Origin of the sequence: Mesobacillus zeae (assembly GCF_003570705.1) — a bacterium.
In the GTDB taxonomy this organism is placed as follows: Bacteria; Bacillota; Bacilli; order Bacillales; family Cytobacillaceae; genus Mesobacillus_C; species Mesobacillus_C zeae.
On sequence record NZ_QWVT01000019.1, the window covers coordinates 1 to 182,388 of the forward strand.

A 182,388-nucleotide genomic window follows, 5' to 3' on the forward strand; every position below is an offset into this window, starting at 1 on the left:
CTCGTACATCCTGTGCTTCGTCGTAGAGAGGTGGGCGAAGTCCACTAGGCGCTGGGCGCTGTAGCTGGACAATGAAAAGCGACCAGTTTTCGAAGGATAAATGCTTTCTTTATCCCTTCAAGCAAAAAAGTCATCCCCGTTTTGGGATGACTTTTTTGCTTTTACATAATATTTATTGTAAGCTTGCTGTCCTCCATTACAATCTTTACTGTGTTTCCGGTGCGGACACGTCCTGCAATAATTTCTTTTGCAATCATTGTTTCAATATTTCTCTGTATATACCGCTTTAGCGGTCTTGCCCCAAAAACAGGGTCAAAGCCATTTTCAGCAATGTATTCTTTCGCTTCGTCGCTTGCCTGAATGATAATCTGCTGATCCATAAGCCTGTCTTGCAATTTTCCCATCAGCTTCGAAACAATCTTCTTGATTTCTGATAACCCCAACGGCTTGAATAGAATCATCTCATCTACCCTATTTAAAAACTCCGGACGAAAATGCTGCCGAAGCTGTCCCATGACGAGGTCCCTTGTCCCAGGGTCAATTTCCGTACCTTTGTTTTCCAAGAGGAAGTTCGAACCTATGTTGGATGTCATAATAATGACCGTATTTTTACAATCGACCGTCCTGCCCTTGGAATCGGTAATTCTGCCATCATCAAGCATTTGCAGAAGGATGTTGAATACTTCCGGATGGGCCTTTTCAATTTCATCCAGCAGGATAACTGAATATGGCTTTCTGCGCACTGCTTCTGTCAGTTGACCGCCTTCTTCATAACCTACATATCCTGGAGGCGCTCCGATCAGCCTTGAAACAGCATGCTTCTCCATATATTCGGACATATCAATCCTTATGATATGCTCTTCACTGTCAAAGAGAGATTGAGCCAGTGTTTTTGCCAACTCAGTTTTACCGACCCCAGTTGGTCCAAGGAACAAAAATGAACCGATCGGCTTGTCTGGATCCTTGATGCCGGCCCGCGCTCTTAATACTGCATCAGAGACGAGAGTCACAGCTTCTTCCTGGCCAACAACCCTTTCGTGCAAAATGGATTCTAGCCGCAGGAGTTTTTCCCGCTCGCCTTCAACAAGCTTTGTAACCGGAATGCCAGTCCAGCGGGCAACAATCGAAGCAATTTCCTCTTCGGTAACTTCCTCTCGAAGTAATTTTTCTCCTCCATGGGCTCCTGTTTCCTGTTCCAGGGCACGGATTTCTTTTTCAAGCGCGGGGATCCTACCATGGCGCAGTTCTGCCGCTTTGTTCAAATCATACTCATTTTCTGCTTTTTCAAGTTCCCTCCGTAGCTTTTCAAGCATTTCTCTTTTCTGCTGTACAACCTGAATGCTATTCTTCTCTTCTTCCCATTTTCCTTTCATTACCGAAGCAGAATTCTTGAGGTTGGCCAATTCCTTAACAAGATTCTCAAGCCTTGCCTTGCTTGCTTCATCTTTCTCTTTCCTTAGTGCTGCTTCCTCGATTTCAAGCTGCATCACTCTTCTCGTCACTTCATCAAGCTCCGAAGGCATCGAATCGATTTCCGTCCGGATCATCGCACATGCTTCATCAACAAGGTCAATCGCCTTGTCCGGCAGAAAACGGTCTGTGATGTAGCGATCGGACAGGACAGCTGCCGCAACAATTGCCCTGTCATGAATATTGACTCCATGGTGGACCTCAAATCTTTCTTTGAGCCCCCTCAGAATGGAAATAGTATCATCCACATCTGGCTCTTCCACGAGAACTTGCTGAAATCTCCGTTCTAACGCCGGATCTTTTTCAATATATTTTCTATGCTCATCAAGTGTTGTAGCACCGATGCAGTGCAGCTCCCCGCGGGCCAGCATCGGTTTTAGCATATTACCAGCATCCATGGCTCCTTCTGTCTTGCCAGCACCGACAATAGTGTGTATTTCATCAATAAATAGCAGGATTTTCCCTTCGCTTTTTTTTACTTCATTCAGGACCGCCTTTAGCCGCTCCTCGAATTCTCCTCGGAATTTTGCCCCCGCAATAAGAGAACTCATATCCAGTGAAAAAATTGTTTTATCCTTTAGACCCTCGGGAACATCACGACGGACGATTCTTTGAGCAAGCCCTTCAACTATAGCTGTTTTACCTACTCCAGGCTCCCCAATGAGGACAGGATTGTTTTTGGTTTTTCGTGACAAAATTCGAATTACGTTCCGAATTTCTCCGTCTCGGCCAATGACCGGATCCATTTTTCCTGCCTTCGCCTCCTGGACAAGATCTCGACCGTATTTATTCAAAGCGTCATAAACCGCCTCAGGGTTTTGTGAGGTCACGCGCTGATTCCCCCTTATTTCTTTTATTGCTGACAGTATGTTTTCCCGATTAAGTTGATTTTCCTTCAATATCCTTCTGACAATCGAACCCTCCGCAGCTGCCATGGCTAAGATAATGTGTTCAGCTGAAAGGTATTCATCATCTAACTGTTTCATTTCACTCTCGGCAGCAGCCAGTTCCTTTTGCAATAATGATGTGATGTAAAGCTTCCCTTGCTCCGTTCCGCTTCCGGAAACCTGAGGCTTTTTCTTCAAACTTTCCTCAAGAGCAGACTCTAAAACCGTTGTACTGGCACCGGCACGGCTGAGAATCAGCCCAGCCAAACTCTCATCCTGCCTGAGCATGGCCAGCAGAAGATGAATTTCATCAACTTCCTGATGGCTGTTTTCCAATGCAGCAGATTGGGCTGCCATGAATCCTTGCTGCAGCCTTTCAGTCATTCTGTTAAAATCCATGCTGCAGACCTCCTTTGACTATTATTGACCTTTGTCCTTATTATAAATCTTTTTATGAACAAGTAAAAGCCATCCGCATATGGATGGCTTTTACACATATAGCTCTCCCTGAAACCTAAATTCTCAAGGTTTACGCTTATATGTCCAGATTCGGTTATGGTTGGACGCTTCAGGAAAAGTATCTCCCGCTTTCAATTTCACTTGCTTTGGATTTGTAACAGTGCTTCCGGTCTCGCCTATTTCAACATAAATTCCGTTGTTGGGCGCTTTCTGCCCAGAACGGAACTGGTGGTTTTGACCCATACTGATGCCTCCCTTGCTGGTATGTGCATCTATATTTTGGCCCTCTGCCCCCGTGATTATATAGGGAAACTATTGGTTTATTTACTTAATATCCTAACAGTTGCGAAAACCCTTAGCAGGCCCTTTGGGCATGTTCAATTTACAATTACCCCCTTATTTTTTTGTTCCAGCCATTTTCCCATAGGCCGTACATTCCAATCTTCAATGGTATTGGCTTTTAGATAAGCGATAAAGGTTTCCTTTCGGGAAAAAATGAGCTTCCTGTTCTTTATTGCCCACTCCCGAAGGATTAAATCCTCACGCGTCTGTCCAGTGCATAACACGCCTGCAACTTCCTCTTGATCCAGAAATTCCCTGCTAAAGGAAACAAGCCTGACTCCCGTATCCGAGGATTGCTGTACCAGACTGCTAACATTTTCATTTTGAGGATAAAGGATGGATCCAGCGATTTTCTTTCCTGTTTGAGCAAGAAAGCTTTTTTTTAATGCTTCCTGCAAAGTACCCGCAATACTGATTGCCTCACCCGTCGACATCATTTCAGGCCCCGTTTTCATATCAAGCCCTGGTAGAGTAAAATTAGAAAACACCGGGTGCTTGATGCATACATAGTCCTGGTTTTCTGTGAATTTAATACTCGGAGATATGTCTTTCGACAATTTATATTTCCCGAGCAATATTTTTGTCGCTATATTGACAAGCGGTATTCCTGTAACTTTGCTGACAATTGGCATTGTCCTGCTGGACCTTGGATTAACCTCAAGAATGAGAAGGGTATTTCCATTCACAATATACTGGATGTTCATTAACCCCTTGTATTGTGTTGCCTTAACAATTCTCGACGCGTATTCGAACATTTTTTGTTGTATATTTCCCGAAAGCGACTGTGCCGGAATGACAGAGAAGCTGTCACCTGAATGGACTCCAGTTGTCTCGATATGCTCTACAAATGCAGGCACAAGGATGTGCTCCCCGTCTGCAGCCAGGTCAATTTCCGCCTCTTTCGCCTGTAAAAACTGGTCTACAAGGAGCGGGTATCCAGACTTAGAATCAGCAATATAGCATTGAAGATCCTCATCGGAAAGGATGACTTTCATATCCTGTCCGCCGATTACATACGAGGGCCTCACTAGGAGCGGGTATCCTATACGGCAAGCCGATTCAATCAATCCTGCTTCATTCCATGCATACTCTCCTTTCACCCTCGGTATTTCAAGTCTGTCAAGAAGGCTGTAAAACTCTTCCCGGTCTTCAAAAACGTTAATTGTAGCTGAATTCACTCCGAGAATCGTTATTCCCTGCTTCTCTAATTCATTGGATAGATCTAGGGCTGTTTGTCCACCTAGCTGGACAATTACTTCTTGAATTCCTTCGTTTTCAATCACAGCCAAAATATCCTCAAGGACAATCGGCTCAAAATACAGCCTGTCTGAAATGGCGAAGTCTGTACTCACTGTTTCCGGATTGTTATTAATCATCACCGTTTCGATTCCTTCTTCTTTTAACGCGAGCACTCCATGGACCGAGCAGTAGTCGAATTCAATGCCTTGGCCAATCCGGATTGGACCGCTTCCTATTATCAATATTTTCCGTTTGCCGGATTTTATCGCTTCGTTCACTCCATGGTAGGAAGAATAAAAATAGTTGGAGCCTGATGCAAATTCTGCAGCGCATGTATCGACCATTTTAAATACTGGTTGCAGACCAAACTCATCTCTTTTCTTCCTCACCTCTTCCTCCGGAACTTTCCACGCGGAAGCAAGAAAACGGTCGCTGAATCCTTTTTCCTTGTAGTGGAGCAATAAGTTTTTTGTAATGGAAGCAAAGCTGCCCGAAACAATTTCTTTCTCCAAAAGTGCCATTCTTTTCAGCCTTGTTAAAAAGAAGAGGTCGATGTGTGTAAGTTCATGGATCAAACTGACGTCTTCTCCTCTGCGAAGCAGCTCCATGATCACAAACAAACGTTCATCTGTTTGGCTGAGAAGAAGGCTTTTTAGTGCATCTGCCCCTAAAGAACCAAGATGGGGCAGGGAAAGATCATTGACTTTCAGCTCCAAAGATCTGACAGCCTTTAGCAGGGCACGCTCAAAGCTTCTATCGATTCCCATTGCTTCACCGGTAGCTTTCATCTGGGTCCCGAGCGTTCGCTGGATTGCAGGGAATTTGTCAAATGGCCACTTCGGGATTTTCACAACCACATAATCAAGGGCAGGCTCATAGCTTGCAAATGTATTTCCAGTAACAGGGTTTTTTAACTCAGAAAGCATATATCCAACTGCAAGCTTCGCTGCCATTCGTGCAATCGGATAGCCGGTCGCCTTCGAAGCCAAGGCTGAGGAACGGCTGACACGGGGATTAACCTCGATAAGAAAATAATTCTTGCTTTTCGGATCAAGCGCAAACTGTATATTGCACCCTCCAACGATTCCCAGGGCGGAAATGATCCGAACTGAGGCAGACCTTAGCATATGATATTCCTTGTCAGTCAATGTCTGGGATGGTGCAACAACAATCGAATCTCCAGTGTGGATACCAACCGGATCAAAGTTCTCCATATTACAAACCGCAATACAAGTGCCGCTTTCATCCCTCATCATTTCATATTCAATTTCTTTGTACCCTGCTATGCTTTTTTCAATAAGGCATTGACCGATCGGACTCGCATTAAGGCCTCCACCGACAAGGGTTGCTAACTCTTCCTGCGTTGCCGCAATTCCGCCGCCGCTTCCGCCAAGTGTATAAGCCGGCCTAACAATAACGGGGAACCCGGTCTGATGGGCAAAGTCCAATGCTTCTTTAATACTGTGTACTATAGTGCTATCAGGAACAGGCTCCCCCAGTTTGTGCATCAAACTTCTGAACAAATCACGGTCTTCACCATTTTTTATTGATGAAATCGATGTACCAAGAACTTTTATTCCAAATTTTTCAAGAATACCACTTTCGCTTAGCTGAAAAGCAAGGTTCAAACCAGCCTGACCTCCAAATGTGGCAAGCAATCCGTCTGGCTTTTCCTGCATGATTATTTTTTCGGCACTTTCAACAGTCATTGGCTCAAAATAGACGGCATCTGCAAATGACTGGTCCGTCATAACGGTTGCCGGATTATTGTTCAAGAGAACGATTCTGTATCCTTCTTCCTTCAAGGCAATACACGCTTGTGTGCCCGCATAATCAAATTCTGCCGCCTGGCCGATAATAATCGGTCCCGAGCCAATCACCAATATGGATTGTATACTTGTGTCTTTAGGCATAATGCACCGCTTTTCGCTCCGTGGATTTGATTATGTCGATAAATTCATCAAAAATATAGTTGCTGTCGGTCGGTCCAGGGTGTGCCTCTGGGTGGAACTGGACAGTTACGAGTGGCAATGCGTGATGCTGAAGGCCCTCCACTGTACCATCATTGCTGTTGACAAAACGAGGTGAAAGCCCCGTCCCTCCAAGGCTGCATCCATCGACAACATAGCTATGGTTTTGTGAAGACATAAACACCTTTCCTGATTCCCTATCGAGAACAGGATGGTTCGCACCTCTGTGTCCAAATAGCATTTTTTTCGTATCTGCGCCAAGTGCCAGTGCAGCAATTTGGTGTCCTAGACAGATGCCGAGAGCTGGGTAATATTCGATAACTTTTTTGATTTCTGGCAGTATACCTGTCATTTCCTTTGGATCCCCTGGGCCATTTGATAAAAGAATGCCATCAGGGTCTAGCTTTTTTACTGTCTCGAAGTCTGTTTGATAGGGCACGACTGTCACTCTGCAGCCTTCTTTTCGCAGCAGGTTCAGAATGGATTTTTTATATCCAAAGTCATACAGTACAATATGATGACTTCCCTTTCCATATTTCTGTATCACAGTAGTGGATACCTTGCCTGCTTTGCATTCAGGCACGAGTGTAATTCCTTCTTCACGGACCGGAGACGAATCCATCACGGCTGGCATGGAGCCATGCTCTCTTATTTGCTGTACTAGATCTCTTGTATCGACACTGCTTAAAAGAGGAATGCCCCACAGATTCAAATACTCGGGAAGCGGCATTTCTGACTCATAATGAAAGCACTCTGCCTCCACTTCATAAACAATTACGCCCGATACTTGGGGACGCTTGCTTTCCGCATCATTTTTATTCACCCCGTAGTTCCCAATCAATGGGTAAGTGAATACAATAATCTGCCCTTTATAAGATGGGTCAGTCAATACTTCCTGATAACCAGTCATTCCGGTAAAAAATACAATTTCGCCTTTTATTTCGGCAGCCGGTACTTTCCCAGCCCATTTACCTTCAAATGTTTTCCCGGCTGCCAGATGCAAATATCCGTCCATCATACACCTCACTGTTTTGTATATTTATTTACGATTATTTATATTTATGCAATATTGGCCGCAAATGTCCGTCTATATTACAGTCACGCCCTTTTTTTCAGCGTCATCTCAAGAAGAGATACCGCCTCATCAATCTCCATTTTGTTTACATTCAGCGGAGGAAGAAGCCTGATAACATTTTCGCCAGCAGGCAGGGCCAACAGTCCATTTTCCCGCAGTTCCTGCAGCGTTCCCGAAAGCTCTTCCGTTATTTCGATACCCACCATTAGGCCAATCCCCCTAATGTCCCTGACATTTTCTAGAATTCCCAGTGATTGCTTTAGCAGTTGAGCTAGATATACACCGAGTTCCCTCGTTTCCCGTAAAAAATTTTCATTGAAAATAATTTCCATAGTTGCCTTCGCTGCTGTTGTCGCTATTGCGTTGCCGCCGAATGTAGAGCCATGGCTGCCAGGGCCAAACGCTTCTCCCAGCCAGCCTTTGCCAGCCATCGCCCCGATTGGAAAACCGCTTCCGAGACCCTTTGCGGCCGTAATGATATCAGGCTGAACGCCATAGTGCTGAAAAGCAAAAGCTTTACCTGTCCGCCCGATTCCTGTCTGTATTTCATCCACCATAAACAGTGCGTCATTCTTCCGGCAAAATGCCTCTGTTTCCTTTAAAAACTTTTCACTTGCCGGGTGGATGCCCCCCTCGCCCTGAATAACCTCCAGCATGACAGCAGCCGTGTCAGTTCCATCCTCTTCCCACAGTCTTTCGCAGTCATTGAATGGAAGATGGACAAAGTTCTCTGGCATGGAACCGAAACCTTGCCAGACTTTTTCCTGCCCTGTTGCTGCCATTGCTCCAAGTGTCCTGCCGTGAAACGAACTTTTAAAGGAAATAATTTTACTTCTTCCAGTTGCTTTCCGGGCAAGTTTAATGGCTGCTTCATTCGCTTCTGCCCCGCTATTGGCAAAGAAAACATAGTCCATTCCTGATGCTTCGGCCAATAGCTTTCCCGCCTGTTCCTGGATGTTTTGGGGAAAAAAATTGGAAACATGCCAAAACTTATCGAGCTGGGCTTCAACCTGCTCCTTAACTGCTTCATGGCAATGGCCCAGATTGCATACCCCTATGCCTGAAGTAAAGTCAAGGTACTCCTTCCCGTTTTCTCCAGTCATCCTGGCACCTTTTGCATAAGCTGGCTCAAGCTCCCATCGCTTGTATGTCGGAAACAAAACACTCATTTTTTTATTCCTTCCTTTGCCGCTATTATGGTTCCATTCCATTTACCCTTGCTGTAGAATGCTTTTTTCCCTGAAACAATCATGACTTTTCCTATTCCTTCTGACAGTAAATCCATTGCTGATTGAACCTTAGGAATCATCCCTCCATAGATGTTACCACTTGAAATGTGTGTTTCAATTTCCCCTGGGGTTGTTTCTTGTACAACGCTTCCTTCAATGATGATTCCTTCTACATCGGTTACGAAGACGCAGCGGTCTGCTCCTAGTTCCCTTGCAATGGCAGCTGCAGCATAATCTGCATTGACATTCAGTCTGGCACCATCCGCCCCTGAAGCAACAGGTGTGATAACCGGAATAAACCCTTCCTTCAGCCAGACCAGAATAGTTTCCTTCCTGACAGAAGTTACCTTACCGACATACCCTAGCTCCTGCCGGTTGATGTACTCTGCCTGAAGGCACTTTCCATCACTTCCATTTAACCCAATTGCCTTAAGTCCCGTTTTATCAAGCATTCCGACCAGCTTTCTGTTTGTTTGTCCGGAGAGTACTGTTTCGACAATTTGCATCGTCCGTTCACAAGTGACTCGGAGTCCATCCTTAAATTTCGGTGGCATATTATAAAGTGCAAGCATAGAGTTGATTGCAGGGCCTCCGCCATGGACGATAACCGGTTGAATTCCGTTGCGGATCAGCTCCTTAAGGCTCTGGAAAAAGTCTCCGGACAGCCGATCCATAATACTGCCGCCGCATTTCAGAACTAAAATGTCCATCTAATGCACCTCAAGTCCTGTAGCTTGCGTTAATTTTCACATAATCATAGGACAAGTCACAGCCCCATGCTGTTCCTTTACCAGTACCAACATTTAAATGAACGTCAATGCAAATCACTTCTTTTTCAAGGTAAGACCTTGCCTTTTCCTCGCAAAATTCCACTGGATTGCTTTTCTCCAGTATGGCGATAGTTCCAAGCTTGATATCAACCGTTTCAGGATTAATGAACGCCTTTGCTTTGCCTGCAGCTCCTACAATTCTTCCCCAGTTTGCGTCGGTTCCATAAACTGCTGTTTTGACAAGGCTTGATCCCACAATCTGCTTGGCGACAACTCTGGCTTCCTCATCATTCAGCGCACCGGAAACCGTGACTTCGATTAGCTTTGTCGCGCCTTCACCATCTCTTGCAATTTGCTTTGCGAGGCTTATACAGTTTTCTTTCAAGAGAGCGATAAAAAGGGGCCATTCCGGGTCGGACGGCGTCAAAGGCTCATTTCCCGCAAATCCATTGGCCATGACTGCAACCATATCATTTGTTGATGTGTCACCGTCTACTGTAATCTGGTTGAATGTCACATCCGTTACTTCTTTTAAAGCCTGGTTTAAATAAAACGAAGAAATCGCTGCATCTGTTGTCACAAAGGCAAGCATTGTCGCCATATTGGGATGAATCATTCCAGAGCCTTTTGCTGCCCCGCCCATCGATATCTGCTTTCCGCCTATCTCTGCCTGGAAACAGCTGCTTTTCATATTAGTATCAGTAGTAAGTATCGCTGTCTGGAACGATTCAGCATCACTTTTGGATTTTCCTGGCTGAAGTAATTGAATTCCGGAATCTATCTTTTCCATATCAAGATACTCTCCAATCACTCCTGTGGATGCAACGACAACATGCTGATGTAAAAGTCCGAACTTCTCGGCTGCCAGCTCCCTTGTTTTGTAGGCATCTTTCAGACCTTTCTCGCCTGTGCAGGCATTTGCGCAGGCACTGTTGACGACGATGGCCTGAACCATTCCTTCTTTTTCGATACTGTCCTGCGATACCCTGATAGGAGCCGCCTGGAAATGGCTTGTTGTATAAACAGCTGCGCAGCTTGCGGGCGCTTCACTCATTATCATTCCGATATCGAGTTTCTTATGGCGAAGGCCGGCATAGGCTCCTGCTGCCATAAATCCTTTTGGCGTCAGTATACCGCCGTCCTTTAATTCTTTGACTATGCTTTTTTCTGTTAACGCTTGTTTCATTTCAAGCCTCCTTATGGATATACCGGAACATAGTTCAATCCCGCATTTTCTTCCAGCCCGAACATCAGGTTGGCATTCTGTACAGCTTGGCCTGCTGCACCTTTCATCAAATTATCAATAACTGAGACAATCGTTAACCTGCCAGTCCTGCGGTCCGCATGCATTCCAATGTCGCAAAAATTGCTTCCGCAAACTTCCTTGATGGCGGGATATTTCCCCGCGGGACGAATCCTGACAAAGTGGTGACCTGCATATGTTTCTTTGTATAAGTCAACAAGACTTTCAGTATCCATCTCTTCCTTCAGCTGCACATAGATCGTTGCCATAATCCCCCTAGAAACGGGGATAAGGTGGGTGCTGAAGGTGATGGGGCGAATATGTTTATCCCACCTCGCCAGCTGCTGCTGTATTTCGGGGATATGCTGATGTTCATTGACCTTATAAATTTTCAGGTTTTCGTTCATCTCTGTAAACGAAGTAGCTTTCGACAATGATTTCCCTGCTCCGGATAGCCCCGATTTAGCATCAACAATGATTCCCGCCGGCTCCAGGAGTCCATTATCCGCCAGCGGACCAAGGCCCAAAAGTGTTGCCGTCGGATAGCAGCCCGGATTGGAAAGAATCTCAGCCTTCCTGATATTCTCCCTGTTCCACTCGCTTAGCCCGTATACGGCCTTCTCAAGGACATTGCTTCCTGCCGCTTTATGTCCGTACCAGGATTCGTACTCTCCAGGATCGTTAAGGCGAAGGTCTCCCGAAAGGTCGATGACTTTTATCGGTTTTCCGGAGAAAGCCTCAGCCAATCGACCTGAAACCCCAGAAGGTGTCGCTAGAAAAACAATGTCAGCTTCAGCAGCAATTTTATCGCTGTCGATTTTCTCCAATGAATCTTCAAATATAGTATAAAGATGGGGATACTCCTCTGTGACCGGCATCCCCTCCCTTGAAGAGTGAACAGAATGTATACGAAATACAGGATGGTCCGTCAGTATCCTGATCAACTCTCCTCCCCCATATCCAGTTACACCAATGATTGCTGCTTTCATTAGGCACCTCCCTTATTCAATAATGAATAAATACTCATTTTTCTTAATATTTATTAAATTTACTTCTTATCATTATAAGAACTCGTTTACAGAAACGCAACTGATTTTTTCCAATTTTTTATATATTTTTTTTGTAAGCCTTGTCATTACTTGTTTATCAGTATTCTTTTTTGTGGAATAAAAAAAGCAGACGTATACCCACGTCTGCTTTTCACTATATATTCTATTTTATACAATGAATAAAAATTACATAATTCTAATGAATATCATAATAAAGAATAAGACTGCGTTTATAATTTCATATACTCCAACCTTCATGACGGAGAGAGACCTGCCATAAAAAAGGATTGCCCGAAACAAGCTTGGCAGGAATGCAAGCATGATAATCGGTTCTCCTACGATCAGCCAAGTAAGCGGCACAATTACATGATACGCCCACGAAATATATTTGAATCTTACATTCTTTTTTTCCCGCACCATCGTTTTTACATATAGCGTACTCCCGCCGAAAAAAAGGATCATTCCCGCAAAAACGAGAAGCGCTTCACCTGAAAGCGAAGCAGAAGAGAGATAACTGCTCGCCAGCCCTGCAGTCGAAAAGGCAAAAATGGCACTCAAATCATTAAGAAGTGCCCTGTCTCTGTTTTTTGAGGAATAGTAAGCATTGATGCAAAAGAATGGAATCATGGCAATGCCAAAATATAGAATGCGAGGCTCCGTAAAAAGTGGAACCATGAGGAAAATTAATGCCGGAAGCAAGTAAGCCAGGGTCCACCTTCGATAGAAGCCTACTTTCTTCCCTTTAAAAATCAGGAGCATTGGATATACAGCCAAATATAATAACAGCCAGCCAAGGAAAAACGGTATATGCTGCCAGACAATGCCTCCCTCGGCTGCTCCAAGCCAGAATGGAATGATCAGCATCGCCCATGCACCATGCTGTTTAGGCAAAAACAACTTCATCTTTATTCACTCCTTTTTTCACTATATCTACTATAGTCGAGTAAGTTTTCCGAATAAGTGAATAGAATCACATATTGTTCATTAAAAGGACGATTGGACACCAAAATGTCAAAAAATAAAAAGGCACCCTTAAGGATGCCTTTTATCAAGCTTCATGCACAATCTTTTTACATAAAGGTGCGGCTTGAATAGATACGATATTTTATTGGTAAAGGCAAGCAAAAGCAAGAATAGGAATGCTGTGATCAAGTGTGCACGCGAGAGAAGGGAAATGTTCTTGACTAAATCTATGTCCGGCTGAAACTGAAGCATGCTCAAAAGCCAGCGTAACAGTTGTACTGGTTCATCTGTCAGCCCAAAGATAAAAATGATAGCCAGACCGCTGATGCTGCTCAGCAGAAGAAGGAGTTTAACAGAAAAAACTAAGACTTTTCCCTGTATCGTATAGCCAACTGCCTCTTCCGCATCCTTTGGGATATCCTGCTGCCAGATCATCCCCATGGCTACAATCGCTCCAACCGAATATGGGAACACAATCCACAATAATACTTGACCGATATCCATTCGACTTTCACCCCTGCCTTAATGTTCGAAACACCAACACATACTAAACATTTTAGCCGGAGATATAACCTTTCACAGTGACATAAGTCGCTAATATGTCAAATTTGCGAACCTTTTTCTTGTTTTTTTGAATATACCTGAATATTTAGACCTAATTTAAATAATTTTCAATATAACTCAGCACCCAGCCATATCCTTCTTCCGACCCTGTTTTAAAAATTGGGACGTCGACCATGCCCCTTACCCTTACTTCAAGTCCGCCATCCATAACAAAAACTGCAACGATGTCTAAAAGCTCTTCAAGAAGGTGAAAATCCTCCCTGCCCCTCAGCAGTACGATTTTGGGAAAGCCGGCATGCTTATGGCCTTCAACCAAAACCACTTCGGGCATGAAATATTCCGCCAGTCTAACCTGCTCCTCAAGGGACCATCCAGCTTTATCTGCGTGCATGACAAGCCTTCCTCCCCCTTCCACAATCGAAGCAACAGCCCCTGCTGCGACGTGTCGGCCTGAATCCTTGCCTTCATATACTGCCGGCTTTCCCCCATGTCCATGATGCTTAATAGCTACAGCTTTCCATCCGCATGAAGAAATCCTCTCTATCAAGCCAGCCGCAACCGTGGTCTTCCCACTGTCCTGGTAGCCGGCAATTTGAAGGAGAACTGGTTTTACCAAGGCCACAAACTTCCTTCCTGGTCTTCAAGCAGAAGGACGTCGACTTCCATGCCGCGTTCAAAACCGCGCGATCCTCCCGGCAATACCATCAGGGAATTGGCGCCGGCGAGACTCATGATGATATTGGATTTATCAAGCCCGCTAGGCACAACCACAAGTCTTCCTGCTTCCGCGCTCAGGGAACTTCTGACAAAACGGGTAAACGGATTGGCCTTTGGAAAGTCAGCGTCAAGCCTTGCCTGCTCCTTGCGCAGATGCGGTCTTTCGCTGAAAAGCATCGTCCTTATCACAGGCCTTGCAAACAACTCAAAGCCAACGTAGCAAGCGGAAGGATTTCCTGACAGCCCAAACATAAGCTTTCCATCTAGCTGCGCTACTGTCGTGACACTGCCAGGCCTCATGGCAACCTTGTTAAACAAAACCTCCGCTCCCAGTTTTTCATAAATCTGCGGGAGGTAATCAAAGTCGCCCACTGACACACCGCCTGTTGTAATAAACAGATCAACATCCTTTACCGCTTCACGGACAGCCTCAAAGCATGTATCAAAGTCGTCCTGAAGCTGGCCAAAATAGCGGACTTCTGCTCCGGCCCTTTGAATTTGGGCGGAAATCATATAGGAATTGCTATTGCGGATTTTTCCAGGCTGGAGTGGTTCGCCGACATCAAGCAGCTCGGTCCCTGTGGCGTAAAGACCTACTACCGGCTTTCTGGCTACCGGAACTTCAGCATAGCCGAATGTAGCAAGCATTGCCTGTACGCCTGGGTTAATAAGTGTTCCTTTCCTTACAAGAACTTGCCCCTCTTTTGCATCTTCTCCCTTGTAAGAAACATTCTCTCCTTTTTTATGTACCTTCTTGACTGTCATTGTCTTTTTGCTTCCTTGTTCTTGAGCTCCTGCCAGTTCTAGCATGACGACAGAATCAGCTCCTTTTGGCATTTGTGCTCCAGTCATAATCCTGACAGCCTGGAAGGGTCCAAGTGTTTTATCTGAAAGCATACCCGCTCCAATATGGTCAACCACCTCAAACTCGACAGGCGTCGACTGCGATGCAGCACTTGTGTCCTGTGAACGAATGGCATAGCCGTCATATGGAGCCCTGTCAAAGTGCGGCACATCGCTTGTCGCTCTCAGGTCTTCCGAAAGATATCTTCCTCCACTTTCAAGAATAGATACATACTCGCTCTTGCCTTCCTGTCTGTATTCCATAACTTTTCTGACTGCTTCTCCGATTTTTATAGGGTTCCTTCTTTCAAGCATCTGATCAGCTCCTATTGGCAGGTTTAATCACGTCATTATTACATTCCATTATAAGATTAAAGGAAACAATATAACATGACAAACCTCACAAAGTGTTTTCGAGAGTATTTTTATGATAGAATCGTGAATTTTTTACAAAGTGTGATACATATCACCAAGCGAAAACATCATTTCCTTTATCATTAAATTGTAAACAAAAGCATCGAACAAAGGAGGAAACATCAATGCAACTGCCTTTCAATGAAGATACATTAGTCAAAGACATCGTCAACCTTTTCCCGAATTCCAGCGATATATTCAAGAAAAACCGGATTGACTTTTGCTGCGGTGGTAATGTCAAGCTGTCTGAAGCAACAGCAGAGCGCCAACTAAACATAAAGATCATCATGGATGAACTAGCCAGTCTTTATGAAAAAAACACCAGGACCGCAGAAGATATGGAGGTTTGGACACAGACAGACTCACCGGCATTAATACAGCATATAATCGAAAATTATCACCGTCCGCTCGAAGAAGAACTCTCGCTATTAAGCCCTTATGTGACAAAGGTTGCCCGAGTGCATGGAACCCGACACCCTGAATTAATTACGATGCATGATTTGTTTTATGAACTGAAGAAAGAGCTGCTGGAGCATACCGCAAAAGAAGAGGCTGATGTTTTCCCGGTACTCCTTGCTTTAGAAAAACATGAGGCCGGACAGCCAAAAACATTGCCGAATTATATTAAAGAACTGGAAAGTGAACATGACCATGCCGGTTCAATCCTGAAAAAGCTTAGGGACATCACAGCAGATTTCACCCCTCCTGCCGATGCATGCGGTACTTTCAGGCTGGTATATAAGCGTCTGGAAATCCTTGAAGATCAGACATTTATGCATGTTCATTTGGAAAACAATATCCTCTTCCCCCGATTTATGGACAGCCCTGTTATCCTGTAAAAGGAAAAGCCTCGATTTCGGGGCTTCTTTTTATCCATTTTAAAGCACGCCCGAAAAAAGCCGGGCTGCGGATTCTTTTGTTTTTTGAATCATGCTCCGTTTATAATGATCAACTGCCCCAATCCGTTCACTTTCCGTAATGTCTTCTTCATAATGTGCTACCAGGTCCCTGATGGAACTGCTGCCATAAAGAAAAACGTTCACTTCAAAGTTAAGGTGAAAACTTCGCATATCCATGTTGGCAGTCCCGATTGAAGCAAGATTACCGTCAATTATGACCACTTTCTGATGAAGGAATCCCTTTTTATACAAATAAATTTCCACCCCATACCTAAGAAATTCCGAAAAGTAGGACTGGCTTGCATACTGAGTAAGAAAGCTGTCGTTTTTATGAGGTAAAAGGACACGCACTTGAATTCCTTTGGCAGCAGCTGTTCTCAGTGCTGTCCTGATTGCTTCATCAGGAATGAAGTAGGGGGTCGCAATCCATATTGAACGTTTGGCGCAAGACATCATGGCAAAATAAAAATCGCTCATGATTCCCTGCTGTGTATCGGGACCGCTCGCTACAACCTGGACGGCTCCATTGATCACATCCTCGTTAACGATTGATTTTGTTTTTTTGGCACACTGGTCCTCAATTACCTTTTCTCCGCTGACATACTCCCAATCAAGAAGGAATACATTATGAAGCGAATAGACAGCCTCCCCTTTTAGCATCAGATGGGTATCACGCCAATAGCCGATATTTTCGTCTTCCCCCAAATATTCAACGCCGATATTCAGTCCGCCGACAAACCCTGTTTCCCCGTCAATGATGATAATTTTCCTGTGATTCCGGAAGTTGAACTTCTGGTTAAAGAACCCGTATTTCAATGGAGAAAAAGGATAGACTTTAATACCTGCCTCCTCCATTGCCATTGTATATTTTACTTCGAGCCTCATGCTTCCAGCAGCATCGAAAATAAATAGGACTTCGACGCCTTCCCTTGCTTTTTCAATCAGGATATCGATAATTTCCTTGCCAAGCCTGTCGGACCGGAAAATATAGTATTCAATATGGATAAAACTCTTTGCCTGCTTAAGCCTTTTCTTTATCTCCGAAAAGGTTTCTTCCCCATTTTTCAATACGGATGAATGCGACCCTGTACTGATTGAGGTCTTCGAAACATTCCCTGCAAATTTGGCAAAACACTGCTGATTGTCCTGAAGGAAAGAAAGATCTGGCTTGGTTTCTTTCCTCATCATCCTCTCCCATTCCTGTCTGGCTGTCATGCGCTTATTCTTGAACAGATATCCTTTCAGGTATAGCTGACCAGAGTATAAATAAAATCCGTAGCCAAGGACGGGGAAAAACAGCAAGACATACACCCATACGAGCGTTTCATTGGGAGCCCTGTTTTCTAGGAGCAATGAAAACATGCTTAATAAAATGATTCCTCCATAGAGGCAGAAAAAAAACAGCTTCCATGCGAAGTTGAAATGCGAAAAAAAGACAACATAAATACAAAGCATCAAAATAGGGGAAAAAATAAATTCAATTCTTCGTTTCAACATGGCTAATCTCCAAATTCAAAAGGATGTGAAAAAATCATTTCCCTTCTCCTCTACCCCTTTTTCTTCCTATCAAAAACATTCTTATTAGGTAAAAAAATATGTAAAAGCTGTTTCAGCAAAGAAAAAAACCCTTTACGGGTTTTTTTACGGAGCTGGTCTCAGCCACCAATATAGGACATTTCGATTTTCTTTCGGTTTGCCATTGTCTCAGCAGTTCTTTCATCGGAATAACGGTCTATCCGATGGTTCCAAATATCCATGATCCGCTTGCTGAGTTCCCCATCGCCTGCACCATCGCGCATAAAATCACGGATATCTGAACCATTGCCATTGAACAAGCAGGTGAAAATCTGGCCGTTGGCAGACAGCCTGGCACGTGTACAGCTTGAACAAAACGATTCAGAAACAGAGGAAATGAATCCGACATGGACATCTGTCCCTTTATACCGATAGCGTCTTGCTACCTCGCCAAAATAGGCCGGTTCTGTTTCCTCCAGAGTATAGTTTTCCCGAATGACATCGTAAATCTGTTTCTTTGTAATAACATCATCCATTTTCCATCCGTTCGTACTGCCGACATCCATGAATTCAATGAACCTCAGCTCAAGATTCTCCTTCTTGCAGAACTCTGCCATTGGGACGATTTCGGTATCGTTCAATCCTTTTTTTACAACCATATTAATCTTTACCCCAAGCCCCGCATGCTTTGCTGCATTGATTCCGTCAATGACCGGGGTTACACCTACTTTCCGCCCGTTTATCTGCCCAAACAGTTCATCATTAAGGCTATCAAGGCTTATATTTACACGTTTGAGCCCTGCATCCGCAAGCTGTTCAGCAAACCTTGGAAGAAGTACACCATTTGTGGTCAATGCGATATCAGCGAGTCCTGGAATAGAAGAAAGCTTTTTGACGAGTACCGGCATATCTTTTCTAAGCAAAGGTTCCCCGCCTGTTAGCCTGATTTTTTCCACGCCTAACCCGACAAATATACGGGCAATGCGTTCTATCTCTTCATAGCTTAACAACTCACTTTTAGGCAAAAAAGCAAAGTCTGGACCAAATATTTCAGCAGGCATACAGTAACTGCAGCGGAAATTGCAGCGGTCGATGACAGAAATGCGCAAATCCCTAAGCGGCCTGTCCAGCTTATCTTTAACAAATTGTTTATTCATTCACTTCAACTCCATATATAGAAGTCCTGTTATCTGACATTGTAACAGTAGAAATACAGCCTTACTGTTAATATTCTCACAGCAGTTTTTAAAATAACTTGTTGTTTTTGTTTATCATACTATACATCTTACGGTAAAAACTACGTACATGATGTATATACCCTAAATTTCATAAACTTGTCATATAAAATAGGATTATTTTCTTCTATTCATATAATACCGATACGACAAGAACAATCCGTTGCTGGTGAATGTTGTTTTTTACAAAATTGTGAACACGAATCAACAGAGACGTGACAACTTTTCAACAAGTGTGATTGGCATCCGATTTAACACTATAGAGGTGTTAATATTAGCGTCAAAGGATACTATTTCGATTAAAGGATGATGACCATGCCTTATAAAAATAAAGTGACCCATTCGATTGAAATCAAAGAACTATTGCATTTCGCCGACAGGACCATCACTGCGAAAAAAGGGACATACCTGTTCCAGGAAGGCATGGATGCAGAGGAATTATATCTCATTATTTCCGGAAAGGTTCAAATCAGCAAAGTCACCAAGGATGGGCGTGAACTCGCCCTCAGGATTTGCGGCGAAAACGATATATGCGGCGAACTTACTTTGTTTACTGAAGCACCGAAATATTTACTCAGCGCGCTTGTATTAGACGAAGGGGAAATCGTCGCCATTAAAAAAGATGTCATTGAACGGGAAATTTTTCAAAACCCTTCTCTTGCCTTTGAATTCATGAAATGGATGAGCGACCACTTTCGAAAGACACAGACCAAATTCCGCGACCTGGTTTTGAACGGAAAAAAAGGGGCGCTTTTCTCGACATTAATCCGGATGACCAACTCTTACGGTGTAAAGAAAACGGATGGTATTTTAATTGACCTTCCCCTGACAAACCAGGAACTTGCCAACTTTTGCGGAACTTCTCGCGAGAGTACCAACAGGATCTTAAATGATTTAAAACGAGGAGGAATTATCTCCATTAAAAAAGGAAAAATTATCATCCATGATCTCGATTACCTAAAAGCAGAAATCGGATGCGAGAACTGCCCTGCGGTTTTTTGCAACATAGAATAAGCTTTCCATACTCTCTTTCACTAAAAGGAGGAACACAATTTCCGTGTTCCTCCTTCTTATTTACATTTGCTGTTTTTGCTTTCTCAATTTTTTTGGGATATAGACACAAAACGGTTCACTCTCAAGATAGTCCCCCGTCATTGCATAGGCCCTCGAACGCGACCCACCGCAAACATGGCGGAATTCGCACTGACCGCATTTCCCCTTAAAATTGTCGGGATCCCTGAGCGATTTGAATATCGGTGAATCCCGATAAATTTCTGCCAGCGGCTCTTCCCGGACATTCCCGGCCTTAACAGGCAGAAGTCCACTCGGATATACATCGCCAATATGCGAGATGAATACGAAGCCATTGCCATCATTCACTCCCTTTGGAGCCCGGCCGAGTCCGTCGATTGAGCCGGTAAGTCCTTGTTCGGTGAGTGCATCAAGATATTCAATTTCCTCTGTCTGTCCCTTAGCCTCACGCATCTTCTGTTGAATGACAACGCGCCGATAATGCTGGGCAGCTGTCGTTTTAATATCAAACTTGACTTTTTTGCTCAGGTTATACAGCCAGGTGAACACTTTTTCATGTTCAGCGGGGCTGACCATATCCTTTTCCTGTCCTCTTCCTGTCGGAACTAGGAAGAATACACTCCAAAGCACACAATCAAGCTTTTCCACGAGCGCAGCCATCTCTTCAAGATGTCCTGCATTGTACCTGGAAATCACTGTGTTAATTTGAATGGGTATTTTAAGTTCATGTAAATATTGAATTCTTTCCATTGTGAGGTCGAAGGAGCCTACTGTACCGCGAAAGTGGTCGTGAATCTCGGCAGTTGGCCCGTCCAAGCTAAAAGCCCAGCGGGACAAGCCCACTTCTTTCGCTTTCTTGATCGCTTCCTTCGTGACATTGGGCGTAGCGCTGGGAGTCATTGATACTCGGACACCTTTTTGTACAGCGTACTCGGCAATCTCAAAGACATCTTCCCTCATCAACGGGTCGCCGCCTGTAAATACAAGCAAAGGGGTTTTCATTTCATAAATTTGATCAATCAGCGCTTTCCCCTCTTCAAAGCTCAGTTCACGCGGGTCGCGCCGATATTGAGCTTCCGCCCTGCAGTGCAGGCACTTAAGCTGGCATGCTCTTGTCAATTCCCAGATTACTATGAAAGGGTCTTCGTTAAAATCCCTTGAATACATTCTGTTTACGCCTCCTGTTCCATCACCTATATCAACAGTATAAGAAACTGATGAAGTTTTCATAGTGAATTCCATCACTCCAAAAGATTTGCACTATGGCTATTTAATGAACAATTTTCACAGGTGAAAAATGCCCTGAACCTTAATAGTCCCGGGCATTTCTATTTCTTTTATAATTTTACTTCGGCATTTTTCCTCTGGTAGTAAAACCAATTCAGCAGGAATGAAACGATATATACGGCAATGAAGAAGTACAGGGCATTGATTGGCGTTCCCGTACTGGCTGTACTCCAGCCAAACAGTTTTGGGATGAAGAAAGAGCCATATGCAGCAAATGCCGCCGAGAAGCCAAGAACAGGTGCCGCTTCTTTTGCAGAGAAAATATTAGGAATCATCTGGAATGTTGAACCTGATCCGATTCCCGCAGCTATAAACAAGACGAGGAAAGAGGCTAGGAATCCTGCAAAATTCACTTGTTTTGTGAAATAGACAACTGCCATCGCTCCGATTGTCATGACAATCAACGTAATAGAAGTAATGAGTGTACCTCCAAGCTTGTCGGAAATCCAGCCGCCAACCGGCCGTGAAGCTGCAGCCAGAAAGGCTCCGAGGAAGGCAAGGCCGATATGCTCCGGAAACAAAGATTTCAGCAAAAGCGGAAATGCTGCAGCATAGCCTATAAAGGATCCAAAGGTTGCAATATACAGCACTGTCATGATCCATGTATGCTTCTTTTTAACAATGACAAATTGTTCAGCGACCGATTGTTTTGCTCCTGGAAGGTTATCCATACCGAAATATGCGAGAACAGTCAGGATGATAATGGGGATTACCCAGACAAAAGCAGCGTTTTGCAGCCATATTTGTGTTCCGTCTGACAGAATCTGGCCCTTCGTATTTCCGCCTATGAAAGCAAAAGTGCTTGAGGCAATGGCAAGCGGTGTGATGAACTGAACGACGGATACCCCCATATTTCCTAAACCGCCATTAATTCCAAGAGCCGTACCCTTCTCCTTTTTTGGGTAAAACATGCTGATATTTGCTGTTGAAGAGGAGAAGTTCCCCCCGCCTAGCCCGCAGAGAGCTGCGAGAAGAGCCATTATCCAGTATGGAGTATCTGGATTTTGGACTGCAAAGCCAATTCCAAGTGCCGGAATAAGCAGGACTCCTGTGGAGAACACTGTCCAGTTCCGGCCACCAAACGCACCGGCTCCGAAAGTATATATGAAACGAAGTGTGGCACCAACAAGCCCCGGAAGCGCCGCCAGCGTAAAAAGCTGCTGCTGCGAAAAAGAAAATCCGATGTCATTGAGTCTGATAGCTACAACCGACCATATTTGCCAAATGATAAAAGCGATCATCAATGAAGGTACCGAAATCCAGAGATTCCTCTGGGCATGCTTCTTGCCTTCAGCTTCCCAAAAAGCCGGATTTTCCGGATTCCAACTCGTGATTCTAGGCATATCATTTCCCCCTGTATTGTTTTCAAAATTTTGGTGATTTACTATTGAGGTTATGGTAACACACACGATTTTTAAGAGGTGTGACAGACTTCACAGTACACATTTCCGTAACAATCACAGTCACTTTTTAGTCACATTTTAAAATCCAAACATTATTTCACAATAAAAAAACCGCTAGGATTCAAGATCCCGACGGTTTTTAACGTTAACCTTATTCATTTTTCATAAGGGATTTCCCTTAATTAAGATAATATTAGCCCCTAATATTATTCACATTAGAGTCTACTACCTAATCCCTGACACCAAGCGCAATTTTTGCATAGCGTGACATCATGTCTTTTGACCATGGAGGATTGAAGACAATGTTAACATCCACATTTTTCACTTCAGGAAGGTCCGTAAGCGAGTGTTTAACCTGCTCAACAATCGTTCCGGCAAGCGGGCAACCCATCGATGTAAGAGTCATTGTAATCGTCGTATTCCCTTCCTCGTCCATTTCTGCATCGTACACTAGCCCAAGATTCACAATATCAACACCGAGTTCAGGGTCAACCACCATTTCAAGTGCTCCCATGATGCTGTCTTTCATTTCTTGATCCAAAGCTGTCCGCTCCTTTCATTTGTCCATCGTATCTTTCATCTTACAGCATTAAACGTGCCTTTTACAGCTATTACCTCTCCAAATGACAGGAAAACCACTCTGCAGTCTTTCTGACACCCGTTTTTGATACCTTGTGCCCCGCATGACTGTCAGCAATAAAATCCAGCTTCTCCGGAAAATCTTTGTAGCTTTCCCGGATTTCTTCGTAAAAGTGGCGTGCACCTTCATATGGGACAATAGGGTCAAGCTTTCCATGCCAGAACAACAGCGGCCTGCCTGCAAGCTTTTCAGCCTGCAAACCTAAGTCGTAGATGGCAATCTTACCTAGCAGTGTATCCATCTGTTCTTCGGTGAAAGGAAGGCTCACACCATGCTTCTCCATTTCGGCTATCTGCCAGCGGGCAAGCTGGCTATAAGCCGGGTAGCCCATCAGGCTCGCTGCAGCTGAAATCCACCTATACTGGCTTATAGCCCCCAGCGTGGTGATAGCCCCCATGGAGGTGCCGGCCACACCAATTTTATGCTGATCGGCTAGGCCTTTGCCGACAAAATAAGCTTGAAGCTTATCTATTTCCTTTATGGAATTAATCACAATTTCCCAAAAAGAAAAACCTAGTTCCCTTTCTGTTTTCCCGCAGCTTCTTTCCCCGTGATAGAGCGCTTCCGGCAGGGCCACCCTCAGGCCCTTTTCAGCCATTAAGTAGGCATAGTTCAAATTGGTCTCCTTTGTACTCGTAAAACCGTGCAGAAAGAACACGAGTGGAAGAGCGTCGGAGAAATTCTCCTGCTTTGCAATATGAAGGACGGGAATATTGTCTATGGACAATTTTTCAATCGTAATCATCTGGAATCCTCCTTTCTGGCAGTACTGAAGGGTCATTAAATGATTTTCTTACAAGAAATATGTAAAATATAAATCATAGCTCTTAGACGGATTGCTATACTTGCCTAATAACGATTGTAGTACTTTTCGTTTTGCTGCGTCCAACATTTAGACATACATTTGTCACTGTGTATTGTATTTTTATTAAAAACGAGAAAAGAAGGAGCTTTTATGACAGATAAACACTTAATTGCACTGGACCTTGACGGTACATTGCTCAAGGACAACAAAACCATTTCCGAAACAAACAAACGTGTCATCAAAAAAGCCAGGGAAGACGGCCATGTTGTGATGATTGCGACAGGTCGGCCATTCCGATCAAGTGAAATGTATTATCATGAACTGGAGCTTGATACCCCTATCGTCAATTTCAATGGTGCCTATGTGCACCACCCGCTTGACCAAAAATGGGGCGTGCATCATTCTCCTTTATCTGTCGATGTCGCCAAGGACATTGTCGAAGCACTCGATACATTCGAATACTACAATATTATCGCAGAAGTGATTGATGATGTATATTTCCATTATCATGATGAAAAACTCCTTGATATTTTCAGTCTTGGTGACCCTCATGTAACAACAGGAGACCTGCGGAGATTTTTGAAAAAGTCACCGACAAGCATGCTGATCCATACAAACGAAGAGCAAGTGAAAAAAATCCGCAGCCATCTATCCGATGTCCACGCAGAAGTGATTGACCACCGAAGCTGGGCAGCACCATGGCATGTCATTGAAATCGTTAAGTATGGACTAAACAAAGCGGTAGGTCTGAAAAGGGCTTCAGACTATTTCGATATTCCGTCCGACCGGATCATTGCCTTCGGAGATGAAGACAATGACTTAGACATGCTGGAATATGCCGGCCGCGGGGTGGCAATGGGCAACGGAATTGACGCAGTTAAAACAATCGCAAATGAAACAACCTTGTCCAACGAAGAAGACGGTGTGGGTATCTACCTTAACGACCTGCTGAATCTGAAAGCTTTATAAGCGCTTAAGAGCAGGATGGCTGAAACGCCCTCCTGTTTTTTCATGTTTTTGAACAGACAAGAGCATACTAACAAACGAGGCAGAGCTGCTGCTTCAAACCATACTCGGACGATTCTTGAGGAGGGGTTACGATGGGAAAACGGAATAAATCGAAACGCTTTGTGAAACAAGGTGTTGACAGTGTTTCAAGACATGCTGATCGAATCCCGTACCACACCACTTACGCAGAAGCCGAAGCAAGGAAAATGGCAGATGTAAAAGAATCCTCACTGGGAGGAATTTAACATGGGCAACAAGCTTTTTCAGGAAGCGAGAAAAGCTGTATCAATAGCTGCAGATACAAATCAGGCGGAGAAAGAAACAGCCATTCGCCATGCTGAAAACAGCCTGTCTTCCGCCTATGCCAATTCAACAATTGCCGAGAAGGAGCAGCTCAGGCGCTTGCAGGGCGAGCTAGATTCCATTAAGAGCTGACAATAGCCAATTTCGTCTAAGGCCATGGCCTCAAAACAGCAAAAAGCTGGCACGGGAAAAACCGTGACAGCTTTTTGCTGTTAATTGAAGTCCTGCAGGGTGACGGGCCATATTTGCTTCATGACCCTTCCTTCACCTTTCCGTTCGTATAGGTTGAGAATCAGCACTCCGTTTCCCGGAAGTTTCTCCTCAGGAATGTTTACCCTTATAGAAAATGGTTCCCAGTGACGGTTGCTCTTCCCGGCTGCAATCTTTGTCTCTGGTAAATATTCTTTATGTCCATCTTCCACAGAATAAAAGAACTCACCCCCGTTACGGATTAATCCTGTTACCTTATAGCTTCCGCCAGACCCGCTTGTAAGGATTTTCTTGAACACATGGTTTTCCGGAGGGATATAAAGGCTTTTGCTGTCTTCAAGCTTTTGCTGTGACTGGCCGCCTACGACTCTAGCCTTCAATGTGGCCTTCACAGTCCAGTCTCCCGCTTTTACCCGTTTGCCTTTATAGCGGTAATCCCAGCTTTCCTTCCATGTCACCTTTTGCCCTGGCTGAAGCATTAAATTTTTGATTACCTGGGCGAAAGCTTTTCCCTCCGAATACCGGTATACAACGTTTCCTTCCGGGTCGCTAACCGTAATTTCGTAATGCTGTGAAGTCGGAAATTCAAAGACCAAAGCTTCATTTGAATCATTCTTTAATATTAGGTCGAAAGTTGCCCTGCCTGGCCCTGCTGTTGGCTCGACAGAAAAATGTGCATCCCCAGCCAGTTCTCTTCCCCTTTCTGCTCCATTGACCAGCAGCGGTGCCCCAACTGCCAGAAGCAAGCATAATATTGGGTAAATAATCCGCATCCCGCACCTCCTTTTAGTCTCTTCTGAAAAAGCCTAAAATGCCCGATGTTTCGACAAGATTGGTAAACGCGGTTGGGTCCACCTCTTTTATGATTCTCTCAAGGTCATATAGTTCATACCTCGTAATAACAATTATCATCATGTCCCTTGTTTCATTCGTAAACGCGCCTTTTGCGGGAACAGTAGTGATGCCTCGTTCCAAGCCTGCGTAAATCGCTTTTTTTAATTCCTCCGATTTCTTGGTAACAATCATCGCGGTCAGCTTTTCATGTCGCGTATGGATGGCATCAATCACCCTTGTTGATGCATACAGAGTGACAAGCGTATAAAGGGCTTTTTCCCATCCGTACAAAAAGCCCGCAGTAATGATAATTATGCTGTTCAAGGTGAAAAAATAAGTGCCGACTGGCCGGTCTTTTAATCTGGACAGGAGCATTGCCACTATATCCATTCCCCCTGTGGAGGCCCCCCATTTCAGCGTCATACCAACACCTACGGCTGCGATAACACCGCCGAAGACGGCATTGAGCAGAATATCGCCCGAAACATGCTTAATCGGTATTATTTCCATGAAAAAAGACATTGCTGCAACTGATAAAAAGCTGTAAAAAGTGAACTCTTTCCCAACCTTTTTCCAGGCAATAATGGTAACCGGTATATTTAATAGGAATAAAAGGATACCGGTTGAAAGCTTGAATAGTGTAAATTCTGCAAGAATGCTTGAAATGAGCTGTGCCGCTCCAGCAAACCCGCTTGCGTAAATATTAGCCGGTATTAAAAACAAGTTCATTGCCAGCGCATTTAACAATGCGCCTGCCATTACGACAACGAACTTTCTCGTTTGTAACCAAATCATTGTAAACCCCTCCTAAACTGATATATATCACATATTTTTCCAATATGCAGTACTTCTCATTGTGTTTTTATCTTTAAACGGCTAAACTAAGAGCATAATAGGTTGAAAGTAGGTGACAATTTTATGCATGTACAAATACTGGCTGACAGCGCATGCGACTTGCCGCTCCAGTTTTATGCCGAGAAGAATGTAACGCTTTTCCCCTTAAAAGTTCATCTTGACGGCAAAGAATATGATGACCTGAAGACAATTGATCCTTCCGAAGTGTATAGGAACATCCGCAGCGGAAATTATCCAAAAACGTCACAGGCTTCTCCAGCCGGTTTCAAAGACCTCTTTACAGAGATGGCTAAAAACGGCCAGGATGGAATATACATAGCTTTTTCTTCAGAACTGTCAGGTACTTACCAAACAGCTGTTATGATTTCTAATCAAGTGAAGGAAGAATATCCCGACTTTAATCTAACAGTTGTCGATTCAAAATGCGCTTCTCTCGGATACGGCCTGGTAGTAATGGAAGCCGCCCGGCTCGCCAGCTGTCATGCATCAAAAGAAGAAATTATTGCGGACATCAAATTCAGAAGCAGCCACATGGAACATCTCTTCACAGTGGATGACCTCGATTATCTTGCAAAGGGAGGAAGAGTATCCAAAGCTTCAGCCTTCCTCGGAGGCCTTTTAAATATCAAGCCGATTCTCAATGTCGAAGAGGGAAAACTTATTCCCATTGAAAAAATCAGGGGCAGGAAAAAACTCCTCAGACGTATAATCGAAATCATGAAAGAACGCGGCGACACTCTTGGGTCCCAGACAATTGGCATTAGCCATGCTGATGATGAAGAAACTGCCCATGAAATGAAAGAGATGATCCAGCAGGAATTCCAGCCAGCCAATATTGAAATCACGTCAATTGGCGCAGCGATTGGTTCCCATACAGGAGCCGGAACGATTGCCATTTTCTTCTTAAATAAACTGCCATCATAATCTTATTCCAGAAGGCCCCGTCACATTTTGGCGGGCCTTTTATTTTTGCCGGCATATTACATTTTGAAAATGGCATGCTATATAGGAATACGATTCTGAAAGGAGATTTCTTATGCCGCACACTTCTGATAATGATAAGAAAGCACAGGATAACAATGCCCTCCGGCATGAAAAGAACATGCTGCGCGAGAAAAACCGTAAAGCGGGAAAAGATTCCTATTCAAAAAAAACAGACCATAAATAATCTTATTGCAAAGGCAAAAAGCGGCGGGATGCCGCTTTTTTTATTTTCAGGCTATTCCTCCGAGCTTTCCTGCTCCTTTTTGTATGTCCAGCCTTGTTCCTGATAAATTTTCCCTTCCTTCAGAAGCCGGCCGAGTGCACGCTTAAATGAACCCTTGCTCATGCCAAAACGTTCCAAAATGTCCTCTGCCATGCTTTTGTCGCTGAATGGCATGGCACCGTTCCGGGAGTCTAGATATTCCATGATTATGTCGGCATCCTCCCCGAGGGCCTCCTGCTTACGCGGCAAAAGCGAGAGATTAACAGTTCCATCCGGCTTCACATCAATAATTCTGCCCTCGACTTTTTCGCCAATCCTTGGTTCCCTTTTCCGCTGGGACTCATGGATGAAGCCTTTAAATCCTTCTGCTGTGTAGATCCAGCTCCCCACACGGGCTGTGCGGTAAATATAGCCATGAACATTGCGGTTGAAATCTTCCCTGTCAGCAGGCACCATAATCGACTCAATTACTGGATCTGTTGCCATCCGTGCGTAGATTCTGTTATTCTTATTCACCCTCAAGGTAATATATATCTGATCTCCTTGTTCAGGCCATACTGATTCAACCACCGGCAGGTCTTCTTCACCCAGCAATATATCTTTTCTCAGCCCAATATCAAGGAAGACGCCTATTCCTGGTTTTCTGTCTACCACTGTTGCCCAGCCATATTCATCAACACTTACAGTTGGTATGGTTGTTGTCGCGGTAAGTCTTCCCATGGAATCCACATACAGGAAGACAGGAACAGTGCTGCCCTCTACTAGTTCAAGTTCCCTGTTCATATCATTTTTATGAAGCAGGACATCCTGCTCCCCATCCGTCAAAAAATATCCATATTCGGTTTTTCTGGACACCTCAAGCTCAATTGTGCGCCCTGTATATTCATTTAGAGACATTTTTGTCCTCCTGGTCTTTTTAATTGCTGTTATTTTGTACTCCGAAGTTGTTTGAACTGCTATATTTTACTATAATGTAGGCAGAATGAAAAACGTTTTTCGGAGGTTAGTATGTCTAAAGAGAGCTCATTTGATATTGTTTCCAAAGTAGATTTTTCAGAAGTCACCAATGCCATTAGTATTGCCATGAAAGAAATCCAGACACGCTATGATTTTAAAGGAAGCAAAAGTGACATTAAACTGGACAAAGAAGAACTAGTCCTTGTTTCAGATGATGAGTATAAGCTTGATCAGGTGAAAGATGTTCTTCTCAGCAAATTAATCAAGCGCGGAGTCCCAATCAGAAACCTTGATTACGGAAAGATTGAAGGGGCTTCAGGCGGAACAGTCCGCCAGCGAGCGAAGCTTATCCAGGGTATCGACAAGGACAATGCAAAAAAAATCAACACGCTCATTAAAAACAGTGGACTTAAAGTGAAGAGCCAAATCCAGGAAGATCAAATCCGCGTTACCGGTAAAAACAGGGATGACCTTCAGCAAATTATCACCCTGATCAAGTCTGCGGACCTTACAGTGGAAGTGCAGTTCGTAAATTATCGTTAAACATCCATACAAAAACCAGCTGCAGAAAACGGACAGATTAATTATATTTTTGTCCGTTTTCTTTATTTTTGACACAGAATGGTCATAATGTAAAGCTGGATTTTAATGGTTTATCGATTAGAATACCCTTGTAGGTATAAAACCAACAATTGGAGGGCTGTTGTTATGAGCAAAAAAATCGTGATTGTCGGCGGTGTCGCAGGCGGAGCCACAACTGCAACCAAGCTGCGGAGACTGGACGAGCAGGCAGAAATTATCATGTACGAAAGAGGAGAATTCATTTCGTTTGCGAATTGCGGTCTCCCCTATCATATCAGCGGTGTCATTGAAGAACGATCCAAATTATTGGTCCAGACTGTAAAAGGAATGGAAACACGTTATAACATCAAGATCAGAAACTATACCGAAGTGAAAAGCATTCATCCAGAAAACAAAAAAATCACTGCGCAAAATCTTAAGACAGGGGAAACCTTTGAGGATTCCTATGATGTTCTGATCTTGTCACCTGGGGCAAAGCCAATAGTACCGCCAATAGAAGGTTTGAGAAGCAGGAACGTGTTCAAACTGAGAAATATTCCCGATATGGATAAAATCAAATCTTATCTCGACGAAAAGAAACCTGGCAATGCTGTTGTGATCGGCGGTGGTTTTATCGGCCTCGAAATGGCGGAAAACCTGGCCGAAGCAGGACTTTCAGTTACGATTGTCGAGAAGTCCACTCAAGTGATGGGCCCTGTTGATCTTGAGATGGCTGCTATTGTGGAAGATCACCTCAGGGCAAACGGAGTAGAACTTATCCTTGGTGACGGAATACAGGATGTCTTGGATAACGGCTCCGAGGTGCTGCTCGAAAGCGGGAAATCATTGAAGTCAGACATTATTATCCTGGCCATCGGCGTCATGCCTGAAAATGGGCTTGCAAAAGACGCAGGTCTTGAGCTTGGCGAACGCGGAGGCATTAAAGTGAACGGGCACCTGCAAACGTCCGACGAATCTATATACGCGCTCGGCGATGCCATTGAGGTCACAGATTTTGTGAACGGTAAACCAACAATGATTCCGCTCGCATGGCCGGCAAACCGCCAAGCCCATATTGTCGCCCACCACATAAACGGAAAGGACATTACCTATCCAGGGACTATGGGCACATCCATCGTCAAAGTTTTCGATTTAACCGCTGCGGTGACTGGCAACAACGAGAAAACTTTAAAGCGGTTAGGCATCCCGTATGAAGCTGTCCATATCCATCCGCTTTCCCATGCAGGCTACTATCCCGGTGCCGAGGCAATATCGCTGAAGCTGATTTTCGATAAAAAAACAGGAAAAATCTTCGGTGCCCAGGCTGTTGGAAAAGACGGTGTTGACAAAAGGATAGACGTAATCTCTACAGCAATCAAAGGCGGTCTTACCGTCCATGAACTCCAGGAGCTCGAACTAGCGTATGCACCGCCCTTCTCATCAGCTAAAGACCCAGTCAACATGGCAGGCTATGTGGCTGCAAATATTATGGACGGAATGTTTGAAACCATCCATTGGCATGAAGTAGATGAATTGATCGCAAACGGCGGATACCTCGTTGATGTCCGCACAGACAAAGAATGTGCCAACGGATGTATTGCCGGCTCTGTGAATATACCGCTAGACGAGCTGCGCGATCGACTCGATGAGCTGCCGAAGGACAAGACCATTCTGATTACCTGCCAGGTTGGATTGCGTGGTTATCTTGCATCACGGATATTATCGCAAAACGGATTTAGAGTTAAGAATCTGACAGGCGGGTTTAAAACATATTCCATGTATAAAAAATACCACCAATAATGGTGAAACCGGTCCTCTCTCTCCGGAGTGGGCCGGTTTTTTCGTTAGTGAGCAAATTTCATAGCTGCTTTCTCTTTTAAGAATTCTAAATACAGCTTCTTGGAATAAATGCTTGCTGATCGATATCCGCCAAAACCACTCCCCTCCGCTTCTGAACCCTGATTTTTCAACTCTAGCAGGAATTTCCACGTTTTTTTCACCAGATTAGAAGGAATGTAAAACGTATACAGAGATTTCGAAAGGAGTGAGGCAAATGACAGGTGAAAATAAACAAGGGTTTCCTCCACAGCATCAAAATCACCAGCCGGGAACTGAAACAGAAATGCAGCCTGAGCCAAAAAACGTAGCCGATTATTATAAGGGTGCGGGAAAACTTGATGGAAAAGTTGCCCTCATCACAGGCGGCGACAGCGGGATCGGGAAATCGGTTGCCATTTATTTTGCAAAAGAAGGAGCAGATGTGGCCATCGTGTATTTAGACGAAAGCAGCGATGCCAAGGAAACAATGCTGCTTGTAGAAGCCGAAGGGAGATCCTGTCTCCTGATGTCAGGCGATCTTGGTAATGAGCAGTTTTGCAAAGACGTAACCGAAAAAACATTGGAGCACTTCGGAAAAATAGATATTCTTGTCAATAACGCAGCAGAGCAGCATCCTCAGGAAAGCATTCTTGATATATCCGCGGAGCAGCTCGAAAAAACGTTCCGCACCAATATTTTTTCAATGTTCCATTTAACGAAGGCAGTACTGCCGCATCTTGAAAAAGGCAGCACCATTATCAATACTTCCTCTATTACAGCATATAAAGGCAACCCTAAACTGATAGACTATTCTGCGACAAAAGGTGCCATCGTTACGTTTACGAGATCGCTGGCGATGTCGCTCGCAAGCAAAGGCATCAGGGTGAACAGCGTAGCCCCGGGGCCGATTTGGACTCCACTGATCCCATCTACTTTTGACTCTGAAGAAGTATCCAAATTCGGAACAGACACGCCGTTTGGCAGGGCTGGCCAGCCGTTTGAGCTCGCACCCGCCTATGTATACCTGGCGAGTGATGATTCTACCTACGTCAGCGGACAGACGATCCACGTCAATGGCGGCACAGTCGTCAATGGTTAAAAATTCTGTATCAAGAAAGAACTGCCCCGGGTTTTCCGGAGCAGTTCTTCTTTTTAAAAGCCGCAACGTTTAATTATTTTGCTTTTTCTTTCTAGCCCTTTTTAGCAGAATGAAAATAAACACAAAGAATGCAGCATAGACTGCAGCCATGCTCAGCAAATACGGAATGTTCAGCCCTGATTTAGGCGCCAGCACAAAGATTTGCGCTTCTTCGCGGTCAAGGACGATTTTGTAGGACCCATCCTTGCTCTTGACCATGTCATCGGACAGCAAACCGCGGAGTTCCTTGTCTTTTTCAAGATCCTTCGATGTCAGGGTGACATCCTGGGATTTTGCTGTATTATTGATCGCTATAACTGTTGTCTCATTATCGTACGTCCGTTTATAAACAGCCATGCCATCTTTCGCATAAAGCACATCCATCGAACCACGTGTCAGGGAAGGCAGCTGATTCCGCAGTTCCCCGATTTTGGTCATGTAATCGACCAGGTCCTTGTCAGTCTTGAAATTCATAAGCTTACTGTTTTCCGGGGGCTTTTCCCCGTTCAAAGCAATTTCGCTTCCATAGTAAACAACCGGGACACCGGGAACAGTATACAAGTAGGAAAGGGCAAGCTTCCAGCGCGTTCCCGGATGCTGATTCTGATCGACAGCATCCTTCGTAAAGCGTACGCTATCCTGGTTGTCCAGTATTCTCGCAGCGTTAAAAGCCTTTTCTTTACTAAAGTCTTCACCAGTAACAACTGCTTTCAGATTTCCGTCAGGTTTTGCGAAAGCTTGTCTCATCGGGTCCATTAGCTTGTAATCAATAGAAGCATCAATGCCGGCTTTTTGTTTCGTATCCGCCCCCCCAGTATCCTCAACTAAGTAAATATTGCTCTTTGTTTTTTTCATTTCCTTTGAAAAATCAGTCCAAAAATCAGCAGGGACATTCTGTGCTGAATCTAGAAAGTATCCATCGATATCACTTTCTTCAATCCACCACTTTCCTGCATCAACCAAATAATTCCTGACTTCCGGATTGCTTTGATCAAGGTCTGGCAGGCCATCCGTCCAGGCCCTCTGCCCCTTGCCGTTCTCCGGATTGAACCAGCCCTTTTTTTCAGTGTCATTTAGCCATGCATGCTCTGTGGATACATTGTTGGCTACAAAATCAACCATCACCTTCATATCACGCTTATGGGCTTCTTTCACCAGTTTCTTAAATGTTTTCATGCTTCCAAAATGCTCATCCGGCTTATAGAAGTCCTTCACCCAGTAACCATGATAGCCGTTTTCGGCATTATCAAAAATCGGCGTCAGCCTGATGGATGTAAAACCCATGTCCTTAATATAGTCCAGTTTGTCAATGATTCCTTTGAAATCACCGCCCTGGTAAGCCTCCATATTTGTTGTGTCCACCTCGTAATCATTGTCGGTGTCACCATTGTTAAATCTGTCGACCATCAAATAATAAACAGTTTCATCCTGCCATTTGCGTCCTTCTTTTTCCGCAGCCTCTGTCGGGTATGCGTAAAAAAGCAGAACCGGAATTAAGATGAAAGTCATTAAGGCTTTCTTCATCCCCCGCTCCTCCTTCATTGCTTAAGGCAAAAGAAATGTCACGCTTCTGCCATATTATTCTCCTACTATAGATTATCCCTTGTCCCATGGGACGTCAAACTCGAAGCAAACCTTCCCTGGATTATTAACAAGCCGCCCCAGAGAAGGGCGGCTGTTTTGTTTCACTCCACGATATTTACATTATATTCCTTGAACCAAATATGGATTTGGGCTATATGGGCAAGGAGCTGCGGCCCTGTCATGAGCTGACCAAACCACGGTGTTCCAAATGAGGCCCCCCCAGTTTCAATCAGCTTTTCCAAAAGGCTCCGGTCAAAGAACTCATGGAGCGCGCTAGCCTTATCCTCCAGGCACTCTGCCAGCAAGGACTGCACACCTCTTGTATAGGCAGGATGATGCGTTTTCGGGTAAGGACTTTTTTTGCGGTAAAGCACCTCGTCCGGGAGAACGCCTTCAAGCGCTTTTCTCAATATCCCCTTCTCCCTGTTTCCGTGCATCTTCATTTCCCACGGGATATTCCATGCATATTCAACAAGTCTGTGATCCGCAAAAGGAACCCGCACTTCAAGGCTCGCACCCATGCTCATCCTGTCCTTCCGTTCAAGCAGTGTGGTCATGAACCAAACCATGTTCAAATAAAATAATTCTCTTCTTCTCGCCTCTTCCCCGGCTTCCCCCTCCAACGAGGGTACTTCAAGCAGTGTCTCTTTGTATCGGTCCATCACATACCCGCCAAGATTGAGTTTCTTCTGCCAGTCTTCCCGCATCATACCCTGGCGATCTGATGTCGACCGCATCCATGGAAAACCGTCTCTCGCCAGATCGTCACTCCGCCGGAACCACGGATAGCCGCCAAAAATCTCATCGGCACATTCTCCCGACAGGCTAACAGTGAACTTCTTTTTAACTTCCTCGCAAAACCACAGCAGGGATGAATCAATATCGGCCATTCCCGGCACGTCACGAAACCGGACTGCTTCACCCAGACGTTCAGCCAGGAGCTGCTGCGAAATTGTACAGTTTTGATGGACGGTGCCATAGGACTCTGACATCATCTGTATCCAGGCACCGTCTGAATTGGGCTGGAATTCATTTTCCCTGAAATAATCGCCATTTTCTTCATAATCAATGGAATACGTGTGAAGCGGGCCTTTCCCTTCCTGCGCATATGCTTCGGCAGCAACAGCCGTGATGGCACTGGAGTCCAAGCCCCCGGACAGAAAAGTACAGAGCGGCACGTCTGACACAAGCTGCCTCTTAACCGCATCTGTAAAAAGAAAGCCGACCTTTTCGGCCGTTTCTTCCAGGCTGTCATTGTGAGTCGCGCTCTTTACGTTCCAATATCGCCAAACCTTTAGCCCTGATTTTGAAAAAGTAAGGGCATGGGCTGGCCGAAGCTCATCAATTCCTCTAAAGATCCCCGCGCCTGGCGAGCGGGATGGGCCGAGGCCAAACAGTTCCGACAGTCCTTCACGATTCACTTCAGGCTTCATGCCGGAATGTGCAAGAATTGCTTTCTGTTCGGAACCAAAAAGGAAGCCGCCTTTTGCCTCTGAATAGAACAGCGGCTTTACGCCAAGCCTGTCACGTCCAATAAACAGTTTTTCCTCTCTATCGTCCCAAACGGCAAAGGCAAAAATGCCATTTAAATACTCGAGGCACCCTTCTTTCCACTCAATGTAAGCTGTGAGCAAAACTTCTGTGTCAGAATGGCCGTTAAAAGAATATCCTTTTAGTACCAGTGTTTTTCTGAGTTCTTCCGTATTATACAATTCCCCGTTATAACAAATGGTATAAGTGCTGCCGCCTTTGCTTATTGACATCGGCTGCCTGCCGCCTTCCGGATCCACCACTGTCAGCCTTCTGTGGCCGAAAGCAGCATGCGTACCTAGCCAGACGTTCGCTTCATCAGGTCCCCTGTTTGCCATGGTCTTAGCCATTCCTGAAAGTGTCTGCCCTGCATTCCTTAAATCCTGCCTAAAATTGATCCAGCCAGTGATTCCACACATTTCAACCACCCTTTCCAACGGAAAGATAAGATTAGCCGCCTATCCCCTATCTTCTATCCTCCATGTTATGCATCGATGATAAATGGGTTAATTGTCCCCAAATAATTAAACCCCTTGAAGCAAGCAGTACATACACATCCTTGTTATAAAACATTGTAGTTATGGCTAAACAGAAAGTGAGCATTAATTACGGAGGAAAGTGATGAAAAGACAGCAGAGACAAAAGCTTATCGAGGCGCAAGCCCGGGCCTTTCACACCGGGACCGTCGAGTACATGAACAAACAGTGGGTATTCTTTGACGAGGAAACCGATGAAGCGTCGCTCTTGGATGAATATGTGCACCAGGAAGCAGAAGTCCTTCGGAATACCTTTTGGATAAAAGGATATTTACTTGAGGATGGCGGTTTCCGTGAAGGCGCGAGCATTTCTCAGCTTGAAAACGGTGAAACAGTGAGGATTAGGAAGCAGCTTATCTATTCGCTTGAAAAACTGGTTGAAGGTCTTGAAGATGAGGCGCTGCTTTATTTTCTAAATACGCTAAACTCGCTTCATTTCTCGATTCATGACAGCATCTATTGCTACAATCACCTGACATTCCTCAATCCTGAAAAAGAAGCATCTGGAGTGAACTTTTTAATCTTCGACAACGAGACGCAAATTTGCAGTGTACAGCATCATTTTGATTATGGGAAAAAGCGGGTGGATCGTTTTGAATTTACCTTAAGTGATGGAAAAAGGACAGTCATTGAAAAGATGCTGTCATAACAAAAAGCCTTCCCGATATGCGGGGAGGCTTTTCCTTTGGAATTACTTATGGCTGTCGTCGGGCAAGTAGGCTGCTTCGAAGTCAGCTGCCTCCAATGGTCTTCGAATGTAAAATCCCTGGGCAAAACGACACTCCAAACCGCGCAGCAGTTCTGCCTGTCCTTTCGTTTCCACACCTTCTGCCACTACATCCACACTAAGCCCCTGGCCCATCGTAATAATGGCTTTGACGATAGCAAGATCAGAGCTACCTGATTCGATATTATGGATAAAGGATTTGTCTATCTTTAAGTAATCGATTGGCAGGTTGCGCAAATAGCTTTAGGAAGAATAGCCTGTACCAAAGTCATCAATGGACACCTTTACACCGAGTTCCCTTAGTTCCTGCATGATCCCAATGCTGTACTCCAAGTTTTGGAGCATTGTACTCTCTGTGAGTTCAAGCGTCAAGAATCCTGGATCAAGCCCGGAAGCATCAAGTGCTGTCCTTACTTTGTCTGCAAATGAGGGCAGCTGGAACTGCCGTGCCGAAACATTGACTGAAACGCCAAGACATTCCATTCCGCATTGCTGCCACCTCTTTGTCTGCCGGCACGCAGTATTGAGCACCCATTCACCCATCTCAAGGATGAGTCCGGTTTCCTCTGCCAACGGGATGAATTTCGCTGGCTGGACTGTGCCCAAATAGGGATGGCCCCAGCGAATCAGGGCCTCAGTTCCGGTCACTTTGCTAGTATCGAGGTCAATCAGCGGCTGATAGCAGAGATAAAATTCTTTTTTCTGAAGAGCCTTTCGTAGGTAGCTTTCAAGTTCAAGGCGTTCTGCTGCCTCAGCGTTCATTTTGGCAGAATAAAATGTAACCCGGTTTCCTCCACGGTTTTTGGATCGGTTCACGGCCATATCGGCATTTTTCAAAAGCAACTGCTCTTCCCCCCCATCCATCGGATATACGCTAGCCCCAATGCTTGCGGTGAGAAAGAGTTCCTGTCCGTGATAATGGACAGGCTGGGAAATCGCTTCAAGTATCTTTTCGCAAACTTTCAAGGTTTTTTCATGCGTGACGGAGTTTGTCAGCAGCAATGTGAATTTATCACCACCAAACCTCCCGAGAAATGCGTCCTGCGGAATTGCCTCCACTATTCTGCGAGAGAGGTTTTTCAGGATTTCATCACCTGAAAAATGGCCAAGGCTGTCATTCACCATTTTAAAACGGTCCAAATCAATGATAATGACCGACATCATTTGATTCATTCTTCGGGCTAGGCCCAACATATCTTCAAGCATTTCCGTGAACTTCATTCTGTTTGGCAAACCTGTTTCACCGTCATAATAGGCAAGCTGAAAAATTCTTTTTTCAAAGGTTTTGATCAGTTCCGTCTGCTTTCCGGATATTTTTTCATGAAAAGTTGTGAACGACAGCATAATCCTGCTCCTTGATCCGGAGATTTCCAGAAACTCCCCTGCAGGGACAATTTCCGGCAGCATGGATTCAGGGAAACTCTGTTTAAGCAAGTCACTGACTTCCATGGCCTCTTCATCGAATCCAGTTCCGCTGTAAATTTGAATGAGCTTGACGGATTGCGAATTAAAACGGTGTTTTTCGATAAAAAGATTTAATTGTGTTGGATTCTCATACATACAGCAATAGGTTTTGGCCATGGCATTCTCCATCTTGATTAAAATTTTCCAATACCCCCGCCTTAAAAGTAACATACCTGGAGAAAGAAATTTATGACAAAAAAAGAAAAGCTGCCGACGTGGACAGCTTTTCTTAACGTTTTTAGAACCAATCAAATCCAAGCGGAAGTTTGAATCCAAGGAACAGCACTAGAATTAAAGCGATGGCTAATTGGATCCACAAAACAGAGGATTTCACATTGCCAGCCTTTCTGTTCAGGATCAACTCAATAAGTGTAATGATCCATAGTCCAACAGCTGCTTTCAAGATATACAACATGCTGATGCTTGAAAGACTAAACAACATTCCGATTCCTGTTCCCAGGATCAATAGATAAATCACTCGGACTATCATTTTAACAATCTTGAAACCTTTTTCATTCCCCTTGTTATAGAGCGAAATCGCAACAAATAATAATATCAAAGCAAGAATCCATGAAGTTAAATGGGCGTGTGTCATAAATTTGCCTCCTATAATCTCTATTCGACAATATCATACCATACCCACCAACAAAATCCTAAAAATACGGTGCGCGTAGTGTTAATGAAATGTGCTCATCAGGATTTCCAGGAATCATCATGCCGATTTTGCTAATATCAGAGATTTGGACAGGATTTCAATACTCCACTTTTCAATATAAGCACCCTTAAAATTTTAACTGATTATATGTTAAATTAATGCCTTTTCCATAATCCATAGTGGTTTTTCATGAAAGGTGATTTCTTTAACTTTGCGGAACCCCTGTTTCCCCCAAAAGTTCATTCCAGTTATGTTTGCAGTGAAACACCCCAGACGAACCTCATTAATATTTCTGCTTTTCATTATTTCTTCATATTTTGCTAAAGCCTTTGCTGCATAAGATTTTTTAGTCCAATTGTTATGAATGATCAGCAAACCAAGCCATGGTTTACGGTCTGTTGGATTATCCATAATAAATTCAATTATACCAACATAGTGATTATCGGATCTAAGCAAATACCGTTCTTTTTTCAGTTCGGGTTTTTCCTCGTGCTCCTTAAGCAAATCTTCTTCATCTAAGACTTTTTTTCCATCAGCTAGCACATTGTATTCAGGATGTGAATTCATAATCTCCATCTCTTGTTCTATCATATCTATACTACTTAAGATAAATTCCACATTACATCACTCCTCGTTTTAGCGTCTTTTTAATTAGATAATAATCTAATTAGGTGATTTTGTGAACAGGATAATATCGATAAATTTTATATTCCCTAAGCTTTACAAATTCGAGTAATTAAAGAGAGGAAGAAAATTAGTGCTTTTTTACTATTTTCCAAATCTCAAAGGCGACCGCTGCCTTGTTTGTATACAATAGTTAGATTTTTATATACAATAATTGGATACAAAGGTTAATTTTACTGATCAGTGTTACATAGAAACCATCAAGCATCCATCGAGGAGGACCTTATGTTTAAACATAAAAAACGTTTGTTAATCACCAGCATTGGAACTGCATTATTATTAGGAGGCTGTTTAAACATGGATACATCAAATGAAAAACAGAATGGAAATACACCAAAAGCCACAAGCGGAACTCAAACTGATGAAAGATATGTAAGCGTCCAGGATTATACCGGCGAAGGGTACCGTATGGACAATGGCGAAGAAGAGCAAAAAATAGCAGATAAAAACAAAGAAAAAATTGAAAAAGCAGTTGAGAAGTTCTTCCTTGATAAGTATAAAACGGAAGTTGTAGTGAGGAATATGATCGGTGCGGATGGTGCAGCTACTGTGTTCGTAGAATCAAAGGGTCTCCTCGATTTTTATACATACGCCATCGTGCCGATTGATGATTCAGAGAACAAGGTACTTTATGATGAGGTTTGGACAGAACAAGAAGAAGCTGAAACAGCCATTCAACTTGCTATGTATAAAATTGCTAATGACGATAAATTCAACTATTTAAACGATTATCTGGCGAGTTTCTCCAAAGAAAATGATGTTATCGGAGAAAACCCAGAGTTTAAAAAGAAATTTGCTAGCACTGGATATGTTACACCTTTTTATTATATGGAATCTTTCAGTGATTCCCTTTTACCTCTATTAGATACTTATTTAAAACAACCAGGATTAACAAAAGAAGATATACAAAAGGTATATAACTCCCTGGAAATTAAACCTGATGAAATAATTTTTCTATCCACCTGTATATGAAAGAAAAAGATATGAATCCAAATAAAAAGGTTTTTGATAAACTTTCCGAAGAATTAAAAAGTATAAAAAATATACCACCTGGTGCCTATAGAATACATTTGCATGATAATCTCATTAATAGAAAGACCGGTATTGGATCTAAGGACAATTCAATTGATACACACTTTGAACATCTAATCATTAAAGAATAGGAGTATATTCCCCCCCCCTAATCCAACGTGATTCTCCCCATTAGACAATTTTTGTTAAAATTTACCTAACCAATCTTCCACAACTCTAAATAAAAAGAAGATCAGCCCAAGCCGACCTTCTCTTTTCTCCCTTATTCTCCTACGCTATTTGACAATGTGCCGATCTTCTCGACTGTAATTTCGATTTTATCACCAGGCTGCAGAAACTTTGGAGGTTTAAAGCCTTTTCCCACACCCGCCGGCGTACCTGTTGCGATAATGTCACCCGGCTCGAGGGTCATTCCTTTAGACAAAACCGAAATAATTTCTTCCACCGGGAAGATGAACTGCTCTGTGTTCGAATCCTGCCTGACTTCCCCGTTTACCTTTGTATGTATGTTCAGGTTGTTTGGATTGTCAATCGCGGATGTATGTAATATCCACGGGCCCATTGGGCATGTGCCGTCAAGACTTTTGCCGATAAAGAACTGCTTGTGACGCCGCTGCAGATCACGTGCGGTCACGTCATTAATAATCGTATATCCGAAAACATAATCCAGTGCGTCTTCCCGGCGGATTTCTTTCCCTTTCCGGCCGATGACAACCGCAAGCTCCCCTTCATAATCAAGCTCATCCGCTACCCCTTTGTGACTCGGAATCGTTTCACCCGATCCGATCACCGCAGTAGGAGACTTCGTAAACATCATAATATGTTCGGGAATATCGTCCTTACTCCCCATTTCGATCGCATGCTCGGCATAATTTTTCCCCACGCACATCACATTTTTTGTCGGCCTCGGAATCGGCGCTTCAAGTCTCACAGCAGCGAGTGGACTGAAGCATTGGCTTCCTTCACTTTCAGCCCATTCTAGAGTCTCCCGCGCCCCTTCAGCCCACTCTGCCCCAAGCGCAATACACTGTAGCAGTGAAACTGGACTCGTTGCTTTCCCCAATCTTCTTTCTTCCGCCATAGCGATGTCCAGTACCCTCTCACCCATGCTGTCGATCATGCCGACAAACTGGCGTCCTTGGTATGTTGCGGTTACAAACTTCATTTCTCCCACCTCTTTATGTATTGTTTCATTCTCCAGACCGCTCTTTTCTCCATTTGGGAGCTGCCCAGTAGCTGCCCGCTCTCAAGAGCCATTCAACCGGTCCATAGTAAAATCTCTTTGTCCACCTGACACTGAAAGCCAGCTGTATGCCAAACAGAATAATTGCCAGCATCGTGCCTTTAAACAATGAAATGCTGCCATAAAGTCCTAAGCCATATCCATAAAAAATAAACGAACCAATGACACTCTGACATAAATAATTTGTCAGCGAAATTTTTCCCGCGGCAGTAAGCGGACGTAAAAAGCCCATATTCCCCGCCAAGGCTATGAAACCCGCATAGGAAAACGCCTGTAGAGGCCCACCGAAAAGGTCCTGGATGTACACTGTCAGCAAATTATTTCCTGCTGTAAATGGAAGTAGCTTAAATGCCAGGCCGGCCAAAAACATAATCCCGGCCGCTGCAGCCATTTTCCTCCTGTAGTTCTCAACATTTTCAAACAACTTAAGCTTGGCCGCTCCCGCTCCAATCATAAACAGCGGAAGAATAGTGATGAAATACATGAAAAACGCACCTGGATTGTTTGTATAAAACCAGTCCTTGACACGAAAAGCAGAAATCTCCGCAAAGCTTCCATTACTGTATGTTTCAACCGACAACTTCACTGCTTCCTTATCTACAGGCAGTACCATTTCGGCGGGACTAATCAGTAAGACTGCAACAAATAGCAGACATAAAAGGAGATTCGGAACCAGATAAATCAAAACCCCTGACCACACCAGCTTCTTCGCGGACAGCCGGATAAACGCCAGCAATAAAAAACCACATACAGCATATGTAAACAGGATATCGCCATGCCAAACGAGAACAACGTGCAGCGCTCCCAGCATCAGCATGACCGAAAACCTTCTGAGCGCCACCGGGTAAAATGCCATTCCCTTCGCTCCTGATCTCTCCATCATAATAGTCAGACTGTATCCAAACACAAAAGCAAACAGAGGATAAAAGCTCCCCTGCACGAATACATCAATAAAAAAGTATACTGCCTTGTCCAGTCCGCTTTCCCACCACTTTTGCCCGTCAATATACAGTATCGGCGTATGGAAAGACATCATGTTTACAAGGAGGATTCCCAATAGGGAAAACCCCCTCATCATATCAATTGAAACAACCCGTCCCCCGTCTATTTTCATTCTTTCGCCTCTTTTCCTTGTATGTTATCTATCTATTATACACACAAGCCAGGAAACTGGAAAATGAAGGGTGACAAGCCACCATCAGTAAAAAATTAATTGACGAATCGCCCTGTTTTGCCCGTAGCTTCCCAGTAATCATTCCGTAAATGGACCTTTTGAATTTTCCCGGACGCCGTCTTCGGCAGCTCATCGACAAAAGTGACGCCTGTAATCGCTTTGAAATGGGCCAGCTTTTCTCTTGAAAAAGCAATCATGTCTTTCTCACTCACTTTGGCATTTTCATGAAGAACAACAAAAGCATGAGGAGTCTCTCCCCACTTTTCATGCGGTACGGCAATAACTGCCGCCTCGAGTACGGCCGGATGCTCGTACAGAACACCTTCTACCTCGATTGAGGATATGTTTTCTCCGCCGGAGATGATGACATCTTTCTTGCGGTCAACAATATCAATATTTCCGTACTCATCGACCGTTGCCATATCGCCAGTATGGAGCCAGCCTCCCCTGATTGCTTCCATCGTCGCCTCCTCATTCTTCCAATACCCTTTCATGACACCGTTGCTTCTTGTGACAACTTCACCGATTTGTCGGCCATTATGCCCCACTTCTTCTCCCATGTCATTCACCACTTTGACTTCACAGCCAATCATGGGAACCCCCGCTTTTGCCTTCATCTTGTACTGTTCCTTCATCGGCAATTTTTTTAGGTGGGACCGTACGGATGAAACTGTACTAAGCGGAGATGACTCTGTCATGCCATACACCTGGAGGAACTCCCAGCCCAGCTCCTTCTCCACCCTTGTAACGAACGCGGGTGGCGGTGCAGAACCGGCGATGACGACCCGAACCTTCTGTTCAATGGACGGAATATTTTGCTCATAATATTGCAATAGCGCATTGAGGACAGTCGGGGCCATATGCATCACTGTAACCCCGTGATTTTCCAGCGCATGGAAAATGGTTTCCGGAGTTGTTTTCCTCAGGCAGACCTGCGTCGCTCCATTTGCCGTATAGTAAAAAGGAGACCCCCAGCCATTTACATGGAACATCGGGAGGACATGAAGCAATGTATCCTCGTCACTCACCCTCAAGTGATGCATCGTGCTCAGCGCATGTATATAGTTATTCCGGTGCGTCAGCATCACTCCTTTTGGATTCCCTGTCGTTCCGCTCGTATAGAGAAGGCTGCAAACATCATGCTCATCAAGTTCTTCCCGGTCAAAGGGTTCTGCCGAATGTTCCTCAAGCCAATTATCATAGCCGGTTTCCGCGGTATCATTTTCCTTATAATGGACAATGATTTTCTCGACGGTCTCAAGTTTATCTTTGACAGGAAGAATAAGATGATATAATTCCTGGTCCACAAACAGGATTTTAGATTCACTGTGGTTAAGGATAAAACAATAATCATCCGGCTTCAGCCTGATATTTAGCGGCACCATAATCGCACCAACCTGAAAGACGCCGTAGAAGCCCTCCAGCATCTCCATTGAATTTGGCGCCAGATAGGCAACCCTGTCCCCTTTTTGCACTCCCAGATCACGAAGACCCCTTGAAATTCGATTGACCCTCTCATTCAATTGGCTGTACGTAAATTTACGGCTGTCTGTGATAATAGCCTCCTTGTCTCCATACAACGCAACGGCTCGATCCAAAAACTGCGTCAACACCAATGGCACATTCATTGCCCAATCCCCCTATTGTTTTTTAAAAATTCTAATAATATTGTAACATAGCACTTTGCCTGTATGTGTTGTTTTTTGTCTAATAAAGGATTTTTACTTTCATAAACGTTGGCTGTTTATTCACATTCCAGCCCAGTGGGCATAGGATATAAAAAAATTGCGTAAGGGTGTTGCGGCATGCCGGCAATCGTTGGGGCAGTCCAAGTCATATCAATTAGCAGCAGCGGAGTCTTTAACATTGGAGACGTCTATAAAATCATGCCAAGAACAAATGCAAAAACCTTCGCAGGAGCAGGGTCCTTTAACACAGGTGATGGAATGGTCATCTATAACAATAAAAACACAACCAATGCGTTTGACCAGGATGGCGTCGACCAGGGCAACTACTTTAATGCTTGATGGCAGGTGATATCATGAATTTTTACATTCAACAGTCAATCCAGATCAACCAGATTAAAATAAGTTCGGTCACCAACTCCTCTGTTCTTCAGATTGGAAGCGCTGGTATTATTAAACCTAATTCCTATCTTTACAATACTGGTGGATTTACAGGCCCTGCCCCGCAGGCTCAGCAGCCCGGAAGCACTGTTATCCAGGCTCCTTCCGTCCCGCTATAGGGGAAATAAAGAATCAGCCTGACTCCGTTCAAGCAGAATCTGAGGTGAATTTCAATGAGTCCGGAATTTTATCAGTATCTTAAACAGCTTCATAGCTTTGTGGAATACCAGGAAAAAAAATTAAAGATCCTGGAAAAGACAGTCGCGGGTCTCCAAAAGGAACTCAAACGAATGAAGAAGCGTCCCCCTGTTCAGGTAGGGAATATTGAATACAAATTTGACCAGCTGAAAGTCGAGAAGCTTGAAGGAACATTGAGCATTGGTTTAAATCCGGCGGAACTTCAGGGAATTGAAGATTTTGTGGTGGACAATAAAAATATTCAGGCACCTGGCTCTCCAAAGGATATGTTCATGCGTTCAATTGACATTGAGAAAACTTTAAATGAGTTCCTGGAAACAGAACTTTCCGGAATTTTCCAGTCTGCGTGTGAAAAGCTGCACATTCAAGCTGATGATTCATATCAGGAGTTTATCAAGGACGATATAAAAAAACAGCTGCCCAATCGAATCGCTGCGCACACTTCCGAAATGTTGTCGCAGCGGAATCAAGGGGAAAGTGAGCAAGAGTTTTCAAGCAGGGTTGCAGAGACAATCAAAGAGGAAATCAAAAGCAGTATCGTGCAGTTTTTACAACAGCTTCCTAAGGGGTGATAAGTTGAATTTCACTGTATATAATCGTGATCTTAACATAGGCACGATTAGAGTAATCGGTATTTCCAGTTCATCGATATTAATGGTAGGCGATACGGAGACGATCCAGCTCGCTGCGACATATGATACTCCTGCAGAATCTCTTATTATCGGGCCTTTTATTCCGCTTAGCCCCGAAAGAGATTAGAAACATGCGGACATCTGCAGTAGAAAATATCAGGGTTAGCAGCTTAATTTTTTCCTCAGTTTTAGAGATTGGGGATACAACCTTAATCGAAGGCTGCTCTAGGGTGCTTGCAGTTCAGAGGGAAGGCGAAACTTTCTTCGGCAACGAAGGGGACTTTTTATCCTTCAAGGTCTTCACCGAGCCGATTCCCCTAGCAGCCTTAACGGAAAAAGCTGCATTCTCTAAAAATGACCTCTGCTCTTTTATCCATGTTGGCGCCATTAATGTGATAGGAATTTCAACCTCATCAGTTATGCAAATCGGAAATGCCGGCAGTATTCAAATGGAGGCAAGAGTGAAGCACATCAGGCAGCTGCTGCCAAGGTAAGGGACACTCCCGGTTCATGTTCCGGGAAAGCAAAGCTAACAGAAAAGGATGTTTTTCATGCCAGCTTTAATAGGACCGGTTCAAATCATCAATGTCGGTGGAGGAGTCGTCCAGTTTGGCGACACTGTTTACATCGCCCCGAAGAACAATACGAAAACAAATTCAGGTCAAGGCACGCTTAATACCGGTGGTTTTATCATTACCAACAACGGATTGAATTCCAGCAATGTCGTTGATACAAACTTGATTGACCAACCTACAATCGGAAATAATTAAATGCCTGCGGGACGCTGAATCCCTTTTGGTAAGTCTCTTTACACAAAAACTGCTGCCTTGAATGCCGGCAGCAGTTTTTGCGTAAATGTTACTATTCTTCCCCGAGCTTTAACAAGTACCCTCCGTCAAAGAAATACAAATACTTTTCCTCGACTTTTCGCCTGGTGATTTGTTCGATTGCCCTCGCATAAAGAGCAATCTGGATGCGGTATCGTTCTTGCAAGACAGGCCTGGCCTGTTCGAAGCCGCCCTTGAACCTGTCATGGATGCCATCCGTCTTGAAATCAAGGAGCACTGTTCCCTGTTCATCTTCAAAAACACAGTCAATGACACCCTGTACGAAAACCGCTTCTTCACTTCCCATCCAGCCGGGATATACTTCCGATGAGGGCAGGGATAAATAGAATGGAACTTCCCTCTTGACTTTCTCTGCACCGAGCAGCCGTTTTCCAATGGCAGTGTTAAAGAAATGGACGATCCATTCAGTTTCGATTGCATCTCTTTGCTCCGGCAGAAGAATTTCCTTTCCCACCATTGCTTCCATCTGCTCATGGAGGGACACCGCTGTAACGGGACGCGATAAGTCCACATGCTGCATCACCATATGCATGGCTGTCCCTTTTTCTGCTGGGGTAAGCTTTTTTTCCTGCATGAACCTTGGCCTGTTCAGGACAGGTTTGGCAAATTTTCGCAAAATTTCCGTGCCGCTTTCAGCATCACGAGTTTCTTGGTTTCTTTTCAACTCGGATACGGATTGTTTCGACCGGTGGCCTGCCGCATCCTTGTGTCCGTAGCTCCAGCCTAGCTGCTCTGCCACTTTTTCGGCAAGATGCGAGTGCACATTCACTTTTTCACCCGCCGCAACACGCTCCAGCTCCGTATCAATAACATTCTGGGCTTCTTCAGTAAACTGGGCAATTTCCTCTTTCGCATAACACGCAATTTTCCAGCGTGACGGATGGCCCGCAACCTCACCATCCATCCTCGCCCCTTCGGCAAATCCATTGGCATCCCGGTGGCGCACGATGGCGGGCCCAATCCAATCGAGATAGCTTCCAGCTGACGCTCTCATATATTCATCAAGGAGCCAGTCGGATGTACCTGTCGAGTCAGCCCATTTAGCAGCCGCTTTTTCTGCATCCTTCACTGAAGCCAGTAAATACAGCTTCTCTTTTGCGCGGGTAAGGGCGACGTACAGAACCCTCATTTCCTCTGCCAGCATCTCGAGTTTCTTTTTCCTTTTAAAAGCGATTTGCGGAAGGGAAGGATAGGAAATTCGTTTATCCGGGTTCACATACTTTGAAGCAAACCCAAATTCCTTGTCGAGCATATAAAATTTCTTTAAATCCATTGTGTTAAAGTTCCTGGCCAGTCCCGCAACGAACACAACCGGGAATTCCAATCCCTTGCTGCTGTGGATGGTCATGATCCTGACTACATCCTCCTGCTCTCCGATTGCTCCGGCAGTCCCGAGGTCATCCCCACGTTCCCGCATGCGCTCAATAAATCTAAGGAACCTGAACAACCCTCTGAATGTGGTGGACTCATACTGCCTCGCCCTGTCATACAGGGCGCGAAGATTGGCCTGGCGCTGTTTGCCCCCAGGAAGCCCCCCCGAAAAATCATAAAACCCTGTTTCCCTGAGAAGCTGCCATATTAAATCAGAAACTGCTCCCTGCCTGGCTTTTGTGCGCCATTGTTTCAAGCGCTCCAAGAAGCGGTTGGTTCTTTCGTGTAGCTCTTCTTCTCCCTGTGCAGGCATTTTTAAGCAGAAGGCTTCGAGTGCTTCATAATAAGCACCTTTTCTCTCTGCGAGCCTAATGAGGGCGAGATCCTCTTCATCCAGTCCAACAATTGGGGAGCGCAGAACTGATGCAAGCGGAATATCCTGAAGCGGGTTGTCAATCACTTTTAATAGTGCGAGCATGACCGAGATCTCGGTTGCTTCGAAATACCCTGTTGAAAGGTTAGCATATATCGGTATTCCTTGCTGCTTGAACTCCTCCATAATTTGCGGTGCCCATGTCATAGAGCGAAGCAGGATAACAATATCACGATAGTTTACCGGCCGGCTCGTTCCTATTTTGCTGTTAAATACACCACGGCGTTCCTCAACCATTGCTTTTATTTCTTTTGCCATCAGCCTTGCTTCCAGCTGTGACTGCTCAAGGTCGGCACTGTCGAAAACATCGCTACCTGTTTCCGTCTCCTCCCGATCTTCCGGTTGTCCGCCTGTTTCCGAGTCAATCAATAATAATTCAACCGGGTATGGATCGTCTTCAGGATATGGAGCCCCTTTTTTCAGTTCAGCCTGATCATCATAATGGATTTCGCCAACATTAACGCCCATGATTTGCTTGAACAGATAGTTCGTCCCCTCCAGCACTTCGTTGCGGCTGCGGAAGTTTTTCGCCAAGTCAATTTTCAGCCCGGTTAATTCTCCGTCATCGGTGAACCTGTTGTATTTTCCGAGAAACAGGTTCGGCTCTGCTAGTCGAAAACGGTAGATGGATTGCTTTACATCCCCTACCATGAACAGATTACCCGTGTTTTCCCCATCAGCAGTAACAAGCTGGAGAAGTGCTTCCTGAACCATATTGGTATCCTGATATTCATCGACAAGCACTTCCCTGAACTGGCTTCGATAGTGCCTAGCAGCCTCTGACGGAAATAGCTTCCCTTCCTCGTCCCTTCCAACCGCAAGAATATCGAGGGTATAGTGCTCCAGATCGGAAAAGTCGACAAGCCCTTTCTCCTGTTTCATGGAATTGAATCTTTGCCCAAACACCTTCACAAGGCTGATGAGGGTTTCTATCACTGGCTTCATGTCTTCCATATCTTTCAGGAAGCTTTCTGGCCTTCGGGAAAATAGCTCTGCCTTTGTATCAAGCACAATTTTCTTTGCCCTGTCGCGCAGCTTCTGTGCCTTATCAATCAAGGCCTTGTCATATGTTTTCGGGCTGGCTGGTTTTACCCTTTGAAAATCAGCAACCTGCATGGCCTCATACAAATCGGACCATGAATGGTTTAAAGCATTTAAAAGGGTTTCCACAACATGAATGTCCTGGGTAAAGTTTTCCGCCCGAGGTGCAGGGCCTGCCGGAAGCCTCGTAATCTCGAGCCCCTGTTCGAGCAAATTCTTCGCACCCTCAAGCTGAAGCCTGAGATCGAACAATAGTGCTTTTACAAACGGAAATTCTCCCACAGCCGTATCCTTCCGGACGTCATACATGGAAACAATGGAATCCAGATAGGTGTCCGGCAAAGGATTCGATCTTGCAAAGTCATATAAATCGAGGATAATATCCTTCAATGCTTCATCGCTGCGGTCATTGGTAAAGGTATCGACTAGCCTGAAGAAAGGCTGATTTTCTGGTCGGCCGTACTCTTCTTCAAAAAGTTCGTCAATGACTTCATCGCGAAGAAGCTGGCCTTCGGTTTGGTCTGCAATTCTAAAGCCAGGGTCCACGTCGATTAAATAATAGTATTTCCTGATGACTTCAAGACAAAAAGAGTGAAGGGTAGAAATGGATGCCCTGTTCAGCAGGCTTAGCTGCTTCCTTAAATGGGCGGATGACGGATCAGCATTGATTGACTTTTCCAGCGCTTCTCCGATCCTATGCCTCATTTCCGCAGCAGTTGCATTGGTAAAAGTAACGACCAGCAATTCATCAACGTTCAGCGGTTCGCTTCCTTCGGTAATTTTTCTGATAATCCGTTCAACAAGCACAGCAGTCTTTCCGGAACCAGCCGCTGCAGCAACAAGGATATCCTGGCCTTTTGCCATGATTGCCTTCCACTGATCCGGTGTCCATGTCAGCCCGTCCGGCATTTGCGGTATATTCATTTTAGCCAAGGTCCACTCCCTCCTTCCTGATCGCTGCCAGGATATCTTCTTTATTCTTAGAATCAAGCTTTCGATGATCATTTGTCTCGATGGATTTGTCAAACTGGCAGACCGATTTGAAGGAACAGAAGGTGCATGGCATTTTATCCTTCAGTCGAAACGGGGAAATATCCACGTTTCCGCCGACAATTTCATTTCCCGTCTCAACATACTTATTCCGGACAAACTGCCTGAGGTAATCAAAATCCTCCCTTGTCGCCACTTTGGACGCTTTTGTCAGCGTACCGTCCTTTTTTAAGCCAGCTGAAATAATTTGCGAATTCCCTGAATCAAGGCTTCTGTCCATCAGCTTGATGACATGCTCATCAGCGAGCAGCAAACCATTCATTTTGAATTGCTTCAATATCTCCTCTTCAATTTCATCAAGCGACAGCATCTTTTGGGCATTGATGATCGGGTTATGAACATGGAAATAAACCACCCCGGCAGGGTCAGCTGCTTTTCCGACAAGCCCTGGTGAATGGGTAATAATGATGTCAAGGTACGTCAGCATCTGAAGTGCAAGACCATAATACACCTCAGTGAGATTAAGTTCTTTATCGCTCGATTTATAATCAAGCACCCTTAGGTACATTCCCGTTTCATCCTCTGCCTTGTCCACTCTGTCAATCCTGCCGATCAGCTGCATCTTCGTCCCGTTCTTCAGGGAAAACCCAAGCGGCGGCAGTTCTCCATTGCGCCCGAACCCAAGTTCAAGCCCTATTGGCGAAAATCCGCTTGACCTTGCGTGTTCGCCAAGTACAAGCGATGCCCGGGTTATAATACTTTGCAGTTTCTGCCTGATATAATGATGGCGGTTCGAACTCAGCAGGATTTCATTCTGCAGCCTGGGTGCAAGTTTTGCGACGGCCTCTTTGGCAAGCTCCTCTGATTGGGCCTGCGTAAGCCCTGCCCAGCTCAGATTCCTGTCCATGACTGTTTCAGCAATATATTTTAACGCGGCGTGGAAAAGTTCCCCGATATCCGGAGCCTCCAGCCTGAATATCCTGCGGTCTCTCAGCTTAAGTCCATGCTGGACATAATGGGAGAAAGGACAGCTGTTGAACAGCTCCATCCTTGACACACTTGCTTCAATTTCATCTCCGTACAGTTCCTTGGTTACCTGTCCGGAAAGCGGCTTTGTCCTGTTTTCATAGAACAAGCTTGAAAGTACCTTCCTGGCTGTGTCTTTCCAGCGGTAGCTACCAATATAGTAATCGTAAACATCCCACCAAAAATCAAATACAGGATAATTCCTTTTCTTAAGCTGCAGCTGCGAAGTCAAGTAGGACAACACTGCTGTTTCACTTGAAACATATTCGAACTGCTCCCGTTCGCCAAGCTCTGATGGATCTGCAGCAAACACGCCGAGCTGCAAATCAGGAAACAACTCTTCAAGTCTTTTAATATAGGTGGATGGCATGAGCGCCTTTCCTTCTTCATTCGCAATTGGATAACTCACATAGAGAATGTCCGAAGGGGTTGTGAAAGCTTTATAGGCGAGAAAGTTCTCGTCCAGGAGCTTTGTCCTGCTTCCAGGCCCGATATAGAGCCCCCTCGTTTTGAGAGATTCCCGGTCATCATCTCCAAGGATACCGTCCTCGGTCAGTTTTGCCGGCAGGACTCCTTCGTTCACTCCAATGACAAAAGCAGCCTTGATCTCGGCAAGCCTTGATTTTTCAAGGTCAGCAACCAGAGCCTGGTCAATGGCGGGAGGAATAAGGGAAAACTCAAGCGACTCGAAGCCTGCATCAAGGATGTTTGCAAACTTTCGCGGATCTACCTTTTCATCGCCAAGCATTTCGACAAACTCGTCCAGCAAATCCATGATTCCATTCCACGCCTGGTCATGTTCCCTCGCCTCGACTAGGTGACCCTGCTCCTCGGCTGCAATTCGCCATTGCTCGAGTTTTGCCGGAACATCGAGTTCCTCGATAAACAAATAAACTGCCTCGCAAAGCTTCCGCCCGCTGTCCGCACGTTTGATCCGCCTTGCCATCCTAAGAAGCGGCGCGGTGACTATCAGCCTCATCTCATTCAGCTGCAGTTCCATTTCTTTTTCCGCATCAGTCTGGACAGAATCGACAAGTTCAAGACCGCGAAACCGCCTGTAAATCCAGCGTTCCTTTTTGGTCCATTTGTCCCCCTGTATGCCGTAAGCGAGCACATAATTCTCCAGCCTGTCCATTTTTTCCCGATACTGATGGACATCTGCAGCAAGCGGAAACAGTAAATCCGTCTTAATTGCGCGAAAAATAGGTTCATAGCGCCAATTTCCAAGCACAGTTTCCAGGCTTGAGCGAATCAGTTCAATGAGCGGGTGGTTCAGCATTGTCCCTTTTTGGTCAATGAAATAGGGTATGTTATAGTCTCTGAACACAGTCTCCAGAATATCCCGATAGTCGCTGCCATTCCTCATCATGACCGCTATATCCTTATATCTGAATCCGTTATCACGAACTAGGCCAATCATCTTGCGCGCAATTCCTTCAACCTCTGCCCTGCGGTTGGCGGCCTGGAATAGCCTTACTTCGTTTTCCCCTATAAAAGGCTTCGCCGGCCTTGTATCAAATTCAGCTTCAAGATGCCTGAGAGATTCATTGTCCCAGCGCTTCTGCCCCGTCAGAATGACCTCATCTTCCAGATCGAATCCCCTGCTGCTAATGAGTTCGTGGAGCATTCTGCATGTTTCTCCCGTCAGCCTGAATAAATGCAGTTCGTCAGGACCAATCCCTTTGAAGGAACGGTCAAGAGGCAATGCAATCGTAACCCGCCTGCATGTTCTTATCAGCTGTTCAATAACCATTAGCTCAAGCGGTGTAAAAGTATAAAAACCATCTATATAAATCTCCGCATCTTCCAAATAACTAGATTCGGGAATTTTTTCGGCCAGCAGACGAAAATAATCCTCCGAATCAATATACTTTCCAAACAGCTCTTCCTCGAACCGGCGGTAGACCATTTCGATATCATGGAGCTTCTCTTGCAAGACTTTCTGCCCTTTTTCATTTTCTGTTTCCTTCAAGAGTTCCTGGGGGCTGATTGCATATCGTTTAAATTCTGTCAGCATCTGCTCCATTTGCTGGATAAACCCGGACTTGTCGGCAGCACGATGAAAAATTTTCAAATCATCTTTTTTATCCTCTATGATTTTTCTGATCATCATACTTATACCAACACTTGTCAAATGATGCCGGGCTGAACCGCCTGTATCCTGGAGAATCCGCCATGCCAGCCGCGGAAAGCTGTAAACCTGTGCTCTGACCATTCCGCCGAGCCCTGGTGTCGTAGCCAATCTGTATTCGGATAAAAAGGACATCTGCTCAGGAACAAGGTACACGATCGGGTTCCCTTCAGGACTGGATTCAAGCTTTCCGCGGATTTCTCTTAAGCATAGTTCCGTCTTGCCGCTGCCTGAGCGGCCGAGCACTAAACGAATGGACATCTGCGCTCCCCTTTCTTTCTTAAAAAACAAAGAATTTTTTTCGTTATATATCAATCATTATTATGATTAGGCAAACACATGTTCACTTTTCCATTATACCTGTTTTTAATCTCCATTCCAATTAGGGCATGCTGGAAAAAAGTCAAGCTGATTCTTGATTGTTACATTTTAAGAAAGCACAAAGGACAGCCCCTCATTGAGGCTGTCCTTCAGTATTCCCTCTGCTATCTCCTATCGAGGCGGCTTTCATCAAGTATGCCCATTCCGGCGATATGCTGCCGGGCTTCTTCATCGCCGAGTTCATAAATCAGAGCATACACTTCATTGATTGTATTGTCATAGTCCGCATCTGCCTTATCGTCGTGGTACTCTTTGAACGGTACATGGGCTCGCCCGAATGTCTCAAGGTCGGCTTTATAATTTTCATTTAAGAATTCGCGGTGATGCTTGACTTCCTCTCCGGTGGCGTAGATTTGGAAATAACCATTTAGTTCAGCCGGCCCCTCAAGCACTTCGCCGTTTTCAATGTTTACATAATATTTCCGCTTTTGCTCTTCCATTATGACAGCTCCTCTACTTTTTATTATGCTTTACCACCAGAGGGCACACTTTAATCAATTAGAAGTGGGTTTGCCTTTTAAGTCTCGGGAAAAATGCAGCAAAAAAGGACCCTTCTTTCCGGGTCCCAGTAACCTATTCATCAAAGGAAACAACCATTTCATCCAAAGGCCAGTAGCGCAGATTGACCTTTCCGACTACCTGATCATTTGAAATAAACCCAAAATATCTGCTGTCCCAGCTTCCGAGGCGATTATCACCGAGAACAAAAAGCTTGCCGTCCGGAACCTTCTCAGCTCCGGCAACTTCCTTTAAAGTAAAATCCCCGGTAATATAATGTCCCTCCGCTTTTTTTCGATATTCTTTTAAATAAGGTTCTTCCACTTCATTCCCATTGATGAACAGCCGATCCTCGCGGTATTCAATTTTATCTCCCGGCAGGCCAATCACTCGTTTGACAAAATCCTCTTTCTTATTTGCATGAAAAACAATCACATCAAATCTTTGGAGGTCACCTGCATCATAGCCAATTTTATTGACAACAAGCTTGTTCCCTTCCTCCAAGGTCGGGAGCATTGATTCACCTTCCACTACATAATTGGAAAAGAAAAAAGTACGAATAAAAGCGAAAATGATCACTCCAATTGCAAAAGCTTTCAGCCACTCAGTTCCTTCTCTTTTTAGTCCTTCTTTCACATTTCCCCGCCTCCTGTACCAGGCCTTTTTCACCCATTATGTTCTTTTTCAATGCTGCTATTCATTTTTACTTCAATTCTTTTTCCAACATACCACAAAACAAAAATAAGAAGGCCGACAAGGGCAGTACGGGCAGGTTTGGTGATCAGTGACTGAATGTCATAACCCACAAAGCTGATGGTGAAAATCATCACCATTTTTCCTGCAAACACCGCCAGCATATACTGCGCCGTGCTGATTTTGGACATCCCTGCGACAATATTGACAAGTGCCGAAGGGGTGAACGGAAAACAAAGGAGGACAAACAGCGGACCGAACCCATGGCGTTCTACCCAGTTCATGCCTCTCTGCACCTTTGGATGCCTTTGTAAAAAACGAAGCAGGCGGCGCTGCCCGTATTTACGGACTAGCAAAAATACAATTAAAGCTCCTGTGCAAGCACCAATCCATGAAAAAAGGAACCCAAACCACAAGCCAAAGGCGCTTGCGTTAGCCATTACAAATATAAATAACGGGAGAAAAGGCAGGAACGCCTCCAGCATAGGAAGCAAAACTCCAGGAACAGGCCCCAGCGCCCGGTATTCTTTTATCAAATCCATAATTTTTTCAAGAGTGAACCAATCCTGAAGGAATCCTAAATCCATCGCAGTCTCCTTTTTCCATGCCTCCTTTTTTCCTTACAGCATGGAAAAGCTTTTTGCTAATATTGTACACCTGTTTAAAAATAAATGGAAAGATTAGAATAAACGTCCTGCACATTTCTATTTTGCCAGGAAACCCTGCAGTTCCGCTTTATTTACCTCCTGGTCAATATCAAGGACAAGCCCTGACCCACTTACCCGCTTGTCCTCAAAGGAACCATTAACCGGGATACGCATGGTTTCAATATTCCTGTTATCTTTGGAAACGAATCCTTTAGCAATATATAGCATGTCTCCTGTACCCATATTCGTGTTGACATATGGCATGACAACGCCAACCAGCTTTGGAAGCTTAGGTACTGTACTGATGCTCACTAACTGGTTGCCGACATCCTTGATGACCTTCTGCTGTCTCTCTACTCTTCCGAAATCCCCGACGGCATCCTGGCGGAAGCGTACGTAGCCGAGCAAATGCTCTCCATCAAGCTGCTGGACTCCCGGTTCGATCGTAACATCTATATTTTCTTCCATCCGCTTTTCCACATCGACCTTAACCCCATTTGGGAAAGCCTCATCCATCAGCTTGACAAACCCTTCAAAATCCACCACAGCATAGTACTGCAGGTCGACATCAAAATTATTCTTGATCGTCTTCCGCAGCAATTCAGGTCCTCCGTAAGCGAAGGCTGCATTGATTTTATTCTTCCCATGCCCGGGAATGTCTACATAGGAATCCCTCATAACGGAAACCAATTTATAGGTCCCTTTACTTTTATTATAGCTGCCGATCATGATTGTATCGGCTCGTGGCTTATCCCTGCCGGTCGCATCACTCCCAAGGATAAGGATGTTGGTGGATCCGTTTGCGTCCTGTTTCCCTTTAAATTCATACACATCCTGCTTATCGCCTACGCTTTTCCGTGATTGTTCCACACCTGATTTGTATTGTGAATATAAATAAATCCCGAGTATACCACCAATCAGAATGAATAGAAGGAGAAAAACCCTGCCCCAGCGGACTTTTTTTCTTTTTCTTTTGATTACCCGTCTTTCATTTCTCATTTGAGAGTTTTCCACCTTTTTTGTTTTATAGCTTAATTTTCTAAATAAAAGTCTCATTCGCCAGACTTGTTTTATTTTCCTTCTTTTCACCACTTGTTAAACTTCTACCGGAAAATTTTTTTCAATTATATCAGCCGAACAAATTGGTATCTATAAAGATTACGTTTAAATCAGCTTGAAAATGGCCGTCGTCCGAATGATTTGAATGTCTGTGGAGAAAATAATATGAAGTGGATACTTGAAAAAGAAGCTTGTTATGGAGTATGATGGAACAGAACATATGTTCCATTTTTGAAGAGGGGCATTTAAACATGACAAGAATACCTGAATACGACCGTGACATGATAGAGCAGGCTATTTACCTGCCCATGGTCTTGACTGTCCTCAACAGAGACCGCACTGTTATTGAGTCAAGTCCATTCAAACTGAAGAAACCCTATCTTGTGTTAATCGAAGAAACGATGCTGGCCATTCAAAAAGATCTCGCCGGGGTTAAACGCTACATGAAACAAAACAGCCTTAAGGTACAGCAGCTAAAGCGCGATGAAGCCTTCACCATGTATCTCTTTCTTTACCGTGGCTATGAGGAGCAGCACAATTACTTCAATCCCCGCCTCCGCAACAGGACAGAAGAACTTATGGAATATTACCTTTTCCGGAGATACTCCCTCCATGCAGAGAAACTTCCAGAGAAATACATCAACAAAAAACAGCATAAATAATTATGCTGCAGTAGAGTGAACTCCGGACTAGTCTTTATAAATCTCACTGACCATGCCGGCCGAACTGTTCTGGGAATACTTCGGCCCCTGGAATAAGTACACAGCCCGGCGTTCAGTCTCCTTCATTCTCTCCATCATCCTGGTTTTCAGCAGAGCCGTTCTCAGCAGCTGGTTTTCAAAAGATCGAAAGGAAACTGGAAGTGTGATGGACTGCTTATTTCGGAAGGTTACATAGGTGTGGCGGGAATCAATTTTTTTGTGGTTTAGAACATGTTCATGAGAGACCCAAATACAGTTTGGATTGGACGGTGACGTTGTCGGTAGGAAATAAATAGAGTTGTGGGGATCAATGATGATTGGTACCTTGTGTGTAATCCCGGTCAAATCACGGGCGCCATCCTTTCTTCCTTCATAGCTCGATCCAAAATACTGACAGCTTTTTTTGATGATATCAATCGGCTTAAGCGGGGAAATATAATCATCCTCAAACTCATAAATTCTAGAAAATGTCTTACTGCCATACTGGTAAGGAAGGATTATCATAGTAAAAGGATTGACTTCATATTCATCCAAGGATTCTTTCTGTCCGCTTTTCATTCCATCATCTCCCTAAAGAGGATTTTATTTCATCATACCACCGTCAGCCTTATTATTAGTAAAAATTAACAAATGTTCGTAATTTATTCACAAAAAATTGGGTGCAAAAACTTTCTTAAAATTAAGATAATTTTGTTGATTATCCTTTTCAAACTCCATATAATATAAAAAAGGTCGAAGAGGTGAGGTCAGTGAAAGAGAAGTCCTATTCTGAAATCATGAAGGCCAGCGTGATGAACCGCATTAAAGCAAAAGAAACCTTTGTTTTGGACCTGTATGTGGATATGCTGATTTCGGAAATCCAGCTGAAAACAAAAAAGGAAAAGTTGCTTTCAAAAATTGATGATGCCATTGACCAACGGGACCAAACGCTCTTCTTTTCCCTTACGAAGGAACTGAAAGATCTGAACAGACTTTTCGGGACATAGATGAAAAATAATTCCCCTGCAGCTTGCAGGGGATCATTTTTTATATTCTGACATAGTAATGCTCCGGGTTTAAAAGGGTTTATATCCGAAACGAAAAAAAGCCCTTGTTACGGGCTTTTTAATCCGTATTTTTATTTCTTTGTTCAACCTCATAATCTTCCAGCCTCGATATCCGCTCAAGCATCGTAGGGTGACCGTAACGAAAAATCTTCACAAGGAGCGGAGGATTTACTTGGCTCAAGCCCGCTTTCGTGAGGGTTTGAAAAGAACCGATGGCGTCATCTGTATTCCCCGTCATTTCTATGGCATAGCGGTCTGCCCTGGTTTCCTGGTACCGTGATACAAAATTGCTCGCAGGACTTGAAATAAACATAAGCATTGAAAGAATCATCAGCAGAAGCGGTACAGAACGAATGTCGCCAACATCGTCCACTTTCAGCTCTTTTCCCCAACGCCTGATTGCCCAGGCCATCATTCTTGATGTCAGCCACAATCCGAACAATGACAATATCAGATAACCGGCAATTCCGATATAAATATGCTTTTCAACATAATGGGCCATTTCATGGGCCATTATGAAAAGGATTTCACCGTCACTCAGCCTGTTTAAGGTCGTATCCCAAAGAACGATGCGCGAGTTTCCGCCAATCCCTGTCACATAAGCGTTTAAGGCATTCGTTTTTTCAGCCATGTTCACTTCAAAAACATGATTAGCCGGGATGTCTGCCTTTCCGGCAAGATCAAGGATCTTTGCTTCAAGCTCTTTGTTCTTCAATGGAGAAAAGTCATTATAGAGCGGGTCGATTACAACAGGCTGGACGAACATGATAAACAGCGTGAATGGTATGGACAAAAGCCATGCCAAAAGCCACCAATATTTGCGGCTCCGCTGAATCAGCCAGTACAGGACGGAAATCGTGATCAGCAGTGTCACAAAGTTCACCCAGAAACCAATCAGTTCATCCTTCATCCAGGAAGGAAAGGATTGGGTCGATATGTTGTATGTCTTGGAGAAATTGTAGCTGATATAGCTAAGCGGAAAAGTCGCTGCATAGGAAAATAGGGACAGCCAGAAGATATAGACCCCATTTTGCAGGAGCTTATGTTGAAACGTATCTTTCCCCCATTTTTTAAACGCACCTGACAGCCCGACAAGCAAGACTAAAAAATAGAACAGCCATTCATACGGGGTGGAAAGGAAAAACAGCAGATTCCTTATTTTCGAGTATTCTTCACTAAGCATATATTCCCGGGGATTCAAAAACGTTGCAGGATCAGCCCTTGAACCCTGGAACTCAAACGGCAGGCTTGTATCAGCTAAATAAAAAAGATACCAATAAGCCAAAAAACCGAAAACGATATAAGCAAGAATTCCATAGAAGCCCATTTTCCGCGCCAAAAGCCATCACCCTTTCGTACAACCTCTACAAGTAGTGTAGTCGGTCTCCCTTCAAATTAGAACAAGTTATTGCCCCTCTCATGAAGGACAGCCAAGGCGCACTAGAAAAAATATGAGTATGCACTAAGGACAGTGATTGCCCCGATCACGACAAGAATGACATTAGCACCCAGGAATGCACAGCCAAAAGCAGCAGCCGCACCGACAGCACCGTATATCATATCCTCCTGGATAAAAAATACTGCTGGAAAAATGAGGGCGCCCAGGGTGGCATAAGGAACATTTTTTAGTACCCCTTGGACAAATGGAGGCAGCTCCTTTCCCCTGAACATGACAAACGGGAGCATACGCGGAATATAGGTCACAACAGCCATCGCAGCAATCAAAACGACCATCTCAGTTTTCAGCCTGATTCACCTTCCTTTTTCTCCCCATTATCTCTATCCATTCAACAAGGACTGCCGACAAAAGAGTGGCTGCAACAATTGCCCAGCCTGTCGGCATAAGTTTCCCAAGCATAAAGGTAGAATTAAAGCATGCCGCAAGCACCGCGAGGAACACGACCTTCCTGCTTTTTTTCATGGAGGGAACGAGGAGCCCTGCAAACATGGCATAAAGTGCTATCGACATGCTGTCCTGCAAAACCTGCGGCAATCCTGCCCCCATAAGGAAGCCTATTCCGGAGTTGATCACCCAGCTCGCATAAGAAATAAAAACGAGTCCTAGCATGTACCAAACCGTTACGGGTTCTTCCCGGGTTGCTGCCACCGAAAAGGTTTCATCGGTGATTCCAAAAGCATAGAACATTTTTCCAAAGACGCTGTCCCCGGATGCTTTTTCATTGAGTGAAGCCGACATTAGAAAATGGCGGATGTTTACAATGAATGTAGTCAGGACAATCTCAAACGTACCAGTTCCAGCTGCCAGAAGGCTAAGGGATATGTATTGCGCCGCTCCTGCGAAAACAAGCAGGCTCATTAACACCGTTTCGCTAAGAGTCAGTCCCGTCGTCTTGGCAATCAATCCGAATGTCAGGGCAACAGGCAAATAGCCAATGCATATGCTCATGCCTGATTGAAGGCCTTTTTTGAATTCCACTGCTTTCCTGGCTGTAATATTGCTCTCCATCGCCCTCCCCCTTTTACCAAAAATAGGAATTATCTAAAATACAAAAATAAAAGAATAAGAAAAAAGTGCATGAAAAATATCATGTACTTTTTTCTATTATCAGAGTGATTATGTATCTCTTATTTCCCTTTAAAGTGAGGCTTTCGTTTTTCGCTGAAGGCAGCTAGAGCCTCCAGCCTGTCTTCGGTTGGAATAGTTACCTCGTAGGCTTTTCGTTCGAGCTGCAAACCTGTCTGCAAATCCACATTCATTCCCTGCTTCACTGCAAATTTCGCCTGAATGAGAGCTACAGGCCCATTGGCTAGCATACTGCCGGCAAGTTCTTCACAGGCTGGCAGGAGTCCTTCTGCTTCCGTTACTGAATTGACCAGATGAAGATCATAAGCCTCCTGCGCGGTCAGTTTCCTTGCTGTCAAAATCAGTTCAAGTGCTTTTGCTTGGCCAATCAGCCTCGGCAGCCGCTGTGTCCCTCCAGCACCCGGTATGATTGCAAGCCCGGTTTCTGTCAACCCCATCAAGGCATTCCTGGATGCCAACCTGAAGTCACACGCAAGGGCAAGCTCCATTCCCCCTCCAAAAGCAAACCCGTTAATGGCTGCTATAGTAGGCTGCGGGAGCTGGTCAATGCTCGTGAATACATCCCCTATTTTGTAGAGGTTCCGCTTTACTTCTTCATCCGACAGTGTCTTTCTTTCCTTAAGATCCGCTCCGACGCTGAACGCCTTTTCTCCCATTCCTGTAAAAATGACAGCCCGGACTTCCCGGTCCGTGCGAATTTTCTCCACTGCCTGCTGCAGTTCGGACAATGTCTCATAATTAAAAGCATTCAGGCTGTCTGGCCTGTTAAGGGTTACCACACCGATATGTCCCCTTTGTTCATAAACAATATTGTTCACTTTGCCATCCTCCCCCTGTTGGTGTTACCTTTTCTCCATGAGAAAGAAAAAATCCTTCTCATGAAAGATGGTTACATGAAAAAAGGCAGGCCATTTCAGCCTGCCTCTTTAAGCTTCAGCTTTGCTGAAGTACTTGTTTCCTTAAAGCCCGACGCAAAATCTTGCCAGTTGTGTTTTTCGGAAGTTCCGCTAAAAACTCAATAGAATTCGGGACTTTATATTTTGCCAGATGCTCCCGGCAGTAGGAAATGAGGTCTTCCTCTGTCAAAGCAGGGTTTTTGCTGACAACAAAGCTTCTCACGGCTTCGCCAAAGTTCGGGTCGGGAACACCAAGCACTGCCACCTCCACGACATCGGGATGACTGTACAGCACTTCCTCCACTTCGCGGGGATATACATTGTATCCGCCGACAAGAATCAATTCCTTTTTGCGATCAACGATATAGAAATAGCCTTCCTCATCCATTCGGGCGAGGTCTCCTGTATACAGCCAGCCTTCCCTGATGGCCGCCGCCGTCTCTTCAGGCATTTTATAATAGCCTTTCATCACGTTCGGGCCGCGAACAATCAATTCGCCAACTTCACCTGGGGTCACCTCTTCCCCAAGCTCGCTGACAACCTTATTCTCAACATTGACGATTGACCTTCCGATCGAACCTGCTTTCCGCGGACGGTCCAGCGGGTTAAAGCATGTTACCGGAGAAGCTTCGGATAAACCGTAGCCTTCAGAGACGGCTACATTGAACTTCTTCTCAAAATTTTCGAGAAGGGCCACAGGAAGCGATGCTCCTCCTGAAATACAGAGCCTCAAAGATTTCATATCTTCCGCGTCTCCTTCAGGGTACTGATAAAGGAAGTTATACATCGTTGGGACTCCAGCAAATACTGTCGGCTCGTACTTTTTTGCAAGGCGAAAAATTTCCTTTGGGCTAAATCTCGGCACGATGAGCAATGTTCCGCCGTTCATTAACGGCGCATTCAGAACAACCGTTAGGCAAAAGACATGGAACATTGGAAGCGCAGTGACCACCCTGTCATCCTCATTGATTTTTAAATAGTCCGCCACATCCTGCGCGTTACTGAACAGATTGCGGTGTGTAAGCATAGCCCCTTTTGGTTTCCCGGTTGTCCCTGATGTATAAAGGATGATAGCCGTATCATCCTCCCCTAGATCAGGGCCTTCATAGTTGGGGCTTCCGATTGAAACGACATCAGCAAACGCTTTCATTTTATCTGTCATTCCGCCGGCATTGCTTCCGCCGCCTTGGCCGGATTCACAGATGATAAATTGCTGTACTTCCGGCAAGTGTTTCTGCATCTTTTCTGCAAGAGGCATCATCAAGTCCAGACAGACGACCGCTTTTACATCTCCATTTAGGAGGATAAAGCTGATTTCATCTTCTGTATAAACCGGATTGATTGGTATGACTGTAGCTCCGAGGCGCAATGCCCCATACAAGCTGATGATAAAGTGCGGCGAATTCCCCAGCAGTACTGCAATGTGATCGCCTTTTTTTATACCTAACTGCTCCAGACCCGATGCAAAGCGTGTAACGGCTGCATCCAATTCAGCATATGTACTCGCCTGATCCATGAAATAGTAGGCAGGCTTTCCCCCAAGCCTTCCCGCAATATTATGAAGCTGTACTGATATATTCATTTCCCCATCTCCCGCTTAGTGAAATTGCTCACCAAATTGTAAATAATTTTCTAAATATAATTATATTGAAAGAAAATTACGGATTCAAGGGAAATGTCTTTCTTTTCTTAAAAGTCAATCAATTTATTTATTCTCCTGCAATAACTGTACCTGTTTTTCCGGCGATGGCATCGTATGCATGTTCAAGCGAAGTGATATACGATTTTCGTCCGGTTCCGGATTCAGCGAACTGAATAGCAGCCTGTACTTTTGGAAGCATGCTTCCAGGGGCGAACTGGCCTTCTTCAATGTATTGGTTGGCTTCTGCCAAAGACAGGTTTTCAAGGTTCTTTTGTTCGGGCTTGCCAAAGTTTATGGCAACATTTTCAACGGCTGTCAGAACAAGAAATGCGTCGGCATCAACCAATTCAGCAAGCTTTTCAGAAGCGAAATCTTTATCAATTACCGCTTCAATGCCAATCAGTCTGGAGTTATCCTTTGATACAGGAATCCCTCCTCCGCCGCTTGCAATGACGATGTTTCCGCTTTGAATCAAGTCAACGATGGCCTTTTTTTCAATGATGTCCAACGGTTTTGGCGATGGGACAACCCGGCGATAACCCCGGCCTGCATCCTCTTTCATCTTATAACCTTTCGTCTTCGCGAGCTGGTCTGCCTCTTCTTGGGTATAAAAAGAGCCGATTGGTTTTGTCGGATTTTCAAAAGCAGGATCATTTTCATCAACCAATACCTGTGTGACCAACGTTACGGCATTCTTATCTATACCTTCATCATGAAAAACTTCGTATAGGGCGTTTTGCAGCCAATAGCCAATCATTCCCTGGCTCATGGCTCCGCAGGTATCAAGCGGCATGGCCGGCAGTTTATCGCTTTGGTTCATCTGCTGCTGCAGGACAATGTTCCCAACCTGCGGACCATTCCCGTGGGCAATGACTAATTTATGCCCTTCCTTAATTAGTTTTACCAGCTGTTTAGCTGTATTGTAGCATGCCAATTTCTGCTCCTCGGCTGTAGCACCGTTCCCTGTCTGGATGGCGTTTCCGCCGAGAGCCACAACAATCGTTTTTGCCATAATTACTCCTCCTGATGTCTAAATGCTGATTTTTCCTGTTGCTAACATGAAGATGGCGATGACACCAAAGACCACGAACAGCCCCGCCCAGACAAGTTCGAATGGTTTAAACGCTTTTTTTCCATTTTCCTTTTGCGCATATCGGTAGACAAAAATCCCCAGCGCATACAGTACAGCCGTCAATACAAGGTAGTCGATGCCTGCTGCATACAGAAGCCATGCACCATATACACTTGCTACTATGCCGATGCCCATCTGCTTTGTCTCTTTTTTCTCCATACTGTATTTCACTTGATACAATGCTGAGAAAAGATATGGAACGAGAATCGCTGAGCTTGCGAGCGAAAAAGCAAAATTATACGGTTTATCGGAAAACAGGAACGTGAGCAGGAAAATCTGGATCAGCACATTTGTGACAATCAAGGAATTAACAGGTGCCTTGTTCTTGTTTTCTTTAGCAAAATACTTTGGAAGAACGCCATCCAATGCCGCCAAATACGGAAGTTCGGAAGCAAGCAGCGTCCAGCCGAGCCATGCTCCAAGGACCGAAATGATAAGGCCGAGGTTTACAAAAGTGGCGCCCCATGGACCGACAACGCTTTCAAGTACATAAGCCATGGAAGGGCTCTTTAAATCAGCCAGTTCCGACCTTGACATGATTCCCGTGGATAAAAGGGAAATCATGATATAGATTAGCAATGTTGAGACAAGGCCAATAATGGTGGCTTTTCCTACATCTTTTTTGTGTTCAGCACGGCTTGAAAGGACAACCGCACCTTCAATACCAATGAAAACCCACAGTGTAACAAGCATTGTGCTTTTCGTCTGACCCATTACATCTGCCAGGTTAAAGTCCCCGCCCCAAAAGTCCATATTAAATTGGTCAATGTTAAAAGCGAAGATTCCAATGATAATGAAGAGAAAAATCGGGACGAGTTTCGCAATCGTAACGACAGTATTGACCAATGCCGCAGACTGGACCCCTCCGAGTATCAGGAATACAACGGCCCAAAGAAGTAAAGAAGACCCAATGATAGAGGCTAGGTTTTGGCCGTCGAACACAGGCAGGAAATAGCCAATTGAACTAAAAAGAAGGGTTGCGTAGGCAACATTGCCCAGCCATGCAGAGAGCCAGTACCCCCACGCGGAGTTAAATCCCCAGTAATCGCCGAAACCTGCTTTTGCATAACTGAACACTCCGCCTTCCAAATCCGGCCGTTTGTTCGTCAGGTTCTGGAAGCAAAATCCAAGGCAAATCATTCCGATTCCTGTAATTAGCCAGCCGATGATAATCGCCCCTGTACTCGCACCAGTTGCCATATCTGTAGCGATGTTAAAAGCTCCGCCGCCGATCATTGATCCTACAACAAGGGCAATAAGGGCAAAAAGCCCAAGCTTTTTCTCATTTTCAGCCATTTAATAAACACCCACTTTCAATAAAAAATGAATTTTATGCCGCGGCCCGCATTCGGCCTGGATACCCTTAAACGGGTATCCTACCGGTTCTGCGGTTGTTCTTCTGTGATTAGGAGAGAGTTGCTGCCATAACTGCTTTGATGGTATGCATGCGGTTCTCTGCCTCATCGAAAACGACACTGTTTTTCGATTGGAACACTTCATCAGTGACTTCCATCGCCTCAAGCCCGAACTTTTGTTTGATTTCCCTTCCAACCTCTGTATCCTGGTCATGGAAAGCAGGAAGGCAATGCATGAAGAGCGTATGGTCTTTACCTGTCATATTCATCATTTGCTGGTTAACCTGATATTTCTCCAGTAAATCGATGCGCTCCTTGTACTGGTCCTCTTCACCCATGGATACCCAGACATCTGTATAAATCACGTCAACATCCTTAACGCCTTCCTCGATGCTGTCAGTGATGGTAATCTTGGCACCAGTCTCTTTTGCCACACCTTGTGCGTAGGCAACGAGTTCTTCGTTCGGGAAAAGCTCCTTTGGTGCAATGGCACGGAAGTCAAGACCCATTTTGGCTGAGCCAATCAAGAGTGAGTTCCCCATATTGTTCCTTGCATCGCCAACATAAGCGAACTTAACACCTTTAAGGTATCCCAATTTTTCTTTGATTGTCATAAAGTCAGCAAGGATTTGCGTTGGGTGGAACATGTCCGTCAACCCGTTCCATACCGGGACACCTGAATACTTGGCCAATTCTTCCACTGTCTCATGCTTGAATCCGCGGAACTCAATACCATCAAACATACGGCCAAGGACAATCGCCGTATCCCTGTTTGACTCTTTCTTTCCAAACTGGATGTCTCCCCTTCCCAGGTACTCAGGGTGAGCGCCGAGATCGATACATGCTACTGTGAATGCACAGCGCGTACGAGTGGATGGCTTTTCAAACAACAGTGCAATGTTTTTGCCTTCAAGCATCTTATGAGGAACACCCGCATATTTCAGCCGTTTAAATTCAATTGACTGGTTGATTAAAAAATCTATTTCCTGCGGCGTAAAATCTTTCAATGTCAAAAAGTGTCTGCCTTTTAAGTTAAATCCCATTGTAAGCCCTCCTAAATTAGGTTAGTCCAGATGCAGGTATTAAAGATCCTCGCGGTAAAGCGGCATGCTCATACAGCGCGGGCCACCACGGCCGCGAGCCAATTCACTGCTTAGTACTTCAATAACTTCCACACCATGCGAACGCAATAATTCATTCGAAACATAATTTCGGTCATAAGTGATGACAACACCTGGAGAAACAGCCAGGGTGTTGCTGCCATCATTCCACTGCTCACGGGCAGCTGCGATATCGTCTCCGCCACCGCATGGAATCAGCGTTACTTCATTCAAATTAAGGACTTCTTTCAACGTATCAACAATATTGGCACGGCGGGAGATTTTAAGGTCTTCATCTTCCCCTCTTTCAAGGATGAAAATGTTCATTTCCCCTCCTGGTCCAAGAATTGCCGGGTGGACAGTGAATTTATCACGGTCAACCATTGTAAATACAGTATCAAGATGCATGAATGCCCTTGTTTTAGGTATTTCAACAGCCATGACTTTTTGGTAATTCTCATTTTTTGCAAACAGCTTCTGGGCCAGATTTTCGATTGCCTGGGCTGTTGACCTGGCGCTGATTCCGATCGCAACAACTTCGCTGCTTAATACGAGCTCATCCCCGCCCTCGATTGAATAGGCACCTCCGCGGTCAAACCACAGCGGAATATCATGTGGAGAGAAGCGTGGATGGTACTGCATGATGTATTTCATGAACAAAGATTCCCTTCCCCTTGCCGTCCTGTTCATACGGTTCAGTGAAACGCCGTTGCCGATGACCGCAGCCGGGTCTCTTGTGAAGTATAAATTTGGCATTGGGAACAAGTAAAAAGGATCCTGGTTTTCGATAAATTCATGCAAATGCCTTTTTGATTTATGCGGAAGCTCGTTTTTCTGCATCCCTTCCATCATTTTGTTGACAAGCTGATCTTTTGGAAGGCTCGTCAAAAACTCCCTGATTACCTCAAGAGAAGAACTTTCGCCAACCTTGCTTTCACTTAGAAATTCATCAATCAGGCTTAAACGAATCTCGTCGTTTAAAATTGACTCTGCTAAAAGGGTATCTAGATAAACAACTTCAACTCCCTGGTTGCGGAGAGATGTAGCAAAGTAATCATGTTCTTTTTGAATCGCAGGCAAGAAAGGAATGTCGTCAAACAAGAGCGTTTCCAAATAGTCCGGTGTCAGGTTTTCCAATTCTCTTCCTGGACGCTTCAGAAGGACAGTTTTCAGCTCCCCGATTTCCGATGTCACATTTAACGGGTATCTCACACGGTTCACTCCTTTGGATGATAAGTACAGTGATCTTTAATCAGTTCAAGCCAACCATGATGATCATGGTCAACCGATTTTCCTGACTGAAAGACCTGTTCGTTATTTTTTAACACTTTCAGTTTTTTATTCCCTAATTTGGACAAGGTAAAATCAGAGTGGGAATTTCCAAAAAAAAAAAGCCGATCTCATAAGAGACCCGCTTGAAATTGCAGTTTCTTGGCTTTCTTTCGTTCAATAAAGTAAACGGATGAAATCCTCATTGGAAATGCTGCCGAAATAATGTTGGACATTCATCCCTTCCAAGGCAGTCTCCAATGTTGACTTTTCGTATTTCCTGCCTGTCAGGCGTTCTTCTATTTCGCTCACGTCCCCGACACCGAAAAAGTCTCCGTAAATTTTGCAGTTTTCGATGATCCCTTTACTTACTTCAAGCCGCACATCAATCCCTCCGACAGGAAAGCGGTGAGAATGCTGGATATTGAATTTTGGTGATTTGCCATAATTCCAATCCCAATTCTGATAACGCTGTTTTGAGAGTTCCATTATCTTTTTCCAGTCATCCTCTGACAAAATATATTGCGGAATTTCGTCCAAACCTGCAAAAATATTCTTTAGCAAAAGCAATCTGAAATCTTCTATCGATATTTTATCAGTCATAAACTCAGAAATATTAGCCACACGGCTTCTGATTGATTTAATGCCTTTTGACTCGATTTTATCCTTTTTCACCTTAAGAGCAGACACAACATTTTCCATTTCGGAATCAAATAGCAGGGTCCCATGACTGAACATTCTTCCTCTAGTAGAGAACTGGGCATTTCCAGATATCTTTTTTCCTCCTGCAAGTATGTCATTCCGTCCGCTTAGCTCTGCTTCTACCCCGATTTTTTTCAGTGCTGTGATGACAGGCTCGGTGAACTTTTTAAAATTGTGGAAGCTCTCGCCATCGTCCTTTGTAATGAAGCTGAAATTAAGATTCCCAAGGTCATGGTAGACGGCTCCACCGCCTGAAAGCCTTCTGACCACATGAATCCCGTTTTTCTCCACATAATCCGTATTGATTTCTTCAATCGTATTTTGGTTCTTCCCAATAATAATGGATGGTTCATTGATATAGAACAGCAGGTATGTTTCGTTCACATCAAGGTTTTTAAGTGCATATTCCTCGATGGCAAGGTTGATGTGCGGATCCGTAATTCCTTTATTATCGATAAACAGCATGGTCCTTATTCTCCTTTTAAATCGTAATCGTCAAACCCTCTTCTGCGAGCCTGATGGGGCCTGTGTATCTTTCTGAAGCTTCTTTCACAAGTTGTCCGAGTTCCCCGTAGTGCGGTAAATGTGTCAAGACTAGGCCCGATACATTTGCTGCTGTTGCGAGGGTTCCTCCATCAAAGCTGTTCATATGACCCGCTCCCTTTCCGTCACGATCGCCGTAAAAATTGCATTCGCAAAGCAATAAATCTGCATTTTTGGAAAAAGGGATGAACTCGTCCTTGAATGACGTATCCCCGGTAAAAACAAGGACTTTATCTCCTGCTTCAATTCTCATAGCAAAGCATGGGACTGGATGGGCAGTACGGAGGAAACGGATCGTAAAAGGGCCGATTTCAAGTGTCCCATCGGGATCATAGGCAATTCCTTTTGTAACCTTTTTATATGTAAGCTTGGAAAATTCCCGGTCATTCAATGAATGACCGTATATTGGCAATGTTGGAAGGTTTGTTCCTAAGAAGCCCTGAATCAGCCTGGCATGCTGAAGAACACCGATATCGGCAATATGGTCCGGATGATAATGAGACAGGATGACTGCATCCAAATCTTCCGGAGCAATAAAATTCTGCAGCTTTGACAGGACGGAGCTTCCGCAGTCAATCAGCAGACGAAAACCGTCATGCTCAAGGAGATAACCTGTGCTCGCTTCGTTCTTTTTTGGGTATCCTCCCCAGCATCCAACAATAGTTAGCTTCAAATTGCTCCCCTCTTTCATTGATTATGTTTTCACTATACTCCATTTTGCCCATTTTTTCACTTTCACACTTTTTTGTCTTGTAACACCATTGACAAGACAAACTCTGTTATAATACAATTCAAATAACGGATGGCCTGTATCACCACAACTTAAGCATAGGAGGTTGAAAACATGCTACAAAACGTCCTTGAATTTTTCCGTAACCTGCCTGCGAAAAGCTGTAAAGAATGCGGGGAGCCAATCAGTGAGCAGCATGAATGCTACGGCAATACGTGTGACAGCTGCCTTGATCCCCGTTAAAAGTAATCATTCATGAGTGTCAATGAGTCATGTATTCGGCTAAGCCGATTTTCATGTAAATCCCTTCCCTGCAGTTATGCATTGACTGCAATTAGAAAAGCCAGCCGATACCGGCTGGCTTCTTTTTTACTTATCGTTTACTGCTTTATAGTACGTACGCTTGTGCATGACCTTGAAATACAGGAGTGTACCAGCAGAGAGTGCTGCAATATAGCCTAGTAAAGTCCATGCATTCTGCCACATGAATCCAATATCACCGCTCGAAACAATTGCTTTAAATCCTGAAACAGAGTATGTCATCGGAAGCAATGGATTGAATACCTGCAGCCAACCTGGGATTAATTCCAGCGGGAATGTTCCTGCACTGGTTGTCAGCTGGAAAATCAAGATCAAGATGGCGATGAAACGCCCAGGATCTCCAAGCAAAGTGACCAGGAATTGAATCAATGCCAAAAATGTAAAGCTTGTTATAATTGTGAAAAGGATAAACAATGGAACATTATCAACTTCAAGTCCAAGCCCCAACAGGAGGATGGCATCTGCAAGAAGGGATTGAAGAATCCCTACCCCTGCTAGGACTGCAGTCTTACCAGTATACCAGCGGAAACCGCTGCCCGGAATGCCTGCAGGCTCTTTGAACGGGAATACAATTGAGATTAGCAGTGCGCCTACAAACAACCCAAGCGACAGGAAGTATGGGGCAAAACCCGTTCCGTAGTTCGGTACTTCGTTGATCTTTTCATTGTCTACTTTTACAGGATTAGCCATCATGTTGAAATTGTCTTTTCCTGCTTTTATGTCCGCTTTATCAGCACCTTCTTTCAGCTTGTCGGCCAGCTCGGCAGAACCGTCAGCCAGTTTGCCGTTACCGTCAGCTACTTTTCCGGCACCTTCTGAAAGTTTCCCAGCACCTGATTGCATCGCTTCTGACCCAGCTGCCAGCTGTCCTAAACCACCGACAAGTGTATTGGATCCACTTGCTAGCTGATCAGCACCAGATTTTGCTGTGCCAAACATCTCGCCGAAGGTGGACATCCCTGAATGGAACTGATTCTGTCCAGCAACAAGTTTACCCGAACCTTCTTGAAGCATAACACTTCCTTCAGCCAGCTGCCCGATTCCACCTTGCAGCTGCTTCTGGCCGTCATTAACAGTAGCAAGTCCGCCCGAAAGCTGTTCGGCTCCAGTTGCCAGCTTGTCTACACCGCCAGAAAGCTTGCCTGCTCCTTCGGAAAGCTCTCCTGCTCCAGCATAAAGTTTGTCTGCTCCTTTGGAAAGCCCTGCTGCTCCAACATAAAGCTTACCTGCTCCCTCGGATAGTCCCGAAGTGCCAACCTTTAATCCGTTGCTTCCAATGACCAATTCTCCCAATGCAGCTTTAAGAGCTTGTTTCTGCTCTGCAGGAATGGCTGGACTGTTAAGAAGCGGGGTCAACTGTTCATTCAATTGATTGATACCTGCATCAAGTTTCGCTGCTCCATCCCTAACAGGAATAGATTTGCTCTGCCATTCATTTAAGCCGCCTGCAAGAGTTGAAGCACCAGTGCTGAGTTGGGCGGTCCCACCCTGCAACTGGTCAGCTCCAGCCTTCAGCGTGTCTGCACCGGTTTTCAGTTCGCCTGCTCCACCCTGCAACTGGTCAGCCCCATCTTTCAGCTTTCCAGTACCGTTGACGAGTTCCGGCATTTTTCCGTTAACCTGTTGGAGGCCGTCTTTTGTTTTGCTGATTCCCTCATTCAGTCCTTGCTGTCCTGCCTGAAGGTCTCCTGATGCTGTTTGGAGCTTCTGCTCTCCTTCCTGCAGTTGGCCAAGTCCTCCAGCCAGCTTGGAGGCACCATTATTCAGTTCTTTCGTTCCCTGATAGGCTTTGTTCATGCCATCACTGAACTCGATGGACTTTCCGGCAAGCATCTCCAGATTATCATACAGCGCCTTTGAACCTTTTTTCAGCTCTCCGGCGCCGCCGTTAAGCTTGTCGGCTCCTTCATTGGCTTTACCAAGTCCGTCTGCCATCTCACCAACTTTGTCAAACATGGTTTCCGCATACGTCTCGGACACTTTCTCGGATAGAGATGCCTTAATTTTTTCGACTGCTGTACCCCCTATTTGTGAAGACAGGAAGTTGTAGCTTTCATTCGGCATATAAACGAGTTCCAATTTCTCTGGTTTTTCATCCAGAAGAGTTGTAGCGTTTTGTGAGAAGTCTTCTGGAATTTTAATTGTCATGTAATACTTTTGATTCTCCAGGCCGCGATCGCCTTCTTTTTCATCTACAAAGATAAAATTAAATTCTTTTCCTTCATCGAGTTTGTCAACAAGCTCGTTCCCAAGATCGATATCTTCGCCTTCCATTGAGGCCCCTTTATCCATATTTACTACCGCAACAGGCAGTTCATCGAGCCGGGCGTATGGATCCCAGAAAGCCCCGAGGAACATTCCAGTGTACAATACCGGAATGAACAGGACGGCAATAATAGGGATCAGAAGCTTCTTGTTCCGTAAAATTGACAAAGCCTCCTGTTTAAATAAACTACTTTTCATTGATGATAATCCCTCCAATAATAGTTGACCATTTTGATCATTTGGTCATTCTACTCTAAAAAAATGGGGCTATCTATACAGACAATCCCTTGAAAATATAAAGCTCAAAAAGCTTTAATATTTGTTCTTTATCGAGCGGCTTACGCTTTTTTTCCCAGTCAAAGATCAGGGAAATGTAAAGTTTCAGCATAATAAACGCTGTAAGTTCAGGATCGCACTCTTTAATTTCGCCTTTTCCGATAGCAGTCTTGACCTGTTCGGCAATATAATTCAAGATTGCATGCTCAAGCTTTTCCATTACATCAATGACTGCCAAGGTACCAATATCCTTTTCTTCCTGAAACAGCTTGATTGTCAGCTGATGCTCTTTTCGGAAGCGAAGAATGCTGTATAGCGTCCGATGAACATTTTCATAAAACGAAAGGGCAGGATCAATTGAAGCGTCTGCTGTCTCTTTCATTTCTTTGATGAGGCGGTGAATGATCTCATCGAACAATTCTTCCTTATTCTTAAAAAAAGTGTAAATTGTTCCTTTTCCTACGTTTGCCAGTTTCGCTACCTGGTCAATAGTCGTTGCTTTATAGCCAAACAGGGAAAATGACTTTGTTGCTGCATCAATAATCAGTTTCTTCCTGTCAACTACCAACGTCATCACCTCTTTTTCGATCATTTATGACCATATGAACAAAACGGTCATTTCGAACAATATTTACTTTACCACTTTAAACTTAGGTAATCAAGCATAAAAGCACAAAGTTTTTGTAAATAAATGGCGCAACCGCTTACATGGTAATAAACAGATTTTTTATCTCAAAATTGATAAAAAACCTGCCAGGGACATTTTCCCAGGCAGGCCATTTGTAAACTTATTGGAAATTGAGATAAGAAAGAATCTTTTTAACGGCAGTTTCCCCTTGATCGATACAATCAGGGATACCCAACCCCTCAAAAGAACTTCCAGCCATGTAAACTCCCGGAAGCTCTGCCTGAAGTCCGTCTTTTAACGCTTCGACACGCTGTTTATGTCCCACTGTATACTGTGGCATTGATTCCTTCCAGCGGGTAATGACGGTAAACTCCGGTTCGGCGGCAATATTCATTGTTTTTCTCAAATCTTCCAACACGACTTTCACAATTTCAGCATCAGGCTGATCCACAATTGCTTCATCACCCGCCCGGCCTACATAGCAGCGGAGCAAAGCTTTCCCTTTCGGAGTGGAATGCGCCCATTTTTTATGTGTCCATGTACAGGCCGTAATCACATAGTCGCTGTTCCTTGAGACGACAAATCCTGTCCCGTCAATATCTTCCTTGATCGCACTTTCCGGGAAAGCCATTGAAACTGTCGCCACTGATGTAGACGGCATGTTTTTGAAGCCTTCGAAAAGGTGCTCATGTTCCGGGAACATATGGAGCGCCGCTTCGTGCGGAGCAGTCATAACAATGCTGTCAGCCTCTAGCGTATCACCAGTGCTCAGCTTGAGTGCATAGCCGTTTTCGCTTTTCACTACTTTGTCAACACGGGTACTTTTCATGACAGAGCCATCCTCAAGTTTCGCTTCAATGGCTTCTGCCATTGACTGAAGGCCTGTTGAAATTCCTATGAAAATCCCTTTTTTCTTTGGAGCTCCAGCTCCAGGAGCTTTACGCGGAGGCGTCGTTTTCTTCATGCCTCGCACAAGGCTTCCATATTTCTGCTCCAAATGGTAAAACTGCGGGAATGTAGCCATTAAGCTAAGACGATCAATATCTCCTGCATATATTCCCGACAGCAATGGCTCAATCAAGTTTTCCACAACCTCATCACCAAGCCTGCGCCGGAAGAAGGTTCCCAAAGTCTGGTCCTCCTTCTTTTCAGAAGGAGGAAGGATAAAATCTCCCGCTGCGCGGAATTTACCCGGCCATGAAAATAATTTCGTTGTGATGAACGGGCCGATTTCCGTCGGAATACCCATGATAGATCCGCCTGGCATTGGATGAAGCCTGTCACGTACAAGGACATATGATTTACCCGAAGAATTATTGACAATCTTGTCGCCAAGGCCCACTTCCCTTGCAAGCCTTCCTGCGCTTTCTTTACGTTCAAGAAATGAATCGGGGCCACGTTCTATTACAAATCCATCTTTAACAACAGTTTGCATTTTACCGCCAATGCGGCGCGATGCTTCAACCAATTTGACCTCTAGGGGCAGTTTATGATCGCGAGCATGTTTCTGAAGGTAGTATGCTGCTGTCAGCCCGGTGATTCCGCCACCAATGATGACAACCTTTTTCTTAGTGTCCGCCACTTTCATCGCCTACTTTTCTTTGTGATTAACCTTTAAGCGACAGCTTTTTCAAGATAACTTCAGCCATCGCATCAATAAATTCTGGCTGTGCGTTCGGCATTTCAGGGCGGTAGTAGGAAGCCCCCACTTTGTCAGTAACGGTTTTGCATTCATAATCATTATCATAGAGGACCTCGAGATGGTCTGAGACAAAACCGGCCGGCACATAAACAAATGCTTTGCAGCCATGAGTTTCAAACAATTGTTGTGTTAAGTCCTGAACATCAGGGCCAAGCCACGGGTCAGGAGTGTTCCCTGCACTTTGCCACCCAACTTCATACTGATCAACCCCGGCTGCCTCAGCAATTAGTCGGGCTGTTTCCTTCAATTGCTGCGGATAAGGATCACCCATTTGAAGAATCTTTTCCGGAAGGCTGTGCGCCGAGACAATCAGCATGGCTTCTTGCCTTTCAGCTTCAGGCATGTGATTACAGGTTTCCCTCACCCTGTCTCCCCAGTACTTGATGAACTTCGGCTCATCGTACCAGCTTTCAACCGATATAATGTTAGGGCCGCCAAGCTTACCGGCTTCTTCCTTTGCCCTTCCGTTATATGATTTAACGCTGAATGTCGAGAAATGCGGAGCGAGCACAATACTTATGGCATCTTCAATTCCATCTTCATGCATCGCTTTTACAGCGTCTTCTACAAAAGGCTCGATGTGCTTGAGTCCAAGATACATTTTAAACTCGTACTCATCCTGGATGCTATTTAGATGGGCTTCGAGCTTTTCAGCCTGCTCAATTGTAATCCTGGCAAGCGGTGAAATACCTCCGATTGCTTCGTATCTTTGTGTCAAGTCTTCAAGCATTTCGGGAGAAGGTTTTCTTCCGCGCCTGATATGGGTATAGTATCTTTCAATATCTTCTTCTTTATATGGAGTACCATAGGCCATAACGAGCAGGCCTCTCTTTTTCTTTGCCATGATTGCACCTCTTTATACCATCGTTTTGCACTGGATTTGCTTTCTATATTCTCGCAAAAAACAGGACAATATGCCAATTTGAATATTCGTTTCTATATTTACCGACCAAGCCTGGAAGCGGAATATTCATGGATAAAGGAAGCAAGTCTTTTCAGTGTATCAGGGTTGACGGACGGAAATACGCCGTGCCCAAGATTGAAAATGTGGCCAGGCTGTTCGATCCCCTGATCGATGATAGCTCTCGCTCTCTCTTCAATCACTTCCCAAGGAGCAAGGAGGATTGCTGGATCGAGGTTTCCCTGGACCGTTTTATGAATACCCATTTGTCTCGCTTCGCTGATTTCTAAACGCCAGTCAAGGCCGACCACATCAAGCGGGAGATCGTTCCACTCGCGGGCAAGGTGGCTCGCTCCAACACCAAACATGATGAGCGGAACATTCTCTTCCTTAAGTTCCGTGAAAATCCTGTTCATTATAGGCTTGATGTAATGCCTGTAATCGTTGACGTTTAGTGCACCGACCCATGAGTCAAAGATTTGGATGGCTTTCGCACCCGCTTTAATCTGTGATTTCACGTATGTAATAATCATGTCTCCAAGCTTGTCCATCAGAGCAAACCATGCTTTAGGCTCTGCATACATAAAGGCTTTTGTTTTATTGTAGTTCTTTGAAGGGCCTCCCTCGATCATGTAGCTTGCAAGTGTAAATGGAGCGCCGGAAAATCCAATCAAAGGAACCGACAGCTGCTCCTCTGTTAAAAGCTTGATCGTATCAAGGACATACGGGATATCATTTTCAGGATGAATTTCTCCAAGCTTTTCCACGTCGGCTAGAGAACGGACAGGATTGGAGATAACCGGGCCAATTCCTGATTTGATTTCGACATCAACACCAAGCGCAGGAAGCGGGGTCATTATATCTTTATAAAGGATAGCCGCATCGACATTGTATTGTTCGACCGGAAGCCTTGTTACATAGGCGCAAAGCTCCGGCTGATGGGTAATTTCAAAAAGGGAGTATTTCTCCTTGATTTTACGGTACTCCGGCTGGGAGCGGCCTGCCTGGCGCATATACCATACCGGTGTATGCCCTGTCTTTTCTCCCCTTGCTGCTTTCAAAAATGTATCATTTATCACTTTCGACATTGATAAAGCTCCACCTTTCGTTCGTGTCTGCCTTCTATTGTAATATAAATAATATCCCATTAAAAATACCTAGTCTCGGCTATATACACTATAGCCTTTTTAACTTCAAGTTTCATAGCAGACCGCTCAAATGTCACAAAAATGACGTTTTTTATTTAACCGTCCATTTTACTGTATTTATTTGTCAGAGACATCTTGAAATGTTCCAACAACGGAGGTTAAGGGTATAATGGAGGAACCAAAAAGATGAGGTGATTCTTTTGAATATGTTCATTACTGCAGGCACTTTTGATTTCCTGCAAAAAATGAAGGACAGATATCCTTCGGAAAAGATGCTTCTCCTGTCGAGCGGCGAAGGAGCTTCTATTCTCCATGAAACAGAAGGAAAGACAGTGTTCAACGAACCAAGAAAATATGAGGTAATTGATACCGCAGGAACATTTGATGGAGCCGGATTTGCTGTCTTAAACAATATTCCTGTCAACGATGAAGGCAGGCCGTTGTTCGAATATCGCTTCCTCAACCGTCCAAGGATGATCGAGAAAGAGCCTGGTTTCGTCGCCATCCGGGTCTTGCGCCCATTATCCTCTAATACTTACGTCATCCTGACACTATGGGACAGTGAGCCCTCTTTTGAAAAATGGCAAGACTCCCAGGCGTACAAACACGGCCATAAAAAAAGCGGAACGGAAGAAGGAATTGACGCCAAGCCATCCATCTTTTCCGGACCCTCATATGTCTCTAAACACCACACCGTTCAGGGTGATCAGGATTAATGATTCAAAAAGCAGGCTGCCGAATTGAACTGCACCCCAATTGTTAGACACACATCTAACAATTGGAGGTGCAGTTTTTTTGCTTCAGTCATCTCGATGTCTCCTATTAAACATTTGGTTCATCCATGCCAAAGATTATGAAGTCTATCAACACCCTGTTTTCTTAATTCAATACAAAATGGTTAATCATATGTATCAGCTATGAGCGGGCCGCCTGTCCTTTATTTTTTCATATAGATAGATCCAGAGAATTGACCAAATGAAACCTGCGGCATATCCACCGGCTACATTGGATGGAAAGTGAACATTCAATGCAATGCGGCTTATCCCGAGCAGCAGGATAAGAACAGCAGTAGCCAATATCCCTGCCCGTTTGGAAAATGTGGCTTCCATCGGCCTTTTAATAAAATAGAAGGCCATCATAAACATAATGAGTCCTGCCATTGCATGGTCGCTTGGATAGCTCGACGTCTTTACTTCTACCAAATACTCGAACTCAGGTCTCGGCCTGCCATGCCATAATTTCATCCAAAGCAATCCTGTCGAAGGCAACCCCCTTGAGATAGCGTATGAAAAATAAAGATAAACAGCCAGCGCGATGATTGTCCAGCCTACGCGATTTTTATAAATTCTCATAATTAACTGCCCTCCCCTCTTTCTTTATCATTCCCCGCCAGTTTATAAACATTATCATATTAAAATTCGCGATCAAAACAGAAGAGTAATGTTATAATTGCTAAAAACATTCTAAATTTTCAGAAAGAGGTGGTTTTAATTGAAAGAATTCCTCTTTAATCGCCTGGATACTTACTTTAATGAGATGGTGGAAATCAGGCGATTTCTCCATCAGCATCCTGAGCTGTCTTTCAAGGAGACAAATACTGCCCGCTTCATTAAAGACTATTATGAAAAGCTTGGCTTAAAAGTGCAAAGCGATGTTGGCGGGAATGGCGTTATCGCCAGGATAATCGGCGGAAAGCCCGGCAGGACGGTTGCGCTAAGAGCTGACTTTGACGCGCTCCCCATCCAGGATGAAAAGGATGTGCCCTATCGCTCCCGGATTCCCGGAGTTATGCATGCGTGCGGGCATGACGGACATACAGCTCTGCTCCTTGTCCTTGCAAAAGCCCTCTACGGGATGAAAGAAAACCTTCACGGCACATATATCATGATTCACCAGCATGCCGAGGAATACGCTCCCGGTGGTGCTATTTCCATGATAGAAGCTGGCTGTCTTGAAGGAGTGGATGCCATTTTTGGTACACATCTATGGGCTACCGAACCGACTGGCACTATTCAATACAGAATCGGCCCGATCATGGCCGCTGCGGACCGCTTTGAAGTAACGATTCAAGGTAAAGGCGGTCACGGCGCACAGCCCCATAGGACGAAGGACGCCATCGTGGCAGCTTCACAGCTTGTCATGAACCTGCAGCAAATTGTCAGCCGAAGGGTCAATCCGGTAGAGCCTGCTGTTGTGACTGTTGGATCGTTTGTCGCAGACAATGCATTCAATGTGATAGCCGACAAGGCCAAACTCATCGGGACAGTAAGGACGTTCGGTGATGGCACCCGCCAATTGATAGCAGACGAAATTGAAAAGATAATCCAGGGCTCTTGCCTCACATCTGGCTGTACATATGAATACAGCTTTATTAAAGGCTATCCAGCGGTAGTCAACCATCCTGAAGAAACAACATTCCTGATTGAGTGCGCTTCGCAAGTGCCAGAGGTTAAGAAAGTGGAAGAATCAGAACTGCAAATGGGCGGAGAAGATTTTGCCCATTATCTGAAGCATGTGAAAGGAACATTTTTCTTTACCGGCGCCAAGACACCGGGAACTGCCGAGGTATATCCACACCATCACCCTAAATTCGATTTTGACGAAAACGCAATGCTGATTGCAGCAAAGACGCTTGGGACAGCAGCGTTGAATTTCCATTCACCGAAAACAGAAGAGCCAGCGGTACGCAACACACTGGCATAATAACAAACACCTCCGGAAACCCGGAGGTGTTTATTATATATTCCTTCTCTTTTTGCTGTAGATACGGACGAAATAAAGAGAAAACAGCAGCCCCGCTAAGGCTGTAAGAAGTGCGCTGTTATATTGCTGTTTGAGTATGAGCACAGCTGCAAAGACTGCAGTCTGAAGGAATAGTACCCCGGTAAAAAACGCGCTGAACGATTGTTCCCTTTGTCTATGGTCAACAGGATAAAGCTGCATCCAAAGCTTGTTTTCGTGGTGGCTCCATAACGGCTGGAGCTGAAAACCAGTCAAATATAAAAACAGCAAAGCGAGAATCATCTGTCCTGGCCCATATGTTAAATAATAAAGGGCAACCGCACCGATCAATGTCAGTCTTGTAAAAAGGCCAAAATAATCGCCAGACCGGAAAAACGTTTTCCCATAAATATGTGTATAGACTTTGTCCTGCCTGTATGGCAGACCTGAAAGAACCCAATCAAGCCACTTTCTTCGCTTCACTTTGTTTTTCAGCTGCGGTACGTCTGTAAATAAATTGGCCAGACGGTAAAATGCGGACATCCGCTTTTCTTCATGCTCAATCAAGAATTCCCATTTCAGGCCTTTATCCTTCGACTGCGAGCTGTAATACATATAAAGAAGGATCAGAATAACCGCGGGTAACACGACAATCACGGCGCTCGCACCGGAAAACAGCAAAAACATGAACACGAGATTGACAAAATACCTGACGAAGGAATCCCCTTTGTGGATGCCTGGCTCAATAAAATATTGCACTCTCCAACGGACCATCAGATTTATCGCTTTCAGGACAGCAAGTGCAATCAGGAAGATAAAATAGGAACGAAAACTGCCTTTTTCAGTCTGGACATACATTGGCATTGCGACCGCCAGCAGAACGACGAGCAGGTAAATCTGAAGAAAAAAGCTAAAGATGCCGGACTTTTTAAAATACGTTCCAAGCTTTGTTTCAAGCGGAAGCAAAAAGATTTTATCCGCTTCAGTCAAAAAAGTATGGATGGGACTATACGTAATGACAACGGAAAGGACGACGGCCATAATCAAAGCACCAGGGAACCCTTGCTCAAGCGTTTTGACCCATTCCTGGTAATAGAAACCGGCCGTACCAATCAGGAACAGGAACACAATGACCAGATGACCATTAAATATGTAGCGGAGATAGCGCCCCGTTTCCTTGATGAATTGTCCAAATCTTTCCTTCCATAATGCATCGGCATTAAACATGGTCTTCTTCCTTTGTCAGCTGGATATAAAGGTCGTCTAGTGTGGCGCCAGGCATGGAAAATTGCTCTCTTAGCTCTTCAAGTGTACCTTTTGCCCGCACCTTTCCTTCATGGAGAATGACAAAACGGTCGCAGTAGCGCTCAGCGGTCGCAAGTATATGCGTGGACATTAAAATACCTGCTCCACTTTCCTTCATCTTATCCATAAGGTCAAGCAGCGACTGGATGCCAAGCGGGTCAAGACCTACAAAAGGCTCATCGACAATATAAAGCGAAGGCTGGACAAGAAAAGCACACATGATCATAACCTTTTGCTTCATCCCTTTTGAAAAATGCGCTGGAAACCATTTCAGCCTTTTCTTCATCCTGAATTCTTCAAGCAGCTTTTCCACTCTTTCCTTGTAAACCGACTCTTCAAGGCCATAAGCCATTGCTGTGATTCTCAAATGCTCTTCCAAAGTCAGCTCTTCATAAAGGATAGGAGTTTCAGGAACAAATGTGAACTGTTTTCGATACTTCTCCCGATCCCCGCTGAAGGTCTGCCCGCCAATCATGATTTCTCCCTTGTGTGGTTCCATCAGGCCAATGACATGCTTGATGGTTGTACTTTTGCCAGCACCATTCAGACCAATTAAACCGACCATTTCATTTTCATTCACATCAAATGAGACATCCTTTAGGACAGGGTTCCTTGTGTAGCCGCCAGTGATATTTTTTATTTCCAATAAAGCCATGGGCAACGTCCTTCCAAGCTGATTTATGCTTTTATTTTAGCAAAACGAACCCAATATTGACAGGAGTACCCACTGAATTGGTGATGAAAGAAAACTTAAAAAGAAGTAATAAAAAATTTGAGGCTGGGCAATCTAATCTTTGAAGGGGAAACAGCTTACCAATCGGAATGAGGTGTCTGTTAAAGACAATTAATTCGATTTGCCCAGAAGCTTCAAACGCTCCTACAGGTGGTTTGATGCGCTGTATACTGTTATAGTGCATCGAGCCGTTCAGAACAGCACTCCACCAATCGAAATGAGGTGCTTGTCCAAGACTATCATCCGCTTTATAAGTTGTGAAACATATAAAGATGAATAGGAGATGGTCCGATTGAATAATTGTCCTTTTGAAAAATCATCCATTTTGTAGAAAATGAGGTGTTTATCAAAGGCATACCTGCTGTGAACGCATAAGAGCAAAAGCAAAGTTCCCCTTCAGGGACAGGACTCTACGATCCTGTCCCTTTCCGTTATGCGGAATTTCATAAGAATCCAGGATAATAAATCAAGGAAAAAAGAAAACAGCTATTTGCAAAAATAAAAAGGGATAAATCGATAATAAATTTTTTTAAATCACGCAGGGCTATTAGGATATATTGATTGACTCCTTCCCTCCCTTTTAATCCTTCCTGTTTTTGTGATAAAATACCAGAAACGGATTTGCCGAAAGGATGGTAATAATGGGAGACTGCATTTTCTGCAAGATTATCAATGGCGAGATTCCAGCGGCTAAAGTATACGAAGATGAACATGTCATTGCGTTCCTAGACATCAGCCAGGTGACAAAGGGCCACACGCTCGTCATCCCGAAAGTACATAAAGAAAATTTATATGAACTTGACGACGAAATTTCCCAGAACCTGTTCAAGCGGGTTCCGAAGATCGCCAACGCAATCAAGACCGCCTATGAACCGGCCGGGCTCAACCTCCTGAACAACAACGGAGAGCTTGCAGGCCAATCTGTGTTCCATTTCCATATGCACCTGATCCCGCGCTATGGCAAGGGTGATGGCTTTGGGGCTGTTTGGAAAGCGGACAACCATTCCTACACCGGGGAAGATTTAAAGAAAATCGCATCAGATATTGCTGAAAATCTCTGACTTCTGCATTTAGCGGAAGTTTTTTTACGATTATTTTTCAGAATAAATAGAAATCCGGTTAATAATCTGATAGCATGATATTAATATTTTATCCAATTACTGCATTACAGCGATATGGGGAACCAGGGGGATTGAAGAATGAAACGAGCATTGAATTTTAACGCGGGGCCTGCTGCCCTGCCTGAGGCTGTCTTGAAAAGAGCTGAAAAAGAATGGCTGGAATACGGTGATACCGGAATGGCCGTCATGGAAATGAGCCACCGCAGCAAAGAATACGAATATATCAATAATACGGCACAACAGATGTTCAGGAAATTACTGAGCATTCCCGAGGATTATGAAGTACTGTTCCTTCAAGGAGGGGCGAGCCTCCAATTCACAATGGTCCCGATGAACCTGATGGAAGAAGGAAAGACCGCATATTATGTCCTGACAGGTTCCTGGTCGGAGAAGGCCCTTAAGGAAGCCAAAAAGCTTGGCAAAGCTGAAATTGCAGCTTCCGGAAAAGAAAACCAATACAAAACGATTCCCAGCTTGTCCAACATCAAGCCGCTTACAGAAGGTTCATATCTGCACATCACCACCAACAACACCATTTATGGAACGCAGTGGCATGATATTCCTGCCGGATTGGATTTGCCGCTTGTCGCCGATATGTCGAGTGATATCATGAGCAGGCCGCTTGAAATAAGCAATTACGGCCTTATTTATGCAGGTGCCCAAAAAAATCTGGGTCCATCCGGGGTTACTGTCGTCGTCATCAAGAAAGATTTGCTTGCACGGTCGAAAGATTCACTTCCGACCATGCTTGACTACCGGACACAAGCAGGCAGTGCATCGCTTTACAATACCCCGCCAACACTTGCGGTTTACTTATTGAAACTCGTTCTCGAATGGGCAGAGTCACTGGGCGGAGTCAAATCGTTGGAAAAAATAAATCAAGAAAAAGCAGGCATTCTATATAGCGCCATCGATGAGAGCGACGGCTTTTACCACGGTCACGCAGATCATGGCAGCAGATCCATGATGAATGTCACCTTTACACTTGATACAGAGGAAACAACCAAGGTATTCCTCGAAGAAGCGAAAGCCCGGGGATTCACCGGACTTGCCGGCCACCGCTCGGTCGGAGGCTGCCGCGCCTCGATTTATAACGCCGTGCCGCTTGAGCATGTGGAACAGCTGGCACAGTTCATGAAAGAATTCAGCAAGCGATAATCAACAGAAAAATAACAATTCACCACTTTTGATAATATGCTATACTGATAGCAAGCTTTTCGCTGCAGGCACAGAAGCACTGCAGGAGAAGTGAAAGAGCGAGATGAGATGAGATGAGACGAGGAGAGATGAGAATTGAATACGAAAAATTTAGTTGTGCTGTCGCTGCTTATTGGGATGGGTGCTGTACTGCACACCATTGTCCCCGGATTGATCCTGGGAATGAAGCCGGACATGATGCTGACCATGATGTTCCTGGGAATTGTTATTTTCCCCGAAAAGAAGAGTGTATTTCTGGCTGCTGCAGTAACTGGTGTACTATCAGGGCTGACATCTACTTTTCCAGGCGGGCTGTTACCAAACATCATTGATAAACTAGTGACTGCATATGTTTTTTACAGTCTGATGCTCATCTTTAAAAAGCACCGTGGTTCCGCCGCATATACTGCTGCATTGACTGCAGTTGGAACAATCGTGTCGGGAACCGTATTTTTAGCAGCCGCTTACTATATCGTTGGGCTTCCGGGCGCATTTGCCGGCCTCTTTGCCGGAGCGGTCCTGCCTGCCGCCTTGTTCAATACCATTTTCATGATCTTTCTTTTCCCTATTGCTTCGGGTGTTTTAAAAAAGACGAAGCTGGTGGAACTCAAATAAACAAACATATACAAATAACCCGCAGACAATGCGGGTTATTTTTTTTCGCTCCCATTCTTTTTAATTCAGCAAGGACAGTAATGCGCCTAGGAACAAAAAAATGGCGCCTCCCATCCCAAGGGAACCGGCCCTCTTCTTAAGGAGCCGTTTTGGCGGGTAAATACCCGGCTTTCCTGCAGCAAGCACTTGGTGAAGCATACCTGCAAAGCAACCGATGCTGATTAAAAAAATGAAGGCTGTAAAATTCCCCATCCCTGCCCCCCTTCTCTCCTGGCCACAGCAGGAAGACAATAGTTACCGGAGCTTTTCACAGGCTAATCTTACTCATCCGGTTTATTTCATGTATATTAGGAAAATAAATAAGGTATACGAACAATAGGCTTTTCGGGAGTAGAAAAAAAAAGGTTTTATTCACATTATGGAGAAAATAATGATAAAAGGATTTAGAGGTGATAATAATGAAGGCAAAATCCCTTGTACTAGGCATAATTGCAGGCGGGACCGCAGCCGCAGTTGCTACGCTGCTTACGGCACCAGCATCAGGCAAAGAAACCCGCCAAAAACTAAGTGCAAATAAAGATGAAGTAATGAAGCAGCTTTCCGATGTAAAGGACAGCCTGCTGGAAATGAAACAAAGCATTTCAACCCTTTCAAAAGAGGGCAAAACCAGTCTGGAGACATTCCTGCATGATGTCAAGCTTTCCGTCTATGAATGGAAATTGAATACTGATAGCAATAAGGCCGAGCTGCAAAAAGACATCAAAGAAATTGAGCAAACCATTCAAGACCTCGAATCTGAACTCGCTCCTCCGGCAAAACAGTAACGAAGGATTCTCCTCCTTTATTCCGGGTGCCGGCAGAAAGGAGGAGTTTTCTATTCTATGGCGAACAAATATTATTGAAAGGATTGTAGACAAAACAACATATAAAATTTGCCTCCCGGACCACCATATTAAAAATAAATAAGTTGATTTCTAAAAATTTTGTAAATTTAGCTTTATTATTTTTTGTTTTATTGGCATAATGTTAATAGAAACAATAAAGTAGGTGACAATGGGGATGACAAACAAAAACTATTCAATGAAAGAAGCAATGCTTTTCAGCCAAAGAATCGCGCAGCTAAGCAAAGCACTTTGGAAGTCGATTGAAAAGGATTGGCAGCAATGGATAAAGCCGTTTGATCTTAATATCAATGAGCACCACATTCTTTGGATTGCCTATCACCTTAACGGGGCCTCGATTTCTGATGTTGCCAAATTCGGTGTTATGCATGTTTCAACTGCATTTAATTTTTCGAAAAAGCTTGAAGAGCGAGGATATTTGAAGTTCTCCAAGAAAGAAAGCGACAAACGGAATACGTACGTGCAACTGACACCTCAGGGAGAAAAAATACTCCTCGGGCTGATGGAAAGCTACGAACCGGATAAAAACGCTGTGTTTTCCGGTGCCCTGCCGCTTAAGGATCTTTATGGGAAATTCCCGGATATCATTGAAATGATGGCGATCGTCCGGAATATTTACGGTGATGATTTCATGGAAATCTTTGAAAAATCGTTCAGCAATATAGATAGTAAATTTACCGAAGAGGAAGGAAAGCTGCGTAAAAAAGCAGAAGTAGAATCTGAAGTCGTGTGACTTTACAGCAAATTTTCTTAATTTAGCCATCAGCGGTACATAAAGCCCCTGCCTGCTGAGTGCCCCAATCACTTCCCTGGCATCTTAGTCCCGGCATAAAGGCCAAATAGAATTCCTCATAAAGCGGATGAAAATTTTTAAAACCCTCCGCTTTCTGTTTTTGCACCTTCTTGCTCAAAAACTCACAAACTTCCAATATTATGGATACCTCAGCCTGTGAATATTTATCCACAAGCATTTTGTATAACCGATGGCTTGTCCCTGAAATCATAGAAACAGCAGTTTGTGATGAACTCCAGCATTCTGATGCTTTCAGCAGGATAAACCTATATTGATAATCCACTTTCGGATACTTTTCAATCCGTTAGTCTTTTTTAAGTTCACTCCCTCTATTTAAAAAGGTGCAATGAACCTTCGCAGGAATAAAAAACTATCTTTTTGGAAATTTTTTTGATAATCTAGTAAACATAAAATGTTGGAATAGGGAGGGATTCCTGGATGATCTCCATTTTTGGCGTGTTCATTATTTTTGCTGTATTCATCCTATATAACATCAACAGGCTGACAGATTCCCTCTGTGTGCAAAAAGAAATACCAGAAGAACGACAGTCCAAGGTGTTTAGGACAATCAATATCCTTGTCACGATTTTACTGGTATCTTCCTATATGGAGGTCCTGTTTGCATAGCTGCAAAACGCAAGCGGTGAGATAGCCTCACCGCTTTTTGCTTCCCTTAAGGCGGGGTTCCTAACACCAAGATGTTCCAATGATAATAAGCAAAATGAAGAGGACAACGAGTAACGCAAACCCTCCTCCGAAATGACCAATTCCAGACATAAAAACCCTCCTTTCTATTTAAAAGCGTCTGTTTAACCTACAGGCACGCTGCACCTACAATTACCAACAAAATGAACAATACGACGATCAGAGCAAAGGCTGCAGCAAAACCTGCTCCCATGCTGATACCTCCTTCCCAGGTTGATAACATATCCTATTCAACTACGCTTCACCGAGCATAGGCTATTCACCTAAAAAAGCTTTTTTTCCTGCCCATCCTATACGATTGGACATTTGCACGGTCCTTCACAGGAAAGAAATGAACGAAAATTTTTTGTACTCCCCCGTTTTTGTGTTATAGTAAAAAATGTGGAATTGGAATAATCACTAGAAATTTCTGTTAGGAGTTGTTCAGCATGAAGAAATGGATACTTCCCCTGGGAATTGCAGCCGGGGTTTTGACTTTGAGTGCATGTAATGGCGGACAATCTTCAGATGTGGTCGTTAAATCCGATGCCGGAGACATCACAAAGGATGAATTGTACGAGTCAATGAAGGACAAGTATGGCGAGCAGGCTCTGCAAGAGCTTGTATATCAAAAGGTCCTTTCAAAGAAATACAAGGTTACTGACAAAGAACTCGATAAAAAAGTTGAAGAGCTGAAAGCAGAACTTGGCTCAAACTATGAGCTCGTCCTCCAGCAAAACCAAATCAAAAATGACAAAGAGCTGAAAAAAGTCCTGAAAGACCAAGTCTTGATGGAAAAAGCCGCATTGAAGGATGTAAAAGTATCCGAAGCGGAAGTAAAGAAAAGCTATGATGAATATAAGCCTGAAATCAAGGCAAGCCACATACTTGTAGAAGATGAAAAGACAGCGAAAGACATGAAAGCGAAGCTTGACTCTGGTTCCAAGTTCGAAGACCTTGCCAAGGAAAACTCCAAGGATCCTGGCTCCGCACAAAATGGCGGCGACCTCGGATACTTCGGCAGCGGCAAAATGGTGCCTGAATTCGAAAAAGCTGCCTATGGCCTTAAAGTTGGCGAAATCAGCAAACCTGTGAAAACCGAAATGGGCTGGCATATCATTAAAGTGACGGATAAGAAAGAGAAGAAACCGTACAATGAAATGAAAGACGATCTTGAGTACAAACTCAAAATGTCCAAAGTAGACCCAGCAAAAATGCAAAAGACACTCCAGGATGAAATCAAGGCTGCAGATGTGAAAATTAAGGACAAGGATCTCAAAGATGCCCTTAACCCGAAGAGCACAGCTCCTGCAGGACAATAATACACGCTGAATCTGGAATTATCGAAGTATAAAATCATATACTTCCTTAATCCAATATAAAAAAGGGTTCCCTGCTGGGAACCCTTTTTATGCTTCTATTGAGTGGTGATCCTTCCTCGACTTTTCATCCTCAAGGCGCTTCATGTAAACTTCCCCTTCACGTTCAATGCACTCTGTTTCAAGCATCCTTTCCTCTCTTCCCGTCTTCACGGCCATAAAAGCGCTGATCACCACGCCGGCAGCAACTGCCAACACCCAAATTGGAACTGTCATCCTCTTCCTCCTGACCTAATGGTTGTCCATTTTTTATAAACATATGCCGATTTCCAATATCTATGCCATTATTTATAATGTAGTGTTGTTCTAGAAGGACATTGCTTTCCATAATCAGGATAACATTGAGGTGACTAAATGAGTAAGAAACAAGTGGAATTTGCCATACGGCTTATTTTTTGCTGCTTCCGCTGTTAGTCATAATGCTCTTTCTCAGCCTGAAACATAAAAAAATTCCTAGCTGTATTTATTTCAGTTCTCTTATTAATTTCCGTATTGAACCTTCCACTTTAAAAAGAAAAAGAGAAAGCCGAAAAAACGGCCTTCTCTCTTTTTCTTTTAAGCTATTTATTTATGGAAGACAGGCTTGTAGAATGAACGATTGTCGAGGGCAAATACCCTTTCGGAGAATTCGCCAGGCTTTACTCTTGCAAGCGCACGGTCAAGCATGTTCATTTTTGCATCGAGGTTGTCGATATAATGAAGAATTTCTGCTTCCTTAATCATTGGCGGCTTAGGGCTTCCCCATTCAGCCTTTCCATGGTGCGAAAGAACAAGGTGCTGGAGGATGACAACCTCCTCACCTGAAATGTCCAATTCCTCTGCGGCCTTCCCAATCTCAGTGACCATAATTGTAATGTGGCCAAGCAGATTGCCTTCAACCGTGTAGGACGCAGCCACAGGGCCGGACAGTTCGATTACTTTTCCAAGGTCATGTAGAATGACTCCAGCATACAATAAGTCAGTATCAAGGCTCGGATACAGCCCTGAGATGGCTTTCGCCAAGTCGAGCATTGAAACGACATGATAAGCCAGTCCAGACACAAACTCATGATGGTTCTTTGTAGCTGCCGGAAACTCCAGGAATGCCTGATGGTGCTTTTTTAATAAGTGCCTCGTAAGTCTCTGGATATTCGGGTTTTTCATATCGAATATATACTGGGTAATCTTTGAAGACATTTCATCCTGCCCAATAGGGGCAGTTTCCAGGAAATCGGACAGTTGCACACCGTCGCTTGTGGAAGACGGCCTGATCTGCCTGATTTTCAGCTGTGTCCTTCCCCTGTAATTCTGGATATCCCCAAGCACTTTTACGATATTCTCGGCGCCATAGGTTATTTCGTCCCCTTCCGAAACGTCCCAAAGCTTAGCCTCAATATCCCCGCTTTGATCTTGCAGAATCAGTGTAAGAAATGGCTTCCCATTACTTGCAATCCCCTTTGACGAACTTTTTATCAATAAAAATACTTCAACCTGATCGCCTATCTCATAGTCTAAAATTCCTTTTGCCATATTGTTTAGCTCCGCTCCTTCCTATCAAGAAGTATATCATATTCCGGTAACGCCGACCCTTCCCCTTATACGCTCGCCTGACTGATCGTGCTTCCGCCCTCCAAGCCTGATTATCTCGCTGTCTTCAAACTCTTCGAGCAAGTGGCTGTGGCAAGTGAAGAACAATACCTGATTCTCGGGAAGCGTCTTGATAAGCTGAATCATCCTTTTCGCTCTAGTCCTGTCAAAATTGACGAAGCTGTCATCGATGATAATCGGGAATGGGTATCGCCCGTAAAGTGTGGAAGCCAACGCAAGCCTGAGTGACACATAAACCTGTTCCGCTGTTGCCTGGCTCAGTTCGTTTGCTTCAAACCTGGTATGTTCCTTGTTTTCAATCCAAAAGCCGCTCCCTAAGGCATTCGGTGTAATCCTCATATACTCCCCGCCAGTGAGGAAACGGAGATACTCTTCGGCATTTTCCAACATTCTAGGCATCCTTGATGATTTGTACCTTTCAACAGTTTTCAGAAGCAAATCCTTTGCAATGGAAAATTTAGACCATTCCTTTGCTTTTTCCTGGAATTCTGATTTCAGCTGGCGGTATTGGTGCAAAAGCTCGCTGTATAGTCCCCCTGCTTCAAGCATGCCGATTTTATGGCGGACCTCCGCCAGCCGGTCATGAAGCTTCTGATGCTCTGCCTTTAAGCAATTCGCAAGGCTTTCAACGTCCGCGATGGCCTCATCGGGATTAAGACCAGTGAGCACCTGGTCTTTTTCCTGTTCTGAGATGCCTGCAACCTCCAGCTGAAAAGTGATCTCCTGCAAGCGGCTGCTTTGTTCTGCCTGCAGTCCTGCCATTTTCCCGGCAAGCCTGAAGGATTCCTCTTCCTCAGTTCCCGCCTGCTGTAAAAGCTGGGCCTTTTCCTCTGATAGCATATCATGTTCTTTTTTTAGGCGTTCGTCTTCTTCCCGAAGCTCGGAAAGTTTCGTCATAGCTTCCTTGTATCCAGCCGCCCGCTCAATTTCACTTCGCAGCTTTTTCTTCAGCATGGAAGCTGTATCGTAGAGAGTGACCCCTTCACCTTTTAGGAAGGAGGATGACAGTTCCTTAAATGCATTCTCCAGCTCCTCCTGTGATGCACGGACAGCCTTCCATCTTTCCTTAAGCCTTTTATATTCCCTGAAAAGTTGTTTTTGCCGCTCAACAAGCAGGAAAGTATCATAAATCCGCCCGTTTTCCGGATATGTCTCCAATTGCAATTCCCTGGCGAGCCCATCCTGCAGCTTGTTGAGCTCCCGAATTTCACTTTCCCATTTTTCGAAGGCTTGGATGACCCGGTCAAAACGGTGATTTTGCTGATCTAGCCTTGCTTTCAAATCCTGAAGGCGGCTCCGCAGCTTTTCATCCTCCGCCACCTTTTCCCTTAACAGCAGAGAATCTTGTCTGGATGCTTCGTTTAAGAGTTTTTTCAGTTCCCTTTCCCGCTCATTTAGTTCCAGCTCTTTCCCTGTCTCACCCGCATCAAATACTGAGGCTGGCCTAAATAACATAAACAATACAAGCAAAAGGCCTCCCAGTCCTCCTACTGCGAGCAGCCATTGGCTGCTCACGGCTCCGGCAGCAAGCATGCAAAGGAAGAGAAAGCCGAGAACCAGGCTTTGAACACTCTCCCGTTTTCTCCCTTGCGCTGCTCTCTTCTTGTTCATCGCTTTTCTTGATCTGTCGCTGTCCGCCATCAAGGTGATTTGCCTTAGCTCTTCTTCCAGCCTATCCCTGCTTTCCAGCGCTTTCAGCTGTTTATAAAGCTCTTCCCTTTCTTCTTTCCCAAGCACTTCTTGCTCCAGTGAAGCCACTTCCGCTTCAAGTCCTTGGACAGCAACACTTTCTTCCTGAAAGCTCTCATCAAGAGTTACTTTTCTCTGGAGCAGATTTGCCCGGGAAAGCTGGATTTCTTCCGCTCTCTCTTTGACGAATAGGCTGGTATTTGCAAAACTGATTGTTTCCTCTGTAAAATTTTTATTAAAGTGATCGTTTGCCTGGTCGATTTCTGCGGCTATTTCTTCAAGCCTTGAATCGATTTCTCTTTGTTTAACCTTCTCTTGTTCGTATACCGTGAATGTTTCCAGCCTTGCCGTTATTTCGGCCTCCCGCTCAAGCATGCTCATGTCCGGCTTCGATGCTTCAGCCTCTGCCTCCAGCTTTTTCACCTTTTCAGCAAGCCACTCCCGCCTCGTGGCAAGGGGTCTTTCCAAATCCAGTATTCTCTCAAGCCTGTTTATGCCATTCTCGGGAAAAGTAATATTCCCTTCATCCATTAGGTTCCGGCGAATTCGGTCGCCTTCCAGTATGACAGCCTGCAGGCGTTTCATTTCATTTAGCCTCGCCAGTTTACTGCATGCTGCTTCTTGTTTTTCATGGATATCGGTAAGTCTTTTTTCCAGGCTGGACCTTTCCTCTGTAAGAAGGATGTATTCCTTACTCTCATTCTCTGCCTTTTTTAGGGATTCATGGAGCGTCTTCAGCTCTTTTAGCATTTCATTCAGCACAGGTTTTTTTCCTCCTGGCTTAAACCGTTGTTCCATTTCCTTTAAAAGATGATTTTCTACCTGCATCAGCTTGTCTGTCCCAAGCGCTCCTGCCGAAAACAGATAGCGGCCAAGATCTTCTCCCTTGATACTGTTCACGTTTTGCAATCCCTGGAACCCAAATGAAAAAATAGACTGATAGGTGCTTTTATCCATTCCTTCGAGCAGCTGTGACAGTAGCTCCTCTCCGCCTGCTGTTCCGTCTTCAAGTGTAACGGTGACATCGCCTGTCGCTTTCCCCTTCACCCTTTCAATCACAGCGAGGCGTTTACCGGGGAATTCAGCTTTCAGCATGCCGCCATACTTTGAATGCTTTTTCGGCTCGTATCGAAGATCGTTCTGCTGCTTTGTCGGGAAGCCAAACAGAATGCTGTGGATAAAGGACATAATCGTTGATTTCCCAGCTTCATTTTCCCCATAGAACACCTGGATGCCCTGCAGTCCTAAAAGCTTGATATTTTCCAGCTTTCCGTATCCGTATATATGTATCTCAATCAGCTTCAAATCTGTCCCTCGCTTTCTTAATCGCTTTCAAACAGCTCCACAAGCATTCTCTCTGCTTCTTCCAAAACCTCCCTGCGGGTTTCCTCCGACTGCTCTTCCGTATGCCTCCGGGCAATAGAATGGCTATATAAAGGAGCCAGTGAATCCTCATGACGGTCGTATTGATCAATCACCGAAAAAAGTTCACCGTAAAACTCACTGTGGGCTTTTAGCGCTTCCCTGTCGTAGCGGAAATCACGGCTGAAGGTAAGGCCGGCTATCCATACGAAAGACTCTTCTTCACTTTCGTCTTCTTGGAGGATCTCAAGCATTTCACCGCTATCGATAGCTTCAGTCAATTCTTTAACAGTGGGATCAACATGATCGATACGGAGCAAAAGGAGGGTGCCTTTTCCAGATTCGCGGACTTGCTCGATTTCAGATCTACACAGGCGGTAAAGGGTTCCAGCACTGTCAAGGGCCGAGCCGTCTACATGGCGTTCCTGCCACACAATGTCATTCGTTTCAATGAACCTGCACTCTGTTCCGCCCTCATACATTTTGACAAGATAACAGCCTTTTGGGCCGCTCTCTTTCCGGTTCCGCCCCTGTGGGTTGCCGGGATAAATAACCGGCGGATCCTCTGAAAGGACTCTTCTCTTATGAATATGGCCTAGTGCCCAGTAGTCGAATCTTTTTGAAACGAGCTCCGGCAATGTGAAAGGCGCATATCTTCCATGTTCCGTATCGCCTTCGGAGTGTCCGTGCAATATCCCAATGTGAAAATCTGCTCCGTCTTCTTTTTCGTACTGATTGATCCATCTTTCCTGGACATGCCTTTCAGGATAGCTGAAACCATAAAGATTTACAGAAGTTCCATCTTTCTTTGAAAAGTGTTCCACGCCAAGCTTGTCCGAAAAAATATGAACATTCGAAGGAAGTTCAATCCTTGGCCAATTTCCTCCTAAGTGGTCGTGATTGCCATGGATCACATATGCCGGGATTCCTTCTTCGCCAAGTCTCTCCATTTCTTTGCGGAATCCTGATTGCGCTTTTAAGCTGCGATCTTCGCCATCAAATATATCACCCGCCAGGATAACAAAGTCCACTTGGTGTTCAATCGCTTTGTCGACAATATTGGCGAGTGCCTTAAACGTGCTCTGCCGCAGCCTTTTAAAAATCGTTTCGGGCAGCGCCTTCAATCCCGTCATCGGGCTGTCGAGATGCAAATCCGCGCTATGTATAAAGCTGATTTCTTTCATGTTCCCTACCCTTTCGCGAGCTTTTTATCTATTGTACCATCCAGAAAATACGAATGCACGTTCTATATATTTTCGAGGAAGATAAGCGGGGTATGTGACGGTATAGGGATTTTTTTCGGAGATATTAGCAAAGGTGTTGGATCATCTTCTGTAATCATTTTGCTATACGAAACCTGAGACGATGCTGCAAATTTTGCGACCAGATCAGTACAAATGCTGTAATATCATCATTTCATGAGACTTGCTGCCGCGAAAATTATGATGATCTCAAGATATCGTTCAACTTACCGAAGATATCAACTACGCTCCCACACTTATCGACCAACCACGGCCAAGTATCGACCAGCGCAAACTAAATATCGCCCAAAGGCCATTTTAATAAAATTTCACAGAATCACTGATATCTCCAAAGCCGAAAAAAAATCGCCCCTCTCCCAGCTACAAAGCCGGAGATAGGCGATCTCTTTCAAAATTAAAATTTACGTGCAAGTTCCATAGCGCGTTTGATTCCGTCTTCCTTGATTTCGGCAGCTTTTTCAGGAAGTGCAGCATGACCTTCGATAAAGAGTCCTTCGAATGAAGGTACGCCGAAGAAATTCATCAAGACATCAAGGTAACGATGCCCCAATTCCATTCCTGCAGCCGGTCCTTCGGAATAGAAGCCTCCACGAGCCTGGATGTGCAGTGCTTTCTTGTCTGTCAGCAGTCCTACTGGGCCCTGTTCTGTATATTTGAAGCTCTTTCCGGCAACAGCGACAGAATCCAAGTATGCTTTCATTACTGGCGGGAACGAAAAGTTCCACATTGGTGTGACAAACACATATTTGTCTGCTTCAACAAACTGGTCACTCAACGCCCCAAGACGCGCCACTTTTTCCTGTTCAGCACCTGTCAGTTCCCCAAAGCTTGTTCCTGAAGCCAATTGGCCCCAGCCCCCTAACACGTCTCCATCGATGGCCGGAATGTTTTCCTTGAACAAATCGATCGTGATAATTTCATCCCCTGGGTTAAGCTCCTTGTAAGTCTTAATGAATGCATTTCCTGCAGCCATGCCGAAGGATTGCTCCTCCCCCATTGGATTTGCTGTGATATAAAGAACTTTTGTCATTTTTCTCAACCTTTCCCTCTTCTGTGTTGTTGGTAAAATATATTTTGAATTGAAATATATTTAATTCGAGATAATTTTATGATGTTTTAGTAAGGATGTCAATCTTTTCGTTTCGTAAAATCATTTATTAGTTAAAATTTATTGTAAAACAGTATCAAAAATATTCTGATCTTTTGATACAATTGGTAATGATTAGAAATGCCGTGAATCGATATATCCCAGGTTAGGAGGAAATGCTATGGATTTTATTTTAGAACATAAATGGATTTTTTTGATTGTCGCCGAGGCGGTCTTCTGGATTTCCGTTCTTACTTTTTTAACCTTGCGCTATTGGTTTCGTCTAAAAAAACTCAGTCTGGTGTTTTTTCTGCTTTTTATCGTCAATGACATGTGGATTGCGGCGATGGGATTTATGGATTATTTGAACACGGGTGAATTCACGAGATATCAAGTGATTATCTTAATTTTTCTTGTCTATGCCCTGACCTATGGAAAAACGGACTTTAAACGGCTGGATGTGTTTATTCAGAGGAAAGTTGCTAAGTGGAAAGGAGAACCCGTCCCTGAATTAACTGGGCCTGCTACTCTCTACGGCAAGGCGCATGCCCGAAGAGAAAGAAAAAGTTTTTCCATTCACTTTTTAATTTTCATCCTCGTTCATATCATTCTCTTTCTTTTAATTGGACCTTCGGATTTCGCCAGTCAAATTGAGAGTTCAGAACAATTATTAAATGCATGGTTTTCTGAAAAAGAAGCTGTGTTCCCCTTTGAACATTCCGATGCAAATAACTTTAGCCGGATATGGACCATCATACTCGTGATCGATGCAGTGGTGTCTCTGTCTTATACCTTCTTCCCTAAAAGTGAAAAGAAATCTGCTTCAACTGATTCCTGATTTTTGTAAAAATACTATTCATCTCGTTAAGTTAAAACAGCAGCCCAAAAGTTCCCGGGCTGCTGTTTTCTTTTGCCTTTATTGTTTGGTCATCTGCAGGGCCTTTTTAATATCCTTGTAGGAATTGGATTTTCCATACATCAGGACTCCTCCGCGATAGACGCGTGCCCCAAAAATGGCAAGTGCAATAATCGTGGCCAGCATGATTCCGATCGACAGCGCCGCCTCCCAAAGGGGAAGATTGAGCATGCCCACCCTGAGGAACATCAGCATTGGTGCGAAAAATGGAATAAAGGAAGTCACTTTGATAAACGTTGATTCAGGCTGGCCAAGCCCAAACATCGCCATCATGAACCCTGCCACAATCAGGAGTGTCATCGGCGTAATCATCTGCTGGACATCTTCAATCCTGCTTACAAGTGATCCAAGGAATGCAGCAAGCGTTGCGTAAAGGAAATAGCCTAGGATAAAGAAAATGACCGCATAGACAATGGTACCGACTGGTATGTTTCCAAATCCGAAAGACTCGAAAAATCCGCCTTCCATTGTTTTAAGATTCTGTTTAATGGAGAAATAACCTGCCAGCAAAATGACCGCCAGCTGGGTAAGCGACAGAAGCCCGATTCCAAGAATTTTTGCAAACATCTGCTTGATTGGCGAGACGCTCGAAATCAGGATTTCCATCACTCTTGATGACTTCTCGGTTGCTACTTCCATTGCAATCATATTGGCATACATGATGACCGCAAAATAAATGACAAACAGGAGCACATACACAAGACCCCTGGCCTGGTTTAACTCTTCCTCTGTTTTTGCATCCTTTTCCAGCGCTTTCTTATCAAGCTTGACAGGCTCATACAATTTGCCAAGCTGCTCCTGCGTAAGCTTCAGCTGCTGCGATGCCATCATGGTCTTCATCTGCTGGAGGCTTGCTTCGATGTCGCCAGGGACGCTTGTATTGGCAATGCTCATTGCCCTGTAAGAGGCCGCTGGAAGGTTTTCGCTGGTAAGATTGAGTTCTAGTACACCATCAAATTTACCGTCCTTCACTTTTTTATCTGCCTCTTCATTGTTGCCTGTATAGCGGACAACCTTCACATCTGTATTGACTGTTGCGATTTGCTTTTTAAACGGCTCAAAGAGCTGCCCCGTTTCATCGATCACTGCAATTCTTTCCGTATTATCCTTGTCAAAGCTCTCTATCAGCTTCGGAAGATACGCAAGTCCAACCATCAGTGCAGCCGTGATGATTGTCGTAATGATGAACTGTTTTGTCTTAAGTTTGCTCAGGTACGTGTGGAAGAGTATGATAAAAAAGTTATTCATAGGAAGCACCTGCCTTTTCTATAAAAATATCATTTAAAGAAGGCTCCTCCAGATCAAACTTGCGGATAAACCCTTTTCCGAAAATCTCTTTCAGCACTTCCTCGGCAACACTTTCTCCGGTAATCTGTAGCTGGATTCCTTCCGGTGTCTTCTTCGCACTCGTCACTCCGTTAAGCTCTTTCAGCCAAGAGAGATCGAAGTCTGCATGAATGACGAGATTTTTTTTCCCGAAAGACCTTTTGATATCCTTCAGAGATCCGTGGACGATTGGGCTGCCTTTTTGCATAATGCATAGATGCTCGCACATTTCCTCAACATGCTCCATCCTGTGGCTTGAAAAGACAATCGTATTTCCAGCTTCCTTCAGTTCAAGAACTGCTTCCTTCAGCTGTTCGACATTGACGGGGTCGAGGCCGCTGAATGGCTCATCAAGAATGATCAGTTTTGGTTTATGTATGACTGCAGCGACAAACTGAATTTTTTGCTGATTCCCTTTCGACAGTTCCTCTACTTTCTTATCCGCATATTCAGGAACTTTGAACCGTTCTAGCCAATACTCCAATTCTTTTAGCACTGCCTTCTTTTGCATTCCGCGGAGCCGTGCAAGATAGACGATTTGGTCACGGACCTTTAGCTTTGGATATAGCCCTCTTTCTTCAGGTAAATAACCAATCAGCGGGCTCGTAGAATAATTGATTGGCTTCCCGTTCCAAGTGATATTTCCTGCGGTTGGATCCATCAAGCCAAGGATCATCCGGAATGTTGTTGTTTTTCCAGCGCCGTTTGCCCCAAGAAAGCCAAACATTTCTTTTTCGGGAATTTCCAGAGACAAGTTGTCGACTGCGGCGAAATCACCGAATTTCTTTGTGACATGCTCAAGCTTTAACACCATAACCGTTCCTCCTCCCTTTCACTTATCTTTAATACGATTATCTCCTTTACAGGTTTCTTTTTCCAGCAGTTTTTTTCTTTTGCACTCTTCCGACAATTATGCAAGAATAATAGTAAATCGTAAGAATATTATTACAAAGGGGAATATCTTATGGAAACTTATAAGCTGACTGCATTCAAGCAGGATGGGGAAAAGATTGCTGATGAATCTTTCCAGGCAGGAAATGATGAAGAAGCGAAAGAAATCGGCAAAAGGCTGGTGGAAGAAAAAAATCTCGCTGATAAGACGCATCGCTGTACATCACCAAGGGGTAAACTGATTCTGTTTCGCCCTTAGTACTTCCTGCTAAGATAGAAATAATAAAAAGCAAAGAGACCGGGATCTCTTTGCTTTTTGTTTACTTCCCTGTGAAAACAGGTTTTCTTTTTTCGATAAAAGCCTTGATGCCTTCCTGATGGTCAGCAGTCTGTCTCATTTTATACTGCCCGAACTTTTCAAGTTCAAGAATTTTCAACAAACATGGGCGGTTTTTATCCGCGAGAATTTTCTTTGTCTTGATCATTGCCTGAAGCGGCTTGTTTAGCCACTCTTCCACTCTTCTTCCTACAGCTTCATTGAAGTCTCCATCGACAATTTCGTCCACAAGTCCGCGTTCCTGCGCTTCACTTGCCGACATCGTCCTGCCTTCCCATATCAAATGCTTTGCTTTCGTTTCTCCGAGACGCGATTCCAGGAAGAAATGCGCTCCGCCATCCGGAATCAGGCCAATTCCAATGAAATTCATGGCTAGCTTGCTGTCAGGAGCGGCAATAATATAATCCATAGCAAGCGCCAGACTTAAACCAAGCCCCGCCGCCGCGCCAGTCACTGCACTGATTGTAATTTTGGGCATGCTGTAGAGTGTGACGACCAGCTCACTGATGCAATCCATAACGGAAAAGAAGTCGGCCTCCTCCAATCCTGACAGCATAGTTTTGATGTCCCCGCCAGAAGAAAATGCCCTTCCAGCACCTTTAAGCACAACAATGTCAACATCATCATTGCTGCACAGCTCCTTCAGGTTCCATGAAAGCCCCCTGATCATCTCAAGATCAAGAGAGTTCAGCGATTCCGGCCTGTTCAATACAACTGTCGCGGTCCTTCCATCTATACCTACCTTTACCGTCTCCGTCTGAAAGTCAATCGTCAATCCTATCCCCTCCTAAATAAGTGTTCCTATTTCCATTATAAAGGGACTAAAGCGCTTACGTCATCTTTTTTCAGACTTTTTTAAAAAATAGAATATCTTAAGAAAATCCCCCTCAAAAGGCACCAGGAACGCAGCAATGAAAAAAAGACTGCCCTTTACCAAGCTGTACAAGCTTAGCAGTGGTAATCTTTAATTTATTGGGTAAAAGCTCACATCACATCCCTACAGTTGGGAGCTCTCTTTGTTGAATAGTTCTTTCAGAATATCGATTTTTCTCCTCGTATACTCCTCGTAGCTATCATTGTAAGACTTAGGATCTTTCGGATTGGCGAAATGCGTAATATGTCCTGAATCCGGGTGGATAAATTTACTAGATGCCCCGCAGCCGAGTCCGATGATCGTCTGCTGCTCCTCCATGATCAGGATATTATAAAGACTTTCCTGGCCTGGAATTGCATAGCCAACATTCTCCAGGTTTCCAAGGATATTTTTCTGTCTGTACAAGTAATACGGAACATAACTGTGCTGTTTCGTCCACTTTTCGGCGAGATCCATCATTTCCTCAATTTCTTCCCGGCCTGCCACCTTGTATTTATCCTTGTTCTTCGTCATTTCAGAAGCCCGCTTGAATGAAAGCGTGTGAACAGTCAGAGACTCTGGCATAAGCTTTTCCGTCTCCGCAAGCGTATGGGAAAATTCTTGCTTTCCTTCCCCTGGAAGGCCGATGATCAAGTCCATATTGATATTGTTCATTCCTGCTTCCCGGGAAAGATGGAACTTATCAATCGTTTCTTGTACGGTATGGTGCCGGCCGATTGCTTTCAGCGTTTCCTGGATATACGACTGCGGATTGATAGAGATGCGGTCAATATTCCATTTATTAAGGACATCCAGCTTATCAGGTGTAATTGTATCTGGCCGCCCTGCTTCTACAGTGATTTCCCTGATGTTCTTTACATCGGGGAAGGAGCTGTACATTTCCTCATACAGCATGTCCATTTCCTCCGCAGTAATGGAAGTTGGCGTCCCGCCACCATAATAAACAGTGGTAATATTAACCCCATTCTCTTTTAGCCATCCGCCAATTTCCTTCAGCTCATAGTGCAGCCCTCCAAGGAAACTATTGACGGAGCCCTGACGGCCGTTGATCGCATAAGCAGGAAACGTACAATAGGCACACTTTGTTGGGCAAAAAGGAATCCCTATATAGATGCTGACCTCGTTTCGCAAGTCGTACAGGTCCGGCATGGCAAGCAGCTGGCGGTCGACAATTTCCTGCATGAGTTTGATCTTTTCAGGAGTAATTAAGTATTCCTCAGCAAGCTTTCTATGGGCGGCTTCCTTTGAAGCCCCTTCACGCAGGCTTTTATGAAGCAGTTTTGTCGGGCGGACGCCAGTGAGTATTCCCCACTTCTGGACAATGTCGGTCCACTCCTGCATCACCGTCAAATATGCGTGCGACACTGCATTCTTGACCTCTCTGAAGTTTTCTTTTGCGTTCAGACCTTGTGTAATGTCTTTTTGGCAGGAGGATTCTAATGTTTTTCCATCCGCTTCCAAAACCGCATTTACCAAAACATGTTCGGCTGCCTCCACTTTTATCCGGACTGCAGCATCTGGAATTCCGTTCTTATTTCCGAAAGAAACGGTCGGCTCCTCGAAAAACAAATTTGAAATCAGCTGGAGCGGACGTTCAAACCTTTCATCATCTAAACCTTCTATATAAATATACAATCGTATCACCTTTTCATTTCATACTGCCTTTTAGTTTACAGAATGTCATTTCCAAGGTCAACATTATGGAAACGTTTGTGAGCCGGGATGACAGCAGCAAAAACCCCCTGCCAAAAAACGAATAGGCGGGGGGCAATTTTTATTTTTTTATAATGTTCATTTTTTGCAGAAAAGAGATAGGATGCTGCTTGCGGAAATGCTCTTTTATCATATAAGCCACACCGTGCTGGTTATTGGATCTTGTTACCCAATCGGCTGCTTTTTTCACTTCAGCGGGTGCGTTCCCCATTGCAACGCCCAGCCCGCATGCCTTGATCATTTCGATATCATCCATGGCGTCTCCGATTGACACCATTTCCTTGAGCGGAACATCCAGATGCTCACCAAGCGTAATCAGGCCATCAAGCTTTGATACGCCTTCCGGCAAGATATCAAGCCTCAGCTCATTCAGTTTCGGCAGCGATATTTCCGAAAACATTGATCCGAGCGCCTGCGTTGCATCCTCAAGATCGTCTTCATATTCAAAGTAGACCTCAATCTTTGGGGCAGCAACCGGATCGTTGGCAATGGTTTCACTGACGGAATCGACAAACTGCTGTGAGTAAAACAACGGATCCCCTGTCGTAAATACAGTCCGTGCGAGCAAATTGTGGTTCAGTTTATATTTATTCGCAAGCGAAAACTGATCGTGGACAATCCTTATTTGGCAAGGAAAACCCTCGAGAAACCTAACAACCTCGTATGTGATATCTTCAGTCATTCTTTTTGCGGTAAGCGGTTTGCTGGAATGTTCCCCGCAAATCGTTGCACCCTGGTGAGTAACAAGCAGCGAATCTATTTTAAGCGCCCTCGCAACTTTTTTTGCTGAAGGAAAGCTTCGTGCTGTTACAAGGGTTACATAAATGCCTTTTTGCTGGACGTATGCAATCGCCTCGCGTGTGGATCTATGGAGCCTTCCATTCGGCTGGAGAACGGTTCCGTCCACATTTAAGGCAAGAAGACGATAAATCATGATACAGCCCCCTTTTCTTTGGTGTTTCTTCCCTATATAACTTGTATGACCGTTCGATAAAGATTAGAACCAGGCCTACTGCAGCCTTAGGGGGTGAAAAAGGGACATTTTGATTTTTCACTGCCGGGCACTGCTTCCGTTTCCTCGCTAAAAAATGATCGGTAGTGGTACGGTGTCCGTGAAGTTTTTCCTTTCCATAGAAAAACTCCCGGAGAAATATCCGGGAGCCAGCTCTTTTATTTTTGTTGGTCGGGATTTCCGTAAAGCTCTTCAAGCGGTTTCATGATGATCTGATTAAGTTCAGCGATTACTTTGCTTAAATGCTGTTCAGCCTGCATCAGTTTGGAAATTTTCGGATGCTGCTGAACAAGCGCGACCATTTGCTGTGCCTGCCCTACTTCCTGTTCGGATATTTCCTGGCCCATCATTTGTTTTTGCTGAAGCTGCATTTGCAGGTTTCGGAAGTTTTCAAATGTCTCACGTGCAGTAGGATCATTGTTTACTTCATCAAAAAGCCGTTTTAAACCGGTAAATTCACCGCTTTCACGGATTGCTTTTCCCATTTCATTTGCAGAATCATAAAGATTGACTGGCATTTTCACCGCTCCTTTTCCATTTCGGAATTCCACTAAACTATATCAGACTATGCCCAGAAATGCGAGAAGATGAATATCCTGCCCAAATTGCACCCTGAATCCGTCCAAAACATAGGATACGGTATCAGCCTATCTGGCTTAAATTAATTCTATAAAAATGAGGAATGAACATGGTTCCTGAATCCCTCGGCAGCAGCCAGGATGCTGCCCCTATCATTGCTGTCCTTGTCCATGCAAAGGAATGCAATGATTCCGGACCGGACTTTGGTAGCATTCATACCTTTTGCAGAGAAATGTTCATTCATGCACGGCAATCCGGTCTTTTACTCTATATCTTTACGTTAAAAGGGATAACCGACCAAGGGGTCCATGGATATTTCCTAGAGGAAGACATGTGGGTAAAAAAATTCTTTCCGTTTCCACACGTTGTCTATAACCGGCTCCATTCCCGCCGTGCAGAAACAGGGAAAAGATTCTCCGAATTTATGAAGCTTGCTGAAAAAGCAAATATCCAGGTTTTCAACAACCGTTTTTTAAACAAATGGGAAGTCCACCAATTCCTGAGCTCAGAGCAAAAGCTTTCTACACATCTCCCTGAAACCTGTCTTTTCAGCCGGACGAATCTTGAAAAAATGCTGCCCTGCAAAAATTCAGTCTTTATAAAACCCATTCATGGAAGCCAGGGAAGAAAGATTATTAAGTTAGTATACGAAGATGGCATTTACAGAGCAGATTTCTCTGCTTTTCCCGGAGAAAGCAAGATGGTATTCACCAGTTTGGAGGAAGTCTTTGAGAGAATTTCCCTATGCCTGGGGAAACAGCATTATATCATCCAGCAAGGCATTCCGCTGCTGACGCTGAATGGGAGGACCACTGATTTCCGTGTACTCTGCCATCGCGGAAAGAATCTTTCCTGGGGTGTTACTTCGACTGTCGCAAGGCTGTCGGAAAAAGGCCATTTTGTAGCCAACCTTGCTCGCGGCGGAGAATCAATCCGTCCCATGAAAGCACTCTTCCCTTTATTCGGCATAGAAAAAGCAAAAGAAATCGCAGCGCATCTGAACGCCCTCGCCACACATGCAGCAGAATGTGTTTCAGCCAAGGCTCCCGGTCTCACTGGAGAACTCGGTGTCGATATCGGGGCAGATATTGCGGGAGATTTATGGATTATAGAAGTCAATAGTAAACCGTCAAAGGATTTTGAAGTACATGCAACGAAAGTCAGGCCTTCGGCAAAAGCCATTATTGAATGCAGCCAGGGCTTATTTCATAACCAACCGAGGTGATAAACATGAATGCTTTTGGTATCCTTTCCCTTAACCCGGGCAGTGAAATGCATTATTTTACGGAAATTGCAGTACGTGCAGCAAAGTACGGAATGGAATGTTTCAGGTTTATCCCCTCTGGCATTGACCCTGTCACCCACCAGGTAACAGGGGAAAAATACGAACACCACCAACAGCGTTGGACACAGGCACAGTTTCCCCTTCCAAACATCCTGTATGACCGCTGCCTTTATGGGGATGACAATCATTCAAGGCGATGTATGTCAATCATGAAGTGGCTGAAAAGCAGGGAAGATCTCCTTTTCCTTGGCCATGGACTGCCTGGGAAATGGGTGCTTTATAAAGTCCTGGCAGCTTCAGCCCTGGCGCCATACGTACCTGAAACAAAACAGGCGCATACTGTTTATTCCGTTCTGTCCTTTTTATCCTCAAAAAAGAAAATTATCCTTAAGCCCGTCTTCGGCCATGCTGGCTCTGGCATCGTCTGCCTGGAGGAGGAAGGTGAAACGATCACCGTTTGCGCAGAAACAAGGGAGAGACTTCTGAAATCCATATTTCCTGACCGGAACACTGCAGAAAATTGGATAGAAAAGCACATTATTTCCAGGCCCTATCTCATGCAGGAATTCCTTGTGCTGACTGACAGACAAAACCGCCCAATGGACATCAGGATTTTTCTTCAGAAAGATGAAAATGGATCTTGGAAGGAACGCGGGCGTGGTATCAGGGCGGGGCAGGCAAACAGGATTCTCTCTAATTTGGCAGCGGGAGGAAGCATTGAAGAATACAGTTCCTGGGAAGCGGGATTGCCGCCTGTTTCCAGAGAGTTTATATCGGCTGAATTGGAAGGATTAACGTCAGCCCTTCCCACCATCCTTGAATCACACTTTCTTCCTTTATTCGAGATTGGAATCGATATCGGGATCGCAGCAGATTCGGCGCTTTGGATCCTCGATGTGAATTCAAAGCCAGGCAGAAAAGTGCTTGAAGAAACCAGTCCTGAGATCAAAGACCTTCTTTACTCGGCTCCGCTTGCCTACGGCATACTTCTGGCCGAACAGAGCCAGGGAAAGGAGAACTATAATGAAAAAACGCTATCAAATCGAGGTTAATATAAACGCCAAGCTGAAAGTTTTTTGTCCGAGAATTCTGCTGCGTGAAAAACAGGTGACCCGGATAGCCTTCGGTAACAAAATGGCTGATGTGGACATCCAGGCCTATGATGGCAATCGGATCATGATTCCTGCCTGTATTTGCGACATGCTTCATTTTCCGGATAACGCTTCAAATCTTTACGCCCTCATTGACGACCATACTTTGTTTATTGGACCTTTGATTGGAATACTTACATCGGGGTTTACCCCTTTTGCGACTCGCCCGGTCGGTGAGAGATCGTCATTTTTTTACAGGCTTCTCTCTTCAAGCAAAGAAGCCGGAGCCTTTACTTATGTTTTCGGTAAGGAGCATATTGATTGGGACAAAGGGATAATCAGAGGCTATACAGTAATAGATTCGGAGTGGATCAAAATGGAAGTTCCTTTTCCGAATGTTATCTATGACCGGCTCCCCAACCGAAGAGCGGAGCTTGATCACGCCAACCGAGAGGTAAAGCAGCGCTTTGAGTCGGATTACCTTGTCCCTTTTTATAATCCTGGTTTTTTCAGCAAGCTAGATGTATTCGAAAGACTTCAGCAGGATGAGAGTGTATCTTCCCACCTGCCAGAAACCCATCCATTCTCATCTTTTTCTGTTATCGAGAGGATGCTTGCTGTCTATGGGCATGTGTATGTCAAGCCGATTAATGGGAGCCTTGGTAACGGCGTACACCAAATCATCTATAGCAAGCGGGAGGGCTTTTACTTTTGCCGGTATCGCGACCGAGAAGGTCATAACAAGCTATTAAAGTTTGACAGCCTTGAAGGTCTGATGGAAAAAATATTTGAAAAACGGAATCTTTCAAGCATGATTGTCCAGCAGGGAATAAGGATGCTCCGGCTTGACTCCCGGCTCGTCGATTTCCGGGTTCATACGAACAAAGATGGTGATGGTCGTTGGCAGATCGCTGCCATTGCAGCAAAGATCGGGGGCACTGGCAGTGCGACTACACATGTCAATAACGGCGGCGAAGTAAAGACCTTGACGGAACTGTTCGAAGCTCCGGAAGACCGGTTGAGGTATGAACAGCTGCTTTCGGCTGCTGCACTCAACTTAAGCAATTCGCTTGAAGAACAGATGACAGGCTTTATCGGGGAAATTGGATTTGACTTTGGAATCGACAGGGAGGATAAAGTCTGGCTGTTTGAAGCAAATTCGAAACCGGGCAGATCTATATTCAAGCATCCCGAATTGAAGGAATTCGATATCCTCACAAGAAAGCTGTCTCTCGCCTATGGTGTATACCTTGCTGAAAAAGCGATTTTACATCCAGAGGAATTATTTACATGAAGATATATTATGATCCCTGGCAGGAGCGCTGGTTCCATCAGAACAATGAGCATGGAGCTCTTTCATTTGGAGCTGCTTCTTCCAGGCTTCCGTGCGTGAGGCCCTTAAATGAAAGTCGGCTGATCTCATACGAAGTGCTCCTCAACGAAAAAAGCAGGAATGCAGGCCCTATTATTGGTATCATGACAGCTCAAAAAGGTGAAAAAGGCGTTGCCGGGAACTCCTCCCTGTTCATCTCCCTCCAGAAGGAAGCAATCAAAAAAAGTGGACTCTGTGTAGTCTTTTGTCCTGAATCGGTGGAATCCCACCAAATTTCTGGTTATATCTTCCTCCCTGATCCCGAAAAATGGGCCAAGGTAACCACTCCGCTCCCACACGTTGTCTATAACCGCGTCCCTTTCCGTAAAACAGAAGAGACATCTTCGTTTTTAAAAGCTGCAGCGGTCTTCAAAGAGTGGAAAATTCCCTTTTTCAACCCTTCCTTCCTTCATAAGCATGAGCTTTACCAGCTTTTTAAGAAAGATTCCTTTCTTGCCCCGCTGATGCCTGAGACAATCAAGATTGAAAGCATGGAACAGCTTCACGATTTTCTTACTAGTCAGAAGTCGGTTTACTTAAAACCATGCTTGTCCTCACAAGGTAAAGGACTCTACGCTGTCCGGATTGATGGCGGCTTGCTGGAATGGAGCGGTCACCAATCCCGGAAGGAATACCGATCTTTTGAAGAACTATGGGATAATAACAGCAGTCTCCTCCTTGAAAAGGATTATATTGCCCAATCTGAAATTTCGCCTGATCTCCTTGATGGCAAACGCTATGATTTCAGGGTTCATGCACTTGATGGTCCTGAAGGCTACACGGTGACAGGTGTCGGTATCAGACTTTCGCAAACGCAAAACCTGACTACCCATATTCCAAACGGAGGGATTCTTATCCCGTATGAACCGCTTCGAACCAGGCAGCATGACCGCTTTTTCGAAAAAGCAGTCATGGCAGCAGGTGCTTTGATCTCCAAAAATCTAGGTTACTTCGGAGAGTTTTCAATCGATGCCGGATTAACCTCCAGCGGGAACTATGTCATCTATGAAATTAATTCAAAACCGATGTCCTTCGATGAAGAGCATATTGAACAAAAAAGGGTTTCGCTCCTAACAAATTTACTTTTTAGAAAGGCAGGTTTTTGAAGCTTATATTCGCGAGTCACCCCACTGCCCCTGTACAATGGAATCAGGAGGGGATGGCGCATGCTGACACATTTTCAATACAAACCGTTGTTTGAAAACAAGGAGTTACCTGGCTGGAGATTTTCATTTTACTTTAGGAAGGAAAGGTATGCAGGAGTCTATCATCCGGATGGAAAAATAGAATGGGTCACTGCAGCTCCGCCTGAAAAAGCGGAAGATCAGGTAACAGGACAGATCCATGAACTGATGCTGTTCCATGTATATGATAAGTAAGACAGCAAAAAAAAGACGCCCTGTTGTATAGGGCGTCCTATCTGCTTTTAACAATCATATTTACTGCTTCCTGGATGGCATCCTCTGCATTCCTACCTTCTTCAGTCGCTTCTCTTATACATGTTTCCAAATTTTTTGCCACGATATATCCCATCGCCCTGTCAACAGCCGAGCGTACCGCAGACAGCTGTGTAACAACATCCTTACAATGATTTTCTTCTTCCATCATGCGAATAACGCCTCTAACCTGTCCTTCCAGCCGTTTCAAACGGTTCTTCATTTCCGGTGTGTAATCCACTCTGAAAACACCTCTTTCTGTCAGATAAATCAATAATGTATATCATATACTGTAATCGCATTCCGATACCCGCCGAAAGATAAACCAGCTCGGGTCGTATCCTGACAATCTTTACTGATATAATAATAAAAGAAATCGGACTACATATCAAATTATAAAAGAGGGTACGACCATGCTGAAGCAACTCCAAAACTACTTTCAAAATACATTGATCTCAAACGATCTGCCCTATCCTCGTCCAACAGACTTCTTCTGGTTCAGGGAACATGGAAAAATCGAATGGATTGGAATTCCAAAAAGGGAACTGCAGCAAGGACAGCTTGACCTTTTAAAAGGCTTGTTCGAAATGGCCGAGCCTGAAAATATGTCTATCCTTTCCGGCAAAGCCAAAGAATGGCGTGACTATCTCTTACTGGACGGACCCCTGCCTGTCGAGCCAGCAGAAAGCGTACGTTTCATCCAGTTCCAAACAAGCGGGGCCATTACCGGCAGCGGGGAGTTCAGTGAAGCCTTGCAAGAGTTTTTTCTTGGCTCAACAATCATCTGGATTGACCCCCGAAATGGCATCATTGCCGAAACTGGCAAGGCCCCATTATATGACGAGGATGAAATATTCTCGATTGCCCGCACTCTTGAAAGCGATTTTTATATAAAAACCTTCTTTTATATAGGAAAGACCCGCCATGCTTATCTTCCCTTAAAAGAATTATTCATGCAGGAAAGGGAGATGTTTGCGGAGTCACTCACCTTAATTCCTGGCGAGCGAGTCTTTATGCTGGAGAAAATCATCCCGTCTTCTATTGCCGCGCATTTGCCCCAGAATCTGAATAGCCTGATCAAGGCAGATATTGCGCCTGTTTTAGAAGAAGACCCTGAACTGTTGGATACACTGCTCGTGTTCCTTAAGTGCGGATCAAATGTCTCTCTTGCCGCGAAACAGCTATACATCCACAGGAACACCCTCCAGTATCGCCTTGAAAAATTCTCTGAGCGGACAGGGATCAATCTCAAGGACTTCCACAGCAGCATCACTGTCTACCTTGCATGCCTTCATGGTTTCAGGTCAAATTGACAGCAAAGTGCATGAAAACAGGCTGGAATCTTTGTGCACTTTGCCGGTGTGATTTTAAGGCTGCTTCTGTAAACTAAGGATTGTAAACGAATCCACTAAGGAGAGATGAACGTGGCTGAATTAAAACTTGAGCAGATTTATAAAATTTATGATAATAACGTAACAGCTGTCAGTGATTTTAACCTTCACATCGAAGATAAAGAATTCATCGTATTCGTCGGACCTTCGGGCTGCGGAAAATCCACTACCCTTCGAATGATTGCTGGTCTTGAAGAAATATCCAAAGGTGATTTTTATATTGATGGAAAACGCGTCAACGATGTTCCTCCAAAAGATCGGGATATCGCCATGGTTTTCCAAAACTACGCCCTTTACCCACATATGTCTGTCTATGACAATATGGCATTCGGCCTAAAGCTTCGGAAGTTTCCGAAGGATGAAATCGACCGCCGAGTGAAGGAAGCGGCCAAAATTCTTGGCTTGGAAGCCTACCTTGACCGGAAACCAAAAGCATTGTCCGGAGGTCAGCGGCAGCGTGTCGCGCTCGGCCGTGCCATCGTCCGCGATGCAAAGGTCTTCCTGATGGACGAGCCGTTATCAAACCTTGATGCTAAGCTCCGTGTCCAGATGCGGGCAGAAATCGCCAAGCTTCACCGCCGCCTGAACACTACAACTATATATGTAACGCATGACCAGACTGAAGCGATGACAATGGCGACCCGCCTTGTTGTCATGAAGGATGGTATAATTCAACAGGTTGGCGCGCCAAAAGATGTATATGAAAATCCTGAGAATGTATTTGTCGGCGGCTTCATCGGCTCTCCGTCCATGAACTTCCTAAGCGGTAAGCTGGTTGACGGCCAATTCGTCACAGGAGAAACTTCCATTGCGGTGCCCGAAGGAAAAATGAAGGTTCTTCGCAGCCAAGGCTATATCGGTAAAAACATCACCCTCGGTATCAGGCCAGAGGATCTGCACGACGAGCCGCTTTTCATCGAAGCTTCCAAAGGAACTTCCGTTAAGATGCATGTCGATGTGGCAGAACTGCTCGGCGCTGAAACAATGGTATACTCCTCCATTGAAGGGCAGGATATTGTGGCACGCATCGATTCACGCACAGACATCCAGCCTGGCGAAGACATTGAGCTTGCTTTCGATATGAACAAAGCTCATTTCTTCGATGCCGAAACAGAATTAAGAATCCGTCAATAATAAAACTCACGAATCCAGCCGCACTCTTAAGAGTGCGGCTGGATTTTTTCCTTAGCCTATGCCATCTGCCCTTTCGCAAAAACGTCATTCTTTTATAAGCATAATCCTGCCTGCCCTGCACTCAGAGCAAACAAATAAATGCGGGCATTCTCCATCCTGCATGTCCTTCGGATAGCCATCCTCCAGCTTCATCATATCAATTGGCATATAAGGACTGTAATCATCATAATACTCTGCTTCGCGTCCATTATCCTCCATTCCCGAACCGCAATCAGGACAGTTAGGGTGTACCTCTCTAAAACCGTTGCAAAGCGGACACATTCCCATTTAATCCACCCTTTCTTTGCTGCATAACCCTATTGTTTGTCAAGATCATGAGGTTATGTAGCTGATCTGTTGCATAGGTATTAATTCCCTGATTCTACGGCAGTATAAACAGTGAAAAAACAACCATAATACTTAGTACAGCAGCAATCCCTTGCTAAAGCTGAATCCCCCCTAAGGACCTGAACTTTACGATTCGGGCCAGGCAGGCTGCTATTGTCATTGCCAGATTGGTTCAATTCCAAGCTGGCCCTAAACCACAACAAGTTAAACACAAAGGAGGAAAAACTAATGGCTAGAAGCAACAACTCTAATCAATTATTGGTTCCTGGTGTTGAAGCAGCTCTTGATCAAATGAAATATGAAATTGCTCAGGAATTCGGAGTTAACCTTGGAGCAGAAACTACTTCCCGCGCAAACGGATCTGTTGGGGGAGAAATCACAAAGCGTCTTGTAAGCATGGCTCAACAGCAGCTTGGCGGCGGATTTCAGCGCTAATTAACTAAATGAGAAATGGCAAAGCCCCCTTTTATCAAGGGGGCTTTTTATTAAATCATTTTTTCTGGTTTTACCCATTGTTCATACTGTTCTCCACTTAAATGTCCTGACCTTACAGCCGCTTCTTTCAATGTCAGGCTCTCCCGAAAAGCATGCTTTGCAATTTCCGCGGCCTTTTCATACCCAATATGCGGATTCAAGGCAGTTACAAGCATCAATGATGTTTCAAGATTCTTATCGATGACTACCCTGTTTGCTTTTATCCCAACCGCACAATTATTATTAAAAGATTCCATGCCATCTGCAAGCAGATTGACACTTTGAAGAAAATTATAGATGATGACAGGTTTAAACACATTGAGTTCAAAGTTCCCCTGGCTTGCTGCAAAGCCGATCGTTGCATCATTGCCAAACACCTGGCAGCTTATCATGGTAAGCGCCTCGCTTTGTGTCGGGTTTACTTTTCCTGGCATGATGGAACTTCCAGGCTCATTTTCTGGGATGGTTATTTCTCCGATTCCACTTCTTGGCCCACTCGCAAGCCAACGGACGTCATTTGCAATTTTCATCAGGTCAGCCGCTAGTGCCTTCAAAGCGCCATGGACATGCACAAGCTCATCGTGAGAAGTCAGGGCGTGGAATTTATTAGCAGAACTATAAAACTCCATTTGAGTAAGAGTGGAAAGTTCCTCGGCCATAAGCACTCCAAATTCCTTGCCGGCGTTGATACCAGTGCCAACCGCGGTACCGCCGATAGCTAGGTCACTGAGATGCGCTGCCGCTTCGGTAATCATGCTTTTATCTTTTTCGAGCATTGCCTTCCAGCCGCTCACTTCCTGGCCGAGAGTCAGCGGAGTGGCATCCTGAAGATGAGTTCTTCCGATTTTTATAACATCATGGTACTCTCGTTCTTTTTCTGTAAGCGTTGTCTTTAAATTGTTAAGTGATGGCAGAAGTTTGCTGTTCAGTACTTTTGCAGCAGCAAGATGCATGGCGGTTGGAAATGTATCATTCGAACTTTGCGACATATTGACGTCATCATTAGGGTGAACAGTTTCCGTTCCCCCTGCAGCTTTCAAAATTTCATTGGCCCTTCGAGCAACAACTTCGTTGACGTTCATGTTCGACTGTGTACCGCTCCCTGTCTGCCAGACTACCAGCGGAAAATGGTCGTCGAACCGGCCTGCAATTAATTCGTCGCATGCCTGGCATATTGCATCTTTTTTCGTTTCCGGCAATTTGCCAAGCCTAGAATTCACTGATGCTGCAGCCTTTTTAATCTGTGCGAAAGCCAGAATCACTTCCACCGGCATTTTTTCACCGCCGATTTTAAAATTGTCCTTGCTCCTTTGTGTCTGTGCTCCCCAGTATTTATCAGAAGGTACCCTGACCTCCCCCAGCGTATCTCTTTCCAACCGGTACTCTGCCATGACATTTCCTCCTGTATGGTACTTCCTGATTATTCATTCTCTTCTAGCATAATATTTTTCTTCAGAAAATCACAGTAAGAAGATTTAATATAATACAAAAAGCCGGCGCTTTACTTGATGCGCTGGCTTTTATGCTGGTTTACCAGACACCCGGAACCTGCCGGCTATCTGATTGCCAAGTCCCCTGATGTAGTTTTAACTTTTAAGGCATTGGCACCATTTCCGATGATGCCTTTAGCAAAATTCTTTCCTTTGTCCTTATACATCACATCCTGCAATTCTATAGACGGTTTACCGGAGTCTCCCTGAAAATCTATTTTTAATGATTCCGGATTCTTTTCGAAGGCCATCTCGACATCCCCGCTTGTCGTACCAATATCGAGCTCCTTAAATTCAGAACTTTGTTTCATTTTTACTGTCCCGGAAGTGATGTGTATCTTACCGTTCTCGCAATTCAGTGCTTCAGTTTCAACATTCCCGCTAGTCGAATCGATTGAGAAAAACTTTACTGAATTGCGGGTCAATTTAACATCTCCACTAGTAGTATGAATCGACAAAGCATCTTCTGTTTCTATTTCTCTGATATTCTGCTCACCAGAAGTTGTCTTGGATTTAAAATTGTGGGCAGAAATGTTTTCGACCTCAATATTTCCCGAAGTTGTTGACACCGCTAACTCACGATAGACCTTTTTAGGTACAGTAACGTGAATATTTATATCCTTTTCACTCCCAAATTTAATCCCAACAGTATTTTCATTTGTTAAATACTTGATATTTAATACGCTGCCATTTTCTTTCGTTTTCAAACGGTATTTACCTTTTAGTTTTTTGTCGATCATCCCAGTCGCTCTCACAGTAATTGTGTCAGCCGTATCCGGCACGATTTTCACATTGGCTGATGAGGTTTGGACGCTCAATGCATCAATATTCGCTGCCTCAGACACGACTTCTTCATTTACCTCGGCCTTTGCAAATTCTGTATGATAATATGGTTTGCCCAGGACATACACAGCAGTTATTATAAGGACCAAACTCGCTGCAAAAATCATTTTCTTCACCTATTTTCCCCCTTGCCGAAATTTTGTAGATAATATGAGTTGAATTGCTGAACTTTACTTTTTTCGTGTGGTTTCTAGCTTGAGGAAAAAGGAGATGGACATTAGTCAAATTTACAGAGATGGTTTACTTTATCAGAAAGCTCTGTCAAGCAATCAGAGAGAATAACACCGATGAAAAATAGAAAAAAGCCAGCCTTCAATTGGATAAGCCGGCCTTTTTCTGTATTTTAGTTCAAACTTATTTAGCAATTGCATACCCAATGAAATAACCAAGGACCATTATGCTTGCTATTGCAAGCGTTACTGAGAACTGCTCCATTGTCCAGCCCTCCTTAATGTTAAGGTTGTTTATCATAAAATTAACATATTAAAGAGCGGCTTCTCTGATGGAATTCTTACTTTTTTGTGACGAAAATATGAATAATAGTGATAATCCTCATACTAGTTAAATTTAACACGAAGCTATTGTCCTTCAAACGTACCTTTCACAACCGCTTTTCCTGCTTCGACCATAACCCGGCCCTTTGCCAGTACGGTTTCGATTTCAAGCTTGTTTTTATCTAGAAGGACGATGTCCGCATCCTTTCCCGCTTTGATTGCTCCTTTTTCAGAGAGCTTAAGGATATGGGCAGGGTTTTCCGTAATCACCTTTAAGGCTATTTCGAGCGGAATATTTTCAAGTATGACAGAATCCCTTACCTCTTTGTATAGAGAGGACACCTTTCCGATTTTCACCCCTCTTAGCTCCCCGGAGGCATCAAAATCCGGGAGGCTTCCCTGGGCATCCGAGGAAAAAGTGATCATTGAAATGTCCACCCCAGCCTCGAGCATAAGGCGGAGTGCGATGCTGCACTTAACCTCGCCTTCTTCGAGGAATCTCGGAATTGTGCTTGTCGTAAAATCAACAAAACCGCCTTTTTTTGCATAGGCAATCCCTTGCTGGAATAAGTGGGAGTTTCTGTTGATATGCGTAGGATAAAACTGCCTGATTGGTAAATCCGTATTTTCAAGAACTTCCTCAAGCACTTTCAAGCCAGCTTTGCTGTCGCCCACATGGATATTCACAATACCAGCTTTTCCTGACAGAAGTCCGCCTAGTCTTGCTGCAGCGGAAATCTTTGCAATATCAAGATATTCAGGCTGTGAAGAACGATGGTCTGCTATCGCAATTTCCCCGGCGCCGATAATTTTATCTATCAAGATAATGTCGTCTTCGATTCTTCCTGTCAGCGTCCTCAAATTAACTTGATACGAACCTGTGTGGACGAAACAAGTAATTCCCTCCTCTTCAAGCGCCCTAGCCTTGGCAACGAGTGCGCTCATTGTTCTGGAGGTTCCATCTGTGCCAATGACTCCGACAAGCGTTGTAACACCTGCAAGCGTTGCCTCCGTCAGCATAAGTTCAGGGGTTCTTGTTTTGAAGTTGCCTTCCCCTCCCCCTCCGATAATATGGACATGCGCATCAATAAAACCCGGTACCACAAACTTTCCAGTCGCATCAATGACATTGATTTCAACAAACTCTTCTGGGATTCTGATAACGTCTTCTATAAAGGCAATCTTTCCGGCTGCAACCAGGATATCTTTCTTCCCAAGATATTCAGGAGAATACACTTCTCCATTTTTGATTACTGTCAGCATGTCCATTCCTCCATATCATTCGGCTATTCATCCACTATATAGAATGGAAAGGCACATCGGCAAATACCACCTAAAAATTGGGCGCTCCGTTTAGAGAAAATTTTGTTTCGAGATCATTTTTCGGGGTGAATAATAACTAAAACACTAAAGACAAACAAAAAGGAGTCTTAAAAATGAAAGAGATTATGTCATCCAACGTAATCGTCCAAAAGAAATTTTCAATGAAAAAAATGCTTGAAATCCATCAAGTCGCTAAAAAAATCAATGGCACTACTTACCTATACAGCAAGCAAAAAACAGTGGATGCGACCGTACTTCCAAAGCTGGTTTCCTTCCTGCTTACATTCGAACCTCAATCCACGCTTAAAATTATTGTTGAGGGAACAGAGGCTGAGACAAATCTTGAAAAACTGACAACCATGCTGACAAACGACGCTTCTGTCGTCCAGATTGGCAACAAACGCATGCTTCAATCTCCCGGATCTTTTCAGCTTTAACTTTCTTCTAAAAGAGACCTGCCTTCCTGGCAGGTCTCTTTTACCTTCTTTGGTTTTTGCAGACAATTTTCAGGCCGCATCAATAGGATGCGGCCTGATTTATTTTTCTGGAAACCCTTTAGAGACGAAACCTCTCTAATCTTAACCCCCAACTCAATCCATAGGCAGTTCATTTGTTTGCACTTAATCCCCCAAGAAACCATTCCCAAAGTAAATCCGGTTAACATACATTTGAAGAATTTCATCTTTTGAATATTGTTTTTCAATTTTCCTGGCCAGGAAAAATTCGTTTAATTTTCTCTTGTACGTTTTTTCAGCAGTCAATAGTGAATTTTTGGTCAGCTGCTGTGTAATGGTACTGCCGCCTTCCACAATCGATCCGGCTTTCATATTTTTCACAAAAGCTCTGGAAATGCCAAGATAGTCAACCCTCCATGCTGATAAAAGCGATGATCTTCAATCGCAATGACAGCATTCTTGACCTGATCAGGAATTTCATTGATTCCGAGCCCTTCATTCTTATTCGCTGAAATTTTGCTCACCACTTTTTTCTCATGATCATAGATGACTGTCGGCTTGGCCAAATCGTCCTTCAGTTCACTGATATCTGTTCCCTTTTCATAAATATGGAAAAAACTTAAAAAAGCGAGCAAAACTGTTAATACAGACAAAATATGTACCTTGTTCATATGCCCACGATTCCATTTCTCCAAAAGATTTATACTGGTTGAATTTTTGTCCACTGAACACCCCAACCTTTTATGTAATATGTCTGCTATAAGACACTTGCTTTTACCAAAAATTGCGGAAGAATAACATAACCTGAAATTGCTTTTTAAAAATAAGTTTCATTAATTGTACCTGTACGTGATTTTGGCTTGAGACAAATGGGTATGTAACTAAAAAAGGAATGGGAAAGGATGATAGATATGTCTGTCGCCTTCAATAAAGTGATTGTCGCATTTGATAATTCTGATGAGAGCAGGCAAGCATTGAGGCTAGCGAAAGAAATGAAAGTGGCACAGCCTGAAACCCAATTGATTATGGCTCATGTTTCCGAGGAAAAAATAGTTGAAACAGTCACTGAACCTAACGAGGCTGCCATTACCCCTCCCAGCTTTGGGGCATACACCGTGGATGGCCTGCAAGTTCCTCCTATTTCACTGGATAATTCAGTATCGGAAAAATCCACACACGCAAAGGTGGAGAAGAGCACGGATCAGGCCTTTTATAACGCAAGAAAGGAAATGGATACGATGGGAATGAATGTGGATTATCGGCTGCTTGATGGTGTTCCTCCCGCCAGCCTGTGCAAGCTTGCGAGTGAGGAGCAGGCCGACTTGATCATAATTGGACAATCCAGCAAAACAGGAATCAAAAAGCTCTTTACCGGAAGCACCGTCCAAAAGATGGTCGAAAATGCCCCATGCCACGTACTAATAGCAAAACTGTAACAAGAAAAGCGGAAGCGGCCGTTTAGCGACGTATGGACTGGAGTCACCCGATTAAGATATAGGAAACACGAAGAGCGTAGCGATTCGATGTTGACTTATCGTAGAGAGGTGGGCGAAGTCCACTAGACGCTGGGCGCTGGAGCTGGACAATGAAAAGCGGAAGCGGCCGGTTAGCGACGTATGGACTGGAGCACACCGGCACGAGATAAAGGAAAATGAAAAGCGGAAGCGCCTTGCTTAGGGGCGACAAGCATAAGACGAGCCGGCGAGAAGGTCGTTCTTTGACCTTCTTGATGGATTGGCTTATGACTCGAGCCCCTAGGCGCTGCAGCTGGACAACACGAAGAGCGTAGCGATTCGATGTTGACTTATAACGCTACGGGCGCGAATTTTAATCTGGCGAGACCACTCTCCCTATTTTCAAGCCAATATCGGCCTGGATTTCTCTCACAGCGAGTTTTTTTACAAAACCTGCTGCTCAGAGCTTTTTTTCGGCTTTTTTAGGTATTAATCCCCTCCTCAGGGAGGTTATTTTTTGTATATCAACCAATTTTTTAGACATATCAACCATCCACGGCGGGATATCTAGCAACTCCAGAGGGATATCAACCATCTAGCGCAATATATCGACCACACCGCCTGATCTGGTACGATTTCATCGAGTAGCGGGCTAATAAAAAGGAGGGTAGACGCTTGTCCACCCTCCTTTTCATAGATTTGTAAGTTCTTCAAATCGATCCTTGCTTTCTTTAAGATCGAAACTGCTAAAAATGCGGTAGCCTTCTTGGTCAAGTATCCTATAGTGCTGGCTGAGCATATTCTGCTGGAGAAAAAAACCATCCCGCCGCTTGATTTCCCGCCACCATACCTTTCCCCCGAGCGTCTTTTCCTTCCGATAATCAGTCCCATCATGGGCAATCGTCTCAAGCACTTCAAGCGGCTCATCACCAAAGATATGTTGGATCGTTTCCGTTTCCCTGAAAAGAGCACATATAGTGACAACAGCCGGCCAACTGGCAAAATTCCGGCCCTTTTCAATCTGAACTAGTGTTTTCTTGGAAATACCGATCATGTCTGCCATTTTATCCTGCGTGTAACCCATTTCTGCCCGTACCATTCTTACCTTTTCCGAAACCAACGCAACGACTTCATCTCTAGTCATCGTTTACTACTCCTTTTTTTCCTTTTATTGTAACTCTACACGAATATGCTGCGATTTTCAAAGTTTAAAGGAATTGAATCAATTTTTCATCGGAAACTGAGTCAGTATGCAATTTTTATTTTCCAAAAGTGCCCATCCATTTTCCTGATTTCGTATTTTATTTTCCTTTTCTTGAGAGCAACGGCAACATCTTTATTTCCCCATGCAAAAAGGCAGCAAAACACTGCTGCCTTTCTATAAAAAAGCTATTTTCTTTTTTCAGGCCCGCACGCGTTGCTGCTGCAAGAACCCTTTATCGAGCATGCCGCACATTTCCCCTGCTTCGACTTTTTAATGAATTTATAAAAGGCCCAGCCGGCATATCCAAAAATAGCACTGCCGATTATGATATTCGCAATCATTTCTGACACCATTCCTTTCGCATTTGCTTTTTTAAGCCCATCCAGCAAGCTTTCCTCCCTGGTAGACAATGAATGAAAGCAGATAAGCGATCAATAAGGCATAGCCAATAGAAAATGCCGTCCAGCGCCTTGATCCAGTTTCTTTATATATTGTTGCAGCCGTTGCCAGGCACGGAACATACAGCAGGATAAAAACCATAAAGCTGTAAGCAGCAAGCGGTGTGAAATGCTGGGAAAGCAATCCCTGCAGTGTGGCTTCATCCGGAACAAAGTAGATGATGTTCATCGTTGAAATAATTGATTCCTTCGCCAGGAACCCTGTCAACAGGGAGGCGCCTGCCTGCCATGTCCCAAATCCAATCGGGGCAAAAATCGGGGCGAAAATTCCTCCGATCATCGCCAGATAGCTATCGTCCATCGGCACTTTCAGTCCCCCGGGCCCTGCATATGACAGCAGCCAAATCAGAACCGATCCGGCAAAGATGAAAGTTCCGGCCTTTTTGACAAAACCTTTACCCTTTTCCCATGTACTTCTCCACAGAGCCTGAATTTGTGGAACCCTGTATGGAGGAAGCTCGATGACAAACAGTGATGTTTCACCCTTAAGGACTGTAATTGAGAATATTTTTGCAAGTATAAGTGCTACAACTATCCCTAAAACATAAAGGCTTAAGACAATGAGCGCTTTATCTCCTGCAAAGAATGCTCCTGCGAACAAGGCATATACAGGTAGCCGCGCCGAACATGACATCAGCGGCGTCAAAAGAATTGTCAGCAGCCTTTCCTTCGGTGTCTCAATTGTCCTTGCCGCCATAATCCCGGGAACATTGCACCCGAAACCAATCATCATAGGGATGAATGCCTTGCCATTCAGCCCTGCTGCTTCCATCACCCGGTCCATAACCAACGCCACTCGTGCCATATACCCTGAGTCCTCCAGCAAGGAAATGAAAAAGAACAGGATGAATATTTGCGGGACAAATACAAGTACACCGCCCACACCTGCAACAATGCCGTCGAGAATCAATGCATTTATAAACTCTGAGGCGCCCACTGCGGCAAGCCCGGCGGAAATCCAGTCTGTAACAGGCCCGGTAATCACCGCATCAAGCGCGTCTGACAGTGGAAAGCCTAGCCAGTCAAATGTTAGCATAAACATGAGATACATCAATAAAAGGAATAGCGGAATCCCCAGGATTTTATTTGTAGCAATCCTGTCTATCTTTTCAGAGAGCGGCGTCCCGGCCCCCTCTGTCCTTACCATTGAGCGTGCGACAACTGTTTCGATCGCTTCGCTCCGCTTCCGGTACATATATTGTTCCAGTGTTTCTTTTACTCCATCAGTTTTTAATTGCGTCTCTACAAATTCAAGCAGTTCATTAAGTTCTGAACCGCCGATAAAATTCAGTAAAAATTCCCTGACATACTGGTTTCCTTCGAGGAATTGAATGGCGAGCCAGCGGGCAGGAATCTTCGTGCGTCCTGCAAGCTTTTCTTTAAGCGCCGCAGTTGCCTTTTCCACAGCAGGGCCATAATCCACCTCAAAGGCTATATCAGGCTGGCCAGCTTCGGCAGAAATCATTTCAGCCAAAGAGTCACAGCCTTTCCCCGTCCTCGCAACCACCGGCACAACAGGAACACCAAGACAAGCTGAAAGATTACGGCTGTCTATTTTAATTCCCCGGTTGCCGGCAACGTCGACCATGTTCAAACCTATGACAATCGGAGCACCGAATTCCAGCAGCTGGATTGTCAAATGAAGATTTCTTCTAAGCTGGGAAGCATCAAGAATATTCAGCAGCATATCAAACGGTTCGTTTAGGAAAAAAATCGTGACAACTCCTTCATCTTTTGAAAGAGGGTTCAGCGTGTAGACACCTGGAAGGTCAATCAGCTGGTCTCGCTGATTTTTCAGGATTCCCACTTTTTTCTCGACAGTGACTCCGCTCCAGTTGCCCACATATTCATACGATCCAGTTAAATTATTAAATAGCGAGGTTTTCCCTGTATTAGGGTTCCCGATTAATGCAATATCCATCTATACCCTCTCCACTTCAATACGGAAGGCTTCCCTGCGGCGGATACCAACGCATTGACCGCATGATTCGAGCATAACCGGACCGCCAAATGGAAGCACACATTTAATGCATACCTCCGCCCCCTCGGCAATACCAAGATCGAGAAGCCGCCTTCTGACGAACCGGTCTGCTCCTGAAATACTTTTTATCAGCGCTTTTTCACCTTTTTTCATTTCACCAAGCATCGCCATCACCTTTTCTATTGTCATCACAGGCATCAAACCTGGATTCATCCAATTGAGAATGATTATCTTTATTTAATCAAAAATCAGGAATTATTCAAGTGATTTTTATCACATTTCAAGAATTAGTAACAATCTTGCCGGTGAAAATCCATATTCTTGACAAAAAGTGTACACTGGTGATGGAAAATTTACACAAAAAAGAAGGGCGTGTTAACACCCTTCTAAAGCATCCTTTTCGGTATCGCCGACAGGATAAGAATAATTAAAATGATGCATAGGATCATGCTGGGAATCATGTATGAGCCGTTATAAGTCAAGGAGAACCAAGAGGCTGGGATGTTTTTGGGCGCATAAGACCCAAAAAAGATCCATCCGGTGAAGAAGTGGGCGACATATCGCAGCCCTCCTCCGATAAGAACAGCCCAGACAATGAGCTTTTTCAGCCTTTTTCCATCCCCATCCCTAAAAGCAATTTTTATCTGTCCGCTCAATAGCCCGGCAAAGCCGACAACCGTAAACGCAACCAAATAATCGACGATTCCCTGAACCGGATGGTAAATCTTTGGCATCCCGATGGCGAACTGGAGCAGGCCGAACAAAAAGCCTGTGAGCAGACCGCCCTTCAAGCCCCAGCGGATGGCCATCAAGAATACCGGAACCATCGCGATCGATACAGAACCCCCTTGCGGCCAAATCCTTGAAAAAATAAAATTTGATACAAGGTCAAGCAAATACGCGAGTGCCGCGAAGACTGCCATTTCAATTAAAAATAAAGTGCGTTTTCTATCCAATATAATTCCTCCTTCTTGTCAAGAATGAGGATAAGCCTGTCCCCTTTGCAGATGCAAAAAAAAACAATCCGAATAAGGATACGGATTGCTTTCTTATCGTATCCACATTCCTGCGCTAGCATTAACTAACAGGTTCAAAGGGTCTGAACTAAAATCGCTCACTCTCAGCTGCTTCAGGCAGCTCCCCCTGTGGTTTATGAAAGTTTTATCCTACTGAATATACTACTATTATTCAGGGGTGGCAAGGAAAATAATCCGCTGCTGGTGAATGGGAAAACAAAACCAATTGAACGATTAAAACATTTTTGGCCGGGCCCAAAACTCCTTCCCGGGACATACAATTTTGCTGTAGACCCACTAAAGCTCCATTTGGTAGAGTTAAGTTGGCAATGAACAATGGAGGAAAAGTCTATGGATAGAAGTGAACAAATTAAAGCTGGTGAAGTAGGAGCATGGGTAAGCATCTTCGCGTATATCATCCTTGCAGCAGTGAAACTGGCTGTCGGCAAAATCAGCCACTCTGAGGGTCTGTGGGCGGATGGCTTAAATAACTCCACCGATATTATTGCATCCATTGCAGTTCTGATTGGTTTGAAAATATCTCGTAAACCAGCAGACCAAGACCACTTATACGGACACTACAGGGCCGAAGCAGTCGCTTCACTAGTGGCCGCCTTTATTATGGTAACAGTCGGCATTCAGGTTATCATTGGCGGAATTCAGTCCGCTGTAAATCCAAGCCCTGAAACACCACAATGGATCTCAGCATGGGTAGCGTTGGCATGCGCAGCTGCCATGTACGGAGTTTACCGCTACAACTTGGCACTAGGAAATAAAATACAGAGTTCAAGCATTAAAGCAGTCGCTTATGACAACCGTTCTGACGCTTTAGTCAGTATCGGGGCATTTGCCGGAATCGTCGGAACCAAGTCGGGTATCGAATTTCTTGACACATTGGCGGCCATCTTAGTCGGGCTCGTAATCTGCAGGACAGCATGGTCGATTTTCTATGATGCTTCCCACACGCTCACAGATGGTTTTGATACCGATTCAATGAAGAAAATAAAAGAGAAGGTCAGAGACACTGCAGGCGTCCAGGAAGTGACTGATATTAAAGCGAGGATGCATGGCAATCTAGTGCTTGTCGAAGCCACCATTCGTGTTAATCCAAGCCTTAATGTGATCGAAAGCCATGAAATTACCGAGCTGATCGAACAAAAGTTAAAAACAGAATGCAATGTTAGCAGTGCCACTATACATATCGAGCCTTTTCAAACTCTTTCGGAGAATTGACGAGCACGCCGTACGTTAATAAGAATAAAATTTCGTAAGGAAGAACTCTCCTTTTTTGATTCTGATTCTCATTTTTGTATCCTTCTACCTAGTTATTCGACAAAGGATTTTTTTCTTTTTTACAGAATAAGTAACATACAAGGTGAAGTGGGGGAAACAAAAATGGAAGCAGTTGCAAAAAGAAGATTAGTGGAGTTTCTAGAAAGTGAAAAAGATCATTTTTTAGCTGAATGGCATCTTAATATTATTATTGAAGCGGAAGATCCTTTCAAATCGAAGTTCATTGATAATGCAGAAGAAATGTTCCGCATGATTTTAGAGCTTTTCTCTAAGCCCGACAGTGAATTGGAAAAATATATTCAAAAACTCGCTTTTGAGGTAGGAGAAGAACGTGTTCAGGCAAACATCAATATTGGTGATTTTGTTTACAACGTCAACCTTGGCCGTTCAATTATTTATCGAAACTTAAATAAACTCGGAGTCGCATGGGAAGAACTCCAGGATTCAATTGACAGGATCAACTACTGCTTTGACCATTTTCTTTACTATGCCGTCTCTTACTATAATGAGCAAAAGAACAAAATCATCGAGGAGAAAAACCAGTTTATCGACTCGACGCATAAAGATCGGCTTACCCTGCTGGGGCAGATGACCTCCAGCTTCATTCATGAATTCCGAAATCCTTTGACTTCCATACAGGGATTCATCCAGCTTTTGAAATCAGACTATCCCGAAATGAAGTACCTTGAAATCATTTCAAATGAAATTGAGCAGCTGAATTTTCGGATTTCACAATTTCTTCTTCTTTCGAAAAAAGAACTGATTGGCAAGGAAAAAACTTACTTTTCGCTTAACCGGATGATTGATGAGGTTCTCGTCTTCCTATATCCCAGCATCCTTGACACAAAAGTTAAGGTCATCAAGGAAACGCCAAAAGAAATGCAGCTTTTCGGCTACGCCGATGAAATCAGGCAAGTTCTTATCAATATCGTATTCAATGCCATAGATGTGCTGAGCCAGTATCGCGATGATCCTCGAATTGAAATCAAGGGGAAAATGGTGAACGAGACACATATCAAAGTTGAAATTTCAAACAATGGGCCAGCCATTCCTGAAAACTTGCTTAAATCCATCTTCGAGCCATTTGTAACTACAAAGAAGCTCGGCACCGGACTTGGATTGTTTGTTTGCCGGGAAATCATTGAAAAGCATAAGGGGATTTTGGCCTGTACATCCGAGCCGGATAAAACAGAGTTTATCATCCTCCTTCCTGCTGCCAATGATGAGCCGGAAGAAAAACTCCCTCAGCTGTAATACAGCGCGGGAGTTTTTTTATTATACAGCTTACACTGGCGTGAGCAATTTTTACGCTGCCCGTTCCAGCCGCCTATTCTCTGATTCAGCCACAATGACTGCACATGCTGCATCTCCGGTGATGTTTACAGCAGTCCTGGCCATATCAAGGAGACGGTCGATACCGAGGATTAAGCCAATTCCTTCAACTGGAAGGTTAACAGAGTTCAATACCATCGCAAGCATAATGAGTCCTACTCCTGGTACACCAGCCGTTCCAATGCTCGCAAGGACGGCTGTCAAAACGACTGTTGCAAGTTCCATTAATGTCAGGTCAACTCCGTATACCTGGGCTATGAAGATTGTCGCTACCCCCTGCATGATCGCAGTGCCATCCATATTAATTGTGGCACCAAGAGGCTGGACAAAGCTTGATATAGGTTCCGGTACCCCCAGGTTTTTTTGAGCCGTTTCCATTGATATCGGAAGTGTTGCATTGCTGCTTGAAGTACTGAATGCCACCCCCATAGCCGGTGAAAACTGTTTAAAAAACCAGACTGGATTCTTTCCTCCGAGAAAAAATACCGTTGAGCCATACGTAAGGACTGCATGCAGGATCAATGCTCCAATCACTACAATCATATATACGCCCATTGCTTTAATCGCATCGAATCCCTGGCTTCCAATTGCTGTGGCGATTAGGCCAAACGTCCCGTACGGGGCAAACCTCATAATTAGCTCCACAAGATACATCATCAGGTCATTGCCTTGTTCAACGAGACGGTAAATACCTTTTGTCCTGTCTCCAAGAGCCGTCAGGGCCACTCCGATAAAGAGGGCAAACACAATGACTTGAAGCATGTTTCCAGTTGTCAGCGCCTCAAATGGGTTTGATGGAATCAGATTCAGGAACGTATCACTAACAGGCGGCGCCTCCTTTGCTTTGAATTCTGCACCGCTCGTATCGAAGTCTCCCATAAGCCCTGGCTTGATCACACTGGCCAGTGACAGTCCAATAATGATTGCGATTGCGGTTGTCCCTAGGAAAAAACTGATGGTTTTAAGACCAATCCTTCCAAGTTTTTTTGGATCTCCGAGCCCTGCCGTACCAAGAATAATTGAAAAGAGCACAATCGGTACAACCAGCATGCTGATCAAATTGATAAATACTTTCCCAAGGGGTGTAAATAAAAATTTATCAAGAATAGAAAATGTTTCCGGCGAGAATACATTAAGAATCAGCCCTGTCAATGCGCCAAGGCCGAGGCCTAACAGGATTTTTGTTGTCAGCTTCATCTCCCTACCCCCAAACAGTTTTTTTATTTGACTAACCATACCCCATGAGCGCCTTCTTTAAACCTCTGAATCAAGATAGATCGCTCCCTGCCAAACTCTTTATTCTCCCTGTCTTTCCATTCTCCTCCTTCATACAAACAAAGGCTTACACATATACATATACTGTCACCATGCAGATTTATACTAACCGGAACGTGTAACTGTATGGTATAATTAATGTTAATTTATAAAATGCTGAGGTGATATGATGGGTTTTTCTATCGTATCGATGTAAAAACACCGGTTTGACTGCCAAGAAGGCGCTTTTTTGCAGAGATGCGGACATTGGCGGAATACATTAAGATTTTTTGAATTCCATCCTTTTGGGAGAAAATAAAATTTGAGAAACACAAAATTAGAACTTGTAAGGAAATGGGTTTTAATTTTAAGTTTATCGGGAGGTGACACCTTACCTGCAGGTTTTTGCAGGATAAGGGAACTTATTTGGACATATTGAACTTGGTTTGGATAGCCATTTTGATTGCTTTAACGGCATTTTTTGTCGTCTCGGAATTTGCGATTGTTAAAGTGAGAAGTTCAAGAATCGACCAGTTAATTGAAGAAGGCAACCGCAGTGCAATCGCTGCGAAGAAAGTGATTACAAACCTCGATGAGTACCTGTCTGCCTGCCAGCTTGGGATTACAGTTACAGCACTTGGAATTGGGTGGCTTGGAGAACCGGCCATTGCACAAATACTTAAGCCTGTTTTTAAAGGCTTGAACGTGCCTGAGTCTCTATCGCATCCCCTTTCAGTGGGGGTAGCCTTTGCCGTCATTACTTTTCTGCACGTTGTAGTTGGCGAACTGGCCCCCAAAACGCTGGCGATCCAGAAAGCCGAATCCGTGTCGCTGTACACTGCCCGGCCGCTGATCCTGTTTTACAAGATCATGTACCCATTTATCTGGGCCCTGAATGGATCTGCACGGATCATGACAAGCCTTGTCGGTTTAAAACCTGCTTCTGAACATGAACTGGCCCACTCTGAGGAAGAACTTCGAATCATCCTTTCCGAGAGCCTGAAAAGTGGTGAAATAAACCAGTCAGAGTTTAAGTATGTAAACAAAATCTTTGAATTTGACAATAGGATAGCCAAAGAGATCATGGTGCCTAGAACCGAGATTGTTTCGCTTTCTCAGGACGATACCCTGGAAACTTTCCTTCAGACAGTCCAGGATGAAAAGTTTACACGATATCCAATCATTGATGGCGACAAAGACCATATCATTGGCCTTGTTAACATTAAGGAAGTCATGACAGACTTGGTCCAGAAAAAAGATATTGCAAACAAATCGCTTTCTGGCTATTGCCGTCCGATCATCCGGGTTATTGATACCATTCCGATACACGAACTGCTTGTAAAGATGCAGAAAGACCGGATCCATATGGCCATATTGATGGATGAATACGGCGGAACTTCAGGGCTTGTAACAGTTGAGGACATCCTTGAAGAAATTGTTGGTGAAATTAGGGATGAGTTTGATATGGATGAAGTCCCTGAAATCAGAAAATTGAAGGATGACCATTATATTATCGAATCTAAAGTCTTGATTGGAGAAGTCAATGACCTTCTCGGAATCGAGATTGATGATGAGGATATAGATACGATCGGCGGATGGATGCTGACAGAAAATTATGATGTCAAGCAAGGCGACACCATCGTTTTCAGCCATTACCATTTTAAAGTACTCGAAATGGAAGAACATCACATCAAGTACATCGAGGTAATAAAAAATCAGGAAATTGAAGAGCCTGAAGAAAGCTATAATATCAGCCAGACACAAGTGCTCTCCTAATATTGCACAATGAGAAAAGCTCCAGGCCATGGCCTGGAGCTTTTCTATTCAAGCCGCCTATAATGGCGGTCCTTTTATGTTCTGCTGGTCTTTGACAAGTTGGCCAACCACTCTGTAGAGGCATTGTACTTCGCTTTCAGGCTGACTGCTTTATCTTTCACCAACAGTTCAAGGCCAATGGCGGTTAATGAGAAGATATCCGCAAAATTCTTTTGTACTTCCCACTTCAGCTCGTGGCTGCCGCAAATGCTGTAATTATTGACTTCTTCCATTTCCCGGCTGAGAATTTCCAGTTCTTTCTCTTTTTCAAGTTTAGGCATTGCCATGATTTTATCGATTCTGTCAATATAAACCAGTGACTTTTCAATCTTGTCGTTGACATCCTTGAATGTCTTGTTGTCGATTAATTTGTATTTTAATTTGAAGCTGTTTAATTTTACAGCCGATTCGTATGTGGAACGAACAATCTCATCCCTCGTCATATAATCGGTTTCGAAGCTCAGCATATACTTCCATGATGGTTGGGTAATAGCCTCGCGGTGTTCTTCAAGCGTATTGCAGAATTTTTTATAGCCAAATTTCTCTGGATTCTCAAACGCAGGACTAGCTGGGTCAAGAAAAGGTGCAAGCGGTGCAACAAAGTAGGATAGTCTTCGATCTTCGCCGCAGGCAAGATGGATCTGTTCACAGAAATCCACATTTTTCAATGCACTTTGATAGTCCTGATGCGGAATCCCGACCATGAAGAAGATATCAATCTTCGAGCATTTATGCTTTAATGCAAACTGCAGCGTATTGATAACCTTCTCGTTCGTACAGTTGAACTTTCCGTTAAAGCGCCTGATTTTCTCATCATGCGTTTCAAGTGTGAGTTCTATGCTGTATTTCGGCACAGCTTTTTCAATTTTTTCGAAGTACTCTTCATTGGCATATTGGAACAATTCGAAGACCAGTTCGTTTTTCAGATTGATTTTGCTCAGCCTGTCGAAAAATTCATCAACATATGCTTTTCCAGCCTGGCGGATATCATGGAGAATGAAGATAGGCGCACGGCTGAATCTCTGGATAAACTGAATATCCTCGACCAGCTTCTTTGGAGACCTTGTTGCAAGTTTCTTGCGGTTGCAGTTTTCCTCGTACGACTTCCTGGAACCCCCGCAAATCAGACACCCTTGAGTGCAGCCTTTCGCAGTCAGGATTGCCGTGTTGGGATATTGTAGCCAACCATTGTAAGGCAGCGGATCAAGAAAGTTTTTGTACTTAAAAACAGACTTAATGGTATACCTGTAGCCGGGAATATCAAACTCATCAAGGCTGTCCGGCACATGCGTCAGCGGGTTATAATTTGGCTTCCCGTTCTCATCTTTCCATGTAAGGTTTGGAATACCTGATGGGTGATGCATACCGGATTTAATATTATTCATAAGAAGCAGCATCAGCTTTTCTGTTGTATCTCCCCTCAGAACATAATCTATGAAAGGATATTCAATCAGTTCCTTATGATAATAGGTTGCGGACAGACCGCCAAACACCATTGGCGTATCCGGATGAAGCTTCTTGACGATTTTGGCAAGTTCAATGCTGCCATGAGCATGAGGAAGCCAATGCAAATCGATGCCGAAAGCCTTGGTCTTAATTTTTTTCAGCTTCTTTTCTACGTCAAAATTTTCATCCATCAGCATCCTGTTTGCAATATTGATGATTTTAACCCGCAGCCCGCTTCTTTCAAGATACTCGGCAATGCTTGTGAGGCCGATTGGGTACATTTCAAATACTGGAGAAGAAGGAACAACGTCACTTATAGGACCTGCAAGCAGGGCATTTTTCCGGAAATCATACACACTTGGTGCATGCAGAAAAACCAAATCGTATTTCAAAGGAATCACCTCGGGCATATTTTCTGTTAATCTAGGAGTATAGTATTATCTTAACTCCTCTTTTCACTGTCTAATACTTATAAAGGGAAATTTTTTGTGAACAAAATCACTAATCTTAAACAAAAGTGGTTGCAGTGCATATGCATTGCGGGTTACACCAATTATGAACAATTTGTAACAAGCTCAACGGAAAAATAAAAATGAAAAAAGCTGCCAATAAAGCAGCTTTTTCAATCAGGTTTATCTTCTTTTATTATGAGCATATCCTCTTCCATTCTCCCGAGCTTTAACAAATGGGAATCGAGACGCTGATGAATGGTCCGAAGCTTAGCAATATTTTTCTTTTCAAAACTGTCCACAATTTCTTTCAAAACCTTTTCAATCCTTGTACTTTGCAGCTCTTCAAGTCGTTCCAATGTCTCTTTTATATCAGAAATGTCTATCTGGTTCGACGTTACCCTGTGCTCGATACTGTCAACCTTTTCAAGACGGTCAAGCCTAGATTGAATGCCTTCAACCTTATCACTCAAAAGTTCTATACCTTTAATGGCTTCTTCCAGCATTGAAATGACCTGCTCATTGTTATTATCCATTGTTTGGCTCCCCGCTTGTTGGTTTCCACTCATTTTAACATCATTTTTCTTATTGTGATGTTACAAATAAAGCAACAATGTTTTTGACTATATATACCAAAGCAGGCCCGCCTGCTAGTTTTACTGTGTTCCCGAAGTCGCCTTTAGTCCGATTATGCCAACGAGGATTAATCCTACGAACGCCAGGCGGAGCATTGATTTAGGCTCACCGAACAGAATAATGCCAAGGATGACGGCACCTGCTGCGCCAATCCCAGTCCATACTGCATAGGCAGTGCCAATCGGGAGTGTTTTGACTGCAGCCGAGAGAAAGTAGAAACTTATGATCATCCCGACAACCGTAATGACAGATGGCCACAGCTTCGTAAATCCTTCTGTATACTTTAACCCTATTGACCATACTACTTCAAAAAGCCCTGCTATGAAAAGTAAAACCCATGCCATATTCTTTCCTCCCTCAATATAATTAAAACGCCGATAACAAAAAAACCTGGGGATATCAAACAAACTGATATCTCCCGGGCTTTTATCCCTCCGTGTACGCAGCGCCTGCCGCGCGCCCCCTCTCGGACCAGCCGGAATTACCGCGGAACCCTAGGGGACTTTACATCAAGCATCTTAGCATACGAATTTTTCACAGTCAATGCAAACGGATTATGCGAAAACTGCCTCCTCATTCTCAAGGATTTTCTCGAATTCTTTTGCAGGAATCGGAGGCGAATAGTAGTAGCCCTGCATTTCATTGCATCCAAAGGCTTTTAGCAATTCTATCTGCCCCTCTGTTTCAACTCCCTCGGCAATAACCTTAAGCTTTAAGTTATTTGCCATAGATATGATGGTCGAGATAATCTCGCTGTTTTCATGCGATTTTTCAATGAAGGATCGGTCTATCTTCAGCCGGTCAACCGACATTTTGCTTAAATAGCTGAGTGAGCTGTAGCCAGTCCCAAAATCGTCGATGCTCACTTCAACGCCGATCTTCCGTAAAGCCTGCAGTTGTTCATTGATGAGCCGCTCATTTTTAATCATGATGCTTTCAGTTACTTCAATCTCAATAAACTCACCTTTCAGGCTATGCCTTTTTAAGCTGTCTTTCATATATTTAAAAAAGTCATCCTGATAAAAATGAATAGTCGATATATTAATGGACGTCCTCATCGTCTCAAGGCCTCTTCTTTTCCAGGCTGCAATGTCCCCGAATACTTTTTCGATAATGACCCTCTCAAGTGGAACAATCAAGTTGGCTTCTTCTGCAACCGGGATAAAGACATCAGGAGGGACTGCCCCCTGCCCTTTACGATTCCAGCGTGCCAGGGCTTCGGCGCCGATGATCCGACGCTTTTCTACATCATATTTAGGCTGATAATATACCATTAGACCACCATTTTGGACGGAGTTGCGCAAATCGTTTTCCAGTTCAAACTTATACAGTGACTGGTCCGCAAGCCCTCGGTCAAAAAAACAATAGGTATTACTCCCATTTTGTTTTGCCTTGTACATGGCAAGATCGGCAAATTTCAGCACCTCATCAGGATTGCTACTGTCACCGGGAAAATGTGCGATTCCCATGCTTGCTGTAATGAGGAGCTCTATTCCTTGGATAGTGATGGGTTTTTGGAAAGCTGAAAGAATATTCTCCGCCAGCTGTTCAATATTCTGCTGGTTAGGTACAATGAGAGCAAACTCATCCCCTCCAAGCCTCGCAAGAAGAGTTTCTGCCGGAATGAATCCTGCTAACTTTCGGCTGATACTGGCAAGTATTTCATCGCCAAATGAGTGCCCAAAGGTATCATTGATCCTTTTAAACCGGTCAAAGTCAAGATACAGTATGGAAAACGGCTTCTGTTCTGTATGGTAACGCCCCATGACATTTTCCATTTGCCGGCGGTTAGCAAGGTTTGTCAGTTCATCATGATAGGCAAAATACTCTATCGTACTTGCGGCTTGTTTCTGTTCAGTAATATCCCGTATGATTCCAAATACACCCGCAGTATCTCCATTTACGATAATTCTGGCAGCTGTAATTCTGACTTCAATTTCTTTTCCATCAGGTCTACTTAGCTTTGTTTCAATATTTTTGGCTACTCCGCTGACAACTCCTCGAAAGAAGCTCTTCAATTTCCCTTCTTCTTCTTCGTGAATTAACTGGTGAAAATGAAGTCCGACCAGCTCGTCATTCGAATAGCCTGTCAGAAAAACCGCCTCTTTGTTAGCATTCAGTATCTCCCCTTTTAAATTCAGACGAAAGATGGAGTCAGGATTATGATTAAAAAGGGACAGATGGGATTGCACCTGCTTCATAAGCAGTTTATCGCCAAAAAGGTCTGGTACAAGCATAAACAATAGGTTGAATAGAGCAGTGAAAATAAACGGGGTAACAAGACCGTCACCATCATATCCTGCGGGCGGCTCTATTACTGAAGCCAAAAGGATGTATGGGATGCCGGCAAGGGAGAACCCTCCTAGAAGGCAACCAACATATTTCCACCTTTTCACAAATTCATAAAGATCCTCGTTGGTAATCTGTATAAGGAACCTGAGCCAGGAAAATGCTGCCCACAGCACCAGCAGGCCGGACAATAAAAACAGACCGGGCCTTAAACTGGCGGACTCTTTAAAAATCATTGAAAAACCTACATAAACCGCGATAACCGTACTCGTTCCGATCAAAAGGCTTATCAGGATAAATCCTCCTGTACCAGCAGAGTTTTTCTGTGCAAGGAACAGGACAATAAAAGATCCTCCGGTACAAAAAATAAAGAATAGAAAAAAATACAAATAATAATTAATATCAGCAAAAGGGATTCCTGCTGAGACAACCATAAACAAATGCGTAAGTGAAAACGATAATCCAAGGAAAATGGAAAATAAGAACAGGGAAGATTTTTGCCTGCCCTCTTGTTTTTTTTCAAGCCTGCTGAACTCAATCGCCATGGTGCTGCTGATTATGGAAAAAATGATCGTTAGGAGCACACTGTTGCTGTCGAAAATATAAAACCGGGGAAACACCATATTACCCCTCGCTTCTAAAATTAAAGTGTAGTGATTGGTCAAAATATATCTCAAAAATAATCAGCCTGGCATAACGAATCAGATATCTACTGAATTTTTAGTTTTTTCAGGCATATATATGCCTTTTTATGCCAAGCTTTAGTATAATAAAAGTAGGAAGTCATTCCCCAACTCCCCAACAATATCCCACACATTACTGCCTGCACTTATTTTATCGACAAAGAGCTGTATAGTTTAAACAGTGTTTCTCAAATTCTTTCCGGCCATCAAGGTTCTTTTCGCCTGCTATTAAACGGGTAATAAGGAGGTGGCACCATGAAAAGAACATATTTTAAAGGCTATATGGGTATGGCAGAAACACTGGAAAGCTGTGCCCTCATCCTTCGTTTTTTCCGGGAGCCTGCCAGCAAGACTAAAGATAAGAAGCGCACCACGGAACAGGCTGTTTCCTGGCCTGTGATTGAAGCAACAGTTGATGATGTAAGACGGGCGGTCCGCAAATTCTCTGACAGCCTGCCAAAAGGTGTGTACAGGACCATCCTTGTCAAGGAGGACAACAGCCTTGACTTTGAACAGCTAGCCCCTTATCTGAAAGGTATTCCTGACCGTCCCTACTATATGTCTAGGGAGACCTATGATATTTTCGAGGAAAAAGATAAGGCCATTCCTCCTGTAATCGACAAAGTCCAAAGAGCTGTAGACCTTTATGTAAAAGAAAACAAACAATACCCTATGCTTCCTTTCGATCCCCTTCACAGGGTAAATTATTATCAGCTTTTGCATGGTCATTATCTTGACGAGATCCCTGGAATCGAACTTTATATTACAAACTATGATGGCTTGATTACCCATATAAGACCAAGAAAAAGGGCATAGGATAGTAAAAAACACCACAGATCATGAGATCTGTGGTGTTTTTTCTGTTTGACAATCAGTTGCAGGTTCCATGATGGCTTGGGCAGCCGCTCTCTTCCCTCTCCACCTGTATTGTACAGTGGTCCAGGCCAAACCTGTCATGCAGCAATGTTTGTGCATCATAAAGTACTTCGTCATGATCTCCGTATACTGCAATGCACAGATGGCAGCTTAGCATCGGCACTCCTGAAGTGATGGACCATATATGCAAATCGTGGACGTCTTTCACATGAGGCAGTTCCAATAAAGCGGGCTTAATTTCGTCAGGGTGCAATTGTTCAGGAACACCCTCCATCAGGATATGAAACGAGTCCTTCGTCACCCTCCATCCGCTGATAAGAACCAGCACTGCTACAATGACACTCGCAGCAGGATCGGCGATGCCCCAGTCAAAGAAATATATCAGAAGCGCTGCCGTAATAGCGCCGACAGATCCCAGCATATCGCCAAGCACGTGCAGGAATGCACTTCGGACATTTAAGTTATCATCCTTGTCGCCACGCATCAGAATCCACGCTGCTGCAATATTGACCAGCAGGCCCGTTATCGATATTGCCAGCATTCCGAGACTTTGGACCTCTGGCGGTTCAAGGAAACGGCGATAAGCCTCAAAGAAAATATATAATGAAATTAAAATCAGGGTAAGCCCGTTTAACGCAGCAGCTATTATTTCAAACCGCTTGTAGCCATAAGTTTTGGAACTGGTTGCTTTCCTCTCACCGAGCTTGATTGCGAACAAGCTTAAGCCTAGCGCCGCTGCATCACTCAGCATATGGCCCGCATCCGAGAGAAGTGCAAGGCTGTTTGTCATCAAGCCCCCAGCCACTTCAACAACCATGAACGCAGCAATCAGGATGAATGCAAGAAATAGTGCTTTTTTATTATTGGTATGATGGTGATCATGGCCGTGGCCATGCGAGTGTCCATGTCCCATGCGGATCCCTCCCTGTATTCTTATAATTAATTATGATGAATACAGGGAAAAGGTTCAACTTAAAAGTAAAGCGCTAATTGAAAAAATAAAAATCAGCCAGAACTCTACAAGTATTTCCGGTGGATTCCCTTCCCGTCATAGGAAAAAAGCATTGGGCGCCCCTCAACCATTGTCTCAAGATGCGTCTTCCTCCCCCAAAGCTGATTGATATATGGGAGTACTTTCTCAAGGTATTTAATATCAAGCTCAATATCCTCAAAGCCATGCCTGATATAAAGCTCCCCATTTTTCTGATAATCTCCGTCAACCACAGTGAGGTAGGGAAACCCCCCATTAACCCGCATTCCAACTAGCTGGTCACGAATATTTTCCCATTCCTTGTCGACAACTTTATATTCTTTCCCTTGTTTTTGAAAAAGGTACAAATCTTCACGCATGACCAAGTCTTTCGTCAAGTAATTGCGAAGGAAGGAAATATCCGATTCAATTTCGCGCACTTCAAACATTTTTTCCCGTCCGCTGCCTGGCTGTACGCCACGCCTTTTCATTTCTTCATCCGGATTGTCGAACCTTTCTTCAATATCTTCAAAAATTTTCAATCCAAGGTAATAAGGATTTATTCCTGTTTTGGACGGCTGGACAACGCCTGCGTTCAATTTCGCAAATTCGATTGCCTCCCCTGAAGTCAAGTCCATTTCCCTAAGAATCCGCTGATGCCAGTAAGAAGCCCAGCCCTCATTCATAATTTTCGTCTCCAGCTGCGGCCAAAAATAAAGCATTTCTTCTCTCATCATTGTAAGAATGTCACGCTGCCAGTCCGAAAGTTCCCTGCTATAGCTCTCAATGAAAAGAAGCAGGTCCTTTTCAGGGCGCGGAGGAAACTTCTTCTTTTTCTTCACTTCTTTTTTTTCTTTTGTCTCTCCAATGTTCCATAAGTCATCATATTCGCTTGCCTTCCTGCCTTCTTCTTCATAATCTTCTTCATCCATACTCCATGGAAGCTTTGGGCGCATCATTGATGGATCGATATGTTCCTCAATCGCAAGCACTGCATCCAGGAAAGTTTCCACTTCCTGCTTGCCATGTTCAACCTCATATTTTCTGATTCGTTCTGCTGTTGCCGCCATGCTTTCGACCATATCTCTTTTTGTGTTTTGAAAGCGCACATTATTCTTGAAGAAGTCGCAATGTGCCAGCACATGGGCAACAATCAGTTTGTTCTGGATCAGCGAATTGGAATCAAGCAGAAAGGCGTAACAAGGATTTGAATTGATGACAAGCTCATAAATTTTTGACAAACCAACATCATAATGAAGCTTCATTTTATAAAATTGTTTCCCAAAACTCCAATGTGAAAAACGGGTCGGCATTCCATATGCTCCAAATGTATAGATAATATCGGCAGGGCAAACTTCATAGCGCATCGGATAAAAATCCAGCCCAAAACCTTTTGCTATCTCGTTTATCTCTGCAATGGCCCTTTCGAGCGACTGATTATTCATGGGCACCCGGCTCCCCCTTCCTCTTCTTACCTCAATGTATGAAGTAAATTACGGAAAGATGAGTCAGCACGTATCCGCCTTGGGCGATTTATACGGGTAAATATTTCATTGCCCTTAAAACAGGGGAGACCAACATTTACTGCGGGAATTCCAGTTCCAGCTCCATATAATAGAGCTAACTCCTTTAAGGAGGTTGGCCAATGAACAAAGATGAATATGACCGTGCTCTTTACTATACCCACCGGTCTCAATGGGATAATTTGCTAATCCTAATGGTCAGGACAGACGATCATTTCTTGGCAAAGAAGATACAGCTTTTTCTGCACGCTTACCATTTTGAAACAGACTATACTATCATTGAAAAGCATCTGTATGGTTTGCTCCGTTATATCGACCATGCCAACAGTGCTTCAGGCTACGACTTGGAAACAGCCCTGACAGGAATATGATGGCCTAAATTGGCGTAAAAAAATCCGAAGGCGGTAGCCTTCGGATTTTTGCTGTCATTATTCATTCCCTGATTCCATCTTTACTTTGACGATATCCATAAATCGGCGTTCCAATTCCTGCAGCTTTTCCCGGCTTTCTGCAAGACTTCCGGCATTCACACCAAAATAAAATTTGATCTTTGGTTCTGTACCGGAAGGTCGAAGGCACATCCATGAACCATCCTCAAGAAAATACTTCAATACATTGGATTTTGGAAGACCGATTTGCTGTTCACTTCCATCAGCGTTCCTGCGGATACCTGTCAAATAATCCTCTACTGCTGCTACTTTTACATCACCCACGATAAGCAGCGGCTCAGAACGGAAGGCACCAAGGGTTTTAGCAATTTGTTCTGCTCCCTCTTTCCCTTTTAAGGTCAATGAACGAAGCCCTTCCTGAAAATAGCCGTACTGCTCAAAGATGCTAAGTAGCGCTTCATACAGCGACATTCCTTTTTTCTTATAGTAGGCGCATACTTCCACCGCTAACAGGGCCGCCTGGACAGCATCCTTGTCACGGGAAAAATCTCCGATCAGGTAGCCGTAGCTCTCTTCATATCCAAATAGGAACTTGTAGCTTCCATCCTGTTCATACTCCTTGATTTTCTCGGAGATGAACTTGAAGCCTGTCAGTACGTCTTCGGTTTTAACTTCATGCGCCTCGCCAATCTTTCTTCCAAGCTCCGAGGTCACAATGGTTTTTAATACAATTGGATTCGCCGGAAGGGTCCCCTTCGCTTTTTTCTCAGTCAGAATATAATGGAGCAGGAGAGCGCCTGTCTGGTTTCCGGTTAGAAGGATATACTCCCCTTTTTCGTTTCTAACAGCAATGCCAAGGCGGTCGGCATCCGGGTCTGTTGCAATCAGGAGGTCGGCTTCGATTTCCTTGCCATCCCTGATTGCCAGTTCGAATGCAGCCGGTTCTTCAGGGTTGGGACTCTTTACTGTTGAGAATTCAGCGTCAGGCAATTCCTGTTCCTTGACCACACTGACATGCTGGTATCCCATTGAAGACAGGCCGTTGCGGACAGGGATATTCGCTGTGCCATGCAATGGTGTAAACACCACTTTCACATCTGTTTCCCCTGCTAGCCATGGATTTTCCGATATTGTCATCAGTTTCTCGAGGTAGGCTCTGTCCACTTCCTGGCCGATCATGACGATTAATCCTTTTTCCTTTAGCTCCTGCTCTTCAAGAACATCAATCGCAAGCTCATTTTCAATTTGATTTACTTTTTTAATCACTGTGTCAGCACTTTCCGGGGGAAGCTGCCCTCCGTCCTGCCCATATACCTTATATCCATTGTACTCCGGCGGATTATGGCTCGCTGTGATGACAATCCCGGAGAAAGCGTGAAGATGCCGGACAGCAAAGGATAGTACAGGAGTTGGCCGAAGCCCTTCAAAGACATATGTTCTTATTCCTCGGGAAGCAAGCGTCTTTGCTGCTTCCATTGCAAACTCGGGCGACTTATGGCGGGAATCATAGGCAATGGCCACTCCCCGCTGTTTCGCTTCGAGCCCGTTTTCTTCTATGTAGGCAGCCAGTCCTGCAGATGCTTTCCTGACAGTATATATATTCATCCTGTTTGTTCCTGCCCCGATTTCTCCACGCATTCCGCCTGTACCGAACTCAAGGTCTTTATAAAATGCTTCTTCCAGCTGATTTTCATTAATAGATTTTTTATTAAGCTCGGCCTTCAGCTCTTCATCGATTCCTTGAAATTTAAGCCAGCGTTCCGCTTTTACCTTCCAATCCATTGAATGACCTCCCAATAAAATGATGTTTTGTCCCTCCATTATAATACAATAAGTGAATGAAAGAAGATGTTTATTCTATTTTGCTGCTAGACATGCCTATTCATGTCATTAATATTAAACAAGCTTGCTCTAAAAAATTCATCGATACAAAAAGGCCATCATGACCTAGCTTAGATAAACTAAGTAATGACAACCTTTTTCCAATATGTTATCTAAGGAATGCTCTATACACCTTATTTTTTCCTGTATTCTATTTTAAACAGGTCATGGCGCCTGTCCTGTAAATGGCGGACCGTTCCTTCCTGTCGCTGCCTTCTAAGGACTTCAAGGTCGACGTCGCCTATCAGGACCATCTCTATATTCGGATTGGTTTCACCGACAATGCCGTCACGCGCGAATTCAAAATCAGAAGGTGCGAATATTCCTGACTGTGCATATTGAATATCCATGTTTTCCGTTTGCGGAAGGTTTCCAACCGTGCCCGAAATAACGGTATATACCTGGTTTTCGACTGCCCTTGCCTGGGCACAGTACCGCACTCTCAAATATCCCTGCCTGTCTTCGGTACAGAAAGGCGTAAAAATGATCCTCGCGCCCATGTCTGTCGCAATCCTTGCCAGCTCCGGAAACTCGATATCATAACAGATTTGGATGGCGATTTTGCCGCAGTCCGTATCAAAAACGCGGATATCGTTTCCCTGGCTGATCCCCCACCACCGGCGCTCGTTTGGTGTAATATGCAGCTTATATTGCTTTTCAATTGTCCCATCCCGCCTGAACAGGTAGGCAATATTATAGATTTCCTCATTTTCCTCTTCCACAAAGTGGGAGCCTCCGATAATATTGACATTATATCGAACTGCGAGATCTGTGAACAATTCAATATACTGTTCGGTGAACTCTGTCAGCTTTCTGATTGCAAGAGAAGGGGAACGTTCATCGAGAAAGGACATGAGCTGGGTTGTGAAAATTTCCGGAAATACAGCGAAATCAGAGCCCGCATCAGATGCCACATCGGTAAAGTACTCAACCTGCGCTGCAAAATCTTCGAAAGATCGGATTGCCCTCATCATATACTGAACAACACAAATTCTTACAGGATAGCTCGTTTTGTAAAACCGTTTCGATTTCGGTCTGTAATCTGCATTGTTCCATTCCATGAGGGTTGCATACTTGTTCGATTGCTTGTCATCAGGCAAATAGTTCGGATTGATTCGCATCAGTATAAAATCATTATCTAACTGGAAGGACAGGACTGGGTCGTACAGCTTATGGCTGGTTACCTGCCTGACATACTCTCTCGGGGACAGTTCATCCGAGTGAAGGTGATAATTGGGGATTCGCCCGCCAATGATGATGCTTTTTAAGTTAAGCTGGCGTGCCAGCTCCTTTCTCACCTCATACAGCCGCTGCCCAATCTTCATCCGTCTGAATGAAGGGTGAACCATCACTTCTATACCGTACAAATTATAGCCATCAGGATCATGGTTGGTAATGTAGCCGTTATTTGTCACATCATCCCAAGTATGGCGATCATCATATTCAGCGAAATTGATAACCAGGCTTGAACAGGAACCAATGATTTCGCCATCATATTCTGCAACAAATTGTCCTTCAGGAAAAATATTAATGTGGCTTTCCAACTGTGATTTTTTCCATGGCTCCATTCCCTTAAAGCAAACTTCCTGAAGCCTGATAATGCTGTCGATATCTTCTTCTTTCATATTACGGATAATCATTTTCTTTTCGAATTTTTTTAAATCCAGCTTTGTCATTTTTAGTGCCGCTCCTTTTCTTACAACAGGGGATTTTATCTATAAATGAAGCGAATCCTCTTACGTTATACCCAAAAATGTAACGCTTTATGGCCGGGAGTGCAGTTTTATTTTGTTATGACAGGCAGTTGTTTAAAATTGAATAATCCTCTATTCTCTCTTAAGATGTATACAGGCAGACTATGTCTCAATCCTTGTCTGCTCCCGCTTTAATGATTGTTAGATTGTTTGAAGGAGAGGTTTATATGCAAGAAAAGAAAGACAAACAAGAAACTTTCTTGTTTGCAGCCTGGGCTGTTTCCGTCATCGCAATGTTTGGAAGCCTGTATTTCTCGGAGATCCGCCAATATGAACCGTGTGAGCTTTGCTGGTATCAGCGGATACTGATGTACCCGTTCACCGTTATTCTTGGCATAGCCATTGTTAAGAAAGATGTTCGAATTTCGTTCTACACAATGATTCTGTCAGCAATCGGGTCCATGATCTCACTATATCACTATTCAATCCAAAAGTTGCCCTTTATGGCCGATAACGCCGTAAGCTGCGGCAGAATACCATGCACTGGCCAGTATATTAACTGGTTTGGTTTTGTAACGATCCCGTTTTTAGCGCTTACAGCATTTATTATTATTTTTTCATTGAGCTTTATGCTTTGGAAACAATCAAAGGAGGCGAATTAGATGAAAAAAATGATTATTTTTCTCGTGATTGTCGTTGGAGTACTCGCAGCACTTTTCTTTTTAACTAAAATGCAAAATGAAGAGAAATCCAAAGACAACCCTTATCAAAAAACTTCCCTTCGCCAAGAGACTGTGGATCAGCTTGATGATCCAAACTACCAGAACATCATTGTGCCGGGTAAGCTGGATAAAAAAATTGAAAAGGGCGAAGACGTTACGGTATACTTCTACAGCCCGACATGCTCTCATTGCCAGGAAACAACACCTGTTGTCGCTCCATTGGCAAAAGAAATGAAAGTCGATCTTCTCCAGTTTAACCTGCTTGAATTTGAGGATGGCTGGAATAAATACGGCATACAGGAAACACCAACCATCGTTCAATATAAAGATGGAAAAGAAACAAACCGCCTGATCGGCTACCAGGCAAAGGCCACATTCCGTGAGTGGTTTAATGAAAACAGCAAATAATGAAAAATAACGCCTGCACTGCAGGCGTTATTTTGTAATGAGCATATTGCAGCCAATCTCCTAAATAAGGATGCTGTTGCCCGCTTTTGAATAAATGCTGATATAATCTTGCTGAATAGGCTCAACGTCAAAAAATTGGTTATACTCAAAAGGGAAGTAAAGTCCAAAATCAGATAGTATCTTTACGTTTTTCCAGTAAATATTGCAGTAACGATCCGAAAAGCTTCCTTCTTCTAAAATTGAAATCAATGTCTGCAGGCTGGTGATCACACGAAACGCGTCACGGAGAGTGCTGAAATTTTCAAAATGCTCCCTGTTCGTATGTAGCACTTGATGCTTTTCGAATTCAGTTATGTCTTCATCAGTGAAATACATTGGAAGCACTTCTGAGTAAAAATACCGGATGAGTTCACAAATTCTCTTTTCCTGTCCCGGTGTCGAAGCAAAAACGATTTTCAATGAAGTCCCACCTTTTAAACCCAAAATTCATTCTGTCTTTTTATTACCATTAGAATAACATACAGACAAAGGTTGGAGCCGTGGTAATTATGCCCATGATTCCGGTAAAAATTAACACTTTCCCCCTTCTTTCAGCAGTCCTTACACAGCAAGAGATAAGACATTATTTAGTTCACTCAGGAAAGGTGAGAATATTATGATACACACACGCAAAACAGGTAACTGGTTTGAACTTACTGCCCCGGCGGAATGGAGTTCAGTCTCTGTAGATGATTTATTAAGGCAGATGTGGAAAGTGCCGAAAAAACTGCTCCATGAACTCAGAATGGACCAGGGAATTAAAGTCAACGGGCAGCCGCCCATTTGGAACGAGCCATTGAAGCAAGGTGACCGGCTTCAATTGGAAATATTCAAACCTGTAGACAGCAGTGTCATTCCTGCATACCTGCCAGTCGAAATTTTATATGAGGATGACCATTTGCTTGTAATGAACAAGCCAGCGGGAATGGACACACACCCAAATGAGGCACAGCAGCAAAACACGCTGGCGAATGCTGCCGCTTTCCACCTTCAATCCGAAGGCCATAATTTGAATGTACGCCATATTCACAGGCTGGACAGAGACACAACAGGCGCAGTACTTTTTGCAAAACATGCCCTGGCAGGGGCCATGCTTGATCGCATGCTTGAAGAAAGAAAAATAAAAAGGACCTATATTGCAAAGATAGATGGCATTCTGAGGCAAAAAAAAGGAGTCATTGACAAGCCAATCGGCAGGGACAGACACCATCCAACCAGAAGGCGTGTATCACCGACAGGGCAAAATGCCCTTACAAGGTATGAAGTGCTTCAGAAATTACATCATGATGATATGACCCTTGTCAAATGCACATTGGATACTGGACGGACCCACCAAATTCGCGTCCATTTCAGTGAAATTGGCTATCCGCTTGCAGGTGACGTTCTTTACGACGGTTCGCCTGCTTATTCCCGTCAGGCTCTCCATGCAGTCAAAATGGAGCTGGTGCACCCTTTCACAGAAGCAGAAATCGTCATCCATGCACCATTCATGGATGAAAGTCCAATTTTCACAAATGTGGATCCTTATTCTGTATAGCGAAAAAAACTGCGTGTATACACACAAGAAGAGCCCCGCTAAGGAGCTTTCGCAGTTATCGATGTATTAAAATTACATGCTTTCTTACAACAAAAAAAACCTTCCAAAAGGAAGGATTTTTTTGTTGTTAATCAGTTGATTTTCTCATACTGCGCATAACGAGGCTTACAATGAATACGAGCGCAATCGCACCAATCAGCGCTGGAAGGATAGCGAAGTCCGCAACGATTGGACCCCAATCTCCAAGAATCGCCTGTCCGATCCATGCACCGATGAAACCTGCGATAATATTACCAATAATTCCTCCAGGAAGATCTCTTCCCACAATGATACCTGCAAGCCAGCCGATAATTCCGCCGATAATTAATGACCAAAGAAAACTCATCATAGTTTTTTCCTCCTTATTGTACTGTTTCTTAAGTTTTAAAATAGTTTTAGAAAAGTATTCCTGTTGCTGCAGTTTTCACTGCGGCAGAGCCACTCTGAATTGTGCTGCTTCCCGGGAGCTTTCAGTTGGTGTCTTTACTAGAGATACCCTTTCTGCAGATAGGTAAACCTTGTGGGTCAAGCGGGGAAATCTTTCGTAGCTGCTGTCTAAGCTGTTTTGCTGCCCCGCTTGTACATTTAATTTACCACCATTTTAAAAGCTTAAACCTGCCTGTAAGACAAGTATGTGATGAAGACACATAAATTAGTCATAATGGAAGGATGGTGTTTTTATCCAAAAAAAACAGGCTGCCATCATGCAGCCTGTCCTTAATGCAGCCTGTCCTTACAATTGCCTTTTTTAAAAATCGAAATGATCGGGGTCTGCCCCAAACCTTTCATTCCTGTTTAAAGAGTTCATAGCATCCATTTCCGCCTTACTCAATTCGAAATCAAAAATATCGGCATTTTCCTTCAACCTCGCAGGGTTTACTGATTTCGGGATGGCAATCACCCCATTTTGGAAATGCCAGCGCAGAATAATCTGAGCTGGGGACTTCCCTTTACTCTCTGCAAGCTCATTTAAAATTGGTTCATCCACGAGTCTGCCACGCGCAATTGGCGACCATGCCTCCACTTTAATATCATGCCCGCTGCAAAATTCCCGCAGCTCTTCCTGAGAAAGAGCAGGATGCAATTCAATCTGATTGACTACAGGCTTTTCTTTGAACTGATCTAAAATATCCTGAAGATGGTGAACCTGAAAATTACTTACGCCTATTGCTTTGACTCTTCCGTCCCTGTAAATTTCTTCAAGTGCTCTCCATGTCTCAAGATACTTCCCTTTTACCGGCCAGTGGATAAGATAGAGGTCAATATAGTCAAGCCCAAGCTTTTCAAGGCTTTTATTGAAGGCATCATGGGTGGCCTTGTAGCCCTGATCGCTATTCCACACCTTTGTCGTCACGAAAATCTCTTCACGGGGAACGTCGCTGTTCCTGATGGCATGGCCGACTCCTTCTTCATTATCATAAAAAGCAGCCGTATCAATCAGCCTGTATCCTAGCTTCAGGGCCTTAACAACAGTTTCTTCAACTTCTTTTCCGTCTTCCACTTTGTAAACACCCAATCCAAAAGAAGGCATTTCAACACCGTTATGCAGGGTGACTTTATTAAAAATGCTTGCTGTCAACTTGCTCACTCCTATTCAAAATTCTTTGATTCATTGTATCACCACCGTTTGGCTGAATGCCATTGGAATGGTTTTTTGGAAAGAAGCCATAATAAAAGCGACGCGCCAGGAGCCACCACATCTATTTAAACGGCTTTCGCCAGCAGTTATTTATTTGGAGGTTTCCCGCAGGAAATTTGTCCTAAACCACCACTGAATATGTTTTCAACTGGATTCGCAAAAAAAAAGGGGCGGTTTATTAAACCGGTCAGAGGATAAATGTAGAACAGAACCAATAGAACAAATCATCTGAATAATAACAATCGTTCTATGTTAAGATTTTGTAAATTTTTTAACCTTAACCTTCATATTTCGACAAAAATTCGTTAAAATTAATCTCGCTCGGTCATTTGTAACTTGGATAGAAATGGGGTAAAGAAATGGTTTTCAAAAAGAAGGATAAATTCGCAGTATTGTTATCCGACATTGCCAGTAACTTAAAGGAAAGTGCTGACTTTTTTGCGGATTACAAATTGAACAATGTGAGTGACCTTAAAGTCTTCACAGAGAAAATGAAGGATTATGAAACAAAAGGTGACAACTATATCCATGAAGTAATCATGGAGTTAAACAATGCTTTCATCACTCCAATCGAGCGTGAAGATATCCTCGCCCTGTCAATGAGCATGGATGATGTTCTTGACGGTATGGATCATTGTTCAAACCTGTTCGAAGTATATTCCATTACCCAGGCAGATGACTACATGCGCCAGTTTGTCGAAGCGCTCAAATCCTCATCTGTCGAAATAGAACAGGCTGTACAGCTTCTCACAACAAAGAAGCTTCCTTTAATCAGGGACCATGCTATTAAGATCAAGGATTACGAATCAAAATGCGACGGCATCCTTCGCCAGTCCATTAAGCATTTATTCTCAGTAGAAAAAGATCCAATCCGCATCATCCAGTTTAAAGAGATCTATGAAGGTCTAGAAGAAATCGCTGATAGCTGCCAAGACGTGGCAAACACGCTTGAGAGCATTGTCATGAAAAACGCATAAGGAGCCTGAATATGGATACGGTTTTTTTCGTCACAGTATTAATAGTCATCGCAGCTCTGGCGTTTGATTTTATCAACGGGTTCCATGATACGGCCAACGCGATTGCAACTTCCGTTTCAACAAAAGCCCTTAAACCTCGGCATGCGATCATCCTGGCGGCAACAATGAACTTCGTCGGCGCATTGACCTTTACAGGGGTAGCCAAAACAATTTCCAAAGATATCGTTGACCCTTTCACGCTTCATAATGGTCAAATTGTTATTCTTGCAGCCCTTATTGCGGCTATATTCTGGAATCTTCTTACTTGGTATTATGGAATCCCGAGTAGTTCGTCACATGCCATTATTGGGGCAATTGCAGGGGCAGCGATCGCTGCAGCTGGGTTCGAGTCTTTAAATTATTCCGGCTTTCTTAAAATCCTGGAGGCGTTAATTCTTTCTCCAATAATCGCCTTTGTTGCCGGTTATATTATATACAGTATTTTCAAGGTTGTTTTTAAGAATAATAACCTTGCGAAAACAAACAGGAACTTCCGTTTCTTTCAGGTGGGTACTGCAGCACTTCAGGCATTTACACATGGTACAAACGATGCCCAAAAAGCGATGGGTATTATCACAATGGCAATGATTGCGAACGGCTACCAAACATCGCCGGATATTCAGCACTGGGTACAGTTATCGTGTGCGCTTGCAATGGGTCTCGGAACATCTATCGGTGGTTGGAAGATCATTAAAACCGTCGGAGGTAAAATCATGAAGATCCGCCCGGTTAATGGTGTGGCTGCTGATTTGACTGGTGCCATGGTTATCTTTGGCGCAACCTTCATCCATTTGCCTGTCAGTACGACGCATGTTATTTCCTCCTCTATCCTTGGTGTGGGAGCATCACACCGGGTGAAAGGCGTGAAATGGGGAACTGCCCAGCGAATGCTTATTACTTGGGTCATTACTCTTCCAATTTCAGCATTAGTCGCAGCGCTTTGTTACTATATACTCAATATTTTCCTATAAATAAAATGACCGGCCTGATTGGCCGGTTTTTATTTTCCCTATTCAATCTTCCCGCAATTCGTGTATCTCCACTACTGTCCGTTCTTCCATCGGTCCTCTGAGATGTACTGTGGCAGTCCTTCCGTCTTCATTCAGCTGGTCAATCCAGACTGCAGCCCCATTATATGTCACATCAATTTCAGCCGGGGAGGAAATGATTTGTTTTACTCTTTTTGCATCCAATTCTATTCTCTCCTTTACAATCATGTATTGTTATTCTCCCTACATGACTTTATTCTTATGCATGAAAAGCCGGGCCAGTCCACTCGGTTTTTCATACTGTTCATTCAGCTGGGGAATCATACCTGGAAGCGGAACTGCTCCGGATACAGGAGGAAATGCCGAGTCTGAAGAGCATTATGTTTCATTTTTTAATTACATGCCGGAATCTGTGACGAAGCTGTAACGATGAAAAAATCGCTGCCCTTCACCGTGATACTTAAATTCACAAAATAGGCACAGATAAAAGACGAAACTTCCTCTTGAAAAATTCTCTATAAACGAATAATATTATACTTGCGTCAAAAAATCGTTCGTATTTACGGAGGTCTTCTATGTTTAAACTTAAGGAAAACCATACTAATGTTAAAACTGAACTTATCGCTGGTATTACTACTTTTTTCACAATGGTTTATATCGTTGTAGTAAACCCGGTTATCCTGGCTGATGCTGGAGTACCTTTTGACCAGGTATTCACTGCGACAATCATTGCAGCTGCGGTCGGGACGCTGTGGATGGCTTTATTTGCAAACTACCCCATTGCAATCGCTCCTGGGATGGGACTGAATGCATATTTTGCCTACTCAGTCGTTGGCAGCCATCACAATATAAATTACGAAACAGCTTTTGCTGCAGTGTTTGTAGCGGGAATTATTTTTGTCATTCTTTCCCTGACTCCTTTCCGTGAAAAATTGATCGAGGCCATTCCACCAAACCTTAAGCATGGTATCACGGCAGGAATTGGACTTTTTATTGCTTTCATCGGTCTCAGGCTGACAAACATCATCACTGACCACCCGACAAATCTTGTTGGCCTTGGAGATTTGCACTCCTCCTCAGTGGTCCTTGCCTTGATCGGTCTTGCCGTTACGCTTGTCATGATGGTACTCCGCGTAAATGGAGCATTGTTTTTCGGAATGGTCATCACTGGTGTCATCGCTTTCTTCACAGGTAATCTTTCGTTTGACAAAGGATTTATGTCATTTCCGTCGCTTCCTGACGGCCTCATTGTTGCAAACCCTATTACCGCTTTTGGTGATGTGATTGGTCACAGCCTTTATGCTGTTGTATTTTCTTTTATTCTTGTCACGATTTTTGATACAACCGGAACGATGATCGGTGTAGCCAATCAGGCTGGGCTGATGAAGGGAAACAAAATGCCACGCGCAAGAGAAGCCCTTCTTTCTGATTCAATCGGTACTGCTGTCGGTGCCATGTTCGGAACAAGCCCTACAACAGCCTATATTGAATCAACATCAGGTGTCGCTGCTGGCGGGCGGACAGGGCTGACTGCTCTGACTGTTGCTATCCTGTTTATCCTGTCTGCTTTCTTTGGCCCTCTTGTCAGTGCCGTATCAGGGCTTTCCGCCATAACCGCTCCGGCTCTGATCATTGTTGGCAGCTTGATGATGGGAAGCATTTCGCAAATTCAGTGGGATGAGCTTGATGAAGCATTCCCCGCATTTTTGATTATTCTGAGCATGCCGCTGACATCGAGTATCTCAACAGGTATTGCGTTAGGATTTATATCCTACCCGCTTCTTAAAGTGGTCAAGGGAAGCTGGCGCGAAGTACATCCGCTTCTATACATCTTTGCCGTTTTGTTCTTTTACCAGCTCGCCTTCCTGCCGCACTAAGCAATGTGAGTGAGTTTCTCAGCATTTAAAAACCCCCTCATGCTGTGTAGCCATGAGGGGGTTTTTCCTGTTATGCTCTAATCCATTTAGTAGATAACCGCTTAAGAAATGGGCGCCTCCACAAGGAGAACGACCCATTTCTTAAGCTTCAACTTCAATCTTTAAATCTGCGTCATTGTATGCAGATGAATCAATATCTTTGGTTATCCTGCTTGTCAGGATGCCGGCAGTCATGGAGCCGCTGACATTGACTGCTGTCCGCCCCATATCGATAAGCGGTTCAACCGAAATCAGGAGTCCCGCAAGGCCCACCGGAAGGTTCAAGGCGGACAGTACGAGGAGGGCTGCAAACGTCGCCCCTCCTCCGACACCGGCAACACCGAAGGAACTGATTGCCACGATGCCAATCACACTGAATATAAAAGATGGACTGAGGGGATCAATTCCCACAGACGGTGCAATCATCACCGCAAGCATGGCCGGATAAATTCCCGCACATCCATTCTGTCCGATTGAAAGCCCGAAAGAACCCGCAAAGTTGGCGATTCCTTCCGAAACTCCAAGGGACCTTTGTGTTTTTATATTAAGCGGAAGAGCGCCGGCACTTGTGCGCGAGGTAAACGCAAAGGTAAGGACTGGAAATGCCTTTTTCACATATACGATTGGATTCAAGCCAGCTGCTGCCAAAAGCAAAAGATGGATGATAAACATGACAGCTAGAGCCGCATACGAAGCGAGTACGAACTTTCCAAGCTTCAAGATGGCGTCAACATTGCTCATCGCCACCGTATTTGTCATAATCGCCAGCACACCATATGGAGTCAGACGAAGGATCAAGGTTACAATTCTCATGATGATGGCATAAAAAGCATCCACGATTTTCGAGAAAAGTTCAGCCTGTTCCGGTGCTTTTCGGCGTACTCCAAGATAGGCAATGCCGATAAAAGCTGCGAAGATTACTACCGAAATGGTTGAGGTTGGACGGGCACCGGTCAAGTCAAGAAACGGATTAGCTGGAAGAAATTCAAGTATTTGCTGTGGTAGCGTACGCCCTTCAAGCATTTCTCCATATTTTTGTTCAAGTTCTCCCGCTCTTGCAGTTTCTGCATCACCCTGATGTACCTGTACTGCTTCAAGATCAAAGCCTATTGCCGTAGCAATACCGATACTGGCTGCAACTGCTGTCGTTGCAATAAGGATGCCGAGGATCAATGTGCTGATTTTTCCAATATTGCTTGTTAATTTTAGCTTAGTGAAAGCCGTTAAAATAGAAATGAAAACAAGCGGCATAACGATCATTTGCAGGAATTTAACGTATCCTGTTCCAACAAGGCTGAACCAGTCAGCTGACTTGGCCGTCACGCTGGAGGACGGCCCGTAAATGTACTGCAGGGCAAATCCAAAAATAATCCCTATTCCGAGCGCCAAAAACACCCGCTTTGAAAATGACACATGTTTTTTTTGCATCGTATATAAACCAATAATAATTAAAAGCATGATGGCAATGTTCACAATTACTAAACCAGTTGTCAATGTTACCCCCCCTTTTTATTTAAAAATAACTATATTACATGTATTCCTATCAGTCAAGTTGGAATTTGATTTTTTACACGAGAACACAAATCTTTACTCTTGTTCCTTTGTTTTTACTGTATTATATTTCATTCAGCCCTTTTTCATGTTTGCCTCATAAAGTAAAATAGGGCGGACATCTTTTGTCCGCCCCTGCTGTTTATTTATCGCGTATAAGGATTTGCCCCTGCTTGCCGATTTTCAGCAAGGTTTGCAAAATGGCTTTGGATAATTCACTCGCCTGATAAGGCTTAATTAAATAATCGTTGGCTCCAAGCGAAAAGCCTCTTTCTTTTTCATCAAGGGCTGTCGAGATGACGATAGGTAAATGTTTCGTTCCCTCTTGGCTTTTCAAAACCTTTAAAAGCTCCCAGCCATCGCTTTCCCCATCTTCAAGCACGATATCAAGAACAATGGCGTCAGGGGCATCATTCCCAATTGCCACCATCGCTTCGGAGCCAGTCCTGTACCAGGAAACACGGAATCCGCTGTCTTTCAATTCGTCAACCATCAATTCCGCCAGACTCTGATCATCCTCCACGACTAGTATCCTGTGTCCCTGTCCAGTCCCTTCTTCCCTCACTGTTTCATGTCCAGGTACAGAAGGGAGACTTACCGTAAATGTGCTGCCTTTCCGATATTGCGACTCTACCGTAACTTCCCCGTAATGCGCCTTAACGATTTCCTGGACAATCGAAAGGCCGAGCCCGGTCCCGCCTATTTTTCTTCTATCTGAGTTATCCACACGGTAAAATTTATTGAACAGTCTGTCGATAGACTCTTCCGGTATACCAAGCCCTTCGTCTTTGATGGAAACTACAAGCTTGTCTCCATCCCTTTTTGCGTTTAGATCAATTTGCCCGCCTCCGGGAGAATATTTAATCGCATTGCTGATGATATTGCTAAATGCCTGTTCCAGTTTCCGCTTGTCCCCATAAATGATTCCTTCTCCGTCCTGTGATTCAAGGGCGATTCGATGGCTTGGCGCGTTCACTCTCTGCAGGCTGATAATTTTTTCAATCAAAGGCAGGACATCAAAATACCGTTTCTCATAATTTTGTTTCCCCGATTCCATTTTCTGCACATCAAGAAAGTCATTGATCAGCGAAGTAAGCCTCTGGGTTTCCTTGTATATGGTTTTCACATACTTTTTCTGCCTTTCTGGTTTCAGGTCCCTATGGAGCAAAAGTTCTGTGAACCCAAATATGCTCGCTAACGGCGTCCTCAGTTCATGGCTGACAGTGCTGACAAACTCGGATTTCATTTGGTTGACTTCATATTCCCGCGTGATGTTTCGGTGTACCAGGATGATTCCGTACTTTTCTTTTCCCCGGTATAATTCCTCACTGTAAACTTTATAAATCTGCCTGCTGTCGAGCATTCTGTATATAAAACTTTGTTCACTAGAGCCGCCGTTCAGTACTTTTTCAAGGTACTCAATGAAGGAGTCCCCATCTTCTATTCTTTTCCTTATATAACTGGTCCATTGCCCCCAAGAACAGCCAGGAATCTGTGGCAATTTATCTTCACAGGAAAAAGCTTCGCAAAGCGCCCTGTTGATCTGAAGCATTCTTCCTGTTGTGCTGATCAGCTGTAAACCTTCCTGGACGGAATTAATAATTTCCTGGTTAAGTTGTCTCTCTTCCTCTGTTTTCTGATAAAGACTGACTTTATCGAGGCTATTGCCAATATTTTTCGCAAGCGCTGCATACTCTTCCAGCTGCCTCTCTTCAAAGGAACCGCTGAAGCGGCTGAACACCATGACAGCATAAAGACCTCCGCCTGTTAAATAGATTGGAATATACACGTCATGGACAAGGTGGACGCCATTCTCCTTTGCTCCAGCTTCCCGTTTGACCAAAAAAGGGCGCTGTTCTGTCTCAAGCCTGGCCATAAAACCTCTCTGGCGAAAGTTTTCCTGAAACTGTTCTATTCCTTCTTTCGAAAGACTATAGGCAGCATAAGAACCTTCTCCAACCAGACTGATGATCCCACTGTCTGCCTGGATGACCTGAGCCATATGAATCACTGCACTCTGAAGCACTTTTTGTTTGTCAAACGTGTTAGAAATATGATGGATCAGCTGGTTCCTGCCTTTTAAAGCAAGCTGGCTTTCCTTCAATGTTCTCAAAGTCTCTTCGAGTTCTGCCTGTTGTGCTTGAAGCTCTTCCTGCTGGGCAAAAAGTTCTTCATTATGCGCAACCAAGTCATTTTCTTTCTCTTGGATACTGGCCAGCATACGGTGAAAGGAAGTCGACAGGATGCCAATTTCATCTTCCCTGCCGTTTGTGGCCTGAATAGCCGCTTCACGGCCCATCGCTGTCTCATTTGCTGCTGCAGCCAATTCGGCTAGCGGCTGGCCAACCTGGCTCAGCATAATGCGAATCACGCGCTGAAGGACAAGCAAAGATACCAGCAGGAAGATGACAAATCCAACTTGTATAAACGTTTCCATTTTTGTAAGGCTATTAAAACTCTGGCTAAGCTCTTCGTCGTTGCTGGCTAGATAGCGGTCAAGCGTTTTTTGAAAACCTGAAAGCCTTTCTGTTGCTTCATTGTTTGCTTTATCTACGACAGCTGTCATATTTTTGTTTTCATAGTTTTCGATGACACCCGGCAATGTATGGATGAAATAATAATCAATGAATTCTTCCGTTTCATCTGCAAAGCCCTTATCCTCTTTCTCTGTCGCAATTACTTTAAACTGGCGGATTTGCTCACGGATTTCTGGTTCCAGGGCTAATGCTTCACTTTTTAACTCTGGATTGCCAAAAGCAATATAGCCCCTTATGTTCAAAAAAACCTGGCTGAAGTTTTTATCAATGCCTGCTGCAAGAGTTTCCTTTTGCTCCAGTACATGGTTGCGCTCTATATATGATTCATTTAACTGATCCAGCGTTGCGAGAAGGATACCGGCAAGGCAAAGAAAAACAAACATAAAACAGCCCATCAGGAAAAGAAACTGTCTCGCAAGACTCTTCTTTATAAATTTCCTAATCATTGCCTAGTATCTCTCTGACTTTCTTAAGCAGTTCAACAGGGCTGAATGGTTTTTCCATAAAATAATCTACCCCGGACTTGAGAGCGCCTTCCTTTTCCGATTGCTGGCTTTTGGCAGAGAGCATCAGGATGGCAGCATCCTTGTTTTGTCCGTCTTTTTTTATAGCCTCCGCCACCTCTGCCCCTGTATAGCAGGGCATCATATAATCCAATATGATTAAATCATACTTATTGCTCTCTGAGAGGTGGAGCGCTTCTTGCCCATCTTCCGCCTCATCGATAACATAATCTTCGTCTTCGAAAATATCCGTAATCAGCATCCTTAATATTTCTTCATCCTCGGCCAATAAAATGTTATTCACTTTTCCCCTCCTGGACGAAAGGCTCTCCGTATGCTTTTTTCATATAAACATACGACTTTTTAAGTCTCTCATGGGTTGTCGGCTGCTCCCATTCATCCCATGTATAATATAAGGGCCCACCCTTCTCGGTTTTCATTTCATTCTCCACCGGGATGGTTTCTGAAAGTTTCCCATCCCGTACAGCTGCAATTTCCATGTTGATTCCCTCTGTTTTTTCGCTCCCCTGCAGCCCTTTCTTCCAAAGATCCCCCATGATTTCCTTTGTGCTGGGATCCTTGACATTCAGGAGCTGCCACGGAATACGGCCTTCTATCAAACGCTTGTCTTTGCTAAGGCATATATCCGCAAGGGAATCGAATTGGGGGCTTGATGGATTGGCATTTCCAAACCTCATCCTGCCAGTTTCATAAGACTGAAATGGCAAAGTCTCTTTGTTCTTTGGCAAATATACTGCTTTATTCAGCGCGAGCTTGATAGGATGGAATATCCCATTGCCTTTTTTTCGCGCATACTCCTTTTCTGGAATCATTTTCAGTATATTTCCATATTGGAAATAAAAAGGATCATAATAGCTGTCCACCATTAATCTCGATGTTTGATTCCCTGTGAGTTCAAGCTTGAAGTCTATTCCCAAATCGGTAGAGGCTTGCACTCCTTTTTCCAGTTCAAAGTGATGCTGCCCCTGCTCATCGGCTATATCCATCAGGAGATAAAGATGGTCTGTATCCCAGTCTGCCGGTTCATTCAATTCGAGCATATAATACAGATAGCCTTCATCAGAAGTAAAGTAGACGTCTTTAACAAAGCCCTTTTTTGATTTAAAGGCTGGCTTTGCCTTCTTTTTATCCCAATCTTCACGGTTGCCATCAACCCGCAGTTCCGAGCCCCTCCTGCCAGGTTCGAAGCTTAAGAGCCCAAAGTTCTGCTCGTTTGTCTGCACATTTGGCCAATATGGCCTCCGGTCTGGATTATCATAATCCATTGTATTCCAGGTCCTTTTAAACCACTCATCCTGCCATGTAAACACCATTCCTCCGGCACCGCCTTCGGACAGGATTGACTTGAATAGCTTCACATTAATCCTTCCCTGCTCATCCTCCGACAAGTTTCCCTGGTTCATGCCTGAATGATTTTCGTGTGTCATCCCCCTTGAGGCAGGGACGCCAAACTCAGCTACCACGAGCGGCATGCGGTGCGCAGAGATTAAGTCGTGCAAATAACCGGCATAATGATTCTTTTTCCCTTCTTTATCCATATAATCAGTATACTTCTTCTCATAATGAAGTGAATCAGGGTAATAAGGGTACACATGGTATGATGCAAACAGCCCTGCACCAAATTGACTGGTATTTTTAATGTGATTAGGATTTACTGTGGCTAAATCTTCTTTTTCAAGTGGTTCATTTGGGTGCTCCAGCAAGTCCGTTGTCACCCAATTGGTAAAACTCATTGTGTGCTGCCAATTGTATTGTTTGGTCTCGTAGGCGGCTGTGTAATCCATCATTTCCGTGATCCAGCTCTCAAAGGGGGATGCCTGCTCTGTGGCCATAAAATATTCTCCTTTATATGGCCTCATTCCCTTATGAAGCATATCAGTGTTGCTTACTACTTCGGGATCCCATTCAATCCCGATAATAAATCCAAGGACGTACTGTGAAATGTCATGAGCATACTTCCCCGACGCATGCCCGCGAACTGGGGCAATTTCAGCATTGCCATGGATAATATCGATCATTTGCCGAATTTCCCTCTTGAAGTCAGCCTGAGTTCCCTCTGAATAGGCATCCTCGGCTTCCACCAGCATTTCTTCATTTACCCAGGCGCCATGGAATAAATAGAGGGGGTGTTCGGCCGTCTGATTATACTCGTAAAAAGCCTCATAAAATTCTGGCGGATGCAATGTATAGATTCTGAGGGAGTTTGCATTCATTGCTCCGATTGCCTTCAGCCAGCGTAAATACTCATCTTTCGTGATGGCAGTTTCACCGGGGAAGTACCCTGGCTTCCCTATCCCCATATTGACACCCTTGATTGTGATATCCTGCCATTTTCCATCTTTCAAAACCTGTATCTTGTTTTTATCCGTCCTGCCATTATAGGAAATACCATTTCGATTCGACACTTCGGCAGAACTGCTCTTAACCTTTCCATGCATGCCTTTATTAAGAATTTCTTTCATCATCGGGACATATGTGTTCCAATAAAAAGAATTTTTAGCTGAAAAATTCCTTTTCCAGTCCGTGAGGCCCTTCGTTTGGTAGAGGCCGGGAACCTCTGCTTCATCCGCATAATCTCCTGCAAAATAATAGGCAGAGTAACGCGCATTATGGTGGCGGATGACTGCAGGGAAGCTCTCCGGAATTCCATACCCCGCCAGTTTCTCCTTTCCCTTCTGATTGAGAGGAAGGCGATATGTAGCAAGCACTTCTTCTTCGTTCCGTGCAGAAACAATATCAAACCAGTATTGGTACTGTGACAAGTAGCTTTCGCGAAAAAATTTATCTCCGGGTTTCGTCAGACTGAAGCTTGCACCATCTTTATCGGAAAGCTCCTGATCCGAAACAACGGCAATATAATCATCCTGGTTGACAAAAATAAAGCCGGCTCCTGTAAAGTTCCACTTTCCGCTTTCCTTCGTATATTGGTCTTTGATCCACAAGGGCACTTCCCTGCTGCCTAAATCCTGGAAAAATCGGCCGTTCCAACCGCTCCAGTCAATATTATGAATGTTGGAAATCCCATTCCGGACAGTCTCTGCTGTGGGACTTCCAAATGTATTGAATTCGGAGATAATTGTTTTTCCTCCTTTGTTAAGGGCAGCTTGGACCTTTTCCACATCTTTTTGCTTAAGCCCGCCGTATAGTAATTCAGACCTTTCTCCTTTTGGGTTCTGTCCCTCATACTCTTCCTTGTATACACCATACTGGTCGGCAAAATAAAACAGGTCATATTCCGCCAGGCTGCCAGTCAGTTCGTCTACCCTGTAGCCGCTATTCTTTTCTGGCTTAAATCCGATATAGTCGTTAGCGGCAGAATAAGACGAACCATCCGTCTTTACATATTTTTCATTGTTCAGTATCCATGTCAGTCCCTTATGTTCTCGATATGAGCGATCCGGGACGGTTTTATCAAAAATCAATACATCGAGCTTGCTGGAAGCCTTCAGTTGCCATAGCCAAAAAGGGCTCGTGATGGCGATCAGGAACAAAAGGACAAACGCCCAGACAATCCACTTGGGCCTGTCATACAAATTTTTCATTGAGACACACCTTTTCTTTTCATTTCGCCCCAGCTTCTATCTCTTCTAACCATCTGCCATATTCCCTGGCAGCGCCAAAAAACGGTCATCGGCCTATACCAGATGGTTTCTGTGAGGGAGTAGAGGAACAGCTTTGCTAAATCCTTAATTGTCGGATACTTCCTTAAGCTCCATTCCTCAAGCAGAATGGCCAGGGCAGAGAAAAGGGAACCATATAAGCATGACAGCAAAAAAATCAAGATAGCAAACTCAAGATAAATGCCGCCAAGGAAGATTGATACCAGGACATACAAGTATCCAAGGAGTTCAACAATCGGCCCAAAAAACTCTACAATCCAAAAGTATGGAAAAGAAATAAGCCCAATCGAGCCATACTTATAGTTAAAAGTCAGCCTTCGATGAGCCCATAGGCTCTCGAATAAGCCTCTGTGCCATCTTCGTCTCTGCCTTCCGAGGAATTTAATGCTATCCGGAACCTCTGTCCAACAGACAGGATCCGGAACGTAAACGATACTTTTTTTGACTCCCCTATCCCTGATAAGCCTGTGGATACGGACAACAAGCTCCATATCCTCCCCGACTGTATCTGTTTTATATCCGCCCGCTTCAATCACCCAGTACTTTGAAAAAACGCCAAATGCACCTGAAATAATTAAAAGCAGGTTATGCCTGCTTAGTCCGATTCTTCCCATGAGGAAAGCCCGCAAATACTCAATGACCTGCATAATTACCAGCGGGTTGTCTGAAAGGCCGATAGAAATGATATTTCCGTCCTTAATTTTACATCCGTTCGCTATCCTGATGCTCCCCCCGGATGCAATGACTTCCTCATTCGAATCAATGATTGGTTTCATCACTTTTACAAAAGCGTCACGTTCAAGTACTGAGTCACCATCAAGCGAGCAGACATAAGGGTAGTTGGAAAAGTTCAACCCAGCATTAAGAGCATCAGCCTTCCCGCCATTTTCTTTGTCTATCAGAAACAGGTGAGGAAGCCTGGCAGATTGATATACCTTTTTGACAGGCTTTGAATCTACCTGCTTCCGGATGACCTTCTGTATTTCCCGCATTTCATATTGATCTACCATTTTTTCAAGAGTACTGTCGGTCGATCCGTCATTTACCACCACAATCTCAAAGGTTGAATAATTGATGCTAAGCAGGGAACGGACGCTCTGGATAATCCCCGCTTCTTCGTTAAAGGCTGGTACAATGATCGATACAGGCTTTGTATAAATATCCTCCAAATAATCCTCATAAGTCCTTTTTCTGTCTAGTTTATATTCCCTTCTGAGCTGAATGACTGAAAACAGCATGACAATGGAGTAAAAGATAATGACAACAGCCATATAAACAACAATAAACCAGGAAAAATAACGTCCTGCCTGTAACATAAACTCACCCATAATTGAACAGCCTCCGATTCAGGCACTCCCATGCCATATCCCGTGCAAACGCATCATCTGTTTCTTCCATGACTCTTGATAAAACAGACGCTCCTTCGCGGAACATCATGATTGACTGGCCAGCCTGGGAACGGACCCACCAGACCCGGTCATGAAGAAGGTCAGTCAGCTGATTGAGGCCCTTCTGTTCCTGCAGGATGCCAATCAGCCTTGCAGCGAGCATCCTTTCCTGCCAGTCAGCCGATTGCAGCAAGGGCAGATAGTTTTCTGAAGAACTGACATAGCCAATGGAAGCAACTGCTTTCAAGGCTCTCAGCCTGGCCTCTCCCCTCGAGGCTTCAAATATATTTTCACAAAAACCAAGATAGCTTATTTCTTTCCTGAAGCTTATAATATCAAGAATTGCTAGCTGCACTTCATTCGGAAAAACTAAGAAATTCTCCACGAATTTTGCGAATAGGCTTTGATCAAGCCTTGAAAACATGTTCCTGTATTCCAGGCACGAAAAATTGCTGTAATGTGTCATCAGCAATTCAGATAAATCAGCGTATTGAAGGGACGCGAGTATATTCAAGCATTGAACCTGTTCATCCCTTGTCAATTTCCTCCTGCGCAAATATTCCAAAATGTCATCTTCCAATCCAGAAAGATGAAAATCTTCTATATGGTAAAGGGCATTCAGCCGCTGAGACCATTTCCGATCCCTTAACTTTTCCCGGTAGTGAGAAGCAAGATAGAGTTCGGCAAAGCTACTGATATTTGCTTTCTCTTCCTCCCCCTCCAAAATTCCCGAGTAATGGACAAGCAGTTCCTCGCTTGCCGCCCTTCCATCATTTGTTTTCAAATCCAGGCCGTTCGGGAGATTGCCATCCATTACATACTGGAATAAAATAGGCTCGATGCTTCCTTTATATTTTTCAATCCTGGCCCTCCTCCGGTTTTCAACCGCCTTTCTCACAACCAGATACAAGAGGAGCAGCAATAAAACAGACAGCAAAAAAGCGGCAAGCCCGCCCAAAAAGACAATCTCATTTCCTACCATGTTAAAACATCCTTTTAATCAGCCTTTGTATCCGTGCCTCAAGTTCTTTTATGCTGAACGGTTTTGTAACGTAATCATCTGCGCCCAACTGCAGTGCCCGCGAGATATCACTCTCGCTTTTTCTCCCAGTCAGCATCAGGACATGTACATGTTTTGAAACTTCCATCCTTTTCACTTTTTGGAGAACTTCAATGCCATCCATGACAGGCATAATTCCATCAAGAATTAAAAAATGTTTTCCGGCTTCCTGCAGTTTCCCGGAGTTAAGGAATGCCTGGCCATCCTCAAACGAATCCACATTCAGTTCAAGCTCGGAAAACTCCATATTTTCAAGTATTTTTGTCAGGATGGCCCTGATGATGGCGTCGTCATCAATTACTGACACATACAGCTTTTTCTTTTGCTCAGGATGAACAACGTGGACACACTCCACCCTTGCCCGTCCGTTCTTCTTGGCTGTATATAATGCCTGATCGGCAGAATTCAAAATTCCCTGGCTGTCATCTGAAACGCCGTCTGCCATATAGACGCCCGCCGAAAAAGTAATCTTAAAGGTTTCCCCATTTTCCTGAAACTGTTTCGATGAATACTCCTCCAAAAGCCGCGTGAGGATTGAAGCTGCGACAGATCCTGATGTCCTTGGAAACAGGATCGCAAATTCCTCCCCTCCGTATCTAAAAACCATATCCGTGCTTCTTACACTTTTTTTCAGGAAACCTGAAAACTCCGCCAATACACGGTCGCCGGCTGCATGGCCATAGGTATCGTTCACGTGTTTGAAGTGGTCGATATCAAGCATTGCTAGTGCGAAAGGGTTTCCTGTACGTTTGCGTTCCTTAATTTGCCGCTCAAGCGTTTCATCAAAGAATCTTCTATTATACACCTTTGTCAGTTCATCCTTGAGCACTGACTGGTCAAAAAGTTTTTTTCGCTGAAGCTGGCGTTCTACCCTTATAAAAAACTCCTCAAAATCGAATGGTTTTTCGATGAAGTCATCCGCCCCCAGCGTGTATGCCTTCTTTCGAAGCTCAGAACAATTTTCGGAACTAATCATGATTGTTGGGATAAAACGTTTGTTGGAATTCAGCTGAAACTCTTCAAGCAGTTGAAACCCTTGTTTAACAGGCAGATGGATATCCGCTATTAAACAATCCGGCAAATGGTCATAATAGCTCTCAACGGCTTTTTCCAGTTTGGTACTCGCGATAACCATCCACCCTTTTTCTTCCATTTCTTCTTTTAGGAGGACAAGCATGGAAACATCCTTGTCAATGATTTGGATAAGGGGTGCATTTTCTCCCGGGCCGTACCTCTCTTTACCAGGTACTTCCTCTTGAAAATGTTCAAATTGATACGTCAGGCTCACCATATCATATAGAAAATCTTTTAGTTCCTGGCGGTCCCAGTACAGATTCGCACGTTCTTCGCTCATTTTAAGCAATAGTGATGATACATGGAGCAATCCTCCAAGACCAATTGTACCTGCTGTTCCTTTTACTGAATGTAGGAAAGCGTGTACTTCTTCATTCGGAATCCTATCCCGCGAATCTTCAAACCATTGCGTCATCTTCTCTTTAATTTTGTAGAACAACATCCTCTTATATTTTTCCATTGCCAAATATCCACTCCGTCCAGATTCCTGCTCTGATGAAGAATCAGAGCAAACGCTCCTGAAATCTCAATCACTTTCCATCATCTAAATTTTGATGGCCGATTTTCCCTTGCAAAATACTTTCTTTATTAATAATAAGTTTAATCTGAAGACAAGTGATTAACAATAGAATATAGTGGTAACTAGTACATTTGGTATAGGGTACTGGGTAATTTTTTAATAATTGTGCGTTATTTGTCAGAATTAGTCGAATATTTTCTTGTGGCATAACATTGAACAGAGAATTTTGTCCGTTATACAATAGGAGTACCACAAAAGAGAGAATGAGGAAAATAATGGGCCTATTTAAGGATTTGCTGTTCAACCTGCTGTTTATCTTATTTTCTGCCCTTGCCTGCCAGCTTTTTGTAATTGACCGGTTGAGCCATATCCTTATGCGCCATTACAAAATCCTGATCATCGGCATATCAGGGCTCCAGGTTATATTCTGTATCACCTTTTCGTACAGGGAAACGAATCAATTCATCTTCGACTTAAGGCTGATCCCTGTTGTCCTCGGAGGATTGTATGGTGGACCGGCTGCAAGCTACTGTTTGTTTATCATTGTCCTTCTTGCCCGGCTTCCATATGGAGGGCATGGTTTTTGGGTAACCTTCGTCTGTATGTTCGGCATTACTCTTCTCGTTTCCCTGCTCTCAAATACATACCGCTCACAAAACCTGCGGCGAAAGCTTGCCTTGGCCGCAGGTCTGGCTGTACTTTATTCTTTTTCAGTTTTCTTCTTGAAGAACTGGCTGGCAGACCAGCCTTCTAATTGGAATTTTGTAGGGATATATATAGTCACTCTGCTTGCTGGCATTATGATTATCATTTATTTAATCGAGCTGGTACGCCAGAACGAACTTCTTCGCTCCGCTGTTCTCAAGTCCGAGAAATCCGAGATGGTCTCGCAGCTTGCAGCAAGCCTAAGCCATGAGGTACGCAACCCACTAACGGTAACAAGGGGGTTCCTGCAAATGTTAAAGGAACCTTCCCTTGATGGCAGAAAAAAAGAATTCTACCTCGATACCGCGATTGATGAGCTTGACCGGGCAGAAAGTATCATTAAAGAGTACCTGATGTTTTCCAAGCCAAAGACAGACAGCCTTTCGGCAATATCGATAAAATCGGAAATAGTTAAGCTGCTTGATTTACTGGAGCCATACGCTAACAATTTTTCAGTAAAAATTCAGACCTTGCTTGAAGACGATCTCTTCGTCAGCGGAGAGGCGACCAAATTTCAGCAGTGCCTGCTGAATATCCTTAAAAACTGCATTGAGGCGATGCCCAATGGAGGTAACCTATCGATAGAATCATTCAAGTCAGGATCATATGCTTCGGTTCACATTAAGGATACCGGGATTGGGATGACGCCAAGCCAGGTTGCAAGATTGGGAGAGCCCTATTTCTCTACCAAACATGATAAAGGGACTGGCCTTGGCATGGTGGTTGTTTTTAAAATCATCCAGGAAATGGGCGGGACAATGGAAACACATAGTAACATTCATAAAGGTACCGAATTTATCCTTAAGCTTCCGCGGGAAAAGTTTAAGTCTATATAAGTATTTACACCTCATAGTAAAAAAGTTGTTTCCCGCGACTTAAAAAGCCGCACTCACAAGAGTGCGGCTTTTGATTAAACTGGAATTCTTTACCACTTTGGACTATCTCCTTGAGGAAAATTGCAGCCTCAAATTTTAAATTTCATTGTGATAATATTTGCCTTCCTTAGCGTGTCATAAACAATGACAATGGTCGGGCCAATCAGCACCCCTGCAATTCCAAGTAGCTTAAATCCAATATACATGCTGATCAATGAAGCGAGCGGCGAAATACCGAGATTCGTGGAGTAGATCTTAGGCTCGATTACCCTTCTGACAACCGTGATGACAATGAAAAGAATAATCAGGCCAATCCCGAGAAAATGATTATCCTGCAGTATGGCGACAACCGCCCACGGGACAAGAACTGAACCTGTTCCAAGAATCGGCAGGATGTCCACAATCACAATCAAAACGGAAAGCAGTCCTGCATAAGGGGCATTCAATATCGATAGGCCTGCAAATGCCATGATATAAGTAATCAGGCTCAGGATGACCTGTGCTTTAATGAATCCCATCCCCGCCTTACTGAGCTGCCTGGTAACAAGGTATACTTTCTGCCTTGTCTGCTCCTTCAAATGCTGCTCAAGCTTCATTTTAAGCCGTGGCCACTCCAGGCTGATCAGAAACAGGGCAATCAAATAAATAAGCATTTCAATCAGAAAGACTGGAATTGAAGTCAGAAGGTTCAATAACTCTTCCAATGCCCTCTGAAGAAAGGCATCAAGTGCGTTAACATTCTTTTCCAGAGTGCCTTCGATGGACAATATCACGTCCTTGGGAAGCTTTTGGGAATAGAACTCCCATTTTCCGATCAAGGGGAGTATGACTGATTTATAAAAGTCCTTAACAAAGGTGGGGGTTCTTTGAGAAAGGGAAACAGCCTGCTGTGCCGTTATGGATATTAAATTATAGCCGATAACACCGATTAACAGAACATATCCCACAAAAACAGACAGCACGGCTTGCAGTCTGTTGAAACGTACTTTATCAATAAGACCCTGTACCATCCCTTCAAGCAGCGCCGCAGTTAAAAACGCGAAAATTAGCGGCAGGCTGTAAGGGATGAGGAAGATGACGAGGACAGCCACAATAGCAGTCCAGATCCACTTTTTCCACATCTATGGACAACTCTCCTTAACTAGACATAAATTCCGGTTTCATTATACCATTTATTAACGGTGATTGACTGTTCTTCCTGCATTATAACAAATATATCTTTGCCTAAATGGGTATACAATAACAAAAAGACATGAGGAGAAGCAATGAAAGAGGAAACCATCTTCAATGCAAAGCCCCTTCCCCAAATTTTTTTCGAACAGCCTACCCTCGAACTGGCGAAAACACTGCTGGGAAAATTGATAGTCAAAGAAACGGATGACGGGATTACGGCAGGATACATTGTGGAGACTGAAGCCTATATTGGCCCTATGGACAAAGCGGCGCATAGCTATAACAACCGCAGGACACCGAGAACAGAGGTGATGTTCAAAGAGTCAGGCATGGCCTACACCTACTTAATGCATACCCATTGCCTCGTAAATGTTGTCAGTGGCGGGCAAGGAAATCCGGAAGCCGTCCTCATTCGGGCACTTGAGCCTGTTGCAGGGGTTGAGTTTATGTTTCAAAGGCGCAAAGCCGACTCCCCGATCCAGTTGACGAACGGACCGGGAAAACTGACGAAAGCGATGGGAATCACTATGAAAGATTACGGACATCCGCTCACGGAACCTTCCCTATTCATAGCGGAGGGCTGCCAGCCAAAAAGGATATCATCGGGCAAGCGCATTGGCATAGACAGCTCCGGTGAAGCAAAGGATTACCCTTGGCGGTTTTGGATTACAGGAAACCAATTTGTTTCAAGACATCAAAAAGCACTGAAGATTTTCGAGCTGCCGGAGTGACGGTAAAAAAGGAGTGGAGCAGGAAATGAAAAAGGCAGTATTTTTGGACAGGGATGGCGTACTGAATGAAGTACTCACGGAACGAGTGAAATTTGTAAACCGGCCTGATGACCTTTACCTTCTTGAAGGGGCTGCAGAAGCGGTAGCCGAGTTGACCAAAGCTGGGTTTGATGTTTTTATTGTCACCAACCAAGGCGGAGTGGGGCTTGGGTTTATGAAGGAAAGAGACTTGAAAAAAATTCATGGCAGACTCGAGGAACTCATTCTTGAAAAAGGAGGGGCAATCCGTGAAGCTGCCTACTGTCCCCACAAGCCGAAAGCTGGGTGCGAGTGCCGCAAACCTAATCCCGGCATGCTTTTGGATCTCGCCCGGCGCCATGATATCGATTTATCCGCAAGCGTTATGGCAGGAGACCATGAGCGCGATATTGAAGCTGGAAAGAAAGCAGGATGCAAAACCGTCTTCATTGGGGAGGGAGAAACTTCAGCGGACGCAAAAGCCCCTTCTCTCCAAGCAGCAGTCAAGGATATTCTGCAGCTGCTTGCTGATTAGGGGCAGGACTACCGACAGCCACTGGGCGTTGGCGCCAGTCAGCTGCTTTTCTTCTCATACTTGACAAAACCGCCCGCATTTAACTGCGGGCGGTTTCACTTGATATCAGATGTGATTTTCCAAGCTTCAATGCTTCCTCATTCAGCTTCAGCAAATGCTGTTTACCCGGAGAAAGCACTTTTTCCAGAGATTGAATGATGGCTTCCTCAGACACAATCGGCAAATATGCAAGCAATGCTCCGAGAAGCACCATATTTGCCGATTTAGGGCTGCCGAGGCGGCCTGCCATGTCGGTTGCCTTAATATAAATCGTATGAATATCTGTCCGCATTGATTTTCTGTCAGCCATTGATGTATTGACAATCAATAGTCCGCCGGGTTTAACCTTTGGCTCAAATTTATCAAATGATGGAGCATTCATCACGATGGCTGTTGCAGGGTTTGAAACAAGCGGAGAACCGATAGGCTCCTTACTGAGCACAACTGTGCAATTTGCTGTTCCTCCCCTCTGCTCCGGTCCATACGACGGCAGCCAGGAAACGAACTTGCCTTCTGCCATACCGGCATATGCAAGCAGCTGGCCCATAGACATGACTCCCTGGCCGCCAAATCCGGCAATGATGATTTCTTCCATCATGCTTTCCCCCCAACGGAAGAATTTTTATATACTCCAAGCGGAAATATTGGCAGCATATTCTCCTTGATCCATTCCAGAGATTCTGTAGGACTAAGCCCCCAGTTTGTCGGGCACGAGGAAAGAACCTCTATGAGTGAAAAGCCCAATCCTGCTTTTTGTGTCTCAAAAGCCTTTCGAATCGCCTTTTTTGCTTTTATGATATTCGGAACATCATGCGCGGAAACACGCTCAATATGGGCCGCACCATCAAGGGTCGCCATCAGTTCAGCCACTTTGATGGGCATTCCTTGCAAAGCTGCATTTCTCCCGTCCGGGCTTGTTGCCGTCTTTTGACCGATCAGAGTTGTAGGTGCCATTTGTCCACCCGTCATTCCGTAGATGGCATTATTCACAAAGATAATGGTTATATTTTCTCCCCTTGCCGCTGCATGAATTGCTTCCCCGATCCCTATTGAAGCGAGATCACCGTCTCCTTGATACGTAAAAACAAATCGGTCCGGAAGCACACGTTTAATGCCGGTAGCGACAGCTGGCGCGCGCCCATGCGCAGCCTGAGTCATATCGCAATTGAAATAATCATAAGAGAGAACTGAGCAGCCCACCGAAGCCACACCTACCGTGTCCTCAAGAATATCCATTTCTTCCAGAACCTCTGCAACCAGCCTGTGGATAATACCATGTGTACACCCTGGGCAATAGTGGGTTGGTGTATCCTTGAGCCCCGACGTCTTTTCAAATACCGTTTTCATTGACATCCCCTCCTCCCGCAGTGATGATGAGCTGTTCGTAAATTTCCTCCTGTGTAGGAACTACTCCTCCTGTTCGGCCGAAGAATGACACGGCAGCCCTGCCGTTTACACTAAGCCGCACGTCATCAACCATTTGCCCAGCGCTCATTTCTACTGCAAGATAACCTTTCGCCCTATCTCTCGTGTCAATGAAAGGCTGTAATGGAAAAGGCCATAACGTAATCGGCCTGATCAATCCTGCCTTTACCCCATCTTTCCTGGCTTTTTTTACCGCGTTCACAGCAATCCTTGCAACAGTGCCGTAGGCAACAACGAAATAGTCAGCATCCTCACAATACAGCGTTTCAAAACGCGCTTCATTCTGCCTGATGCTTGCAAACTTTCTCTGTAAATGTTCGTTCCGCTGTTCAAGTGATTCAGCATTTAAATCGAGGGAAGTGATGACCCTTGGTGCTCCGTCTCCCCTTGTGCCAGTTGTTGTCCATTCTTTATGAGTTTCCTTAACAGCAGGCTTTTCCGGAAACTCGACAGCTTCCATCATCTGGCCAAGCATTCCGTCCCCGAGCAATATGACCGGTGTCCGGTAACGGTCAGCAATTTCAAACGCCTCTCTGATTAGGTCAATGATTTCCTGAAGTGTGGCTGGCGCAAGTACAGGGATATTGTAGTCCCCATGGCCCCCGCCCTTTGTAACCTGAAAGTAATCTGACTGGGCAGGCTGAATATTTCCAAGACCTGGGCCTCCTCTAGCGATGTTGACAATCAGCGCTGGAAGCTCCGCGCCGGCAAGATAGGAAATTCCTTCCTGCTTCAGGCTGAATCCCGGGCTTGAGGATGAGGTCATGACCCGGACCCCGGTCCCTGCTGCACCATATACCATATTGATGGCAGCAATTTCGCTTTCAGCCTGAAGGAACAAACCACCAGCCTCAGGGAGCCGGCGGGCCATATAGGCGACAAGCTCGCTCTGTGGAGTAATCGGATAGCCGAAAAAATATTTGCAGCCTGCATGAACAGCTGCTTCTGCTATAACCTCGTTGCCTTTCATCAATAATTTCCCCACGATTCCATCTCCTCTGCGTATGTAATGTGCATAGGTAAAAGCTATACAGAATGCTTGATTTTTTCGGACCTGTAGACACTGATGGCAGAATCGGGGCAAATTCGCGCGCATTTCCCGCAGCTGATACAGCTTTCCTGATTCTTGGCACTTGCAGGCCTGTATCCTTTTTCATTGAGATAATCTGAGAGAAAAATAACATTAGCAGGGCAGACACTGACACATAGTCCACATGACTTGCAAAGACTTTCTGTGAAGAGAACTCTTTGTTCCAATATTTTCTCCTCCTCTATTCCCATGGGAGCTTCAAATATCTGTCCATGGTCATCATTTTATTGGACATCATTTCCAAGTTGGATCCTTCGATTCGGAGACTCGATTCCAGAAAAGTGTACTTGACCGGTTTTCCGAGTTTGTGAGACAACATTATGCTAAGATCCTGGCCTTTTTGAATATCTTTTATGGTGGTAGAAGCACCGAGATTCGTGTTATTGATAATGCCAGTAACTGTAAGCCTTGACGCCTTTTCGATCTGCCTGACTGTGTATAGTGCCCCGTCAAGCGTACTCACATATGGCCGGCTAGCATTTAACACGAACAGGACCTCCAGGCTGCCATCCTTCCATTCATGGAAGAATTGGCCGAGCACAGCTGCCCCTTCCTTGTCTCCCCCTGCGTCAATGATGACCCGGCTTTCCTCATCCTTGACTACCGCGAGTATTTCAGCTGGAATGATGGGGAGATCTGCTGTTGCCAGCCTTTCAGGAGGGGCAACAAGTTTAATGGAGTGCTCCCGGAACAATGCCGAAGCATCCCGGCTCCTGAAATAGGGATTCACAATATCAAGATCGCAAACCGCAACCTTTTCACCGTTCTTTCTCGCATTTATAGCCAGATTGATTGCAAGTTCGGTTTTACCGCTGCCATAATGCCCGGTCAGTATAGTGATTCTCGCAGATGTTCCCAATGGCTGCCTCCCTCCTATGTAAGCGTTTACAAATCAACAGTTTCATTATAAATTAGAAATCAACTTCTTCGCCCCGAGAAAAATCACGGTTTTATGAAAGTTTCACCGGATTCTGCCAAAAAAAAGAAGCCCGTGAATGAGCTTCTTAAAGAGTGAAAGATAGAACAACTTTTTGCGGCATATCTTCCTCTGTATATTCAGGTTTTTTTAGTTTTTCACAAGAAGGCATTTCAAACGAAAAGTCCTGTACTTCAGCCGGGATGAGTCCCTTTTGCTTCAGGCTTTCAAAAACCGTCTGCATGGCTTTCTCTGTATCAAGGCAGTCTCCCGATCCTTCATACTTGAAGCATTCCACACATGTCTCCACAATGTGACTGTCAATCTGTTCTTGGGAAAACACGAGCTTCGCTCCTGTGATTTGTTCTACTTCCTGATTTTCAAGCTCAATAATTGTTGTGATATTCATTTGTGCACCTCCGTTTGTATTCACTATCATTATAGTGAATTATCCTCTCGCAAGTGGTCAATTTCCAGTTTGTTCACCTTTTATTCATATATTGCAGACATCAATTTGTCAAAACATACTGGCAGCGGTCCTTATTCCCTAAGCCTTTTAGTGCAAAACCGGAGTAAAAATCAGAAAAAAACGAATTAAACAACATTACCCGAGGCAATTGACCTAGCCTTGTTTTCTTGTTACCATCTCTATTAATATTCCAAACGAATACAGCATTCCTTGTATAGGTTCAAGAATATGGCTTGAACGTTTCTACCATGCTTCCGTAAAATGCATGTCTACAAGGGACAGAATTTTTTGTCAATCTCTTTGACGCTTTTTTGTCCTTTGTAGCTCCGGCAGCATGTTCAGCCGGAGTTTTTTTCGTTCTAACAGAGGCATTCTAACCAACAGCGTCAAGAGGAGGAACACCATGAGGAACTTTTTTCAATTCGCAGAACGCAATACAGATTACCGCACAGAAACAATGGCCGGTATCACGACATTTCTGTCGATGGCCTATATCCTTGTCGTTAACCCGATGATCCTGAGCCAGTCTGGGATGGATAAGGGAGCAGTCTTTACCGCAACAGCATTATCAGCAATCATTGGTTCTTTATTGATCGGCTTGCTGGCCAATTTCCCAGTCGGCATCGCACCAAGTATGGGCCTGAATTCATTTTTTACTTTTACTGTATGTATCGGCATGGGCGTCGATTGGGAAATCGCTTTAACCGGAGTGTTTGTTGCTGGCGTCCTTTTCGTTCTCCTCAGCCTCTTTAAAATACGGGAGAAAATCATCAATGTCATTCCGCAGGACCTGAAGCATGCCATCGCTGCCGGAATTGGTTTTTTCGTAGCATTAATCGGCTTGAAAAATGCTGGCATTATTGTCCAGAGCGAGGGTACATTTATCGGGATGGGCGATTTGACTGCACCAGCAACTGTCCTGGCCATTTTTGGTTTTGCCGTGAGTATTATTTTCATGGCGCGCGGTATATCCGGCGGGATATTTTACAGCATGATTATTTCAACTGTGGTGGGAATTTTCACTGGGCTGATCGATAAGCCTGATCATATTCTTGGTAAGGTCCCTGATCTTTCTCCGACCTTTGGCGTGGTATTCACCCATATTGGGGACATTTTTTCACCTGAAGTACTTGCAGTGGTATTCACGTTTCTCTTCGTTGCCTTCTTTGATACAGCTGGCGCACTTATTGCAGTGGCAAGCCAGGCTGGATTACTGAAGAACAATGAAATCCCGAATGCTGGCCGTGCACTTCTGGCCGATGCTGTTTCTGGCGTAGCCGGTGCTGTGCTCGGCACATCCACCACAGCATCTTTCGTTGAATCCTCCGCAGGAATAGCTGTTGGAGGCCGGACAGGCTTCACTTCGGTCATCATCTCAGCCTGCTTTGCGGTGTCACTTCTTTTCTCGCCGCTGCTCGGAATCGTTACACCGGAAGTAACAGCCCCTGCCCTGATCCTTGTTGGGGCCCTCATGGCAACTGAAATCAGCAAAATCAATTGGTCGAACATCACATCCGTTATCCCGGCATTCATTACGATCATCATGATGCCGCTGTCATTCAGCGTTGCCACAGGGATTGCCCTTGGCTTTATCCTTTACCCGCTTGGCATGGCTGCATCGGGCAAAGCGAAGGAAGTGCACCCAATCATGTATGTCCTTGCCACCTGCTTCATTGCCTATTTCATTTACGTATAACGATCAATAAAGTTGCACGCCGCTGCCCGTCACATTCAACTGGGTGGCGGCTTTTTTTGTTTCGGCTGGATCAATGTACGCATCGGGTATATATACGCAAGCTGCGGGGGTGCTGTCAATTATCTATCGGGAAACCGCCCGTTAACAAAATGAGGCCGCACTTCTTTGAAGAGTGCGGCCTCATTTCTCTATAGACGGATCTTCTATTCACTAACCCAAGCGAGTCCAATGGTGCCCTGACCTGTATGGACACCTGGAACTGGGCTGAAAATGGTTGTTTTCACTGATATATGCGGAAACCTATCCTGTAAATCTCTGCACCATTCCTCGGCTGTTTCTTTCACGTTACCATGGATTACGCTGACTTCCTTTATGCAGTGTGATGCTTCCGAAAAAATTTCAAACAGCCTTTCCTTCACCTTGCGCTCTGTCCTGACTTTGTCGAACAGTACAACCTTTCCATCATCAAACTGAACAATCAGCTTCAATTTAATCAAGCTTCCAAGAATGACTTGCGTTGTTGAGAGGCGGCCGCCCTTATGAAGCTGCTCAAGACTGCCAGGAGCCATAATCAGCCTTGCTTTCGCAGGCAATGCCCTTAAATGGGCAACGATTTCGTAATAGGTTTTTCCCTGCTTAAACATTTCCACACCTATTTCGATCATTTTCCCGAGAGGATATGAACCGATTTTGCTGTCGATGACTTCGACATTGTATCCGACCATGCCTGAAGAAGTAACGGAAGACTGGTATGTCCCCGTAAGCGCGCTGGAAGCATGGATTGCAATGGCATGTTTATATTTTTTCTTTAATTTTTTATAAAGTTCGATAAATTCCCCAATCGCTGGCTGGGACGTCTTCGGAAGCACTTTCGATGCAGCAAGCTTTGGATAAAAATTCTCTTCCGTAATATCAATGCCTTCAAGGTAGGATTCTTCCCCGAAAACAATGCTTAGAGGCACAACATATACATGGTGCTCCTTTACGAAGTCCTCAGGAAGGCTGGCGGTACTATCAGTTATCCAGGCAATTTCAAATTCATTTGTCATGGCTTCTCCTGTTCTTCCAATTAGTTATCAGAATATACTATAAACATTATCTGAATCTTACTTTTTTCTGACGTAGTCATGTTTACTACTTACAATATACCACCATCTTAGAGGTTACAGTCACATAAAATCCACGAGTTTTTGTACATTGTCTAAAAAAACACAAAAAGTTGATTTCTAATCCCAATAGTTCCCTTTCTATCCTGATAATGAGGAGGGCAGAAAAAACACAAGGGGAAATATGGAGTATATACATCCCTTGATTCTTGTTATTTTCTCCTGCAGCCGGGTAAGATAATAAAAAATCTGGAGGTTTTGAAAATGAGAGATGATCAAAAATACAACAAAGAGGAACAGGAAACAGAGAATATGATCGATTTGGTACGCATCATTAATTCCAATGGCAATAACAGTAAAATTTCCGATATCATTAAAAGAAATAAATCAGTTAATAAAAAAAAATAAAGAAAAAAGGAAAGGGATATTATTACGAACCCTTACCTTTTTTCTTGTCCTCATATTATTTGATGTCCAAGCTGTTTCCTTTCACTTTTTGCAGCCTGTACAGCCTGTAGACATGGCTTGTGACTACTTTCAGCACAGCATATGTTGGCACTGCGAGAATCATGCCAAACAGTCCTGCAAGGCTTCCCGCGACCAACAAGAGCAGGATAATCGTTAAAGGATGAATATCAAGCTTCCTGCCCATGATGTAAGGAGATGACAAATTCCCGTCAATCTGCTGAACAACAACCGCCACAGCGGCCACTTTAAGCGCCATTAACGGAGACATTAAAAATCCAATGATAACAGCAGGGATAACCCCAATAAATGGCCCAATAAACGGGATAACGTTCGTCAGCATCGTTACAAAGGCCAGGACAAGCGAATAATCCAAACCGATAATTGTATAACCGATATACATCATGACCCCGACAAGGAAGGAAACAAGGGCCTGCCCTTTTATATAAGAGCTTAGTGCTTCATCCATATCCTTAAGGACTTTCCTTACTTCTTCCGCCTGGAAGTATGGGAGATACTTCAGCACATGCCGTGACGCGCCTTCTCCGTCTTTCAGCATATAAAAAACAATAAACGGCACTGTCACGATCACCGTAACAATACTTGTAATCACACCGATTACACCCGTTACTTGGCTGAAAATGTCCGATACATTGGAACGGATAAATGTGCTGATCTTTTCACTGAATTCATCAAGAGTCATGTACTCATTTTCCTGGAAACGAGAAAACCAGCCGCTGTCTCGAAGCGCCAAAATTTCTTTTTGGAGGCTTTCCATAATGTCCGGAAAATTTTCAACAAGGCTTCTAAACTGCCGCTGCAGCTCTGGCCCTACAAGGAGAATCACCAATGTGGCAAGCCCGATAAACACAAGGTAAATGAAAATGATGGAGAGGGCTTTCGGGACTTTCTTGCTATTAAGGAAATTCACAATTGGCCTTAACAAGTAGTAAAAGACACCAGATATTAAAAACGGGAGAAAAAGTGTCTGGAAGAAAATCCCGAGCGGTTTGAAAATAAAATTGACCTTTGAAGCAAGCAGGATAACGACCAGAAAAACAATAATCCCATAACCAATCCGGAAATATTTCGAATTTGGCAAGCATGAACACCTCTTCTGCATAATTCTATGAACGATGGATCTTTAAATTCATAACATTGAATCTTCTGTTCAGTCTATCCATCAAACTCACTGTCTATATCCTAGCATAATCTCGCCCTAGCTTCCTGCGCCAATTGCATTCATTTGAAAAAAATTTTATGAAATGTAAATGGGGCACCCGCTTCTGCCGGTGCCCCATTAAAATAATGTTTATAAAAAAAGAATGTGCAAAACCAATCTTTCATCATGCATATATTTTGCTTTCCTCTTGCTTAAAGAAGCTCTTCATGGCATGGAAGACATCGGCTTTTTGTTCGAGGATAAAATAGTGGAATTTATCGTCTTTGACATTTTTATAAGCGGACATAAGAGTTGAGTGGCGGTTATACTGGTTTACTTAGCAATGCTGTACACACTTTTCCATCATATTCTTCTTATAACAAAGAAAAATAAATGGCTTACTAACTGGTTAATCGTGCAGGAAGATAAAAATTATACTGTTAGAGAAATAATAACTTTATTAATAATGGTTCTTGATTTTGATGAATTTTCAGCAATAAAATTTGTTCACTTTTTTCTTACAATAGTATTCTAAAACTTCAATTAAATACTTGCCTGCATTACTAATCCATCAAAAAATTGCTTCAAAGATACACTGCCACCAGTTGATGACTTTCCTTGTAGATAGAGAATTTCTTTGTGGATGTTTTTATAACCATAAAGTGCGTTTGTATACTCGATCGTTAATTCATTTTCAAAATCGTCTTCGCATAAATTAGCGATGTTTACCATGCCCTTTTTTATAGCTCGTCTGACACGCTGGAAAATAATTTTCTTCCCATGAGAATCTACTGCAAATTGTTCATTAAAGTTGATAGAATTAAAGGATATATTTTGCTCAATCATTATAGTACAAATATTTAATATATCTGTATGGCCTGCTTCAGAAGTTATACCTAAAAACCCTAAAATAGAACGTACCTTTTTTTTCATTTCATCAAAATGATCCGAGTTTAAACTTGAGTTGCTATCTGAAGGATTCCCTAATAAACTTTGAATGTTTTTCAGTTTTTGTTCCATCAAAATGCTTTGCTTTACCCGATTAACGATTGTTCGAACTTCAAAAATATTGATTGGTTTATCGATAAAAAATTCGATTCCAGCTTTATAAGCATCTTCTCTCAATTCGCTATCCCGCACTTGTGAAATCATAATAAATTTCAACTCCGGTTTAACCTTACAAAGTGCTTCAACTAACGTAATACCATTTAGTTCAGGCATTAACAAATCTACTAATACAATATCAACATTCAATAACATGAGTTCATTTAAGGCCTTTTTAGGCGATACCGATGTTCCAACTACCTGACTGTTCATGTCTTCTTCCACGATTCTTTGCAAGATCATAATGATGGAAAGATCATCATCCACAATATAAAAATTCATCACTGTTCCCCCGTAGTTAGTTTTTCCTTGTTGAACGTTAAAAAGAAGATCGTTCCTTTTCCTTCTTCAGAAACAACTTTTATATTGCCTCCGAATTGTTCTTCCATAATAATTTTAACGTGCGACAAGCCAATCCCTCGATAAATATCTCCAGTATTTTGATTAAATTTAGTAGAAAAACCCGGTTGAAAGATCATTTCTTTGATCTCTGAAGCAATACCAGGACCGTTGTCAGAAAAACTTATTAGCAACTGCTTTCCCTGATCCTCGACAATTACTGTTATAGAACCTCCATGTTGTTTTCCTATTGCATCAATGCTATTTGAAATAATATTTGACAAGATTGAAACTAAGTAATAGTGATTATTTATTTGCAGGTCAATTTGGTTTTTGACCGTTATCAAAATATCCAATTCTCTTTCCCTTATAAAACTACGTGAATTCATCAAGACGATTTTTAATATTTCACTTAAACGCATAAATGAGGAATTCTCTACTTCGAAATAACTCCCCAGTCCTTTGATCACATTTTGATAATCTTTCTTTACTTCATGTACGTCTCTGGCAATATCTAACGCAATATTTCCATTTTCGCTGGAAGGGTTTTCAGTAGAAAGCTCTTTGTTGAGCAAATAAGCGTTTTTCATGATTCTTTCGATTTCGTTAATGTTTTTATTCATAAAGTACACTTCACTTTTCACTGCTGAAACTGACCACAAAAAGTGATAATACCGCTGCTCATGCCCTTTTTTTCTAATCATGAGTGTAAAGTAATGATACATAAACGCAATAAAGCAGCTAATAAGCGTACGCACCAACGCTACTAAAAACAATATTTTAAATAAACTTAAACTATAATTTGAAAAATTCAATAGCAGACTAACTTCTAAAATATTTGAGATATAGTCGCATAGCAAAATAGTAAAAAAGAATGAACTATCATTGCGATATGCGCGATGCCAGTATAAAAAATAGTACAAACATCCGTAACAAAGATAAAAAGCTATATCAGTAAATATATACTGAGCAATTGTTCCGATAGCATAATTATTGGTTATAAAAAGCAGAAGGCCACGAAAAAAAGGGGAAGCAATTGCAATTCCGATTGTTAGCGTTAGCGGATTGAGATCATCATTAAAATACAAAAAAACGGGTAATAAGATGACTGACAGGGTCAAAATGAAGCCATCTACAAAAATCGGCATATTTATTTGTGCCGCCAATGCGATACAAGTTGCAGCAACGCTTATTCTCTTGATTTTATCTTGGTTAATGTTGTGAGAAAAAAACGCCATAAAATATCCTCCAATAACTTTCCGAAGCTTTTTGAAGCTTTCTGAAGCTTCGAAATACACTTTGATTATAGTCTTTAATAGACTTCAAAGGAGGAACAAATAATGAAAAATTTACGAAACCGAAGCTTTTTGACACTACTGGATTTTTCACCAAAAGAAATGGAATTTTTGTTGAACCTGTCTGAAGATCTAAAGAGAGCTAAATACGCAGGTACAGAACAAAAGAAATTAACAGGTAAAAATATCGCGCTGATTTTTGAAAAGGATTCCACACGGACTCGTTGTGCTTTTGAAGTAGCAGCCTACGATCAAGGTGCACATGTTACCTATTTAGGCCCTTCAGGAAGCCAAATGGGGAAAAAGGAAAGTGCAAAAGATACTGCACGAGTGCTTGGCGGAATGTATGATGGTATCGAATATCGCGGATTCTCGCAAAGAACTGTAGAAACTTTAGCTAAATACTCTGGCGTTCCTGTATGGAATGGCTTAACGGATGAAGATCACCCTACACAAGTATTGGCAGACTTCTTAACTGCTAAAGAATGCTTGAAGAAGCCTTATAATCAAATTCACTTTACATATGTAGGTGACGGACGCAACAACGTAGCAAATGCATTGATGATTGGTGCTTCCATTATGGGTATGACCTTCCATTTGGTTTGTCCTAGTGAATTAAATCCAACTCCTGAATTATTAGCCAAATGTCAGGAAATAGCATCTACGACTGGAGCCTCCATTTTAGTCACAGATGACATTGATGAAGGTGTACTGCATTCTGATGTAATCTATACAGATGTTTGGGTATCCATGGGGGAACCAGACGAGGTGTGGCAAGAACGAATCAAATTATTAGAACCTTATCGTGTTACTAAAGAAATGATGGATAAAACGCAAAACCCTAATGTGATTTTTGAGCATTGCTTACCATCCTTCCACGATCTAGAAACCAAAGTCGGGAAAGAAATTTTTGAAAAATATGGATTGAAAGAAATGGAAGTCAGTGACGAAGTATTTGAAAGCGCTGCCTCAGTTGTTTTCCAAGAAGCAGAAAATCGGATGCATACTATTAAAGCTGTAATGGTTGCAACATTAGGTGACTGAGGAGGAAACTAAAATGTCTAAGATCGTAGTTGCTTTAGGTGGAAATGCACTAGGAAATTCCCCTGAAGAACAATTAAAGCTGGTTCAACAAACAGCAGCTTCTCTTGTAGGATTGATTTCTAAAGGCCACCAAGTGGTCATCAGTCACGGTAATGGCCCTCAAGTAGGTACCATCAATCTAGCAATGAACTATGCGGCTGAACACGGTCAATCTCCAGCTTTTCCATTTCCAGAATGCGGAGCGATGAGTCAAAGTTACATTGGCTATCATTTGCAGCAAAGTTTACAAAACGAATTGAGCAAAAATAATTTGACAAAAGAAGTTGTGACCTTGGTTACTCAAGTCGAGGTCGATCCGAACGATCCAGCTTTTTCTAATCCTACTAAGCCAATCGGATCATTTTACGACAAGACAACTGCAGAAAAAATCGCGAAAGAAAAAGGCTACGTTTTTGTTGAAGATGCTGGTCGTGGTTACAGGAGAGTTGTTGCTTCGCCATTACCAAAAGAAATCGTAGAGTTTAAAAGTATTAACCATTTAATTGAAGCTAATACTTTAGTAATTGCAGGCGGCGGTGGCGGTGTGCCTGTTGTGAAAGAGCATGGCAACTATAAAGGAGTTCCAGCAGTTATTGACAAAGATAAATCAAGTGCACTATTGGCTGGAAAGATTGCTGCAGATCAATTGATCATTCTCACCGCTGTTGACTATGTCTATGTGAACTATGGAAAAGAAAATCAATTAGCATTAACTGAAACCAACAGTCAGCAATTAAAAGAATATATCAAGGAAAATCAATTTTCCAAAGGAAGTATGCTGCCTAAAGTTGAGGCTTGCTTAAACTTTTTGGATGAAAATCCAAGTGGGATTGCGCTGATTACTTCACTAGAAAATCTGGATGAAGCCTTAGCTGGAAAAATTGGTACTCGTATCAATAAATAAACTTATGACAGTTCGTTAAGAGTCAATAGAGAAAATCAAATCACAACTGTTTTTTGATAAGTGGAACTTCACAAGTAGGTGGAGTTCCACTTATCAAAAGTTACTATTTCATTCCTCATTGATGTTTACACTTCTATTACGTTAAAAAAATATGAATCACTAACTTTAAAGAACGTCGGATAAAACTTTTCTCTTCAACTTTTTCGCTGTTACTCGAAATAATAATCAAAAACTAAAAGCTCACTTTTAAACCTTTGAAAATACAACCTTTTTACGATTATATTTTTACAGAGGAGATGACCTTATGAACAAGGCAAGTGAAGCAAACAGCACAGAAAAGGGTCCTAAAAAGAAATTTAAATTAAGAATGCCCGGAGCATTTGTCATCTTATTTGTCTTAACAATTGTTGCTGTGATAGCGACATGGTCTATTCCAGCAGGGTCTTATTCAAAATTATTTTATGATCAGTCTAGCTCTAAATTAACCATTACGGATCCTTATGGAAAAGTTAAAAGTGTTCCAAGCACGCAAGAAGAGCTTGATAAGCTCCATGTTAAGATTGACATCAAACAGTTTACTTCAGGCGGAATAACGAAACCAATCTCCATCCCAGACACATATCAAAGATTGGAACAACGGCCTGCAGGACCCGAAGACATAACAAGCAGTATGGTTCGCGGGACAATTGAAGTTGTTGATATTATGGTATTTATTTTTGTGTTAGGCGGCTTGATTGGTGTTGTCAAGGCAAGTGGTGCGTTTGAATCTGGTCTTATCTCTTTGACGAAAAAAACTAAGGGTCATGAGTTTATGCTAATATTCATCGTCGCTATTTTAATGATTATTGGTGGAACTTTATGCGGTATCGAGGAAGAAGCCGTAGCATTTTACCCAATTTTAGTTCCGGTGTTTTTAGCGATGGGGTATGATTCTATCGTTTGTGTAGGTGCGATATTCTTAGCCAGTTCTGTTGGTACCTGTTTCTCTACCATTAACCCTTTTTCTGTGGTCATTGCCTCTAATGCTGCAGGTATAAATTTCACTGAAGGGCTTTCTTGGCGGCTTGGCGGGTTAGTTGTTGCAACTATTTTTGTAGTCATTTATTTACGTTGGTATTCTCAAAAAGTGAAAGAAGATCCTACGTTCTCTTATTCTTATGAGGATCGTGATGAATTCAATAAAATGTGGTCAGTAGTATCTGCTGACGGCAGCGAACATTCTAAGTTTACAGTGCGAAAAAAATTGATTTTGACATTGTTTGTCGTAGGATTCCCGCTTATGGTATTGGGCGTAATGGAGTTGGGCTGGTGGTTTCCTACCATGGCTTCTTCCTTCTTAACATTCGCTATTATCATTATGTTCTTAACTGCTACAGGCAAAAACGGTATTGGCGAGAATGGCGTTGTCGATGCGTTTGTAAATGGTGCATCGAGTTTAGTAGGTGTTTCCTTGATTATCGGTCTTGCTCGGGGTATTAATCTCGTGATGAATGAAGGTTTGATTTCTGATACGATACTGAATTATTCATCCTCTCTTGTTGCGAATGTAAGTGGGCCAATGTTTATTCTGGCTATGTTATTGATCTTTTTTGTTCTAGGATTTATTGTTCCGTCGTCTTCTGGATTAGCTGTTCTTTCTATGCCTATCCTTGCACCTTTAGCTGACACAGTGGATATCCCACGTTTTGTAATTGTTACTGCTTATCAATTTGGACAGTATGCAATGCTCTTCTTGGCACCGACTGGATTAGTAATGGCAACTTTACAAATGTTGAATATGAGGTATTCTCATTGGTTTAAATTTGTTTGGCCAGTTGTACTTTTTGTTCTAGTTTTTGGCGGGGGAATACTGGTTTTACAAGTGCTGATCTATTAGAGGTGAAGAAAACTTTCGATTTCTAAACATCAGGTAAAATATGAGTATGACTTGTAAAAAATACCTGCTCTATACTTCTGTTAAAAAATAGTAGCACAGGCCATTGCCGTGGCCTGTGCTACTATTTTTAGTATGTTTATTTAATCGTATAGGATAAAAAACCCCTTCACTTAGGGGTTCAAGCCATCTTCTCCTTCGATTCTTCACGGAAGAAGCTCTTCATGGCATGGAAGACATCGGCTTTTTGTTTGAGGATAAAATAGTGGAATTTATCGTCTTTGACATTTTTATAAGCGGACATAAGAGTCGAGTGGCGGTTATACTGGTACACCTATAAACCATATACACGCTATA

At 43.9% G+C, this 182,388-nt stretch carries 170 protein-coding genes, 5 pseudogenes and 3 riboswitches; of the genes and pseudogenes, 61 read left to right on the top strand and 114 right to left on the bottom strand.

The annotated features are described in order from the left end of the window. Positions 1-161: 161 nt before the first annotated feature. The 12 genes from clpB to D1970_RS11725 all read right to left on the bottom strand — a co-directional run bounded on the left by clpB (position 162) and on the right by D1970_RS11725 (position 15,135). Positions 162-2,756 carry an ATP-dependent chaperone ClpB gene (gene clpB, locus D1970_RS11670; protein ID WP_119113049.1) on the bottom strand — a complete coding sequence of 865 codons (2,595 nt, stop codon included), beginning with the start codon at positions 2,754-2,756 and terminating at the stop codon, positions 162-164. Positions 2,757-2,879: 123 nt separating this feature from the next. Continuing rightward, positions 2,880-3,059: a YjzC family protein gene (locus D1970_RS11675; RefSeq protein ID WP_119113050.1), complete on the bottom strand. Its 180-nt coding sequence runs from the start codon at positions 3,057-3,059 to the stop codon at positions 2,880-2,882. Between the two features lie 134 nt (positions 3,060-3,193). Beyond that, entirely contained in the window at positions 3,194-6,310 is a 3,117-nt protein-coding gene (gene carB, locus D1970_RS11680) for a carbamoyl-phosphate synthase (glutamine-hydrolyzing) large subunit (RefSeq protein ID WP_119113051.1), read from the bottom strand. Beyond that, positions 6,303-7,382: a carbamoyl phosphate synthase small subunit gene (locus D1970_RS11685; RefSeq protein WP_119113052.1), complete on the bottom strand. Its 1,080-nt coding sequence runs from the start codon at positions 7,380-7,382 to the stop codon at positions 6,303-6,305. The genes carB and D1970_RS11685 overlap by 8 nt, the downstream gene beginning before the upstream one ends. Before the next feature lie 83 nt (positions 7,383-7,465). After that, a complete protein-coding gene (gene argD / locus D1970_RS11690; RefSeq protein WP_119113053.1) occupies positions 7,466-8,611 on the bottom strand; it encodes an acetylornithine transaminase in 1,146 nt (381 codons plus the stop codon). Then, entirely contained in the window at positions 8,608-9,381 is a 774-nt protein-coding gene (gene argB / locus D1970_RS11695) for an acetylglutamate kinase (protein WP_119113054.1), read from the bottom strand. The genes argD and argB overlap by 4 nt, the downstream gene beginning before the upstream one ends. Before the next feature lie 10 nt (positions 9,382-9,391). After that, the gene (gene argJ / locus D1970_RS11700; RefSeq protein ID WP_119113055.1) at positions 9,392-10,627 is read right to left on the bottom strand and encodes a bifunctional ornithine acetyltransferase/N-acetylglutamate synthase; all 1,236 of its coding nucleotides are present in this window, start codon (positions 10,625-10,627) and stop codon (positions 9,392-9,394) included. 11 nt (positions 10,628-10,638) lie between these two features. Further along, positions 10,639-11,673 (bottom strand): N-acetyl-gamma-glutamyl-phosphate reductase, encoded by a 1,035-nt coding sequence (gene argC / locus D1970_RS11705; RefSeq protein WP_119113056.1) that lies wholly within the window; start codon positions 11,671-11,673, stop codon positions 10,639-10,641. A 246-nt stretch (positions 11,674-11,919) separates the two neighbouring features. Further along, positions 11,920-12,636, bottom strand: coding sequence for a YwiC-like family protein (locus D1970_RS11710; protein ID WP_119113057.1), 717 nt, complete (start codon positions 12,634-12,636; stop codon positions 11,920-11,922). 129 nt (positions 12,637-12,765) lie between these two features. Continuing rightward, positions 12,766-13,200 carry a respiratory nitrate reductase subunit gamma gene (locus tag D1970_RS11715; RefSeq protein WP_119113058.1) on the bottom strand — a complete coding sequence of 145 codons (435 nt, stop codon included), beginning with the start codon at positions 13,198-13,200 and terminating at the stop codon, positions 12,766-12,768. 151 nt (positions 13,201-13,351) lie between these two features. Further along, positions 13,352-13,882 (bottom strand): molybdopterin-guanine dinucleotide biosynthesis protein B, encoded by a 531-nt coding sequence (gene mobB / locus D1970_RS11720; protein WP_119113059.1) that lies wholly within the window; start codon positions 13,880-13,882, stop codon positions 13,352-13,354. Continuing rightward, entirely contained in the window at positions 13,870-15,135 is a 1,266-nt protein-coding gene (locus D1970_RS11725) for a molybdopterin molybdotransferase MoeA (RefSeq protein ID WP_119113060.1), read from the bottom strand. The genes mobB and D1970_RS11725 overlap by 13 nt, the downstream gene beginning before the upstream one ends. Before the next feature lie 224 nt (positions 15,136-15,359). Here D1970_RS11725 and ric point away from each other — a divergent pair, with 224 nt between their 5' ends. Beyond that, positions 15,360-16,073, top strand: a complete 714-nt coding sequence (gene ric, locus D1970_RS11730; RefSeq protein WP_119113061.1) for an iron-sulfur cluster repair di-iron protein — start codon at positions 15,360-15,362, stop codon at positions 16,071-16,073. 39 nt (positions 16,074-16,112) lie between these two features. On the opposite strand, the gene cls is transcribed toward ric, so the two are convergent. Next, positions 16,113-17,630: a cardiolipin synthase gene (cls, locus tag D1970_RS11735; RefSeq protein ID WP_119113062.1), complete on the bottom strand. Its 1,518-nt coding sequence runs from the start codon at positions 17,628-17,630 to the stop codon at positions 16,113-16,115. Positions 17,631-17,788: 158 nt separating this feature from the next. After that, positions 17,789-18,805 (bottom strand): GTP 3',8-cyclase MoaA, encoded by a 1,017-nt coding sequence (gene moaA, locus D1970_RS11740; protein ID WP_119113063.1) that lies wholly within the window; start codon positions 18,803-18,805, stop codon positions 17,789-17,791. A gap of 393 nt (positions 18,806-19,198) precedes the next feature. Here moaA and D1970_RS11745 point away from each other — a divergent pair, with 393 nt between their 5' ends. Further along, positions 19,199-19,897, top strand: a complete 699-nt coding sequence (locus tag D1970_RS11745) for a Crp/Fnr family transcriptional regulator (protein ID WP_119113064.1) — start codon at positions 19,199-19,201, stop codon at positions 19,895-19,897. A gap of 60 nt (positions 19,898-19,957) precedes the next feature. Here the strand turns inward: D1970_RS11745 and D1970_RS11750 are convergent, their stop codons facing one another. The 4 genes from D1970_RS11750 to D1970_RS11765 form a co-directional block, all read right to left on the bottom strand. Continuing rightward, entirely contained in the window at positions 19,958-21,082 is a 1,125-nt protein-coding gene (locus D1970_RS11750) for a TIGR04053 family radical SAM/SPASM domain-containing protein (RefSeq protein WP_119113065.1), read from the bottom strand. A gap of 170 nt (positions 21,083-21,252) precedes the next feature. Next, a complete protein-coding gene (locus D1970_RS11755) occupies positions 21,253-22,545 on the bottom strand; it encodes an MFS transporter (protein WP_119113066.1) in 1,293 nt (430 codons plus the stop codon). Between the two features lie 289 nt (positions 22,546-22,834). Then, entirely contained in the window at positions 22,835-23,146 is a 312-nt protein-coding gene (locus D1970_RS11760; protein ID WP_119113067.1) for a metal-sulfur cluster assembly factor, read from the bottom strand. A 70-nt stretch (positions 23,147-23,216) separates the two neighbouring features. Next, positions 23,217-23,990 carry a prolyl oligopeptidase family serine peptidase gene (locus D1970_RS11765; protein WP_119113068.1) on the bottom strand — a complete coding sequence of 258 codons (774 nt, stop codon included), beginning with the start codon at positions 23,988-23,990 and terminating at the stop codon, positions 23,217-23,219. Between the two features lie 210 nt (positions 23,991-24,200). Here D1970_RS11765 and D1970_RS11770 point away from each other — a divergent pair, with 210 nt between their 5' ends. The 3 genes from D1970_RS11770 (at position 24,201) to D1970_RS11775 (ending at position 25,493) form a co-directional block, all read left to right on the top strand. Next, complete coding sequence (locus D1970_RS11770) at positions 24,201-25,019, top strand: Cof-type HAD-IIB family hydrolase (RefSeq protein WP_119113069.1); 819 nt, start codon at positions 24,201-24,203, stop codon at positions 25,017-25,019. Positions 25,020-25,150: 131 nt separating this feature from the next. Next, entirely contained in the window at positions 25,151-25,303 is a 153-nt protein-coding gene (locus D1970_RS22410; RefSeq protein ID WP_181213295.1) for a hypothetical protein, read from the top strand. A gap of 1 nt (position 25,304) precedes the next feature. Further along, positions 25,305-25,493, top strand: a complete 189-nt coding sequence (locus D1970_RS11775) for a DUF3813 domain-containing protein (RefSeq protein WP_119113070.1) — start codon at positions 25,305-25,307, stop codon at positions 25,491-25,493. Positions 25,494-25,573: 80 nt separating this feature from the next. Here D1970_RS11775 and D1970_RS11780 read toward each other — a convergent pair whose 3' ends face one another. After that, a complete protein-coding gene (locus D1970_RS11780) occupies positions 25,574-26,344 on the bottom strand; it encodes a BsuPI-related putative proteinase inhibitor (RefSeq protein WP_119113071.1) in 771 nt (256 codons plus the stop codon). Between the two features lie 13 nt (positions 26,345-26,357). Beyond that, positions 26,358-27,200, bottom strand: a complete 843-nt coding sequence (locus tag D1970_RS11785) for a YitT family protein (protein ID WP_119113072.1) — start codon at positions 27,198-27,200, stop codon at positions 26,358-26,360. Positions 27,201-27,323: 123 nt separating this feature from the next. Between D1970_RS11785 and fakB (D1970_RS11790) the strand changes: the two genes are divergently transcribed. Further along, on the top strand, positions 27,324-28,184 hold the full coding sequence (gene fakB, locus D1970_RS11790; RefSeq protein ID WP_119113073.1) for a fatty acid kinase binding subunit FakB: 861 nt from the start codon (positions 27,324-27,326) through the stop codon (positions 28,182-28,184). Between the two features lie 112 nt (positions 28,185-28,296). Next, the gene (locus tag D1970_RS11795) at positions 28,297-28,428 is read left to right on the top strand and encodes a DUF3941 domain-containing protein (protein WP_119113074.1); all 132 of its coding nucleotides are present in this window, start codon (positions 28,297-28,299) and stop codon (positions 28,426-28,428) included. Positions 28,429-28,479: 51 nt separating this feature from the next. Here D1970_RS11795 and D1970_RS11800 read toward each other — a convergent pair whose 3' ends face one another. After that, complete coding sequence (locus D1970_RS11800) at positions 28,480-29,364, bottom strand: CvfB family protein (RefSeq protein ID WP_119113075.1); 885 nt, start codon at positions 29,362-29,364, stop codon at positions 28,480-28,482. Positions 29,365-29,475: 111 nt separating this feature from the next. Here D1970_RS11800 and D1970_RS11805 point away from each other — a divergent pair, with 111 nt between their 5' ends. From D1970_RS11805 to D1970_RS11820, 3 genes are all read left to right on the top strand, one after another. Further along, positions 29,476-29,967 (top strand): YajQ family cyclic di-GMP-binding protein, encoded by a 492-nt coding sequence (locus D1970_RS11805; RefSeq protein ID WP_119113076.1) that lies wholly within the window; start codon positions 29,476-29,478, stop codon positions 29,965-29,967. 165 nt (positions 29,968-30,132) lie between these two features. Then, positions 30,133-31,785, top strand: a complete 1,653-nt coding sequence (locus D1970_RS11810) for a CoA-disulfide reductase (RefSeq protein WP_119113077.1) — start codon at positions 30,133-30,135, stop codon at positions 31,783-31,785. 253 nt (positions 31,786-32,038) lie between these two features. Continuing rightward, positions 32,039-32,902, top strand: a complete 864-nt coding sequence (locus D1970_RS11820; RefSeq protein ID WP_119113079.1) for an SDR family oxidoreductase — start codon at positions 32,039-32,041, stop codon at positions 32,900-32,902. Between the two features lie 69 nt (positions 32,903-32,971). Here D1970_RS11820 and D1970_RS11825 read toward each other — a convergent pair whose 3' ends face one another. After that, a complete protein-coding gene (locus tag D1970_RS11825; protein WP_119113080.1) occupies positions 32,972-34,465 on the bottom strand; it encodes an alpha-amylase family glycosyl hydrolase in 1,494 nt (497 codons plus the stop codon). Between the two features lie 161 nt (positions 34,466-34,626). Continuing rightward, positions 34,627-36,474, bottom strand: a complete 1,848-nt coding sequence (gene asnB, locus D1970_RS11830) for an asparagine synthase (glutamine-hydrolyzing) (RefSeq protein WP_119113081.1) — start codon at positions 36,472-36,474, stop codon at positions 34,627-34,629. A 202-nt stretch (positions 36,475-36,676) separates the two neighbouring features. Between asnB and D1970_RS11835 the strand changes: the two genes are divergently transcribed. Beyond that, positions 36,677-37,240 (top strand): DUF2777 domain-containing protein, encoded by a 564-nt coding sequence (locus tag D1970_RS11835; RefSeq protein WP_119113082.1) that lies wholly within the window; start codon positions 36,677-36,679, stop codon positions 37,238-37,240. 42 nt (positions 37,241-37,282) lie between these two features. Here the strand turns inward: D1970_RS11835 and D1970_RS11840 are convergent. The 3 genes and pseudogenes from D1970_RS11840 to D1970_RS11850 form a co-directional block, all read right to left on the bottom strand. After that, positions 37,283-38,953, bottom strand: a pseudogene (locus tag D1970_RS11840) (putative bifunctional diguanylate cyclase/phosphodiesterase). Positions 38,954-39,020: 67 nt separating this feature from the next. Next, positions 39,021-39,377 (bottom strand): YisL family protein, encoded by a 357-nt coding sequence (locus D1970_RS11845; protein WP_119113083.1) that lies wholly within the window; start codon positions 39,375-39,377, stop codon positions 39,021-39,023. Between the two features lie 210 nt (positions 39,378-39,587). After that, positions 39,588-40,055: a GNAT family N-acetyltransferase gene (locus tag D1970_RS11850; protein ID WP_119113084.1), complete on the bottom strand. Its 468-nt coding sequence runs from the start codon at positions 40,053-40,055 to the stop codon at positions 39,588-39,590. A gap of 474 nt (positions 40,056-40,529) precedes the next feature. Between D1970_RS11850 and D1970_RS11855 the strand changes: the two are divergent. After that, positions 40,530-41,284, top strand: a pseudogene (locus D1970_RS11855) (DUF1672 family protein). Positions 41,285-41,415: 131 nt separating this feature from the next. On the opposite strand, the gene D1970_RS11865 reads toward D1970_RS11855, so the two are convergent. From D1970_RS11865 to D1970_RS11875, 3 genes are all read right to left on the bottom strand, one after another. Continuing rightward, positions 41,416-42,318, bottom strand: a complete 903-nt coding sequence (locus tag D1970_RS11865) for a fumarylacetoacetate hydrolase family protein (RefSeq protein WP_119113087.1) — start codon at positions 42,316-42,318, stop codon at positions 41,416-41,418. Positions 42,319-42,343: 25 nt separating this feature from the next. After that, positions 42,344-43,510, bottom strand: a complete 1,167-nt coding sequence (locus D1970_RS11870; RefSeq protein ID WP_119113088.1) for a DUF418 domain-containing protein — start codon at positions 43,508-43,510, stop codon at positions 42,344-42,346. A 95-nt stretch (positions 43,511-43,605) separates the two neighbouring features. Then, a complete protein-coding gene (locus tag D1970_RS11875; RefSeq protein ID WP_119113089.1) occupies positions 43,606-45,198 on the bottom strand; it encodes a long-chain-fatty-acid--CoA ligase in 1,593 nt (530 codons plus the stop codon). Between the two features lie 177 nt (positions 45,199-45,375). Here D1970_RS11875 and D1970_RS11880 point away from each other — a divergent pair, with 177 nt between their 5' ends. Genes D1970_RS11880 through D1970_RS11905 form a run of 6 tightly spaced genes read left to right on the top strand, consistent with a single transcriptional unit; the run spans position 45,376 to position 47,296 of the window. Further along, positions 45,376-45,597, top strand: coding sequence for a spore germination protein (locus D1970_RS11880; protein WP_119113090.1), 222 nt, complete (start codon positions 45,376-45,378; stop codon positions 45,595-45,597). Between the two features lie 14 nt (positions 45,598-45,611). Continuing rightward, a complete protein-coding gene (locus D1970_RS11885; protein WP_119113209.1) occupies positions 45,612-45,815 on the top strand; it encodes a spore germination protein GerPB in 204 nt (67 codons plus the stop codon). A gap of 54 nt (positions 45,816-45,869) precedes the next feature. After that, the gene (gene gerPC, locus D1970_RS11890) at positions 45,870-46,466 is read left to right on the top strand and encodes a spore germination protein GerPC (protein ID WP_119113091.1); all 597 of its coding nucleotides are present in this window, start codon (positions 45,870-45,872) and stop codon (positions 46,464-46,466) included. Between the two features lie 4 nt (positions 46,467-46,470). Continuing rightward, entirely contained in the window at positions 46,471-46,653 is a 183-nt protein-coding gene (locus tag D1970_RS11895; RefSeq protein ID WP_119113092.1) for a spore germination protein GerPD, read from the top strand. A 4-nt stretch (positions 46,654-46,657) separates the two neighbouring features. Beyond that, a complete protein-coding gene (locus D1970_RS11900; protein WP_119113093.1) occupies positions 46,658-47,020 on the top strand; it encodes a spore germination protein GerPE in 363 nt (120 codons plus the stop codon). Between the two features lie 57 nt (positions 47,021-47,077). Next, positions 47,078-47,296 (top strand): spore germination protein, encoded by a 219-nt coding sequence (locus D1970_RS11905; protein ID WP_119113094.1) that lies wholly within the window; start codon positions 47,078-47,080, stop codon positions 47,294-47,296. A gap of 91 nt (positions 47,297-47,387) precedes the next feature. On the opposite strand, the gene addA is transcribed toward D1970_RS11905, so the two are convergent. The 6 genes from addA to D1970_RS11935 form a co-directional block, all read right to left on the bottom strand. Then, positions 47,388-51,143 carry a helicase-exonuclease AddAB subunit AddA gene (addA, locus tag D1970_RS11910; RefSeq protein ID WP_119113210.1) on the bottom strand — a complete coding sequence of 1,252 codons (3,756 nt, stop codon included), beginning with the start codon at positions 51,141-51,143 and terminating at the stop codon, positions 47,388-47,390. A 1-nt stretch (position 51,144) separates the two neighbouring features. After that, positions 51,145-54,627 carry a helicase-exonuclease AddAB subunit AddB gene (addB, locus tag D1970_RS11915; RefSeq protein WP_119113095.1) on the bottom strand — a complete coding sequence of 1,161 codons (3,483 nt, stop codon included), beginning with the start codon at positions 54,625-54,627 and terminating at the stop codon, positions 51,145-51,147. Positions 54,628-54,851: 224 nt separating this feature from the next. Next, complete coding sequence (locus D1970_RS11920; protein WP_119113096.1) at positions 54,852-55,187, bottom strand: hydrolase; 336 nt, start codon at positions 55,185-55,187, stop codon at positions 54,852-54,854. A gap of 133 nt (positions 55,188-55,320) precedes the next feature. After that, entirely contained in the window at positions 55,321-55,881 is a 561-nt protein-coding gene (lepB, locus tag D1970_RS11925; RefSeq protein ID WP_119113097.1) for a signal peptidase I, read from the bottom strand. Between the two features lie 29 nt (positions 55,882-55,910). Beyond that, positions 55,911-56,525 carry a TVP38/TMEM64 family protein gene (locus D1970_RS11930; RefSeq protein WP_119113098.1) on the bottom strand — a complete coding sequence of 205 codons (615 nt, stop codon included), beginning with the start codon at positions 56,523-56,525 and terminating at the stop codon, positions 55,911-55,913. A gap of 117 nt (positions 56,526-56,642) precedes the next feature. Next, positions 56,643-57,641, bottom strand: coding sequence for an LCP family protein (locus D1970_RS11935; protein ID WP_119113211.1), 999 nt, complete (start codon positions 57,639-57,641; stop codon positions 56,643-56,645). 254 nt (positions 57,642-57,895) lie between these two features. Here D1970_RS11935 and D1970_RS11940 point away from each other — a divergent pair, with 254 nt between their 5' ends. Further along, the gene (locus tag D1970_RS11940; RefSeq protein ID WP_119113099.1) at positions 57,896-58,306 is read left to right on the top strand and encodes a YhjD family protein; all 411 of its coding nucleotides are present in this window, start codon (positions 57,896-57,898) and stop codon (positions 58,304-58,306) included. A gap of 27 nt (positions 58,307-58,333) precedes the next feature. On the opposite strand, the gene D1970_RS11945 is transcribed toward D1970_RS11940, so the two are convergent. After that, positions 58,334-58,903: a competence protein ComK gene (locus D1970_RS11945; RefSeq protein ID WP_119113100.1), complete on the bottom strand. Its 570-nt coding sequence runs from the start codon at positions 58,901-58,903 to the stop codon at positions 58,334-58,336. Positions 58,904-59,094: 191 nt separating this feature from the next. On the opposite strand from D1970_RS11945, the gene D1970_RS11950 reads away from it, so the two are divergent. Beyond that, positions 59,095-59,331, top strand: coding sequence for an IDEAL domain-containing protein (locus D1970_RS11950; RefSeq protein ID WP_119113101.1), 237 nt, complete (start codon positions 59,095-59,097; stop codon positions 59,329-59,331). Between the two features lie 118 nt (positions 59,332-59,449). On the opposite strand, the gene D1970_RS11955 is transcribed toward D1970_RS11950, so the two are convergent. From D1970_RS11955 to D1970_RS12005, 11 genes are all read right to left on the bottom strand, one after another. Beyond that, a complete protein-coding gene (locus D1970_RS11955; RefSeq protein WP_119113102.1) occupies positions 59,450-60,730 on the bottom strand; it encodes a M48 family metallopeptidase in 1,281 nt (426 codons plus the stop codon). Between the two features lie 101 nt (positions 60,731-60,831). Next, entirely contained in the window at positions 60,832-61,125 is a 294-nt protein-coding gene (locus tag D1970_RS11960) for a branched-chain amino acid transport AzlD family protein (protein WP_374978553.1), read from the bottom strand. A gap of 1 nt (position 61,126) precedes the next feature. Beyond that, a complete protein-coding gene (locus D1970_RS11965; RefSeq protein ID WP_119113104.1) occupies positions 61,127-61,858 on the bottom strand; it encodes an AzlC family ABC transporter permease in 732 nt (243 codons plus the stop codon). Positions 61,859-61,977: 119 nt separating this feature from the next. Further along, a complete protein-coding gene (locus D1970_RS11970; RefSeq protein WP_119113105.1) occupies positions 61,978-62,754 on the bottom strand; it encodes an enoyl-CoA hydratase-related protein in 777 nt (258 codons plus the stop codon). Between the two features lie 115 nt (positions 62,755-62,869). Further along, complete coding sequence (locus D1970_RS11975) at positions 62,870-64,414, bottom strand: fatty acid--CoA ligase family protein (RefSeq protein WP_119113106.1); 1,545 nt, start codon at positions 64,412-64,414, stop codon at positions 62,870-62,872. A gap of 127 nt (positions 64,415-64,541) precedes the next feature. Next, positions 64,542-65,489, bottom strand: a complete 948-nt coding sequence (gene arcC, locus D1970_RS11980) for a carbamate kinase (protein ID WP_119113107.1) — start codon at positions 65,487-65,489, stop codon at positions 64,542-64,544. A 15-nt stretch (positions 65,490-65,504) separates the two neighbouring features. Further along, complete coding sequence (gene arcD, locus D1970_RS11985) at positions 65,505-66,902, bottom strand: arginine-ornithine antiporter (RefSeq protein WP_119113108.1); 1,398 nt, start codon at positions 66,900-66,902, stop codon at positions 65,505-65,507. Positions 66,903-67,011: 109 nt separating this feature from the next. Next, entirely contained in the window at positions 67,012-68,004 is a 993-nt protein-coding gene (gene argF / locus D1970_RS11990; protein WP_119113109.1) for an ornithine carbamoyltransferase, read from the bottom strand. Positions 68,005-68,043: 39 nt separating this feature from the next. Beyond that, positions 68,044-69,273 (bottom strand): arginine deiminase, encoded by a 1,230-nt coding sequence (gene arcA / locus D1970_RS11995; protein WP_119113110.1) that lies wholly within the window; start codon positions 69,271-69,273, stop codon positions 68,044-68,046. A 234-nt stretch (positions 69,274-69,507) separates the two neighbouring features. Then, complete coding sequence (gene lplA / locus D1970_RS12000; RefSeq protein WP_119113111.1) at positions 69,508-70,497, bottom strand: lipoate--protein ligase; 990 nt, start codon at positions 70,495-70,497, stop codon at positions 69,508-69,510. A 16-nt stretch (positions 70,498-70,513) separates the two neighbouring features. Further along, positions 70,514-71,248, bottom strand: a complete 735-nt coding sequence (locus tag D1970_RS12005; RefSeq protein WP_119113112.1) for an MBL fold metallo-hydrolase — start codon at positions 71,246-71,248, stop codon at positions 70,514-70,516. 171 nt (positions 71,249-71,419) lie between these two features. On the opposite strand from D1970_RS12005, the gene yhfH reads away from it, so the two are divergent. Beyond that, positions 71,420-71,548: a protein YhfH gene (yhfH, locus tag D1970_RS12010; RefSeq protein WP_119113113.1), complete on the top strand. Its 129-nt coding sequence runs from the start codon at positions 71,420-71,422 to the stop codon at positions 71,546-71,548. 126 nt (positions 71,549-71,674) lie between these two features. Here the strand turns inward: yhfH and D1970_RS12015 are convergent, their stop codons facing one another. The 5 genes from D1970_RS12015 to hemE form a co-directional block, all read right to left on the bottom strand. Next, complete coding sequence (locus D1970_RS12015) at positions 71,675-74,089, bottom strand: YhgE/Pip domain-containing protein (RefSeq protein WP_119113114.1); 2,415 nt, start codon at positions 74,087-74,089, stop codon at positions 71,675-71,677. Between the two features lie 73 nt (positions 74,090-74,162). Beyond that, positions 74,163-74,735: a TetR/AcrR family transcriptional regulator gene (locus D1970_RS12020; RefSeq protein WP_181213318.1), complete on the bottom strand. Its 573-nt coding sequence runs from the start codon at positions 74,733-74,735 to the stop codon at positions 74,163-74,165. Between the two features lie 220 nt (positions 74,736-74,955). Next, on the bottom strand, positions 74,956-76,377 hold the full coding sequence (gene hemY / locus D1970_RS12025; RefSeq protein ID WP_119113212.1) for a protoporphyrinogen oxidase: 1,422 nt from the start codon (positions 76,375-76,377) through the stop codon (positions 74,956-74,958). 25 nt (positions 76,378-76,402) lie between these two features. Next, on the bottom strand, positions 76,403-77,341 hold the full coding sequence (gene hemH, locus D1970_RS12030) for a ferrochelatase (protein WP_119113116.1): 939 nt from the start codon (positions 77,339-77,341) through the stop codon (positions 76,403-76,405). Positions 77,342-77,439: 98 nt separating this feature from the next. Continuing rightward, positions 77,440-78,486 (bottom strand): uroporphyrinogen decarboxylase, encoded by a 1,047-nt coding sequence (gene hemE / locus D1970_RS12035; RefSeq protein WP_119113117.1) that lies wholly within the window; start codon positions 78,484-78,486, stop codon positions 77,440-77,442. 260 nt (positions 78,487-78,746) lie between these two features. Here hemE and D1970_RS12040 point away from each other — a divergent pair, with 260 nt between their 5' ends. Further along, the gene (locus D1970_RS12040; protein ID WP_119113213.1) at positions 78,747-79,262 is read left to right on the top strand and encodes an antibiotic biosynthesis monooxygenase family protein; all 516 of its coding nucleotides are present in this window, start codon (positions 78,747-78,749) and stop codon (positions 79,260-79,262) included. A 195-nt stretch (positions 79,263-79,457) separates the two neighbouring features. On the opposite strand, the gene D1970_RS12045 is transcribed toward D1970_RS12040, so the two are convergent. Continuing rightward, positions 79,458-79,898: a phosphatase PAP2 family protein gene (locus D1970_RS12045; protein ID WP_119113118.1), complete on the bottom strand. Its 441-nt coding sequence runs from the start codon at positions 79,896-79,898 to the stop codon at positions 79,458-79,460. A 139-nt stretch (positions 79,899-80,037) separates the two neighbouring features. On the opposite strand from D1970_RS12045, the gene D1970_RS12050 reads away from it, so the two are divergent. Further along, positions 80,038-81,249, top strand: coding sequence for an amidohydrolase (locus D1970_RS12050; RefSeq protein WP_119113119.1), 1,212 nt, complete (start codon positions 80,038-80,040; stop codon positions 81,247-81,249). A 33-nt stretch (positions 81,250-81,282) separates the two neighbouring features. Here D1970_RS12050 and D1970_RS12055 read toward each other — a convergent pair whose 3' ends face one another. Continuing rightward, positions 81,283-82,494, bottom strand: coding sequence for an ABC transporter permease (locus tag D1970_RS12055; RefSeq protein ID WP_119113120.1), 1,212 nt, complete (start codon positions 82,492-82,494; stop codon positions 81,283-81,285). Continuing rightward, on the bottom strand, positions 82,487-83,227 hold the full coding sequence (locus tag D1970_RS12060; RefSeq protein WP_119113121.1) for an ABC transporter ATP-binding protein: 741 nt from the start codon (positions 83,225-83,227) through the stop codon (positions 82,487-82,489). Before D1970_RS12060 ends, D1970_RS12055 begins: the two co-directional genes overlap by 8 nt. 719 nt (positions 83,228-83,946) lie before the next feature. Between D1970_RS12060 and D1970_RS12065 the strand changes: the two genes are divergently transcribed. The 3 genes from D1970_RS12065 to D1970_RS12075 all read left to right on the top strand — a co-directional run bounded on the left by D1970_RS12065 (position 83,947) and on the right by D1970_RS12075 (position 86,238). Further along, complete coding sequence (locus D1970_RS12065) at positions 83,947-84,366, top strand: HIT family protein (protein ID WP_119113122.1); 420 nt, start codon at positions 83,947-83,949, stop codon at positions 84,364-84,366. Positions 84,367-84,504: 138 nt separating this feature from the next. Next, on the top strand, positions 84,505-85,584 hold the full coding sequence (serC, locus tag D1970_RS12070) for a 3-phosphoserine/phosphohydroxythreonine transaminase (RefSeq protein WP_119113123.1): 1,080 nt from the start codon (positions 84,505-84,507) through the stop codon (positions 85,582-85,584). A gap of 135 nt (positions 85,585-85,719) precedes the next feature. Further along, entirely contained in the window at positions 85,720-86,238 is a 519-nt protein-coding gene (locus D1970_RS12075) for a tryptophan transporter (protein WP_119113124.1), read from the top strand. 60 nt (positions 86,239-86,298) lie between these two features. Here D1970_RS12075 and yhzF read toward each other — a convergent pair whose 3' ends face one another. Next, positions 86,299-86,490, bottom strand: coding sequence for a membrane protein YhzF (gene yhzF, locus D1970_RS12080; protein ID WP_119113125.1), 192 nt, complete (start codon positions 86,488-86,490; stop codon positions 86,299-86,301). 206 nt (positions 86,491-86,696) lie between these two features. Here yhzF and D1970_RS12085 point away from each other — a divergent pair, with 206 nt between their 5' ends. Continuing rightward, a complete protein-coding gene (locus tag D1970_RS12085) occupies positions 86,697-87,062 on the top strand; it encodes a YtxH domain-containing protein (protein ID WP_119113126.1) in 366 nt (121 codons plus the stop codon). A 235-nt stretch (positions 87,063-87,297) separates the two neighbouring features. After that, on the top strand, positions 87,298-87,873 hold the full coding sequence (locus D1970_RS12090; RefSeq protein WP_119113127.1) for an HTH-type transcriptional regulator Hpr: 576 nt from the start codon (positions 87,298-87,300) through the stop codon (positions 87,871-87,873). A gap of 22 nt (positions 87,874-87,895) precedes the next feature. Here D1970_RS12090 and D1970_RS23415 read toward each other — a convergent pair whose 3' ends face one another. Further along, on the bottom strand, positions 87,896-88,144 hold the full coding sequence (locus D1970_RS23415; RefSeq protein WP_119113128.1) for a DUF1878 family protein: 249 nt from the start codon (positions 88,142-88,144) through the stop codon (positions 87,896-87,898). 236 nt (positions 88,145-88,380) lie between these two features. Here D1970_RS23415 and D1970_RS12100 point away from each other — a divergent pair, with 236 nt between their 5' ends. Continuing rightward, positions 88,381-88,560, top strand: coding sequence for a hypothetical protein (locus tag D1970_RS12100; RefSeq protein WP_119113214.1), 180 nt, complete (start codon positions 88,381-88,383; stop codon positions 88,558-88,560). 60 nt (positions 88,561-88,620) lie between these two features. On the opposite strand, the gene D1970_RS12105 is transcribed toward D1970_RS12100, so the two are convergent. Continuing rightward, a complete protein-coding gene (locus D1970_RS12105; RefSeq protein ID WP_119113129.1) occupies positions 88,621-88,710 on the bottom strand; it encodes a YjcZ family sporulation protein in 90 nt (29 codons plus the stop codon). A gap of 37 nt (positions 88,711-88,747) precedes the next feature. Further along, a complete protein-coding gene (locus D1970_RS12110; RefSeq protein ID WP_119113130.1) occupies positions 88,748-88,831 on the bottom strand; it encodes a YjcZ family sporulation protein in 84 nt (27 codons plus the stop codon). A gap of 235 nt (positions 88,832-89,066) precedes the next feature. Between D1970_RS12110 and D1970_RS12115 the strand changes: the two genes are divergently transcribed. Continuing rightward, positions 89,067-89,939 (top strand): peptidylprolyl isomerase, encoded by an 873-nt coding sequence (locus D1970_RS12115; RefSeq protein ID WP_119113131.1) that lies wholly within the window; start codon positions 89,067-89,069, stop codon positions 89,937-89,939. 87 nt (positions 89,940-90,026) lie between these two features. On the opposite strand, the gene D1970_RS12120 is transcribed toward D1970_RS12115, so the two are convergent. From D1970_RS12120 to D1970_RS12140, 5 genes are all read right to left on the bottom strand, one after another. Then, positions 90,027-90,212, bottom strand: a complete 186-nt coding sequence (locus tag D1970_RS12120; RefSeq protein WP_119113132.1) for a sporulation YhaL family protein — start codon at positions 90,210-90,212, stop codon at positions 90,027-90,029. 348 nt (positions 90,213-90,560) lie between these two features. Then, entirely contained in the window at positions 90,561-91,505 is a 945-nt protein-coding gene (gene yhaM / locus D1970_RS12125; RefSeq protein WP_119113133.1) for a 3'-5' exoribonuclease YhaM, read from the bottom strand. Positions 91,506-91,541: 36 nt separating this feature from the next. After that, positions 91,542-94,577, bottom strand: a complete 3,036-nt coding sequence (locus D1970_RS12130; protein WP_119113134.1) for an AAA family ATPase — start codon at positions 94,575-94,577, stop codon at positions 91,542-91,544. 17 nt (positions 94,578-94,594) lie between these two features. After that, entirely contained in the window at positions 94,595-95,818 is a 1,224-nt protein-coding gene (locus D1970_RS12135; RefSeq protein WP_119113135.1) for a metallophosphoesterase family protein, read from the bottom strand. A gap of 472 nt (positions 95,819-96,290) precedes the next feature. Then, complete coding sequence (locus tag D1970_RS12140) at positions 96,291-96,926, bottom strand: FMN-dependent NADH-azoreductase (RefSeq protein WP_119113215.1); 636 nt, start codon at positions 96,924-96,926, stop codon at positions 96,291-96,293. A 238-nt stretch (positions 96,927-97,164) separates the two neighbouring features. Between D1970_RS12140 and D1970_RS12145 the strand changes: the two genes are divergently transcribed. Beyond that, complete coding sequence (locus tag D1970_RS12145; RefSeq protein WP_119113136.1) at positions 97,165-97,821, top strand: hypothetical protein; 657 nt, start codon at positions 97,165-97,167, stop codon at positions 97,819-97,821. A 78-nt stretch (positions 97,822-97,899) separates the two neighbouring features. On the opposite strand, the gene D1970_RS12150 is transcribed toward D1970_RS12145, so the two are convergent. Together D1970_RS12150 and D1970_RS12155 are read right to left on the bottom strand one after the other, a co-directional pair. Further along, positions 97,900-99,147, bottom strand: coding sequence for an ABC transporter permease (locus tag D1970_RS12150; RefSeq protein WP_119113137.1), 1,248 nt, complete (start codon positions 99,145-99,147; stop codon positions 97,900-97,902). Next, the gene (locus D1970_RS12155) at positions 99,140-100,039 is read right to left on the bottom strand and encodes an ABC transporter ATP-binding protein (protein ID WP_119113138.1); all 900 of its coding nucleotides are present in this window, start codon (positions 100,037-100,039) and stop codon (positions 99,140-99,142) included. Before D1970_RS12155 ends, D1970_RS12150 begins: the two co-directional genes overlap by 8 nt. Before the next feature lie 150 nt (positions 100,040-100,189). Between D1970_RS12155 and D1970_RS12160 the strand changes: the two genes are divergently transcribed. Further along, positions 100,190-100,375, top strand: coding sequence for a YhzD family protein (locus D1970_RS12160; protein ID WP_119113139.1), 186 nt, complete (start codon positions 100,190-100,192; stop codon positions 100,373-100,375). A 61-nt stretch (positions 100,376-100,436) separates the two neighbouring features. Here the strand turns inward: D1970_RS12160 and D1970_RS12165 are convergent, their stop codons facing one another. The 4 genes from D1970_RS12165 to D1970_RS12180 all read right to left on the bottom strand — a co-directional run bounded on the left by D1970_RS12165 (position 100,437) and on the right by D1970_RS12180 (position 104,570). Beyond that, positions 100,437-101,228 (bottom strand): enoyl-CoA hydratase, encoded by a 792-nt coding sequence (locus D1970_RS12165; RefSeq protein WP_119113140.1) that lies wholly within the window; start codon positions 101,226-101,228, stop codon positions 100,437-100,439. Positions 101,229-101,450: 222 nt separating this feature from the next. Then, entirely contained in the window at positions 101,451-102,962 is a 1,512-nt protein-coding gene (locus D1970_RS12170) for a coproporphyrinogen III oxidase (RefSeq protein WP_119113141.1), read from the bottom strand. 139 nt (positions 102,963-103,101) lie between these two features. After that, positions 103,102-103,974, bottom strand: a complete 873-nt coding sequence (locus D1970_RS12175) for a Cof-type HAD-IIB family hydrolase (protein ID WP_119113142.1) — start codon at positions 103,972-103,974, stop codon at positions 103,102-103,104. 236 nt (positions 103,975-104,210) lie between these two features. Further along, positions 104,211-104,570 (bottom strand): YlbF/YmcA family competence regulator, encoded by a 360-nt coding sequence (locus tag D1970_RS12180; protein WP_119113143.1) that lies wholly within the window; start codon positions 104,568-104,570, stop codon positions 104,211-104,213. 170 nt (positions 104,571-104,740) lie between these two features. On the opposite strand from D1970_RS12180, the gene D1970_RS12185 reads away from it, so the two are divergent. From D1970_RS12185 to D1970_RS12205, 5 genes are read left to right on the top strand one after another with little or no spacing between them, the layout of a single operon-like run. After that, positions 104,741-105,856: a YheC/YheD family endospore coat-associated protein gene (locus D1970_RS12185; RefSeq protein WP_181213298.1), complete on the top strand. Its 1,116-nt coding sequence runs from the start codon at positions 104,741-104,743 to the stop codon at positions 105,854-105,856. Between the two features lie 5 nt (positions 105,857-105,861). Continuing rightward, the gene (locus tag D1970_RS12190; RefSeq protein WP_119113145.1) at positions 105,862-106,968 is read left to right on the top strand and encodes a YheC/YheD family endospore coat-associated protein; all 1,107 of its coding nucleotides are present in this window, start codon (positions 105,862-105,864) and stop codon (positions 106,966-106,968) included. Next, positions 106,940-108,301, top strand: a complete 1,362-nt coding sequence (locus D1970_RS12195; protein WP_119113146.1) for a YheC/YheD family endospore coat-associated protein — start codon at positions 106,940-106,942, stop codon at positions 108,299-108,301. Before D1970_RS12190 ends, D1970_RS12195 begins: the two co-directional genes overlap by 29 nt. Then, positions 108,298-109,485, top strand: a complete 1,188-nt coding sequence (locus D1970_RS12200) for a YheC/YheD family endospore coat-associated protein (RefSeq protein ID WP_119113147.1) — start codon at positions 108,298-108,300, stop codon at positions 109,483-109,485. The genes D1970_RS12195 and D1970_RS12200 overlap by 4 nt, the downstream gene beginning before the upstream one ends. A gap of 60 nt (positions 109,486-109,545) precedes the next feature. Next, positions 109,546-109,758, top strand: coding sequence for a YheE family protein (locus D1970_RS12205; RefSeq protein ID WP_119113148.1), 213 nt, complete (start codon positions 109,546-109,548; stop codon positions 109,756-109,758). Between the two features lie 37 nt (positions 109,759-109,795). Here D1970_RS12205 and D1970_RS12210 read toward each other — a convergent pair whose 3' ends face one another. Then, complete coding sequence (locus D1970_RS12210) at positions 109,796-110,056, bottom strand: metal-sensitive transcriptional regulator (RefSeq protein ID WP_119113149.1); 261 nt, start codon at positions 110,054-110,056, stop codon at positions 109,796-109,798. 172 nt (positions 110,057-110,228) lie between these two features. Between D1970_RS12210 and D1970_RS12215 the strand changes: the two genes are divergently transcribed. Both D1970_RS12215 and msmX read left to right on the top strand, forming a co-directional pair. Next, complete coding sequence (locus D1970_RS12215; protein WP_119113150.1) at positions 110,229-111,128, top strand: PucR family transcriptional regulator; 900 nt, start codon at positions 110,229-110,231, stop codon at positions 111,126-111,128. 111 nt (positions 111,129-111,239) lie between these two features. Then, positions 111,240-112,340, top strand: coding sequence for an oligosaccharide ABC transporter ATP-binding protein MsmX (gene msmX / locus D1970_RS12220; protein WP_119113151.1), 1,101 nt, complete (start codon positions 111,240-111,242; stop codon positions 112,338-112,340). Positions 112,341-112,424: 84 nt separating this feature from the next. Here the strand turns inward: msmX and D1970_RS12225 are convergent, their stop codons facing one another. Then, entirely contained in the window at positions 112,425-112,667 is a 243-nt protein-coding gene (locus tag D1970_RS12225) for a hypothetical protein (protein ID WP_119113152.1), read from the bottom strand. A 288-nt stretch (positions 112,668-112,955) separates the two neighbouring features. On the opposite strand from D1970_RS12225, the gene D1970_RS12230 reads away from it, so the two are divergent. Continuing rightward, positions 112,956-113,162, top strand: a complete 207-nt coding sequence (locus D1970_RS12230) for an alpha/beta-type small acid-soluble spore protein (RefSeq protein WP_119113153.1) — start codon at positions 112,956-112,958, stop codon at positions 113,160-113,162. Positions 113,163-113,212: 50 nt separating this feature from the next. Here D1970_RS12230 and fumC read toward each other — a convergent pair whose 3' ends face one another. The 3 genes from fumC to iadA form a co-directional block, all read right to left on the bottom strand. After that, positions 113,213-114,592 (bottom strand): class II fumarate hydratase, encoded by a 1,380-nt coding sequence (gene fumC / locus D1970_RS12235; protein WP_119113154.1) that lies wholly within the window; start codon positions 114,590-114,592, stop codon positions 113,213-113,215. A gap of 164 nt (positions 114,593-114,756) precedes the next feature. Beyond that, positions 114,757-115,641 carry a DUF4097 family beta strand repeat-containing protein gene (locus D1970_RS12240; protein WP_246370142.1) on the bottom strand — a complete coding sequence of 295 codons (885 nt, stop codon included), beginning with the start codon at positions 115,639-115,641 and terminating at the stop codon, positions 114,757-114,759. Between the two features lie 471 nt (positions 115,642-116,112). Next, positions 116,113-117,291, bottom strand: coding sequence for a beta-aspartyl-peptidase (gene iadA, locus D1970_RS12245; protein ID WP_119113156.1), 1,179 nt, complete (start codon positions 117,289-117,291; stop codon positions 116,113-116,115). Positions 117,292-117,464: 173 nt separating this feature from the next. Between iadA and D1970_RS12250 the strand changes: the two genes are divergently transcribed. Beyond that, positions 117,465-117,788, top strand: a complete 324-nt coding sequence (locus D1970_RS12250; protein WP_119113157.1) for an HPr family phosphocarrier protein — start codon at positions 117,465-117,467, stop codon at positions 117,786-117,788. A gap of 183 nt (positions 117,789-117,971) precedes the next feature. Here the strand turns inward: D1970_RS12250 and D1970_RS23420 are convergent. After that, a pseudogene (locus D1970_RS23420) lies at positions 117,972-118,477 on the bottom strand (transglycosylase domain-containing protein). 240 nt (positions 118,478-118,717) lie between these two features. Here D1970_RS23420 and D1970_RS12260 point away from each other — a divergent pair. Further along, positions 118,718-119,242, top strand: a complete 525-nt coding sequence (locus D1970_RS12260; RefSeq protein WP_181213299.1) for a universal stress protein — start codon at positions 118,718-118,720, stop codon at positions 119,240-119,242. A 709-nt stretch (positions 119,243-119,951) separates the two neighbouring features. Here the strand turns inward: D1970_RS12260 and D1970_RS12265 are convergent. The 5 genes from D1970_RS12265 to thiT form a co-directional block, all read right to left on the bottom strand. Next, the gene (locus D1970_RS12265; RefSeq protein ID WP_119113159.1) at positions 119,952-120,404 is read right to left on the bottom strand and encodes a helix-turn-helix transcriptional regulator; all 453 of its coding nucleotides are present in this window, start codon (positions 120,402-120,404) and stop codon (positions 119,952-119,954) included. Positions 120,405-120,649: 245 nt separating this feature from the next. Beyond that, the gene (locus D1970_RS12270) at positions 120,650-120,805 is read right to left on the bottom strand and encodes a FeoB-associated Cys-rich membrane protein (RefSeq protein ID WP_119113216.1); all 156 of its coding nucleotides are present in this window, start codon (positions 120,803-120,805) and stop codon (positions 120,650-120,652) included. A 31-nt stretch (positions 120,806-120,836) separates the two neighbouring features. Then, entirely contained in the window at positions 120,837-122,843 is a 2,007-nt protein-coding gene (gene feoB, locus D1970_RS12275; protein WP_119113160.1) for a ferrous iron transport protein B, read from the bottom strand. Continuing rightward, entirely contained in the window at positions 122,844-123,092 is a 249-nt protein-coding gene (locus D1970_RS12280; RefSeq protein WP_246370146.1) for a FeoA family protein, read from the bottom strand. A 197-nt stretch (positions 123,093-123,289) separates the two neighbouring features. Then, positions 123,290-123,859 (bottom strand): energy-coupled thiamine transporter ThiT, encoded by a 570-nt coding sequence (gene thiT, locus D1970_RS12285; protein ID WP_119113161.1) that lies wholly within the window; start codon positions 123,857-123,859, stop codon positions 123,290-123,292. 90 nt (positions 123,860-123,949) lie between these two features. After that, positions 123,950-124,057, bottom strand: a riboswitch (TPP riboswitch). 213 nt (positions 124,058-124,270) lie between these two features. Between thiT and D1970_RS12295 the strand changes: the two genes are divergently transcribed. Together D1970_RS12295 and D1970_RS12300 are read left to right on the top strand one after the other, a co-directional pair. Continuing rightward, positions 124,271-125,152 (top strand): cation diffusion facilitator family transporter, encoded by an 882-nt coding sequence (locus tag D1970_RS12295; protein WP_119113163.1) that lies wholly within the window; start codon positions 124,271-124,273, stop codon positions 125,150-125,152. Positions 125,153-125,314: 162 nt separating this feature from the next. Beyond that, positions 125,315-126,466, top strand: coding sequence for a histidine kinase N-terminal domain-containing protein (locus D1970_RS12300; protein WP_119113164.1), 1,152 nt, complete (start codon positions 125,315-125,317; stop codon positions 126,464-126,466). Between the two features lie 51 nt (positions 126,467-126,517). On the opposite strand, the gene D1970_RS12305 is transcribed toward D1970_RS12300, so the two are convergent. After that, positions 126,518-127,741, bottom strand: a complete 1,224-nt coding sequence (locus D1970_RS12305; protein ID WP_119113165.1) for a dicarboxylate/amino acid:cation symporter — start codon at positions 127,739-127,741, stop codon at positions 126,518-126,520. A 483-nt stretch (positions 127,742-128,224) separates the two neighbouring features. Here D1970_RS12305 and D1970_RS12310 point away from each other — a divergent pair, with 483 nt between their 5' ends. Next, positions 128,225-129,574: a hemolysin family protein gene (locus D1970_RS12310; protein WP_119113218.1), complete on the top strand. Its 1,350-nt coding sequence runs from the start codon at positions 128,225-128,227 to the stop codon at positions 129,572-129,574. Between the two features lie 74 nt (positions 129,575-129,648). Here the strand turns inward: D1970_RS12310 and D1970_RS12315 are convergent, their stop codons facing one another. The 4 genes from D1970_RS12315 to D1970_RS12330 form a co-directional block, all read right to left on the bottom strand. Next, entirely contained in the window at positions 129,649-131,451 is a 1,803-nt protein-coding gene (locus tag D1970_RS12315; RefSeq protein WP_119113166.1) for a TIGR04190 family B12-binding domain/radical SAM domain protein, read from the bottom strand. A gap of 230 nt (positions 131,452-131,681) precedes the next feature. Then, positions 131,682-132,044 (bottom strand): hypothetical protein, encoded by a 363-nt coding sequence (locus D1970_RS12320; RefSeq protein WP_119113167.1) that lies wholly within the window; start codon positions 132,042-132,044, stop codon positions 131,682-131,684. A gap of 120 nt (positions 132,045-132,164) precedes the next feature. Then, positions 132,165-132,488 carry a quaternary ammonium compound efflux SMR transporter SugE gene (sugE, locus tag D1970_RS12325; protein ID WP_119113168.1) on the bottom strand — a complete coding sequence of 108 codons (324 nt, stop codon included), beginning with the start codon at positions 132,486-132,488 and terminating at the stop codon, positions 132,165-132,167. Between the two features lie 69 nt (positions 132,489-132,557). Next, a riboswitch (guanidine-I (ykkC/yxkD leader) is annotated at positions 132,558-132,653 on the bottom strand. 45 nt (positions 132,654-132,698) lie between these two features. Then, positions 132,699-135,056, bottom strand: coding sequence for a sensor domain-containing protein (locus D1970_RS12330; RefSeq protein ID WP_119113169.1), 2,358 nt, complete (start codon positions 135,054-135,056; stop codon positions 132,699-132,701). A 315-nt stretch (positions 135,057-135,371) separates the two neighbouring features. Between D1970_RS12330 and D1970_RS12335 the strand changes: the two genes are divergently transcribed. Then, positions 135,372-135,932, top strand: a complete 561-nt coding sequence (locus tag D1970_RS12335; RefSeq protein ID WP_119113170.1) for a DUF3939 domain-containing protein — start codon at positions 135,372-135,374, stop codon at positions 135,930-135,932. Positions 135,933-135,987: 55 nt separating this feature from the next. On the opposite strand, the gene D1970_RS12340 is transcribed toward D1970_RS12335, so the two are convergent. Both D1970_RS12340 and D1970_RS12345 read right to left on the bottom strand, forming a co-directional pair. After that, positions 135,988-136,905: a cation diffusion facilitator family transporter gene (locus tag D1970_RS12340; protein ID WP_119113171.1), complete on the bottom strand. Its 918-nt coding sequence runs from the start codon at positions 136,903-136,905 to the stop codon at positions 135,988-135,990. 104 nt (positions 136,906-137,009) lie between these two features. Then, the gene (locus tag D1970_RS12345) at positions 137,010-138,407 is read right to left on the bottom strand and encodes a SpoVR family protein (RefSeq protein WP_119113172.1); all 1,398 of its coding nucleotides are present in this window, start codon (positions 138,405-138,407) and stop codon (positions 137,010-137,012) included. Positions 138,408-138,607: 200 nt separating this feature from the next. Between D1970_RS12345 and D1970_RS12350 the strand changes: the two genes are divergently transcribed. Beyond that, positions 138,608-138,856 carry a YhdB family protein gene (locus D1970_RS12350; protein ID WP_119113173.1) on the top strand — a complete coding sequence of 83 codons (249 nt, stop codon included), beginning with the start codon at positions 138,608-138,610 and terminating at the stop codon, positions 138,854-138,856. 57 nt (positions 138,857-138,913) lie between these two features. Here the strand turns inward: D1970_RS12350 and D1970_RS12355 are convergent, their stop codons facing one another. Together D1970_RS12355 and D1970_RS12360 are read right to left on the bottom strand one after the other, a co-directional pair. Then, entirely contained in the window at positions 138,914-140,656 is a 1,743-nt protein-coding gene (locus D1970_RS12355; protein WP_119113174.1) for a phospho-sugar mutase, read from the bottom strand. Between the two features lie 233 nt (positions 140,657-140,889). Then, complete coding sequence (locus D1970_RS12360) at positions 140,890-142,431, bottom strand: bifunctional GNAT family N-acetyltransferase/carbon-nitrogen hydrolase family protein (RefSeq protein ID WP_119113175.1); 1,542 nt, start codon at positions 142,429-142,431, stop codon at positions 140,890-140,892. A 245-nt stretch (positions 142,432-142,676) separates the two neighbouring features. Here D1970_RS12360 and D1970_RS12365 point away from each other — a divergent pair, with 245 nt between their 5' ends. Next, the gene (locus D1970_RS12365) at positions 142,677-143,111 is read left to right on the top strand and encodes a disulfide oxidoreductase (RefSeq protein ID WP_119113176.1); all 435 of its coding nucleotides are present in this window, start codon (positions 142,677-142,679) and stop codon (positions 143,109-143,111) included. Then, a complete protein-coding gene (locus D1970_RS12370; protein WP_119113177.1) occupies positions 143,112-143,579 on the top strand; it encodes a thioredoxin family protein in 468 nt (155 codons plus the stop codon). 60 nt (positions 143,580-143,639) lie between these two features. Here D1970_RS12370 and D1970_RS12375 read toward each other — a convergent pair whose 3' ends face one another. Further along, a complete protein-coding gene (locus D1970_RS12375) occupies positions 143,640-144,038 on the bottom strand; it encodes a YhcU family protein (RefSeq protein WP_119113178.1) in 399 nt (132 codons plus the stop codon). Between the two features lie 196 nt (positions 144,039-144,234). Here D1970_RS12375 and D1970_RS12380 point away from each other — a divergent pair, with 196 nt between their 5' ends. Next, complete coding sequence (locus tag D1970_RS12380; protein WP_119113179.1) at positions 144,235-145,155, top strand: RluA family pseudouridine synthase; 921 nt, start codon at positions 144,235-144,237, stop codon at positions 145,153-145,155. 127 nt (positions 145,156-145,282) lie between these two features. Here the strand turns inward: D1970_RS12380 and D1970_RS12385 are convergent, their stop codons facing one another. Both D1970_RS12385 and D1970_RS12390 read right to left on the bottom strand, forming a co-directional pair. Continuing rightward, complete coding sequence (locus D1970_RS12385; protein WP_119113219.1) at positions 145,283-145,540, bottom strand: GlsB/YeaQ/YmgE family stress response membrane protein; 258 nt, start codon at positions 145,538-145,540, stop codon at positions 145,283-145,285. 402 nt (positions 145,541-145,942) lie between these two features. After that, a complete protein-coding gene (locus D1970_RS12390) occupies positions 145,943-146,725 on the bottom strand; it encodes an aldo/keto reductase (protein WP_119113220.1) in 783 nt (260 codons plus the stop codon). 467 nt (positions 146,726-147,192) lie between these two features. On the opposite strand from D1970_RS12390, the gene D1970_RS12395 reads away from it, so the two are divergent. Next, a complete protein-coding gene (locus tag D1970_RS12395; protein WP_119113180.1) occupies positions 147,193-147,810 on the top strand; it encodes a DUF47 domain-containing protein in 618 nt (205 codons plus the stop codon). Positions 147,811-147,821: 11 nt separating this feature from the next. Continuing rightward, positions 147,822-148,820, top strand: coding sequence for an inorganic phosphate transporter (locus D1970_RS12400; RefSeq protein WP_119113181.1), 999 nt, complete (start codon positions 147,822-147,824; stop codon positions 148,818-148,820). 42 nt (positions 148,821-148,862) lie between these two features. Here D1970_RS12400 and D1970_RS12405 read toward each other — a convergent pair whose 3' ends face one another. Next, positions 148,863-149,042 (bottom strand): H-type small acid-soluble spore protein, encoded by a 180-nt coding sequence (locus tag D1970_RS12405; RefSeq protein ID WP_119113182.1) that lies wholly within the window; start codon positions 149,040-149,042, stop codon positions 148,863-148,865. A 371-nt stretch (positions 149,043-149,413) separates the two neighbouring features. Between D1970_RS12405 and D1970_RS12415 the strand changes: the two genes are divergently transcribed. Further along, positions 149,414-150,715 carry an NCS2 family permease gene (locus D1970_RS12415; protein WP_119113184.1) on the top strand — a complete coding sequence of 434 codons (1,302 nt, stop codon included), beginning with the start codon at positions 149,414-149,416 and terminating at the stop codon, positions 150,713-150,715. Between the two features lie 141 nt (positions 150,716-150,856). Here the strand turns inward: D1970_RS12415 and D1970_RS12420 are convergent, their stop codons facing one another. The 7 genes from D1970_RS12420 to D1970_RS12450 all read right to left on the bottom strand — a co-directional run bounded on the left by D1970_RS12420 (position 150,857) and on the right by D1970_RS12450 (position 162,968). After that, a complete protein-coding gene (locus tag D1970_RS12420; protein WP_181213321.1) occupies positions 150,857-152,212 on the bottom strand; it encodes an L-cystine transporter in 1,356 nt (451 codons plus the stop codon). A gap of 235 nt (positions 152,213-152,447) precedes the next feature. Then, on the bottom strand, positions 152,448-155,288 hold the full coding sequence (locus D1970_RS12425; protein ID WP_119113186.1) for an ATP-binding protein: 2,841 nt from the start codon (positions 155,286-155,288) through the stop codon (positions 152,448-152,450). After that, positions 155,281-155,649 (bottom strand): response regulator transcription factor, encoded by a 369-nt coding sequence (locus D1970_RS12430; RefSeq protein ID WP_119113187.1) that lies wholly within the window; start codon positions 155,647-155,649, stop codon positions 155,281-155,283. The genes D1970_RS12425 and D1970_RS12430 overlap by 8 nt, the downstream gene beginning before the upstream one ends. Beyond that, on the bottom strand, positions 155,642-158,908 hold the full coding sequence (locus D1970_RS12435; RefSeq protein ID WP_119113188.1) for a hypothetical protein: 3,267 nt from the start codon (positions 158,906-158,908) through the stop codon (positions 155,642-155,644). Before D1970_RS12435 ends, D1970_RS12430 begins: the two co-directional genes overlap by 8 nt. Then, positions 158,905-160,314 carry a glycosyltransferase family 2 protein gene (locus D1970_RS12440; RefSeq protein ID WP_246370109.1) on the bottom strand — a complete coding sequence of 470 codons (1,410 nt, stop codon included), beginning with the start codon at positions 160,312-160,314 and terminating at the stop codon, positions 158,905-158,907. Before D1970_RS12440 ends, D1970_RS12435 begins: the two co-directional genes overlap by 4 nt. Continuing rightward, on the bottom strand, positions 160,307-161,356 hold the full coding sequence (locus D1970_RS12445) for a HEAT repeat domain-containing protein (protein WP_119113189.1): 1,050 nt from the start codon (positions 161,354-161,356) through the stop codon (positions 160,307-160,309). Before D1970_RS12445 ends, D1970_RS12440 begins: the two co-directional genes overlap by 8 nt. Position 161,357: 1 nt before the next feature. After that, positions 161,358-162,968 carry a GGDEF domain-containing response regulator gene (locus tag D1970_RS12450; RefSeq protein ID WP_119113222.1) on the bottom strand — a complete coding sequence of 537 codons (1,611 nt, stop codon included), beginning with the start codon at positions 162,966-162,968 and terminating at the stop codon, positions 161,358-161,360. Between the two features lie 335 nt (positions 162,969-163,303). Here D1970_RS12450 and D1970_RS12455 point away from each other — a divergent pair, with 335 nt between their 5' ends. Continuing rightward, on the top strand, positions 163,304-164,569 hold the full coding sequence (locus tag D1970_RS12455; RefSeq protein WP_181213301.1) for an ATP-binding protein: 1,266 nt from the start codon (positions 163,304-163,306) through the stop codon (positions 164,567-164,569). A gap of 128 nt (positions 164,570-164,697) precedes the next feature. On the opposite strand, the gene ytvI is transcribed toward D1970_RS12455, so the two are convergent. Further along, positions 164,698-165,729: a sporulation integral membrane protein YtvI gene (gene ytvI / locus D1970_RS12460; RefSeq protein WP_119113191.1), complete on the bottom strand. Its 1,032-nt coding sequence runs from the start codon at positions 165,727-165,729 to the stop codon at positions 164,698-164,700. 144 nt (positions 165,730-165,873) lie between these two features. Between ytvI and D1970_RS12465 the strand changes: the two genes are divergently transcribed. Continuing rightward, on the top strand, positions 165,874-166,512 hold the full coding sequence (locus tag D1970_RS12465) for a DNA-3-methyladenine glycosylase (protein ID WP_119113192.1): 639 nt from the start codon (positions 165,874-165,876) through the stop codon (positions 166,510-166,512). A gap of 25 nt (positions 166,513-166,537) precedes the next feature. Further along, on the top strand, positions 166,538-167,065 hold the full coding sequence (locus D1970_RS12470) for a D-glycero-alpha-D-manno-heptose-1,7-bisphosphate 7-phosphatase (protein ID WP_119113193.1): 528 nt from the start codon (positions 166,538-166,540) through the stop codon (positions 167,063-167,065). A 79-nt stretch (positions 167,066-167,144) separates the two neighbouring features. On the opposite strand, the gene D1970_RS12475 is transcribed toward D1970_RS12470, so the two are convergent. The 6 genes from D1970_RS12475 to D1970_RS12500 form a co-directional block, all read right to left on the bottom strand. Then, positions 167,145-167,702: a 2-oxoacid:ferredoxin oxidoreductase subunit gamma family protein gene (locus D1970_RS12475; RefSeq protein ID WP_119113194.1), complete on the bottom strand. Its 558-nt coding sequence runs from the start codon at positions 167,700-167,702 to the stop codon at positions 167,145-167,147. Beyond that, positions 167,699-168,451: a thiamine pyrophosphate-dependent enzyme gene (locus tag D1970_RS12480; protein WP_119113195.1), complete on the bottom strand. Its 753-nt coding sequence runs from the start codon at positions 168,449-168,451 to the stop codon at positions 167,699-167,701. Before D1970_RS12480 ends, D1970_RS12475 begins: the two co-directional genes overlap by 4 nt. Continuing rightward, positions 168,435-169,514, bottom strand: coding sequence for a 3-methyl-2-oxobutanoate dehydrogenase subunit VorB (locus D1970_RS12485; protein ID WP_119113196.1), 1,080 nt, complete (start codon positions 169,512-169,514; stop codon positions 168,435-168,437). The genes D1970_RS12480 and D1970_RS12485 overlap by 17 nt, the downstream gene beginning before the upstream one ends. A 41-nt stretch (positions 169,515-169,555) precedes the next feature. Further along, a complete protein-coding gene (locus tag D1970_RS12490) occupies positions 169,556-169,786 on the bottom strand; it encodes a 4Fe-4S dicluster domain-containing protein (RefSeq protein WP_246370111.1) in 231 nt (76 codons plus the stop codon). 14 nt (positions 169,787-169,800) lie between these two features. Next, entirely contained in the window at positions 169,801-170,478 is a 678-nt protein-coding gene (locus D1970_RS12495; RefSeq protein ID WP_181213302.1) for a nucleotide-binding protein, read from the bottom strand. 145 nt (positions 170,479-170,623) lie between these two features. After that, entirely contained in the window at positions 170,624-170,944 is a 321-nt protein-coding gene (locus D1970_RS12500; RefSeq protein ID WP_119113199.1) for a hypothetical protein, read from the bottom strand. A gap of 250 nt (positions 170,945-171,194) precedes the next feature. Next, a riboswitch (purine riboswitch) is annotated at positions 171,195-171,296 on the top strand. A 111-nt stretch (positions 171,297-171,407) separates the two neighbouring features. Here D1970_RS12500 and D1970_RS12505 point away from each other — a divergent pair. After that, positions 171,408-172,700 carry an NCS2 family permease gene (locus D1970_RS12505; protein ID WP_119113200.1) on the top strand — a complete coding sequence of 431 codons (1,293 nt, stop codon included), beginning with the start codon at positions 171,408-171,410 and terminating at the stop codon, positions 172,698-172,700. Positions 172,701-172,903: 203 nt separating this feature from the next. Here the strand turns inward: D1970_RS12505 and fakB (D1970_RS12510) are convergent, their stop codons facing one another. Continuing rightward, positions 172,904-173,749, bottom strand: a complete 846-nt coding sequence (gene fakB / locus D1970_RS12510; protein ID WP_119113201.1) for a fatty acid kinase binding subunit FakB — start codon at positions 173,747-173,749, stop codon at positions 172,904-172,906. Between the two features lie 321 nt (positions 173,750-174,070). On the opposite strand from fakB (D1970_RS12510), the gene D1970_RS22415 reads away from it, so the two are divergent. Further along, positions 174,071-174,214, top strand: a complete 144-nt coding sequence (locus D1970_RS22415) for a hypothetical protein (protein WP_181213303.1) — start codon at positions 174,071-174,073, stop codon at positions 174,212-174,214. Between the two features lie 55 nt (positions 174,215-174,269). Here D1970_RS22415 and D1970_RS12515 read toward each other — a convergent pair whose 3' ends face one another. From D1970_RS12515 to D1970_RS12535, 4 genes and pseudogenes are all read right to left on the bottom strand, one after another. Continuing rightward, complete coding sequence (locus tag D1970_RS12515) at positions 174,270-175,373, bottom strand: AI-2E family transporter (RefSeq protein WP_119113202.1); 1,104 nt, start codon at positions 175,371-175,373, stop codon at positions 174,270-174,272. 244 nt (positions 175,374-175,617) lie between these two features. After that, positions 175,618-175,770: pseudogene (locus tag D1970_RS23035) on the bottom strand (sporulation protein YhbH); the annotation flags it as partial. 206 nt (positions 175,771-175,976) lie between these two features. After that, positions 175,977-176,819, bottom strand: coding sequence for a DNA-binding domain-containing protein (locus D1970_RS12530; protein ID WP_119113204.1), 843 nt, complete (start codon positions 176,817-176,819; stop codon positions 175,977-175,979). Further along, on the bottom strand, positions 176,819-178,114 hold the full coding sequence (locus tag D1970_RS12535) for an ATP-binding protein (RefSeq protein WP_119113205.1): 1,296 nt from the start codon (positions 178,112-178,114) through the stop codon (positions 176,819-176,821). Before D1970_RS12535 ends, D1970_RS12530 begins: the two co-directional genes overlap by 1 nt. Before the next feature lie 102 nt (positions 178,115-178,216). Between D1970_RS12535 and argF (D1970_RS12540) the strand changes: the two genes are divergently transcribed. The 3 genes from argF (D1970_RS12540) (at position 178,217) to D1970_RS12550 (ending at position 182,034) form a co-directional block, all read left to right on the top strand. Continuing rightward, positions 178,217-179,215 carry an ornithine carbamoyltransferase gene (gene argF / locus D1970_RS12540; protein WP_119113206.1) on the top strand — a complete coding sequence of 333 codons (999 nt, stop codon included), beginning with the start codon at positions 178,217-178,219 and terminating at the stop codon, positions 179,213-179,215. A 13-nt stretch (positions 179,216-179,228) separates the two neighbouring features. Then, positions 179,229-180,158: a carbamate kinase gene (arcC, locus tag D1970_RS12545; RefSeq protein ID WP_119113207.1), complete on the top strand. Its 930-nt coding sequence runs from the start codon at positions 179,229-179,231 to the stop codon at positions 180,156-180,158. Positions 180,159-180,462: 304 nt separating this feature from the next. Then, positions 180,463-182,034 (top strand): YfcC family protein, encoded by a 1,572-nt coding sequence (locus D1970_RS12550; RefSeq protein ID WP_119113208.1) that lies wholly within the window; start codon positions 180,463-180,465, stop codon positions 182,032-182,034. 178 nt (positions 182,035-182,212) lie between these two features. On the opposite strand, the pseudogene D1970_RS12555 reads toward D1970_RS12550, so the two are convergent. Next, positions 182,213-182,365, bottom strand: a pseudogene (locus tag D1970_RS12555) (sporulation protein YhbH); the annotation flags it as partial. Positions 182,366-182,388: the final 23 nt, after the last annotated feature.

Coding starts and splice junctions, on each gene's coding strand:
- D1970_RS12105 (WP_119113129.1), bottom strand. CDS start 88,710: ATGTCTGGAATTGGTCATTTCGGAGGAGGGTTTGCGTTACTCGTTGTC.
- D1970_RS12500 (WP_119113199.1), bottom strand. CDS start 170,944: ATGAATATCACAACAATTATTGAGCTTGAAAATCAGGAAGTAGAACAA.
- D1970_RS12060 (WP_119113121.1), bottom strand. CDS start 83,227: ATGGCTTTATTGGAAATAAAAAATATCACTGGCGGCTACACAAGGAAC.
- D1970_RS11770 (WP_119113069.1), top strand. CDS start 24,201: ATGACAGATAAACACTTAATTGCACTGGACCTTGACGGTACATTGCTC.
- D1970_RS22410 (WP_181213295.1), top strand. CDS start 25,151: ATGGGAAAACGGAATAAATCGAAACGCTTTGTGAAACAAGGTGTTGAC.
- D1970_RS12365 (WP_119113176.1), top strand. CDS start 142,677: ATGCAAGAAAAGAAAGACAAACAAGAAACTTTCTTGTTTGCAGCCTGG.
- D1970_RS12090 (WP_119113127.1), top strand. CDS start 87,298: ATGACAAACAAAAACTATTCAATGAAAGAAGCAATGCTTTTCAGCCAA.
- lplA (WP_119113111.1), bottom strand. CDS start 70,497: ATGCTGTTTATCGATAATAAAGGAATTACGGATCCGCACATCAACCTT.
- D1970_RS12250 (WP_119113157.1), top strand. CDS start 117,465: ATGAAAGAGATTATGTCATCCAACGTAATCGTCCAAAAGAAATTTTCA.
- D1970_RS12455 (WP_181213301.1), top strand. CDS start 163,304: ATGGGCCTATTTAAGGATTTGCTGTTCAACCTGCTGTTTATCTTATTT.
- cls (WP_119113062.1), bottom strand. CDS start 17,630: ATGTTGAAACGAAGAATTGAATTTATTTTTTCCCCTATTTTGATGCTT.
- ric (WP_119113061.1), top strand. CDS start 15,360: ATGCAACTGCCTTTCAATGAAGATACATTAGTCAAAGACATCGTCAAC.
- D1970_RS11775 (WP_119113070.1), top strand. CDS start 25,305: ATGGGCAACAAGCTTTTTCAGGAAGCGAGAAAAGCTGTATCAATAGCT.
- D1970_RS11685 (WP_119113052.1), bottom strand. CDS start 7,382: ATGGACGGATATTTGCATCTGGCAGCCGGGAAAACATTTGAAGGTAAA.
- D1970_RS12380 (WP_119113179.1), top strand. CDS start 144,235: ATGATACACACACGCAAAACAGGTAACTGGTTTGAACTTACTGCCCCG.
- D1970_RS12300 (WP_119113164.1), top strand. CDS start 125,315: ATGGAAGCAGTTGCAAAAAGAAGATTAGTGGAGTTTCTAGAAAGTGAA.
- D1970_RS12160 (WP_119113139.1), top strand. CDS start 100,190: ATGGAAACTTATAAGCTGACTGCATTCAAGCAGGATGGGGAAAAGATT.
- D1970_RS11885 (WP_119113209.1), top strand. CDS start 45,612: ATGAATTTTTACATTCAACAGTCAATCCAGATCAACCAGATTAAAATA.
- D1970_RS22415 (WP_181213303.1), top strand. CDS start 174,071: ATGAGAGATGATCAAAAATACAACAAAGAGGAACAGGAAACAGAGAAT.
- D1970_RS12230 (WP_119113153.1), top strand. CDS start 112,956: ATGGCTAGAAGCAACAACTCTAATCAATTATTGGTTCCTGGTGTTGAA.
- D1970_RS12110 (WP_119113130.1), bottom strand. CDS start 88,831: ATGGGAGCAGGTTTTGCTGCAGCCTTTGCTCTGATCGTCGTATTGTTC.
- D1970_RS11710 (WP_119113057.1), bottom strand. CDS start 12,636: ATGAAGTTGTTTTTGCCTAAACAGCATGGTGCATGGGCGATGCTGATC.
- asnB (WP_119113081.1), bottom strand. CDS start 36,474: ATGTGTGGAATCACTGGCTGGATCAATTTTAGGCAGGATTTAAGGAAT.
- D1970_RS12175 (WP_119113142.1), bottom strand. CDS start 103,974: ATGATTTATCGTCTTCTTGCCTTAAATGTGGACGGAACCGTTCTCCAG.
- D1970_RS12395 (WP_119113180.1), top strand. CDS start 147,193: ATGGTTTTCAAAAAGAAGGATAAATTCGCAGTATTGTTATCCGACATT.
- D1970_RS12055 (WP_119113120.1), bottom strand. CDS start 82,494: ATGTTTAATGCCGATGCATTATGGAAGGAAAGATTTGGACAATTCATC.
- D1970_RS23415 (WP_119113128.1), bottom strand. CDS start 88,144: ATGATTTCAGGGACAAGCCATCGGTTATACAAAATGCTTGTGGATAAA.
- D1970_RS12435 (WP_119113188.1), bottom strand. CDS start 158,908: ATGAAAAATTTGTATGACAGGCCCAAGTGGATTGTCTGGGCGTTTGTC.
- D1970_RS11945 (WP_119113100.1), bottom strand. CDS start 58,903: ATGAAAAGCGGACAGAAAGAATCCTTGGATGAATATGAAGTCAATCCT.
- moaA (WP_119113063.1), bottom strand. CDS start 18,805: ATGAATAAACAATTTGTTAAAGATAAGCTGGACAGGCCGCTTAGGGAT.
- D1970_RS12215 (WP_119113150.1), top strand. CDS start 110,229: ATGCTGAAGCAACTCCAAAACTACTTTCAAAATACATTGATCTCAAAC.
- argJ (WP_119113055.1), bottom strand. CDS start 10,627: ATGAAACAAGCGTTAACAGAAAAAAGCATAGTCAAAGAATTAAAGGAC.
- D1970_RS12150 (WP_119113137.1), bottom strand. CDS start 99,147: ATGAATAACTTTTTTATCATACTCTTCCACACGTACCTGAGCAAACTT.
- D1970_RS12205 (WP_119113148.1), top strand. CDS start 109,546: ATGCTGACACATTTTCAATACAAACCGTTGTTTGAAAACAAGGAGTTA.
- D1970_RS12270 (WP_119113216.1), bottom strand. CDS start 120,805: ATGATTGCGAATATCATAATCGGCAGTGCTATTTTTGGATATGCCGGC.
- hemE (WP_119113117.1), bottom strand. CDS start 78,486: ATGTCGAAAGTGATAAATGATACATTTTTGAAAGCAGCAAGGGGAGAA.
- D1970_RS12140 (WP_119113215.1), bottom strand. CDS start 96,926: ATGACAAAAGTTCTTTATATCACAGCAAATCCAATGGGGGAGGAGCAA.
- D1970_RS12330 (WP_119113169.1), bottom strand. CDS start 135,056: ATGGTGTTTCCCCGGTTTTATATTTTCGACAGCAACAGTGTGCTCCTA.
- D1970_RS11935 (WP_119113211.1), bottom strand. CDS start 57,641: ATGAGACTTTTATTTAGAAAATTAAGCTATAAAACAAAAAAGGTGGAA.
- D1970_RS12440 (WP_246370109.1), bottom strand. CDS start 160,314: ATGGGTGAGTTTATGTTACAGGCAGGACGTTATTTTTCCTGGTTTATT.
- arcD (WP_119113108.1), bottom strand. CDS start 66,902: ATGGCTGAAAATGAGAAAAAGCTTGGGCTTTTTGCCCTTATTGCCCTT.
- iadA (WP_119113156.1), bottom strand. CDS start 117,291: ATGCTGACAGTAATCAAAAATGGAGAAGTGTATTCTCCTGAATATCTT.
- clpB (WP_119113049.1), bottom strand. CDS start 2,756: ATGGATTTTAACAGAATGACTGAAAGGCTGCAGCAAGGATTCATGGCA.
- D1970_RS11780 (WP_119113071.1), bottom strand. CDS start 26,344: ATGCGGATTATTTACCCAATATTATGCTTGCTTCTGGCAGTTGGGGCA.
- D1970_RS12480 (WP_119113195.1), bottom strand. CDS start 168,451: ATGAAAACGGTATTTGAAAAGACGTCGGGGCTCAAGGATACACCAACC.
- D1970_RS12045 (WP_119113118.1), bottom strand. CDS start 79,898: ATGAGAATTTATAAAAATCGCGTAGGCTGGACAATCATCGCGCTGGCT.
- D1970_RS11750 (WP_119113065.1), bottom strand. CDS start 21,082: ATGTATTCAAGGGATTTTAACGAAGACCCTTTCATAGTAATCTGGGAA.
- D1970_RS11765 (WP_119113068.1), bottom strand. CDS start 23,990: ATGATTACGATTGAAAAATTGTCCATAGACAATATTCCCGTCCTTCAT.
- D1970_RS12360 (WP_119113175.1), bottom strand. CDS start 142,431: ATGACAAAGCTGGATTTAAAAAAATTCGAAAAGAAAATGATTATCCGT.
- D1970_RS11930 (WP_119113098.1), bottom strand. CDS start 56,525: ATGGATTTAGGATTCCTTCAGGATTGGTTCACTCTTGAAAAAATTATG.
- D1970_RS11795 (WP_119113074.1), top strand. CDS start 28,297: ATGCCGCACACTTCTGATAATGATAAGAAAGCACAGGATAACAATGCC.
- D1970_RS12265 (WP_119113159.1), bottom strand. CDS start 120,404: ATGACTAGAGATGAAGTCGTTGCGTTGGTTTCGGAAAAGGTAAGAATG.
- D1970_RS12425 (WP_119113186.1), bottom strand. CDS start 155,288: ATGATTAGGAAATTTATAAAGAAGAGTCTTGCGAGACAGTTTCTTTTC.
- D1970_RS12530 (WP_119113204.1), bottom strand. CDS start 176,819: ATGAATTTTTATATTGTGGATGATGATCTTTCCATCATTATGATCTTG.
- D1970_RS11865 (WP_119113087.1), bottom strand. CDS start 42,318: ATGAAGTTTGTAACCGCAACATACCAAGGACGCCAGTTTGTCGGCATG.
- D1970_RS12355 (WP_119113174.1), bottom strand. CDS start 140,656: ATGGATTGGAAGGTAAAAGCGGAACGCTGGCTTAAATTTCAAGGAATC.
- argD (WP_119113053.1), bottom strand. CDS start 8,611: ATGAGTGTTTTGTTTCCGACATACAAGCGATGGGAGCTTGAGCCAGCT.
- D1970_RS11745 (WP_119113064.1), top strand. CDS start 19,199: ATGCCTTATAAAAATAAAGTGACCCATTCGATTGAAATCAAAGAACTA.
- ytvI (WP_119113191.1), bottom strand. CDS start 165,729: ATGTGGAAAAAGTGGATCTGGACTGCTATTGTGGCTGTCCTCGTCATC.
- D1970_RS12445 (WP_119113189.1), bottom strand. CDS start 161,356: ATGGTAGGAAATGAGATTGTCTTTTTGGGCGGGCTTGCCGCTTTTTTG.
- D1970_RS12015 (WP_119113114.1), bottom strand. CDS start 74,089: ATGAAAAGTAGTTTATTTAAACAGGAGGCTTTGTCAATTTTACGGAAC.
- D1970_RS12240 (WP_246370142.1), bottom strand. CDS start 115,641: ATGATTTTTGCAGCGAGTTTGGTCCTTATAATAACTGCTGTGTATGTC.
- addB (WP_119113095.1), bottom strand. CDS start 54,627: ATGTCCATTCGTTTAGTGCTCGGCCGCTCAGGCAGCGGCAAGACGGAA.
- D1970_RS11870 (WP_119113088.1), bottom strand. CDS start 43,510: ATGAAAATAGACGGGGGACGGGTTGTTTCAATTGATATGATGAGGGGG.
- D1970_RS12190 (WP_119113145.1), top strand. CDS start 105,862: ATGAATGCTTTTGGTATCCTTTCCCTTAACCCGGGCAGTGAAATGCAT.
- yhaM (WP_119113133.1), bottom strand. CDS start 91,505: ATGGCAAAAGGAATTTTAGACTATGAGATAGGCGATCAGGTTGAAGTA.
- D1970_RS12335 (WP_119113170.1), top strand. CDS start 135,372: ATGAAAAGAACATATTTTAAAGGCTATATGGGTATGGCAGAAACACTG.
- D1970_RS12535 (WP_119113205.1), bottom strand. CDS start 178,114: ATGGCGTTTTTTTCTCACAACATTAACCAAGATAAAATCAAGAGAATA.
- fakB (WP_119113073.1), top strand. CDS start 27,324: ATGCATGTACAAATACTGGCTGACAGCGCATGCGACTTGCCGCTCCAG.
- D1970_RS11785 (WP_119113072.1), bottom strand. CDS start 27,200: ATGATTTGGTTACAAACGAGAAAGTTCGTTGTCGTAATGGCAGGCGCA.
- D1970_RS11800 (WP_119113075.1), bottom strand. CDS start 29,364: ATGTCTCTAAATGAATATACAGGGCGCACAATTGAGCTTGAGGTGTCC.
- D1970_RS12420 (WP_181213321.1), bottom strand. CDS start 152,212: ATGCTTTTAATTATTATTGGTTTATATACGATGCAAAAAAAACATGTG.
- D1970_RS12280 (WP_246370146.1), bottom strand. CDS start 123,092: ATGACAATAGAAAAGGTGATGGCGATGCTTGGTGAAATGAAAAAAGGT.
- D1970_RS12320 (WP_119113167.1), bottom strand. CDS start 132,044: ATGGATAATAACAATGAGCAGGTCATTTCAATGCTGGAAGAAGCCATT.
- D1970_RS12260 (WP_181213299.1), top strand. CDS start 118,718: ATGTCTGTCGCCTTCAATAAAGTGATTGTCGCATTTGATAATTCTGAT.
- D1970_RS12305 (WP_119113165.1), bottom strand. CDS start 127,741: ATGAAGCTGACAACAAAAATCCTGTTAGGCCTCGGCCTTGGCGCATTG.
- gerPC (WP_119113091.1), top strand. CDS start 45,870: ATGAGTCCGGAATTTTATCAGTATCTTAAACAGCTTCATAGCTTTGTG.
- D1970_RS12465 (WP_119113192.1), top strand. CDS start 165,874: ATGAAAGAGGAAACCATCTTCAATGCAAAGCCCCTTCCCCAAATTTTT.
- D1970_RS11900 (WP_119113093.1), top strand. CDS start 46,658: ATGCGGACATCTGCAGTAGAAAATATCAGGGTTAGCAGCTTAATTTTT.
- D1970_RS12085 (WP_119113126.1), top strand. CDS start 86,697: ATGAAGGCAAAATCCCTTGTACTAGGCATAATTGCAGGCGGGACCGCA.
- addA (WP_119113210.1), bottom strand. CDS start 51,143: ATGAATATACCGCAAATGCCGGACGGGCTGACATGGACACCGGATCAG.
- D1970_RS11820 (WP_119113079.1), top strand. CDS start 32,039: ATGACAGGTGAAAATAAACAAGGGTTTCCTCCACAGCATCAAAATCAC.
- fumC (WP_119113154.1), bottom strand. CDS start 114,592: ATGGCAGAGTACCGGTTGGAAAGAGATACGCTGGGGGAGGTCAGGGTA.
- arcC (WP_119113207.1), top strand. CDS start 179,229: ATGTCTAAGATCGTAGTTGCTTTAGGTGGAAATGCACTAGGAAATTCC.
- sugE (WP_119113168.1), bottom strand. CDS start 132,488: ATGGCATGGGTTTTACTTTTCATAGCAGGGCTTTTTGAAGTAGTATGG.
- D1970_RS12195 (WP_119113146.1), top strand. CDS start 106,940: ATGAAAAAACGCTATCAAATCGAGGTTAATATAAACGCCAAGCTGAAA.
- fakB (WP_119113201.1), bottom strand. CDS start 173,749: ATGACAAATGAATTTGAAATTGCCTGGATAACTGATAGTACCGCCAGC.
- D1970_RS12200 (WP_119113147.1), top strand. CDS start 108,298: ATGAAGATATATTATGATCCCTGGCAGGAGCGCTGGTTCCATCAGAAC.
- D1970_RS11805 (WP_119113076.1), top strand. CDS start 29,476: ATGTCTAAAGAGAGCTCATTTGATATTGTTTCCAAAGTAGATTTTTCA.
- D1970_RS12145 (WP_119113136.1), top strand. CDS start 97,165: ATGGATTTTATTTTAGAACATAAATGGATTTTTTTGATTGTCGCCGAG.
- argF (WP_119113109.1), bottom strand. CDS start 68,004: ATGGGATTTAACTTAAAAGGCAGACACTTTTTGACATTGAAAGATTTT.
- serC (WP_119113123.1), top strand. CDS start 84,505: ATGAAACGAGCATTGAATTTTAACGCGGGGCCTGCTGCCCTGCCTGAG.
- D1970_RS12470 (WP_119113193.1), top strand. CDS start 166,538: ATGAAAAAGGCAGTATTTTTGGACAGGGATGGCGTACTGAATGAAGTA.
- yhzF (WP_119113125.1), bottom strand. CDS start 86,490: ATGGGGAATTTTACAGCCTTCATTTTTTTAATCAGCATCGGTTGCTTT.
- D1970_RS11715 (WP_119113058.1), bottom strand. CDS start 13,200: ATGGATATCGGTCAAGTATTATTGTGGATTGTGTTCCCATATTCGGTT.
- argF (WP_119113206.1), top strand. CDS start 178,217: ATGAAAAATTTACGAAACCGAAGCTTTTTGACACTACTGGATTTTTCA.
- D1970_RS11810 (WP_119113077.1), top strand. CDS start 30,133: ATGAGCAAAAAAATCGTGATTGTCGGCGGTGTCGCAGGCGGAGCCACA.
- D1970_RS11845 (WP_119113083.1), bottom strand. CDS start 39,377: ATGACACACGCCCATTTAACTTCATGGATTCTTGCTTTGATATTATTA.
- D1970_RS11975 (WP_119113106.1), bottom strand. CDS start 64,414: ATGAATATATCAGTACAGCTTCATAATATTGCGGGAAGGCTTGGGGGA.
- D1970_RS11755 (WP_119113066.1), bottom strand. CDS start 22,545: ATGCCTAGAATCACGAGTTGGAATCCGGAAAATCCGGCTTTTTGGGAA.
- D1970_RS12450 (WP_119113222.1), bottom strand. CDS start 162,968: ATGGAAAAATATAAGAGGATGTTGTTCTACAAAATTAAAGAGAAGATG.
- D1970_RS12345 (WP_119113172.1), bottom strand. CDS start 138,407: ATGAATAATCAGTCGCTCGAAAGGGCCATTGCAGAGATAAACGAGATA.
- D1970_RS11965 (WP_119113104.1), bottom strand. CDS start 61,858: ATGGAGAGCAATATTACAGCCAGGAAAGCAGTGGAATTCAAAAAAGGC.
- D1970_RS12370 (WP_119113177.1), top strand. CDS start 143,112: ATGAAAAAAATGATTATTTTTCTCGTGATTGTCGTTGGAGTACTCGCA.
- argC (WP_119113056.1), bottom strand. CDS start 11,673: ATGAAAGCAGCAATCATTGGTGTAACTGGATATGGGGGAGGAGAGTTG.
- D1970_RS12415 (WP_119113184.1), top strand. CDS start 149,414: ATGTTTAAACTTAAGGAAAACCATACTAATGTTAAAACTGAACTTATC.
- D1970_RS12185 (WP_181213298.1), top strand. CDS start 104,741: ATGGTTCCTGAATCCCTCGGCAGCAGCCAGGATGCTGCCCCTATCATT.
- D1970_RS12475 (WP_119113194.1), bottom strand. CDS start 167,702: ATGATGGAAGAAATCATCATTGCCGGATTTGGCGGCCAGGGAGTCATG.
- D1970_RS12400 (WP_119113181.1), top strand. CDS start 147,822: ATGGATACGGTTTTTTTCGTCACAGTATTAATAGTCATCGCAGCTCTG.
- D1970_RS11905 (WP_119113094.1), top strand. CDS start 47,078: ATGCCAGCTTTAATAGGACCGGTTCAAATCATCAATGTCGGTGGAGGA.
- D1970_RS12155 (WP_119113138.1), bottom strand. CDS start 100,039: ATGGTGTTAAAGCTTGAGCATGTCACAAAGAAATTCGGTGATTTCGCC.
- D1970_RS11675 (WP_119113050.1), bottom strand. CDS start 3,059: ATGGGTCAAAACCACCAGTTCCGTTCTGGGCAGAAAGCGCCCAACAAC.
- argB (WP_119113054.1), bottom strand. CDS start 9,381: ATGGACATTTTAGTTCTGAAATGCGGCGGCAGTATTATGGATCGGCTG.
- D1970_RS12120 (WP_119113132.1), bottom strand. CDS start 90,212: ATGACAGTTCCAATTTGGGTGTTGGCAGTTGCTGCCGGCGTGGTGATC.
- D1970_RS12385 (WP_119113219.1), bottom strand. CDS start 145,540: ATGAGTTTTCTTTGGTCATTAATTATCGGCGGAATTATCGGCTGGCTT.
- D1970_RS12295 (WP_119113163.1), top strand. CDS start 124,271: ATGGATAGAAGTGAACAAATTAAAGCTGGTGAAGTAGGAGCATGGGTA.
- D1970_RS11725 (WP_119113060.1), bottom strand. CDS start 15,135: ATGCTTGAAAGAAGGAACCCTATAAAAATCGGAGAAGCAGTCAGAAAA.
- D1970_RS12390 (WP_119113220.1), bottom strand. CDS start 146,725: ATGCCTTCTTTTGGATTGGGTGTTTACAAAGTGGAAGACGGAAAAGAA.
- hemH (WP_119113116.1), bottom strand. CDS start 77,341: ATGGCAAAGAAAAAGAGAGGCCTGCTCGTTATGGCCTATGGTACTCCA.
- D1970_RS11880 (WP_119113090.1), top strand. CDS start 45,376: ATGCCGGCAATCGTTGGGGCAGTCCAAGTCATATCAATTAGCAGCAGC.
- D1970_RS12340 (WP_119113171.1), bottom strand. CDS start 136,905: ATGGGACATGGACACTCGCATGGCCACGGCCATGATCACCATCATACC.
- D1970_RS12180 (WP_119113143.1), bottom strand. CDS start 104,570: ATGCCAGTCAATCTTTATGATTCTGCAAATGAAATGGGAAAAGCAATC.
- yhfH (WP_119113113.1), top strand. CDS start 71,420: ATGCTACAAAACGTCCTTGAATTTTTCCGTAACCTGCCTGCGAAAAGC.
- D1970_RS12550 (WP_119113208.1), top strand. CDS start 180,463: ATGAACAAGGCAAGTGAAGCAAACAGCACAGAAAAGGGTCCTAAAAAG.
- D1970_RS12135 (WP_119113135.1), bottom strand. CDS start 95,818: ATGAAAGAAATCAGCTTTATACATAGCGCGGATTTGCATCTCGACAGC.
- D1970_RS11875 (WP_119113089.1), bottom strand. CDS start 45,198: ATGAATGTGCCATTGGTGTTGACGCAGTTTTTGGATCGAGCCGTTGCG.
- D1970_RS11835 (WP_119113082.1), top strand. CDS start 36,677: ATGAAAAGACAGCAGAGACAAAAGCTTATCGAGGCGCAAGCCCGGGCC.
- feoB (WP_119113160.1), bottom strand. CDS start 122,843: ATGGATATTGCATTAATCGGGAACCCTAATACAGGGAAAACCTCGCTA.
- D1970_RS12225 (WP_119113152.1), bottom strand. CDS start 112,667: ATGGGAATGTGTCCGCTTTGCAACGGTTTTAGAGAGGTACACCCTAAC.
- D1970_RS12115 (WP_119113131.1), top strand. CDS start 89,067: ATGAAGAAATGGATACTTCCCCTGGGAATTGCAGCCGGGGTTTTGACT.
- D1970_RS11940 (WP_119113099.1), top strand. CDS start 57,896: ATGACAAGAATACCTGAATACGACCGTGACATGATAGAGCAGGCTATT.
- D1970_RS11960 (WP_374978553.1), bottom strand. CDS start 61,125: ATGGTCGTTTTGATTGCTGCGATGGCTGTTGTGACCTATATTCCGCGT.
- D1970_RS11825 (WP_119113080.1), bottom strand. CDS start 34,465: ATGAAGAAAGCCTTAATGACTTTCATCTTAATTCCGGTTCTGCTTTTT.
- D1970_RS11920 (WP_119113096.1), bottom strand. CDS start 55,187: ATGGAAGAGCAAAAGCGGAAATATTATGTAAACATTGAAAACGGCGAA.
- D1970_RS12505 (WP_119113200.1), top strand. CDS start 171,408: ATGAGGAACTTTTTTCAATTCGCAGAACGCAATACAGATTACCGCACA.
- D1970_RS12065 (WP_119113122.1), top strand. CDS start 83,947: ATGGGAGACTGCATTTTCTGCAAGATTATCAATGGCGAGATTCCAGCG.
- D1970_RS12350 (WP_119113173.1), top strand. CDS start 138,608: ATGAACAAAGATGAATATGACCGTGCTCTTTACTATACCCACCGGTCT.
- carB (WP_119113051.1), bottom strand. CDS start 6,310: ATGCCTAAAGACACAAGTATACAATCCATATTGGTGATTGGCTCGGGA.